General features: G+C 44.5%; 188 protein-coding genes, 16 tRNA genes, 2 rRNA genes, 1 pseudogene, 2 riboswitches and 1 other annotated feature (2 of these 210 cut by a window edge). Of the genes and pseudogenes, 41 read left to right on the forward strand and 166 right to left on the reverse strand.

Annotated features, from left to right (window positions below):
* Both MHI15_RS09565 and MHI15_RS09570 read right to left on the reverse strand, forming a co-directional pair.
* Positions 1-1,335: the 5' portion of an extracellular solute-binding protein gene (locus MHI15_RS09565; protein ID WP_076130457.1), read on the reverse strand. Its footprint begins 222 nt before the window's first position; the window shows 1,335 of its 1,557 coding nt (coding positions 1-1,335); it begins with the start codon at positions 1,333-1,335; the stop codon falls past the left edge of the window.
* Positions 1,336-1,423: 88 nt separating this feature from the next.
* Positions 1,424-2,281, reverse strand: a complete 858-nt coding sequence (locus MHI15_RS09570; RefSeq protein WP_370511181.1) for an ABC transporter permease — start codon at positions 2,279-2,281, stop codon at positions 1,424-1,426.
* Between the two features lie 383 nt (positions 2,282-2,664).
* Between MHI15_RS09570 and MHI15_RS09575 the strand changes: the two genes are divergently transcribed.
* Positions 2,665-3,549: a carbohydrate ABC transporter permease gene (locus MHI15_RS09575; RefSeq protein WP_076130456.1), complete on the forward strand. Its 885-nt coding sequence runs from the start codon at positions 2,665-2,667 to the stop codon at positions 3,547-3,549.
* A 64-nt stretch (positions 3,550-3,613) separates the two neighbouring features.
* Here MHI15_RS09575 and MHI15_RS09580 read toward each other — a convergent pair whose 3' ends face one another.
* The 8 genes from MHI15_RS09580 to MHI15_RS09615 all read right to left on the reverse strand — a co-directional run bounded on the left by MHI15_RS09580 (position 3,614) and on the right by MHI15_RS09615 (position 19,271).
* Positions 3,614-5,860 (reverse strand): AraC family transcriptional regulator, encoded by a 2,247-nt coding sequence (locus MHI15_RS09580; RefSeq protein WP_076130455.1) that lies wholly within the window; start codon positions 5,858-5,860, stop codon positions 3,614-3,616.
* A gap of 198 nt (positions 5,861-6,058) precedes the next feature.
* Positions 6,059-8,728 carry a copper amine oxidase N-terminal domain-containing protein gene (locus tag MHI15_RS09585; protein WP_076310238.1) on the reverse strand — a complete coding sequence of 890 codons (2,670 nt, stop codon included), beginning with the start codon at positions 8,726-8,728 and terminating at the stop codon, positions 6,059-6,061.
* Positions 8,729-8,907: 179 nt separating this feature from the next.
* A complete protein-coding gene (locus tag MHI15_RS09590) occupies positions 8,908-10,980 on the reverse strand; it encodes a peptidoglycan D,D-transpeptidase FtsI family protein (protein ID WP_340976970.1) in 2,073 nt (690 codons plus the stop codon).
* 545 nt (positions 10,981-11,525) lie between these two features.
* Complete coding sequence (locus MHI15_RS09595) at positions 11,526-13,583, reverse strand: iron ABC transporter permease (RefSeq protein ID WP_340976972.1); 2,058 nt, start codon at positions 13,581-13,583, stop codon at positions 11,526-11,528.
* 8 nt (positions 13,584-13,591) lie between these two features.
* A complete protein-coding gene (locus MHI15_RS09600; RefSeq protein ID WP_076277177.1) occupies positions 13,592-14,614 on the reverse strand; it encodes an ABC transporter substrate-binding protein in 1,023 nt (340 codons plus the stop codon).
* A gap of 149 nt (positions 14,615-14,763) precedes the next feature.
* The gene (gene licT, locus MHI15_RS09605; protein WP_341164371.1) at positions 14,764-15,603 is read right to left on the reverse strand and encodes a BglG family transcription antiterminator LicT; all 840 of its coding nucleotides are present in this window, start codon (positions 15,601-15,603) and stop codon (positions 14,764-14,766) included.
* A 129-nt stretch (positions 15,604-15,732) separates the two neighbouring features.
* On the reverse strand, positions 15,733-17,577 hold the full coding sequence (locus MHI15_RS09610) for a beta-glucoside-specific PTS transporter subunit IIABC (protein WP_341164372.1): 1,845 nt from the start codon (positions 17,575-17,577) through the stop codon (positions 15,733-15,735).
* A 281-nt stretch (positions 17,578-17,858) separates the two neighbouring features.
* Complete coding sequence (locus MHI15_RS09615; protein ID WP_076308860.1) at positions 17,859-19,271, reverse strand: glycoside hydrolase family 1 protein; 1,413 nt, start codon at positions 19,269-19,271, stop codon at positions 17,859-17,861.
* A gap of 112 nt (positions 19,272-19,383) precedes the next feature.
* Here MHI15_RS09615 and MHI15_RS09620 point away from each other — a divergent pair, with 112 nt between their 5' ends.
* Both MHI15_RS09620 and MHI15_RS09625 read left to right on the forward strand, forming a co-directional pair.
* Positions 19,384-20,352 carry a LacI family DNA-binding transcriptional regulator gene (locus MHI15_RS09620; protein ID WP_076098815.1) on the forward strand — a complete coding sequence of 323 codons (969 nt, stop codon included), beginning with the start codon at positions 19,384-19,386 and terminating at the stop codon, positions 20,350-20,352.
* Between the two features lie 89 nt (positions 20,353-20,441).
* Positions 20,442-21,035 carry a YdeI/OmpD-associated family protein gene (locus tag MHI15_RS09625; protein ID WP_076098816.1) on the forward strand — a complete coding sequence of 198 codons (594 nt, stop codon included), beginning with the start codon at positions 20,442-20,444 and terminating at the stop codon, positions 21,033-21,035.
* Between the two features lie 20 nt (positions 21,036-21,055).
* On the opposite strand, the gene MHI15_RS09630 is transcribed toward MHI15_RS09625, so the two are convergent.
* Positions 21,056-21,967 (reverse strand): LysR family transcriptional regulator, encoded by a 912-nt coding sequence (locus tag MHI15_RS09630; RefSeq protein WP_076184813.1) that lies wholly within the window; start codon positions 21,965-21,967, stop codon positions 21,056-21,058.
* A gap of 134 nt (positions 21,968-22,101) precedes the next feature.
* Here MHI15_RS09630 and MHI15_RS09635 point away from each other — a divergent pair, with 134 nt between their 5' ends.
* The 7 genes from MHI15_RS09635 to MHI15_RS09665 all read left to right on the forward strand — a co-directional run bounded on the left by MHI15_RS09635 (position 22,102) and on the right by MHI15_RS09665 (position 28,291).
* The gene (locus MHI15_RS09635) at positions 22,102-23,715 is read left to right on the forward strand and encodes a carboxylesterase family protein (RefSeq protein WP_341087758.1); all 1,614 of its coding nucleotides are present in this window, start codon (positions 22,102-22,104) and stop codon (positions 23,713-23,715) included.
* Positions 23,716-23,759: 44 nt separating this feature from the next.
* Positions 23,760-24,557: a sulfite exporter TauE/SafE family protein gene (locus MHI15_RS09640; RefSeq protein ID WP_076098819.1), complete on the forward strand. Its 798-nt coding sequence runs from the start codon at positions 23,760-23,762 to the stop codon at positions 24,555-24,557.
* 279 nt (positions 24,558-24,836) lie between these two features.
* The gene (locus MHI15_RS09645) at positions 24,837-25,334 is read left to right on the forward strand and encodes a DedA family protein (RefSeq protein ID WP_076281974.1); all 498 of its coding nucleotides are present in this window, start codon (positions 24,837-24,839) and stop codon (positions 25,332-25,334) included.
* 30 nt (positions 25,335-25,364) lie between these two features.
* Positions 25,365-25,928, forward strand: coding sequence for a class I SAM-dependent methyltransferase (locus MHI15_RS09650; RefSeq protein WP_076144587.1), 564 nt, complete (start codon positions 25,365-25,367; stop codon positions 25,926-25,928).
* A 31-nt stretch (positions 25,929-25,959) separates the two neighbouring features.
* Entirely contained in the window at positions 25,960-26,640 is a 681-nt protein-coding gene (locus MHI15_RS09655; protein WP_076304971.1) for a response regulator transcription factor, read from the forward strand.
* 55 nt (positions 26,641-26,695) lie between these two features.
* A complete protein-coding gene (locus MHI15_RS09660) occupies positions 26,696-27,730 on the forward strand; it encodes a sensor histidine kinase (RefSeq protein ID WP_341164373.1) in 1,035 nt (344 codons plus the stop codon).
* A 6-nt stretch (positions 27,731-27,736) separates the two neighbouring features.
* Positions 27,737-28,291, forward strand: a complete 555-nt coding sequence (locus tag MHI15_RS09665; protein ID WP_081383349.1) for a class I SAM-dependent methyltransferase — start codon at positions 27,737-27,739, stop codon at positions 28,289-28,291.
* 181 nt (positions 28,292-28,472) lie between these two features.
* Here MHI15_RS09665 and MHI15_RS09670 read toward each other — a convergent pair whose 3' ends face one another.
* Both MHI15_RS09670 and MHI15_RS09675 read right to left on the reverse strand, forming a co-directional pair.
* Complete coding sequence (locus tag MHI15_RS09670; protein ID WP_076280285.1) at positions 28,473-29,258, reverse strand: TrmH family RNA methyltransferase; 786 nt, start codon at positions 29,256-29,258, stop codon at positions 28,473-28,475.
* 41 nt (positions 29,259-29,299) lie between these two features.
* The gene (locus MHI15_RS09675; protein ID WP_036685517.1) at positions 29,300-29,959 is read right to left on the reverse strand and encodes a potassium channel family protein; all 660 of its coding nucleotides are present in this window, start codon (positions 29,957-29,959) and stop codon (positions 29,300-29,302) included.
* Positions 29,960-30,193: 234 nt separating this feature from the next.
* Between MHI15_RS09675 and MHI15_RS09680 the strand changes: the two genes are divergently transcribed.
* Complete coding sequence (locus MHI15_RS09680; protein ID WP_341164374.1) at positions 30,194-30,430, forward strand: small acid-soluble spore protein SspI; 237 nt, start codon at positions 30,194-30,196, stop codon at positions 30,428-30,430.
* Positions 30,431-30,530: 100 nt separating this feature from the next.
* On the opposite strand, the gene MHI15_RS09685 is transcribed toward MHI15_RS09680, so the two are convergent.
* The 13 genes from MHI15_RS09685 to MHI15_RS09745 form a co-directional block, all read right to left on the reverse strand.
* Entirely contained in the window at positions 30,531-32,129 is a 1,599-nt protein-coding gene (locus tag MHI15_RS09685) for a peptide chain release factor 3 (protein ID WP_076130309.1), read from the reverse strand.
* A gap of 556 nt (positions 32,130-32,685) precedes the next feature.
* Positions 32,686-34,236 (reverse strand): glucose-6-phosphate dehydrogenase, encoded by a 1,551-nt coding sequence (gene zwf, locus MHI15_RS09690; protein ID WP_036685526.1) that lies wholly within the window; start codon positions 34,234-34,236, stop codon positions 32,686-32,688.
* A gap of 205 nt (positions 34,237-34,441) precedes the next feature.
* A complete protein-coding gene (locus tag MHI15_RS09695) occupies positions 34,442-35,206 on the reverse strand; it encodes a YwmB family TATA-box binding protein (RefSeq protein WP_341164375.1) in 765 nt (254 codons plus the stop codon).
* Between the two features lie 244 nt (positions 35,207-35,450).
* Positions 35,451-36,104 carry a response regulator gene (locus MHI15_RS09700; protein WP_036685532.1) on the reverse strand — a complete coding sequence of 218 codons (654 nt, stop codon included), beginning with the start codon at positions 36,102-36,104 and terminating at the stop codon, positions 35,451-35,453.
* Between the two features lie 18 nt (positions 36,105-36,122).
* Positions 36,123-37,157, reverse strand: coding sequence for a sensor histidine kinase (locus MHI15_RS09705; protein ID WP_076130326.1), 1,035 nt, complete (start codon positions 37,155-37,157; stop codon positions 36,123-36,125).
* A 31-nt stretch (positions 37,158-37,188) separates the two neighbouring features.
* Positions 37,189-37,836: a cell wall-active antibiotics response protein LiaF gene (gene liaF / locus MHI15_RS09710; protein ID WP_036685537.1), complete on the reverse strand. Its 648-nt coding sequence runs from the start codon at positions 37,834-37,836 to the stop codon at positions 37,189-37,191.
* A 197-nt stretch (positions 37,837-38,033) separates the two neighbouring features.
* Positions 38,034-38,738: a PspA/IM30 family protein gene (locus tag MHI15_RS09715; protein ID WP_036685540.1), complete on the reverse strand. Its 705-nt coding sequence runs from the start codon at positions 38,736-38,738 to the stop codon at positions 38,034-38,036.
* Positions 38,739-38,741: 3 nt separating this feature from the next.
* Positions 38,742-39,209, reverse strand: coding sequence for a PspC domain-containing protein (locus MHI15_RS09720; RefSeq protein ID WP_076184838.1), 468 nt, complete (start codon positions 39,207-39,209; stop codon positions 38,742-38,744).
* Positions 39,210-39,213: 4 nt separating this feature from the next.
* The gene (locus tag MHI15_RS09725; RefSeq protein ID WP_036685541.1) at positions 39,214-39,891 is read right to left on the reverse strand and encodes a PspA/IM30 family protein; all 678 of its coding nucleotides are present in this window, start codon (positions 39,889-39,891) and stop codon (positions 39,214-39,216) included.
* Positions 39,892-39,935: 44 nt separating this feature from the next.
* Entirely contained in the window at positions 39,936-40,241 is a 306-nt protein-coding gene (locus MHI15_RS09730) for a LiaF transmembrane domain-containing protein (RefSeq protein WP_076130307.1), read from the reverse strand.
* A 270-nt stretch (positions 40,242-40,511) separates the two neighbouring features.
* Entirely contained in the window at positions 40,512-43,025 is a 2,514-nt protein-coding gene (locus tag MHI15_RS09735) for an ABC transporter permease (protein ID WP_218641650.1), read from the reverse strand.
* 22 nt (positions 43,026-43,047) lie between these two features.
* Positions 43,048-45,402 (reverse strand): ABC transporter permease, encoded by a 2,355-nt coding sequence (locus MHI15_RS09740; RefSeq protein WP_179088336.1) that lies wholly within the window; start codon positions 45,400-45,402, stop codon positions 43,048-43,050.
* A 158-nt stretch (positions 45,403-45,560) separates the two neighbouring features.
* The gene (locus tag MHI15_RS09745) at positions 45,561-46,226 is read right to left on the reverse strand and encodes an ABC transporter ATP-binding protein (RefSeq protein ID WP_076130305.1); all 666 of its coding nucleotides are present in this window, start codon (positions 46,224-46,226) and stop codon (positions 45,561-45,563) included.
* A gap of 348 nt (positions 46,227-46,574) precedes the next feature.
* On the opposite strand from MHI15_RS09745, the gene MHI15_RS09750 reads away from it, so the two are divergent.
* From MHI15_RS09750 to MHI15_RS09765, 4 genes are all read left to right on the forward strand, one after another.
* The gene (locus MHI15_RS09750) at positions 46,575-47,258 is read left to right on the forward strand and encodes a response regulator transcription factor (protein ID WP_076130304.1); all 684 of its coding nucleotides are present in this window, start codon (positions 46,575-46,577) and stop codon (positions 47,256-47,258) included.
* Complete coding sequence (locus tag MHI15_RS09755) at positions 47,255-48,292, forward strand: sensor histidine kinase (RefSeq protein ID WP_341164376.1); 1,038 nt, start codon at positions 47,255-47,257, stop codon at positions 48,290-48,292. Before MHI15_RS09750 ends, MHI15_RS09755 begins: the two co-directional genes overlap by 4 nt.
* A gap of 102 nt (positions 48,293-48,394) precedes the next feature.
* On the forward strand, positions 48,395-49,093 hold the full coding sequence (locus tag MHI15_RS09760; RefSeq protein ID WP_341164377.1) for an ABC transporter ATP-binding protein: 699 nt from the start codon (positions 48,395-48,397) through the stop codon (positions 49,091-49,093).
* Positions 49,090-51,624: an ABC transporter permease gene (locus MHI15_RS09765; protein WP_341164378.1), complete on the forward strand. Its 2,535-nt coding sequence runs from the start codon at positions 49,090-49,092 to the stop codon at positions 51,622-51,624. The genes MHI15_RS09760 and MHI15_RS09765 overlap by 4 nt, the downstream gene beginning before the upstream one ends.
* 88 nt (positions 51,625-51,712) lie before the next feature.
* On the opposite strand, the gene MHI15_RS09770 is transcribed toward MHI15_RS09765, so the two are convergent.
* The 9 genes from MHI15_RS09770 to MHI15_RS09810 form a co-directional block, all read right to left on the reverse strand.
* Positions 51,713-52,543, reverse strand: a complete 831-nt coding sequence (locus MHI15_RS09770) for a MetQ/NlpA family ABC transporter substrate-binding protein (protein WP_036685556.1) — start codon at positions 52,541-52,543, stop codon at positions 51,713-51,715.
* Positions 52,544-52,585: 42 nt separating this feature from the next.
* Positions 52,586-53,248 carry a methionine ABC transporter permease gene (locus MHI15_RS09775; protein ID WP_036685560.1) on the reverse strand — a complete coding sequence of 221 codons (663 nt, stop codon included), beginning with the start codon at positions 53,246-53,248 and terminating at the stop codon, positions 52,586-52,588.
* Positions 53,241-54,002, reverse strand: coding sequence for a methionine ABC transporter ATP-binding protein (locus MHI15_RS09780; RefSeq protein ID WP_081386423.1), 762 nt, complete (start codon positions 54,000-54,002; stop codon positions 53,241-53,243). The genes MHI15_RS09775 and MHI15_RS09780 overlap by 8 nt, the downstream gene beginning before the upstream one ends.
* Before the next feature lie 485 nt (positions 54,003-54,487).
* On the reverse strand, positions 54,488-55,885 hold the full coding sequence (locus MHI15_RS09785; protein WP_341164379.1) for an ADP-ribosylglycohydrolase family protein: 1,398 nt from the start codon (positions 55,883-55,885) through the stop codon (positions 54,488-54,490).
* A gap of 3 nt (positions 55,886-55,888) precedes the next feature.
* A complete protein-coding gene (locus MHI15_RS09790) occupies positions 55,889-56,845 on the reverse strand; it encodes a nucleoside hydrolase (protein WP_076184827.1) in 957 nt (318 codons plus the stop codon).
* 40 nt (positions 56,846-56,885) lie between these two features.
* A complete protein-coding gene (locus MHI15_RS09795; protein ID WP_036685567.1) occupies positions 56,886-57,824 on the reverse strand; it encodes an ABC transporter permease in 939 nt (312 codons plus the stop codon).
* Positions 57,821-58,867: an ABC transporter permease gene (locus tag MHI15_RS09800; RefSeq protein WP_036685569.1), complete on the reverse strand. Its 1,047-nt coding sequence runs from the start codon at positions 58,865-58,867 to the stop codon at positions 57,821-57,823. Before MHI15_RS09800 ends, MHI15_RS09795 begins: the two co-directional genes overlap by 4 nt.
* Positions 58,860-60,422, reverse strand: a complete 1,563-nt coding sequence (locus MHI15_RS09805; protein ID WP_341164380.1) for an ABC transporter ATP-binding protein — start codon at positions 60,420-60,422, stop codon at positions 58,860-58,862. The genes MHI15_RS09800 and MHI15_RS09805 overlap by 8 nt, the downstream gene beginning before the upstream one ends.
* 131 nt (positions 60,423-60,553) lie before the next feature.
* Positions 60,554-61,693: a BMP family ABC transporter substrate-binding protein gene (locus MHI15_RS09810; protein WP_248549728.1), complete on the reverse strand. Its 1,140-nt coding sequence runs from the start codon at positions 61,691-61,693 to the stop codon at positions 60,554-60,556.
* 327 nt (positions 61,694-62,020) lie between these two features.
* Between MHI15_RS09810 and MHI15_RS09815 the strand changes: the two genes are divergently transcribed.
* Positions 62,021-62,776 carry an AraC family transcriptional regulator gene (locus MHI15_RS09815; protein WP_076130295.1) on the forward strand — a complete coding sequence of 252 codons (756 nt, stop codon included), beginning with the start codon at positions 62,021-62,023 and terminating at the stop codon, positions 62,774-62,776.
* 136 nt (positions 62,777-62,912) lie between these two features.
* Here the strand turns inward: MHI15_RS09815 and MHI15_RS09820 are convergent.
* From MHI15_RS09820 to MHI15_RS09910, 19 genes are all read right to left on the reverse strand, one after another.
* Positions 62,913-62,991, reverse strand: a tRNA-Leu gene (locus tag MHI15_RS09820).
* A 14-nt stretch (positions 62,992-63,005) separates the two neighbouring features.
* Positions 63,006-63,079 (reverse strand) — tRNA-Cys (locus MHI15_RS09825).
* Between the two features lie 9 nt (positions 63,080-63,088).
* A tRNA-Gly gene (locus MHI15_RS09830) sits at positions 63,089-63,163 on the reverse strand.
* Positions 63,164-63,169: 6 nt separating this feature from the next.
* Positions 63,170-63,244: transfer RNA gene (locus MHI15_RS09835), tRNA-Gln, on the reverse strand.
* 19 nt (positions 63,245-63,263) lie between these two features.
* Positions 63,264-63,339: transfer RNA gene (locus tag MHI15_RS09840), tRNA-His, on the reverse strand.
* Between the two features lie 43 nt (positions 63,340-63,382).
* Positions 63,383-63,458: transfer RNA gene (locus MHI15_RS09845), tRNA-His, on the reverse strand.
* Between the two features lie 23 nt (positions 63,459-63,481).
* A tRNA-Trp gene (locus tag MHI15_RS09850) sits at positions 63,482-63,555 on the reverse strand.
* 6 nt (positions 63,556-63,561) lie between these two features.
* Positions 63,562-63,647: transfer RNA gene (locus MHI15_RS09855), tRNA-Tyr, on the reverse strand.
* Positions 63,648-63,652: 5 nt separating this feature from the next.
* Positions 63,653-63,728 (reverse strand) — tRNA-Thr (locus tag MHI15_RS09860).
* A 28-nt stretch (positions 63,729-63,756) separates the two neighbouring features.
* Positions 63,757-63,832, reverse strand: a tRNA-Phe gene (locus tag MHI15_RS09865).
* A 10-nt stretch (positions 63,833-63,842) separates the two neighbouring features.
* Positions 63,843-63,920 (reverse strand) — tRNA-Asp (locus tag MHI15_RS09870).
* 25 nt (positions 63,921-63,945) lie between these two features.
* Positions 63,946-64,022: transfer RNA gene (locus MHI15_RS09875), tRNA-Met, on the reverse strand.
* 17 nt (positions 64,023-64,039) lie between these two features.
* Positions 64,040-64,115: transfer RNA gene (locus MHI15_RS09880), tRNA-Val, on the reverse strand.
* A 55-nt stretch (positions 64,116-64,170) separates the two neighbouring features.
* Positions 64,171-64,245, reverse strand: a tRNA-Glu gene (locus MHI15_RS09885).
* An 18-nt stretch (positions 64,246-64,263) separates the two neighbouring features.
* A tRNA-Ser gene (locus tag MHI15_RS09890) sits at positions 64,264-64,356 on the reverse strand.
* A gap of 3 nt (positions 64,357-64,359) precedes the next feature.
* Positions 64,360-64,435, reverse strand: a tRNA-Asn gene (locus tag MHI15_RS09895).
* A gap of 60 nt (positions 64,436-64,495) precedes the next feature.
* Positions 64,496-67,421 (reverse strand): 23S ribosomal RNA (locus tag MHI15_RS09900).
* 232 nt (positions 67,422-67,653) lie between these two features.
* A 16S ribosomal RNA gene (locus tag MHI15_RS09905) occupies positions 67,654-69,211 on the reverse strand.
* The 16S and 23S rRNA genes sit together here with 16 tRNA genes alongside, the layout of an rRNA operon.
* A 425-nt stretch (positions 69,212-69,636) precedes the next feature.
* Positions 69,637-70,515 carry a nucleotidyltransferase-like protein gene (locus tag MHI15_RS09910; RefSeq protein WP_076128632.1) on the reverse strand — a complete coding sequence of 293 codons (879 nt, stop codon included), beginning with the start codon at positions 70,513-70,515 and terminating at the stop codon, positions 69,637-69,639.
* A gap of 127 nt (positions 70,516-70,642) precedes the next feature.
* Here MHI15_RS09910 and MHI15_RS09915 point away from each other — a divergent pair, with 127 nt between their 5' ends.
* Positions 70,643-71,008: a DUF2614 family zinc ribbon-containing protein gene (locus MHI15_RS09915; RefSeq protein WP_036680151.1), complete on the forward strand. Its 366-nt coding sequence runs from the start codon at positions 70,643-70,645 to the stop codon at positions 71,006-71,008.
* Between the two features lie 117 nt (positions 71,009-71,125).
* Here the strand turns inward: MHI15_RS09915 and MHI15_RS09920 are convergent, their stop codons facing one another.
* From MHI15_RS09920 to MHI15_RS10015, 20 genes are all read right to left on the reverse strand, one after another.
* A complete protein-coding gene (locus MHI15_RS09920) occupies positions 71,126-72,847 on the reverse strand; it encodes a glycosyl hydrolase family 18 protein (protein ID WP_076304770.1) in 1,722 nt (573 codons plus the stop codon).
* 210 nt (positions 72,848-73,057) lie between these two features.
* Positions 73,058-73,489 carry a peroxide-responsive transcriptional repressor PerR gene (gene perR / locus MHI15_RS09925; protein ID WP_036680160.1) on the reverse strand — a complete coding sequence of 144 codons (432 nt, stop codon included), beginning with the start codon at positions 73,487-73,489 and terminating at the stop codon, positions 73,058-73,060.
* 126 nt (positions 73,490-73,615) lie between these two features.
* On the reverse strand, positions 73,616-75,517 hold the full coding sequence (locus MHI15_RS09930; protein ID WP_256721880.1) for a DUF4097 family beta strand repeat-containing protein: 1,902 nt from the start codon (positions 75,515-75,517) through the stop codon (positions 73,616-73,618).
* Between the two features lie 45 nt (positions 75,518-75,562).
* Positions 75,563-76,033, reverse strand: a complete 471-nt coding sequence (locus MHI15_RS09935) for a GNAT family N-acetyltransferase (RefSeq protein ID WP_076146333.1) — start codon at positions 76,031-76,033, stop codon at positions 75,563-75,565.
* 122 nt (positions 76,034-76,155) lie between these two features.
* On the reverse strand, positions 76,156-77,601 hold the full coding sequence (gene gatB, locus MHI15_RS09940) for an Asp-tRNA(Asn)/Glu-tRNA(Gln) amidotransferase subunit GatB (RefSeq protein WP_076310346.1): 1,446 nt from the start codon (positions 77,599-77,601) through the stop codon (positions 76,156-76,158).
* 11 nt (positions 77,602-77,612) lie between these two features.
* Complete coding sequence (gene gatA / locus MHI15_RS09945) at positions 77,613-79,070, reverse strand: Asp-tRNA(Asn)/Glu-tRNA(Gln) amidotransferase subunit GatA (protein ID WP_076128638.1); 1,458 nt, start codon at positions 79,068-79,070, stop codon at positions 77,613-77,615.
* Between the two features lie 27 nt (positions 79,071-79,097).
* Positions 79,098-79,385: an Asp-tRNA(Asn)/Glu-tRNA(Gln) amidotransferase subunit GatC gene (gene gatC / locus MHI15_RS09950; RefSeq protein WP_076219280.1), complete on the reverse strand. Its 288-nt coding sequence runs from the start codon at positions 79,383-79,385 to the stop codon at positions 79,098-79,100.
* A gap of 156 nt (positions 79,386-79,541) precedes the next feature.
* Positions 79,542-80,714 carry a DUF4179 domain-containing protein gene (locus tag MHI15_RS09955; RefSeq protein WP_076307149.1) on the reverse strand — a complete coding sequence of 391 codons (1,173 nt, stop codon included), beginning with the start codon at positions 80,712-80,714 and terminating at the stop codon, positions 79,542-79,544.
* Between the two features lie 24 nt (positions 80,715-80,738).
* Positions 80,739-81,236 carry a sigma-70 family RNA polymerase sigma factor gene (locus tag MHI15_RS09960; RefSeq protein ID WP_036680329.1) on the reverse strand — a complete coding sequence of 166 codons (498 nt, stop codon included), beginning with the start codon at positions 81,234-81,236 and terminating at the stop codon, positions 80,739-80,741.
* Positions 81,237-81,490: 254 nt separating this feature from the next.
* Entirely contained in the window at positions 81,491-81,874 is a 384-nt protein-coding gene (locus MHI15_RS09965; protein ID WP_036680170.1) for a hypothetical protein, read from the reverse strand.
* 147 nt (positions 81,875-82,021) lie between these two features.
* The gene (locus MHI15_RS09970) at positions 82,022-82,792 is read right to left on the reverse strand and encodes an ABC transporter permease subunit (RefSeq protein WP_341164381.1); all 771 of its coding nucleotides are present in this window, start codon (positions 82,790-82,792) and stop codon (positions 82,022-82,024) included.
* Complete coding sequence (locus MHI15_RS09975) at positions 82,789-83,703, reverse strand: ABC transporter ATP-binding protein (protein ID WP_076128642.1); 915 nt, start codon at positions 83,701-83,703, stop codon at positions 82,789-82,791. The genes MHI15_RS09970 and MHI15_RS09975 overlap by 4 nt, the downstream gene beginning before the upstream one ends.
* Positions 83,703-83,894 (reverse strand): PLDc N-terminal domain-containing protein, encoded by a 192-nt coding sequence (locus tag MHI15_RS09980; protein ID WP_036680175.1) that lies wholly within the window; start codon positions 83,892-83,894, stop codon positions 83,703-83,705. The genes MHI15_RS09975 and MHI15_RS09980 overlap by 1 nt, the downstream gene beginning before the upstream one ends.
* Positions 83,895-83,946: 52 nt before the next feature.
* Positions 83,947-84,162 (reverse strand): hypothetical protein, encoded by a 216-nt coding sequence (locus MHI15_RS09985; RefSeq protein WP_076128644.1) that lies wholly within the window; start codon positions 84,160-84,162, stop codon positions 83,947-83,949.
* Entirely contained in the window at positions 84,159-84,488 is a 330-nt protein-coding gene (locus tag MHI15_RS09990; protein ID WP_076128645.1) for a YxlC family protein, read from the reverse strand. The genes MHI15_RS09985 and MHI15_RS09990 overlap by 4 nt, the downstream gene beginning before the upstream one ends.
* The gene (sigY, locus tag MHI15_RS09995; protein ID WP_076179762.1) at positions 84,475-85,020 is read right to left on the reverse strand and encodes an RNA polymerase sigma factor SigY; all 546 of its coding nucleotides are present in this window, start codon (positions 85,018-85,020) and stop codon (positions 84,475-84,477) included. The genes MHI15_RS09990 and sigY overlap by 14 nt, the downstream gene beginning before the upstream one ends.
* Positions 85,021-85,565: 545 nt before the next feature.
* Positions 85,566-86,195: an MBL fold metallo-hydrolase gene (locus MHI15_RS10000; RefSeq protein ID WP_076128651.1), complete on the reverse strand. Its 630-nt coding sequence runs from the start codon at positions 86,193-86,195 to the stop codon at positions 85,566-85,568.
* A 4-nt stretch (positions 86,196-86,199) separates the two neighbouring features.
* Positions 86,200-86,766 carry a thioredoxin family protein gene (locus MHI15_RS10005; protein ID WP_076310343.1) on the reverse strand — a complete coding sequence of 189 codons (567 nt, stop codon included), beginning with the start codon at positions 86,764-86,766 and terminating at the stop codon, positions 86,200-86,202.
* Positions 86,763-87,377, reverse strand: coding sequence for a DedA family protein (locus tag MHI15_RS10010; protein ID WP_036680184.1), 615 nt, complete (start codon positions 87,375-87,377; stop codon positions 86,763-86,765). The genes MHI15_RS10005 and MHI15_RS10010 overlap by 4 nt, the downstream gene beginning before the upstream one ends.
* 349 nt (positions 87,378-87,726) lie before the next feature.
* Positions 87,727-88,485: a glucose 1-dehydrogenase gene (locus MHI15_RS10015; RefSeq protein WP_076128654.1), complete on the reverse strand. Its 759-nt coding sequence runs from the start codon at positions 88,483-88,485 to the stop codon at positions 87,727-87,729.
* Positions 88,486-88,701: 216 nt separating this feature from the next.
* On the opposite strand from MHI15_RS10015, the gene MHI15_RS10020 reads away from it, so the two are divergent.
* The gene (locus MHI15_RS10020; protein WP_076179758.1) at positions 88,702-89,040 is read left to right on the forward strand and encodes an autorepressor SdpR family transcription factor; all 339 of its coding nucleotides are present in this window, start codon (positions 88,702-88,704) and stop codon (positions 89,038-89,040) included.
* Positions 89,040-89,696, forward strand: a complete 657-nt coding sequence (locus MHI15_RS10025; protein ID WP_052097330.1) for an SdpI family protein — start codon at positions 89,040-89,042, stop codon at positions 89,694-89,696. Before MHI15_RS10020 ends, MHI15_RS10025 begins: the two co-directional genes overlap by 1 nt.
* On the opposite strand, the gene MHI15_RS10030 is transcribed toward MHI15_RS10025, so the two are convergent.
* The 6 genes from MHI15_RS10030 to yyaC form a co-directional block, all read right to left on the reverse strand.
* Positions 89,685-92,273: an O-antigen ligase family protein gene (locus tag MHI15_RS10030; protein WP_341164382.1), complete on the reverse strand. Its 2,589-nt coding sequence runs from the start codon at positions 92,271-92,273 to the stop codon at positions 89,685-89,687. The genes MHI15_RS10025 and MHI15_RS10030 overlap by 12 nt on opposite strands.
* A 1,206-nt stretch (positions 92,274-93,479) precedes the next feature.
* Complete coding sequence (locus tag MHI15_RS10035) at positions 93,480-94,670, reverse strand: class I SAM-dependent methyltransferase (protein WP_341164520.1); 1,191 nt, start codon at positions 94,668-94,670, stop codon at positions 93,480-93,482.
* 88 nt (positions 94,671-94,758) lie between these two features.
* On the reverse strand, positions 94,759-95,577 hold the full coding sequence (locus tag MHI15_RS10040) for a PhzF family phenazine biosynthesis protein (RefSeq protein WP_340033681.1): 819 nt from the start codon (positions 95,575-95,577) through the stop codon (positions 94,759-94,761).
* Positions 95,577-96,248: a DUF6483 family protein gene (locus MHI15_RS10045; protein ID WP_076128661.1), complete on the reverse strand. Its 672-nt coding sequence runs from the start codon at positions 96,246-96,248 to the stop codon at positions 95,577-95,579. The genes MHI15_RS10040 and MHI15_RS10045 overlap by 1 nt, the downstream gene beginning before the upstream one ends.
* Before the next feature lie 194 nt (positions 96,249-96,442).
* Positions 96,443-97,249 (reverse strand): alpha/beta fold hydrolase, encoded by an 807-nt coding sequence (locus MHI15_RS10050; protein WP_076128663.1) that lies wholly within the window; start codon positions 97,247-97,249, stop codon positions 96,443-96,445.
* Between the two features lie 108 nt (positions 97,250-97,357).
* Positions 97,358-97,882: a spore protease YyaC gene (gene yyaC, locus MHI15_RS10055; protein ID WP_248549634.1), complete on the reverse strand. Its 525-nt coding sequence runs from the start codon at positions 97,880-97,882 to the stop codon at positions 97,358-97,360.
* 143 nt (positions 97,883-98,025) lie between these two features.
* On the opposite strand from yyaC, the gene MHI15_RS10060 reads away from it, so the two are divergent.
* Positions 98,026-98,250: a DUF1128 domain-containing protein gene (locus tag MHI15_RS10060; RefSeq protein WP_036680203.1), complete on the forward strand. Its 225-nt coding sequence runs from the start codon at positions 98,026-98,028 to the stop codon at positions 98,248-98,250.
* A gap of 131 nt (positions 98,251-98,381) precedes the next feature.
* Here MHI15_RS10060 and MHI15_RS10065 read toward each other — a convergent pair whose 3' ends face one another.
* The 4 genes from MHI15_RS10065 to MHI15_RS10080 form a co-directional block, all read right to left on the reverse strand.
* Positions 98,382-99,386: an asparaginase gene (locus MHI15_RS10065; protein ID WP_076128665.1), complete on the reverse strand. Its 1,005-nt coding sequence runs from the start codon at positions 99,384-99,386 to the stop codon at positions 98,382-98,384.
* Positions 99,387-99,692: 306 nt separating this feature from the next.
* A complete protein-coding gene (locus MHI15_RS10070; protein ID WP_340952378.1) occupies positions 99,693-100,529 on the reverse strand; it encodes a sugar ABC transporter permease in 837 nt (278 codons plus the stop codon).
* On the reverse strand, positions 100,526-101,833 hold the full coding sequence (locus MHI15_RS10075) for a carbohydrate ABC transporter permease (RefSeq protein ID WP_341164383.1): 1,308 nt from the start codon (positions 101,831-101,833) through the stop codon (positions 100,526-100,528). Before MHI15_RS10075 ends, MHI15_RS10070 begins: the two co-directional genes overlap by 4 nt.
* 18 nt (positions 101,834-101,851) lie before the next feature.
* Positions 101,852-103,201 (reverse strand): sugar ABC transporter substrate-binding protein, encoded by a 1,350-nt coding sequence (locus tag MHI15_RS10080; protein ID WP_341164384.1) that lies wholly within the window; start codon positions 103,199-103,201, stop codon positions 101,852-101,854.
* Between the two features lie 452 nt (positions 103,202-103,653).
* Between MHI15_RS10080 and MHI15_RS10085 the strand changes: the two genes are divergently transcribed.
* From MHI15_RS10085 to MHI15_RS10095, 3 genes are all read left to right on the forward strand, one after another.
* On the forward strand, positions 103,654-105,414 hold the full coding sequence (locus tag MHI15_RS10085) for a glycoside hydrolase family 13 protein (protein WP_076128807.1): 1,761 nt from the start codon (positions 103,654-103,656) through the stop codon (positions 105,412-105,414).
* A 252-nt stretch (positions 105,415-105,666) separates the two neighbouring features.
* Positions 105,667-106,164: a YtxH domain-containing protein gene (locus tag MHI15_RS10090; RefSeq protein WP_076128671.1), complete on the forward strand. Its 498-nt coding sequence runs from the start codon at positions 105,667-105,669 to the stop codon at positions 106,162-106,164.
* A 148-nt stretch (positions 106,165-106,312) separates the two neighbouring features.
* Positions 106,313-106,645, forward strand: a complete 333-nt coding sequence (locus MHI15_RS10095) for a DUF5665 domain-containing protein (protein WP_036680215.1) — start codon at positions 106,313-106,315, stop codon at positions 106,643-106,645.
* A 189-nt stretch (positions 106,646-106,834) separates the two neighbouring features.
* On the opposite strand, the gene MHI15_RS10100 is transcribed toward MHI15_RS10095, so the two are convergent.
* The 9 genes from MHI15_RS10100 to MHI15_RS10140 all read right to left on the reverse strand — a co-directional run bounded on the left by MHI15_RS10100 (position 106,835) and on the right by MHI15_RS10140 (position 117,314).
* Positions 106,835-107,605, reverse strand: coding sequence for a sigma-70 family RNA polymerase sigma factor (locus MHI15_RS10100; protein ID WP_076128673.1), 771 nt, complete (start codon positions 107,603-107,605; stop codon positions 106,835-106,837).
* Positions 107,602-108,057 carry an anti-sigma B factor RsbW gene (rsbW, locus tag MHI15_RS10105; protein ID WP_036680217.1) on the reverse strand — a complete coding sequence of 152 codons (456 nt, stop codon included), beginning with the start codon at positions 108,055-108,057 and terminating at the stop codon, positions 107,602-107,604. The genes MHI15_RS10100 and rsbW overlap by 4 nt, the downstream gene beginning before the upstream one ends.
* Before the next feature lie 18 nt (positions 108,058-108,075).
* Positions 108,076-108,414 carry an STAS domain-containing protein gene (locus tag MHI15_RS10110; RefSeq protein WP_076128675.1) on the reverse strand — a complete coding sequence of 113 codons (339 nt, stop codon included), beginning with the start codon at positions 108,412-108,414 and terminating at the stop codon, positions 108,076-108,078.
* A gap of 96 nt (positions 108,415-108,510) precedes the next feature.
* The gene (locus MHI15_RS10115; RefSeq protein WP_076128677.1) at positions 108,511-110,181 is read right to left on the reverse strand and encodes a response regulator; all 1,671 of its coding nucleotides are present in this window, start codon (positions 110,179-110,181) and stop codon (positions 108,511-108,513) included.
* A gap of 21 nt (positions 110,182-110,202) precedes the next feature.
* Positions 110,203-111,069 carry a CheR family methyltransferase gene (locus MHI15_RS10120; protein WP_051491113.1) on the reverse strand — a complete coding sequence of 289 codons (867 nt, stop codon included), beginning with the start codon at positions 111,067-111,069 and terminating at the stop codon, positions 110,203-110,205.
* A 79-nt stretch (positions 111,070-111,148) separates the two neighbouring features.
* Positions 111,149-114,817 (reverse strand): response regulator, encoded by a 3,669-nt coding sequence (locus MHI15_RS10125; protein ID WP_076128810.1) that lies wholly within the window; start codon positions 114,815-114,817, stop codon positions 111,149-111,151.
* Between the two features lie 2 nt (positions 114,818-114,819).
* On the reverse strand, positions 114,820-115,986 hold the full coding sequence (locus MHI15_RS10130) for a SpoIIE family protein phosphatase (protein ID WP_076128679.1): 1,167 nt from the start codon (positions 115,984-115,986) through the stop codon (positions 114,820-114,822).
* 237 nt (positions 115,987-116,223) lie between these two features.
* On the reverse strand, positions 116,224-116,748 hold the full coding sequence (locus MHI15_RS10135) for a hypothetical protein (RefSeq protein ID WP_076128682.1): 525 nt from the start codon (positions 116,746-116,748) through the stop codon (positions 116,224-116,226).
* 59 nt (positions 116,749-116,807) lie between these two features.
* Positions 116,808-117,314, reverse strand: a complete 507-nt coding sequence (locus tag MHI15_RS10140) for a DUF948 domain-containing protein (protein WP_036680224.1) — start codon at positions 117,312-117,314, stop codon at positions 116,808-116,810.
* A gap of 189 nt (positions 117,315-117,503) precedes the next feature.
* Between MHI15_RS10140 and MHI15_RS10145 the strand changes: the two genes are divergently transcribed.
* Positions 117,504-117,671, forward strand: coding sequence for a DUF1328 domain-containing protein (locus tag MHI15_RS10145; protein WP_036680225.1), 168 nt, complete (start codon positions 117,504-117,506; stop codon positions 117,669-117,671).
* Between the two features lie 219 nt (positions 117,672-117,890).
* Positions 117,891-118,268: a hypothetical protein gene (locus tag MHI15_RS10150; protein WP_076128684.1), complete on the forward strand. Its 378-nt coding sequence runs from the start codon at positions 117,891-117,893 to the stop codon at positions 118,266-118,268.
* Positions 118,269-118,488: 220 nt separating this feature from the next.
* On the opposite strand, the gene MHI15_RS10155 is transcribed toward MHI15_RS10150, so the two are convergent.
* Complete coding sequence (locus MHI15_RS10155) at positions 118,489-119,562, reverse strand: C40 family peptidase (protein WP_076128686.1); 1,074 nt, start codon at positions 119,560-119,562, stop codon at positions 118,489-118,491.
* Positions 119,563-119,766: 204 nt separating this feature from the next.
* Positions 119,767-120,636, reverse strand: a complete 870-nt coding sequence (locus MHI15_RS10160) for a cation diffusion facilitator family transporter (RefSeq protein ID WP_076128688.1) — start codon at positions 120,634-120,636, stop codon at positions 119,767-119,769.
* A gap of 133 nt (positions 120,637-120,769) precedes the next feature.
* Here MHI15_RS10160 and MHI15_RS10165 point away from each other — a divergent pair, with 133 nt between their 5' ends.
* Entirely contained in the window at positions 120,770-120,955 is a 186-nt protein-coding gene (locus MHI15_RS10165; RefSeq protein WP_036680230.1) for a hypothetical protein, read from the forward strand.
* Between the two features lie 324 nt (positions 120,956-121,279).
* On the opposite strand, the gene MHI15_RS10170 is transcribed toward MHI15_RS10165, so the two are convergent.
* The gene (locus tag MHI15_RS10170) at positions 121,280-122,905 is read right to left on the reverse strand and encodes an ABC-F family ATP-binding cassette domain-containing protein (protein ID WP_036680232.1); all 1,626 of its coding nucleotides are present in this window, start codon (positions 122,903-122,905) and stop codon (positions 121,280-121,282) included.
* A 155-nt stretch (positions 122,906-123,060) separates the two neighbouring features.
* Positions 123,061-124,026, reverse strand: a complete 966-nt coding sequence (locus MHI15_RS10175; RefSeq protein ID WP_076128690.1) for an MBL fold metallo-hydrolase — start codon at positions 124,024-124,026, stop codon at positions 123,061-123,063.
* Between the two features lie 223 nt (positions 124,027-124,249).
* Between MHI15_RS10175 and MHI15_RS10180 the strand changes: the two genes are divergently transcribed.
* Together MHI15_RS10180 and MHI15_RS10185 are read left to right on the forward strand one after the other, a co-directional pair.
* A complete protein-coding gene (locus tag MHI15_RS10180; RefSeq protein WP_076128692.1) occupies positions 124,250-125,386 on the forward strand; it encodes a virulence factor in 1,137 nt (378 codons plus the stop codon).
* Between the two features lie 101 nt (positions 125,387-125,487).
* A riboswitch (Lysine riboswitch) is annotated at positions 125,488-125,692 on the forward strand.
* Between the two features lie 199 nt (positions 125,693-125,891).
* Positions 125,892-127,373: an amino acid permease gene (locus MHI15_RS10185; protein ID WP_076179353.1), complete on the forward strand. Its 1,482-nt coding sequence runs from the start codon at positions 125,892-125,894 to the stop codon at positions 127,371-127,373.
* A gap of 108 nt (positions 127,374-127,481) precedes the next feature.
* On the opposite strand, the gene MHI15_RS10190 is transcribed toward MHI15_RS10185, so the two are convergent.
* The 5 genes from MHI15_RS10190 to MHI15_RS10210 form a co-directional block, all read right to left on the reverse strand.
* Entirely contained in the window at positions 127,482-128,621 is a 1,140-nt protein-coding gene (locus MHI15_RS10190) for a transglutaminase domain-containing protein (RefSeq protein WP_076185435.1), read from the reverse strand.
* 139 nt (positions 128,622-128,760) lie between these two features.
* Positions 128,761-131,133: a glycoside hydrolase family 95 protein gene (locus MHI15_RS10195; RefSeq protein WP_076185436.1), complete on the reverse strand. Its 2,373-nt coding sequence runs from the start codon at positions 131,131-131,133 to the stop codon at positions 128,761-128,763.
* Positions 131,134-131,248: 115 nt separating this feature from the next.
* Positions 131,249-133,006: an ABC transporter substrate-binding protein gene (locus MHI15_RS10200; RefSeq protein ID WP_080742630.1), complete on the reverse strand. Its 1,758-nt coding sequence runs from the start codon at positions 133,004-133,006 to the stop codon at positions 131,249-131,251.
* A 141-nt stretch (positions 133,007-133,147) separates the two neighbouring features.
* Positions 133,148-134,053, reverse strand: a complete 906-nt coding sequence (locus MHI15_RS10205; RefSeq protein WP_076128700.1) for a carbohydrate ABC transporter permease — start codon at positions 134,051-134,053, stop codon at positions 133,148-133,150.
* Positions 134,054-134,118: 65 nt separating this feature from the next.
* On the reverse strand, positions 134,119-135,099 hold the full coding sequence (locus MHI15_RS10210; protein ID WP_076100584.1) for an ABC transporter permease: 981 nt from the start codon (positions 135,097-135,099) through the stop codon (positions 134,119-134,121).
* Between the two features lie 741 nt (positions 135,100-135,840).
* Between MHI15_RS10210 and MHI15_RS10215 the strand changes: the two genes are divergently transcribed.
* Positions 135,841-136,242 carry a hypothetical protein gene (locus MHI15_RS10215; RefSeq protein ID WP_341164385.1) on the forward strand — a complete coding sequence of 134 codons (402 nt, stop codon included), beginning with the start codon at positions 135,841-135,843 and terminating at the stop codon, positions 136,240-136,242.
* Between the two features lie 78 nt (positions 136,243-136,320).
* Here MHI15_RS10215 and MHI15_RS10220 read toward each other — a convergent pair whose 3' ends face one another.
* From MHI15_RS10220 to xylA, 4 genes are all read right to left on the reverse strand, one after another.
* Positions 136,321-137,871, reverse strand: coding sequence for a response regulator transcription factor (locus tag MHI15_RS10220; RefSeq protein WP_076185438.1), 1,551 nt, complete (start codon positions 137,869-137,871; stop codon positions 136,321-136,323).
* Positions 137,868-139,655, reverse strand: a complete 1,788-nt coding sequence (locus MHI15_RS10225) for a sensor histidine kinase (protein ID WP_076128708.1) — start codon at positions 139,653-139,655, stop codon at positions 137,868-137,870. Before MHI15_RS10225 ends, MHI15_RS10220 begins: the two co-directional genes overlap by 4 nt.
* Before the next feature lie 207 nt (positions 139,656-139,862).
* Positions 139,863-141,359: a xylulokinase gene (gene xylB, locus MHI15_RS10230; protein ID WP_341164386.1), complete on the reverse strand. Its 1,497-nt coding sequence runs from the start codon at positions 141,357-141,359 to the stop codon at positions 139,863-139,865.
* A 187-nt stretch (positions 141,360-141,546) separates the two neighbouring features.
* On the reverse strand, positions 141,547-142,863 hold the full coding sequence (gene xylA, locus MHI15_RS10235) for a xylose isomerase (protein ID WP_076128712.1): 1,317 nt from the start codon (positions 142,861-142,863) through the stop codon (positions 141,547-141,549).
* A 268-nt stretch (positions 142,864-143,131) separates the two neighbouring features.
* On the opposite strand from xylA, the gene MHI15_RS10240 reads away from it, so the two are divergent.
* Together MHI15_RS10240 and MHI15_RS10245 are read left to right on the forward strand one after the other, a co-directional pair.
* On the forward strand, positions 143,132-144,292 hold the full coding sequence (locus MHI15_RS10240) for an ROK family transcriptional regulator (protein ID WP_076128714.1): 1,161 nt from the start codon (positions 143,132-143,134) through the stop codon (positions 144,290-144,292).
* 192 nt (positions 144,293-144,484) lie between these two features.
* A complete protein-coding gene (locus MHI15_RS10245; RefSeq protein ID WP_036680251.1) occupies positions 144,485-144,685 on the forward strand; it encodes a hypothetical protein in 201 nt (66 codons plus the stop codon).
* A 138-nt stretch (positions 144,686-144,823) separates the two neighbouring features.
* Here the strand turns inward: MHI15_RS10245 and MHI15_RS10250 are convergent, their stop codons facing one another.
* The 7 genes from MHI15_RS10250 to deoC form a co-directional block, all read right to left on the reverse strand.
* Entirely contained in the window at positions 144,824-145,057 is a 234-nt protein-coding gene (locus MHI15_RS10250; RefSeq protein ID WP_076128716.1) for a glutaredoxin family protein, read from the reverse strand.
* A 32-nt stretch (positions 145,058-145,089) separates the two neighbouring features.
* Positions 145,090-146,031: a thioredoxin-disulfide reductase gene (gene trxB, locus MHI15_RS10255; RefSeq protein WP_076128718.1), complete on the reverse strand. Its 942-nt coding sequence runs from the start codon at positions 146,029-146,031 to the stop codon at positions 145,090-145,092.
* Between the two features lie 183 nt (positions 146,032-146,214).
* Entirely contained in the window at positions 146,215-148,179 is a 1,965-nt protein-coding gene (locus tag MHI15_RS10260) for a heavy metal translocating P-type ATPase (protein ID WP_076310336.1), read from the reverse strand.
* 324 nt (positions 148,180-148,503) lie between these two features.
* The gene (gene aroB, locus MHI15_RS10265; protein ID WP_076308757.1) at positions 148,504-149,643 is read right to left on the reverse strand and encodes a 3-dehydroquinate synthase; all 1,140 of its coding nucleotides are present in this window, start codon (positions 149,641-149,643) and stop codon (positions 148,504-148,506) included.
* An 802-nt stretch (positions 149,644-150,445) separates the two neighbouring features.
* Entirely contained in the window at positions 150,446-151,516 is a 1,071-nt protein-coding gene (locus tag MHI15_RS10270; RefSeq protein ID WP_341164387.1) for a hypothetical protein, read from the reverse strand.
* Between the two features lie 211 nt (positions 151,517-151,727).
* The gene (locus MHI15_RS10275) at positions 151,728-153,020 is read right to left on the reverse strand and encodes a homocysteine synthase (protein WP_036680260.1); all 1,293 of its coding nucleotides are present in this window, start codon (positions 153,018-153,020) and stop codon (positions 151,728-151,730) included.
* 311 nt (positions 153,021-153,331) lie between these two features.
* Complete coding sequence (deoC, locus tag MHI15_RS10280; protein ID WP_036680262.1) at positions 153,332-154,009, reverse strand: deoxyribose-phosphate aldolase; 678 nt, start codon at positions 154,007-154,009, stop codon at positions 153,332-153,334.
* Between the two features lie 297 nt (positions 154,010-154,306).
* On the opposite strand from deoC, the gene MHI15_RS10285 reads away from it, so the two are divergent.
* Together MHI15_RS10285 and MHI15_RS10290 are read left to right on the forward strand one after the other, a co-directional pair.
* Entirely contained in the window at positions 154,307-154,648 is a 342-nt protein-coding gene (locus tag MHI15_RS10285; protein ID WP_076099934.1) for a hypothetical protein, read from the forward strand.
* Positions 154,649-154,658: 10 nt separating this feature from the next.
* Positions 154,659-155,651: a ketoacyl-ACP synthase III gene (locus MHI15_RS10290; protein ID WP_076219606.1), complete on the forward strand. Its 993-nt coding sequence runs from the start codon at positions 154,659-154,661 to the stop codon at positions 155,649-155,651.
* A gap of 73 nt (positions 155,652-155,724) precedes the next feature.
* Here the strand turns inward: MHI15_RS10290 and MHI15_RS10295 are convergent, their stop codons facing one another.
* The 6 genes from MHI15_RS10295 to MHI15_RS10320 all read right to left on the reverse strand — a co-directional run bounded on the left by MHI15_RS10295 (position 155,725) and on the right by MHI15_RS10320 (position 162,035).
* Positions 155,725-156,558 (reverse strand): prohibitin family protein, encoded by an 834-nt coding sequence (locus tag MHI15_RS10295; protein WP_076128733.1) that lies wholly within the window; start codon positions 156,556-156,558, stop codon positions 155,725-155,727.
* A 105-nt stretch (positions 156,559-156,663) separates the two neighbouring features.
* Complete coding sequence (locus MHI15_RS10300; protein ID WP_076219605.1) at positions 156,664-157,437, reverse strand: hypothetical protein; 774 nt, start codon at positions 157,435-157,437, stop codon at positions 156,664-156,666.
* A 192-nt stretch (positions 157,438-157,629) separates the two neighbouring features.
* Positions 157,630-158,628: an LLM class flavin-dependent oxidoreductase gene (locus MHI15_RS10305; RefSeq protein WP_076128737.1), complete on the reverse strand. Its 999-nt coding sequence runs from the start codon at positions 158,626-158,628 to the stop codon at positions 157,630-157,632.
* A gap of 21 nt (positions 158,629-158,649) precedes the next feature.
* Positions 158,650-159,132 (reverse strand): RrF2 family transcriptional regulator, encoded by a 483-nt coding sequence (locus MHI15_RS10310; protein ID WP_076137019.1) that lies wholly within the window; start codon positions 159,130-159,132, stop codon positions 158,650-158,652.
* Positions 159,133-159,320: 188 nt separating this feature from the next.
* A complete protein-coding gene (locus MHI15_RS10315) occupies positions 159,321-160,763 on the reverse strand; it encodes a SulP family inorganic anion transporter (protein WP_076219604.1) in 1,443 nt (480 codons plus the stop codon).
* 195 nt (positions 160,764-160,958) lie between these two features.
* Entirely contained in the window at positions 160,959-162,035 is a 1,077-nt protein-coding gene (locus tag MHI15_RS10320) for a bifunctional 3-deoxy-7-phosphoheptulonate synthase/chorismate mutase (protein ID WP_076193656.1), read from the reverse strand.
* Positions 162,036-162,658: 623 nt separating this feature from the next.
* Here MHI15_RS10320 and MHI15_RS10325 point away from each other — a divergent pair.
* Entirely contained in the window at positions 162,659-163,204 is a 546-nt protein-coding gene (locus MHI15_RS10325; protein WP_038573366.1) for a glutathione peroxidase, read from the forward strand.
* A 66-nt stretch (positions 163,205-163,270) separates the two neighbouring features.
* Here MHI15_RS10325 and MHI15_RS10330 read toward each other — a convergent pair whose 3' ends face one another.
* The 8 genes from MHI15_RS10330 to MHI15_RS10365 form a co-directional block, all read right to left on the reverse strand.
* Positions 163,271-163,612 (reverse strand): 4Fe-4S binding protein, encoded by a 342-nt coding sequence (locus MHI15_RS10330; protein WP_076099941.1) that lies wholly within the window; start codon positions 163,610-163,612, stop codon positions 163,271-163,273.
* Positions 163,609-165,219, reverse strand: coding sequence for an FAD-binding protein (locus MHI15_RS10335; RefSeq protein WP_076099943.1), 1,611 nt, complete (start codon positions 165,217-165,219; stop codon positions 163,609-163,611). The genes MHI15_RS10330 and MHI15_RS10335 overlap by 4 nt, the downstream gene beginning before the upstream one ends.
* Before the next feature lie 158 nt (positions 165,220-165,377).
* Positions 165,378-166,442, reverse strand: coding sequence for an ABC transporter substrate-binding protein (locus MHI15_RS10340; RefSeq protein WP_076282670.1), 1,065 nt, complete (start codon positions 166,440-166,442; stop codon positions 165,378-165,380).
* A gap of 47 nt (positions 166,443-166,489) precedes the next feature.
* Positions 166,490-166,822: a 4Fe-4S dicluster domain-containing protein gene (locus tag MHI15_RS10345; protein ID WP_076307272.1), complete on the reverse strand. Its 333-nt coding sequence runs from the start codon at positions 166,820-166,822 to the stop codon at positions 166,490-166,492.
* Positions 166,819-168,426 (reverse strand): FAD-binding protein, encoded by a 1,608-nt coding sequence (locus MHI15_RS10350; protein ID WP_341164388.1) that lies wholly within the window; start codon positions 168,424-168,426, stop codon positions 166,819-166,821. Before MHI15_RS10350 ends, MHI15_RS10345 begins: the two co-directional genes overlap by 4 nt.
* Positions 168,427-168,450: 24 nt before the next feature.
* Positions 168,451-169,338 (reverse strand): ABC transporter permease, encoded by an 888-nt coding sequence (locus tag MHI15_RS10355; RefSeq protein WP_339188546.1) that lies wholly within the window; start codon positions 169,336-169,338, stop codon positions 168,451-168,453.
* A gap of 35 nt (positions 169,339-169,373) precedes the next feature.
* The gene (locus MHI15_RS10360; protein ID WP_076128755.1) at positions 169,374-170,177 is read right to left on the reverse strand and encodes an ABC transporter permease; all 804 of its coding nucleotides are present in this window, start codon (positions 170,175-170,177) and stop codon (positions 169,374-169,376) included.
* Positions 170,178-170,282: 105 nt separating this feature from the next.
* The gene (locus MHI15_RS10365; protein WP_036680296.1) at positions 170,283-171,059 is read right to left on the reverse strand and encodes an ABC transporter ATP-binding protein; all 777 of its coding nucleotides are present in this window, start codon (positions 171,057-171,059) and stop codon (positions 170,283-170,285) included.
* 327 nt (positions 171,060-171,386) lie between these two features.
* Between MHI15_RS10365 and MHI15_RS10370 the strand changes: the two genes are divergently transcribed.
* Positions 171,387-174,488, forward strand: coding sequence for an S-layer homology domain-containing protein (locus MHI15_RS10370; protein ID WP_341164389.1), 3,102 nt, complete (start codon positions 171,387-171,389; stop codon positions 174,486-174,488).
* 432 nt (positions 174,489-174,920) lie between these two features.
* On the opposite strand, the gene MHI15_RS10375 is transcribed toward MHI15_RS10370, so the two are convergent.
* From MHI15_RS10375 to MHI15_RS10385, 3 genes are all read right to left on the reverse strand, one after another.
* Positions 174,921-175,046 carry a hypothetical protein gene (locus tag MHI15_RS10375; RefSeq protein ID WP_341164390.1) on the reverse strand — a complete coding sequence of 42 codons (126 nt, stop codon included), beginning with the start codon at positions 175,044-175,046 and terminating at the stop codon, positions 174,921-174,923.
* Positions 175,047-175,109: 63 nt separating this feature from the next.
* A complete protein-coding gene (locus MHI15_RS10380; protein WP_076128758.1) occupies positions 175,110-176,393 on the reverse strand; it encodes an ArsB/NhaD family transporter in 1,284 nt (427 codons plus the stop codon).
* Between the two features lie 164 nt (positions 176,394-176,557).
* Positions 176,558-177,907 (reverse strand): outer membrane protein assembly factor BamB family protein, encoded by a 1,350-nt coding sequence (locus MHI15_RS10385; RefSeq protein WP_341164391.1) that lies wholly within the window; start codon positions 177,905-177,907, stop codon positions 176,558-176,560.
* 246 nt (positions 177,908-178,153) lie between these two features.
* Here MHI15_RS10385 and MHI15_RS10390 point away from each other — a divergent pair, with 246 nt between their 5' ends.
* Entirely contained in the window at positions 178,154-179,239 is a 1,086-nt protein-coding gene (locus MHI15_RS10390) for an LLM class flavin-dependent oxidoreductase (protein ID WP_076128762.1), read from the forward strand.
* Between the two features lie 61 nt (positions 179,240-179,300).
* Here MHI15_RS10390 and MHI15_RS10395 read toward each other — a convergent pair whose 3' ends face one another.
* Together MHI15_RS10395 and MHI15_RS10400 are read right to left on the reverse strand one after the other, a co-directional pair.
* A complete protein-coding gene (locus MHI15_RS10395; protein ID WP_036680302.1) occupies positions 179,301-179,540 on the reverse strand; it encodes a hypothetical protein in 240 nt (79 codons plus the stop codon).
* The gene (locus tag MHI15_RS10400; protein WP_175617364.1) at positions 179,537-180,544 is read right to left on the reverse strand and encodes a TIR domain-containing protein; all 1,008 of its coding nucleotides are present in this window, start codon (positions 180,542-180,544) and stop codon (positions 179,537-179,539) included. Before MHI15_RS10400 ends, MHI15_RS10395 begins: the two co-directional genes overlap by 4 nt.
* A gap of 149 nt (positions 180,545-180,693) precedes the next feature.
* On the opposite strand from MHI15_RS10400, the gene MHI15_RS10405 reads away from it, so the two are divergent.
* The gene (locus tag MHI15_RS10405) at positions 180,694-181,860 is read left to right on the forward strand and encodes an N-acetylmuramoyl-L-alanine amidase (protein ID WP_341164392.1); all 1,167 of its coding nucleotides are present in this window, start codon (positions 180,694-180,696) and stop codon (positions 181,858-181,860) included.
* 94 nt (positions 181,861-181,954) lie between these two features.
* On the opposite strand, the gene MHI15_RS10410 is transcribed toward MHI15_RS10405, so the two are convergent.
* From MHI15_RS10410 to MHI15_RS10425, 4 genes are all read right to left on the reverse strand, one after another.
* Positions 181,955-183,247 (reverse strand): Nramp family divalent metal transporter, encoded by a 1,293-nt coding sequence (locus tag MHI15_RS10410; protein WP_076219332.1) that lies wholly within the window; start codon positions 183,245-183,247, stop codon positions 181,955-181,957.
* A 205-nt stretch (positions 183,248-183,452) separates the two neighbouring features.
* Entirely contained in the window at positions 183,453-185,132 is a 1,680-nt protein-coding gene (locus tag MHI15_RS10415; RefSeq protein ID WP_341164393.1) for a glutamine--tRNA ligase/YqeY domain fusion protein, read from the reverse strand.
* 81 nt (positions 185,133-185,213) lie between these two features.
* Positions 185,214-185,474 (reverse strand) — a binding site (T-box leader).
* A gap of 45 nt (positions 185,475-185,519) precedes the next feature.
* On the reverse strand, positions 185,520-187,076 hold the full coding sequence (locus MHI15_RS10420; RefSeq protein ID WP_340011397.1) for an SAM-dependent methyltransferase: 1,557 nt from the start codon (positions 187,074-187,076) through the stop codon (positions 185,520-185,522).
* A gap of 55 nt (positions 187,077-187,131) precedes the next feature.
* Positions 187,132-187,986 (reverse strand): copper amine oxidase N-terminal domain-containing protein, encoded by an 855-nt coding sequence (locus MHI15_RS10425; RefSeq protein WP_076193634.1) that lies wholly within the window; start codon positions 187,984-187,986, stop codon positions 187,132-187,134.
* A 164-nt stretch (positions 187,987-188,150) separates the two neighbouring features.
* Between MHI15_RS10425 and MHI15_RS10430 the strand changes: the two genes are divergently transcribed.
* Entirely contained in the window at positions 188,151-189,335 is a 1,185-nt protein-coding gene (locus MHI15_RS10430) for an oxalate decarboxylase family bicupin (protein WP_076128773.1), read from the forward strand.
* Positions 189,336-189,353: 18 nt separating this feature from the next.
* Here the strand turns inward: MHI15_RS10430 and arsC are convergent, their stop codons facing one another.
* The 15 genes from arsC to MHI15_RS10505 all read right to left on the reverse strand — a co-directional run bounded on the left by arsC (position 189,354) and on the right by MHI15_RS10505 (position 204,355).
* The gene (arsC, locus tag MHI15_RS10435; RefSeq protein WP_076280270.1) at positions 189,354-189,773 is read right to left on the reverse strand and encodes an arsenate reductase (thioredoxin); all 420 of its coding nucleotides are present in this window, start codon (positions 189,771-189,773) and stop codon (positions 189,354-189,356) included.
* 21 nt (positions 189,774-189,794) lie between these two features.
* Complete coding sequence (locus MHI15_RS10440) at positions 189,795-191,084, reverse strand: arsenic transporter (RefSeq protein WP_312151011.1); 1,290 nt, start codon at positions 191,082-191,084, stop codon at positions 189,795-189,797.
* Positions 191,085-191,212: 128 nt separating this feature from the next.
* Positions 191,213-191,539 carry an ArsR/SmtB family transcription factor gene (locus tag MHI15_RS10445; RefSeq protein ID WP_036680319.1) on the reverse strand — a complete coding sequence of 109 codons (327 nt, stop codon included), beginning with the start codon at positions 191,537-191,539 and terminating at the stop codon, positions 191,213-191,215.
* Between the two features lie 81 nt (positions 191,540-191,620).
* Complete coding sequence (locus MHI15_RS10450; RefSeq protein WP_341164394.1) at positions 191,621-192,163, reverse strand: GNAT family N-acetyltransferase; 543 nt, start codon at positions 192,161-192,163, stop codon at positions 191,621-191,623.
* A 42-nt stretch (positions 192,164-192,205) separates the two neighbouring features.
* Complete coding sequence (locus MHI15_RS10455; RefSeq protein WP_312151013.1) at positions 192,206-193,549, reverse strand: sensor histidine kinase; 1,344 nt, start codon at positions 193,547-193,549, stop codon at positions 192,206-192,208.
* Positions 193,550-194,218 carry a response regulator transcription factor gene (locus MHI15_RS10460; protein WP_076128780.1) on the reverse strand — a complete coding sequence of 223 codons (669 nt, stop codon included), beginning with the start codon at positions 194,216-194,218 and terminating at the stop codon, positions 193,550-193,552. It abuts the gene before it with no gap.
* 28 nt (positions 194,219-194,246) lie between these two features.
* Positions 194,247-196,208: an ABC transporter ATP-binding protein/permease gene (locus MHI15_RS10465; RefSeq protein WP_312151014.1), complete on the reverse strand. Its 1,962-nt coding sequence runs from the start codon at positions 196,206-196,208 to the stop codon at positions 194,247-194,249.
* 207 nt (positions 196,209-196,415) lie between these two features.
* Entirely contained in the window at positions 196,416-196,559 is a 144-nt protein-coding gene (locus MHI15_RS10470; RefSeq protein ID WP_162636847.1) for a hypothetical protein, read from the reverse strand.
* A 16-nt stretch (positions 196,560-196,575) separates the two neighbouring features.
* Positions 196,576-197,094, reverse strand: a complete 519-nt coding sequence (locus MHI15_RS10475; protein ID WP_312151020.1) for a DinB family protein — start codon at positions 197,092-197,094, stop codon at positions 196,576-196,578.
* 168 nt (positions 197,095-197,262) lie between these two features.
* Entirely contained in the window at positions 197,263-197,919 is a 657-nt protein-coding gene (locus tag MHI15_RS10480; RefSeq protein ID WP_038573390.1) for a response regulator transcription factor, read from the reverse strand.
* Entirely contained in the window at positions 197,897-200,278 is a 2,382-nt protein-coding gene (locus MHI15_RS10485; RefSeq protein ID WP_312151016.1) for an ATP-binding protein, read from the reverse strand. Before MHI15_RS10485 ends, MHI15_RS10480 begins: the two co-directional genes overlap by 23 nt.
* 137 nt (positions 200,279-200,415) lie before the next feature.
* Positions 200,416-201,225: a CPBP family intramembrane glutamic endopeptidase gene (locus MHI15_RS10490; RefSeq protein ID WP_341164395.1), complete on the reverse strand. Its 810-nt coding sequence runs from the start codon at positions 201,223-201,225 to the stop codon at positions 200,416-200,418.
* 784 nt (positions 201,226-202,009) lie between these two features.
* Positions 202,010-203,143: a glycosyl hydrolase family 8 gene (locus MHI15_RS10495; RefSeq protein WP_341164396.1), complete on the reverse strand. Its 1,134-nt coding sequence runs from the start codon at positions 203,141-203,143 to the stop codon at positions 202,010-202,012.
* 335 nt (positions 203,144-203,478) lie between these two features.
* On the reverse strand, positions 203,479-204,015 hold the full coding sequence (locus MHI15_RS10500; RefSeq protein WP_076137069.1) for a DUF2812 domain-containing protein: 537 nt from the start codon (positions 204,013-204,015) through the stop codon (positions 203,479-203,481).
* A 16-nt stretch (positions 204,016-204,031) separates the two neighbouring features.
* Positions 204,032-204,355, reverse strand: a complete 324-nt coding sequence (locus MHI15_RS10505; protein WP_076137071.1) for a PadR family transcriptional regulator — start codon at positions 204,353-204,355, stop codon at positions 204,032-204,034.
* A 137-nt stretch (positions 204,356-204,492) separates the two neighbouring features.
* Between MHI15_RS10505 and MHI15_RS10510 the strand changes: the two genes are divergently transcribed.
* Complete coding sequence (locus tag MHI15_RS10510) at positions 204,493-204,663, forward strand: hypothetical protein (RefSeq protein ID WP_162636851.1); 171 nt, start codon at positions 204,493-204,495, stop codon at positions 204,661-204,663.
* A 119-nt stretch (positions 204,664-204,782) separates the two neighbouring features.
* Here the strand turns inward: MHI15_RS10510 and MHI15_RS10515 are convergent, their stop codons facing one another.
* The 11 genes and pseudogenes from MHI15_RS10515 to MHI15_RS10565 form a co-directional block, all read right to left on the reverse strand.
* Positions 204,783-205,748, reverse strand: coding sequence for a globin-coupled sensor protein (locus tag MHI15_RS10515; protein WP_341164397.1), 966 nt, complete (start codon positions 205,746-205,748; stop codon positions 204,783-204,785).
* 221 nt (positions 205,749-205,969) lie between these two features.
* A complete protein-coding gene (locus tag MHI15_RS10520; RefSeq protein ID WP_076137074.1) occupies positions 205,970-206,299 on the reverse strand; it encodes a four-helix bundle copper-binding protein in 330 nt (109 codons plus the stop codon).
* A gap of 105 nt (positions 206,300-206,404) precedes the next feature.
* On the reverse strand, positions 206,405-206,725 hold the full coding sequence (locus MHI15_RS10525; protein ID WP_076128794.1) for a metal-sensitive transcriptional regulator: 321 nt from the start codon (positions 206,723-206,725) through the stop codon (positions 206,405-206,407).
* Between the two features lie 74 nt (positions 206,726-206,799).
* Positions 206,800-207,830: pseudogene (locus MHI15_RS10530) on the reverse strand (cation diffusion facilitator family transporter).
* A gap of 230 nt (positions 207,831-208,060) precedes the next feature.
* Positions 208,061-208,726 (reverse strand): S-layer homology domain-containing protein, encoded by a 666-nt coding sequence (locus tag MHI15_RS10535; RefSeq protein WP_341164521.1) that lies wholly within the window; start codon positions 208,724-208,726, stop codon positions 208,061-208,063.
* Entirely contained in the window at positions 208,660-214,872 is a 6,213-nt protein-coding gene (locus MHI15_RS10540) for a beta strand repeat-containing protein (RefSeq protein WP_341164398.1), read from the reverse strand. The genes MHI15_RS10535 and MHI15_RS10540 overlap by 67 nt, the downstream gene beginning before the upstream one ends.
* 301 nt (positions 214,873-215,173) lie before the next feature.
* Positions 215,174-215,890 carry a purine-nucleoside phosphorylase gene (gene deoD / locus MHI15_RS10545; RefSeq protein ID WP_036681380.1) on the reverse strand — a complete coding sequence of 239 codons (717 nt, stop codon included), beginning with the start codon at positions 215,888-215,890 and terminating at the stop codon, positions 215,174-215,176.
* 116 nt (positions 215,891-216,006) lie between these two features.
* Complete coding sequence (locus MHI15_RS10550) at positions 216,007-216,828, reverse strand: methyl-accepting chemotaxis protein (RefSeq protein ID WP_076129804.1); 822 nt, start codon at positions 216,826-216,828, stop codon at positions 216,007-216,009.
* 256 nt (positions 216,829-217,084) lie between these two features.
* Positions 217,085-218,614 (reverse strand): alkyl hydroperoxide reductase subunit F, encoded by a 1,530-nt coding sequence (gene ahpF, locus MHI15_RS10555; RefSeq protein ID WP_341164399.1) that lies wholly within the window; start codon positions 218,612-218,614, stop codon positions 217,085-217,087.
* A 14-nt stretch (positions 218,615-218,628) separates the two neighbouring features.
* The gene (ahpC, locus tag MHI15_RS10560) at positions 218,629-219,192 is read right to left on the reverse strand and encodes an alkyl hydroperoxide reductase subunit C (RefSeq protein WP_036681373.1); all 564 of its coding nucleotides are present in this window, start codon (positions 219,190-219,192) and stop codon (positions 218,629-218,631) included.
* A 249-nt stretch (positions 219,193-219,441) separates the two neighbouring features.
* A complete protein-coding gene (locus MHI15_RS10565) occupies positions 219,442-220,320 on the reverse strand; it encodes an aminoglycoside phosphotransferase family protein (RefSeq protein WP_341164400.1) in 879 nt (292 codons plus the stop codon).
* Between the two features lie 154 nt (positions 220,321-220,474).
* Here MHI15_RS10565 and MHI15_RS10570 point away from each other — a divergent pair, with 154 nt between their 5' ends.
* A complete protein-coding gene (locus tag MHI15_RS10570) occupies positions 220,475-221,398 on the forward strand; it encodes a phosphotransferase (RefSeq protein ID WP_341164401.1) in 924 nt (307 codons plus the stop codon).
* A gap of 91 nt (positions 221,399-221,489) precedes the next feature.
* On the opposite strand, the gene MHI15_RS10575 is transcribed toward MHI15_RS10570, so the two are convergent.
* The 4 genes from MHI15_RS10575 to MHI15_RS10590 all read right to left on the reverse strand — a co-directional run bounded on the left by MHI15_RS10575 (position 221,490) and on the right by MHI15_RS10590 (position 230,420).
* Complete coding sequence (locus tag MHI15_RS10575) at positions 221,490-225,017, reverse strand: alpha-amylase family glycosyl hydrolase (RefSeq protein WP_341164402.1); 3,528 nt, start codon at positions 225,015-225,017, stop codon at positions 221,490-221,492.
* A gap of 253 nt (positions 225,018-225,270) precedes the next feature.
* Positions 225,271-226,257, reverse strand: a complete 987-nt coding sequence (locus MHI15_RS10580) for a phosphotransferase (RefSeq protein WP_076308995.1) — start codon at positions 226,255-226,257, stop codon at positions 225,271-225,273.
* 85 nt (positions 226,258-226,342) lie between these two features.
* The gene (gene thiC / locus MHI15_RS10585) at positions 226,343-228,085 is read right to left on the reverse strand and encodes a phosphomethylpyrimidine synthase ThiC (protein ID WP_076282691.1); all 1,743 of its coding nucleotides are present in this window, start codon (positions 228,083-228,085) and stop codon (positions 226,343-226,345) included.
* Positions 228,086-228,187: 102 nt separating this feature from the next.
* Positions 228,188-228,297: riboswitch (TPP riboswitch) on the reverse strand.
* 71 nt (positions 228,298-228,368) lie between these two features.
* Positions 228,369-230,420 (reverse strand): beta-galactosidase, encoded by a 2,052-nt coding sequence (locus MHI15_RS10590; protein WP_076280173.1) that lies wholly within the window; start codon positions 230,418-230,420, stop codon positions 228,369-228,371.
* Between the two features lie 170 nt (positions 230,421-230,590).
* Here MHI15_RS10590 and MHI15_RS10595 point away from each other — a divergent pair, with 170 nt between their 5' ends.
* On the forward strand, positions 230,591-230,686 hold the beginning of the coding sequence (locus MHI15_RS10595; protein WP_111505655.1) for a helix-turn-helix transcriptional regulator. The gene runs 738 nt beyond the window's last position; 96 of the gene's 834 nt are visible here — the first part of the coding sequence; the start codon lies at positions 230,591-230,593; its stop codon lies off the right edge, out of view.

Genomic DNA, 230,686 nt, shown 5'->3' on the forward strand with positions numbered 1-230,686 from the left:
ATTCTCAACGATCAGCTTATCAGCTTCAACTTTGAGTGGATCAGCATCATGGATAATGAATCCATTCTCTAATGGACGAGATGCCGAAAATGGCTGAACTTCTTGCTTCCAGAGATCTGTATCCTTAATCGTAACCGCTTGTTCTCCATCGATTGTATAGTGGACATCCTTAATACCATAAGTCATCAAACCATAGACATCTTCATTCATAAGATCATTAACAAATTTCAAGATCCGTCTTAATTCATTTTCATCCTTGACTTCGGATTTCGGGAAAGACAACAGTCCCCCAATTCCGTTATTACCAGCCCAGATGGCGCGATCCGCTTCATTACCGGTGGAAGTGATATCGTTAACCATAACCAAATCCATACCATCCTGTATGCCTTTAGACAGATTCAGCAGGTTCTTGCTGTCAAACAAGGCACCCACATAAATTCCAGCCTTTCCTTGCGCAAAATTCTGCTGCTGATCTGTTTTAGCCGTCACAGCGAAATCCTGATTGATATAACCACCATCATAAAGAGTCTTCATATAATCCATGGTCTTGACATAAGCCTCTGTATCGAACTCCGGTGTCATTTTACCCGCATCATCTACACTCCAATAGTTCGGTGTTCCAAAGTATGAGCCCAATGTCTTAAATGCTCCATATACAAGATCGCTGCGGTCCATGAAGCCTGTGGTATCCTTTTTGCCATTACCATCAGGGTCTTTTTCGGTAAACGCTTTCGCAACTTCCATCAACTCATCTGTTGTTTTTGGAACCTGCAGTCCAAGCTTATCCAGCCAATCTTTACGGAGAACAACGCCGTTTCTAGCCAAGGACTTCTGGAAAGGAACCCCGTACAGCTTACCTGCAATCGATGCCGATGTACGTGTATCCTGTGAAATTTTAGCCAAATTCGGGAACTCATCAAGATAAGGACTTACTTCCCAGAACATACCGGCCTTCAGTGCATTACGTACAGAAGAGTTATCAAGAATAGTCAGGGTAACGATGTCTGCTAGGGAATTCGATGCTAATGAAGTATTAATACGTTCTTCTTTGGAAGGATCCGGAATCCATGAGAATTCAATCTCTGTATTCGTCAATTCTTCAATTTTGTCCAGAATAGGACCCGTTGGTGTTGTAGACGTTTGTAAAATGTTCAGCCAGCTAATCTTTGCTTTAGCATCTAGCACATCTGCAGGTGCAGCAGTTGTTTTAGCCGTTGAATTCGTTCCCTCATTTGAAGAATTTGACTCCTTCGCGTTATTGCCTCCTCCGCATGCAGTGAGTACTAACCCGCTACACAACATTAAGGCTGCAATTTTTTTGTAATTGCGATTCATCAACATTACCCCTTTTACTAATGTATTTGTGTTGTATCTTCCACCTCTGCCCTTAAGGCAGAGGTAAGAATTCAGCATACTGTGAAGCCTAGTAAACACCATCTTCGCCGATTTTTTTGGCTAACTTGTTCGACAGCATAACGAGAATCAAGCCAACCACACCCTTGAACAGACCTACTGTGGTACTGAAACTCAATTGTCCGTTCTTTAAACCAGCTGTATAGATATAGGTATCGAAAATTTCTCCAACTTCGCGGTTCAAGGAATTGATCAGCAAGTACATATGCTCAAAGCCCAGATCCAGCGTGTGGCCAATCTTCAGAATAAGCAAGGTAATAATGATTGGGCGAATTGCCGGCAGGGTGATATGCCATGTTTTGCGCAATCTTGCCGCTCCATCCATCTCAGCTGCTTCATATAACTGCGTATCCACTACGGTAATGGCTGCCAAATAAATAATGGTTGACCAACCAATTTCTTTCCAAATGATCTGTCCGATATACACGGTACGCAACCACTCAGGAGAAGTCAAAAAGCTGATCTTCTGCATCCCAAGGGCCGCCAACATCTCATTCAGCACCCCTCCATCCACATTCATAAATACATAGGAAATGGAGACGATGATAACCCATGACATGAAATGGGGGATATAAATAATCGTTTGAATGGTGCTCTTAAATAACTTGTGCTGAACTTCGTTAAGCATCAGCGCCACTATAATAGGTAGTGGGAAGAAAATAACAATGTTTAATGCAAACAGGATAAGTGTATTACTCAATAGCATAAAGAAGGTAGGTTCTGTAAACAATCGGACGAAATGCTTAAACCCTACCCACGGGCTATCCGCTATACCCAGAAACGGCTGATAGTCCTGAAATGCAATGATAAGACCGCCCATAGGCAGGTACTTAAAAATAACAAAATACAAAAATCCCGGGAGTATCATCAGATACAATAACTTGTTTCTTTTTAAACTCAGCCAGCTAGGCCCCGTTCGCTTTTTTCTTACTGGATTAACTTTCGTGTTCAGCATGGTGACGTTTGCCTCTTTCACCTGATCGGCCTCCTTGATCGCGTTTCTTTACGATTCCCAGATTACGATCATTCGTCCATTACGTATATAATCATCAGATACTGATACTCCAAGAACCCTACAGCTATAAGGTTTTCCAGGCCCGTGCATCTTATAGTGATTACTACAATACATAAAGATCATCTATGCCTTATCACGCTTTTTCCTCCCAAAACAAAGCCCAAGCTAATGATTATATACGGAATAACAGACCCCTGTTAAAGTTTCAATGAAACGATTACAAGGAGGATATCTGCATGTCGCAATCATCTTTTAAAAAAGAAAATATGGGTAGCCGGCTGTTTACTATTGTAAATACCACACTGCTTACACTCATTGCCCTAGCCTGTCTTTTACCCTTTGTCAATGTGTTTGCCAGTTCCTTTGCTTCAACACAGGAGGTAGTAGAAAAAAGCTTCATCCTGTTCCCGACGACATTCTCTTTGGATGCTTACCGTTATATACTGTCAACGCCTACTATTTTTAAAGGGCTTGGCGTATCCATCGGTGTAACCTTAGTGGGTACAGTTGTCAGTATGGTTCTTACCTCTTTAATGGCTTATGGATTATCTAGAAAATATCTATACGGAAGAGATTTCATCAATTTCGTAATCGTGTTCTCCATGCTCTTCAGCGGGGGAATGATCCCTACTTTCCTGGTAGTTAAATATTTCGGATTAATCGATTCCTACTGGTCCATGATCATGCCTGTTGCGATCAATGCTTTTAACCTGATCATTATGCGTAACTTCTTCCAGGCGCTGCCGGAAGGGCTAGAGGAATCAGCCAAGATTGACGGCTCTAATGATTTTGGTGTATTTTTCAAAATCATGCTTCCGCTGGCGATGCCATCTATCGCGACCCTCTCCTTGTTCTACGGGGTAGCTTACTGGAACACTTATATGAGTGCAATTTTATATATGACAGACTCCACTAAGTGGCCTATTCAAGTCCTGCTGCGCCAAATTGTTATCGTCGCCAGCGGGATGCAGGGAGATAATGCTTCTGTTGATATTATCCCACCTGCTCAAACCATCAAAATGGCGGTTATCGTAGTCGCAACCGTTCCAATGCTGCTCGCCTATCCTTTCGTACAAAAACACTTCACCAAAGGAGCCCTGCTGGGTTCTGTAAAAGGCTAAAACATTGCAGCTGCACAAACAGCCAGCCCCGGTCTCCCGGGGCTGGCTGTTTGTGTTCAGCGCCTTACTTCTCCTGTTTCTGGGTTCGGTATGCACCTGGTGTTACATGTTCTTTTTTACGGAAGGATCGAATAAAGTTCTGCGGATTATGGTACTGCAGCCTTTCAGCAATCTCTTTAATGGTCATATCCGTTTCCACCAGCCACTTCTTAGCCATTTCCAGACGATAGTTCATTAGATACTCGCTAAACGTCATCCCGTACTCTTTTTTGAAAATACTGCTTAAATAGTTCGGACTGTAATGGAGGCGATCACCAATTAATTCTAGCGTTAAGTCCTGATCAAATTCCGAGCGGACAATCACCGCAATTTTATCGGATAAGAGGCGGAACTGACGGTCTGTCTTCTCCTTAACGCTGGTCACCATCGGATGGATAACTTCTTTGACCAAAATGCGTTCGATCTCTTCCGGATTACGGATGTCTAACAATCGGTGATACAACGTAGAATTGTCCTCTGTCAGCAGAACCTCTACACCCAGCAGCTGCTCCAGCTGAATCAGATTGTTGACGAAACGTATTAATGTGACTTCGAAATTCAAAGGGTTCTTACTGTGCTTCATCATTTCCCCGAGTAATGGATACAGAGAACAGGAGACTTGTTCTTCATCTCCAATCCGAATCGCGTCAAATAACTGGGACTCAAACTCAGACGGATAATGCAGTAGAACTGGACCCGAGATCACCTTCGATATATCCTCATAGAAGATGATAGACTCTTTGCCCAGATTTAAACGATGATGCAGCGCCTGCTTACTCATCTCGCAAGCTTCCCTACTAAACAATAAATTATCATAAAAATTGCTGATTCCAACGCTAATGGATAGTTTCAGGATTTCTCTAGCTGTTCGAATAATTGTCTTGGCATAGTCCAGTGCTATTCTCCGGTTCTCCTGTTCATTCGCTCCCTCAAAGATCAGGATAGTCGCTTGTGTACGGTCATTTAATAAGATAGGAATCATCCGCCTCTCCTGCGGAATCAGCTCTTCCACCAGTTTGTTAACCGCTACAAGCAGAAGATCCTTATCACTAGCCTGCCGTTCCCCATAGTTATCCAGCTGTATTAGCAGCGTTGCGTACACCGAATTCTGTGACAGCTCATAACCGAAACGAGGCAAACCCAGATTAAGCTCTTCTTGGGATATCCGGCTACGAAACAGATTTAGAATAAACTGAGTTTCCAACTTAGGCATCTCAGACTCAATCAGACCCTCTAGGCTTTCTTTCTCCGATAAGATGGTATCAATCGAATTAATAATCCAGTCTACCTCATTCTTAGGCTCTAGCTCCGCATTGGCAGGCAATAATCGGCGCTGAATCTGCCGGAATGGCTTGGTGAAATACAAAGAGATCACATAAGCGACTACCGCAATCAACAACGTAATAAGCAGTACCATCATCACAATCCCGAATCGGGTTGTCTTTAGTGCATCAGAAATTTCTGATTTATCCAAAATAGTTACGTAAATCCAATTATTATAAGAAGATTTAGCATAAATAGCTTTTATCGATTGGTGATCAGCCCGCTCCATGGCAATCGTCCCCAATTGCCCCCCGCCTCCGGCAACATTAGTGATATGGCTAAGTTGATTATTAGTCAGCAGGGACTTTCCAGTTTCCGACTCATATAAAAGCTCACCCTCCCGGTTAAGAATAAACACCGGTGTGTTTCCTTCGGTCTGAAGGGTGCTCTGCAAGGTCTGAAGGGATATATCAGATAAGGCAATCGCCTGTTTGGTCTGTGAGAATACCGGCAGGGTATTTACAAAGCGGATACCCTTATCCGTCTTAACCCAAAACAACCCCCGGCTACGGTTATTAATATAGCTCTCATAAAGTGTCCTGCTCTCTTCTTCCGTTAAATGTGAAAGCTTACCATTGGAAATCTGCCATTTCTGCTCCAAACTGATTAGAGAATAATTAACAAAATCCATCCCCATGCTGGCAATGTAGTTAAGCTGGGAATTAATCTCGCGATACTTTTCAAAATCCTGCTCGGTGATCGGATTTTGCACGACCTCCCTGAAGGAACTGGTGGTACTGTAAGTATTAAAAGCGTATTCAATGGTCTGAATTTTCTGTTCCAGGGTGTTTTTAATTTGAGTAATTAAACTCTGTTTATCATCCGCTACTCTTTCATTTACCGAATTAATCGTCGTCAGATAAATATAGCCACCGAAGCTAATAACCAGGCCAATTCCCAGCACCAGAATAGGAACAAAAATCTTGTAGAATATCCTGCCTCTTTTCATGATAGACTCCTTAAGCATGTAATTATTTTCAATTATAGCGCTTCCAATAGGTTAAACCAAATGTTTTAAATGTGTATAATCGCAACCCTATTTTTATAAAAAATAGAAAACAAAAAAACAAGGCAAAAAGCGCTTCATCAAGCCCAGTGCTCAATGAAGGTTTTTTGCCTTATATTATAATGCCTTTATTCACTATCCTTATATTTCAATCTCTTCCGTTGAATCCGAAAGACCGCCACTCTGCACGCCATTATTATTGGCTACCGCAAGAACATATACTTTATATTTAACACCTTTAACAATTAATGCACCATTAACATCTCTTCTCGAGGCTACAATTGTAGGATTCGTTCCGTTAGGCGTTATCGACGTATAATACGAGGATTTCACCTCAATTGCTTCCGCTGAACCAAAACCTTGTTTAGACGGAACCACCAGAATTCGATATTCCGAAATGTTAGACTCGTTAGAGGAACGGTTGAAACTTACTAGTATTTTACCCTCATCCACACTGTACGTTACATTGGTGACAGAGGTTACCGGCAGCTTAGTGGATAAAGTTATGGCATTCGACTCTGAGGACAACACATTAGTGCCTGAGTACTTGCCGCTGCCAATCGTTAACACATACACTCTGTAACTGATTCCACTCTTTATTAAATTTCCGTTTACGTCTCTGGCTGAAGAATCCAAGACTTGACTGGTGTTATTTCCTGAAGTGCCTACCGCTGTGTAATTGGAGCTAGAAACCGCATTTGCCTGGGTTAAACTAAAGCTGCTGTAATAGGAAGTAGGTACAATCAGGATTCGATACTGGCTAATGTACGTTTCATCTGTGGCATGGTTAAAGGATACTTTTAAATCCCGGCCGTCTTCGTAATCATTAACGTCCCTTACATCCAAGCTCGAAATAGGAGCCAATTTGTAATCTACATTCAACGTAATTAAAGGTGAACCAGAAGAAAGAACATTGCTGCCCGAGTAATTCCCGCTTCCGACGGTTAAAACATATACTCTGTAATTGATTCCACTCTTTATCAGGTTACCGCGCACGTCCCTTGATGACGAGGTTAACACTTGATTGGTGCTGGATCCTGTTGTGCTCACTGCTGTGTAGTTGGAACTGTACACATTATTGGCGTCAGATAAACTGAAGCTGCTGTAATAGGAAGTAGGTACAACCAGGATGCGATACTGGCTAATATACGTTTCATTCGTAGCGTGGTCAAAGGATACTCTTAAATCCCGGCCATCATCATAGTCATTTACGTCGCTCACATCCAAATTGTAGACAGCACTCACATTGTAGTCGACAGCCAACGTAATTAATGTTGAATCCGTTGAGAGAATGTTGGTGCCCAAATTCTTCCCGCTTCCAATCGTTAACACATACACTCTGTAAGGTGTTCCATTCTTAATCAAATTACCACGCACGTCTCTTGCTGACGAGGCTAACACTTGACTGGTGCTAGATCCTGTTGTGCTCACTGTTGTGTAGTAAGAGCTGGAGACATTATTCGCCTCAGATAAACTAAAGTTGTTGGAATAAGCTGTAGGCACAACTAGAATTCGGTACTGGCTAATATACGTTTCATCTGTAGCGTGGTTAAAGGATACTTTTAAATCCCGGCCATCTCCAAAGTCACTAACGTCGCTTACACTTAAATTAGAGACATTGACCGAGGACAGCGTAATCGCAGATGAAGCAGCAGACAATAAATTATTGGCTGTATTACTGCCACTATCTACACCCATAACAAACACACGGTAACCAACTCCCGTCTTAATGAGGGCTCCATCCACATCCCTCGCTCCTGACGATAGGATCTGAGTGATATTGGAGCCTGTTTTGTTGACCTGTGTGTAATTTGAACTGCTAACAGCATTTGCTGCCGCCAAATTAAAAGAAGAATAATTAGTAGCTTTGACTACAAATATCCGGTAAGAACTCACCTTGGATTCATCCGATACCTTATTAAAACTTACGGCTAAATCGCGGCCATCACTATAATCGCTCACATCACTTACTTGTACATTACTTGGAGCAACGACTACAGTATTAGTATTAAGCGATATAGTCGAAGAACTATACGAGAGAGCGCTGGTATTATTGCCTTTGCCCACTGCGAAAACATAAGCTACATAGGTTTGATTACCTTTAATGAGGTCACCATCCACATCCCTTGAATTTGCGGTCATTCTAATCGTAGGATTAGTGCCTGTAGCTAAAACAGTAGAATAATTGGCGGATGTAACCTTTTGTGCAGATGAGATATTAAAAGTGCTCCAAGCCTTTACAATCATTACCCGGTAATGATCCACAAGAGCTTCATTAGAAGATTGGGTGAAGCTGACCTGGAGATCACGGCCGTCACCGTTATCACTTACATCCTTTAACTGCACATTCGATGCCGGATTTACAGTTCCAGTTTTACCGCCGGAAGTCGTTATGGTCACTACTTTGGTGCTCGGATTCCAACCCACATCATGACCCAATGACTCACTTACAAACCGTGTAGGAACCATCGTTCTTCCTTTCAAATTCTGTCCCGGCACATCTAGAGTTACAGCTTTATTGTTAATCGTGGCTGTCTTTGAGCCAATCTTTAACATAATCGTTGTATCATCTTTAGTTGCAGTTACAGTTTGTGTTTTCTGATTCCACTTGATGGTGGCATTAAAGGCTTCAAAGATTGCCCGTAGGGGTACCATCGTCCGTCCATTTACCATCACCGGTGCTTGATCTGTGGACAATCGAACCCCGTCAATAAAAATACTGATGGGCGCAGTAGCAGCTTTCACTGAAGATTGAAACATCATCGGCAAAACTAATAAGCCCACTAAAATAGAAATCCATAACTTCTTCACAGATTCACCCTCCTGGAATGACGAATACATTTTTTTCCTAACCTTTTGACGCTCACACTAGGATAAAAGTTTCACGCTTTATGGTTACAATATTTTAATCTGGAACCCGTTCCTTCGATCCGCCACAAACCACTCTGTAAAAAGAAAAAGAAAGCGCAGTGTGCGCTCTCTCCTTTGTGTTATTCGCTGATACTTTTATCCACATTTTTCTTCGGAATTCCATCCAATCCGTACTCCCAATCATAAGCATCAAAAATCTTTCTCGCTACAGGTGCTGCACTGCTAGATCCAAATCCGCCTTCAGGAATAACTACAGCTACAGCAAGCTTTGGATTTTCACGTGGTGCAAAAGCTATAAATACTCCGTTATCACGGTTTATGTTTTTACTATCCGTCTGTTGTGAAGTCCCTGTTTTACGTGCAAAATCATAGGGGAAATCACCGAAGGCACCTTTAACGTCACTGTTCATCCCTTTCTTTATTTCCCGCCAATAGGATTTATCGAAAGTAGTCACTTCATCAAGCACTTCCCGTTTGAATTCTTTGATAACTTTACCTTTGGAGTCCGTGATCTTGCTTACTAGCTGTGGTTTGATTCGTTGCCCTTCATTGGCTAGTGTAGCCGCATATTGCGCCAACTGAAGAACGGTATAACGTCCCTGCTGCCCAAAAGAAGCATAAACAAGTGCCGACTGAACTGAACCCGCTTTAGCTTCAGCTTTATAATTCAGATCACCCAAGTATTCCCTTGGTAAACCTATCCCTGTTGGCACACCTAGACCGAATTCTTTCATATATGTGTCCCATACCCCAATGCCCTTAGACTTGTATTTGTCATACAATTTTTTCCCGATCATATCAACCATATATACGTTTGAAGATTTTTCAATGGCTGTATAAGGATACAAAGAGCCGTATACATGATTGGATGAGTTCCTTACATTAGTCTCATGTCCTTCTCTACCAAATGAGGTGATCCCTTTATCTTGATAAGTAGAAGAAGTACTTATAAAGCCCTCTTTTAAGCCAATTAACACACTCAATGGTTTTATGGTCGAACCGAGCAGCACGGTGGATTCAAAATTATGCCCTGATCTTCCTGATGAGTATGGAGTTATCGTTCCATTTTGGTAATGCTTTTCAATTTTTTTATACACCTCTGGAGAGATCGAACCCGTAGCCCAGCTGTTGGTATCATAGTCAGGCATACTTGCCATAGCAATAACATTACCTGTATCCACTTCCATGGCTACAGCGTAACCTGTTAAAGCATCAGGATGTGTTTCTCCCTGAACGGTGTGTGAATGCAACCACTGAATCTGATCTTTAATGGCTTCTTCGGTCTTCAGCTGAATTTTTTTATTAAGGGTAGTCCAGATAGTGCTTCCTTTGACCGGGGGTTCAATACTGACAATTTTTTCCGCCATATTCTGCGGATCTACGGAAACTTCCTTATAACCATTCTGTCCCCGAAGCTCCTTCTGGTATTGCAGCTCCAAGCCATCAAAGCCTACTAGCTCATCCTCTTTATAGTTAAGTCCAGGGTTCTGATTATTTTTCATCGCCTGAAGTACATCCTTATAAAGATCTAAACTAGTAGAGGATTTAAAAAATTTCACGTAGCCAACAGCTTGTACAGCCACCGTATCGGTATCATAATGCCTGCTGCTTTCCTCTATCACTTCAAGGTTTGGATATTCGTTTTTGTGTTCTAAAAAATAAGCGATTTCTTTCTTAGTTAAACCTGATTTAATTCTTCGCGCTACATAACCAGAGAGTTTTTTTGAATATAAATCCATAGACTCAAGGATCTCTTCTGTGGTTAGTTTTTTCTCATTAGGATCACCATAAGTTTCGAAGGCTTCTGCTAACTTGCTGGCGAGCGCCTTTGATTTATTATTTGCCTCAGCAGTTAAGGTAACTTTTTTCGTAGTTTTATCTGTTTTTGTTGCGGTATATTCCTTATCCAAAGTAAGGTACAAAGATTGAACGGGCGTTGAGTATGCCAATTTCTCACCATCAGCAGCGAGGATATTCCCTCTCAATGCCGATAATGCCACTATTTTCGTATCCCGATTAGCCTCAGCTTCAGATAACGTAGGTCCTTCGACAAATTGCAAGACCGCAAGGCGTAGGATAATCACACAAAAAATAATAAAAGTGCTAAAGAAAAAAATGTTGATTCTTAATTCGCCAGAGTTGTTAATAGTTTTGCTGTCGTCTTGTACACCTTTTCTGTCGAAGAGCCTCACATAATCCCACTCCTTATTTCCAAAATTCTACAGCATAAGATTAAAGTATAAACTAGCAAATGGAAATATACAAAATTAAGAATAATAGTTAAATAATTGTTCACAAATCGATAATATCCAATTAAAAAAGCAGCTTTCCCCGGTATGGGAGAATCGCTGCTTTTTGTTTATGGGCGTTGGTGGCCTGCACCAATAAATTGTCATCATTCGTTGAGGCCTACGGACTCAGATGACGTTATATGCGCATTTTTAGCCTTTGGAGCTTGGTTTCGGACTCCAATGACGTTATTTCATAGGAAGAAGGGCAAATCGGGTGCTTTTCATGCCAATAGCGACTATGCGGTCCGTTGTCACTTCAAATGCGAAATAAAGCTGCGTTTAAGGTCATCTGTGTCCGATAGCTGTAGCGTAAGGAAGGGGAATTTTAAACAGATGAAACGATGTTTGAGGCGTTCTTGATGGAGCAAGCTCTAATTAATCAGGGGGTGCCCAGCAGCCATTTTACGGCTGATGGGGCACCCCCTGATTTTTTCTTATAACAAAATCTACACTTTTCTAACCTGTGACCGGTACATTAAAAACAAGAAATACGGAGCCCCAATCAGCATAATAATAAGGCCTGAAGGGATTTCTTTCGGCGCCATTATGGTTCTTCCGAGCGTATCGGCAATAACGAGCATCAAGCCGCCAAGTAATCCTGACAAAACAATCGAGCGTCTCGTATGATGACCAATCATCATACGCACCGCATGCGGCGCCATGAGTCCGAGAAAGCCAATTGTTCCCACACTTGCAACGGCTCCCGCTGCAAGCAAAACGCCGATAATCATAGCCCAAAGCCGCGTTCCTCGAACCGGCAAGCCCAATCCTGTTGAACTCTCGTCACCAAATGCCAACAAATCGCATTTTCGGCCCAAATAGTATGCAATCGGAACAAGTACAAGCAGGAATACAAATAGGATGTAAAATTGATTCCAGCTTCGTCCATAAGTCGAACCCGTTAACCAAATTAAGGAGCTACTGCTCCATAAACTTCCTTTGACGATCATGACCTGGATTCCCGCAGAGGCAATAGCAGAGACTGCGATTCCAAGCAAGATCAGAACCGATGGATTCAAGGACCTGCGCCAGGCCATAAAAAAGACAAAAGCTGCAGCCAGTGCCCCACCCACGATTGCGGCAAGCGGAACTGCAAATACCGTCAATGCTGGCCAAACGGTCATTACGGCCAAAGCACCAAAGCCAGCCCCTGAGGTCACACCAATAATAGAGGCATCTGCCAGTGGATTTCGAACAGCACTCTGAATCAATACACCACTGATTGCAAGTGCGATCCCTCCTGCAGCCGCTACGAGTGTACGGGGAAGCCGTAAATTCAGCAGGACGGAATAGGATTGATCCCCCCTATGGAACAGACTGCTTAGCAATTCGCTGATCGGTATTTTTGTTCCCCCAAATGATAAGCTTACCAGGATAATAGCAATCAGCAGCACAGTCATAACTATAGCCGTCGGCACAAAGCGCAGACGCAGTCCCGCCCCACCGATACTCATCGATGATTGGCCAGCGCCTGAGCCCGATATATTTTTCATCTTGGTGAGTACCAGCCAAATGAGCCACGGGGCTCCAATAATCGCCATAACTGCACCAACAGGCATTTCTCCCACACTGCTTCGCACTACACGCGCTAGCGTATCCGCTGCCGTGATGAGCAAGGCTCCCCACAACGCGCTTGCAGGAATGAGCAGGCGATGCTTGCGAATTCCACTAAGCCGGACAAGATGGGGAGCCACTAAGCCGACGAAGCCAATCGGGCCGACCACGCTGACTACAACCGCAGCCATTAATACCGATAGGCCAAGCCCCGTCGCCCGAATTAACCCTACTCGCTGTCCAAGTGAACGGGCCGTTGACTCATCGAGCTCCAGCGCATCAAATTGTCTGCCGGCAAATATCGCTGCCAATAGCAGCACTACGACAAAAGGCCAGGCATATATAACACCGTCCCAATCCAACTGGATTAGGGAACCTGAACCCCATAAAAACAGATTTTGTGTTTCTGTTCTTTTAAAAATATGTATGGCCGATGTAAACGCTCCGAGCACCATGGAGACGATCATACCTGACAAAGCCAGCCGAACAGGTGTGGCCGCCTTGCCTCCACTCAATAAATAAGCGGCTAAAGCAGCAAGCAGTCCCCCTGCAACTGCCAACAAAAATGGAAACTCATGCTGCAAAGCAGGAAAAGCTACCATACCAAGCACGACCATAAAGTATGCCCCGGCATTAATCCCAAGTGTATCTGAGGAAGCAAGCGGGTTCTTCGTTATAGTTTGCAATAATGCCCCAGCCACAGCCAGAGCAGCCCCGGCCAGCAGACCAATAACTGTACGTGGCATGCGGATATCCCAGAGCAGATTATGTTCAATTATATCTTGGCGATTCAGCAAGCCATCTATTACAGTAGCTGCAGGGATCTTGGCTTCCCCAAAGCCCAAACTTAAAACGAACAGAATGAAGAGGACGGCAAAGCCGCCCCCAAATATTCCAATGATCCGCCAGTTCATGCCGATAGAGGCTTCTTTGCTACTCTTTTCGTTCATAACCGCACTCATTTCGTTAATGTATTTACAACTTCATCCACGATAACTTTGGAGGAGATCGGACCGCCGAACACCCAAGTAGTACTGCTCAATCCGAAGGTGCGATTCTCTTTCACAAAGTTAAGGCCATTCCAAACGGAATTATCCTTCAGTTCTTTCGTGAAAATATTATCATCCTCTTGGACGATATAGATCAGATTTGTATCCTGAACCGCAGGCAATGCTTCAACTGTAGAGGTGCTGAATCCGTAAACTTCGAAATTTTCAGGTTTCCAGTCGTTTTTCAGACCGATCCGATCCAAAGTTTGTACCGCAAGTGAATTATCTGTAAAAAGACGCATCGTTGCTGCATTCTGGTAGCTGTATGCTTGTGTCAGTACATAGTTCAAGCCTTCTTTGCCTGCATCAGCCAGCTTTGCCTTTGCATCTGCATAATGTGCATCCAAATCAGCAAGAACCTTATCGGCTTCTGCTGTTTTACCTACTGCCGCTGCAATCGTTTTGAAAGTATCTTCCATCAGCGTGTACTGATTACCTTCTCCTTCATTCGGATACAAGCCGAAAATCAGTGTTGGAGCGATACTTTTAAGTTGATCATAAATTCCTTCATGCCCACCCGTATTGGCAATAATCAGATCAGGCTTTAATGAAGCAATTGTCTCCAGATCTGGCTCGTCACGGGAACCAACATCAGTCACGTTTGCATCAAGTGGTGCTTCAGAAGTCACATACAGCTTATAGTTTTCGTTATCTGCGTTACCTACTGGCTGCACTCCCAGTGCAATAACATCCTCCGTAAAGGTCCATTCCAATACCACAACTCTTTGCGCAGGTTTGTCCAGCGTAATCTCACCTTTAGAATCCTTTAAAACAATAGGACCGCTTGTAGATTCACTGCCCGCGTTTTCAGCAGCTGGTTTATCAGTTGCTCCCGCGTTCGATGTTGAATTGTTCTTTTGGTTAGTACCACAGCCTGATACGACCAATATGATAGCAACAACCATAAATAAACTAATTAACTTTTTGTGCATTTACTTTATCCCCCTGGATTCAACGTTCGAAGTTTATTCTATGATAACAGTTATCAATCTATTGATAATGATTATCACAGAAAACATATTAGTAATCTTATACGCGATTCTCCCGAAAGTCAAAGTTAAAATTTAAGGCTTAACCGTCCCTACTCCATGATCTGGTTTGTAATTCTTTCAATGTGTATGGTCAGATACAGCATTTCATCATTTGTTAACTCCCGATTATATGTTTTATCAATATAGATTTTAATTTTCTCAACGCTTGCGAAAGCTTCCTTATACTGCTGCTTTACCAAAATAAATAAGCCATTCTCATTATCAGGAGGTGGAGTACCGTTGATGAGACGTTGTGCAAAAAATTTCAAATGAGTGATAAAACGGTAATAAGCAAGGGACTCCTCTTCGTACTCTAGCCTGAAATGGCGCTTCACGATATTTAGGATGTCGTTCATGATCTTGGTGATATTCACCATGTTAGGCATCTCTTCATTTAGTTCTGCATTCACCAGATGGAGCGCAATATGTCCGGCCTCATCTTCGGGAAGTCTGACTCCGAGCTTGGAATGTATAATTTGAAGCGCAGCTTTCCCAACTTCATATTCTTCTTTATAGAATTTTTTGATTTCCCAAAGCATGGCGTTTTTAATCTTCATCCCTTTTGAGAATCTCTCCAGCGCAAAACTGATATGATCTGTCAGACTAACATAAATACTGTCATCCAGCATTTTACCGAGCTGCAGTTTGGCGAAGTTAATAATCTCTTCTGAGAGCTCCATGTGCTCGATTGGAATCTCGGAAAGCAGCGTTTTTAGCTTATCTGAAAGTTTTTGATTACTTAAAGTGAATATCTTTTCAATTTTATCTTCTTCTAAAAAGTCTCCACGTTTTTTCTTAAAGGCCAGTCCTCTTCCCATAACTACTAGTTCAAAATTTTGGTCATCTATGACAGTAACAACATTGTTGTTTAACACTTTTTCGATCCGCATATTACAGCTCCTTACCTTTTCATCTTACGAAGCTAGCACTTTTTTATAGTATTCTATAATAAAAAATCGATCTCTAAGTAGCAGTACTAAGAGATCGATTCCATTCATACCTTATGACTCTTCAATAGATCACACTACAACAGTCAGCAAATCTTCACCCGGTGTAATAACTGTTTTATTGGTACCAATCACATCACTATAATTAGCCGTATTGGTAATAATTATCGGTGTTGTGCATTGATAACCTTCATTTTTTATTTGTTCAAAATCAAACTCAATCAATAGATCACCCTGTTTAACGGTTGCTCCTTCTTGCACCTTCACATCAAAGTATTTACCTTTTAGCTTCACGGTTTCTATACCGATATGAATCAAGACCTCAACACCCTCATCCGATACTACCGCAATACAATGACCTGTTCTGAAAATAGTGGATACAACTCCACTTACCGGAGAATAAAGCTTACCTTCTGTGGGTTCAATTGCAATCCCCTTGCCCATTGCTTCAGAAGCAAAGGCAGCATCATTTACTGAGGTTAACGGGATTACGTTACCAGCCAGAGGGCTTACAACGGTTGAACTTTTAACGGCGTGAGGGAGGATAACCTCGCTTTTTTCAGTATTCGTTTTTTCTTCTACAATATTCACTTTCTTTTTATCTTCATAACCAAATACCATGGTAATTACCATAGCCAATACAATGGTCACACCTGCTATAATCGCTTGAACGACCAGCGGAGAGAATGCGGGAAGACTTAATACGCTCACAAATGCGAAGACTTCCATCTTCACTTTGAAAAGACCACTAAGTGCTCCACCTACACCGCCGGCAATGGTTACATAAATGAAAGTCCGTTTGTAACGAGTCAGCAAACCGTAAATAATAGGTTCTGTTACACCGGAAAGCGCGCCTGGTATAAATGTACTGCCGGCCAATGTTTTCAACTGTTTGTCCTTTGTTTTCAGGAAGATACCCAACGCTACACCCAGCTGCGCGAAGATGGCCATGCCGGCCATTGCATATATTGGATCTCCACCCTTAGCAATGTTCTCAAGAATAATTGGCACAAGTCCCCAGTGCAATCCGAGTACAGTCAAATACGTCCAAGCTATTCCCACAATTGCCCCTGTAACAATACCGCTTTTCGTACTGAGGAACAAAATAGCGTCTCCAATTAAATTCCCTACATTCACGCCAAACGGTCCGAAAGCCAAAATAGTTAACGGAACAATCACAATCAAACATAGCATAGGGACCAAGAACATCTGCAAATCCTTGTGTATAAACTTTCTTAGCTGCTTATCCAATAAAGCGTATATACAGATGGCGATAAAAATCGGAAACACGCTTGATGAATAGTCCGAAATTACTAAAGGAATACCTAAAAAATGTGGAGATTCAACACTTGCTAATCCCGTAATATTAGGTTCAAGTAAAGCCGCACCGATACTACCACCCACATAAGCATTAACACCCAGCCTAATCGATAACGTAATTCCTAAGAAAATAGGTAGAAAATAAAACACAGCATTACTAGCGCCGGCTAATACTTTGTAAGTTTCACTATCCGCACTTAGAACATGTAACGATGCAAGTACGGTTAATAGCGCTTTCAACATACCCGCACCTGCTAAAGCACCAATCAGTGGCGAAAAGCTTCTAGAAATAACATCAAAAATCAGAGTCCCTATAGGTTTCTTTACCTTGTTCTCGCCAGAGTCACTGTTAGGGGATATGGATTTGGCAATTTCTTTATACACATCAGCAACATGGGTACCCACTATAACTTGAAACTGTCCCCCTTTGCTAACTACCCCAATAATCCCTTTCATTTTTTCCAAATTTTCTTTATCAGCTTTTTGCTCATCGTTAAGTGTGAATCTTAGTCGCGTGGCACAATGAATCACATTGTTAATATTTTTCTCCCCACCGACAGATTGAATAATGTCTTTACTTAGCTGTTCATAACTCATTTTTATACACCCCTTTGTAACAGATCAATTAATCACGGTTATCAGGGAACACAAAAAAACCTAAATCACATCTATGTACGAGAGAGATTATCCCCGTAATCATAAATGAAACTTAGGTTTTGCCTGCTATGCAGTAGCAATCCTGATATCCGATTAATTTATTATTTACAAATTAACATGTTCAATTAATGATGTCAACAATAAACCAGAGCCTGTATAATATTGGATAACAAAAAAGACCCTGATAAATCAAGAATAACTTGATTATCAGGACTTTTTTTTTAGAACAGGCTTTGTCCGTTGGATTCAATTACTTCTTTGTACCAGTGGAAGGACTTCTTACGGTATCTCTCCAGTGTACCTGAACCATCATCATGACGATCTACATAAATGAAACCATAACGTTTCTTCAGCTCGGCGCTTGTTGCGCTAACCAAGTCAATGCAGCCCCAGCTTGTGTATCCCATAACTTCTACGCCATCAGCAATAGCTTCCGCTACTTGAACCAAATGATCTTGCAAATAATTGATCCGGTAATCATCGTTTACGATCTTCTCACCGTTCCCGTCTACAACCAGCTGATCGACGGCGCCAAGGCCATTTTCCACGATAAACAGCGGTTTTTGGTATCGGTCATAGAACATATTCATCACATAACGCAAGCCCTGCGGATCGATCTGCCAACCCCATTCGCTCGCTTCCAGATACGGATTCGGTACCCCGCCCAGCAGGTTTCCTTCTCCTCTGATCTGTTTCTCCGGATCGGCTGTTTCACATGTGCTCATATAGTAACTGAACGATATGAAATCCACGGTATGCTTCAGAATTTCTTCGTCCCCTGACTCGAAATGAATGTGAATTCCATTTTCCTTAAAGAACCGTTTCATATAGCCTGGATAATAACCTCTGCTATGAACATCCGCAAAAAACATATTTTTGTGATCACTTTGCATCGCCTTGATCAAGTCGTCCGGATGCGGAGTGAGCGGATAAATTGGCATGCTCAGCACCATGCAGCCTATTTTGAAATCAGGATTGATCTCATGACCGATTTTTACCGCCAAAGCACTTGCAATGAACTCATGGTGAATGGCCTGATACAGATCCTGCTTACTCAATTTTTCCAATGGAGTATTGATTCCGCCACTCATAAATGGGAACTCTAGGATAGAATTGATCTCATTAAAGGTCAGCCAGTATTTGACCTTGTTCTTGTAACGATTAAAGATCGTTCTCACATAACGCTCGTAAAATTCCACCATCTTACGGTTAACCCATCCATCATACTCTCGTGCCAAATGCAGCGGGGTCTCATAATGGGAGATCGTAACTAGCGGTTCGATGCCGTATTTATGACACTCGTCGAACAGGTCGTCGTAGAACTGCAAGCCCTGTTCATTCGGCTCCAGCTCGTCCCCTTTCGGGAAAATCCGGGACCAGGCAATAGACGTCCGGAATACTTTAAAGCCCATTTCCGCAAACAGCTTAATATCTTCTTTATATCGGTGATAGAAATCGATACCAATCAACTTCATGTTATCGTCGGTAGGAACTTCTGTAGGCGCAGACTTAATGCCATGCGGCATGACATCTTGGGTAGACCAGCCTTTGCCATCATCCTGATATGCCCCTTCAAGCTGGTTAGCGGCTACAGCCCCACCCCATAGGAATCCTTCTGGAAATTGTAAGTTCATATTTCTTCCCGCCTTTGCTATTGTGATAGTATAGGTTTACTGCTCTAATCCGAATCCTAACCCTTGGAACGCGTTACATGTCAAGGATTAATCTTGCAAAGGAGATAAGCCGATGTCCACACTTGACGAAATTGCTAAGCTGTCGGGCTTTTCCAAAGCTACGGTATCCCGAGTCCTGAACGATTCTCCCCATGTCAGCAAGGAAACTAGGGAGAAAATTCTGGCCATTATGAAAGAGACGGACTATGTTCCCAATCGGAATGCCATATCTTTATCCAAAGGCCAAACCCAGCAAATCGGCATGATTACCTTAGACCTCAACGAGCTTATTTTGTGCTTCATGAACAGCTTCGTCGAAATTTCCGGCCGTTACGGGTATCAGACGATTATTTATACCACCGGCGGTGATAAACAAAAGGAACTTCAGGCCTTCGAGGATCTCAAACAAAAAAGAGTCGACGCTCTGCTTATTCTGACCGCTGTTAACGATAAAAATGTCATAACTTCCTACTGCAAATACGGCCCGATTGTGTCTTGGCAACGCATGGACCATCCTGAAATACCGTCAGTTGCCATGAACCAATATGATGGATATGCACTCGCTCTAGAGCATTTGATAGAGCGGGGTTATACGCGTATCGCTAATGCTTTTGGCCGCCCAAGCAGCATAAATACCCAGAGTAGACGACTAGCTTATGAGCAAATCATGACCAAATATAATCTTCCCATCGTTGAGAAATGGTATTACTCCACGATTTATGGAATCCGTGACGGAGAGCAATTGGTGCGAACCCTAATTGGACAACCCGATCAGCCGGATGCTATTCTGTGCTCCAATGATTTGGTGGCGGTGGGCGTTCTGAGCGAAGCACGTAGACAGCAGCTGGATGTGCCCCGTGATCTAGCCATCGTTGGTTTTGATAATTCGGAGCTGTCGCAGACGCTCGGAATTACCACTGTTCGGAATCCGATTGCGGGACAGGCGGAGAACGCCTTTCTTCTGCTGGCTCCAACCCTGCTTGGACTGGATATGGAGCTGCAGCCCCTATCGTTCCAACTGATCGAACGGGAGACAACATAGGTTGCCCATTCTCAGAAGATTCCGACTGTACATTCCATAAAAAAACAGTAAAATTGTATTGAAAATTTTGATGAAGATAGGTGTTTTTTATGACAAATAATGTATTGAATCCTAGGGTTGATAAATTCTTAAGTAAAGCGAAACAATGGCGGGAAGAATATGAGCAGTTGAGAACGATCGTGCTTGATTGCGGGCTGACCGAAGATTATAAGTGGATGCATCCATGTTACACATTTGATGATAAAAACATAGTATTAATTCATGGATTTAAAGAATATTGTGCGCTTCTCTTTCACAAAGGTGCCTTGTTACAGGATCCCAATGGGATTCTAATTCAACAAACAGAAAATGTGCAGGCAGCGCGCCAAATTCGGTTTACGAATGTGCAACAAATCGTTGAAATGGAAGCTGTTCTGAAAGCCTACATTCAAAATGCCATAGAAGTTGAAAAAGCGGGTTTGGAAGTCGAATTAAAAAAGAAAGAGGATTACCTCATTCCTGAAGAGCTTCAGACCAAATTCGCTGAACTTCCTGGCTTGAAAACTGCTTTTGAAGCCTTAACGCCTGGACGGCAAAACGCATATATTTATCATTTTTCTCAAGCGAAACAATCCAAAACCCGCGTATCCCGAATTGAAAAATTCATCCCGCAAATCCTTGAGGGTAAGGGATTAAATGATTAGCGTTGCTGACAATGAGTCAATTAAGCCTTAGGGTTTATTGGCTCTTTTTTTAAATTGTCTTCTTTTAACTGCTTGTAATAATCCTCAACAAAGGCCTTGAACTTTTTAGCGACATTAGTCATGTACCGGTTGGTATACCATGAGATTTCAATGGTGCGGGTACTTATGGGTTCTTCAATGGGAAGAAGCACAACAGAGGATCCTTGAGAACCCCCCCAAGTTACAGCGGGGATAAAAGAAACCCCTAGTCCCGAACGGACTAGACTGCGTACCATCGAAGGCTCATCGCATTCATAAATGATACGCGGAGCAAATCCGGCGGCGTGACAGAGAGAATCCGTCGTTTCGCGCAGCTGCTTGCCTATTTTCAAACTGATAAAACCGTCTTCCGCGAGTTCATTCAGACGTACACTTTTACGGGTTGCGAGCCTGTGCTCATTAGGAACCGCCAGCAGGATTTCTTCCGTTAATACCGGTGTGGACACTGTTCCTGGAATCTTGAGCGGAGTAGAAGAAATACACAAATCAAAAGCCGGATAACGTGAGATCTCCTGATCCTGCTGCAATAGCTTGAATTGAGCTTCCGGGTACTTCTGACGAAATAATGTGATCATATCCGGAAGCAAATAGGAACCCGCTTGGATAAAAATCACTACAGTTCCTGTCGGTCGCTCAGACAAGTCCAATAGCTCTGTTTTCCCCTCCTCTAACGTTTGTAGGGCTAAATCAACTTTCACAAGAAACCGCTTTCCATATTCATTTAATCGAATGTATTTTCCTGTGCGATCAAACAATTTGACGTTTAATTCGCCCTCAAGATTTTTGATCATTTTACTAATAGCAGGCTGTGAGATTTGGAGTATTTCGGCTGCCAGGGTCATATTCTCAAGCTTTGCAACCGTTTGAAAGTACCGAAGCGAAAGTAAATCCAACGAAACCACCTCTTCTATAACCTTAGAGTTATGTATTTTATATATAATAATATATTTTTCATCATCATAGCAGAACACTATAATAAAGAGAATTAAAAATACATAAGAATCTGCAGGAGAAAGGGGAACTATAAATGAGCACACGAGAACCCATGGAAGAAATTATTACAGTCTCTAGTGGTCAGCTTAAGGGCATACGTCTGCCAGCACTTGGGGCGATCGCATGGTTAGGGATTCCTTATGCGGAACCTCCCATAGATAAGCTCAGATGGAAAGCACCGCGTGAGATAGAACCTTGGACAGGTGTATTGCCTGCATGCCATTTTAATAATAGCAGTGTCCAATTCATTCAAGGGGAACCTGGCGGCAGTGAAGATTGCCTCTTTTTGAATATTTGGCGACCGGATCATGCCGAGGCAAGCTTACCCGTATTCGTCTTCCTCCACGGCGGCGGAAATATTGGGGGTTCGGGACGGGATTTTCAAGGTGGAGAATTGGCGTGTAAGACAAATAGTATAGTGGTTACAGTGAACTACCGTTTAGGAGCAATGGGATTTTTCCGGCATCCCTCACTCCGAACCGGGGACCCCTTGGATGACTCAGGAAATTACGGTCTCCTCGATGTTCTTCATGCGCTAAAGTGGCTGCACAATAACATTATTTGCTTTGGGGGAAATCCAGGGAACATAACATTAGGGGGCCAGTCTGCAGGTGCAAGAAATGCATTAGCTGCTTACCTTTCACCGCTGGGCAGAGGGCTCTTTCATAAGCTTTTTATTATGAGCGGAGGTTTAACAACGGCTGTTACGGAGCAAAGCGAAGAAAAAGCAGATGACATTTTAACAGAGTTATTAATAAAAACAGGAATGGTCAGCACTCAAGATGAGGCAAGAGTATGGATTTCCACACAATCTGCGGATAAGATTTCCGCCTTCCTATATCGTCAGAATGCCTTTCACTTTGTCGAAATCATTCGTGAGACGGGGCTTCAGATGGCTGCTTTTCCCCATTTGATCGAAGATGGCACGGTCATTCCTATTGGTGGCTTCGACAATCTAAATAACCGCGATCACCCTTCCCTGCCGATCATCCTTGGCAGCACTGCCAGCGAATTCTCCGAGTTCACTTTATGGGATACTCATTTCTTCTCCCTAGTGCAAAAGGAAGAGTTAGCCGGAAATCTGGAAGAAAAGAAGCTCTATGAAGCTGCAGTCCAATATGGGAGCGATCTGTATGCAGAATTTAATGTAGAGCAGACTACAGAGATATTATTAAGTGCAATTCCGGAGATGCCCATCTATGCTTACCGCTTCGCCTGGGGGTTAAGAGACGGAGTGATCGATCCTTATATCCGTTTTCTTATGGGTGCCCCGCATGGTGCAGACATCCCCTTCTATACAGGTGACTTTTCCGGTGTCCAGGAAAGATTTCCTGCGGATGTAATTTCCGAGCATAACGAGCCTGGGCGTAACATGCTCTCTTCCCTAATGAGGGACTATTTACGGCATTTCCTATATACCGGTAATCCTAATGCTGAGGGACAACCTGCTTGGCAACGATACACCCCTAATCCCCGGTCTGCGGAAATTCTCTGGTTAGATGCTAGCCAGGATCAAACTATTGTTCAATCCGTCTGCAAACTTGTAAAAAAAGATATCCTGTCCCAAATGGACAATGATCCCCGTTTAGCAGCAGAACAGCGCAATTGGCTAAAAAACAATTTATTTGCGGGACGTTTTTTCTGGTAAGATAAATGATTGTAGAATTCACGTAAAGGAAGGAACATGCTGTTGTGCTAACTTACTTACTGCTCTTAGTCATCGGGCTAGCAGCTGGCATTTCCGGTTCATTGGTCGGACTTGGCGGCGGGTTCATCGTTGTGCCTGCGTTGGCTTTCCTTTTTCCTGATATGGAGCCTTCACATCTGGCTGGAACATCAATGGCGATGCTGCTTTTCAACTCCATCTCAAGTACGTATGTGTACGCAAAGCAGAAGAGAATCGATTATCAAGCAGCGCTCACCTTTGCCGCCGTTTCGATTCCGGGTTCAGTAATAGGTGCACTCTTTACCAAGCAAATGGGCGGGAGAATGTTTTTCGTAAGCTTCGGTATTTTCTTAATCCTTGTCGCTTTATTGCTCTTGTTCAAGCCGAATAAACCCATCCATTGGCCTTTCAAACCAACCGTGAAGCGAAGCTTTTCCGATAATAGCGGTGCTCATTTCGAATATGCTTATCATATGCCTACCGGCATAATCATCAGTTTTCTTGTTGGCTTTGTAGCAAGCCTATTTGGGATTGGCGGCGGGAGTCTTATGGTTCCGACAATGACCTTACTTCTCGGCTTTGCCCCCCATATCGCTGTTGCAACTTCTATGCTTCAAATTTTCCTGTCAGCTATCGTAAGCACCACAACACATGCCTTTTTATTGAATGTTGAATGGTTTATGGTGTTAGCCCTAGCACCTGGCGCAATTATCGGCGGTCAAATTGGCGCACGCCTGGCAAAACGCCTTCCTGCCAAGCTGCTTTTAAAGCTATTAGCCGTTTTTCTCATCATCGTTTCGCTTCGTTTGATGATGAAAGGGTAGGTCATTATGTAAAAAGTCCTGATGGATCAAGAGTTTCTTGATCCTCAGGACTTTTTTATTGTGACTGTGGGACTGATTCCTTGATATCAACGACATTTCAAATTGCAAGGCAGAAACGGATCCCTTCTTCTATCATAATTTAGCCCCCTATAAATAAGCGACTTGGCCAATCCTATCGAATTTTAAGTCTCTTCAGGATTTCTTTAGAATTCCCCCACCTAATTCCTCAGTTTTTTTAGTTAAGATTTCTGTATTGAAGTAAGCGAAGGAGGTGGCATATTGGCCAGTAATACCGTCTTAGAGCTAATCAATCAGTATGGATATCTGATTTTTTATCTTGCTTTCACGTTAGGCCCTTTTGGAATTCCAATCCCTAATGAAATTACAATCCTCACTGGAGCTACCCTAAGCCACATGGGGATTATCAATTCCTGGATGACTTATTTCTGCATTTTATCAGGGCTATTAACGGCCTTTACGGTTGCCTACTTTGCAGGTAAATTCTTTGGGCAAAAGCTGAAGTGCAAATTTGAAGCTAACAGACATTTTAAAAAAGCAGAGCAGATTCTAAAAAAACGTGGGTGTACAGCTATGTATATCGGCATGTTTATTCCAGTTGTACGTTACATCATTCCCATGTTGATCGGGCTCAGCGGTACAAGCTATAAACGATTTGCCCTTATTTCATATCCCAGTGCTTTAAGTTGGACCTTACTGTTCTTTTTTGTAGGAACGTACTTTGGAGATCACATCCTATCAAAATTAATAAACATCTAAATCAATTCTAAAATTATGGAGGAATTCCGAATGAGCTTCAATGAAAAACTCTTATTTTTAAGAAGTTTTATTCATGATCCAAAACAGGTAGGCAGTGTTACCCCGAGTTCCCGGTTTCTGGCACACAGCATGGTTAACCAAGCCCCTTGGCATGAAGTTAAAGCAGTCGCTGAACTTGGATCAGGTACAGGTGCAATCACCCGTGTAATCAATACTAAGGTAACTAGTACAACGAAAGTGTTACTATTTGAGATGGATAAAACCATGAGGCATAACCTGAAGACAAGCTATCCGGACTTTTCCTGTTATCATAATGCTGCTAGTTTAGTAGAAACAATTAAAAGTTCACATATTCATCAGTTGGATTGTATTTTTAGTGGGCTGCCCTTTTTCAATTTTGAGCCCGAATTAAGAAATACATTGGTTGAACAGATCTACCAATCCCTTAAACCTGAGGGATTATTTATTGCCTTTCAGTATTCACTTCAAATGAAGAAGCAACTCTCCGAATATTTTAATATTGATACAATAAAATATGTGCCATTTAATTTCCCTCCCGCTTTCGTCTACGTCTGTCGTAAAAGGGAAACATAATAAAATAACTATAGAAGAGGGGCAGCTTCCATTGAATACAATTCTTGTTGCAGATGATGATTCTGAAATTCGAGATGTGATTCATGTTTACTTAAGAAATGAAGGTTACCAAGTGCTTGAAGCTGCAGATGGTCAAGAGGCGTTGAGTACAATACAAACAACATCCATTCAACTGGTTATCCTGGATGTCATGATGCCTCAAATGGACGGTATCACAGCCTGTCTCAAAATTAGGGAAATATCAAATATCCCAATTATTATGCTCTCAGCCAAGCAAGAGGACATTGATAAAATCACGGGTCTAACTACCGGGGCAGACGATTACATGATCAAACCGTTTAATCCACTGGAACTACTGGCCCGTGTAAAAGCTCAGTTACGGCGTCAGTCCTTAATTGGAAAGGAAGAATTCAACTCTCTGCTTATAATTAAAAACCTGATCATAGATAAAAATAAACATTCCGTAAAGTTAAATGGAATGGAAGTTTCATTAACTCCACTAGAGTTTGCGATTTTAACCCTGCTTGCAAGCCGGCCTGGGCAAGTTTATAGTTCGGAGCAAATTTACGAGAGTGTATGGAAAGAGCCTTACGGATATTCTGACAATACCGTAATGGTTCATATTCGTAACTTAAGAGAAAAATTAGAGGAAAATCCAAGAGAACCTCTGTATATTAAGACAGTCTGGGGAGTTGGTTACAAAGTTGATTAAAATCATACGAAATCTACAAATAAATAAACGCATTCAATCCAATATCTTAATCAGGATGGTGTTGAGTTTCATAATTACCATTGCGATAAATACCTCACTTAGCATCTTGTTCTTTCATTTTGGAAATGCAACAAAATTGGATTGGGTGTTCAATTTTCTTGCCTACCTTCTTACTCCGATGTTTTTCATTATATTCGTGATTACATTTTTTACATTGACCCGGCGAATCGTCAAAGATTTAATTGTGCTGGAACAAGGACTTCAGATTATATCCGAAGGTAATTTGAGTTATCGGGTAAATGTTGTGCGCCAAGATGAACTAGGACTGGTGGCTTTGAACATCAACCGGATGGCAGAGCGCTTAGAGCAACAGATCATCAAGGAACGCGAAATAGAAAAATCCAAGATGGAGATGATCACGGGGATTTCACACGACTTACGTACCCCTCTTACAAGTATTATCGGGTATATTGAGCTTTTACGTACAGAATCGTACCAAGATAAAAAAGAATACACACGTTTTATTCAAAACACCTATAACAAGGCGCTTCATTTGAAGAAACTCCTCGATGATTTGTTTGAATATACCCGACTTAATTCGGTGGATTCCCGTTTAAATCTGGAGAGAATCGATTTGTCGCAGCTTTTGAATCAATTGTTATTCGAATTCGAACCGATCGCTCAAGAAAACAATGTCCACCTTATAAAAGATATAGATAAGAGTCCAATCATCACCTTAATCGACAGTGAGAAAATAGCCAGAGCCATAGATAATCTACTTATGAACGCCTTAAAATATTCCATCAGCCCGGGAAGCATTAGCATACGAATTACAACCGATTCTGAACACTGTACCATTGCGATTGAAAATAAAGGAACTCCCCTCTCACAGGATCAAGAAAACCGTCTATTTGACCGATTTTATAAGGTTGACCACTCAAGAAAAAGCCAGGGAATTCAAACCGGAGCAGGACTTGGTCTTTCGATAGCTAGGAATATTGCTGAGTTGCACAAGGGTACTTTAACGCTTAAACACACTCATGACGTCTTCACATTCCAACTGAGATTGCCTTTCGGAGAGGATTGCTAATTGATTATGTCTGAATACTTACTTTTCTTACAAGGCTTCCTCAAAGATCCAAAGCGGGTAGGAAATATTCTACCCAGTTCGCAATTATTAGCCAATAAAATAGTCCAGTCTGTACAATGGCATAATGTAAATGCCGTTGCAGAACTTGGAGCTGGTACAGGTGCTATTACACATCTCATGACATCACAATTAACGAATTCTACAAAAGTGCTTTTGTTTGAGCGGAATAAAAAAATGAGAGAACACTTAAAAGCAATTTATCCGGAATGCATTTTCCATTCCAACGCCAGCTACTTACTCAAGAAATTGAACCAGGAAGGCATCCGTGAGTTAGATTGCATAATTTGCGGATTACCATTTTTTAATTTTTCAATTGAAATGCGTGACAAAATCCTACATCAGATTGTTAAGTCACTTAAACCAGGCGGAATTTTAGTTGCATATCAGCACTCGCTGCACATGAAAAAAAGATGGGCTAAACAACTACTTATTGAGAAAATTGAATTTGTGCCTTACACTTTCCCTCCAACATTCGTATATATTTGTCGTAAAAAAGAATGACAGATGAATATTCGGAAAACAGTAATTTCTAAAGAATGTATAAGTATTGAGAATGGAAATGACCAGGCCAATATGCAGCCAATACTGTTGCAGGATTATAAAAAAGTCCTGATGATCAAGATTATCTTGATCATCAGGACTGGATTTAGTGTGAGAAAACTACGTTACAAACGGTGATAATTTATCCCCGCTGTCTCATTCCCTCAAACAGCAAAATCGTCGCCGCCATTGCGGCGTTCAGCGATTCCGCGCGGCCTGCCATCGGGATGATGATACTCTTGTCCACGAGTCGCGCCGTTTCCGGCGAGATGCCTTTGCCTTCGCTGCCGATCAGCAGCCACTGGCTGCCGTGGAAATTGTGCTCATAGCACGATTCTTCGCCCTGCAGCGAAGTGCTCACCAGCAGCGCCCCATTTTCCCGGGCCTGTGGCAAAATCTCACTTAACTCTCCCTCCACCACCGGAAGATGGAACATCGAGCCCATCGTGGACCGGATGGTCTTCGGATTATAGAGGTCGGCACAGCCTTGTCCGAGGATCACTCCGTCTGCTCCCGCTGCATCCGCACTGCGGATGATGGTGCCGACATTGCCGGGATCCTGCACGCCGTCCAGCACAACCACAAGGCTATCCTTCTTCGCTAGGATAGCTTCTACAGCCTGCTGTTCCTTCCGCACGATGGCGAACACCGGCTGCGGCGTATTGGTGCTGCTGCATTTTGAGATGATCGCCGCCGAAACGCCAATCACTTCCATTCCCTGAACGGCCTGAAGCAGCCCCTTAAGTTCAGCAGGCATTCCTTTGTCGAGGTCATAAGCTAGGCATTCCACATCTGCTTCAGCCAGCAGTGCTTCTTGAACCAGATGAACGCCCTCTACGATATATTTACGAGCCTTGTCACGATGCTTTTTCTCCTGTAACCCGGCCCACTCTTTAACCCGCGTATTTTGCGGAGACATGATTTCCATAAAGTCTTCCTTTCTTCTGCCTTGCCATTTATTCTTTGTTCCTACTGATACGCCATCTCCAGCTTCGTCAAATTATCCTTATGCCCAACAATAACAAGGATATCGCCATCGATCAGGCGATCCTCTGCACGGGGAGAGATGTTCATTTCTTCACCTTGGCGAATGGCCATTACGTTGCAGCCAAATCTTGCGCGGATGTCGAGCTCCTGTAGATTTTTTCCGAGCATCGGTCCGGATACCTTCATATCCAGAATACTGTAGTCCGGCGACAGCTCAATATAATCCAATATATTAGGCGAAGCAAGATGATGCGCAACCCGCATTCCCATATCCCGTTCAGGATAAATCACCTTGTCCGCACCAATTTTGCTTAATACTTTGCCGTGCAGTTCACCTTTGGCTTTTGCCAGAATTGCAGGCACACCCAGGTCTTTTAGGATAAGTGTTGTCAGGATGCTAGCTTGTATGTCCTCGCCAATGGCTACAACCACCACATCAAAATTGCGAATACCAAGGGCACGCAGCGCCTCCTCATCCGTGGAATCTGCAGATACGGCATGAGTTACTATACTTGAAATTTCCTGTGTTCGCTGCTCGTCAGCATCAATCGCAAGTACATCAAACCCCATGCCGCTGAGCGCCTTAGCAACACTAGATCCGAAACGCCCCATACCGATGACGGCATATTGTTTTTTGGCCATGTCTATGTACCTCCCGTAGCATTCTATATCTCAAACAGTATAGCATAAGCCAAGAAGAAACGTCATTGCCGTCCTTATGGATGACAACCGTTTCTCGTAGGAATATAAGGATGATATATATGTGTCAAACTTATACTATCTTATATTTGGACAAAAACTTGAATTTCCAGCACCTTTGCAGGGCACATTATAACGAGGTCAATATCACTATATTTTCAAAAAAGGAGGTACATTATGCCCGTTACCATTGACTTGCGCCAGGCGATTATTCATAAAGTGCACGGTCAATCTGAAGAGGATTTACGTCATATGATTGAAGGCTCTGTGGATGGTCCGGAGGCAGCACTCCCGGGACTTGGCGCCGTGTTCGAAATGATCTGGAAGGATTTAGATCCCGCTAAGCAAGATAGGTTGGTTGCCATGCTACATGATCACCTGGAGACTATTACCCCTGGGGATATCACATCGTAAACTGACCGCAACTAGTCAAAAACCTCCGCTCACCATGGTGTAACTTCACCTATGGAGGCGGAGGTTTTATTATTACATTCAGAAAGTTATAGCGTCCTAATTATAGTAATGCTTTTGGAGCCATTTCCAGGAATTTAGCTGTCGGGTTCTTATCCATCGCTGTCCGCATAGCATATTCGTTCTCGAACAACACGACAAAATTGCCCTTCTTATCCGTCACCAACGTTGAGTTGATTCTGAATTTGCTCGCATCCGGCTTAGTATCATCTACGATCCAACGTGCAAACTGGTACGGCATTCTCTGCAACTGAACATCCACACCATATTCACCCTTCATGCGGTACTCAAACACTTCAAACTGCAGTTGTCCAACTACACCAAGCAAAATATCGTCAAAGTTGACCGTGCGGAACACCTGAATCATGCCCTCTTCAGTCAGCTGATCGACACCCTTCTGGAACTGCTTTGATTTCAATGCATTTTTTATACTCACTTTAGCAAAAATCTCTGGTGAGAACGTTGGCAGCTCATCGAATTCCATATCTCCTGCTTGGCTCAAGGTATCACCAATTCTAAAAATACCTGGATCAAACAGACCGATGATATCTCCCGGATAAGCTTCCTCTACGATATCGCGGTCCTGCGCCAAAAATTGCTGTGGTTGCGCCAGCTTGATATCTTTACCGGCACGTACATGCTTCACGCTCATACCCCGTTCGAATTTCCCGGACACAATACGCAGGAAAGCAATCCGGTCACGGTGAGCCGGGTTCATGTTCGCTTGAATTTTGAACACATAACCAGTGAATTTCTCATTCGTTGGTTCTACTACCCCTATAGTACTGCGGCGTGGTTCAGGCTTCGGTGCCAGATCCAAGAAATTATCGAGGAAAGTCTGTACGCCAAAATTGTTGATCGCACTGCCAAAGAACACAGGTGTGAGTTCACCACTTAATACTTTTTCATAGTCAAAAGCATCGCCTGCTACATCCAGCAGCTCCAGATCCTGACACAGTTGATCATGCAGATACTCTCCAGCCATTTCACGAATGATTGGATCACGGTATCCGTCAACCTTTTGAACCTTGATTACGGAGTGATCATCACCTTGGAACAGCTCTACCTGATTTTTCATCCGGTCATATACCCCGCATAGCTCACGTCCGCTACCGATCGGCCAGTTCATTGGCACAGAACGAATACCAAGAACCTGCTCCAGCTCTTCCATCAGATCAAACGGGCTACGTCCTTCACGGTCCAGCTTGTTAATAAAGGTAAAGATCGGAATACCCCGTTTAGCACATACCTGAAACAGTTTGGTGGTTTGGGCTTCCACACCTTTTGCCACGTCAATAAGCATGACCGCACTATCCGCTGCAGTTAGGGTACGGTAGGTGTCCTCACTGAAGTCTTGGTGACCCGGTGTATCCAAAATGTTCACGCGATGATTCAAATAATCAAACTGCATCACGGAAGACGTTACAGAAATCCCCCGCTGCTTCTCAATTTCCATCCAGTCACTCGTCGCATGTTTATTCGCTTTACGGGCCTTAACCGTTCCCGCCAGACGGATCGCGCCACCGAATAACAGCAGTTTCTCCGTTAAAGTTGTTTTACCCGCATCCGGGTGGGAAATGATCGCAAAGGTTCTGCGTCTATCCACTTCCTTTTGCAGCTTCTGATCTATTGCTTTGTTCATTACACATATCCCTTCATATATAAAATTCCTGCTTCTGCTTCAATTACACTGGGGTTCATCAAATCGGTGCTCTGCTCATTGTTCATACCCCTTCATTTCTGAATGAATAGCTCTTAGGTCTAGCTCCAGTCCGCTTCAAGTGAAAGCATCCTCTAAAGTATATCAAAATCCGGCAGACATTATCTACTAAAAAGCGCGTGCCGCAAAATATCTCCCAAATGGTCTGGATTATGATCCCCACATATCATCGCTCAAGAAAATAGATGTATTTCCTACACTTACTTGAAGTATTAGCATTTTCATTAGCCTTTAGTTGCATTTGATGCAATTAAAAATAAGTTGTGCACGCTTTTCCGCCTTATCCGGTGATTATAGTTGCAGAAAATACATCTAAAAGACTAATCACAACGAGATAAGCGATTTTAATTGTACAAAGTGCAGTTATTAGAACAATGCCCAGATCCCCCAAACACCGTCTGAAGTCCGATCTTTTAGATCTTAGCATTACAAAAAATCTCCCTGCATCCTCTGCAGGGAGATAGCATTAACTCAAGGTTTAGTTATTCTTCAGCCAAACCACATTATCTTCATCTTGGCCGTTTACAGGCCACCAATGGAAACCTTCTTTAGCAAGCAGTTCATCTGCTTCCACTGGACCCCAAGAGCCAGCAGGATAAGAAGATAAGTCGCTAGACTCTTCGCTCCATGCTTTCGCAATACGATCCACGAATGACCATGCCGAGGATACCTCATCCCAACGAGTGAAATAAGTGGAATCGCCGCGTGCGGCATCATGTAGCAAGCGCTCATATGCTTCAGGAGAATTGATTCCAACCAGGCAGCTCTGACAGAAGTCCATTGCCAGCGGTTGAATCTCAGACTCTGAACCCGGTTTCTTGGCATTAATCTTTACATAAATGCCTTCCATTGGGTTCACACGGATTACAAGGAGGTTAGGCTCAAGTTTATGCTTTTGTCCCAAATAAACGTTGGTTGGCATACCTTTGAACTCAACTACCACTTCCGTCGTCTTCACTGGGAGACGTTTACCTGTACGGATGTAGAAAGGAACTCCAGCCCAGCGGAAGTTATCTACAAATACACGGGCAGCAAAATACGTCTCTGTATTCGACTCAGGGTCAACCTTATCTTCCTGACGGTAAGCAGGAAGGGTTTTGCCTTGGTGTAAGCCTTGAATATATTGTGCTCTTACGACATTCTCACGCACCTCATCAGATGTCGCATAAGGACGAAGGGAACGAAGTACCTTCACTTTCTCATCACGAATATCTTCTGCGAGCAGACGGCTTGGTGGTTCCATAGCAATCATAGTCAGCAGTTGCAGTATATGATTCTGGCCCATGTCCCGTAAGGCTCCCGCATGGTCATAGTAACCACCGCGTTCTTCTACACCTACGGTTTCGCCAAGTGTAATTTGAATATTGGCAATATGTTTATTATTCCAGAGCGGTTCGAAAAAAGCATTAGCAAAACGAATCACTTCGATATTCTGTACCATTTCTTTACCAAGATAGTGGTCAATCCGGTAAATTTCCTCTTCTTTGAAGACCTGACGAATCTGTTCGTTCAGCTGTTCAGCCGACTCTAGATTATAACCAAAAGGCTTCTCAATTACGAGGCGATTCCAACCCGTACTATCCAGCATCCCGCCAGCTTTAAGATTGAAGGAGACACTGCCGAACAATTCAGGCGCCAGCGCAAGATAGAACATCCGATTGCCCGGAATACTGAATTTCTCTTCAAGAACTTCAGTTTGTGCTCTTAACTCGCGGAAACCATCAATATTGTTAATGTCCAGAGATTTGTATTCGAAATGCTGAACAAACTCATTCCATTCGCTTTCTTCTCCCGCTTTGTAACGGCAGAATTCAAGGATGGATTCCTTCACATCACTTCTAAATTCTTCCTGAGTACGCGGGCGCCGCGCCACGCCAATTACCGCAAAATCTTGTGCCAGCTTACCTTCACGGTACAAGCTGTAAATCGCCGGGAAAAGCTTACGCCGGGCTAAGTCTCCGGTTGCCCCAAAGATAAAAAAGACAGCACCGGGTGTGTGCAGTGCATCAAGGGTTTGATTTTCAGCCATGGCTCCTCATCTTTCTGTATGTAATATAGTTTATTGACATGCTCAGCGTCGGTACTAACATAAGGTGAATAACGACGTTATGTCATTTTAGCATATTCCTAAAAAGGATGCTATCACATTCCTGACAAATACTCTCGGGATTTCGCAAATTTCAATTAATATTTCTTATTATTAACTATATCTGCGCTTATATAAGAGAAAAATGTCAATATTCGATGGTTATTAAAGGAAAGCCTATAGTTACGCGGTTTGTCCCCTTCTGATCTTCATGATGCACTGCGATTTGGGCAGAAACTGACTGATTTCCACTCATCACAGAACGATTCAAATTAGGAATCGAATACGTACGGCTAACCGTTGAGATATCCTTGTAGCTTTCTCCTCCGGTCACAGCTTCAAACCGGTCATGCATCAATGACTCCGTCTGTGTTAGAACTTTTTCAGGTGCTCCCTGTTCTTGCGCGCTTCCTTGAAGGGATACATTCCATTCCACCTTAATTTTATTCTGTTCAAGAATCATACTTACTTCACGAGCAGCCGCTTGAAAGCTGGCTTCATTTTGCAGATCAGCCGCTTCTAACGTTACAATCACATAACTGTTGCCTTCGCTAAGCTCACTCCAAAATAAGGAGAGCCGCGATTCATATGGTTTTACAGCTACTGTATGATACGTCATATGTCCATCTTCCTCAGTACCTGACGGTACATTCAATCCGAGACTTGTGCTTAGCTTAGCAACTTCGGCAGACAGATCCGCGTAATTGCTGCTTTCTCCCTGCCACTTTAACACTAAACGCAGCGGTGATTCAGAAACGGTTGTTTCTTTTCCGAGATCAATTAAACTCACAAGAGCATGATTCAGTTCGGCTCCTGTTGAAGCTTGGTTAACGCCCTCATCAAGAACGGTTGAATTCGCTTTAACACTTTGCAGATTAACTAGCAGAGCCGCAGCGCAGCACACGATTATCATTATAAAAAAAGTCCTTTTTTTTGTTCCGTTGTTCAGCTTCATCTTCCGCATATGTCATTCTCCCTTCGAACCTCTCTAGCAATCTACTAGACAGTATGTTCGAATTAGGAGATTCTATACCTGAAATATCCCCACCAAGTGAGGGTTTATACTTCGATGCGTACTCAAGTACTTTGCGGGAGCCCCAAAACACACTTTCTTGTACAATAAAAAGGACTGAAGCAGAGGCTTCAGTCCTTTATTGTTATTCAGCTAGTCCATTTTTATATGCATAAATTGCTGCTTGGGTCCGGTCTTCCACGCCCAGCTTCGCGAGAATATTCGTCACATGAAATTTCACAGTTTTGATTCCAATAATTAGTTGATCGGCAATATCCTGATTGGATTTACCTTGCGCCAACAGACGTAATACTTCCATCTCGCGCTCCGTAAGCTCTTTATAAGCAGGTGATTCTCCTTTTGCATTGTTTCTAAAACGGTTCATCATTTTAGAGGCCACCTGTGACTCAAGCACGGACTGTCCTCTTGCCGCAGCGCGGATCGCATCCGCCACTTCACTAGCCCGCGAAGTCTTCAGCAGGTAACTAAAAGCGCCCGCTTCAATAACAGGATACATCTTTTCATCGTCCAAATAGCTTGTAAGAACAATAACTTTGATCTCTGGGTACTGCTTCATCAGCTGTTTAGTCGTTTCTATGCCATCCATACCATCCATTACGAGATCCATTAAGACCACATCGGGATTGTACTCCTGAGCCAGCCGAATGCCTTCTTCTCCACTTCCAGCTTCACCTACGACCTCAATTCCATCCTCGGTACCTAAAACAGCTGCTAGTCCGATCCGTACCATTTCATGATCATCTACGAGTAGTACTTTAATTGCTTCCTCCATCTCCATGGTTACTCTTTCCTCCTATTATTCATTGACTAACGGAACGGTAATCTCAATACGCATCCCTTTACCCGGAGCGGTAATGAACTGAATGGAGCCTCCGATTTCATTAATCCGCTCCTGCATGTTCGACAAACCATAGGAAGCTTGTTTGGTGTCGTCCATCTCAAAGCCGATCCCATCATCACGCAACGTCAAGCGAACTGTATCTCCCCGTCTATGCAGCCGGATTTCCATTTTTTCTGCCTTCGCATGACGAAGTGTATTAGAAATCGCCTCTTGGACGATACGGAACAAGTGATTCTCTACCCCTTTTAACAGCTGCACATCAGGGTCCATTTCAAATACAATTTCGATTGGAACCTTGATCTTAAGCTCCTTGATCAATTCCTGCAGACCTTGTTCGAGGCCCTTTCCTTCCAAATAAACAGGTCTTAAATGCAGCAGCAATGCCCTCATCTCCGATTGGGCAACGGCAGACATTTCTTCTATAAGCGCAATTTGCCGCTGGGCTTTATCGAAATCTTTCTCCAAGGTCCGGCCCACCGCCGTGGCAGTCATGGAGATTGCAAATAGCTGCTGGGAAACAGCGTCGTGCAGTTCACGCGCAAGCCGCTGCCGTTCCTCCATAATAGCAGATACCCGCGCCTGCTCCGCAAGCTTCGCGTTATTCGTGGACAACCGCTGCAGCGTCGTCACTTGATTCTCCCATTTGCCGCTAATCCGGCCAAGCTGTTCTCCGAGCCTTCCCAGCTCATCATCACCTAGATCCGGCATGGACAGCGTCAAATTCCCCTTTTCCCATAATACGAGGGTCTGCCTAAGACGTTCCAACTGCCGCTTCACACGAAAGCTCTGATAAAAGCCATAACCAATCCCAAAGCCCATAGGCAGAAGAATTAGAGTGACGGCTGTCCGCACGCCAAATTTCCAGCTTTCAAAAGGCTTCAAATAGCCATATGTATACATGACATACATTATCACAAGCAGCATGACCAAAGAGAACAGAGCCCCCTCACCCATGCTGCGTGATATCATGTTTTTGTTCTTTTTTTCCATGCGGGGGACTCTCCCTTCTCTATCAAGCTTTTCAGGATAATCGTACATCTAGATCTCCCATTAAATAAGAAACACTAAATTTCACTTTGTATTCACTGCTGTCATAATTAGCTGATTTCCAATTCAGACGGTTCAACATCCCTGTATCTCGCTGGTTGCCGAATTCAATGGACCCAAAGAGCACAAAAGCTTCAATTTCCACGCCGTAATCATCGGACAGGTTAATGTCCATATCGCCAAAAATCCCTTGAAACAGCATGACCGTTTCCTTATGATCCGCCATAGCTAATGAAAGATCCACATCGGCCTCACCCAGTACATGCCAAGAGCTAAGGCTGTGCATCACCCAAGGTGAGCGGTCCCAGTCAAATCTGGATGAAAAGTTCTGCTTCTGCATAAACCCTTCCTTACGCTGTACTCTTTTGGATTTGGTAAAAAACATCCCAAGTGAGATTAAACAAATCCCCAGCACGAGCACCAAATGGTCCAGCAAAAGCAATACAGCACCTATCCCGAGCAGTTTATAGCCCTGCTTTACTTTGCCTGATGTCGTACGGTAGACTCCCAGCAGCAGGAACAGAAGCGCGACAATGGAGAAAAAGCCGAGCCATCTACCAAAAATCATCATGCAGCCAACAGCAATCAGTCCGATGGCAATCAAACGGTTTCGTTTATCCATTTCGCACCTCCTAAAAGTTTTGCGAAGCAAAACTCATTTTATACTATCGGTTAGATATCCGTCACTATGATGAGGAATATTATCACCGTTAAATATTATAGCTAGCCGCTATAAAAGCCATATCGGTATGGAGATCCATACCGTATGGCTTCTTCTTGTCCAGCATATCATATCCGTCCAAGTTTTAGGAACAGGATTTATTGTTCTTTTTTGTTTAGAGAAGGAGCCGCGGGTGTATCATTCAGCTTGTTTTTCAGTAGCGCCAATTGCTCATCCACTTTCAGTTGCTTCTCAACATCAACGGGTTTGCTATAAGCAGCGGATGGGCTGTAAGGTGCACGCATTACATCTGCTTCAGCCTCAAGCTGCATAATTTTCTCTTCCATCCGGTGGAATCCGAGTGATGCACTGCCACTTTCAATGGAATGTACGCTGCTGATTTGCGACATTTGTTTTTTAGCTTTAGCCATTTGAGCACGGGATACAAGCTCGTTACGTTTGTTGCGCAGCTTGTAGAACTCATCCTTCATGTCATGCAGTTGTTGCACTAATTCCTTAGCGTGTACTTCAGCTTGTGCGTGAAGATCACTGTACTCCACTTGCTTTTGGTCAAAGTAGATTTTTTCTTCCAACAGCTTGCGAGTTACTTCTTCTTGGCCATTTTTCAGTGCCAGTTCAGCTTGTGATCCACGTTGTGCAGACATTTTCGCTGCTTCTTCCACACGTTGCTTCATACGGCGTTCGTTAGCCATTTGTTTAGCAACTGTTACTTCTGCTTCGTGAATTTCAGCCTCCATATCGCGCAGATATTGGTTAAGCATTACGATTGGGTCCTCTACCTTATCCAACAAGTCATTTACCGACGCTTTTGTCATATCTTTAATTCTTTGAAATACTCCCATGATTTACAATTCCCCTTTCTCATATTTAGACAGTTTTTGTTTGAGTTCTTCTACTTCTTTTTGCAAAGCCTTCTTCTCAATATCCTTCATCATCGCATCCAAACCGGAGTCCGGTGCGGAATAAGCGTTGTTCTTCTCAAAATTAGGATTGTAATTTGGCTGGCGTCCATAAGGTCCATATCCGCCAGTAGCTTGTGGTCCGTGTCCATGTTCCGGTCTGCCTGAGTAGGGTCCGCCGAATGGGCCACCCGGTGCCCCAGGCCCTGGTCCAAATGGATTATAATGCGTCGGTTCCTTAGGAATGACCATTGCTGCAATGAAGTATACCGGAATCACCGCACCACCTGTAAACGGAATGCTGACCAGTAATAGAATCCGGAATAACGTGGAATCAATACCGAGTGTCTCAGATAATCCACCTGCAAGACCCGTCATCACTTTATCTCTTGTTGAACGATACAATCGACTCATAGCGCTACTCCTTTCCACCATTGTTCAGTTTCTCCTTTAGGCGAGCCATTTCTCTTTCGAGTACGGTCGCTACGGTCTCACCCGCTTGCACCGCATATTCCTGTCCCATGCGCCGCAAATCACGCAAGCTCTTTGCTTCTAATTCCCAATCCGACATCTGATCTTCCAGACGTCCGAACATTTTGGGAACATCACCACCATTGCCATAAGCACTGGCTCTTTGATTCATCCGTTGCTGCAATCGCAGCGACTCCATTCGTGCCGAATAATACTGACGTTTGCTGTACACCGTTTGATACTCTATTTTCAGCTCATTCAGCTGTGCTTCAAGTTCAAACAAGGATTGCTTGCTCTGTTCTAGCAGCCCGCTATATTGCTCCAGTTTTTCCTCGTGGATGATCTTTTCTTGTAAAGCCAGCTTCGCGAGATGATCCTCGCCTGCTTTCAGTGCCAACAACGCCTGCTCTTCACGTTTGTTTCTCATGGCAGTTGCTTGGTTCACTTGCTGCTGCAATTGCTTCGTGTGGGAAGCATATTGCTGGTACAGCCTTTCAGCTTCACTGATTTCCTCACGGGTTGAATGTAGAAATTGATCAATTAGTTTCACGGGATCTTGGCTTTGCTCCAGACGTTCGTTTAGATTAGCTACAGTAATATCCCTCATGCGACGAAAAACACTCATGATCTCCTGCTCCCTCCCTGCTTCTTGTTTAAGTACATTGCTTCTTAATAAGTACCCTTGTTACTTCTGCCCTTTAATGCTGATACGCCCCAGACGATCAACGCCACTCCTAGAAGTGGTCCAATGATCCAGGAAAGCTTCGCGATCAGGGACATCACACCAATGAACATCAGTACCCAACCAATAATCTTGCGTCCGCTCTTAATCCCGTAGTACCCGAGAACAACCAGCAATACCGGGAAAAGTAATCTGAACATTCCGTGGATCAGAGGAAGCGCAATGCCGAGCAGCATAACCGCACCAATCACAATCAGTACAACCGCTAATCCGTTTCCTTGTCTTCTTTGCATTTTTTCTCACCGCCTTTCGTTGTCCTTAACCTTATAGCCTTATTCTAGGGTAAATCGCAGACTTTCAAAACAGACCAACGACGGTTTTTCGTACTGGACCTTAGTCGAGGTAGCTGTACGACTACAGACCACTGTTGGGCTAGTTGTAGGTCATAACCAACCTTTGCACATATAAATGGGAATGCTACCCATCAAAAATTAAAAGGACACCACCCTATATAGGTGATGCCCTTTTGAACTTTCCTTTAGGGTTAACTATGCGGCTCTTTATCAAAAAACCTCGCTCCGTAATCTTTCAATAATAGTCTTCTTAGATATGCTGTGGTAACACAAAACGGGTACTACAATAGAGATCAGCATAAAGGGGATTATACTAAGTAAAATAGGGGTTAATGTAAAAGTCCAAGTAAAATAATCAAGTTCTGCTCCCATTGCGGGTACTAGGGTAGTATTTGCCAAGCTTCCTAGCACAATCGAAAACATCAGCCCTAGGAAGGCATACCCGCCCCCCTCAAAGATAAGCATTTCTTTTACCTGCTTATCCGTCATGGCTATTGATTGCAGCATGGCAATTTCTCGTTTTCTGGTTAAAATAGAAGTTTGCATGGAATTTATGAAATTCAGAATCCCAATAACACCTAGCAGAATACAAAATGCACCTCCTACCACCTCATACATAAAGATTAAACTACGAAAGGTTTCTCTAGAAGTATTCTTCGAATAGAAATCCAATCCGGTATCCGTATGTAAGCAATAGTCCTCCAGCCATTTTTCTGTCTGAGTTAAATGTTCATCATCTACGTTAAAGATTGTATACATTGGCAGCATAGAATCTGCATGGGCAAGCAGTTCATCCGAAGGCAACAAATACTCTATTCCTATATCATAATATGCCACTGAGTGAATAGCTCCCGGAAAATCAACAATGGCAAGCACTTCATATTCCTTTTCCTTTCCGTTTCCAAAACTCACTTTAACTTTATCTCCCGGATGATAAATGCTGCTTGTACCATCTAGGAATTTCTTACAGTTAGTAACATAGATTCCCTCTCCGTTCTCCCAGCGTTTTTGATCCAAAGCTCCTTCCTTTACTTGAATCATCTGTGCCGGCCACTCACTGAAACCAAATGTATTCACTATTGATCTCCGTTTCACCATTTCCTGAGAACTCAGAAATTCCTCTTGGTCCTTTTCATTCATCAATCCGACTTCTCTTTTCAGCGCAGACATTGCCTGATCACTTAAATTTTGTGTTAAAGGGAGTACATAAACATTACCGCTATTTTCAAGCCCGTCCAATGACTCTACTTGTTTTATGAACTCATTGCTTACACCGGAAGTATCAAATGGAGGCGAATTATTTATGATAGAAGTATCAGCAACCGTAAAGTCCGAAACAGACTGAAACTCAATGAACTTATTAAAATCAAAAGAATGCACAAGACCATAAGTACTATTAAGAATAACCAAACTAAGTGTAAAAGAAAGCGTGACGATGATCACTTTTCGGGGGTTCCTCTTTAAATTAGCCATTGCTAGACGAACGGATGTTATTGGTTGAGCTTTTTTCTTTTTTCTTCTTAGTTCTCCCGCCTGTTTTCCTTCAGCATAACTTAGAGCTTCTATTGGAGAAACCCTTGATGCAACCTTTGCTGGCCCTAAGCAACTTAATAACACTGTGCAGAGGCTGAATATAGCGGCAATAGCAAAAATAAGCGGGTGTACACTTGTTACGACGCGCATATCTTCACCAAAAATATCGATAATAGCCGGAACAAGAAAACGACCGATCGTCCAACCTATCACTAGTCCAAAAGGAATACCGATACAAGCAAGATATATTGCCTTATAACGAACCATTCTTTTGATTTGTTTTGAGGTTGTCCCAATGACTTTTAATAAACCATAAGATTTAATTTCTTGTGCAATTGAAATATAGAATATATTGTAGATTAACAAATATCCAGCTAAGAAAATCACTGTGATTACAAGGAAACCTAGAAGTATATTTTGAGGTTCAGATCCTAGAATATCATAAGAAGCGTTAACAGTTATTTGACCATCAAAATCACTTCTGCTGGCAAGTTGTTCAGATTTCGTTTCAATATCCCACGTATTCGAAAACCAAAATTGACTGTTGATATAGCCTGAGTACACATTGGGACGGTTGTTCCATGGTTCAGTTGCCACAGGAGCTATTAAATCTGCATATTCACGAGAAAGCCAAATATTTTGACGCCAAGAGAGCGGATTTCCATCCCAAATTCCACAAACGGTAAAGGTATCTGTTATTGTTTTTTCATCTGTTTTGAAGGTTAACGAAATAGATTGACCTAATGTATGGGGAAGACCCAGCGCATCCAATACCAAGGTGCTTACACTTATGTCTTTCTTTTGCTGTGGCATGTTTCCAAGCTGTGGTAAGCTATACGCCCATTTTGCATACTTTTCCTCACCATACCTCACTTCTGTAGGTAACTTAGAAAAGGCAGCCCCCTGTGCATCACCGATAAGAACCGAATAGGAGATGTCCTTAATCATTAAATCTGAAGAGACTCTTTTATACTCAGGCATAGACATTTGATGAAATCCACCATGAGCATTGCTCCCCGCGATTCTCATCTTGTTGTCTTTCATTGACTCTAACAAACTCCCTGCAATAGTAAATACACTGGTGAACATAATCGCAGCCAAGGCTATTGCCAGAATAGCAAAATAATTTTTGCTAGATTTAAGAGAGCGCTTTGCCAATTTTTTCATAGTTTTTCCACTATTGTGTTTCAAAGTTCCCACCTCCCTTGCATTATTATTCCGCTTGTCTTAGCTGTTCAATAACACTTGAACGGGAAATAGATTTGTACAACAAACCAGGAATTATAGAACAGATCAACAAGACAACCCCCGAATATATGATTAAAGAGGTAACCGGATATCTAAACACTCCATAGCCTATATATTCATGCAATATATTAAAGACCAGATAACTAATGCCACTACCCACTATTAATGTAAGAACAAAAGCAATTAGAGCAAACCAGATTCCTTCAAAGGTGATCAGCCATTTAATCTGCTTCTTCGTCGCGCCAATAGATGCTAGAACAGCAAACTCCTGTTTTCTGGATACAATGCTTACTAATATAGTGTTAATAAAATTCAAAACACCGATGCTGCTTAAAATGATAATGATAACAATAGAAAGATTGGAAAAAGACTGCTTTAAGTCAGCAAACGCTTTTGCCTGTTCAATTTTTGAGGTGCGTGAAATGCTGCTGTCTCCGCTTGTAAGGAGTTTGACCTCATTCAACACATCCTGTTCTTTTCCTTTTTGCGCATTAATCTTAATAGAGTAAATCACAGCATCAGAATGATATTTGTTGATAACATTATTTGACACAATTAGCCATGGAGCAGCACCACTATTCATAGCATCACGTTCAAACGTCATTTGACCGCCAATTTTCACCTTATAGCTCTTGTTGTTGTCAATTACCGTAAAGGGTATCTGTACACCTATTGGAATGCCATTCCCATTAATATCAGTTACCAATGCTATCTTCCCTTTGGAAAAGTCGCTTAAATTAATCGGGTTCTTAGCAGTACGGTTATACTCCTCCAGTTTTTTATCATCAATGCCGATCAATAAACCCCAAAAGTTAGTTTTAGGATCTTCCTCATAATGTTTTTTATCTCTGAGTTCCTCATTCACACCTGCACGAAATTCATTGTAATTTCGCAGCCACTCACCATGAGTACTATCTGAATAATGCTGGAAAATAGATACTACCGTCGTTCGTTCGAGTTCACGGATCCCGTTTACTGCGGAAATTTGCGACAACAACTCAGGAGTAAAGTGCTGCTCCTCTGTTGGATTAAAACTGGCTCTGGTCATTTGGTTATACATAGCAATGTCGTATTTAACCTCTGCATTGATGTATTCCTCCGCACTGAAGGATTTTAGAAATGTGGAAAGCACCACAAGTGCAGTGCTGCCTAAGAAGAGCGTTAACACAACAAAAAGCAATCTTTTTTTACTACGGAGTATATTTTTTAACGACATATACGGTATTTTCGCGCCATGTCTACCTCTTGAATTTTGTTTTCCGGATTGTGTATCAGTATGTTTCGACGCTTCAATCGGAGAAATTCTCCCTGCCTTCTTTGCAGGTGCTCTATAGCTTAAAAATAGAGTTAACGCTGAGAAAAATAGGGCCAAGAGCAACACCCATAAGTTGACTTGCCTATCTATGGATGAGAAACCCTCATACGAAGATAAGGCAAGCGGCACTACGTAAAATGAAAGCCCCCATCCCAACAGCATCCCCACAGGCAGGGCAAAAAAGGCTACTTTAGCAACACTGTAATAGACAATTTGCTTGATTTGCGCACTAGTCATTCCCAGCATTTTCAGCAGCCCATAAAATCGTACGTCTCGAGTAATAGAGATATACGCAACGTTGAAAATAATAAGGTATCCATCAAACATAAAAAATAAAACCATTATTACTGCAACCAGTGAATCCTTGACATTCATATTCAATTTACCGTCATATGAAGGAATCAACTGCTGATTTCCATCCAAATCAATGGAGGCTCGAATCTGCTCGATTTTATCGTGATAATGTCTGGTATCTTTAAATAATAACCCTACAAGATTCGGCACTTCCTGCGGATGTTCTCTTAAAAATGTTTCTGAAAAAAAGACAATTCGATTGTTTTCAGAATTGATATTTGCCGTGTCCTCATAGAATCCAGACAGAGTAAAGGGAAGGCTCTGAACCTCTGCGTCGCCGTTTTTTGAAATATCACTGATAGCAACAGACAATGAAACCTCCATTCCAGTCTGCGGCTTTGAGTATCCCAACCTATTCAACAGCCATGTTGACATCATGATTTCATTGCCTTTAGCAGGATAGGTACCCTGCATATTATCTACAAGTGATCCGCTATATTCCTCCCAATTTGTAGAACTGATCATCTGTATATCAATCCCAGCCTGTCCCTTATTATTGACAAGTGATCCCATTTTGGTTTGAATATTCATTTCAGGCTTTAAAATATCAAATTTACTTAATAAATCTAATTGATTCTGTGTTGGACGACTCAAAATAACATTAGCACTTGTCCCGGTTTCTTTCATTTCTTGATGTTTAGATAATTTCAAGTAACTGTAAAATGTGCTGCAAGCTGCTGTAATCAGAATGGTCGTAAGAATGATGGCGCATGCCAATATAATATTTCTGGTTTTGTTTGCCTTATAGTATCTCCGAAATAATTTTCGGATGACGGATGAAGAATGATTTCTATACATTTTTTCCCTCTCTAATCCACGATTTTCCCATCCTCCATACGGAGAATCCGATCAGCACGCAAGGAAATTTCGTTGTTATGTGTAATCATAATGATTGTTTGATTTAGTTGGTGACTAGTCATTTCCAGCAGCTTGATTACCTCTTCACTTGTTTGACTATCCAAATTTCCAGTGGGCTCATCGGCAAGGATAATAGCGGGCTTCATCGCTAAAGCCCTTGCAATTGCTACACGCTGTTGTTGGCCCCCAGACAAATTGTTGGGTAAATTATTCAGCTTCTCCTTCAGTCCTAACATCCTTACAATGATGTTCACATACTCCTTATCCACCTTGTTTCCATCAAGTTCAATCGGCAGAACGATATTCTCGTAGACATTAAGTATCGGCATTAGATTATAATTTTGAAAAATGAACCCGATATTTTTACGTCTAAAAATCGTAAGCTGATCACTGTTCATCTTTGACAGTTCTTTCCCATTCACTTCTACGGTGCCAGAGGTAGGATTATCAAGGCCCCCGAGCATATGCAGTAGCGTAGACTTACCGCTGCCGGAAGTCCCAACGATAGCCACAAATTCACCTTGCTCCACACTCATTGTTATGCCATCCAACGCTTTGACAGGGTTTGGTTCACTACCGTAATACTTTCTCAAGTCGTTAGCTTTTAATATACTCATGCACAACCCCTCTATTTCTTTAGAATATCTGATTCTTCATGTGTCATACCGTCGTGAAATTTCTTGCAATACCAATAACTAGAATAAATAGTGTGTGCTTCGACATTTTTTCCAAGATCCACTTTATTCCATTAATTTACTATTTTATATAAAAAAATTCGTTTACAATGTTTTTTTTGAGGACTATACTAACTATTTGTTCTAGAAAATTACATTTAATATACAATAAAACATTTTTAAAGATTATAAAGAAAAGTCCACTTTCAACTGTCTACTAAATAAAAATCTCGCTTTCGAATAAATCCCGAGAATGTATAATGATCAAATAAGAAACAAAGGAGAATTACTATGAACATACTGATCGTTGAGGACGACCGTAGTTTAAATAAAGGGATCGCTCTCACTCTTTCTCAAAACAATGTCATGATCCATCAAGCCTACGATATTGCCGCGGCGGAGCATATTTTCGCAGTTAACCCTATTGATCTCATCATTCTGGACATCAATCTGCCAGACGGAAGTGGGCTGGACTATTGCGAGCAACTTCGCAAGACCTCACGCGTACCCATTATTTTCCTAACCGCCAATGATATGGAGTCCGACATTATCACCGGTTTTGCATTGGGGGGCGATGACTATATCACTAAACCATTCAGCCTAATGGTGCTTCGCGCCAGAGTAATGGCAGTGCTCAGAAGAACGGAATCACTAGGGACTGGAAAAATAACATTGGGTCCCTTAGAACTCGATTTTGAGAAACTGGAGTACAGCAAAAATAAACAATCGCTCCAGCTGAGCAAAACTGAGCAAAAACTGCTGCGGCTGCTGGTGACGAATACGGGCAATATTTTGACCCGAGAACAGCTGATAGACAAGATCTGGAGCAAGGATGCCGAATTTGTGGATGAAAACGCATTGACAGTAGCCATCAAACGGCTGCGTGCTAAACTTGAGGATGACCCGGCAGCACCCAAATATATCAAGACCATTTACGGACTTGGATACATGTGGACTGAAGGGCAAAAACCATGAAAACCAATAGCCCACCTGCTAATTTCAAGCAAATTCATAGGCTCTTTTTACTGATCATCCTTATACTAGTGGCCTGTTTTATCGGCAGTATAATGTTTCTGTACGGGTTCGACCCCACTCTGCTCCAACTGACTTCTCTATTTATCATCTGTATATTAGCTACAGGAGCCATATGGGTCTGGTTATGGAACCGCCAGATCGCAATCTATATACAGACCTTGGATACTGCGATTGAACGGGCTATACATGACCTGCCGCCACTCACTAACTATGAAGAAACCGCTCTGTCTTCGATGGAACATAAACTAAAGCGTTATATAGGGATGGCTAAGGCGAATGAACGAAATATCCAAACAGAGAAAAACAAAATAAAAGAGCTGATCTCGGATATCTCCCATCAAACCAAGACCCCCCTCTCTAATATCATGGTATTCAGTCAGTTGCTCGAAGAGATGCCCGGACTAAATGAGAATGTCCGGCACTACATACAGCATATTAAAGCGCAGTCAGATAAGTTGGATTGGCTGATTCAGTCTCTAATCAAATTATCACGTTTGGAAACAGGAATGATCTCCCTACAGCAGATTGAGGCGAAACCGCTCATACAAACTCTGACGCAGGCTTTATCCCAGATTTATGCACAAGCGGAAAACAAACAAATTACGATCAATATTGACTGCGGGACACACATCTTAGCCTGCCACGATGTCAAATGGACAAGTGAAGCACTATTCAACCTGCTCGAGAATGCTGTGAAGTACACACCGCATAACGGACAAATTTCCGTTCTTGCTGAAAGCAACGAGATGTTCACCTGTCTCCACCTTACCGATACTGGACTTGGAATCCCCAGCGAAGAAATCCCTCACATCTTTAAGCGGTTTTACCGAGGAAAGCAAGCGCGTGAATTCGAGGGGGTCGGCATCGGGTTGTTTTTGTCCAGAGAGATTATCACGGCGCAAGGCGGCCATATAAACGTCATTTCTGAAACTGGAAAAGGTACAACTTTCTCTGTTTACCTGCCCCAGCGCTGAAATAGAATGTGTCATTATGGTCAGAATTCAGACACTCTCCTGTCAGATTGATTTGCTACCCTTAAATTATGGACAAACAGATCTCATTGGAGGGGAAGAGTTATGCCGATTCTACAGACTGAAAATTTAAAAAAACACTATGGAAAGGTTGGCTCAAGCGTTAAGGCTTTGGACGGTATATCACTGTCAGTGGATAAAGGGGAGTTTGTCGCCATTGTCGGCACTAGCGGCAGCGGCAAAAGCACCCTTCTTCATATGCTTGGCGGATTAGATCGGGCAACAGAGGGCAAGGTTTACGTGGACGGGAATGATATTTTTGCGATGAGTGATGAGAAGCTGACCATTTTTCGGCGCAGATCGGTGGGGTTTGTTTTTCAGAACTACAATTTGGTACCCATACTAAATGTGCGGGAGAATATTGTGCTGCCCATTGAACTGGACGGTGGCAAAATTGACGAAACTTATCTTGATCTGATCATCCGCACTTTAGGCTTGCAGGAAAAGATGAATGCTCTACCTTCTAATCTGTCTGGCGGACAGCAGCAACGGGTGGCAATAGCCAGAGCATTGGCGACCAAACCTTCAATCATCTTAGCAGATGAACCTACAGGTAATCTGGACAGCAAAACAAGCCAAGAAGTGCTGATTTTACTTAAACAGATGAGCGAAAAATTCAACCAAACCATTGTGATGATCACACACAATGAACAAATTGCTCAAACTGCTGACCGCATTATCCGTATTGAAGATGGCGTCATTTTCACTGGACAACCCCGTAGCTCCGGAGTGAGCCAGCCATGATCAGCACGAATAACCATAAGACCATTGCTACTTTAGCCAAAAAAAGCCTCAAAGCCAACCGTGCTCGCAATTTCACTATCATCTGTGCCATCGTACTGACTACGCTTTTGATCACCAGCGTGTTTACCTTGGCGCTCAGTATTAACAAATCGATGCAACGCGCACAAATGCAGACTACCGGCAGCGATTATCATGGAAGCTTCAAATATCTGAATCCTGCCGAGTTGGAGAAGCTGAAGAATCAACCATCCATCAAAGAATATGGCGTCTTCCTTAAGGTTGGCGATATAAGCACCAGTCTGTTCAAGAATCACCGGGTAGAGGTCCTTCGAATTGACGAGAATTATGCCAAACACGGTTTTATCAACTTTATAGCCGGCGGACTGCCCTCCCAAGAGAATGAAATCGTCCTAAATACTTGGGCGCTTGACTTGCTAGGAGCAAAACATGAGTTAGGCCAGACTGTGAAGCTGGATATAGACATTGGTGAAAAAGTCATAAGCCAAGACTTTAAGCTCTCCGGATATTACGAAACCGATCAAAATTTGGCGATGTCAGGATTGGCTTTTGTATCCGAAGCATTTACACAGAAGAACATTTCCCATATTGACCCGGACATCTCTGAGGCAACGGGTTCTTATGTGAACACCGCAGGTCTAGGGGTGATGTTTAATAATTCTTATAATATTGAACAGAAGGTACAAAAGATTTTGACGGACACCGGCCTGGATGTACCTTATGGTGTCAATCCGGCTTATACGAGTGTTTCTCTCTCCGATAATCTACTGAATATCATTCCTTATGCAGTTGTCATTCTTATCACCATGCTGAGCGGCTATTTACTAATCTACAATATCTTTTTTATTTCCGTCGTGCGGGATGTCAAATTTTACGGGCTGCTAAAGACCATCGGTACCACACCCCGACAACTGAAAAAGATCATCTCCATTCAGGCCCGGTCACTTTATCTCGTCGCATTGCCTTTTGGATTGGGGTTCGGGTATCTGCTAGGTCTGCTGATTCTCCCGATGGCCTCCTCATTTTTAAACGGTTCTACTGATAATGTCTATTCTGCTAGCCCGTGGATATTTATTGGTGCAGCAGCATTCTCGTTTATGACAGTATGGATCGCCGCAAGCAAACCGGGCCGAATGGCTTCGCGAACCTCGCCGGTAGAGGCTGTAAAATTTGCCGGAGTCAGCAGCGGTGGAAAACGGAATGCCAAAAAATCAAAACATGGCGCAAAACTTCACAACATGGCGTTCTCCAACCTGTTCAGAAGCAAAAAGAAGCTGATCCTGATGCTCTCTTCACTCTCCTTGAGTATCATCTTGTTCAGTACCATTTTTACAGTAATTTCCTCACTGGATGTGAATAAATATCTGCGTGCCTTTATCTCCGGTGATTTTGTGGTTCAGAATGAAGTGCTAGTCAGTATTACAGGGCCTCGAGACGGTGATCCATATAAGCTTTCAGAGGAATTCGCCAACAATCTAAGTAAAATTGACGGTGTAGAAACTGTTGATAAGGTTTACCACAGATATGTTCCATCTCCTGTCGATGATGCTGTCCGGGCTATTTTGGAGCCAATGGCAGCTGCTGACCCACATCCTTATCTTCTCTCCACTTTAGAAAAGGTGGGGATGGTCTACAATCATTTATATGGATTAGATCCGGGCTGGTATGATCTTGTGGACAAGGATATTATTGAAGGGGAGTTTAACAGGCAGAAGTTTGCTTCAGGAAAATATGCGGTCATATCTGAGGCCATGTTTATAGAAGAAGATAGCTACCGCACCTATTATCATCCTGGAGATACAGTCACTTTCGAGAAGTCGGGTAAATCTTATGAAGTGATGGCAGTAGTAAAACATGATGCAGTATATGCTGCCACAACAAAATCTTACTCTATGTTAGGTTACAACATCTTCCTCCCTGCTTCGGAGCTGCAGAAGGAAATGCCGAAGGGTACAGATCCAGCCAATATCGTTTCAGCCACACTACATGTCGATCCGACTAAGCTGGACCAGGTAGAACAAGTGGTCAAAGCTTTAACAGATTCAACTGATGAATTAACTTTAAAATCAAGGGAGGATTACAAGGATGAGCTCGGTGGATTCATTCGCATTTTTCAAACCGTCGGGTATGGGCTTAGCCTGGTCATTGCTCTAATCGGGGTGCTGAATTATATCAACACTGTACTCACCGGGGTAGTCTCCCGCCGGAATGAACTTGCCATGCTGGAGAGTATTGGCATGACTAAAAAGCAGCTAAAACTTATGCTGATCCTTGAAGGATTCTACACCGTTTTGCTAACCGTCCTCATAACCTCAACATTAGGTGTATTGCTGACCTATAACCTTTCCAAAAGCATCACGGATAATATGGCCTTTATGGTATTTCAGATGAGTTGGCTGCCGTTTATCCTCACCGTTCCTATTTTGTTAATTCTCGCTTACACAGTGACACTGAGAGCCTATAAAACGTTATCCCAAGCATCCATTGTGGAACGGCTGAGAGAAGCCGAGTAATGTAAGACACACCTAAATACTCCTATTACAAAAAGGGCAGCCCGGTAAATATCGCCGGGCTGCCCTTTTTTATAGATCCATATTCAGCTTATTTAAACGCAGGCAACGCAATATCCGCGTAATTATCCTCAAGGAACTTCTTCACTTCAGGACCGCTGATCCGTTTAGCCAGCTTTTGAATGGCGTCAGAGTCCTTGTTATCTTCACGTGCCACCAAAGTAATTGTGAATTCGGAATCTTCGCCTTCCGTAATCAGTGCATCTTTCTTCGGTGTCAATCCTAGTGGGCTCGCATAAGCCGGAGTCATGGCTACCAGATCGCCATCATCAAGCATACGGGCCAGCATTAGGAGATCGACTTCTTCAAACTTGAATTTCTTTGGATTTTCAGTAATGTCTGCTTGTGTGGCTTGAATGCCTACGCCTTCTTTTAGCTTAATAAGATCAGCTGCAGCGAACATTTGCAATGAACGGCCGATGTTAGATGGATCATTAGCCATTACAAGCGTAGCCCCTTCAGGAAGATCAGCTATAGTCTTGTAACGTTTGGAGTATCCGCCATAAATAGCGTCATAAACAGGCTGTACCTCTACCAGATTAGAACCTTTGCTTTCATTATATTGCTTCATATAAGGAACGTGCTGGAAAAAGTTAGCGTCTACTTCTTTATTAGCCAACGCCTCATTAGGCTGCACATTATCAGAGAGAACAACGATCTCCAGATCAATGCCATCTTCCTTCAGGAGCGGCTTCACAATATCCAGAATTTCTGTCATAGGTGGGATCAGTGTAGCGATCTTTAATTTGGTTAACTCATCATTACTACCTTTTGCAGCATTGTTCTCGGCTGCTTTATTAGAGCCACAACCCGCTACGACCAATACCATTAATGTAAGCACAAGTATCATTGATTTTTTCATTAGTACTACTAACCCCCAGTTTATATATTGAACTATTTTGTATTACCGCTTATCCAACAGCCTTGCGATAGTCCCCCCGGTGAACTGAACCAATTGGACTAATACAATCATCACTAGAATGGCATAGATCATCACTTCCGTCTCAAAACGCTGATAACCATAACGGATAGCGAAATCACCAACCCCTCCCCCACCAACAACTCCCATCACGGTCGAGAAGGAGATAAAGCTAATTGTAGAAGTAGTAAGTCCAAGGACTAGACCCGAACGAGCTTCCACATACAGAAATTTAAAGATCAAGCCCAGCTTCGAGGCTCCCATCGATAATGCTGCTTCAATGACCCCTTTAGGAACCTCCAGCAACGACTGCTCCACTAACCGAGCATAATAGGCAATAGCGATTATAGATAATGGAACCGCTGCTGCAATCGTACCAATGGCGGTCCCGACCAGGAAACGAGTGACTGGAATTAGCGCAACGACCAGCAGCAGGAACGGAAAAGAGCGGATAATATTAACGATACTGTTGAGCACCAGAGACAACGTTGTATTCTCATAAAGCTGCCCTTTTCGGAAAAAAAACAACAAGGTACCCAGTGGAAGCCCCAGCAGCACGGCCGCTCCAACAGAAATACCAACCATCACAAAGGTTTCACCAATCGAATCCCACATCTGTGCCTGATATTGAAGTACACTATCAAACATGATCTTCCCCCGCTTTACCAAGAATCTGATCGCGGTATGTCCCGGTACTGGCTGCTGCTGGACGGAATTCACCGTCTTCACGAGAGAACGAATCTACAATGCGCCCTTTTTCCATCACCGATACATGAGTACATATGCTTTTGACAACATCCATCTCATGCGTAACAATGACAACCGTTACTCCAAGACTTGAATTCACATGCTTCAGCACGTTCAAGATATCTGTAGTGGTTCCTGGGTCCAGGGAGGACGTTGGCTCGTCACACAGTAATATTCCCGGACTGTTCGCTAGTGCGCGGGCAATCGCAACACGCTGACGTTGTCCTCCGCTGAGCTGTGCCGGATATTGTTTTGCCTTATCTGCCAGTCCAACAAAATCCAGACACTCCTTCACACGCTTCATTCGTTCATGCTTTGGGACATCTGCCAGCTCCAGCGGGATCGAAACATTCCGCTCTACAGTGACGTTATAAACAAGATTAAATTGTTGAAAGATCATTCCAATCTTTTGCCTTGCTTTACGCAGTGCTTTACTAGGCATTTCGGTCAGGTTGTGGCCATCTACGGTAACCGTTCCCTCATCCGGCTGTTCCAGAAGATTCATCAGTCGCAGCAGCGTAGATTTCCCCGCACCACTCTCACCAATGATCCCATGAATGGATCCCTGCTTTACCTCCAGCGATACCTCATCTACAGCCTGATAGATGCCTTCCTTCAGCTTGTACCCTTTACTTACCCGACTCAGCGACAGTATTAGAAGCTCCCCCTTCCTTTCCCTTATATAATGAACCTCCATCAAGTGAGACATTGTATTACAATTTTCTAAAATCTGTTTTATTAAAAATCTCCTTAAATAATAAGACATTTCTTCTGCTGTGTCATCATTTTTCTTTAAATGATATACCAGGAAGGTTGATGAAAACCTAAAAACCCTTTATACCGGGCTCTTTTTACACATTTATTAATAAAATAAAAAGGGTTAGCAAAGATAATCCTTCCCTCTTGAAATCATGATTCTCCTATTGCCCCACCACTAAACGCTTCACTGTTAATATAGCCATATTTGGTTTTTTTAAGTGTATGAAATGCAGTTAAAGCTACATTTGGTTCGTTGGAGTGTGATTAAAGACCTGCTGTTACGCAAAAAAAGATGTCTAAGCCAATAGCTTAAGACATCCCATAATTCATATAGTAATCCCTGAACCCCTGATCTATCGAGTCCCATACTCGCTAAATCTTTTATGCCTTTTCGCCAAGCTCTCTGCGAATCTTCAAGAACACTTGGTAGCTGCGTTCCGCACATTCCGAAATCGCTATCGGATGAAATCCGGGCAGATCGGCATATAACGTATCGTGAAGCGGTTCGATCCATGAAGCCGGCAACTTACTTGCTCCAAGCTTCGCTCCCATAATTGAGCCCACAGTAGCCCCGTTACAGTCTGTATCCATTCCACCATATACGGAAGTGACAACTGTTTTTTCAAAGTCATTCCCGCCATAAACAAGCGACGCAGCTACAAGAGCAGCATTATTATTTGTATGGACTGCATCATAGTGGCTAAAAGTATCCCAAATGTTACGAACCAACTCCCGCTCACTTTTGGCCTTCTGCGCAATATCTATCCCCCGCAAAACATCACTGGCCAAACGACTGGTACGCGGAATCTCACTAAGGCCTATCTCTAGGATCCGTTCATTATCCTTCTCTGCAAAAGCTGCCGATATCATCGCCGCATTCAACATCTCACCGTAGATACCATTTTTCACATGTGAAAATGAAGCGTCGCGCCAGCCTAGTTCTGCCGCAAGCTCAGGATAACCTGCTGCGCCATAAGCCAGTCCATCTGCGCGTATAGCGGCACCAATCCACTCGCGGTAAGGGTTTAGGTGCATCCGCACTCTTTCCTGCCGCACCAGCCAATCCGCAGGCTTCTCGCCATGCAGATGAGAGGTCTCCTGCGCAAAATTCATATATGACTGTGTCTCCGCCGTGCACACCTGACTATATGTTAAATGTGTATGCCACAGCTTTCCGATATCCCAAGAATCCCAGTTCAGACCCTTCTGCTCCAGCAGCATAAGACCCAGGACAGTGTAGCGAATATCGTCATCGCTTTCCATATACTTGATCGTCTCGCGGGTACTCGCATGTGTCCATTCACTTAAGCCAAGACCATATTCAGCCTCTGCCCGTGAATGCCCAGGCGTATAGCCAGTAATTGGCCAGGCGTCCGCACCCTGAAACCATAGCTCAATATTCTCCCAGCCCGGACGGCCATCTTTCCCATAGAGATAGTCCCAATACTCCAGCGGTTTCCCGAGTGCGCAGCCGACACTTCTACCGAGCCAGGCTCCATAGAACTTATCTCTCCATTCCGCCTCGCTCCAGTCCGCCTCAAGCTTACGTGGGCCTTCTGGACGTAGATGACGAATCTCCTCCAGAGAGGATGGCTCTTGATACGGAAAATCCTCACTGATCGTAAGCTCCATTAGCTCATTGTATACCTGCATCAGCTTGAGCTCATCGGCACCAGCAGCCGCTAGCTTATCCGCAAAACCCTCAATCAGGCAACCTTCTTCTCCACGCTGAGCAATTTCAAACTGCACGGTCTCTTGAAGTCTCTCCCATCCTGCCATAGGCTACTTCCCTTCAGCCGCTAGCAGCAGCTCTTGATCAAGCTTTTCCAGTGAATCAAAGATCAGCTTCATAAATGCTTCCCGGTCAACGCCCACCAATACTTGCACATTCGCTGGACGATCCGTCTTCTTCCGTCTGTCTGCAACTGTCATTCCCCGCGTCAGCTTGCCTTCTGTCTCCACCGTTACATATAGATGCTCAGATTCAAATAGTTCCGGATGCAGCAGCCAGGCAACAGCACATGGATCATGCAGCGCACTGCCGACATAGCCCATTTTTTTACCGTAAATCGAATAGAAATCCAGCAATTCTCCGACCATTGTAGACACTGGTCCCCGCTCTTTCAATGCTAGGATCTCATCTTCAAAAATAGCAGCCTTATCGGTCACATCCAGACCACTCATTGTGATCGGAATCCCCGACTCAAACACAATACGGGCTGCTTCAGGATCTACATAGATATTAAACTCCGCAGTAGAGGTGACATTCCCATAAGAGATACCTCCCCCCATCAGTGAGATTTTTTCAATTCTGTCTTTAATCTCTGGATAAGCCGTGATTAGCAGTGCGATATTTGTTAAAGGAGCCATCGGCACGAGCGTAATCTTCTCCTCTGAAGAACGGATGATATTCAGCATAAACTCCACAGCACCCTGCTCTACAGGGCGGAATTTACTTGGAGGCAAAAGCGGCCCATCCATGCCCGATTCACCATGCGCTTCCTCACCTGTAACAAGCTTGCCGAACAGTGGGCCAGCAGCCCCTTTAGCTACAGGAATGTCAGCATTCACGAAGCTGATCACCTTCAGGGCGTTTTCCGTGATTTTATCTAAAATTTGGTTTCCACCAACCGTTGTAATCCCGCGCAGATCTAACTTCTCCGAATTTGCTATGGCAAGCAGTATCGCTATTGCGTCATCATGCCCTGGATCGCAGTCAATAATAATAGGTGTTGGCATAGGTACTCACTCCTTGTCTGTGTATCAATCATTTCAATCGCTATTTAACTAGCGGGCTTTTAAGTTTTTTATTCTTTTTTCGTGTCTCAGATACTGCGTAGATCACAAGTCCAATTACTGTGGCTACATAAGGAAGAGTGGCGATTAGCTCCGCAGGAATCTTCAACACCTGTAGCGCATTCGACAATGCATCTGCAGTACCAAATAATAAAGAGGTCAGCGCCGTGCCTACGGTCGTACTTCTTCCCATCGACTCAGCGGCAATGGCAATCCAGCCCCGGCCAGCGATCATATCGCGGGTAAACAGTGACAAATACCCCATCGACATATAAGCACCGCCTAAACCGGCAAAAAATCCGCTAAGCAGCAAAGCCATATACTGTATTTTTACAACACTTACACCCACGGATTGAGCCGCATGTGGATTTTCACCCACTGAACGAATGCGCAGTCCAAGCGGTGTACGGTTTAATAGATAGTAGACAACAAACACAGCCAATATAGAAACATACGTCAGAATGTGATGCCCCGATAAAATAGGTCCAAGCACCGGGATATCCTTCAACAAAGGAATCTGGACACTAGGCAGAACTTTACTCGCCAGCGAAGTGGAAGAACCCTTGTCGCCACTAAGCAGATAGAGGATAAACACAGTGCCTCCCGAAGCGAACATATTAATGGCCACCCCCCCGAGAATGATATGTGTTTTGAATTTCAGGGTGAAAAAAGCTAATATTCCAGCGATCAATGTTCCAGACAGCACCGCCCCAAGCAGACCTACCCATGCGCTATGTGTATAGCTGCTTATGATGACACCCGCTAAAGCGGCAACAAGCATAATGCCCTCCATCCCAATGTTAATGATCCCTGCACGGTTGGAGATGAGTGCGCCGAGCGCGGCGAACAGAATCGGAGTCGTCACGCGAAGGACAGAGAACGCAAAGTCAGTTGTAAAAATCACATCAAACAAACTATTCACGCTTCCTTCGCCTCCTTCAAGAGCATCCGATTTTTCCAGAACTTCAGAAATTGCTCAGCCGAAATCAGAAGAATGATAATTGCCTGTATGATTGAGATCATCTCTGAAGGTACATCAGACAGACGCGCCATCATGTCAGCCCCAATTCGAATGTACGCTAGGAATAATGCAGAGCCGATTACGGACAGCGGATTATTTTTGGCTAACATCGCTACAAGGGCACCATCCAAACCATAACCAGGCAGTGACGTCCATTGGAAACGGTTATACATCCCCAGCACTTCTACGGAACCCCCCATACCTGCGATAAAACCTGCAATCAAGTGGACGAGAATAATAACCTTGGCTGTCTTCATACCGGAATAACGGGCAAAGTCCCGGTTGATGCCTGTCATGCGCAGCTCATATCCCCATTTCGTTTTGTATAGGAATAGATGAGCTGCAATAATAAGCACGATAACGATAATAAGACCGGTATGAATACGGGTGCCCGAGACCATTTTACTCAGCAGTGCCGTTTTCTCGAATTTGTAGGATACATTGGCAAAAGCTTTAGCATCACGCAGATGATAGTTCAGTAGGTATAGCCCTACTCCGAACAAAATATTATTGAACATTAAGGATGTAACCAACTCATTAGCATTCCATTTTGCCTTCAGAATACCAGGTATTGCCGAGAGCAACGCTCCTACAATTGAACCTGCAGCAATAGCTACCATCGGATGCAGCCAGCCGTCCAGCGTTAAATGAATAGCCAATACGGAAGTTACAACACCGGAGAAATAGAAAATCCCTTCAGCTCCCAGGTTGAACATATTGGCTCGAAACAACAAGGATACTGCCAACCCAGTGAACATGAGCGGAATCGCCATCTCAATCACATTACCAATATGACCTTTACTGGATAACGGCTCTAATAGGAATATACCAATCGTCTTCACAGGCTGATTACTGACCAAAGAGATGATCAGAAAGGCAATAGCGAGTGCAATAACGATTACCGCCGATGTCCGAATGTACTCAAAATATTTAACTTTAAACATGATTTACGGCCCTCCCGATGTGCTCCTCGTCCTGTCGATGAATCCCCAGCATATAAAGACCTAATTCTTCCTCACTAACCTTAGATGGCTCCTCAAAAAAGGCAACAATCTTACCCTCGTACATTACTAACAGACTATCGCTGATCTCCAAGATCTCATTCAAATCTGCCGACACTAGCAAAATCGCGCAATCGTCTGAACGTAATTCCAACAACTTTTGATGTATGAACTGGGCTGCGCCTATATCCACACCCCGTGTCGGCTGTTCTGCAATAAGCAGCTGCGGTTCAGTCGAACACTCTCTAGCTACGACTACCTTCTGCATGTTACCACCTGACAACATTCCTATGGGCTGAGAAGGTCCTGAACAGCGGACTTTAAATTCCTCTACAAGGGATACTGCTAGTTTGGCAATTCGTGAGCCATTCAAAAAAAGACCTTTATTCATTGCTTTTGTACGATACTGAGTAGATAGCAGATTATCAGCTATGCTTGCTTCACTAGCGATCCCTTGCCGCATCCGATCCTCCGGTATATAGGAAACGCCTAGCTTACGAATATCCAAAATATCCGATTCACGGATATCCTTTCCCTTCACTAGTACAGAACCCTGACTTGAGACACCTCTCAAGCTACCTGTAAGAGCTTCAATGAGCTGTGTCTGCCCGTTGCCTTCTACACCAGCAATCCCAACGATCTGCCCACCACGTACTTCAAAATTGATATCTGACAATAACGCTTTACCATCTGCATCATTCACACCGAGTCCCTGCACCGATAGTACTGGCTCACTAACAGCCAGAATCTCTTTGTCATATTTCAGCACGACATCTCTGCCGACCATTAACCGCGAGATTTCCTGTTCTGTCACATCCTGTGTTTGAAAAACACCTTCACTACGGCCGCTGCGCATAATCGTAATTCTGTCGCAAATCGCTTTGACTTCCTTTAATTTGTGCGAAATAAAAACTATCGTATGCCCCTGTTCCCTTAATTGCTTAAGCTCGCGGAACAATTCCTCTGTTTCCTGTGGAGTCAACACCGCAGTTGGCTCATCAAGCACCAGAATTTTCGCACCACGCAGCAGCGCCTTAAGAATCTCAACCTTTTGCTTCATCCCAACTGTAAGATCCTCTACTTTTGCCTTTGGATCCACGGCCAGATTGTATTTCCTTGCGGTCTCTTCCGTCATGCGCACAGCCTCGGCATAATTAATGCCAACTCCTCTGCGCGGCTCCATACCCAGCACCATATTCTCTGCCACCGTAAAAGAAGGTACCAACATGAAATGCTGGTGGACCATGCCGATACCTCTATCAATGGCGTCCTGAGCGGATTGCAGCTTTACTTTTTCACCCTTGATATAGATCTCGCCTTCACTTGGCTCTTCCATGCCGAACATAATCTTCATTAAAGTCGATTTACCAGCACCGTTCTCACCTGCAATCGCATGTATTTCTCCCTCACGTAAAGAAAAATGCACGTTTTTATTTGCAACGACGCCATTGGGATATACCTTGGTAATTCCCCGCATTTCCAGCAGAGCTGTGTACATAGGTCTCAACGCCTTTCAACTTGGAGGTCTGCAAAAATATACAGCTGGAATTCCCCTGACTAGAAGAATCTCCAACTGTAGGTTTATCTCTATAGAGCTGATCTTAAGGTTTAAAGCTTAAAGCTTAAGGCTTAAGGCTTAACTGCGTTACGAATAGCTTCTACCTCTGCGGTTTCCATCCCCATCGCATTATCCACTTTAACTTCTTTATTGATCAGCTTTTGCTTCACTTCTTCAACCTTGGCCTGAAGATCAGCCGGGAATACATTTTTATAAATATCATTCTCAGCAATACCTACACCATCATCTACAAAGCTCAATACATCACGTTTGCCCATTTCTAGCGTACCCTCTTGCAATCTCTTCACTGCACCTAGAATAGCCGTATCAATCTTTTTAATAGATGAAGTAACGATTAGATTTGCTTTTTCACTATCCGTATCGTTAATCAACATTGCCTGATCGGAGTCTACACCAATTGCATATTTTTTCTTCTCTTTAGCTGCGTCAAAGATCCCAAGACCTGTACCCCCAGCCACGTTAAAAATAACATCCACACCGGAGTTATATTGAATTAGAGACAGCTCCTTACCTTTTGCAGGGTTAACAAAATCACCAGCGTACGACACAGCCACTTTTACATCAGGATCAACGTACTGAGCACCTTGAATGTAACCGACCAAGAAAGCATTAATCCCCGGAATATCCATACCGCCGACAAACCCAATCACATTCTCAGGGGTAGCATTCGGCATATCCGATTGTGTAGCTAATGCTGCTACGGCACCTGCCAAGAAAGATACTTCATTTGTCGCATAAGACATGTTGTACATGTTATCTGGTGCTTCATCGATGTCGGTATCATAATTAATGAATTTTTTGTCTGGATACAATTCTGCCGTTGCATTAAACATCTCTGTAATTTCAGAACCGCCAGAAATAATTACATCCCAATCCTCGGAAGCGATATCGTTAAATGTAGGCTCCCATTTCGTTTTATCAACGCCCATTTCAACAACCTTTGTTACTGCACCAAGTTCATCCTTAACCTTTTGCAAGCCGTTATTAGCGGAATCAAAAAATGATTTATCCCCAAGTGTCCCCGGAATCAGCAATACAACCTTGAGTTTATCCCCTGCACCTGTTTCTCCACCCTCAGCAGCGTTTGATCCAGTATTCGCAGAAGAACCGTTATTGGACGTGTTATTCCCACATGCTGTGACCAGAACCATCACCATTAATAACAACAAAGAAAGAACTTTTTTATTCATTACTCTATTCCACCCCTAATTTTAGTTGGTTAGTAATCCGCAGAATCCTATCTTCACCCATTGTATAATTCACGGTTCAAATGGAAATTCTCTTTTTTCCAAATAAAGTATCATTAAAAGTAATAAATTTAACGTTTAGGCTCAAAAATAGCAATAAAAATACCATTATTATTAATAATCCGCTTTATTTCCGAACGAGATGGCCAGTCAGGTTGCGAACTTTCGGATTTATTGATACGATCATAACAAATATTATTAAAAATAATTATATGATTTCGGTCATTGTTTTGTACGATTCGGCTAAAACATAAGTATTGGAGGATCATCATGGATCGTGTTCTATATATTGTAAGTGCCACACATGAGCTAAATACTTATATCCCTCCACACCAGCATGAATGCTACGAACTAGTCTATTATTTACAGGGGGTAGGGACAACCAATGTTGGCCCACGAAGTTACCATTTTCGCTCCTCTTCTTTCGCGCTTGTGCCACCCAATCATAAACATGACGAGCACCACCGTGAGGATGCAAATGTATTATTTGTAGGCTTCCACTCAGAACACCCTAATATGAGTAATCTGCTCGGCGTATATGAAGATGATAAAGATCAGACCGTTCTTCAAATCCTGCTGCGAATGAAAGCAGAGTTTACACGCAAGCAAGACGGATTCTCTGAGCTTCTAAACCTACAAATGAGCGAGATTACCGTCCATCTTATGAGGCTTCTTAGTGCCTCTGGATATCAATCCCCAACAGAAGATCGAGTACAATATGTCCTTAATTATATGAATGAGCATTATCGCCATAAATTGTCCGTCGAAACACTATCAGAAATGTCCGGATATAGTTACGATCGTTTTCGCCATCTATTTAAAGAACGTTTCGGGTCTTCACCCCTGCGGTATTTGCTGTTAAAACGCCTGGATTATGCAAAGTCTCTATTACGTCATACTCAGATGCAAATCTCTGAAGTATCTGCTGCTGCAGGTTTTGTGAACGATGCCCAATTCTGCAATATGTTCAAACGAGAAATAGGTCTTACCCCGCGAGCATTCCGCATTAATAATCAATCAGGTTAATCACTAATCAGATTAAAAAAAGCCGTTGAAATAGAGAAACTCTCTATTCAACGGCTTACTGCTGTAAACCCAAGGACATAAAGAAAAAAGGTTTGTAAGATTGCTTATAAAAGCATTCTTACAAACCTTTTTAAGATACCGGCGAGAGGACTCGAACCTCCACGGTTTCCCACTCGATTTTGAGTCGAGCGCGTCTGCCATTCCGCCACGCCGGCACATATGAACTAAATGGAGGCGCCACCCAGATTTGAACTGGGGATAAAGCTTTTGCAGAGCTTTGCCTTACCACTTGGCTATGGCGCCATGAAAACTTGGAGCGGACGACGGGAATCGAACCCGCGACCCTCGCCTTGGCAAGGCGATGCTCTACCGCTGAGCCACGTCCGCATAAAATGGCTGGGGATATAGGATTCGAACCTATGAGTGACGGAGTCAAAGTCCGTTGCCTTACCGCTTGGCTAATCCCCAATAACATTTTAAAGTAAAATGGGGCGACTGATGGGTCTCGAACCCACGAATGCCGGAACCACAATCCGGTGCGTTAACCCCTTCGCCACAGTCGCCATATTAAGTTGATATTGTTGCCATTATTCATTTTAAAGTAAATGGGGCGGCCGATGGGTCTCGAACCCACGAATGCCGGAACCACAATCCGGTGCGTTAACCCCTTCGCCACGGCCGCCATATTAAACTTTAGAAAGAACTTGGCAGGGGCAGCAGGAATTGAACCCACACCAACGGTTTTGGAGACCGTTGTTCTACCTTTAAACTATGCCCCTAAAAACTGGTGGAGGATGATGGATTCGAACCACCGAACACTCACGTGAGCAGATTTACAGTCTGATGCGTTTGGCCACTTCGCTAATCCTCCAAGGATGGTGCCGGCGAGAGGACTTGAACCCCCAACCTACTGATTACAAGTCAGTTGCTCTACCAATTGAGCTACACCGGCATGGCACTCATTCTTTTGTGATGATAAATGGTGGCTCGGGACGGAATCGAACCGCCGACACGAGGATTTTCAGTCCTCTGCTCTACCGACTGAGCTACCGAGCCATGATGAAAATGGCGGAACCGACGGGATTCGAACCCGCGATCTCCTGCGTGACAGGCAGGCATGTTAGGCCAACTACACCACGGTTCCAAAAGATATAATTGCTTAAGTTAATTGGTTGCGGGGGCAGGATTTGAACCTGCGGCCTTCGGGTTATGAGCCCGACGAGCTACCGGGCTGCTCCACCCCGCGTCAGTAAGAAAGTGTTATGGTGGAGGCTGAGGGGATCGAACCCCCGACCCTCTGCTTGTAAGGCAGATGCTCTCCCAGCTGAGCTAAGCCTCCATAAACAACAATTGTTATTGTACCAAAGTCCACTAGGATAAATCAAGTGAAAATTTGGTGACCCGTATGGGATTCGAACCCATGTTACCTCCGTGAAAGGGAGGTGTCTTAACCCCTTGACCAACGGGCCATACTAATTAAAAATTTGTGGCGGAGAGAGAGGGATTCGAACCCTCGAGACGCTTGTGGCGCCTACACGATTTCCAATCGTGCTCCTTCGGCCAAACTCGGACACCTCTCCATATGGCTCCCCGAACAGGACTCGAACCTGTGACAACTCGATTAACAGTCGAGTGCTCTACCAACTGAGCTATCAGGGAATATTCATACCAGGCTTGATGCCTGAAAACTGAATCCGAAACGAATCTGCATTCTAACTATAGGATAAGCCCTCGACCGATTAGTATTGGTCAGCTCCATGCATTACTGCACTTCCACCTCCAACCTATCTACCTCGTCGTCTTCAAGGGGTCTTACTAATTGGGAAATCTCATCTTGAGGGGGGCTTCACGCTTAGATGCTTTCAGCGCTTATCCCGTCCGTACGTAGCTACCCAGCCATGCTCCTGGCGGAACAACTGGTGCACCAGCGGTACGTCCATCCCGGTCCTCTCGTACTAAGGACAGCTCCTCTCAAATTTCCTGCGCCCACGACAGATAGGGACCGAACTGTCTCACGACGTTCTGAACCCAGCTCGCGTACCGCTTTAATGGGCGAACAGCCCAACCCTTGGGACCTACTTCAGCCCCAGGATGCGATGAGCCGACATCGAGGTGCCAAACCTCCCCGTCGATGTGGACTCTTGGGGGAGATAAGCCTGTTATCCCCAGGGTAGCTTTTATCCGTTGAGCGATGGCCCTTCCATGCGGTACCACCGGATCACTAAGTCCGACTTTCGTCCCTGCTCGACTTGTAGGTCTCGCAGTCAAGCTCCCTTATGCCTTTGCACTCTGCGAATGATTTCCAACCATTCTGAGGGAACCTTGGAACGCCTCCGTTACTCTTTAGGAGGCGACCGCCCCAGTCAAACTGCCCGCCTGACACGGTCCCCGTACCCGGTAAGGGTACTAGGTTAGAACCTAGATACGATCAGGGTGGTATCCCAACGGCGCCTCCACCGAAGCTTGCGCTCCGATTTCTACGGCTCCCACCTATCCTGTACAGATCGTACCCAAATTCAATATCAAGCTGCAGTAAAGCTCCATGGGGTCTTTCCGTCTTGTCGCGGGTAACCTGCATCTTCACAGGTATTAAAATTTCACCGGATCTCTCGTTGAGACAGCGCCCAAGTCGTTACGCCATTCGTGCGGGTCAGAATTTACCTGACAAGGAATTTCGCTACCTTAGGACCGTTATAGTTACGGCCGCCGTTTACTGGGGCTTCGGTTCATAGCTTCGGGTTACCCCTAACCACTCCCCTTAACCTTCCAGCACCGGGCAGGCGTCAGCCCGTATACTTCGCCTTGCGGCTTCGCACAGACCTGTGTTTTTGCTAAACAGTCGCTTGGGCCTTTTCACTGCGGCCCCCTCGTGCTATTCACACTACCGGGGCACCCCTTCTCCCGAAGTTACGGGGTCATTTTGCCGAGTTCCTTAACGAGAGTTCTTCCGCGCGCCTTAGAATTCTCTTCTCGCCTACCTGTGTCGGTTTGCGGTACGGGCACCTTCTCCTGGCTAGAGGCTTTTCTTGGCAGTGTGAGATCATGACCTTCGCTACTACAATTTTCGCTCCCCATCACAGCCCAGCCTTAATGATGTGCGGATTTGCCTACACATCAGCCTCACTGCTTAGACGGACATCCATCAGTCCGCGTCACTACCCTCCTGCGTCACCCCATCGCTCATAGCGGATTACGGTGGTACAGTAATTTCAAACTGTTGTCCTTCGACTACGCCTTTCGGCCTCGCCTTAGGTCCCGACTTACCCTGAGCGGACGAGCCTTCCTCAGGAAACCTTGGGCTTTCGGCGGATCAGATTCTCACTGATCTTTTCGTTACTCATACCGGCATTCTCACTTGTGTAGTGTCCAGCGCTCTTTTCAGTACACCTTCAACCCCTACACAACGCTCCCCTACCCCAGATACATAGTATCTAGCCATAGCTTCGGTGGTGTGTTTAGCCCCGTTACATTTTCGGCGCAGAGTCACTCGACCAGTGAGCTATTACGCACTCTTTCAATGGTGGCTGCTTCTAAGCCAACATCCTGGTTGTCTGTGCAACTCCACATCCTTTCCCACTTAACACACACTTGGGGACCTTAGCTGATGGTCTGGGCTGTTTCCCTTTTGACAATGGATCTTAGCACTCACTGTCTGACTCCCGGCAATAAGTATATGGCATTCGGAGTTTGACTGAGCTTGGTAATCCTTGCGGACCCCGCACCCAATCAGTGCTCTACCTCCACTACTCTTATACCGAGGCTAGCCCTAAAGCTATTTCGGGGAGAACCAGCTATCTCCGAGTTCGATTGGAATTTCTCCGCTACCCCCACCTCATCCCCGCACTTTTCAACGTACGTGGGTTCGGGCCTCCAGTGCGTGTTACCGCACCTTCACCCTGGACAGGGGTAGATCACACGGTTTCGGGTCTACGTCCACATACTAATTCGCCCTATTCAGACTCGCTTTCGCTGCGGCTCCACCTTCTCGGCTTAACCTTGCATGTTAAACGTAACTCGCCGGTTCATTCTACAAAAGGCACGCCATCACCCATTAATAGGGCTCTGACTTTTTGTAAGCACACGGTTTCAGGTTCTATTTCACTCCCCTTCCGGGGTGCTTTTCACCTTTCCCTCACGGTACTGTTTCACTATCGGTCGCCAGGTAGTATTTAGCCTTAGCAGATGGTCCTGCTGGATTCATACGGGGTTTCACGTGCCCCGCACTACTCGGGATCCGTCTCGGAGAGAATACAGTTTAGGTTACAGGGCTTTTACCTCTATCGCGGGCCTTTCCAGACCTCTTCACCTACCATATTCCTTTGTAACTCCATGTGAGACGTCCCACAACCCCTAAGAGCAAGCTCTTAGGTTTAGGCTGTTCCGCGTTCGCTCGCCGCTACTGACGGAATCACTATTGTTTTCTCTTCCTCAGGGTACTTAGATGTTTCAGTTCCCCTGGTCTGCCTCTACATTTCCTATGTATTCAGAAATGAGTAACTGCGAATTACCACAGCTGGGTTTCCCCATTCGGACACCCCCGGATCAAAGCTTGCTTACAGCTCCCCGAGGCAGTTTCGTTGTTCGCCACGTCCTTCGTCGGCTCCTGGCGCCTAGGCATCCTCCGTGTGCTCTTATTAGCTTAACCTTGATTCTTCCGAAGAAAAATCTCACTAATAACATTTACTTGTTTGCACAAGTTGCTAAAAGATGTTCTAAAACGCAAATTCGTTTCGGTATCCAGTTTTCAAGGATCAAGTCTTACTTGAGAGCTTAAACTCTCAAAACTGAGCAACGAGTGAGTAACAGGCCTAAACCTGAGTTTTGGAAGCTTAGCTTCCGATTTGAATGTTCTCATTGCAGAGAACGATTCTCCATAGAAAGGAGGTGATCCAGCCGCACCTTCCGATACGGCTACCTTGTTACGACTTCACCCCAATCATCTACCCCACCTTCGGCGGCTGGCTCCCTTGCGGGTTACCCCACCGACTTCGGGTGTTGTAAACTCTCGTGGTGTGACGGGCGGTGTGTACAAGACCCGGGAACGTATTCACCGCGGCATGCTGATCCGCGATTACTAGCAATTCCGACTTCATGCAGGCGAGTTGCAGCCTGCAATCCGAACTGAGACCGGCTTTGATGGGATTGGCTCCACCTCGCGGCTTCGCTTCCCGTTGTACCGGCCATTGTAGTACGTGTGTAGCCCAGGTCATAAGGGGCATGATGATTTGACGTCATCCCCACCTTCCTCCGGTTTGTCACCGGCAGTCACTCTAGAGTGCCCAACATTACTTGCTGGCAACTAAAGTTAAGGGTTGCGCTCGTTGCGGGACTTAACCCAACATCTCACGACACGAGCTGACGACAACCATGCACCACCTGTCTCCTCTGTCCCGAAGGCCGCCGCTATCTCTAGCGGATTCAGAGGGATGTCAAGACCTGGTAAGGTTCTTCGCGTTGCTTCGAATTAAACCACATACTCCACTGCTTGTGCGGGTCCCCGTCAATTCCTTTGAGTTTCAGTCTTGCGACCGTACTCCCCAGGCGGAGTGCTTACTGTGTTAACTTCGGCACCAAGGGTATCGAAACCCCTAACACCTAGCACTCATCGTTTACGGCGTGGACTACCAGGGTATCTAATCCTGTTTGCTCCCCACGCTTTCGCGCCTCAGCGTCAGTTACAGCCCAGAAAGTCGCCTTCGCCACTGGTGTTCCTCCACATATCTACGCATTTCACCGCTACACGTGGAATTCCACTTTCCTCTTCTGTACTCAAGCCACCCAGTTTCCAGTGCGACCTCAGGTTGAGCCCAAGGTTTAAACACCAGACTTAAATAGCCGCCTGCGCGCGCTTTACGCCCAATAATTCCGGACAACGCTTGCCCCCTACGTATTACCGCGGCTGCTGGCACGTAGTTAGCCGGGGCTTTCTTCTCAGGTACCGTCACTCCGGTAGCAGTTACTCTACCGGACGTTCTTCCCTGGCAACAGAGCTTTACGATCCGAAAACCTTCATCACTCACGCGGCGTTGCTCCGTCAGGCTTTCGCCCATTGCGGAAGATTCCCTACTGCTGCCTCCCGTAGGAGTCTGGGCCGTGTCTCAGTCCCAGTGTGGCCGTTCACCCTCTCAGGTCGGCTACGCATCGTCGCCTTGGTGGGCCGTTACCCCACCAACTAGCTAATGCGCCGCAGGCCCATCCCTCAGTGACAGATTGCTCCGTCTTTCATTCTTCTCTCAGGAGAAAAAAGAAATTATCCGGTATTAGCTACCGTTTCCGGTAGTTATCCCAGTCTGAAGGGCAGGTTGCCTACGTGTTACTCACCCGTCCGCCGCTAAGTTATTTTGAAAGCAAGCTTTCAAAATAACTCCGCTCGACTTGCATGTATTAGGCACGCCGCCAGCGTTCGTCCTGAGCCAGGATCAAACTCTCCAATTAGTATTGAAAAGAGCGATATGCTCATTTTGAAACATCTGACGAGAAAATTAATTCTCTAATTTTGGATTTCACTTGCGTGATTTCCTACTCACTCGTTGTTCAGTTTTCAAAGATCAAGCTGTTTATTTCGTCGATGTGTTGTTCAGCAGCGACCTTTATAATATATCACAGCGTCCTCGTTTTAGTCAACCTTTTTTTTAATTTCTTTTTTCGGTTGTCTTTCGAATGTTTTCGAAAGCACATCTCTGTGTCAGAGGGACGAGTTATAATTTAACACATGAACAAGGAAAGAGTCAACCATTAATTTTTCTGAATAAATATGAGCGTTTCATATTAGTAAACAAACAAAAAGAGAGTGCTCAGCCTCTCCCTATCCCTGCTCATCTCTCTATAATTAAACATCTTCTGCTGTATCTAATTCATCTCTATAATGTATAGCGGATCGCATGCCCTTCTCCCTCGTGAACATCAGCCCAAGATGTAATCTCTCGGATTAGCGAACGAGAAACCAGCTTTCGTAAAACAAGGGGTAGTTCAGACTCTAATTGACTCAGACCTGAATGCTGCAGTAATTCTTTAATGCTCCATGCTTCCTTACGGCTATTCAAAATATTAAAGAGCAATAGACAACAGTCCGTCATTTTGGACATAATCCCAAATTCACATGCAAGAAGCACAAGCTCCACACGTTGCTCTAAGGTCTCAGTACTGACCGTTAACTCCTCATAAAGTTTATGAACGGAGGTATTCATGCTTTTAACCTGCTCCCAAATAGCTGGCTCGGGGAAAGCACCCACTTCACTCACTTCTATTCTTGCCCAATGATATAAGGCTATCAATACACAGTTGTAAGCATCCATAATAAAGCCAGCCTCTATATAGCGCTTGGATTTCACATACATATGCAAAAAGCGAGCAAACTCCATAAATGCGACCCGTTCCTTAATCGGTCCTTCAAATTGTAATATCTCGCGGCGCATTTCCTCGAGTATTCCCTTGGGGTCCCAGATCACTTCCCCCCTCATCAAACTGATAAGAAGTTCGTTATTATCCCCTGCCATAACAGCCTGCTCCAAAGCAAAAAGGCCGATATGGACTGACTGGGTCCGTTGGTCACCGGCAATGGTATGGCGAACAATATGCTCTCTATCCTGTTCTTCATGCAATACTAACACTACCATATCAAAATCTTGAAGAAGTGCGCTTTGAAACGGAATATCCCCATTCTGCCGCAAAACGACCGCTCCTAAAACATTCTCATCAAACGTTTCTCCACTCAACAAAGTTACATTGGACAATTCCATGCTTCCCTCCATTAAATTTGGCGATTTTGCGTCCAGTCAGTTATAATTCAGTTATAATTATTATTCTACATATGAAAGACAGTTCCTTCTGGACAACCCAACTATATTTAGTTAGGAGCAAACACTCATGAAGTTTAAAACGGCTAAGATCAACGCTTTTCGCACATGGGGATTACTGCTCACAATGCTCGGAATGGGACTTATGGTTTTGGGTACAGCGGGCATCGTGTTTTGGGGCTCAACTGGAAAAGTATTCGCTGGAATCGGTCTTGTAATCGGTTTAATCTCAATGATGGCAAGTCTTGCAATCTATTTCTGGGCTGGGATGCTGTCAACTAGCGCAGTCCAACTGGAATGCCCTGAATGTCACAAGCTGACCAAAATGCTGGGCAAAACAGACCGCTGTATGTTCTGCCATACCATCCTTACTATGGATCCAGCTGAGGCCAATATTACTGCGGAACAACTTAAGAGTCAGCAGCTTAATCAATAAAACACATCTTACAGAAGCTTATTACTAGCGATTTATAATGCAATCAAACATTTGCTTAATACAACAAAAGGGCCCCTATATTGGGAGCCCCTTTGTTTATTATGAATGAAATAATAATTACTTATGAATCCCTTGTAATGCCTCCCACGCAGACGGATTACTAAAGCTGCGATTCCATGAACCGATGCCACCAAGCCCTAAAGACTTAGCAAGCTCAACTCTAGCTTTTAAAGAAACTTTGTCTTCGATCCATATTTTTTTAAGAGCGCCATCCTCCTTATACTCAACGTAATTCTGCCCTGCTGCCTTATCAAAGGTTGGGGTCAGCTTCTTCTCTTTAATAATTTTTTCAACGGCATTCATACTAACCGATTTAGAGCTTACTTTGGTCTTGCCATCCACCTGGGCCTCAGTCCAGATTCTAGTATACAGTGGAATCCCTAGAATCAGCTTCTCAGGCGGCACATCGTCTTCCTCTATGATCCGGCTTAACGAGCTTTCTACCCACGGCAGAGACGCAACAGAGCCCGCTACAGGACTAGCAGCCCAATGCTCGTCATAAGCCATAACAATAAGATAATCAACTACTGAATTAAGAGCCCTACGATCAAGGAATGCTGACCACATCTCACTGTTGGATTTAGGGGTTACGTCTATGGAGACGATTAAGTTTTTGGCTTGAGCCATAGGTTTTAGCTCTCGCATAAATTGTGTAACATTCTCCCCGTCTTTCGTATATACATTCTCAAAATCAATATTAATTCCATCCAGCTTGTATAAATCTGAATACTCGAGGATCTGTACGATCGCGTTCATCCGCTTCTCATAGCTCGACAATGCCTCAGTGGTTATGTCTGGTTCAAAGCTATTGCTGAGCAGCCCCCATACTTCCAAACCGCGCTCATGGGCCCACTGCACATACGCACTATCAGCCTGACTGCGCACATTCCCGTCACCATCTATGATACTGAACCAAGTCGGGCTAGCCACGTTAACGCCCGGAAGCTCACCGAATGTACTTGGGTCAGGTTTGCGTTGATAAACAGCTTCCCAATACAAATTCACTGACTTCCCTTTCCAGCTTCGTTCTGCCCGTGAGGGAGTGGTGCTTTTGGGTTCCACTGTCTTTTGACCGTCTGAGATAATATCACTGGCCTTGGCATAACCCTCATAACCGCTGCTTAACTGCACATACAGCCAGTCCTCATTTTCCTTATTCCAAATACTCACGATGGCGCCTGGGGACATATCGGCCACGATGGGTGCGTGAATCGACGCTTCGCTGCGAAGAGCGACTGTCTTATCACCTGCTTCACCTTTCACTTTCCCCAGCGGTACAGTCTCCCCTGCTGTCATTAACAGCACAGCCCCGGTAGTCGTATCCTCTTGAATCTCAAACCCATACAGGTCTTCTAAAACATCCGCAGGAAGATAAGTTATCTTTTCCTTAACTTCAGGTGCCAGCCGCAGCTGCAGCGGACGATTGTTCAGACTAGCATCGGTTTTATCCTCTTGCATATATAGAAGTTCACTTTCCGTTGATAGGATGACCGATTTAGTCTTTTCTTCATAACGAATAGATGAGTCCACATGTTCCTGCAGTAATGGTAGAGGTAAAAGCATGCTATCACCGGTCCCTGAGGCGGAATATCCTGTTAGCTCTCCTTTTACGAAGATAGGATGTTCTAGGCCTTTCCAGTCTGGATCGATGTGCTGGCGATTTGGCAATACAAAAAACACAACCCAATAAGCTGCTGCCGCAATGAGCAAAAGTCCAAAAAAGCGTCGGAAAAGACCTCCGCGCTTTTTGACGCGTTTCTGTCTATATCTTCTGTCCAAAATATATCCTCCAAATATTAGATGATTTTAAGTTAAGTCTAACAATACGATTATAACATCCACTTGGTTCCGGATAACCAGTATAAGTTAGTCATTTTCACTATATTTTGTTATTTTGAAAAAAATAAAAACGTGAGTCCTCCGCTTTCGGATTTCACACGTTTATTGTGTAGCTTGGCTATACGCCCTTAAGTACAGTAGTATTCTGTCTTATTGTTGCTTCTCTCTGCAACATTTGCAAACTCCATGCAATTCCATACGCAAACCCGTAATTTTGAAGCCCGTTTCCTGCTCTGCATGTATCTCTACATCATGAAGCGAAGGATAACTAAAATCTTCAATCTTACCGCATAGCTGACAGATGACATGATAATGATCAGATACATTGGCATCAAAACGACTGGAACTATCCCCGTAGGTCAACTCGCGAACCATGCCGGCTTCCATAAACATCTTGAGATTATTATATACAGTTGCTACGCTCATGCTCGGAAATTTCGGCTCTAGCGCCCGGTATATATCGTCAGCTGTAGGATGATTCATTGCTTCCATCAAATACGTAAGAATCGCATGACGCTGGGGCGTTATACGGACACCTGTTGTCTTTAATTGTTCCAGTGCATGTTGTACTCCACTCCCCATTACTGTCACCGCCTTTTGAATTTAAAAATAAAAGAAATACTTCTTAAGATTGTAAGACCGATTTTTCAATATTGTCAACGAAGTCTATACATTATATTTATTATTATATAAGAAAAATTACTTTTTTCAATATTTCCTAACATTTAGATTGCTATTTCCTTCAACATGAAGCTTGAACTCGCCGGTTCCCACTTCACCTGATACTTTTTTCTTATCAATTGTAAGTTCAGGCAAATCTGAAGTAATATCACCATATCCACTGGAACCATTCACTGTATAGTTGCTTAACATCGGTAAATACAATTGAATGTCACCAACTGCGCTATAAATGTCCCAATCTCCAGCGACATCAGAAGAGCGAACATCAATGGTACCATTTAGAGATTCGGCATGTAGCTTGGATTTGGCTCCATCCACCTCTAAATTACCGTTTTTGGTAGTAATATCGATATCATTGCTATTTCCGATCGCACTAATATTGCCGACAGCCGTCGATAATTTCAAAGCACCGGTAACATCCCAAGCATTCATATTGCCTCCGCTCGTTGTTAAATCAACGCTGCCTTGAACAGATCTGGCACGGACAGCTCCATTCAGTGTTTTTCCCTTAACATTACCAAAGATACGATGAAGGATCAGCTCTCCATTCCCCGTTTCCAGAGAAATGTCTTCAATGGCTTCTACATTCTGCAACGTGATCCCGCCATTCATAGTGCGAACATCGAGGTTAAAGCGGCGATCCTCCGGCAAGTAAATGTCTAAATCCATGCGTGGCTGGCGTTTACCGGATTCTCCATAGGCCTTGCTATTCGAGGTGATTTTTATGTTGGGCCCTTCAACAACGTCCACAAAGGACTGTTCTGATATAGCTTCAGCCATCGGCCCATCCAACTGATCTACCCAAACTGTCGTTGTAATTTGAATATCATCCACTGGAGCACGGTGTAATAAAATATCACCATTAATACTATCAATAGATATTTTTGCTGTATTTAATTCCACCGGAACAATTAGCGGGGCTTTCTGATATTTGCTGCCTTTAGCCTCACCATAGTCCACTGCTGCTGCCGTCAGGTTTAGACTGACATTTTTCCATAGATATAAATAATGTTCTTGCTCTGCAACAATAAATACACTCGCAGCTAGCAATATAGCAGATAAAAGCCCACGTAAATCCAATCTGATTCTGGTTCCCTTGGCTGAACGGTTAGAGAAGATAAACATCAGCAGGAACTCAATCCCCCATAACACCGGGATGACTGGCCACCACTTCAAGAGCAGAAGCATATAGTCAGTTCCCTCTCTCCAATCCAAAAACAAAGGAACAGAAATAGCTATCAGTAATACAGAAGCCGTATATCTTCCCACGCGCCGCTTGCGAGGTTCATTGTCTTTACGCTGCACAACTGCTCTGGCAATTTCTCTAGCTCCTATAAATAAGCCACCGCATACTAAAATGACAGACACGGCCATTTCGGCATAATGTTCAATAAAGAACTGGAGCCATGTTGGTTTCTGCCGGAACAGAATAAGCAGGGCGCCCCCTAAGAGCAATAAGAGTCCAAAGGATATCCCAGGCTCGCTGACGATACTACGACGTTTAGGAGCCTCGTTTGCTTTGGTCACAGAAATAGCAAGATCATGATCCTCTGGGAAGCGAAGAAGCCTGTCCGCTGATTGCAATACGTCATACACGTTATAAAAATAGATCACTGGAATAATGAGCGCAAGTAAAATAAGCAGTGGAACATTGATCTGCATCCCGATGGATGAGAAATACAATAAAGCTGAGATATCCAAAAGAATTAGAAAGATGAAGGTGATCCCTTTTCGGAGAAGCCCAAAATACAAATGCCCCGTCCCAGGGATGAGTGCTGCCAGCAGTCCAGCAATAAATTTACGTTTGCGGTGGCGCCGCTTCGGACGCGGAGGAATAATCCTCTTCTGTATCTCATTTTCCTTAGTCTCTATATCAACAGAACCTTGCAGTTCTTCCTGCTCTGGGAGCATTGCAGAGTCATGTTTCATTTTGGACTCCTCCTTTCGTAAATAGTTGTCTATGAATATCTTTTTTCAAAGAGAACCACTCCGATGAAATTCAATCAATTCAACTCCTGGAGCGACTTCCTCCACACCGGTAGGCAGAAAACCATGTTTACTGTACAACGAAACGGCAGGTGTATTCTTTTTGCCTGTCGACACAATGAATTGCTCCATCCCTGCAAAATGCTCAAATACATATTCCAAAAGATGGCTAGCGATACCTCTACGAAAAAAGTCCGGCCCCACCATCATTCGTGTAATCGTCAATTTTCCAGGAGATTCTTCCTCTACAGCAACAGCACCCATTAGTTCCTCATCTTTATCGAAGCAGCCATAAAAACCTTCTTTAGAGCTGCTGAGCATTTCTCTCGTCTCCATCAGAGGTGGTATTTCACGAAAGCCTATAAGTTCAGCTTCCAGTCTATAGGCCTTATGCTGAAGACTCCATAATTCATTAACGGTGCTTTCATCCTGCAGATTTAGCTTGTTAATTGTATTCATCCTAACCAGTCCCCTTATATGCCGCTAAGGGCCTGCCGTTGCCGACAAGCCCTTAGCTTATTACATAAGTATATTACCCCAATTATAAACGCCGCTGGCGTCCTTTTACAGACGACAAGCGTTTAGTTGCTCAATACCTCGATGAGAAGTTTATTAGCAAGACCCGGATTCGCCTTACCTTTACTTTCTTTCATGACTTGTCCGACCAGGAAGCCGATTGCTTTCTGTTTACCCGCTTTATAATCTTCCACTGATTGCGGATTGGCGGCTACGACTGCTTCCACTATCCCTTTAATGGCACCTTCATCGCTGATCTGCACTAGACCTTTTTCCTCAACGATAACAGCTGGCAGTTTACCGCTCTCTAGCATTTCTTTAAATACTGTTTTAGCGATTTTGCTGCTGATGGTTCCGGCTGCAATCAGCCCGATCATCTCGCCTAGCCCTTGTGGTGTAATTTGTACCTGCGACAACTCCAGATTATTACCATTCAAATAGGCAAGCAAGTCACCCATAATCCAGTTAGCTACAGCCTTGGCATCCTGCGTATAGGCAAGACACCCTTCGAAAAAGTCCGCTAACAATTTAGAGGATGTAATGACGCCTGCATCATAAGCTGTCAGGCCCAGTTCCTCGCTATAACGTGCTTTCCGAGCATCCGGAAGTTCTGGAATCGTTGAACGAATGGATTCTTTCCAAGCATCATCAATATGCAGAACGATCAAGTCCGGGTCCGGGAAGTAACGATAATCATGCGCTTCTTCTTTCCCGCGCATCGATAATGTTTTCCCTTGTGCTTCATCCCAGCGGCGAGTCTCCTGCACAACAACTCCACCATCATCCAGGATCTCAGCCTGACGATATTGTTCATACTCCAGTCCACGCAATACACCGCGGAAGGAGTTCATGTTCTTAAGCTCTGCTCTAATGCCGAATTCCTCTTGTCCTTCTGGGCGTAGACTGATGTTCGCGTCACAGCGCATCGATCCTTCTTCCATCTTGACATCGGATACGTCACAATACTGCATAATCGCACGGATTTTCTCCAGATAAGCACGAGCTTCCTCAGGGGAGCGCAGATCAGGTTCGGATACGATTTCGATAAGCGGTGTTCCCACCCGGTTAAAATCGACTAGCGAGGCAAAACCGCCATCTACGTGCGTAAGCTTACCTGCATCCTCTTCCAAATGAAGACGAGTAATGCCGATCCGTTTGGTCTCTCCGTTAACTTCAATGTCGATCCAACCGTTCAGGCCGATAGGCTGATCAAATTGTGAAATCTGATAAGCTTTTGGTGAATCCGGGTAAAAATAGTTCTTGCGGTCGAATTTGCTAACATCACCAATGGTGCAATTCAGCGCCATCGCTGCTTTCATAGCGTATTCTACCGCTTGTTTGTTGAGCACTGGCAATACGCCGGGGTGACCCAAGCAGACAGGACAGGTATGAGTGTTAGGTGGGGCTCCAAATTCAGTGGAGCATCCGCAAAAGATTTTGGAGTTGGTATGAAGCTCTACGTGAACTTCCAAGCCGATGACCGTTTCGTATTTAGACATAAGTAATCCCATTCCCTCCTTTACTACAGCTGTGGACGCTGCTTGTGATGATCTGTATTTTGTTCAAAAGCATGAGCGACACGCAAAATCGTGCTCTCGTCAAATTCCTTACCGATAATTTGCAGACCTACAGGCATGCCTTCCGCAAAACCACAAGGAACACTCACGGCCGGAATACCCGCCAAGCTTACAGGAATCGTGAGAATATCGTTCAGATACATGGTCAGCGGATCTTCAGTCTGTGAACCCAATTTGAATGCTGTCGTTGGTGCTGTTGGGCCGATGACCACATCATATTTTTTAAAGATGTCATCAAAGTCCTGTTTAATCAAAGTACGCACCTTTTGTGCTTTTAAATAGTAAGCATCGTAATACCCGGAGCTGAGTGCATAAGTACCCAACATAATACGACGTTTAACCTCAGGGCCAAAGCCGCGGCTGCGGGAATTAAGATATAGATCAAGCAATCCTCCGCCTTCATCTACACGTGCGCCATAACGCACACCGTCAAAACGCGCGAGGTTAGATGAAGCTTCCGAAGAGGACAGCAAATAATAAGCTGCTACTGCGTATTCCGTATGTGGTAATGAAACTTCCTCCCAGACAGCACCCATTCCTTCCAGCACTTTAAGTGCAGACAAAACTGTCTCACGCACAGAAGCATCGACACCTGCTCCCAGGTATTCCTTAGGAACAGCAATGCGAAGTCCGGAAACATCACCAGTAAGTGAACTCAAATAATCAGGAATTTCTACTTTAGCCGAAGTAGAGTCTTGGGCATCATAACCAGCAATTGCTTGAAGCACATAGGCAGAATCCTCTACATTACGTGTTAATGGTCCAATCTGATCTAGTGAGGAGGCAAAGGCTACCAGCCCGTAACGTGATACAAGACCATAAGTAGGTTTGAGACCTACAACACCACAATAGGAAGCGGGCTGGCGGATGGAACCCCCAGTATCCGAACCTAGTGAGAAGAACACTTCGCCCGCAGCTACTGCTGCTGCAGATCCGCCACTGGAACCGCCGGGCACACGCTCTAAATCCCAAGGATTGCGTACAGGACCAAAGCTTGAGTTCTCATTAGATCCGCCCATTGCGAATTCATCCATATTTAATTTACCGATCGTTACGGCATCTGCTTGCTGCAGTTTAGAAGCTACAGTAGCGTTATAAATCGGCTGGAAGTCACTCAAAAATTGGCTGGCACAAGTTGTGCGCAGGCCTTTAGTTACAATATTATCCTTGATTCCAGCAGGAAGACCAAACAGCAACCCACGTGCTGCTCCGGATGCCAGTTTGTCGTCCAAAGCGCGTGCAGTGCTACGAGCGCCCTCCTCATTCAAGGTCAAAAATGCATTTACGTTCTTATCCCGCTCAGCGATAATCGCCAGCGATTCTTCAGTCAGTTCACTGACCGATACCTCTTTAGCAGTTAACATGCGGTGTACTTCAGGCAATCGATTTTGAAACAGGCTCAAGATTCTTCCCCCTTTCTAATTATGTAGTTATTCCAAAACAGCTGGAACCTTGAAATGTCCGTCTTCATCATCTGGAGCGTTAAGAAGTGCTTCCACTTGCGTAAGGCTATCCTTCACAACATCCTCCCGCATTACATTGCTGACTTGCAGCACATGCGTGGTCGGCTTTACATTCTCCGTATCTAGCTCATTTAATTTCTCGGCATATTGTAAAATAGCATTCATTTGTTCTGTAAAGGTTGCCTCTTCTTCCGGGCTCAGCTGCAGACGAGCCAGCTTGGCCACATGCTGCACATCTTTAACGGTAATGCTCATAAGAAAAATCCCTCCTGTTTAAAGGGCTAAAGCGCCCGGATAACGTTTTTAATTATATTGTAGAAGCTTGGACAATTCAATGATGGGCTGTAAAACAAACGCTCCTTTATCAAAGTGAAGGGGATTCCTACACATTTTAAAGGAGCGTATCGTTCATCAATATATAGGTATTGTCATTTCCAACTGCGGAATATATTCGACTGCCGGGTATCCATTATTGTCTAGCAAATTTCGTTTTCCACTACCCTCTCCAGTATATTTGTAGAGAAAGGTTTTGATTGTCAGTGCTTTTACATCCTTGGGCAGCGGTACAATATTAACATCCTCTTTAAGACTATAATGGATTGTGTCATCTATCTTTTTCGAATCCGACCAACCATTGCTGCCGTTTACATATTGCAACAAGTTACCTTTATCATCATAGACTTCATAATTTAATGCCAGGTTGTTGGTATCTGTCAGATAAGTATAAGGAATACCCTCGAGGGCTACCGCACTCATCCGTATTTGTGTAGTTGCCGGAGTCTGTGTAATCTTCTCCACTGTGGTCGTTACATCATTGTAAGTTAGACTGATTCCGGGTTGCTGAACAATATTATGACTCATATCCTTTTTCACAGGAATTTCAATTTGAAAATCATCATCAATTCCGGACAGACGACCTTTTACTGTCATTTGGAACTGCTCTGGTAAAGTAATGCCTCCCTCATCATAGGATTTCTCTGAAAATTGCAAAATCAACGATTGTTCATCTACTCCCGGAGAAAGGATAAGGCCAATATTGTGTTTAAAAGAATCCTCTTCTTCCTCCCCAGCAGCGTTTAAAGGCTGTCCATCAATAAATACCTGCAAATCCTGAATGTCTCCACTGAATACTCCCTCTTCATCTTCACCTTCAAGTTTCAACGCTACAGAAAGCCGTGTGCCGTCATATATAACTTCATTAGCACGGATAATAACATCTTGAACCTGGCCACTGGTATCAACTGCAGTCGTTAAGCCTTGGCGACTCGCCGCTTGAAGTCCCATATCACCTGCGAGCTCAAAAATACTATTGACTAACGGAATACGTTCCAGCGACCTAGCCAATGCGGGAGAAGTAAAGCCGCTTCCAAGCACGATAACCCCCAAAACAAGAGCTGCCCCGAAGCCAAGCGCTGTCCTCTTAACATTACGAAATTTGTGCGTGGATCTCTTTATCTTCACATGATCCAGCATTGTATACGTATCCTCTTGACGTTGGCGAATCATAGAGGGAAGCTCATTTGCCGGGAGGATGTCCATATCTTTCAAAAGCAATTCAAGCTCTTGCGCTGTTCTCTTCTTCATCTGTTCCATCCTTTCTAAATATCATTAGAATCCATTCAATAAGTTTTTTCTTGCTCTGTAGAGGCGCGATTTGACTGCCGTTTCGGAAATATTCAGAAGATCGGCAATTTGCTTAACGGGCATGTCCTGAAAATAATGCAGCGATATCACAGTCTGGAGCGAAGTATCCAATCGTTCCACTGCTTCCCGCAGCTCAATTTTCTCATATTCTGCACCGGAAGAATGGCATTCCAAAGCAGTAAGGGGATCTCCAAACTCCACAATATTTGTCCGCTTGCGTTGGAGCTTATGACATTCATTTATAAGGATGCGAAGCATCCATGTCTTGAAAAATTCTGGTTGCCGCAATCCATGGATAGACCGGTAAGCCTTTAGGGTGGCTTCCTGCATGGCATCTGCACATTCCTCGTCCCTGCCCAAAATAGATCGGGCCATGCCGTACATTTCAGGTTCAATCTGCCGGCATAGCTGGATAAACGCTTCTTTATCGCCATTTCTCGCTTTTTGAACAGCGGTGATCATCTTCACTTGAGGTTCTCCTTTATTTAAGTTAAAACGCCTATACCGCAGATCTGCATTCTCGTATTCGGCTCTCAATAATTTAGATACATAAAACAGGAGATTGGTTGTATACCAAAAAAATAAAAACAAACTTTCGAAACTATAAAGAAGGAATAAAAGAAAAGATTTTGTAAATGATGTGTAAATTCAGAGGATTAATGTGGGGGAAATACTTTTTATGACAAAACAAAAAAGCCGGCTTGCGCCGGCCTTCCTTAAATCCAAGCTCGAAGATTCACTTGTTTGATGAAATCCGCTTGGGACATGCTTTCGCTTGACGTTGATTCCGTCTCTTCTATATCCATATCTTCACCGTTCATCAAATGATGGAACAGCTTCTCATTGTACGTGGACAAAGCATAATCAATCAACGCTTCATGCGTTGCTCTCTCAGCCTCAGCTACTAATAAATGTTCTTCCGCCTCAATGTCCTCAGCCGGAACATAAAAGTTCCTATTAGCCTCTGGTACACGAATAACATAGTCAAACGCATTATCGGGATTGCGGTCGTAAGCAATTAGGTAGCCGTATTCCCCGATAGGAAGACTCTGCTCGAAAGCGTCCGCAACAATGACAATCTTCTCTCCTAAACGCAGCATCGCCCTACCTCCTAACCCCAAAATCTTTCAAGATTTTGCTTGTTTCAACAGTCTACTAAAAAAAGATAGAACTGTCTAGTTGAAGGCTGGCCGATCCTACAAATTCTATGAAAATATACTATATTTAATAAAAATATAACTTATGGTTCAAGCGGGTAAGTTATTCTTCCTTGTCAAAAGTGCAGCACCCACTAAACAAATCAAGATCAAAATAGCTGCTGAAAGATAGGGTCCAACCCTGAAGCCTTCTCCAGTCATAAGAATTCCAGCCGATAACCCGGAAAGACCCGCAGGTGCCCATTCAAACCATGAAGGCAATAAGCTTTGGCCTAATGATAATCCTGCCATTAGCGCCAATGCTAAAAAGGCGGCAACTGGAGATTTTAAAAATCCACTAAACAACAACGTAGCTGAGACAGCACATAACAGCCACAATCCATATACTCCAGAAGCTGCGATGACATCTCCCCAAGATAGTGAACCAATCAACTGCTCCGTGTAGTAAGCCGCCCCCGCTGCACCTAATCCTAGAGCAACGATCAACAGGGTCAGCTGCGCTGCCCATTTAGCGAACACTATTGCGGCTGGAGAAACCGGCCTTACCAGAATTAATTCCATAGTTCCGCTATAGCGCTCACCGGCTAAAACATTCATCGCGCCAAGCGCCAATACTAACATTCCGATCGTTCCGTACTGTCCCAGAGATTGCGCCATCACAGCTGCGGCACTCGGTATTTCATACCCCTCTAGCAGACCTGGGGGAACATCACCTGAAGCTTTTAATATTTCCGGCAAATAATAAGTAGTTAACGGCTGCATAATACCTAATAGGATAAAAACGACAGGTATCCAGATTAACTTATAACTGCGAGCCATTTCGAGCATTTCTTTGCGATAAAGGACCCAGGCGCTTCTCATACTCCCACCACCTTCATAAATAAATCCTCTAACGTGGAAGAACCCGCTTCAAATTGCAGTAATGGAATTTCGAGCTGCGCCGCTTCTTGCAGAATCGTCCATCGGGCCATGTCTACATCGTTCACATTAAAAATTGCCTGATCTCCGAACAACTGAGTCTCTAGTACAAACGGTTTGGCAGCAAGAGACTCCAGCCACTGAATAGCTTTTTCTTGCTTCTCTGTACGTAAACGAATAACAGGAAGGCTGTATTGTGTACGCAGCTGTGATAAAGACCCCTTCTCAGCAATCAAGCCCTGATTCATTAAAATAATATCATCGCAAATTTCTTCTGCATCATGCAGCACATGTGTAGAAAAAACTACAGTTGTCTCTTCACGTATCTCCCGCAGCAGTCCCATTACTTCTCTGCGGCCAATCGGATCAAGTGCAGATACAGGCTCATCAAGCAACAGCAGACGAGGCCGGTGCACAAGCGCCTGAGCCAGACCCAGCCGCTGCTTCATCCCACCGGAGTATCCACCAATCCGGCGACGAGCATCACCTTTAAGCCCTACACGCTCAAGCGATTCCAATGCCCTGCTGGTTGCGTCTTTAGTTCCCATTCCACTAAGCTTTGCAGCGAAAACAACATATTCATGTCCAGTCATCCACCCATAAAAAGCTGGGGACTGTGGCACATATCCTAATCCTCTGCGATATTCGGCTCCAGGACGGCTCCCCTCAAATGAAATCATTCCAGAGGTGGGTTCTAGCAGCCCTGCCAGCATACGAAGTGTGGTCGTTTTCCCAGCACCGTTAGGCCCCAGTAAAGCGACGCACCGTTCTTTCTCAATTTCAAAGCTTATATCATTTACGGAAATATGCGCCCCATAGCTTTTGCGCAAATTCTTAACTTGAAGGAGTGACATCAGACATCTTTCCTTCCTATTGTGAAATAAGCTACGCTGCCTAATATATTTCCGCAAATAATGATAATAATCCACATCCATTTTGGACCACGAACGTTATCCGCTTTGGCCAGAGATATCAGACCAATAATAGCAAGCAAAGCCTGCAGAATAATTAACGGCATGATTAAACCCCATTTTACCTCTTCCATGAAGTACCACTCCTTGTAATAGGATGAAAGGAACGAGCTTCTTACTAAAGCTTCACAACTGCTTATTCCGTCTACGTCGCTCAGGAAGAATAACAACAAGTAAGTAGACTAATGCGGGTGACGGAACTGTAGTAATCGCCCACAATCCCCAGAACCAAGCTTTTTTCCCGCGCCGTCTTGCATCCCGGAACAGTAAGGTCCCCTGCAGCATTAACGCTACTGCTATGCCAAACCACAACCAAAGAGGCACATCCTGCAGCTCATTCATTCTTGTACACCTTCTCTATTTCTTCTGATCCTGGCGATCCCTAAGCCACCCAGTCCTACAATAGGAATGATCGCCTGAATAATCCAATAGATCATGGGTGCAGAAGTGAGAATGGATAAAAATGCGCAGATCAGGATCAATGAGACCCCCCAGAATAACAGTAGTTCTTTGCGTTCCCTTCTCTTTCTCTGCACAGCTGCATCAGCCATTAACCACTCCAGTTCCTGTAACGAAGGTGGGGTGAGGTCATCATATTGCGCATCCAAACGTTCAAGCTCTTCAGTAAGCTTGTGCAAATACAGTTCTGGCTCCTTATCCTTCTCCATCCTCATTCAGCTCCTTTCGCAATTGGTTAAGACCAAGGGACACACGCGATTTGACCGTGCCAGAAGGAATTTGCATGATCACACCGATTTCTTCATAGCTATAGCCATAATAATGCTTCAGCAGCACAGCTACCCTCTGAGCAGAGGGTAGCTTGGAAATGGAATCAAGTACTTCACTCCATTCTTCCCCCCTGCTCTCAAACCGCCAACGAATCGAACGGGTGCCCTGCGCCTGCTGTTCCCGTTTCTTCCATTCTGCCTCACGTTTCCAGCGCCGCTTTCGATCGATAAATATTCTGGTGGCTATCGTAATTAACCAAGAGGAGAACGAAGAAGAACCGTTATAGGTATTGATTTTTTCCATACATCTGACCATCGTGTCCTGTACAAGATCCTCTGCCAGCAACGGATCCATAGTCACTTTGAGTAGATATTTGAACAGAAAAGTATAATGTTCTCGCAGCAGTGAAGACAGTGCTGAAGTATCTCCCTGCTGTGCCCGTCTGATTTTCTCCAGCGCCTGATCGCTCATCTGCCCCTCCATTCAGGATTTCGTTCTTATTTGTAATACGATTATGTATAGTGATTCGTTCAATGCGCTTTAATTTTATTTTTTGAGCTCCCAGAGCTTACACCGCCATGGCTGAAGCAATCCTGCTTCAGCAGGGAAATGCCAAAAAAGAGGCGTTCTTCTAGGCTCGCCTCCTGAATTCACTGGTATTCTCCCATCCTTATTCTCAGATTGTATGTCCCTGCGTTCGATGGAAGTACAAAAACCGCCCTTTCCAGAACATTCTGAAAAACATCGGCATTTACTGCTGCAAAAACTAGTCCATTTCTCCTTGGAGTCATACCATCCGTAATCCAACGGGTAATATATATTCTTCTCCAATCTATTTCCCCCCATGCTTTTAAACCTATATGTAGACAAAAAAAGAACGCAAACCGGGATTAATTCCGCAGTCTGCGTGCTTCGCGAGGTTAATGTTACATTTAATTAACAATATTGTAGTCCTTTTGTATCCCTTTGTCTATCAAAAATTCCTCGATTCTTGTCAGTTCTACTAGAATGATTGTTTATTGAGGGATATAAGGGTTACGAACTTTTTCAAAACCGATGGTTGTTCGGGAGCCATGACCTGGATAAACCTTCACTTCATCATCCATTTTGTACAGCTTGCCACGAATAGAATCGAACAAATCACGTTCCCTGCCACCAGGCAAATCGGTGCGCCCAACTCCCATCTTAAACAGCACATCTCCAGAGAATAAATCATTCCCGCATAGGAAGCTGACACTGCCCGGAGAGTGCCCAGGTGTATGGTACACGCGGAAGGTATGTCCGATGAATTGCAGAACTTGTCCTTCTGCCAGATCATATTCTGCAGGATCTGTAGTTAAAGGAGATGAAACATCAGGCCACATCAATGAACCATTTAGCTTAGGGCTGCTGAGCCATTCACTCTCTAGTGGATGTAAATAAACAGGGCATTTCTTAGCTTTACGAATTTCGTCTACGCCGCCCATATGGTCAAAGTGCGCATGCGTCAGCAAAATAGCCTCGATCTCCATCCCTTCAATACTCCGCACTAATGCCGCAGGATTCATACCGGGATCAATAATGATACCCTTCGTTGGATCTGCACCTGTCAGCAAGTAGGCATTGGTCTGAAGAGGACCTAAATTAAACGAACGTATATTTAGCATTGGTCTAGAATCCGGAAATCAGACTACGCAGCTCTTTTGCGATAACTGCCTGTGATTCCGTTCCTTCCCCATAAGCTTGCCCCATAGCCTTACGTACTTCTGCGATTTTGCTGTCGTAATCAGCGGCCTCGCGATCAGGATTCCCACGTTTGAACTCTCTCATTAGGCTCTGCACATGCTCTGGACGAGGACCCCAATGTCCAAGCACATATCCGCCGGTATCTGCAAAGATCACAATCGGAACAGATCTTCCGCCCATGGTCAAGAATTCATCCATAAGCTCCTGGTTCTCCTCCAAAATGAATACCTCTGTCTTCATTCCGGCAGTCTCCAAAATACGGAATACCGCAGGGACATTACGAACTACATCTCCACACCAATCAGCGGCAAGGATAAGTACCCGCAAATCATCACGATGGTTCAGGCTTTCAAAAAATTCCTTGTCACTCTCATCTTCCCAAGAAAACTTCTCATACCAGGATTCAAAAGCCTGCTGGTTCTTCGTCATGCTTTCTACAAATTGGCGCGGTGTAAGACCTTTTCCAAATTTATGAGCTACATTCGGTTTCATTTTGCAGTCCCCCTCTTCTTGGATTTAAACCACTTATACACAAAATAAATGATGATTAGTGCTAACGCTACGAGAATAATTTCGTTGGTATACTTAGCTGCTACCTCGTCAATATCTTCCCACTTATTCCCCAATGTCATACCGAGATATACGAACAAAGCACTCCATGGAATAACAGCAAGTGTAGTCAATAAAGTGAACTTACCTAAAGGCATACGAGAAATCCCCGCTGGAACCGAAATGGCATGGCGAACAACGGGAATAAAGCGTGCCGTAAAGATTACGCCTGTCCCATATTTATTGAACCACTCTTCCGAATGATCAATATGCTTTTTTTGGATAAGAATATATTTCCCGTATTTCTCCAGTACAGGCCTGCCCCCATAACGGCCAATCCAATATACAAAGATCTGGGCAATCACTCCGCCTATCGTACCAAACAATACTGCGCCGAAAAAATTAATATCTCCACTCCATACCAAGAAACCACCGAAAGCCAATACAATTTCACTAGGAATAACTTCAATCATCAGTCCGATCATAATCCCAAAATAACCAAGACTCTGAATCCATTCAAATAATGTCGAGATCAGATCAGAAATAAAATGCAAACGTGCTCCTCCTCCCTTTTCCGCAGAATATGGCTACATGTATCAAGCTAATCGCCTTTGGCATCTTTATAAGACACTAAGCGTTTAAGCGAGTGAAATATAAGAACATAAAAGCATAGATACTAATCTTATACTTTCTTATATTTTTAAAAGCTTTGCCGCTCTGCTATATTTTCCAGTTTCTCTTAGCCTATTCTAGCACAAGCAACCTTATCACTTCTACTTACGCGGCAAGCAGCTTCCATCTTCCAACCATACTTAAAAAGAGTTTGAGTAATAGGCATAAACAAAAAAGGTGAACAAATTCCACCAATAAAGGGAAAATGAACACCTTTTTATCTGCGCTCAATCAATAAGCCATCCAGCCGGCATCCGCCGTTATCACCGATCCATTCAAAAAGCTTGCAGCATCTGAAGCTAAAAATAAAGCTACTGAAGCAATCTCACTGCTCTCCCCTGTCCGTGGCATCGACGCCATACCTTCGCCCGCTTTTTGACTCCCAAAAGGACTTGGATCAGACAGATCAATATTTGTCTTTACCCCGCCCGGCGCTATGGCATTACAGCGAATTCCAAGCTTAGCGTATTGAAATCCTATATTTTTGGTCATCCCGATTACAGCATGCTTAGAGGAAGTATAAGCCACTCCCGCCCGCGAGCCCGCTAAGCCGCCAATAGAGGCTACATTGATGATACATCCGCTTTCCTGCGCCATAAAAATCGGCAAAACCTTACGAATGGCTCTCATCGGACCGGTTACGTTGACCGCAAGCACCTGTTCCCACAAGTCATCAGTGATCTCGTGCGCTGGCGTCATTTTATCCATAATTCCGGCATTATTAACAAGGATATGAAGGCCTCCGAACTGTGTGGTTGCGGCATCAATCATTCGCTGTGTGTCCTCTTCCTTCGAGACATCAGCCTTTACGGGGTAGACGACTCCGTGTCCCTCACCCTTTTCCGCCTTTTTGGCTACCGCTTCTACATTCGCCAGATGGATGTCCGCAGCAATCACTTTAGCACCCTGTCGGGCAAAAAGCAGAGCAATCGCTTCTCCAATCCCCGATCCTGCACCCGTAACAACTGCGACTTTATTGGTTAGTATCATATATCCGCTCCTCTGCGTCGTATGTTCGGTGCATCAAAGAATGCATGCCCATCGTTAGTATTAACACGAGTAGGCTTTGGACGGTCCTTAATTTTAAAGATTCGGTGACACTTTTACACACGCTATTGCTGAGTGAATACTGCATTGACAGCTATCAAAGCAAAGAGCTATTATATATTTAGATAATTATTTAAATATCGAAAGGCAGGGTGGAATATGAATGAATCCTTTAAAGCACTAGCTGACCCTACCCGTCGCCAAATCATTCGGTTACTAAGGGAGAAAGATCGAACCGCAGGTGAAATCGCAGATTTTTTCAACATGTCTAAGCCAAGCATTTCTCACCATCTGAATGCGCTGAAGCATGCCGATCTTGTACAGGATGAGCGAAAAGGACAATTTATTATGTACTCGCTAAACACAACAGTCCTCGAAGAGGTTCTCGGTTGGTTATTGGAGCTCACTGGGACAGGTAAGCAAACGGAGACGGAGAGTAAATCACTGGACGGAAAGCAGCAACATCAGGATATCGATTCCAAAAAGGAGGCGGATTAATGATGAAAGATTTCAAATGGAGATGGCAGGATACCCTCATCGTAATATTAGGTTTAGCTACATTAGCCTACGCTCTGATCAATTACAGCAAGCTTCCGCAGGAGTTACCGGCACAATTTGGAATTACGGGTAAGGTCAACAGATACTGGGACAAAAATATAGCTATTTTTGTGTTCGGAATCTTAGGCATTGTGCTCCCGCTGATCATGCAGTTCACACGCAGCATCGACCCTAAGCGGGACAATTACAAAAAATTCGAAAATGCCTATGCCATGAGCAGACTTGCTATTGGGATGCTTTTTAATCTAATGCTGGTGCTGTCGATTGCTTACGGTCTAGGTAAAGATATAAATGTTGGGAAGATCGCCATAGGCGCTGTTGGAATAATGTTTATTGCTCTTGGCAACTACATGCCACAGGTAAAAGATAATTACTTGTTTGGGGTTCGTACAGCCTGGACGCTCGCCAACCCCGAGGTATGGCGAAAAACACATCGTCTATCCGGGATAATGTGGATGATCGGTGGCCTACTTATTTTTGCAGGAGCCTTTTTGAGCGGAGCCTTGTCTCAGCTTCTTATTATTACGGCACTCGTACTTGCAATTATCGTGCCCATTCTCTACTCCTGGATGATTTCACGTCCGCTAAAATCGTAAAGCCAACATACTAAGCCGTCGACTCAAGTCGTCGGCTTGTTCTGTCATTTGGAACTCACGGTCATTATGTTGCCCTCCTTTATTAGCCTCCTCTTCTGCCAACCTTCTATATTCCAGAAGAAGTTCATTCCCAGAGGCGACGCAGACTAGGCCTTCCTTTCGATTTCCTTCTGCAAGCTTTTTTTGCCCCATAAGAAGCATCCCTTCAATCGCCTTCACCCACTTGGCATTGTTGTACTTATCCAGCCTAAGGCTCTGGCGCATCCAATATAACGACGCCCCCGGACGGCCACTGCTTATCCATCGTTCAGCCAGCTCCCAGCTTAAGCTGGCATTCTCGGGAGAATACAACAAACTCTGCCGAAGCAGACTCACGCTCTGTTCACCCGAGAGCAGCCTAGATAATGCTATAGCCGTTCGAGGTGACCGGGGATTCCACCCCAGCGATTGCTGTAGCAACTCTACCTTCACCGAAGGATCCACCGACATAATCGCTTGTCGATAGAACTTCTCTCCTTGAGCGGCGTGAAAAGATAGCACCCCCAGCAGAAGCAAAAAACAACATGCCGCAGTTCCGATTAGTTGGCGAAGGCGGATTTGGGGCGATTTCTTGGGTGTGGGGTAAGCGATTAGCGGATTCGTAGGTGTAGTGACATTGGTGAGCGGGTTCGTAGATGAAGATTGAGCAATTAGTGGATTCGCTGGTGTAGTGACATTGGTGAGCGGGTTCGTAGATGAAGATTGAACAATTAGCGGATTCGCTGGTGCAGAGACATTGGTGAGCGGATTCGTAGATGAAGATTGAGCAATTAGCGGATTCGCTAGTGTAGAAACATTGGTGAGCGGGTTCGTAGATGAAGATTGAGCAATTAGCGGATTCGCTGGTGTAGAGACATTGGTGAGCGGATTCGTAGATGTGGATTGAATTGGCAGCTTGGTCTCAGACTGAGGGTGGGTTGGCGCAGATTGATGTTTCTGCTTATCCTCAGCCAGAGCAAGCGCTGGCAGCCAGAATAGCAGCAGCCAAAATAATCCGTAGCTCCAGTCAAAATCGACGACGCTGTGTAAGACGATGACCAGAAACGGCGGCAGCAACCGCGGCGATTTAGTAGCCAGCAGCCAGCCTGTTGCCAACAGCATAAGGAGTATGGCTGCAAGACCAACGAATCCTAAGTTCAACAGGATGTCAAGGTATCCATTATGCACCTGGCTGCCTACATAAGGGCGAGATTGGGCGGCAAGGTAGGCATGCCGCCAAGTCTCACCCCCACGTCCCTGCCAAGGTGCCTCTGCCGCTAGCCGCCAGGCGTCGCGGTAGAACAGCCCGCGCGCGGATACCGTCGATGACGGTCCGGTAATCCGCTCGCGCACGTGCAGGAGGACGGCGATCCCCGCCGCCGTCCAACCTGCCACCGCCAATGCCAGCATGGCGGCTCGGGCAGTGCCCGCCGCGCTGCGCTGGCGGCGGCACAGCCATAGGCCGGCTAGCAGCGCGCCGACCCAAAGCCCGGCCAGCAACAGCAGGCCGGGTACAGGCTCTACCGCCAACCCGGCACGGGCCAGTTGGCGGTAGAGTAGCGCCGCGGCGGCCACGGGCGCGGCGCCAGCAGCAAGAAGCGGCGCGATTAGCTGCCGCTTCCAGAGCAAGACGGCGGTGCAGGCGCAAGCCGCCGTCAGCCATGCGCCGCGCGACTCGCTGAGGAGCAGCGCGGCGGTGTACGGGAACAGCGGCAGCAAGCGCAGCAGCGCGGCGGTCGTGCTTCCCGCTTTTCCCTGCTCCGCTTCCACGCCTCCTGCCCCTTTGCTCCTCCGTTCTGCTTCTGCGCACTCCATCCCCAGCCCAACACTTCTTGCTCCCAACATATTCACGCTCTTTTTTGGCTCCCCGTAATAAACAGCAACAGCAAATAGCCGTTCCAGCAGAAAAACAGCCATAACAGCACCAAAAGCATTCGGATATTCCATCAATCCTGCTAACCTAACCCCTGTGGCACTCACTTCCGATGAATTGCTGTAGGCCACAGCGAAAGGCAACTTTACCACTCCACAAACAGCCAACAAAGCGCTCATGCTCAAAAACATACCCGCCATAGACCAAGTTACATTTACAATCCGCCGCCCCACCCGGTTCACCGCACAAAAACAAACCAATAATGCAAAGCTAGCATACAAGCCCCACCGCAGCGTTTCATTCATAGTTCCCTGGGAGGAAAGCGGCCCGCGCAACCAATGAATCACATAAAGTGATAGAATAATTAAAGGGACGCTTAATAATATTCTTAACGCTTTATTTTCTCCGCTAACTTCACTACCTTCACTACCTTCACTAACTCCATTGACTCCCGTAATACCACTTACTGCACCTCCCCCACTTTTTCTCCATGCGCCAACCCCAATAAGATAATAAAGCGAGCACGTACAACACAACACAAACCATAAAGTTAGAAAGGGATACATCTCCTCAGTAAAAAACAATCCCCGCAACAAACAAGCACCCACCCCAGCCGTTATCACTAAGGCTCCACACATATATGCGATTGATGATTCCAGACTCCGGTCTTTTTTAAAACGCCACATTTAGATACCCCTGTATTCGTTAATTTATCTCTATCCTTTCCACATTTCCCTTATACAAGACTAGAACGCAAAAAGACGATACCTCTCCACAAAGGAGCCGTACCGCCCTAATTCCCATAAAAAGCTATATAATTGTAAAAAGTGCAGCTATTCCCGTGCTCTCGCTGCTTACTTTCACTTTAATTGTACTTTGTGCAACTGTTTTTCAAGAATCCCGCCATATGCGGAGTATTGTTCGTTTTTAAGTGTACAAAGTGCAACTAAATTACTAAAACGCAGCTTCTGAGCATATTTAGTTGCACAAAGTACAACTAAACCAACTCGCCATTAGATCACACTAGCCGTACCGTCCTCACCATTGGATCGCACTCACTGCAACATCCTAACCATTAGGTCACACTAGCTGCACTATCCGAATTCTCATCAAAAAAGCTATATAGTTGTAAAAAGTGCAGCTATTCCCGTGCTCTCGCTGCTTACTTCCTCTTTAATTGTACTTTCTGCAACTGTTTTTGAAGAATCCCGCCATATGCGGAGCATTGTTCGTTTTTAAGTGTACAAAGTACAACTAAATTACTAAAACGCAGCTTCAGAGCATATTTAGTTGCACAAAGTACAACTAAACCAACTCGCCATTAGATCACACTAGCTGCACTATCCGAATTCTCATCAAAAAAGCTATATAATTGTAAAAAGTGCAGCTATTCCCGTGCTCTCGCTGCTTACTTCCACTTTAATTGTACTTTGTGCAACTGTTTTTCGAGAATCCCGCCATATGCGGGGTATTGTTCGTTTTTAAGTGTACAAAGTGCAACTAAATCACTAAAACGCAGCTTCAGAGCATATCCAGTTGCACAAAGTACAACTAAACCAACTCGTCATTAGATCGCACTCACTGCAACATCCTAACCATTAGATCACACTAGCTGCACTATCCGAATTCTCATCAAAAAAACTATATAGTTGTAAAAAGTGCAGCTATTCCCGTGCTCTCGCCGCTTACTTCCACTTTAATTGTACTTTGTGCAACTGTTTTTCGAGAATCCCGCCATATGCGGAGTATTGTTCGTTTTTAAGTGTACAAAGTGCAACTAAATCACTAAAACGCAGCTTCAGAGCATATTTAATTGCACAAAGTACAACTAAACCAACTCGCCATTAGATCGCACTCACTGCAACATCCTACGCTTTCTACCTTAATATCCTCTACCCTTCTACCGAACTCTCAGTAGGAAGCAGATCCGCGCATACGCGTTCGAGGTAGGGTTTTGCTCCCAGAAAATCGCGGAATGCGGTGTATTCGCGCCATTTGACGGAGTTGTCCCCGGCTGAGCTCTTAACGGCACGAATCATAATGTTCTTCGGTGTATTCTCCAGATCGATGAATTCCAGCAGCTGGCTGCTATAGCCCATCATGTCGAGCAATTTGGCGCGAATGGCGTCTGTAGCCAAGGCGGAAAAACGCTCTTTCAATATGCCATGCGAAAGCATAGGGCTCATTACTTCATTTTCGATTTGTGCGAATAATTCATGCTGGCAGCAAGGCACGGACAAAATAACAGACGCTCCCCAACGTACTGCTTTTTCAAGGGCAGCATCGGTAGCTGTGTCGCAAGCATGAAGTGTGATCACCATGTCCACTTGCTCCAGCTCATTATACTCGGCAATGTCACCCACGAAGAACTTCAAGTGATCATAACCGATTTTGGCAGCAAGTTCGTTACAATGCTCAATCACATCTGCTTTTAAATCTAACCCAATGATATTAAGCTCCCGCTTCTTACGAACGGTCAGATAGTGATACAGCGCAAAGGTCAAATATGATTTTCCACAGCCAAAATCCACAATCGTCAACGGTCGGCCTGTTGGCAGATCGGCAAGCACGTCCTCTACCATCTCCAGAAAACGATTGATCTGCCGAAACTTATCATATCTTTTGGCCAGCACTTTACCTTCTTTATTCATGATTCCAAGCTCCACCAGAAATGGCACAGGCTCTCCATCCTCCAGCACATAACGTTTGCGACGGTTGTGAGCTAGATCCGGCTCTTCCTTTTTACTTGGAGACTTGGTTAGGATGGATACTTTGAATTTCTTACTAATAAGCACCTGATAATCGGCTTCTACTGTACACAACAAACCTTGCCGATACGTTTCTCTAAATAAAAGAGATATTTCTTCCGCCGCTAACTCAGCGGGTACGTTGCGATGTTCTACCTTTGTACCAATATAGGACGCAAACTGATAATGCAGCTTCCCCTTTAGTTCAACAGGTTTAACCTGCACTTTGGTACAATTTTCGCCTTTATAACGTACTTGACTTAGGGTAGCCGTAATCAAAGTACGGTCATTAATTAGTTGTTCAATTAGAGCTGTTAAAGATTCCACAACGCACATCTCACTTTCGGGATTAAAAATGGAGAATCTATGTCTCCTAACCATCATCGTTCATTATATCACGTGTTAACAAGGGGCGTTCCTTGTTCTAGCAGGGCTTAACATGCAGTTCACCACTAACTATAGTTAATGCTCGCCCAGACAACTTAATCTCGTCTTTACTTACCTCTAACTGAAGCAAACCTCCACGTTTCGAAGCTTGATAAGCGGTCAACTGCGTACGATTGAGTCTATCCGCCCAAAAAGGTGCCAATGCAGTATGCGCTGAGCCTGTTACCGGATCCTCATTCACTCCTACCTTCGGCGCAAAAAAACGTGATATACAATCTATACCTTCGATAGAGCTTTCTGCGGTAACCGCGAAACCTCTCCCTTCAAGTCCGGATAAAGCTCCGAAGTCAGGGCTGAGTTCGCGAACCCGGGCTTCCTGATCCAGTCGTACAAGTATATTATCAACATATCGCATAGTTTCCACCACATTGGCTTCTGCAATACCAAGCGCTGCTGCGAGACCTGAAATTACAGGAGAGGGTTGAAGCTGATAAGGCGGGAAGTACAGTGAGATCAAATCTCCTGAACGAGAAGCTCTGAGCAACCCACTGCGTGTATAGAACCTTGCTTCCATGTCAGGCGCTAGCAATCCGCTCTCCCATAGTACATGCGCACTTGCTAGAGTCCCATGCCCACACAGCTTGACCTCAACTTTAGGTGTAAACCATCGCAAGCGATATCCATCTTCCTCTGGCCAGAGAAAAGCTGTCTCTGACAAGTTCATTTCCGCTGCTGTCTTCTGCATATAACCTTCATCGACGGGATGCTCCAGTAAACATACCGCCGCAGGATTGCCTGAATAAGCCTGTTCTGCAAAAGCATCGATAATATATAAAGGGATATTCATCGTATTCATCAGGTTCCTGCTTCCTTTCGTATCGCTGTTACCCTGCCCCACTCTTTTAACCCCTGCTCTACTTCCTCCAGAGGAAGGGCACCTTGTTCCAATTCTGCAGATGATTTGAGCAGCAGCCGATTGTACAGCTTATCCCCTTCTATTACAACATCTTCTCCTTGCTCCCACAGCCGGTAGAGGCTGTCCTCCGCTTTACTATATCGTCCTACCGACTCCATATACTCCAACAGTAGCCGCTCCGTTTTAGACGGGAGACGATAGGCCTGCACATCCTGCAAGAGTTCATCAATTTCCTGAGTCATATGCAGCAGCTCCCTGTCTGCTCCATGAAGATCCGCGTACAAATATAAGTGTAAAGCTCTCATACTTCTAAATAATGCTGCATCCTTATCGCCATTTGCCGCATAAATGCTGCCTTCTTCCTTCAGCAGTTTGGCCAGACCTTGAAGCTTATCGGACTCAACCACACCGCCAAAACGAAACATATCTATGATATCTTCTACAGATAGTGAATTTAAAAGACGTGAATTCAGCGGAAAATGCCGGTTCAACAGCTCATCAATTTCCCATAAAGCTTCTGTCGTCTTCCGTTCCTGCTTTAGAGAAAATACCTTGGCAACCATCGCCGTCATATCTTCGATCATCCGGACAATATAGTCTCTTCGAAACATGCAATTCCTCCTTTTCCGTACTGTGGTAGCAAAAAATTCAGGACTCAGACCACTTAAGTTATTCTATTGATTTATCTTAAACCATTGCCGAATTCTATGCCAGTTAAGGAAAATACCAGATCATTAGATAGCCCTTAAAAAAAGAGGCAGCACACGCCATAATGGCGCCGTGCTGCCTCTTTGTAGATGATTTTTTATACGCGGCTATTGTCTAAAACGGAAGCCTGAACAAAATCCTTTATGATCTCGGCTAATCGTTCAGGAGCTTCAAAAAGACTCATGTGGCCTGCACCCGATATCGTTGCTTGCGTTATATTCGGTTTATCCGCAGTAAAGGTTCGTTCAGCAGGAATCAATCCATCCTGCTCGCCAGCAACAAGCAATACCGGCAACGTAGTGGCCGTAATTACATCCCGTCGATCTGGACGCTCACGCATCGCCAGTGCAGCTCCTGCCGCTCCTTGTGGAGGCGTTTTGTAGCCGATTTCTTTAGCACGCTCCAGCAGCTGTGGAGATGCAGAAGCGGTTGCTTCAGCAAACAATCCTGGTACGAAGCTGTCTACGAAAGGAGTAATCCCTTCATTTTGAATCGCGCTGACACTCTTCAGTCGTTTTTCCTTAGCTTCTTCACTATCTGGATAAGCAGTAGAATGAATTAATCCAAAGCCTTTCAATCGAGAAGCATAACGCTGAGCAAACGATAGCGTAATATATCCGCCAAGCGAATGACCAAGCATGATGCATTCAGCAATCTCCAGCGAATCTAACAGACCCAGAACATCATCTGCCATTTGTTCAATACTATAAGGTCCTAATGGAGCTTCCGAAGCTCCGTGACCACGTAAATCGGGAGCAATCACTCTGTAGCCGCTGCTTAAGACAGGAATGACTTGTTCCCAATATTCAGCGCTTCCACAAAAGCCATGCAGCAATACAATAACTTCGCCTTTCCCCTGATCACTGTAGCATATATTGCTTCCGTCACAACGAACTCTTTCCATGGCTGCTTCCCTCTTTCTAGAATACTAAGATAATGTGTCTAATATCTATTATTAAGCAAAACAGCCCGCCTTGAAACGGACAACTTATTTTTAAGTGCCCAATGGGTACTACTGGAGTCCGAATCCTTTTGCTGCCGCTATAGCGATATGTTCTGCCATAACCATCACTCTATGCAGTGGAGTGGTCTGCAACGTTCTATAGGGTTTCGGGCCATTCATATCTACAACGGCCGCCAAACTATAGTGACCTACGGCTGGAAGATTTGCCCCCACCGATTGTGCAGGCTGTAGTGGCTCACTCGAAACGAAGTAATATCCAAGCGCGATCGGAGGACCCAGACAAGCATCTACCGCAACTACAATATGCCCGGAGGGAATCTCAGCCACTCTGGCCACCAAGTTATCTGCATCGCAAGGAGACGGCAACGTACCGATTACATGTCGGAAGCCATGTTCCACAAGTTTGCTGCCCGTCAGCGGACCGAGTGCATCTCCTGTAGACCGATCTGTTCCAATGCACAGGAACGTGACTTCCTCGGCGGAATGCAGAGCAGCTATTTCCATGAAAAAGGACACTAATCCAGCATCGTCCATTTTAATGCGTTTTCCGCTTCCCTGTTCTCTGATTGCCAATACATTTCCTCCCTTCGATGATATTTTTGATCTCATGCCTTTAATTTAACATGATTTCAGGGAACCCGACAAAAAAATGGTGGTCAAGCTGCCAAACATGGTAAAATACATGAATCAGTATACAGAGAGGATGTTTTAACCTAATGGATTTAACAAAGCCTAGTCAGGAAAATGTTGAGTATATGATCGAGGCTATCAAAAACAAATTAAAAATGGCCAGTGCCGCGGCGATGCAAGCCTCCGCTTTTTCAGTAGATCATTATGAAGATATCTATGATGTTTATGAGGTAGCCATGGGCAGCGACAGACTAAGTATTTCTCAGGTGGAAGCACTCGTCTCCGAACTCGGCCGTCTACGTCATAAATAATAGGTCTCCCTATTACAAGAAGAACCGATGTTGCCGTCCTTTAAAGATGACTACCGCTTCTCGTAGAAAAAAGCCCTTTGCTGCGTATCCAGAAGATGGATTCGTAGTCGAAGGGCTCTTTTTATATGATCCTACTTTATGAAATTAAGCTTGAACTCGGTATCCGCATGGCCTACTCGTGTACCCCCGTCATTGTAAATCACGCCTGAAAATGCATTGCGCAGCTTTTCCAAGGTATTTTTCTGACTATAACCAATTTGATTTAAAATTCCCTGTACAATAAGTCCCCACTCTTCTTCCGATCCGTCCAGAATCTTGAAGGCAATCCCCAGTCGCTCACGGCGTAAGCCGAAGCAATAGACACCCTTAAATCCACCCTTAGCAATAATATTATCATCTTCCAAAAGAATAGAATCAAGGCGACCAGATCCAGAAACCATCTCCGGATAAGCATTCATTGCCGTTGTAATAGTAGTCACCGCTTTGCGAGTAGCTTCATCTGCAATCAAATCCGGATTGGCTAATTTCAAATAGGCCGTCGCCAAGGCGGTCAGAGGCAGAGCAAATACCGGCAGCCCGCATCCGTCCGTACCTAAACCGATACTGTCTGGGGCCACACCGGCCATATAAGCAATGGTGTCGATAATCTCACGCTGCACCGTTTGCTCCGGCTGTGAGTATTCTTCAAGCGGCAAACCTTTGAGCTTACTGTAAGATAAGATACCCATGTGCTTGCCCGCACAGTTATGATAGAACTTTCTTTTGCCCGCACCACGAATGGCGTTCTCCCTACTGGAATAATCCAGCGGGTAACTCGTTGCACAGATCATTTGTTGCTCATCGATGCCAATCTTGGAGGATATGCTCTCTAGCGCAGCTACATGGTAGCTCTCTCCCCGATGAGAGGCGGTCATCAGGGCAACCTCTGCGGGTGTAAAGCCGTAATGCTCCACAATCCCCCCACGTACGCCTGGAATAGCCTGAAGGGGTTTAGCAGCTGAACGGGTGAACGATACAAATTCCGGATCACCTGCATACCCCTTTAAATTTCCGTTCTCTCCTACGATGGCAATATGCCCACTATGGACACATTCCAGCAAATCCGCCCGATACTCTCGTACTAATACGGTTTCCATGATTTCTCTCCTCTTTAACTAGATGCTCTATAACTCACAAGGACTTATTAGTATTCACATTTAATAAATGCTAGAAAATAACCCCGTGCTCCGGGATTTTTGAGTACTCTACAAACTCCCTTAAGTGTTGGTTCCATGAGGAATTCTACTCCTATTTTCATTATTCTTCAATCCTGTCCCCACCAAGAAGATTTTAGAAACCGGATAAAATATAAAAAACCGCTTCCTTCTCAGAACCTTGATCTCTGAGTAGAAAGCGGTTTTTATGGAATTCAGCGTAGCCTCACAAGGGTAGCGCAGTTCGTCTTATCCTTTGCTTGCACCTGCGGTCAGGCCATCCACCAAGAAACGCTGTAGGAAAATGAACAGCAGCGTGACTGGGAGAGCGACCAATACCGCTCCGGCAGCGAACAACGTAAACTCGGTTGAGTTACTTTGGTTCACCATCCGGTAAAGCCCAACGGCGAGCGTTCTTGTATCCTCCGTACGCAATACAAGGTCGGCGAATATAAAATCCACAAAGCAGCCGTTGAAAATCATAAGGCTGGCATAGGTGAGCATCGGCTTAGATAACGGGATCATGATAGAAAGAAATACTTTCATATGACTCGCCCCATCCATTCGCGCAGCATCTTCCAAGCTTTTAGGAATCGTATCAAAAAAACCTTTAGCCACAAAAACATTCGTGATAATAGCACCGCTGCTGTACACGAGCACAAGTGCCCAATGAGAATTCAGTAGCCCAAGTGTGTTCAGCAGCACGTAAACTGCAATCATAGCCATAAATCCCGGAAACATCTGCAGAACTAGGAGCGTGGTTAGTGTAGTTTTTCTGCCCGTAAATCGATAACGAGAAATGGCGTACGAAGTCAGCAGCAGCAAAAAGGTGCCGAGCAGCGTAGACAACGCCGCAATCTTTAGCGTATTCATGAACCATAGCAAATATTTAGTTTGCTCAAACAGTTCCTTGTAATGAACAAAGGTGAAATTCTTAGGAATCAATGAGTCACTGAACAAACTGTTTCCTGTTTTGAACGAAGACATAATAATCCAGAAAGCTGGGAAAAGACTAATAAAACTGAGCACAATCAGCAATAAATGGCATCCAAACGTTTTTAACGCTTCCGTCAGTCTTAGCTTCATGCAATCATATCCTCCTCTTTAAAGGATCGCGTCCGCCGGTAGCTCCAGATGGAGAATGTCGCGACCATCAGGAAGATGACAATCCCGATGACAGAAGCAAAGCTGTACTGTGACTGGTTCAGCGCCAGTTTATAAAGCCAAGTCACCAGCAGGTCAGTGTGGCCCGCGTACTGGTAGTTAGGATTAACCGGTTCTCCATTAGTCATTAGATAAATGACATTAAAGCTGTTAATGTTGCCGGCAAACTGCATAATCAGGATAGGTGCGGTTGCGAACAATACCATGGGCAGCGTAATCATGCGGAATTTATAAAATGACCCAGCACCGTCTACTTCTGCCGCTTCATACATATCCTTCGGAATTGTTGTCAGCACTCCAAAGGCCAGAATCATGGTCACCGGAATGCCGATCCACATATTAGCCAGAATTACAGTGACCTTAGCCCAGAAAGGATTGGTTAGCCAGGCCACACCCTCCAGTCCCAAGGCTCTTAAATAACTATTGATCGGTCCGAATTGATTATTGAACATATTGCGCATGACGAGCAGAGAAATCATATTGGGAATAGCGAAAGGAACGATCAGAAGTGTGCGCCAAAGCTTTTTGCAGCGGACACGGGGCTGGTGAATAAGTACTGCAATAAGCACACCTCCAATGTAAGTCGTCGCAGTAGCAATAACCGCCCAGATCAAGGTCCAAGTCAGCACTCCACCAAAGGTGGAACTCCAGACATCCAGACTAAGCATTTTATTAAAATTACCGAAGCCCACCCAGTCTACTAGATGTGCTGGCGGTAAAATCGGGTCGGCATAGTTCGTAAACGCCAGTAGCACCGAAAAAACAAGTGGTAATATCGTCAGAAAAACCACGGCCACAAAGGGAATCGCGAGGACAAGATAGGCAAAATTCCTCCGCCCCATAGCTCTGAGCGATTCAGCGAATGAATGAATGGGCTCTTTCCGGTCCCGTGCAGCTCCAACTAGGAATGCATCTCTGATGTTCAGTAAATGAAAAGCTGTATAAAAGAGCAGCGCCAGCAATGCCATTAGACCATTGATCATCATAAAAATGGAGTGGTCGCCTTCCACCATCCGGGTTAATTTGCCTACCTTGACCATACGGCTTGGAAATTCACCAAGCGTAATTAAGCCATGCAAATGTCCCATCAGATCATGAGCAATATAGTAGATTCCAGCAGACCCCACCAGCAGGAATACCAATCCTTTCAGCCACTGCCGGTTGTAGAACTGGCCCAGTCCCGGAATAATAGTCGAGAGTAGCGCTGCGCCTGTTTTCTTCCTCATGGTTAAATCACCTGCCCTTTACTTCGACTCCAGATCGGCCTGAATCGTGGTTACAGTCTGATCCAGCGTCTGTTTAACATCAAGATTTGAGTCGTTCCACAGGGACACAAACGCTGCTTTTAGGGGTTCCCAGACCGATTTAATTTCTGAAACGGAAGGCATTGGAACGGAATTTTGGAATTGCTCGAAGAATCCGCCAATAATAGGGTCATCTTTGATTTCCGGCGCTTCTCCAGCCTCTATACTCGCAGGAATCGCTCCCGTCATCTCAAAATTCTTAAGCTGATTCTCCTTGTTGCTTGCAAAATGTGCGAACAAACGGCCTGCGACTGGATATTCCGTATATGAGTTGACATAATACGATTTGACCCCGGAGAAAGAAAGACTGTCTTGACCGTCAGGTCCCTTTGGAAGAGGAGCCACACCCAGGTTAACATTTTCCTTAAACGCCGCTATGGACCACGGCCCGTCGATATTCATCGCCAGCTTACCTTCTTGGAACAACTGTGTTTTCACGTCATAAGTGATATCTCCTGCATTCAAAGGCAGAATTTTTTTGAGGCTCTGCAGAAACGTAAACCCTTTGATAGTGCCTTCATTGTTCAATCCAATATCCTTGAAATTCGTATTGTTGTCTCCGTAAATATATCCGCCGAAGCTGCCAATAAACGGATAGCTGTAATATCCGACGAATTCCCACATGATTGCAAATTTGTTTTCCTTCGGATTGTTATACGTATCTGCAAAAGCAATCACATCATCCCACGTTTTAGGAGCGTCAGGAATCAGGTCCTTGTTGTAGAACAGCGCATAGGTTTCTACCGATTTAGGATAACCGTAAAGAATGCCATCATAAGACGATGCCTGAACGGCTGTTGCCACCATCGTTGATTTGGTTTCTTCCTCAAAAACATCATTTGGCAAAAGCAGCCCTGCTTTTACGGCTTGCCCGATCTGGTCATGGGGCAGAGTCAACACATCTGCAGCAAGTTTAGACGGACCATCCGTCGCCAGTCTTGCGCCTTGATCACCACCTGCCATTTCCTCAACTGTGACGGGAACACCATATTCTTTTTCGAAATCAGCAGCAACCTGCTTCATGTACTCAAGCTGCTCCTTGGCTTCCCAGACCATCAGTTTGGCCCCTGCTTCTGGTTTCATTTCCTCATCGGTGGTATTCTCTCCGGAAGTATTTGTCTCATTTGCGGTTCCCCCCGGCTCGTTCACTGCGGAATTCGGACTCGAATTCGGCTTTGATGCGGAGTTCCCATTGCCTGAACCGCATGCGGTGACCGTCAAAGTTAACAGCAGGCATAGGACTAAACTAAATGTTACCGCTTGCATTTTGGAACGTTTACTCTTCTTCATTTGCTCATCTCCCCTTCGTTCATGAGTGATTAAACCTAACCCGCATTGAAAAAAAGCATATAAAAAAGGTACAACCTCATTTGCACAAAGTGCCGAGGTTGTACCTTTCCAGGTAACAGTGCCTTTAATTTGAATGCGTGTTATGAAAAATCAAGTTCGTTCGCCCTCATTCTATAATATCCATAATTTTGATTGCAATCAGAGTATAAGTCCAAAAAAGACGGTTTAACAACGTTTATCTTTTCTTTTCTTTTATTTTCTCTTTATCCCTACCACATACTAAATATTCCATATTGTAATTTCTTGTGAAATAACCTCTTGCTTTGCTCTTGAGGGTTATGGTAAGATGCAGACAAATTTAAAGGCAATGAAACCGCCAAGGGTTCAACCTCTGAAAATCATGAGGTTGGCCCTTTTTTGCGTTTACATGCCTGAAGGGATGGAAAGTGAGTATGATTCAACCGGAAGCCGTTTATCACCGTATGGGACAAAATTGGTCATATGCCTACGATGAGTCTACACTTCATATTCGCATAAGAACTAAGCGGGACAACGTATCACAGATCGATCTTTTCTGTGGAGATAAATTTGGCTGGGACAAAACGCATGAGGTCATTCCAATGCAGCGCCTCGCTTCTGACGGCTTGTTCGATTACTGGCAAGCCTCCGTCCGTCCCGTTTACCGCAGACTCGCGTATTACTTTGCGCTTTATGACAAAGACGAAGTTCTTTATTTTTTGGAAAAAGGTTTTTATCCAGAGCCACCTGCTGTGGTATATGAGGGCTTGTTCGACTTTCCATTTTTGAATCGTGAAGATGTGCACTCCCCTCCATCGTGGGTGAAAGATGCAGTATTTTATCAAATATTCCCGGAGCGTTTCGCGAATGGGGATCCCACCAACGATCCGACAGATGTATTGGAATGGGGCGGCACGCCGAGTCCTCGGAATTTCTTCGGAGGGGACTTACAGGGTGTACTAGATCATTTGGATTATCTCTGTGAATTGGGCATCAATGCTATATATTTTAATCCTTTATTTGCGGCAACCACCAATCATAAATACGATACAAAAGATTATTATTTGGTCGATCCTCATTTTGGCACCAATACATTGCTGAAAGAGCTTGTGGACTCCTGTCACTCCAAAGGCATCCGTGTCATCCTGGACGGTGTCTTTAATCATTGCGGTCATACCTTCCCGCCATTTGTTGATCTGCTCGCGAACGGGCAATCTTCACGTTATGCGGATTGGTTCCATGTACGCGAGTGGCCGCCACAGGTCATCGACGGAATTCCCACCTATGACACCTTTGCATTTGAGCCTATCATGCCTAAGTTCAACACTGAGAATCCTGAAGTCATAGAATATCTACTGAATGCAGGCCGCTATTGGATCGAGGAAATCGGTATAGACGGCTGGCGGCTTGATGTCGCAAATGAAGTCTCCCATTCGTTCTGGCGGCAATTCTGCAGTGCGATCAAAAGCATTAATCCAGAAGCCTATCTCGTAGGAGAAATCATGCATGATTCCTTGCCGTGGCTGCTTGGCGATCAATTTGACGCCGTTATGAATTACCCGCTAACGAATATTCAAATTAATTTTTTCGCTCACGGACAGATCAATGCTGCACAATTCTCTCAGTCGGTTGCTACTATGCTAGCGAATTATCCGCAGCAAATTACGGAAGCCGCCTTTAATCTGCTAGACAGCCATGATACAGTTCGTTTCCTGACACTTTGTGGCGGTGACATCAGGAAGTTAAAGCTGGCCGTTTTGTTCCAGATGACCTTTCAAGGAGCACCCTGTGTTTATTATGGCGATGAAATCGGCATGGATGGCGGATACGATCCGGACAACCGAAAATGTATGGAGTGGGACTCACAGAAACAGAATCAAGAATTGTTCGAATACTATCGCTGGACGATCAGCCTTCGTAAATCTCATCCCGCATTCCGGAGCAGTGGATTTAAAGCGCTGGAGATTCCGGGTTATCCAAAGCTGCTTGTATATGAGCGGTGGGACAAACAAAGCCGGTTCATAATCGTATTGAACAATGAAGATGTTATGGCCGAAGTCATCATTCCTGTAACCGGAGCAGACACGATATGGGTAAATCTAAAGACGCAGAAGCGGACTGAAACCTCCACATCCCAGCTGCATCTGAATCTGCCTGAATTCGGCTATGCGGTACTCCAAGCCGTTAATGATTAATCCGTAACATTATAAATTCAATCGTGGAAGGATGGAGACATATGCTGCATATCACAGCCTGTCTTCGCCTTCTTTTTGCGCATAAACAAATGTTGATAAAGCCTTAAAAACGCGGTTTATATGACCTAAAGCCCTCTAGGTTACCGTATCCTCCCTTAAACTCCCGTAATCTCTCCCTTGCTCTTCAACTGTTTCAGCCCATACGCCAAAGTTTATATACGAAGTAAGATAAATTATAAGGAGTGATTGGTGATGAGTAACGTAGAACATGAAGTAGAGAACGGAAGCAGCTTATTAAAAGGTATCTTTATTGGTAGCTTAATTGGTGCCGCAGCAGCCCTGCTATTTGCACCAAAGCCTGGTCGTGAAATGCGCAGTGATCTGTCAGATAAACTTTCTCAAGCTACAGACAAGACCAAAGAAGTTGCTGGTGCCGTAACTGACAAAACCAAAGCTATTGCGACAACCGTTGGCGAAAAAGCAACCGATTTGGCTAGTACGGTGTCAGATAAAGCTTCTGATATCTATACCACTGTCAGTGACAGCAAACAACAAATTGCCGCCACTCTTCAAGAGGCTGGAAGTAAAATTGGTGACACTGTAAGTGAAGCCTCAAGCAATGTAAGCTCGGATGTTAAAGACGCCTCTAAAGACGTAGCTGATGAAGCTAAAGCATCCTCTAAAGAGGTTGCCAATCAGGCTAAGGATGCGAAAGAGGATGTAAAATCCTCCTATAAATCCAATTACTAATCTGCGGCATCATACAGCTATCACTTTAACAAACAACAGCCAGCTGACCGCAGCTGGCTGTTGTTTAGTTACACCTTTATTCACATCAGCAGATACAACTAGACATTTAATTAATGCCCGTTCGGGCTATAGAAAGCAGGGATGGCGCATGGCAGATTCAAATAACCAAACAAAACCTTATGAAATTGATGAACATCCTTTCGAGTTGCGACATGAAGTGAAACGCTTAAACAGTCGTCTTGATAAGATCGCTCACTCACTGGAAAAATCAGAATTCAAAGACATTCTCGACAACTATTCAGATCCGAAAAAAAGAATCATCACAAACCTGATGGCCGGTATATCTCGGGGACTTGGACTATCTCTCGGAACATTTGTAGTCCTTGGTTTATTAGGCTACATTCTTAGTCTTTTTCTTAATGTTCCAGTAATCGGAGAGTATCTTGGCGAAATTAAAAAATACATTGATGCTAATAGCTAACCGCAAGACTATCAATCTATTCCCCAACTATCGACCGCTTCCCCCGCTTGTCCGTCTAATCCTCTAGGTTGGACGGACAAGCGGGGGAATAAGTCTACAACAGTATACAAATAAAGGACATGCGGGTCTCCAGTCAGCGGAGAGAGGCATGTCCTTATCGTCGAAAATGTATATTACCCATACAGGAACTCAATAGGAAGAGTTGGCCATAATCTGCTTTAACTTCTCAGTGGCCCGCTTCTGTATGCGTGAAACGCTCATCTGTGATACCCCCAGCTTCTGGGCGATCGCCCGCTGGGATTGTCCATCTTGGAACGCTAACAGCAGCACCTGCTGCTCCTGTTCCTTCAATTGACCTAGTGCTTGCTGCAAATCCATACGTTTCTCTACGGTCTCGTAATCATTTGCGTCAGAGCTGATCAGCTCGCCTAGTGTGGCTCCTGTCTCCTCTTGAGAAAGGGGCGAGTCTAGGGAGACGTAATGATAACATTCTCTGCCCGCCAGTACTTCTACAGTTTCTTCAACAGACAAATCAAGATAATGAGCAATCTCATCCACCGCAGGCGAACGTTCCAGCTTTACTGTTAGTTCGTCAATCGCGTGTTGAACAAGTGCTCCCTTTTCTTTTATCCGTCTAGGTACCTGTATGTACCAAGATTTATCACGTAGGAAATTCTTCATATGTCCAATCATGCTTTTCATCGCATAGGGCTCAAAAGGGATTCCAAGGCTAATATCATATTGCTGTAATAACCGGATGAGCGCCATTTGCCCGACCTGATATAAATCCTCATACAAGTCGGGGCGGTTGCGAGAAATTTTTCCAGCAGCCATTTTTACCATAGGCTCATATTTCTTAATCAGCACTGTTGCGCGTTCATTATCCTTAGTCTGCTGATATTCCCAAATTTGGGTGACTGCTTCATTCATGGACTCGGGGGGAGTCACCTTATCACTCATACCTTTTCCTCGCTAAAGTTAAGGTGCTTCTTCAAAGTTACTACCGTCCCTCTTCCGGCCTCACTTACGACGCTCACGTCATCCATCAACGCTTGCATTAAGTAGAACCCTAAACCGCCGACCTGAACGTCACTTAACTCTTTATCATGCAGTGTCATACGCTCACTGGACGAGTCTTCCAAACCGTCAAAGCTCTCCCCCTCGTCTTTGACTGTAATGGATAGGGCACTTTCACCCACCTCAAAGATTACATCAACCATTCCGTCTTGTTGTCCATAGGCGTACAATACTGAGTTGTTACACGCCTCTGATACAGCTACCTTCATATCTTCAATATCTTCGTAGGTGAAGCCCATTTTTGAAGCAATACCATATAAATTCAACCTAACAATATCCACATACTCTGCGCTAGCCGGCAGCTGAAGAATTACTTTTTGCACATCATCACTCATTCTTTGTTCTATCCTTTCCTAGTGGGAATTCTCTTGGGAGGCAAAAAACTTGGTAATACCAGTCATGTCAAACAGCTTCTGAATTTGGGGAGGAACATCCTCAACCATAAACTTAACGTCCATACCTTGTCTTGATTTCAGGATCGAAAGTAGAATACCAATACCCGTGCTATCGATGTATTTTAATTCTTTAAGATTTATTACTAAATCATGCTTCGTATCACCTACAAGCGGCTCCATTACCAAACGGAAATCGGAAGCCACGGATAGATCAAGTTCACCATTCAGGAAAACCGTACATACACTTTCTTTTGTCTCTGTCTTAGCGTGAAACTTATTACTTTTATGCGTGTTCATAGACGATCTCTCCTGATAAATATTTTCTATATTAATAACCTCATAGTCCTACCTTTGAAACAAATAACATTAAAATATAAACTAGTAAATCTTGGGTTACGCCTGAAAAATAGATGTATCTGTTTCAACCATCCGATTATCGCTGCTAGAATACCGAGAGATAATCTGCTTAATACTACTCATCTTAAGTGGCTTGCTGATATAGTCATCCATTCCTGAGGCTTTACAGCGATTCTGGATGCCATCCATGACATTCGCAGTCATTGCAATAATAATAGTCTTCTCAGCCGCCGGACCGCCTTCTCGACGGATTTGAGCGGTTGCCTCCAGGCCATCCATTACTGGCATTTGGAGATCCATAAAGATAAAATCATAGGGCTGCTTAAGCGCCATTTGCACAGCCTGTTTCCCGTCCTCAGCCATATCAGCTTCATAGCCGAGCTTATCTAGCATGCTAACCATCAGACGCTGATTGATAGGATGGTCATCTACAACAAGGATTCGGCTTCTGCTCTCCTGATTAAGAAGAAGATGAGGCGATTCCTCTTCTTGATAACCTCCTGTCAAATCTTCTCCAGGTACGGATGCTTGTATCGTAAAAATAAAGGTAGCTCCTTTTTGCTCCATGGATTCTACCCGTATTTCTCCGCCCATCATGCCTACAAGGGATTTACATATGGCTAAACCAAGCCCTGTTCCCCCGTATTTCCGTGTCATTGAAGAATCCAGCTGTGAGAACGGTTGGAACAATCGGTCGCATTTCTCTGGAGAAATACCAATCCCTGTATCCATGATCGTGAACTCGACTTCTACCTTGTTCCCAGATGTTTCTTTGATGGAAGCGACTAAATAGACACCGCCTTGATTCGTAAATTTAACTGCGTTAGCAATCAGATTAATTAATACTTGGCGTAAACGGGCCATATCTCCATATAAAAGTCTAGGCAACTTCTGATCGATAAAATAAGCAAGCTCCAGGTTCTTTTTTCCCGCTTCCACCGAAAAGAGGCTGAACACCTCTTGAATACATGTGCGAAGTTCGAACAGCTGCTCTTCGATTTCCATTTTACCGGATTCCATTTTGGTGAAATCAAGAATATCGTTTATCACCGTAATCAACGTGTCTGCACTTTTCCGAATGATCTCGGAATACTCCTTCTGCTCAGGAGCAAGGTCAGTCTCCATTAATAAATCAATCATACCCACTACGCCATTCATTGGTGTACGAATCTCATGACTCATCATAGCCAGAAATTCCGACTTCGCTTTGGAGGCGATCTCCGCCTCTTCCTTAGCCTTTACGAGCTCACTATTTATGATTTCCAGTTCTTTCGTCTTTTGCTGCAGCAGCATGGTCTGAGTCTGATGCTTCTTGCTCGTAATATACATCTCGACAAAACCTTGTATCTTAGACTTCAGAATTTGTGGAATGAAGGGCTTGACCATATAATCAATAGCCCCTGCAGAATAGCCCGCGAATAAATGCTCCGCTTCCTTACTATTCGCAGAGATAAAGATAATCGGAATTTCCTTTGTTTTTTCTCTGGCTTTAATCAACTTTGCGGTCTCGATCCCATCCATACCTGGCATCTGCACGTCCAGTACGATGACAGCAAAATCATACCTTAACAAACACCGCAGCGCTTCTTCGCCGGAGGTGGCTTTGACTAGCTCATAATGCTGGCTTTCAAGTACCGCCTCCAGCGCCAGCAGATTTTCAGGACGGTCATCTACTAGTAGTATATGAATTGGTTCTTGAAACCCCATAGGACCACCCTCCTTCATGCGTTATTTTATGTTACGGTATATTTTTTCTACTCTGTCCAAAGACTCATAACAATCGCTGTACTTCGTAAAGTGAATGGATTCTTTAGAGCCTAGAACAAGTATTCCAAAACGACTTAAACTTTCATGAAACAAGCCGTGAACATGATCCCGCAGCTCATCATTGAAATAGATCATCACATTGCGGCAGAAAATAACATTAAACTCATTAAAAGAAGTATCTGTAGCCAAGTTATGCTCAGCGAATATAATGTTTTTGCGTAAATATGGCTGTAAAATAACCGAGTTATACTTCGCTGTATAGTATTCAGAGAATGCCCGGGTACCTCCCGCCTCCAAATAATTCTTAGTGTATTGCTTCATTCTGCTAATATCATAGACGCCTTCCTTAGCCTGCTGTAAAGAACGCTCATTCATATCTGTGGCATAAATCCGAGCCTTATCGTAAAGCCCTTCTTCATGAAGCAGGATGGCCATAGAGTATACTTCTTCACCAGTGGAGCATCCAGCATGCCAGATACGAATATAGGGATAAGTCCTCAACAACGGAACTACCTTCTGGCGAAACGTTAAAAATAACCCCGGGTCCCTAAACATTTCGGTAACCGGAATGGAGAGACTATAGACAAATCGTTCAAAACAGGCACGATCATGCAGCACCTTTTCTTGCAGCGCGGATATGCTGTGTACATTCTCCGCATGCACATGATGCCAGATACGTCGCTTCAAAGAAGGCAACGCATAATTCCGGAAATCATATCCATATAAACGGTGTACTCCATCAAGGAGCAGCTCGATCTCAATTTGCTCCAACTCGTCACTTCCTACCATAACGGGCTGCTCCTCATATCCGTGTTCTATCGCTTTCATTGTTATCCCGACTCCCTTATTAACACACCGTAATTCTAGTCATGTTAGTTCTTAAAAAGGTATTACCCCAAATTTGAGTTTACGAATACAACCAGACACGCATTAACGAAAGAAGTTGACCTGTTGCGATCGGTTTCTTCATATAATCAGAAGCTCCCGCTTCAATACATTTGGCGCGATCCTCTTTCATTGCTTTGGCGGTAAGCGCAATAATAGGCAGTTTCTGATATTGCGGCATTTCACGGATTCGGCGCATAGCTTCATATCCGTCCATTTCCGGCATCATCATATCCATAAGCACGAGATCAAAATCTTCTTGCTCTACCAGCATTTCCAGCGCTTCACGTCCATTCTCCGCAAACTTCACTTCCATGTGGTATTCTTCCAGTACACTAGAGAGTGCAAAAACATTACGAATATCATCATCGACGAGCAGTATTTTCTTCCCTTCGAATAACTCTTCTTTGTTATGCAGCTTCTGCAAAATTTTACGTTTATCTTCCGGAAGATTGGCTTCTACCCGGTGCAAGAACAACGTTGTCTCATCCAGTAGTCGTTCCGGAGAACGAACATCCTTAATAATTATGGATTCAGCATACTTGCGGAGCTGTGTCTCTTCTTTGCTATCTAAATCCTTACCTGTATAAATAATAATAGGAAGATCATTTAATTCTTCATCATCACGAATCTGATCCAGCAATTCAAAGCCGTTCATATCCCCAAGCATAAGATCCAGAACCATACAATCATATCTCTGCTTGCGCAGCTCCATCAGTGCCTCATTGCCGGTTGATACCGCGGTGATAGCTACATCATCGTGACCAATCAATTCCATAATGGAACGACGTTGAATCTCATCATCTTCAACAATCAGAAGGTACTTCACTGTGCTGGACGTATAGTTCTCAATTTGTGAGAAAGCCCGCTCCAATGCTTCTCTTGAAGATGGTTTTCTAAGATACGCCATAGCTCCCATCATTAATCCTTGCTTCACTTCATCGTTCACTGAGATAACATGAACAGGAATGTGACGGGTCTGAGATGCACTTTTCAGCTCTCTAAGAATGGTCCAGCCGTCCATTACAGGCAGCTGTATATCGAGAATGATCGCATCTGGCAAATAAGTTTTTGCCATCTGCAGTCCTATATCGCCTTGAAGCGCTACTAAACCTTTAAATCTGCGCCCACGAGCCATGTCTAACAAGATTTTCGCAAAGCTTTCATCATCTTCAATAATAAGCAGGACTTTGTCATTCGCCGTCAAATTGTCACGGTCATCCTCAATTGTCAGTTGTGGAAGGGGTACGTTAACGGCTGCTGGCACTAAGGTTGGAAGCATGTCTCCAATATATTCATCATATGTGGAATCCTCTTTGGACACCGCAGCTTCTATTTCTGCACGTTGTTTACTGTAATTTGCCTTCACCGGCAAATATAAAGTGAAGGTACTGCCTTGTCCCTCACGGGATTCGAGCACGATAGCGCCACCCATTATACGAACCAATTCACGGCTGATCGACAATCCCAACCCCGTGCCTCCATATTTACGGCTGGTTGTTCCGTCTACCTGCTGGAAGGCTTCGAATACAATATCTGTTTTGTCAGCCGGAATACCAATGCCACTGTCCTTCACAGCAATAGCAATATATTCATTATCACTCGGCAGATTTAGTGGCAAGAGATTATTATCTGCCGGGCTAACTGAAAACTCGATAAAACCTTCGGTTGTAAATTTAAAGGCATTGGAAAGCAGGTTTCTTAAAACCTGCTTCAACCGGTGACTATCGGCAATTACGCTATCTGGCAGCGGCTCGTTAAAGGCTATCCGTAAGGAGAGTCCTTTTTTGATCGCCTGCGGAGCAAAATTCTGCTTCACAAAGCTTTTCAGCTCAGTCAGTTTAATTTCTTCATGATTCAGTTCCATTTTTCCTGCATCAACCTTGGATAGATCGAGAATTTCATCAATCATTTTAAGCAGATCAGCACCTGACATGTAAATCGTATGGGCAAATTCAACCTGTTTCTCCGTTAGATTACCATCCTTGTTCTCAGTAAGCAGCTGAGACAAGATCAGCAGACTGTTGAGCGGCGTCCGCAATTCATGGGACATGTTCGCCATAAATTCCGATTTATATTTACTAGTCACGGATAATTGCATAGCCTGTTTCTCTAGCTGAACCTTAGCATGCTCAATTTCATCTTTTTTCTCCTCAACCTCCTGCACTTGCTCCTCTAGTGCACGAGTCTTGGCGACGAGTTCCGTATTGTAATGCTCCAGTTCCTCCTGCTGACGTTGCAGCAGTTCTTCTGAACGCTTAAGCGCATCTGTCTGCTCTTCCAAGTTCTCATTAGAACGGCGCAGTTCTTCTTGCTGAGTCTGCAGCTCCTCTGACTGACATTGCAGTTCTTCCGTAAGTGCTTGTGACTCACGCAGTAATTTCTCTACAATCAGACGACGACTAATATTATTGAAAATAATGCTTAAATTATTCGCAAGTTGTTGCAGCAAATCATTTTTCAGACTGCTAAATGGCTGGAATGAAGCGAATTCTACTACACCGAGCAGCTCGTCTTCAAAAATAAGCGGATGAATGGAAATATATCCTGGCTGTGAATCCACAAAGCCGGATTTCACGGAGATATAATCTTCAGGAGCCCGCTCCAATCTGATTGGGTGCATATCAAGCGCACTTTGTCCTACAAGCCCTTCTCCAATCAAAAAACCTTCCTTTGGTTTCTTATCGTTATCTACTGCATAATAACCACTGCTTCGTAAAAAATCGGGACGATTAGCATCCTTCAAATACACAGCTCCAAACTGGGCTCCGAGCACAGGGGTGAACTCGTTGATAAAGGTCTGTGAGACCTGATCCAATGAGCTAACCCCCCGGAGAAGTTCTGTCACCTGAGCAACATTTGCATTCAGCCAGGATTGATCATTCTGTGCCTGTGCATAAGCCTGTTCCATTTGCTGTTTCTCTTCAAGATCTAACGCCATTTTCTTAAAGACAAGGGCAACCTCACCAATCTCATCTTTCGAAGTAACCTTTATGCGCCTTATGGCCCGAATTCTGCCGTTGCCAAAGCTGGTAATCATCATCGAAACGACATTAAGCCCCCGCGTAATGCTTGGAATGATCCATAAAACAACTCCAAGTCCAAGTAGCAGGCCCACAATCATCATCAAGATGACCATCTGAGTAGAGCTTTGATAGGCATCTTTAGCTTTTGCGCTCTCTTCATTCATAATAAAGGCATTATAATCAGAGAGACTGTTCAGAGCATTTAACACGGCATTCTGAATCGCTTGTCCCTCTGTGTTAGAATACGTGCTGGCATTCTGGAAATAACCAGCTGATAGCAGCTTCAATATTTTTTCCTGATAATTTAGATAGATCGTATAAGAATCATCAATTTGATTAACGATCTGCATCTCTTCAGCGCTAGTCATTGATTCTTTTATTTTGTCGTAGTGCTCATTCGCCTTAGCTATTTTTTTATCAATCTCTTTTTTTTGTGATTCTACCGTTGATGTATCCGCGCTTAACATGGTCGTCGTTAATATGCGCGCCATATCATTCACTTCTCCACGCATACCTGAAGAAGAGCGCCCCTTCATATATCTATCCTGGTAACCCTCAAGCTGACCATTCATATAATCCAAACGATCGTATCCAATCATAGTAAGTGCCAGCATAATCGCCAGCATCGCACTAAAACCAATTAAGAGTTTAGCCTTTATTTTCATCCTCATTCTGTTCCCTTCTTCAGTGAGATCCACACTATACATTTGTCATCGTCACGCTCTTTAGGAACATCAGCATTGAAAAAAGCAGCCCGTATAGTTTCTTCCTTCCATTCATGCTCAACATTTAAATGCTTAATCATAAACTTCAGCTGCTCTTCCTGTTCACCCTCAACCAGCTCCAGCAGACCATCTGTATAGAGAACCAAATGCCCTTCATCTTCGTAGGTCAAGCTCTGAGGCTGAATATCAATCCGTTCAAACAGGCCTACAGGGTGACAATTACTTTCCAGCAAGACCGGAGTCTTAGCTGCGCCTTCAAAAAATAGCGCAGGTGGATGCCCGGCGTTAACGTAGTCAATACGCTTTATACGAGTGTCGATCACAAGATAAATCGTCGTAAAATAATATTGAATCAGCTTTTTCTCAATATAAAGTTGGTTAAACCTTCGATTGAGTTCCTGAATTACCTTTTCCGGCTCTACATAGGTAGTTACCGTATCCTTTAATACTGACGCAAGGAACATGCAAAAAAGAGAGGACGATATACCGTGTCCCATAATGTCCAGGAGGATTACGCCATATCGGCCATCTCCAAGGGGATACCAGGCATATAAATCACCCGCCAATTCAGAGGAAGGCTGATAGATAGCATGCACCTCGAAATTCTCTTCCTGCAGGGGTAGGCTGAGTACAGCATTCTGCACGAGTGCAGCCAGTCTCAATTCCTCCTGAATCCGCTGATCCCGTTCCTTATGCCAATCTTTCTCACGTTTTAACCGCAGAGCAAGCCGAATCCGGGCCATTAGCTCCACTTTATTAATAGGTTTCGTAACATAATCTACTGCACCTGCATCCAGCGCTTCGGCCAATTTCTTAGAATCGCCTACAGCTGTAACCATTATTATTGGAATATCCTTAAGATGTTCGTATTGCTGCACAACACGACATGCTTCGATCCCATCCATTTCTGGCATCATCATATCCAGTAAAATCAGATCAATATCTGACATCCGGGGACGTCCATCTTCACTCCCCGAACCGATTCCAAGCCGTTCCAGCATCTCTTTGGCAGAGGATGCGGTTACGAAATTTCGGTAATCTTCTTTTTTCAGGATTTCACGGATAATGATAACATTAGTCGGATTGTCATCCACGATTAAGATTCTCATCATCTTCACCTCACACGATTAGTATTACGACCGTAAAATTCTGCAAACCTACTAACTATATCATACGCTATTTCACAGTGTTATTTCTATTTTCATAATATGTAAATATAGTCATAGGATCAATTTACGTATTCAGCAAAGTAACCTCCAGCCCCACTATACCTAGTGGGGCTGGAGGTTACTCTATTCTAAAGACAGCCTATGTTTATTAACCAATTTGCTCAAATATGAAACAGATTAGGAAGAAATACTATCAAATAAATCAATTCCTTCAAATTCACCCGCCAAATTTCGATATATTTTGAGTGCGTTATTCCCTCTCAGGTATACATCCCCATCTTCGGCTATAAAATACGGTTTGCCCAGAGTATCTTGCAGATTATCTGTTAAAGGATCGATTTCTACGCCATCTACATGTAAACCGAACTGCTGTGCTTGCGGAGGTGCAACATGTACATAAAGTACAACACCCTCGCCCACACCCACTGTCACATCTGCGTAATGGTACTCCACTGTCTCTAGCAATGGATCATTTGTCACCGCAAGCGGATTGCCTTTGGTCAGAAGCAGTTCTTCCTTTGTGGTGTATAAAGCGACACCTTGCAGAGAATCAAAGCGATTTATATATGGGCTGGATTCTGAAGCATGTTCAAATGCGAGAACCGACTTAGGTTGTTCAATAAAAGTAGAGATAGGCACCAACTGTGGAGACGCATCAAAGTATGGGAAAAGAAGACCAAATAAAAGGATCATCATGTTCATGTTGTGTCCCACCTTTCTTATCTGCAGCCACCGATTACAGAAGCCTTACTATCTTATGCTTAATGACGAAATTTCTTCCAAAGAGTTGCAGCTACGTCTACACCTTTTAGCACTGTAGCTATTTTTCCCGGTGACTTCTCAGCATAAATGGCATCATAGGAGTTAACAGTACGTTCTTCAGCAGGAGTTAGCGGAGCTTCTTTTATAGAGACTTCCTTACTTTTCTCCTTCAGCTCACGCGATTTACGATATTTCTCGATCACTGTGACTGACACTTGTTTGACTGTTAAGGTTAGCTCATTCATAACATCACCCAGATTCTTGACAGAATCGATGACTGGGTCAATCTTCTGAATCTTATGCTGTACATCGGCAGTGATTTCATTTGCGTGTCTGACCGTCGTTTTCACTTCATAAGTAAGCTCATCCATCGTCTTCTGTACTTCCACCAAGGTTTGGCTGACTTTGTCGAGTGAATCCTTTGCCGACTTTAAAGTTTTAATTAAAAAGAAAACAAGTACTGCGAATGCAATTGCGACGAGTGCTACACTAAGTTCAATGATCATATTCATAACCCCTTCCATATCTCATAAATATCGGCTAATCAGCCTTGTATACTGCATAGTTACCCCTGGTCCCATAAGCCGAAACATCTTGTCGAGCGTTGTCAAGAGTCCCTCTTCCCTTTTGTTTCAAAATCAAAGTCCCCGTTTATACAATGACTACATTAATCAAAAAAGGATAGGTGATATGTAATGTTAAAATGGTCCGCAATACTACTTGTAGTCGCAGTAATCGCCGGTATCTTTGGTTTCTTCAACCTAGTAGCTGCCGCTGCTGGTCTTGCTAAGATCCTGTTCTTCGTCTTCCTGGTTCTGTTTGTAATTTCTCTCTTCACGGGACGCAGAGGCAGATCTATGTAGCCCCTCTTATTAATGGTGTGACTGTTGTATCCCTCCCATATCTATCCATATATCTTATTCATCATGCAGAAAGTATAGGTCATTCCTGCACAGATGTCACTTGAGAAAATAAGAAATGTTGAATGGGTGGTTCATCACGCATCAATTACGTTTACTAGCTTATTAACAAACAGCGCTTTTGGAAAAAAATACATCCAACCCCCACAGGAGGAACCAAACATGAAAAAAATCGCCAGCCTTACAGTAGCCTTAGGACTTATGGCTTCCATTGCAGCTACAGCTTCAGCAGCTGAAGTAACAGGAACTACTACGGCTCCTGCAACCGTAACTGGAAGCACTTACAGCAATTCTTTTGAAACCATTATTACTCCAGCGGATATGAGTCCAGCTACACCGCAAATAGTGCTGACTGAGAAAACACCTTTCTACTTTTCAGTCGGAGGTATAATTCCAGCAGGCTGGCTTGGCGTTCAGACTCTTGATACAACAGGTGAAGTCATTTCGGATACTTGGGGTAATGAATGGAGAGAAATTTACACTTGGCTAGGAAAAGCATGGGTTAAGGTTCCTGTATCAGCCAATGTGATTTTGCCATAATTAATCAATAAGCGAAGAAGGGGTGTCCCAAGAGCCAAGAAAATGGCCGATGGTACTGCCCTTTTTTTATGTGGAGAGTACATATTCTGAACAGATAAACAGGAAGAGCTACCCCTTCAGTAGAGAATTCTACTAAAAGGATAGCCCTCTTGCGCGTACGCCCGCCATCGTTCACCCGTCACAAACATGCGATGCTGTCGCTTCCTGCATTTTCATATATTTAGCGAATGACCGAACCTCCGTAGAGAAAACGATTCATCCAAGAAGCGCTTAGTTTATCTACTCTTACCCCGCCTGAAGCTACGGAATAAGTTTGTAGAACTTGTCCATCTCCTAGATACATTGCAACATGCGATATTCTAGCTGTAGATTTGTCGATTCCCTCATAAGCAGAAGCAGAATTCCCCTTATAATCCATAAAGAACATTAAGTCGCCGCGCTTCAAATTGGAAATAGACGTAACCACCGTACTATTCGACTTCACCCAATCTCCCTGTTGACGGGAATCCGCCGGCAGTTTGAGATTGGCTGCATCCATAAAAATTTGCCGGATGAAGTCCGAGCAATCAAAGGTGCTTGTATCATTTCTGCTGGAGCCATACTCATAAGGCGTTCCTAGATATCCCATACCTGCAGCAATCACCCGTTCGATTTGGGCTGAAGCCCCCGGTGTGGTTACAGGTGGATTGGGTGTAGGCGTTGGTGTTGGTGTTGGTGTTACCGTTCCAGATCCCCCACCGTTTCCTGAAAGTGTACTATATTGTTCACTTGAACTTATATATCCGATGCTACCATCCGCCGCTTTAACTTGATACCAGTAACTGTTAGGCTGCGCCAGAACTTCTACTTTTTCTCCCTTATTCAAAAGCTTCATTATTTTCCCGCTTGTTGAAGGTGAAACTCGAAGATTCACACCATACTTAATGGTGCCAGTTTGTGCCGATGGTGTCGTTACTGAAGCAGAGGATACACTGATATATTTATCTCCTGCACTTGTATAACCCACTGAACCATCAGCCGTTTTTACTTGATACCAATAGCTGTTAGGCTGCGAAAGGATCTGCACTTGATCTCCCTTTTGCAAGTACTTCACTATTTCTCCGTCAGTAGAAGGGGTGCTGCGAAGGCGAACACTAGCCTCGATCACACCTGTTTGAACGGCTGAAGCTGCTGTAACTGAATTAGATGAACTTGAGGCTGCCGCTGCTTGTCCAGGAGCAGATACTCCTAAACCTGCAACAATTGCAGCAGATACTAACAAAGATGCTGTAATTTGCTTATGTGATTTGATCATACGTTCCCCCAAATTCCATGATGAGATTTCAATAAAGGATTGTACTACATTATTCCTTTATGCCCTCATTATAGGCTTGCCCGGGATTTGGAACATGCTCCAAATTTCACATATAATCATGCCACTTTATGGTAACACACAGGTCTAAAGTCTCGATTTCTCCTTGAATATGTGTTATTTTTCCTTAATATAGCATTTCGCGATTTATTTTTTAGGTTCCACGTGCACCTGCACATTCATAATATTATGCATTTTGCTCATTCTTTCTTCGATGGAATCACTTATTTCATGACCTTCCGTCACAGAAATATTCGCATCCACTTCCACTACAACATCCACATGCACATGATTACCATGAACCCGTGCCTTCACATCTTTAATCTCTTCTACTCCCGGCGTTCGAGCAATCGTACTGCGTAGATCCATCAATTTATCTTGATCAAAGCCATCGGTAAGCCGATAGGTCGAATCACGAAAAATATCCCAAGCGGTCTTGGAGATAATGAGTCCGACAAGAACAGCTGCTGCGGAATCAATCCATGGCAAACCAAACTGTGCACCCACAATCCCAACTGCGGCTCCAACACTGACCATTGCATCAGAAAAATTATCCTTAGCCGCTGCCATAAGTGCCCCACTGTTAATTTGTTTGGCCAGTCTTTTGTTATATATGTATACCCCCATCATAGCTACTGCACATACAATAGCCACCCCTGCCGACCAGAGCTGCGGCGTTTCTTTTGTACGATCGAAAAAGGAACGCACCGCCTCCACAATCACTTGAAGGCCCACTACCGCCATGATAAAAGAAGCCAACAACGCCGCTACGGTCTCTGCCCGGAAGTGCCCATAAGCGTGGTCAGAGTCAGGTGGCTTCCGCGAAATCCGTAACCCCACCAGTACAGCTATGGATGCTACGATATCTGTTAAATTGTTGACCCCGTCCGCAACGAGTGCGCTAGATGCAAATAAATAACCACAAACCAGCTTGAATGATGATAGGATGAGGTAAGCCGCTATGCTCACCCAAGCTCCTCGTTCACCTTTACGTATATCTTCGTAAATATCAGTCATTCTTGGCTCCCCCTCTTTTCCCCGATTATTTAAAATACGGAAAAGAATTCTTTCAATTATTCTTGCCCTTGTGGCAGCATTTAAAAACAATTAGAATAAAGTGTAAGGACTTGCTTCGAAGGAGGTTATCATAATGAGCGAAAGCAACGATAAAGGAAAAATCAACTTAGCGGAAGCTATCCGTAAAAAACTGGAACAGAAGAAGCAACAATCTTCCTCCAAGCCTGGATCCACATTTCAGGCCGGTTCCGCCAAACCGCTAAAAAGCCAAAATAACAAAAAGCCTAACAACCAACGCCGTCGTACTGGCGGATCTTAGTATTTACTTATACTTAAACATAAACGGCTGCGAATCCCTCGGGGAAACGCAGCCGTTTATACGTTCGTCCTGCCTGATAGGATGGATTAGAACTCTTCAAATTCATAACTGCTTTTCTTTAATGTACGATTAGCCAGCTGAAAACATGCGCTTTGGGAAACCTCAAGGGCTAAAGACTCCTGTCTTGGAAACCCCGCATACACCCCGTAGCATTCTACTTGTTAATAACTTTTCAAAATTGAAATTATAAAGACAGCTACCCTGATCCTAAAAGGATTAGTGTAGCTGCTTCATGGATTCCTTCCGCATAGCGGAAATTAAATATTATACTTCTACAGGATACATGCGCTGGCGCATTTCCTTAATTTCTGGATTCTCCAAATATTCATCGTAGCTCATGGAGCGATCAATTACACCTGTAGGTGTAATCTCGATGATGCGGTTAGCAATGGTTTGGATGAACTGATGGTCATGGGAAGTGAATAGAATCGTGCCATCGAAATCGATCAGCCCGTTATTCAGTGCCGTGATGGATTCCAGATCCAAGTGATTGGTTGGTTCATCGAACACAAGCACGTTCGCGCCGTTGAGCATCATTTTGGCCAGCATACAGCGAACCTTCTCGCCCCCGGACAGCACACTTGCTTTCTTCAGTGCTTCTTCTCCGGCGAACAACATACGGCCCAAGAATCCACGCAGGAAAGTTTCGTCCTGATCTTTAGAATACTGGCGTAGCCATTCTACAAGATTCATTTCCACACCATCGAAATAGCTGGAGTTGTCTTTCGGGAAATACGCTTGAGTTGTAGTTACTCCCCATGTATATTCGCCCGCATCCGCTTCTTGCTCACCCATGATCACATCAAACAGCAGTGATTTAGGCTGGGAGTAAGGGCCTACAAACGCAATCTTATCCCCTTTATTTACTACAAAGCTAATTTCATCAAGAAGCTTTTCACCTTCAACCGCTTTGGACAATCCGCTGACTGTCAGCAATTGTTTACCCGCTTCACGTTCTGGTTTGAAGTTAAGGAACGGATATTTACGGTTGGACGGACGAATGTCGTCCAGTGTAATTTTCTCAAGTTGCTTCTTACGTGATGTCGCTTGTTTAGACTTGGAAGCATTGGCCGAGAAACGCTGGATAAATGCCTGCAATTCCTTGATTTTATCTTCCTTCTTCTTGTTCGAATCACGCTGCAAAGCTTGCGCAAGCTGACTGGACTCATACCAGAAGTCGTAGTTGCCGACGTACATCTGGATTTTGCCAAAATCAATATCCGCAATATGCGTACATACTTTATTCAGGAAGTGACGGTCATGGGATACGACGATAACAGTACCTTCATAGTCCATGAGGAAGTTCTCTAACCAGCCAATAGATTCGAGATCCAAGTGGTTGGTAGGCTCATCTAGCAGCAGGTTATTTGGACGGCCAAACAAGGCTTGCGCCAAGAGTACCCGTACCTTTTCATTGCCGCTCAGTTCGGCCATTTTTTTGTCATGCAGTTCACGCATAATTCCGAGACCAATCAGCATGGCAGCTGCATCTGGCTCAGCATCCCAGCCGTTAAGCTCAGCGAACTCACCTTCAAGCTCCCCTGCACGCAGGCCATCCGCTTCTGTGAAATCGGACTTCGCATAAAGCGCATCCTTTTCTTTCATAATTTCATAAAGACGTGTATGACCCATAATTACGGTCTCAAGTACTGGGAATTCATCATACTCAAAATGGTTCTGTTTGAGTACTGCGAGACGTTCGCCCGGTGTAACATGTACCTCACCGGTATTTGCTTCGATCTCACCAGACAGAATTTTCAGAAAGGTTGATTTACCGGCACCATTGGCACCAATCAAACCGTAGCAGTTACCAGGGGTGAATTTTATGTTTACATCTTCAAAGAGAGCGCGTTTTCCGTAGCGGAGTGTTACGCCGCTTGTGCTAATCATTACGCATTACCATCCTTTTCACTTAGGGTTTCGGCTCATTATAGCATAAATAGAGAGCAAAAAGCCCGTAAAATAGCCTTTTCAGCTGTTCTCTCCAATACTAAAGTTATTCCAGCTGCTGTACAGAGGTCGCCAGTTAGGAGGAATTTTTTCAATTATTGTCCAGTTATGCGATTCTTGGGTTGTATAATAAGCGTTTCGCCATAGCTGAGCGTACGGATTCGTTCTTCAGAAATACCCTGTTTAAGCCGGGCACTTTCCATCCGATCCAGCGCTTCCCGGGCCGTATCATCAGCAAGTCTATAGGTGCCGTAATGCATCGGAATCATGGTCTCCGCTCCAACATCTACAAATGCTTGTATAGCCTCTTCAGGGGTTACATGCTGCGAGGTCATGAACCACTCCGGTTCATAAGCTCCAATCGGCATGAGTGCAACATGAAGCTTATAGCGGCTCCCAATCTCCTTAAAACCCGGAAAATAACCGCTATCTCCTGCGAAATACAGGTTAGGAGGCAGCTTGTCGCTATCCGATTCGATCGGCTGCAGAATGTATCCTCCCCAATGAGAAGTATTCGTGTCCCAAGGCGTTCTCCGCGTCCAGTGCTGAGTCGGCACGAAGGTAAGCTTAATTTTACCGAGCGTATTTTCCTGCCACCATTCCATTTCTATGCAGTTATGAAATCCTTTGCGGAGCATCTTTCGTTTCAAGCCTATAGGAACAACAAGGGTTGTCCCTGCTCTATATAATTTACGGATAGAAGCCATATGCAAGTGGTCATAATGAGAGTGCGAGATCAGAATCAGGTCAATGGGAGGCACTTCGCTGAGCGGAATCCCGGGTTGCCCTAATCTTTTCTCAAAGCCTAGTCTTCTCGCCCAAATTGGATCAGTAATGATATTCATCCCTTCATATTGAAGGAAAAACGTTGAATGCCCAATCCACGTAATGGTGGTCTCCAGGCGATTCTCCGCCAGATAAGCTAACCTCGGCGGCGTACTTGGCACTACATATGAATAATCTTTTTTCTTCCGTCGACGTTCCTCCCGCCACTTACGAAACTCTTTAAGTGTTTTATCGGTACTCACATTGTCGAGGTTATTGTAGCGAAATTTAGCCATAGAGCACCTCATCTTTAGAAGTTTGCCGAGCATGCTTTACTTTAGCGAATATAATACAACTATATTGAACGGCAGAGTATTTTGCAAAATATACAAGTTACTTGGTAATGGTGCGCCCTTTTTCCGCAAAATATCTAAGTACCCTTTTGTGTTTCACGCCAGAAATGAGATAATATGTGTATAAAGTATGGCGGTGCATATACCGTTCAAGGGGGAGCTACGTATGAAGATTACTTTTATTGAACCGACTCCAAGTCCAAATACGATGAAGCTTCATTTGGACGAAAGTCTGGAACCTGGAATTCGCAGAACCTACACACCAGAAAGTGAACGTTCCGCACCGGCCTGGGCACGCGAAATGTTAACGATACCGGGCGTTATTAGCATCTATCACGCTGCTGACTTTGCAGCGCTCGAACGCAAGGGCAATGCGGATTGGGCAGCGATTCTAAGAGAAGTCCAGAACCGCTTCGGCAACAGCGAAGGCTTAAATGACGATTGGAATCTTGCCGATGAGAACGCTGGCGCTCATTTCGGCGAAGCTCAAGTCTTCGTCCAGATGTTCCGCGGAATTCCGCTGCAAATCCGCGTTAAGACCGGCGCGAATGAAGAGCGCATCTCCTTAGCAAACCGCTTCACGAAGGCGGTTATGGATGTGGCTAGCGCCGTGATGATTAAAGAGCGTAAGCTCACTGATTACGGCGTGCGTTATGGCGAGCCCGCGGAGATTGCACGCGAGGTGGAGCAAGAGGTCGAAGCGGCGTATCCGCAGGAACGCCTCGACTCTCTCGTGCAGCAAGCCATTGCGCACGGCGCCGAAGGCGAGTTCGTCGAGCAGAGACGAACCCGCAGTCAGGATGAGCTGCTGCGAGACCTGAAGCATGAGGATTGGCGCGTGCGCTACGCCGCGCTGGAGGATCTTACGCCGACGGCGGAGCTCCTGCCGGAGCTTAAGGCGGCGCTGCACGATCCCAAGCTGCATATTCGCAGGCTTGCGGTCGTGTATCTAGGCGACCTTCGCACGCCTGAAGCGATGGAGCTGCTCTATGAGGCGATGGCAGACAGCGCGCCAGCCGTGAGACGTACGGCAGGCGATACGCTGTCCGACATCGGCGATCCTGCCGCCACGCCAGTGATGACGGCAGCACTGACAGATAAGAGCAAGCTTGTCCGCTGGCGCGCAGCTCGTTTCCTCTATGAGGTGGGCACATCCGATGCCCAAGAAGCGCTGTCAGTTGCGGCGGAAGATCCGGAATTCGAGGTTGGACTTCAGGCCAAAATGGCTTTGGAACGTATCGCTTCCGGTGAAGCAGCGGCGGGTACCGTTTGGCAGCAAATGTCAGAGCGTCGTCGCAGCTAACATTCCCTACCGGATTTTGTCATTGCTTGACTTGCGAACTTGCTTTATACTAATTCCTGTTGTTTATAAATGAATGAAGTAAAGATAGCCTCGTCATACTAAGATGAGGTAGAGGTCGCGGATATAAAGAGTACGCGCGTGGAGACGTTAGAGCCGTCTATGAATCGCGTCGAAAGGAATATCTGCCGAAGTCTGCACTGTCGCTCTTACAGCGGTGCAGGCTGGGGCCGTTGCCGAAAGGCACGGAACTGTCACATTGTATAACCTGCATAGCAGCAGGTCATAATGTGTTGCGCTATCTTCACAGGGAGTATGATGCGGAGCTGTATAGATGGAAACCGCAGATATAGTCTGCGGTTTCTTTGCGTTTACAGAATTTGTATATTTAGTGTTTGTCCATAACCTTATGGAGACCACCAAATACACTCTCCCGCTCTGCGGGAGGAAGCAGCTCAGCACTCCCCGTTCATGAATTGAAAGATTAGATCATAAGGAGTGTCAAATCATGCAGGGCAAGCAGCAAAATCTAGCACAAGGCAACGTAAGTAACCCGCCTGAGCTAAAAAAATCATTTAAAGCAAGGCATTTGACCATGATTGCGCTTGGAGGATCTATTGGTACTGGACTCTTCCTGGCCAGTGGTGGCGCTATCGCTTCAGCCGGACCCGGTGGAGCACTTCTAGCCTATACGGCTGTTGGTGTTATGGTTTATTTCCTCATGACCAGTCTGGGAGAGCTCGCTACCTATTTGCCGGATTCGGGCTCATTCAGCACTTACGGCACGCGTTTCGTCAGCCCCGCTTTTGGGTTCGCCATCGGCTGGAACTTCTGGTATAACTGGGCGGTTACGATTGCAGCAGAATTGTCTGCCGCCACCGTCATTATTAAATATTGGTTCCCGGACAGTCCCTCCTTTCTCTGGAGTCTCGTGTTCCTGCTGCTGATGTTCGGTCTTAATTTCCTATCTGCTCGTGGATACGGAGAATCAGAATATTGGTTTGCCATTATCAAAATTATTACTGTTATCGCCTTCCTTATTGTCGGAGTTTTGATGATTTTCGGAATCATGGGCGGAAAAGCCGTAGGCTTCAGCAATTTCCAGATCGGGGGCAGCTCGTTCCACGGTGGCTTCTTCGCTTTCGTCGGTGTCTTTATGGCTGCGGGATTCTCCTTCCAAGGCACCGAGCTAATCGGTGTTGCAGCAGGTGAGAGTGAGAACCCTCGCCGTAACGTACCTATTGCTATTCGCCAAGTCTTCTGGCGTATATTAATCTTTTATATCCTCGCTATACTAGTAATCGGAATGCTGATTCCTTACACGAATCCAGATCTGCTGCGCGGTGGTATTGATGATATCGGAGTCAGTCCGTTTACGATCGTATTTAATAAAGCAGGACTTGCTATTGCCGCATCCGTCATGAATGCTGTCATTCTCAGCTCCGTATTGTCAGCCGGGAACTCGGGAATGTACGCCTCCACCCGCGTCCTGTACGCTATGGCTAAGGATGGAATGGCTCCACGTGCTCTAGGCAAGCTTAATCGCCGCGGTGTTCCTGTTGGCGCTTTGCTCGTGACCACAGCCGTTGGTATGTTAGCCTTTTTAGCATCATTCTTTGGTGATGGTGCTGTATACAACTGGTTGCTTAATGCTTCCGGTATGTGTGGATTTATTAACTGGCTCGGCATCGCTGTCTGCCATTATCGTTTCAGACGCGCCTTTATAGCTCAAGGTCATTCCCTTGATGAGCTGCCTTACCGGGCTAGATGGTTCCCGTTTGGGCCTATATTTGCCTTAGTACTTTGTACGGTAGCCATCCTTGGCCAGAATATGGGTGCCTTCTCAGGTGGAAACATCGACTGGTACGGTATTGCCGTTTCCTATATCAGCCTGCCATTATTCGTCTTGATTTGGGCCGGCTATCGCTTCTTCCGCAAGAGTAATATTATTCCTTTGGATAAATGCGATCTTAGTACTCACCCAGAATAAATAGACTCCTCAAAAAGGGATATCCAGAAGCCTGAAAGGCTGCGGGATATCCCTTTTTATATAAATCAATCTAGTATATTCAACTCCTGATTTTACTTAGCCCTTTGCCTATTCCCAAGTCACATACACTTTTAGATCACCCGTATTATCAAAAGAAGTGCTAGAATAAGACACTTCCTCTAGTCCAAGTTTATATAACTCCTGTAGATCATTCTTCAGCTGGGTTCCACTACCGTCATAACGGAATAATAAAGATCCCTCTCCTGAAGCGACAGCCTTATTCGCCAGCTGAATTAAATCTGCTGCTGAACGTACAATCCGTTCCTCGGCATACAGCTCATAATTAAGGTCCTTCTGAAGCTGCTTATACACCCCGGCGCTCTGTCCTCCACGCTCTACAAGTGCTGACAAGGTCTTATAATAGGCAACCGAGGCTGCCGGATAAGACTTCGTCCAGCTATGGTCCTGACGCATTTGGGCATCAGTCTTCAAGTAATACGCGGTGCTTACTACGCCGGCTTTATCAGGTGTCGGGTCATCCCAAGTTGTGTCGAGATGATACCATCTCCCTTCGAGCAGCACTAGATTCCAAGCATGAGACTGGCTGCGTCCTCCCGGCTGTTTTGCAGTGCCCTCAACGATTTTATTACTGAATCCCGCTTCCTTGAGCAGCTTATAGGTCAACAGCGAATACCCTTGGCAAACGGCACTGCCACTCTTCAGGCCTTCATAAGCCGTATATTTACGATAAGAGGTATCATACTTCAGACGCAGCACCACCCAGTCGTGGATAGCCTTAACCTTCTGATGATTATTCATGCCCGGTGTAATGATCTTCTTGAGCGTTGCCTTTACTTCTTTGTTCACAAAAGCGGTCTGCTCCAGCGTTTCCAAGTATTTCACTTCTACCGTAACCTTTACAGAGCTTTTGCTCCCTCGATAAGTGTATCCGTAGCTGTCTATGATGTAATACAAATAGGGATCGCTATTCATCGCTTGATCTAGACCCGTTTGTATCTGTGTTTTTAAATTCGAGGTTTTCCCCTCATAAGTAAAAGTGATAGTCTCTCTACGATTATTCATCGCACCGGTTAGCTTCTGGGCAATCTCACTCACAGAACGAACGGTCGGTGAAGTCGTGGCCGCATAAGCATGCCCCCAGGTCCAATACAATGTCGGGGGAATGGCTGCGCAAATAATCACTCCTCCAAGAATGACTTTTGCCAACGTGAAGCGTTTTTTCCACATAATTATTCTGATCCTCCGGCTCCTACAGACTTATTCAAAACCCTCCATTTAATAGATAATGAAGACTTGGGCAAAAAAAGACTGTTCTCTGTAGAATAATTCTACTCTGAGAACAGCCTCTAAGCCAGATCAATATGAATTATTTCTTTAGGGGTGTAATGAGATAGGTCTCTCCTATTACTGTTTCAAATTCCAGCCCCGCTCCTTCAATCTGTGTACCATCAGGTTTTTGAATGAGCAAAGGCTGGTGTTGAACAATTCTGCAGGATCGGCCATGAGTCGAGGTAACCTCTGCCCTTGTTAAACAGCCCCCGCTCCATTCTATAGTCATGACAAAGCCACCACGTGCCACCAACCCTTTCACGCTGCCTTCAGACCATTCCTCTGGAAGAGCAGGTAATAGTTCCAGACCCTCCTGATGACTCTGCAAAAGCATTTCTGCTATTCCGGCTGTAGTTCCGAAGTTTCCATCAATCTGAAACGGAGGATGATTACCGAACAGGTTCGGCAAACTGGAATCTTGCAAAATGCGACGTAGACAGCTAACCGCACTCTCGCCATCCTTCAGACGCGCATAAAGATTAAGCAACCAAGCTGCGCTCCAGCCTGTATGGCCACCTCCATGTTCTATACGTTTCTTCAGTGTTAAGGCTGCCGCCTCCGCTAGCTCTGGTGTGGAGGAAGGGCTAATTACGTTCCCAGGATACAGGTCATACAAATGAGAAACATGACGATGCCCAGGCTCTTGTTCAGCAAAATCCTCATTCCATTCGCGGACAGTTCCGTCCGGTGCGATCCCTTGGTGGGCAAGCTGTTTCTGTTTCTGCATAAGCTCCTGACGCAGCTCTACATCGGTATTTAAAATATCAGCAGCCTGAATGCAGTGCTTGAACAACTCAGCGATAAGCGATAAATCCATAGCTGAGCCAGCCGAGACACTGCATGGTGTGCCGTCAGCAGTCAGAAATACATTCTCTGGCGAGGTAGACAGACCTGTGGTCCATCTTCCATCAGGCAGCTCTACTAGCCAATCCAGACAAAACAATGCGGCTCCCTTTAATATGGGATAAGCTGTGCGCAAATAGTCCTCATCTGGACGAAAAGCGTAACGCTCCCATAGATGGCGAGAGAGCCATACCCCGCCCATTGGCCAAAAAGCCCACATCGCCTTACCGTCTGATGGAGAAGTCATCCGCCACAAATCGGTATTATGGTGTACTGTCCAGCCACGTGCGGCATAATGAATACTCGCTGTACGGCTGCCAGCCACGCTAAGCTCCGTGATAAAATCTATTAAAGGTTCATGGCATTCGCCCAATCCGCATAACTCGGCTGGCCAATAATTCATTTCGGTGTTTATATTTGTCGTATAATTGCTGTTCCATGGTGGCTGAATATAGGGATTCCAAATGCCCTGCAGATTCAGAGCTTGCGTCCCCGGCCGTGAGCCAGCAATCATCAGGTAGCGGCCATACTGGAACAGCAACGCTTCCAGTTCAGGATCTGCCTGTCCTTCGCGGTATTGTACCAGGCGCTCATCAGTCGGAAGCTCTCCTCGGGAAGCAGCAGATGCAAGCGTCAACTCCACACGGTGGAACAAGGATTGATGATCCTCTAAGTGGCGCTGCTTAAGCTCTGCGTATCCTTTAGAGGCTGAAGCTAACTGCACTAGGCACAACTCCGCTGGCAGCTTGCCACCGCTTCCCGGCATCCGGTCATACCCGGCATAATCGGTTGCCGCAGCCAGACGAAGGGTAATGGAGTGCGCGCCAGAAATCAACAGCGAGCCGTTCTCCGCTACACAAGTCCCACCTTCCGTCTGGATCTCCATAACCGCAGCAAAACTTATGCCAAGCCCCTCTTCATATAATACGGCACGCGGGTGATCCCCTACGTAGTTATCAGCCACATGCGACGGGGCACGGCCAGTCATAATCAGCATGCCATCCGGAGTAATCTCCGAGTTGAAAGGATGTGGTGATGCCAGATCCGCCCAGAAATCTGGCAGAGTAGCTTGGCCCTCCCCCCCCTCAGCACGGATATGAAGAGCTATAATGTCATCCGGTCTGCTGGCCAATACTTCACGTACGATCCTTACACCACCGGCAGTATAGGATACCGTAGCCAACGCCTGATCCAGATCAAGCTCTCTCCGGTAATCCTCTACAGGACCTGCAAAATTAAACTTCAATCGCAAATCTCCAAGCGGTTGATAGGATTCCGTCCGGCTGCCTAACATTTTGGCGTCCACCAGTGCTTCTGCTTCCTTGTATTTCCCCTCTGCAACTAGCTGTTTAGCTGGAGCCAAATGCCGCAGTGCCTCATAGTTGGCTTTATCCCGCGGGAAACCTGACCATAGAGTGTCTTCATTTAATTGAATCCGTTCTTCTTCGATTCCACCAAAGACCATGCCGCCCAGCCTCCCGTTACCTACGGGCAGCGCCTCTTCCCATACAGCCGCCGGCTGCTTGTACCATAACTCATGCCGTCCGGAGTTCTTGCTCTCTCCCATGTATATTCCTCCTGTCCTGTTATTACCGGTGAAAAGCAATCAGCGGGAGGCCCGGACTTTCGTTCGGACTTCCCGCCATCTTCATGCTTTTATTGGATTAGACGAAATTTAATAATTAATCATTCCAAAGTTTCACGCGTTGTTTAACCAGCTCTTCACGCAAATCTTCAGCTTTCGTTACACCAGCTTTATCAAGCTCAGCCATGTAAGCATCCCAAACTTTATCGAAATCAGCTGGTTTAGACAAGATTGCTTCTGGGATCCGTTTCCAACTGATATCCTTCAGCTTGTTGTCAAGAACGACAATTTCGCTATCCCCAGGAATCGTGATGTTCCATGCTGCGCCCCAAGGTTTAACTTTGAACTCATCTTCACTTGGGAAGAGGTCTTTCCAAGTTGTTGCTTTGTAAGCAGCAAGTGTTTCTTTTTCAACCGCATTGTAACCTACAGTTACTTGCTCAGGGAAACGAGTTGTGTAGTAGTTACCAGATGGATCCAATACACCGTCGCCATAGTGAGCGCTCAGCAATGCATAGTTTGATCCGACATTACCCAAACCAGTTTCTTTTTGGAAGTTGGTAGTGTCATTATATTTACGGTCGTTCACATCTTCAGGAATGACACGTTTGCCATCAACAACATTGTAGTGTTTGCCTTCAATACCCCAGTTAACCAATACTTGACCTTCGTCGGAAGCTAGGTAGTCCAGGAATTTAATCGCACGAACTGGATCTTTAGCATCTACGCTGATCCCAATTCCGTTACCACCCATGAAGCCTGTAGGCCAGAAGGAGGTTTCTTTGTACTCCTCAGACAAGGTTACAGGATAGTGTCCATAGCCTTGATCCAGCTTGCCTTCAGCTTTCAATGCTCTTTCTCCATCGCCATAACCCCAGTCTTGGTCAATCAAACCAATAACGCGGCCGGTAGCAATTTTAGCTTTGTACTGATCATACTTTTGAACGAAACTTTCTGGATCAAGCAATCCGATATCGTTCATGTGGTTGAGCCAGCGGAAATATTCTTTTTCAGCCGGACGACGGAAGTGATAAGTTACTTCTTGGGTGTCGATATCAATCGCATATTCACCATCGTCAGGAGAACCAGTAGTAATAAATGCTGGGTTAGTTACTGTAATGTACATGTACCAATCATCTGCATTCAGAGTCAGGCCGATGTTTTTGTTACCATTTTCATCCGTAGGATGTTTTTCCAGGTAAGCCTTGATTACGTTCTCATAATCTTGAACAGTTTTGATTGCAGGATATCCAGCTTCTTTAACAGCACGGTGCTGTAGTTCAAATCCGCCACCAGCATCAAAATATTTGTTGTCCACACCTGCATAGGTAGGGATGGCATAAATCGCGTGATCATCGTCACTGTAACGTGAACGTTTCATGCCTTCTTCGCCCAATACTTTTTTGATATTCGGAGCATATTTTTCAATCAGGTCTGTTAGATCAAGCATTGCGCCTGCATCCACCAGCTTACTGACATCAGTCTTAGCACTGATCAAATCCGGATATTCGCCGCTCGCTGCGATCAAGGCTACTTTTTGTTGAGGATCACCAACTGCATATTCAGCATTTAGGGTTACTCCCGTTTTTTCCGTAATCACTTTACCAACTTCATCTTGCATACCTGTCCAGTTCGGGTTAGGGTCTGCACTGAAGAAGGTCATCGTGAGCGGGGAAATATCCTCAGCCGCATTGGTCGCATTTCCAGCATTAGTTGCATTGCCGCCTGTATTTCCAGCTGCAGCATTACCATTGTTGCCATTGTTACCGCCGCAGCCTGCAAGCACACCGAGCAGCATAATAGAAGTGAGCGTTAATGCCGTAGCTTTGGCTTTTATCTTTCTATTACTTCCCATTAAATAAACCCTCCTTAAAATTGTTTATCTATCGTATCACAGGTGAAGACCTGTTAATACTTTACCCAGCTTGCCAAAAGAAAACGGATACACAATAGGTTTTAAGCATAGGGGAGACTAAGCTCCCCCGTTAAACTGTGATTAACTCTTCACAGCACCAAGTGTCATACCTTTAACAAAATACTTCTGAATGAACGGATAAACCAACAGGATCGGTACGGTTACGACAATCGTAATCGCCATTTTGAGCGACTCCGGCGAGACCTGATTGGAAGCCAGCGAAGCAATGTTGGAGCGGTAGTCGCCTCCGTTACCACTTGTTGTGGTTTGTAGAACCTTCATCAATTCATATTGCAATGTGGTCAAGTTAGGGCTTGAACCATTGTACAGATAAGTATCAAACCAAGCATTCCATTGACCTACTGCTAGGAACAGCGCGATCGTTGCTAGCGCTGGCTTCATCAATGGCAGAATAACGCGGAAGTAGATAGTAAAGTCATTGGCTCCATCCAGCTTCGCCGATTCCTGCAGCGCATACGGCAGGCCGTCGATGAAGGAGCGGATAACGAAGACGTTAAAGGCACTAACCAGTCCAGGCAATACATAGACTGCAAAGCTGTTCATCATATGCAGATCCTTGATCAGCATATAGATTGGAATCATTCCTCCTGAGATATACATGGTCATTGCCAAGAATGTGGAGACAAACTTGCGACCTGCAAAGTCAGGGCGGCTGATCGTAAACGCCAGCATCGAGGCACTGATCAGTCCGAACAAAGTACCGATAATTGTCCGCAAAGCGGATATTTTAAACCCGGTGATTAATCCGGAGAAAGTGAAGATCTTTAGGTAATTGTCCCAGGTAAAATCCCGGGGATAGATGGTCACTCCACCGCGCACACTGTCCACTGAATCATTCAGTGAGATGGCAAGCACGTTCAAAAACGGATAAATCGTGATTACAACCACGAACAGTACTACAAAATATACAAAGAAATCAAAGATCCGGTCTGACCATGACTTTCCGGTGATAGCTGAATTTCCCACTGTAACGCTCTCCTTTCATGAAAAGGGCAATTTACTGCCACGATTGGGTAGAAGGGCCTTCTGTGCTACAGAAGGCTCTCTTTTGTTGTACGTTTGAAGATTCCATTAATCGTAAACAGTAGAATTACACTGATCACTGAGTTGAATATATTGATCGCAGTACCGTAGGAATATCTCGCCATGCCCAGTCCGTATTTCAGTGAATACAAGTCTAGCACTTGAGAATAGTCGGTAACGAGGTTGTTTCCGAGCAAGAATTGCTTCTCAAAGCCGATATTGAGCAAATTACCCACCGACATAATGAGTAGTACAGTAATTGTTGGGCGAATACCCGGAAGTGTAATATGCCATACCTGACGAAGCCTGCTGGCACCGTCTACCCGGGCCGCTTCGTACAATTCAGGCCCAATACCTGCGATAGCTGCAAGGTAGATGATGGCGTTCCATCCGGTCTCTTTCCAGACATCCGATAAGGTAACGATTCCCCAGAAGAGATGGCCCTGGGCCATAAACTGGATAGGTGCGTCTATGAATCCTATTCCTAACAAGATATCGTTTACAAGACCATTTTCACCAGATAACATTTTAGTTACAATCCCCGCTGCAACCACCCATGATACAAAGTGGGGCAAATACGAGACTGTTTGAGCAAATCTTTTAAAGAAGCCAAGACGCACTTCATTGAGCAATATTGCAAACGTTATTGGAAAGATAAATCCTGCGACTAAGCCCATTCCACTCATCGCCAGCGTATTACGCAGCGCCAGAAGGAATTGCGAGTCACTGAACAGTGTCTTAAAGTGTTCAAAACCTACCCATTCTTGTTCAAAAAAGCCACGTGCAGGCTTGTACTTTTGAAAAGCCATCGTCCAGCCCCATAACGGGAGATAACTGAAGACGAATGCCCAGATCACAAAAGGTATCGACATCATCCATAAGTACTTTTGATTCTTAAAGCTTCTCCAAAACCGTCCTCCTGAAGCAGGCTTTTTGTTGCGTGTTCGGGTATCCGGCGGGATTTGAGAAGTTACTGTGTCCGCTTTCATAAAGCCCCTCCTCTCTATGTCTATATTCTAAATCTCTGTAAGCGATTGCAGTACCCTATAAATTCGACCTAAAATCAGGTGAAAATTAGAGATTTAGAGCCCAAATAAAGCGGATACATCGTTGAAAACACTGAAAACAAACATGAATTTACTGAAAATATAATCAAGTGAAATTATTTGATTTCATAAATCGATACGATACTTAATCCCCTGTCTATTTCACACAATTAATACTTCATCCCATAATTAAAAAACGCCCCGAGCTAACGTTCTATAAGTGAACGTGGCCGGAAGCGAAGGCGCGGACTGAAATGACTTATTTAAGCAAATTGCACATCTTATTGGGTTAGGCGGATTATAAAGACCTTATTCACTTAAAAAACCACCTTTTGGAGAACATTTGCAGCTAATAACGTACATGGAGTCCGATAAATCGAATTTGGACTCGAAATAGCCCAAATAACGACTCTGGAGTCCGTCAAACCCGCGAATGAAGACTATAATGTGCTCTCAGATGAGGCGTAACAAGTATACCCGTAACCCCTGCCCTGCTCCTCAACGAAAACCTCCGTATGGTTCAATTAAAATTAATTACTTTAATATCATCTTTTCTAGAAAATATTACCTGATACGTCAGTAGTTTAACTATTTCAGATACATATTCCTTATACGCACATGCCGAGTCGACATTATCTGTTGTACCTGCAATTTCTTTTCCTAAAGGAGGGTAATAGGAGAGCAATGAAAAACAAAAACATCAAGATATTATTATTGATTATTGCCGCAGTATTATTGACACTAAATTTATTTCAATTCAATAACAACGTAAGCCATAACAGATTAATGAATAGGCTGGACCTGAATCTGACATCAGAACTCGACGGTCTAAGAGTGGAATTAGAACGGTCCTCAACACCAAGCATTCTTGCTGTAGAGCAAGCGAGTAAAATTGCTGCCCTTTCGACGTATTCAACATTAGGGTTCGATTATGGATATACCTTGGAAACCAGAATACATGACAAATATGTACAAAATGAACCTTTTAAAGAGATGGATCAAATTCAAGAGTTACTTCTGGCCCTTCTAAAGGACCCTGCAAATCAAGAATTGCAACAAAGATTAGATTTATTATTAGTGAAGTAGCTTTAATGTAAGAAAAAAAGCCACAGCTAAAGCTCAGGTTATACCTGAACTGCACCTGTGGCTTTTTGGGCTTCTATTTTAGATGTTTTTGCGAAAAGAACTTGGGGAGAGTCCTACATATTTACGGAACTTGGCGTTGAAGTAATCGGGGTTCATGTACCCAACTTTCTCGGCCACCTCATATACTTTCATGCCTTGCGCTAGGAATTGCTTCGCCTTCTCAATCCGCACTTTGTCCACATACGTATTGAAGTATTCCCCGGTAGTGTTCTTGAACATTTTACCTAGATATGCGCTGTTGTAATTAAATAACTCAGATAAGGTCTCAAGCTTAAGGTTCTCATTGTAACGGCGGTTGATTAGCTCCGTAATTTTTTTGATCTCATTCCCTTTGCTGCCACTGGACATTTGATCGGCGATCTCCGCCATGAAATTAACGGCCTGCTCTTGCAGGTCTGCCAGATAATGACTATGGTAGAGCTCACCGATCGGCGGGGAATGCTTAGCGGCATTGCTGCGAATCTCTGGATAGACCGGTTCGAGACGGGCCAACACCGTACTGAGAATCCGCACAAATGTATCTTTGATCTGCTGCTCCTCACTGCCCGCAGCCAGTAGCTCCGCACAGATCGTATCCACCAGCGGTTCAATGGCCGCGCGGCTTCCGGTTTCAACAGCAAGCATTAGGCGGCTCTCCGCATCCTGCCCTTCTTCGGTGTACGCCTCCGCCACTCCAGGAAACAACATACCGGAGAGATCGGCGCTGATCAGAATCCCTTTGCGGTAAAAGAATGCCCGGCGCAGCAGTTCACGCGCCACTTGAAAAGACTGTGCCGCCTCTTCTGGTCCAGCTACAGGGCCTCCCGTTGCTGCGCTGAAGTTGTATCCCTCGCGGCAAATTAAGGAAGCAAGCTCTTCCATCAGCCGCTCCTGTTCCTGCTTTCCTGGCAGCGGCTCTTGCAGCAGGAATCCAATATATGGCGGCATCGTGAAAAACATCCGCTCTTCACTGCTGCCAAAATACTGTTCTACCGCGGCCTTAACGGCCCGCTCCCCTTCCTCACTGCCGCCCGCAGGCGCGAGTAATTCGAGTAGGATCACTTCGACACGGTCTGATTTAAGACCCAGTGCTGCCGCCTGCTTAGCAGGATCATTCTCCCCCTCCTCCGCAGTTGAAGGCTGCAGCAATGTACGCAGCAGGCTTTCGCGATTACGGGCAGGCTCCTCTTCATTCCAGCGGCTAAAGCGATCTTCCTGAGCGATCGTGACTCTGAGTTCCTCCAAATAGTTGATTAGCTCTTCCTCATCCACCGGCTTCAGTAAATAGCCGTCAATGCGGTAAGAAATGGCTCGTTTGGCATACTCAAAATCCGCATGACCACTTAAAATTAGCACATGGCTGGTCGAGCCTTCCTCGCGCAGCTCACCGATTAACTCCAGCCCGTCCATACCAGGCATGCGGATATCCACCACAATCAGTTCCGGATAAAAAATATGATATTTCTCCTGAGCTTGCAAGCCGTTGGCGGCCGTAGCCACCACCGTATACCCTAGCTCTTCCCAAGGGATTAGAGCCCGAAGGCCTTCCCGCAGCTTTGGCTCATCATCAACAATCAATACTTTGATCATAGATTTATGTCCTCCATTGGAATACGAAACGTAATAGATGTTCCTTCATTCATCCGGCTTTCGATATTCAGTCCATATTCAACACCGTAGGATAACTTCAAACGGTCGTGTACATTGCGCAGCCCGATCCGTGCCTCTTCCTGCTCATCACGAACCTCAAGGGTATAACGGATCTGCTCCAGCTTGTCCGGAGTGATCCCGGCTCCATTATCGGTAATGGTAAAGACCGCATGATTCTGCTCACGCTTGATATTCACCGTAACCATTGCTCCATCCATCGTGTTGTCTAACCCATGAATCACCGCATTTTCCACAAGCGGCTGCACAATCAGCGGCGGGATGTAGAGTGATTCGACGGCAGGGTCTACAATAAATTGATATTTCAAACGATCCTCATAACGGAATTGCTGAATATCCAAATAACAACGAACCACTTCAAGCTCCTGGCTAAGCAAAATTTTACTTCGGCCTACCTCCAGATTACTGCGCATCATTTTGCCAAGAAGACGCACTACCCGTGCAATCTCCACTTGCCCTTTCATATGGGCCTCCATACGAATAGATTCCAGCGCATTGAACAAGAAATGAGGATTGATCTGGCTTGCCAGCATTTTAAAACGGATATCATTCTGTTTCTGTTCCAGCAGACTGTTCTGGTCATTAGATTCCTGTACCTCGTACATCAAATCGTTAATACTCCGTACCATAGAATTGAACTGACGAGCTAACAGGGCAATTTCATCTTTGCCATCAATTTTTAATGAAGTGTCAAAATCACCCGTACTAACGCGGTTAATATGTCTGCTTAACTGCAATAATCGACGTGAAAATAATGAAGAGAAACTATATATGATTAAAAAGGCCAATAAAACGCTTACGGCAATCACGGTAATCGAAAGCTTAATCACCCGATTAGGTTCTTTGACTATACTATCAATAGAAAAAACAGAAATAATTCGCAGGGCGTTACGGCTGGCTTGTGGTTTAAGTTCTTCTATCACTATTTTGGAGGCTTCACCATCTACTTCTGCCTCATAGCTCCCGCTTCCTTGCCCCAAAAGCTTTGTATCAAAAGAAACATCTGCCAGTTTCTTTCCTGTCCGATCGCTCCGGTTCGCAGCAATGATATTATCCTGATCATCCACGATCATGGTATCAAATGATTCCTGGCTCAGAATCGAGGTTAGCTGGTGACTGTTTACATTAATAACGAGCACGCCAATTTTACTGGAGCCCTCCAGCTCGATTTTGCGGACAAGACTTAAATAATTCCGCTGATCACGCTCATCCTCTATATATTCCCAACCGACGAGGCTATCGTACCGCTGTGCTCTCTGATACCACTGGCTCTCCTTAATGGCAGACGAAGGATTGATCAGCTCCCAGTTGTTAAGCAGCGTAGCATTATCAGTGTATAAACGTATGTTGGATATGTCTTTATATAATCTTAGGTATTCACGCATATCAGTGTAATCCCGATAAGCCTCAACCACATCATAAGTGCTTACATACTGGCGTATGGCGAGTTTTTTCAGCCGGGCATCATTGGACAATCGATACGCTATATCTTGCGATACACCGATGACTTCTTCTGTTCTTTTTTTTACCCGATCTACGTTAATTGAAGCTTGCTCCAGTGCATTCTCAAACGCCATGGTCCTCATCTCAATCGTAAGATAACCACCTACCAGTAATACCGGTAAAAGTGTAGTCAGTAAAAAAGCAAGCAGCAGCTTATTGCGGATTTTGATGTCATTCAGCACCTTAACAAACCATTGAAACATGGCCTTTCGCCCCCCGAAACCTTCACTATCTCATGTACAGGCTGCCACTACCTTGGAGATATTCCATACTTTACAGAAGAAAAATGAAAACGGCAACATTTTTGAATATTGCCGTTCATCACCTCTATAAAGAAGATGGTCTTTAAAAAGGCCTTCCGCCAGATGCGAAAGACCTTTTTTATATCAGACAGATTGATAAATGGCGTTTTATTGGCGATATGCAGCCAGCTTGTTATTCAATTCGCGGGTCTGGCCGTAAACTTCCTGATAGAGGTTGAATAGACCATCATAGATTGCCGTTTGTTTCGGATCTGGTTTATAAACATCAGCAGGACGGATAAACGCTTCTGCACATTCCGCAAGGGATGTGAACCATCCGCTTCCATAAGCCGCCAGCATAGCTGCTCCCATTGCCGGACCCTGTTCACTTTCCAGCTTCACGATGGATGCATTGAAAATATCAGCCTGCATTTGCAGCCAAGCCTCATTTTTAGCTCCACCACCAATTGCAATGATCTCTGTAATCTCTTTGCCTGACTCACGTACAATCTCAATGGATTCACGCAGTGAGAAGGTAATGCCTTCTAATACTGCACGTGTAAAATGCGTCAACGTATGCCCTGAATCCATACCAATAAAGCTTCCGCGAATATTCGCATCTGGATGTGGTGTACGTTCTCCTACAATATAAGGTGTGAATAACAGGCCGCCGCTGCCAGCTGGAATAGAGGAAACTCCGCTTAACAGCTCATCAAAGCTTTTGTCCACCGCAAAGGTTTCTTTGAACCACGTAAGGCTATGACCAGCAGCTAGTGTAACCCCCATAATATAGTAGGCATCTTTTTCACCATGGTTAAAGAAATGGACTTTGCCTTCGAGATTCAAATCTTTATTGCTTTCATAAGAAAGAACTACACCAGATGTACCAATACTGCACATGGTCCGGCCTTCTCCCAATACACCCGCTCCGAGCGCGCCACAAGCATTATCTGCACCACCAGCAAATACCTTTGTTGAAGATAAAAGACCTGACGCTTCAGCAATGTCCGGCAATAAAGTTCCAGTCTGTTCAAAGGATTCTACCAATCTAGGACAAAGAGAAAGCGGAAGTTCAAAAGCCTCTGCGATTTCTGCACTCCATTCTTTAGAACCTACATCCAATAACAACGTTCCGGCAGCATCGGAGTAATCCATTGCATAATCACCCGTCAACCGATAACGAACATAATCTTTTGGCAGCAGGAACTGATGCGCCTGTGATAATACTTCTGGTTCATTCTCTTGAACCCACAGAATCTTAGGCAGTGTAAAACCTTCCAATGCTTTGTTTCTGGCGATATCGATCAACTTCGTTCCAAGCGTCTTCTCAATCTTACGGCATTGTGCAGTAGTACGGGTATCATTCCAAAGAATAGCTGGACGCAGCACTTGCCCTTCTTTATCTACTAGTACCAATCCGTGCATTTGTCCGGAGAAACTTAGACCGTCTACTTGAGACGGGTCTATGCCTGATACTTCAATCAGACGGCGCAGGCTGACCAGCGTGCCTTTTACCCAATCCTCAGGATTTTGCTCACTCCAGTTCGGTTGGGGTCTGCTTAGCGGGTAGGACTCAGAATGCTCAAAAGCCACCTTCCCCTGCGGGTCCACTAGAACAGTCTTCACTGCACTAGTCCCCAAATCAACACCTATAACGTATTTCATTTTTGACCTCCTAAAAGTTTTGTTAGCATAGACTTCATTGAATTACTTCGAGCAAAACTTACTTCGTAAGCATCTTGCTTAGTTTTTACTACAAAAAGGGGGCTGCCGAAGAATGCTCTCTTCAGCAACCCCCGTTGCATTTGTTCAAACTCGACTCAAAGCCTAAGCTTCAAGCTCCCTATAAGGACTACTCAGCCAAGATGTATTGGTTAAGGGTAGCTCTCAGGTATTCTTGACGTCCGGATTGGTTAGGACGTGGGTTCTCATTGTTCAAAGCATATTCAGCCAAAGAAGCCAATGTTGCTTTACCGGAAACGATGTCTGCACCAACGCCTTCTGTGAAGCTGCTGTAGCGTTTGTCAATGAAATCTTCGAATACGCGATCTTCGATCAATTTAGCAGCAACTTTCAAGCCTTTTGCGTAAGTATCCATACCAGCGATGTGTGCCAAGAACAGATCTTGTGGCTCGAAGGAAGGACGACGTACTTTAGCGTCGAAGTTAATTCCGCCTTTGCCAAGACCGTCATTCTTCAATACTTCATAAAGAGTAAGTGTTGCATCGTAGATGTTTACTGGGAATTCATCAGTATCCCAACCAAGCAGTGTATCCCCTTGGTTAGCGTCAAGTGATCCAAGCATGCCATTAATACGAGCTACACGAAGTTCATGTTCAAAAGTATGACCTGCAAGCGTAGCGTGGTTAGCTTCAAGGTTCAGCTTGAAGTGCTTGTCGAGGTTGTATTTTTGCAAGAACGAAATTGTTGTTGCTGCATCGAAATCATATTGATGTTTAGTAGGCTCTTTTGGTTTAGGTTCGATCAGGAATTGACCATCAAAACCAATTTCCTTAGCGTAATCTACAGCCATGCTGAACAGACGTGCAATGTTATCTTGTTCAAGACCCATATCTGTATTCAGCAATTCTTCGTAACCTTCACGGCCGCCCCAGAATACATAGTTGCTTGCGCCCAGACGTTTACCAACTTCCAGACCTTTCTTCACTTGTGCTGCTGCATGTGCGAAAACATCAGCGTTAGGTGTAGAACCTGCACCGTGCATATAACGCGGGTTAGTGAACATATTAGCTGTATTCCACAGCAATTTCTTGCCGGAAGTCTTCATGCCTTGTTCAAGGATATCAACAATAGTGTCGATGTTGCTGTAGAACTCACGCAAAGATGCGCCTTCTGGTGCGATATCTACATCATGGAAGCAGAAGTAAGGCAGATCCATCTTGTCCATAAATTCGAATGCTGCTTCAGCGCGAGCTTTAGCTTTATCAAGACCACTCAATTTGTCCCAGCTGCGAATTGCAGTTTCAGCGCCAAACGGATCAGAACCGCCAGCAGTTAATGTATGCCAATAAGCCATTGCAAATTTCAGATGTTCCTCCATAGTTTTGCCGGCTACGACTTCTTTAGGATTGTAGAATTTAAATGCATAAGGGTTGGTGGAACGGCTTCCCTCGTAAGAGATTTTGTTCACTGTCTCAAAATAAGCCATTGTGTAATCCTCCTCATATTGTGCTACGCTAGCAAGCGTTTACAGCATCATCTTAACACATCTTTTTGACTTTGTATATTGGTTAAACAAAGTTTTTTTATAAAATTTCCGCCTCTTTAAGTCTCCCTTGCCTATCCGTTTAATATTCAAAAAATCCAACAAACATAGATTTCCTCTTTTCTGCCGATGTATTGCAATTTCCAGCACATCACTCTAGACTAAGTGGCATACAACAAAAGGGAACTATGCTAAAAAGGATGTGTGATTCGTGAAGGTTACCGGAGATCAGGCGCTGGTCAAAAAAATCAATAAATCGATCGTACTACATACTATTCGAAGGAACTCTCCGCTCTCGCGCGCCAAGGTTTCAGAGATGACCGGACTGAATAAAGCTACCGTATCCAATCTGGTGGCTGAGCTATGCGCTCAAGAATTAGTGACTGAAGTTGGACCAGGTCAATCCAGTGGCGGACGAAAGCCGCTAATGCTGCATTTTAACAGCATGGCCGGCAGTGTAATCGGTATAGAGCTACGGGTGAAGCAACTGACAGCCGTCTTATGTGATTTAAGTGGTGGCATTCTTTTCGAAAGCGATTTCTCCCTGGACAATCATGCTCTGCCTTATGTACTGGAACGGATGAAAAAAACAATTTCAGACTTGATTGATAAAGCACCTGAATCCCCATACGGTATCGTCGGCATCGGAGTAGGTGTCCCCGGGATGGTGGATGAGAACGGGGTTGTTCTTTTTGCTCCCAACCTTGGCTGGGAAATGGTCGACCTGCGGGGTATTTTGGAGGCGGAATTCGCGGTTCCAGTCACTATTGATAACGAAGCTAACGCAGGTGCACAAGGTGAACTGAACTTTGGGGCGGCAAAAGATGTTAGACATCTGCTCTATATCAGTGCGGGTTCAGGGATCGGATCCGGTATTATTATTGGCGGAGAGCTGTACAAAGGTGCAAGAGGATATGCCGGCGAGACCGGACATATGACGATTGAAGCACAAGGCAAGCCGTGCAGTTGTGGGAGCCGTGGCTGTTGGGAGCTATATGCCTCGGAGAAAACCTATGACCATTCCGAGTTCTCCCTCCCTGCTCATACCACACAAGAACTGGTCCGTTATGCAGCCGCTGGACAAGAAGACGCCTTGCACCACTTCTCATCTATAGGTGAATATCTCGGCATCGGAGTAACGAATCTAATCAATAGCTTTAATCCAGAGCTGATTGTCATCGGTGGAGCCTTATCCGAAGCAGAAGCCTGGTTAGGGGAGCCCCTTCGCCGGGTTGTAGCCGAGCGTACACTTCCTTATCATAAGCAGCAGCTCGAGATTACCTTCTCCAAGCTGGGCAGCCGAGGCACGATGATAGGCGCGGGGTTCTCTGCAGTTATGCATTTTCTAGGCGATATTCGGGTGACCGTTTAATGTAGTCTAATGGACAACGTTTTGCGGGACAGTTTCACGGGTGAAATTCAAGAGCGGATAGAATTGACGTAAAATTGCCGCATTTAGGTGGATCAAAAGTGCAGTAAAAGCAACTTAAATCCTATATAATAAAGGATAAGTTAGTGTGACATTTATCACTACAACCCCTTTTTTGAAATGGAGAGCGAGTCCATGACCTATGTTGATACGTCTGATATCTCGGCACAGATGTTCATCACTGTGTTGCTTTTTCTGCTCATTATTGCCCCTTTGATCAGTCTCGGTGTGCTCCGTTTTTTTCAAGCCAAAAAGAAATCAGGGTTCATTCTGATCGGCAGCGGTGTTGCTGTATACGTCCTATTTCAGATCATTACCTCTTTCACTCAAGCTTAAATTGAACTTTGCGATTTACATCATAAAAAATAGCCTCCGCATATTAGCGTCAGGCTATTTTTGTATACTTAGACCACAAAAAGATCACCTCCAAAATGGAAGCGACCTTTTGCAATTTCCTCACAGAAATATATTTAATTAAACAGTCGCCAATGCTTTGTCGAACTGAGTTTTATTCATCCCCACGATTTTGTGCTCACCAATTACAGTTACAGGAACAGCTCTCATTCCCATATCCCAAACCTGCTGCGCGTAATCATCATTCTGCTCAATATTACGCTCTTCATAGGCTACGCCTTTTTCACTCAAAAAGCTCTTCACCTGACGGCAATGTGGACAATTTGTTGATGTATATACAATTACATTTTCCATCATTAGACCTCCTATGGAAGATTACAGTTATGTTACAGAATAACCGCGCTATGTTCCAGACTTTCAATGTATTTCTCAGCATCCATAGCTGCCATACATCCACTGCCTGCTGCTGTAATTGCTTGTCTATAACGGGTATCCTGCACATCACCACAAGCGAATACGCCTGGGATATTAGTTTCAGAAGTACCTGGGTTAGTCATGATATAACCTTCAGTATTAGTTGTGATTTGTCCACCCAAAAATGCAGTGTTAGGATGGTGGCCAATCGCCACAAACACTCCGCTTGCTTCAATGATTTCTTCTTGTCCGGTCTCATTGTTCAGCACTTTTAGTCCACTCACGCCTTTGTCTCCAGAAGTTACTTCCAGAGGAGTACGATTCAGGCTCCAAGCTACTTTAACATTATCGCGAACGCGATCCTGCATGATCTTGGAAGCACGTAGCTCTTCACGACGGTGTACCAGCGTTACTTTGGAGGCAAAACGAGTCAAGAAACCCGCTTCCTCAAGCGCAGAATCTCCACCGCCAACAACCACGATCTCTTTATTACGGAAGAAGAATCCATCACAGGTAGCACAGGTGCTTACACCGCGTCCCACATTATCCTGCTCGCCTGGGATACCGAGGTATTTTGCCGTAGCGCCAGTCGAAATGATCAGGGTATCCGTCGTAAGAACACCCAATCCTTCAACATTAAGCTTAAAAGGACGCTCTCCAAGTTCTACACTGTTCACCCAACCCGTACGGAATTCCGCACCAAAACGTTCAGCTTGTTTACGCATATTATCCATTAAGTCTGGACCCATAATTCCATCAGGAAATCCCGGGAAATTCTCCACTTCTGTAGTGGTGGTCAATTGTCCGCCAGGTTGAGGTCCTTCGATTACTAGTGGGTTCAAATTGGCACGAGCCAAGTAGATAGCAGCAGTCAACCCCGCCGGTCCGGTTCCAACAATTATTGATTTATACATATCTATATCCTCCTTGAGTTAGACGGCAGTGACGTCGCTTCTTATTTAAAATAATTATAATGTAGTCTTAATTATGCTAACTGAAAGCAAAAATGTCAATAAGCCAGACTCCCTCAGGGAAAAATCATTTGTGAACAATTTAATTTTTGGCAATAAATAATACACAGTAACATCACTGACCTCTTACCGCAACAATCGCAGCCCATTAAGAATAACCAATATCGTACTGCCTTCATGACCGATCACGCCAAAAGGAAGGGCGATGCCCTGCACAAAGTTACTGATCATCAGAACCGCGATTACTGTTACAGCAAAAATCATATTTTGCTTCACAATACGCTGTGAGCGCCGTGCCAATGAAATGGTCGAGGCGATCTCTTCAATATTATCATTCATAAGCACTACATCGGCGATCTCAAGCGCTGCACCACTGCCTTTCATGCCCATACCCATGCCAACAGTCGCTGTAGCCAGAGCAGGCGCATCATTCACACCGTCACCCACCATCACAACATTACCGTGCTTTTCACGAAGCGCCTTAATATGCTTTACTTTATCCTCTGGTAAAAGGTCGGCAAATACTAAATCTACTCCGGTTGAAGCCGCAATAACTTTTGCTGTAGCTTCCCGGTCACCCGTAAGCATAGCCACTTTAATCCCCAGCTCCTGCAGCTTCCGCACTGCGGCTTCTGCTTGTGGGCGAACTGTATCCTGCAATGCAATCATACCTGCAATATGCTCACCGTCCAAAATAATGGAGACAGTCTTCCCCTCTTCCGCCAACTGCTGCCGTTTAGTTCTCCAGAATGCAAGCTCAGAGTTCATCGCAGATGAAGTCAGCTCATCCAGTAAATTGGACTTTCCAATTTTCCAGAGATGCCCGTCAACTTGACCTTCAATTCCCCAGCCAGTGATGGTTTTACTTTCCTGCACTCCCCGCAGCTCCAGATATTCTTCCTCAGCTTTACGCACAATGGCTTCCGCCAATGGATGGCGTGACATATGCTCAATGGATGCGCTAATCGCCAGTAATTCTTCCCGGTTGTAGCCTTCAGCTGCAATAAAGTCTGTCACCTGCGGAGTTCCCTCTGTAAGGGTCCCTGTCTTATCAAAAGCTACAACAGAGGTCCGAGCCATATTTTCGAGGTGGACCCCACCTTTAAATAAAATCCCTTTTCGCGCACTTTTGGAAATGGCCGACAGCATCGCAGGCATAATCGATGAGACCAACGCACAAGGCGAGGCTACTACAAGAAAAACCATCGCTTTATAAAAGGTTGCGCTCCAGCTCCAGTCCAGCAAAAAGGGTGGAAGGAAAATAAGAGCCACAGTCGAGGCGACAACTACCCGTGCATAGATGGCTTCCAGTCTTTTAATGAAACGCTGTGAATTTGGAACATCCGTCTCTGCTTCTTCTACCATCTTAATGATCTTGGAAAAAAGTGTGTTCTCTGCTGATTTCGTTACTTCAATATAAAGTGGACCTTCTCCATTGACCGTACCTGCGAATACTTCGCTGCCGGCACATTTTTCAACAGGCACTGACTCTCCTGTAATGGAAGCCTGATCTACTGCCGATTCTCCTCTGTACACCTTGCCATCTGCAGGAATAAGATCCCCTGGACGTACAAGCAACAGATCTCCAATTACTAACTGATCGATAGCTACCTCGTTCATGCTTCCTTTCTCAATCCGCATGGCTGTGGCAGGTTTCAAGGCCATAAGTGAGGAAATATCTTTCTTACTCCGTTCCATCGTATAGCTCTCTAAAGCTCCACTAAGCGCAAAAATAAAGATGAGCATAGCACCTTCATTCCAGTACCCAATGGTAGCTGCGCCTAGTGCGGCCGCAATCATCAGCAGGTTCACATCGAGATCACGTTCTTTGACGAGCGTCTCAACGCCTTCTTTGGCTTTGTTCCAGCCACCAATGGTATACGAAATAACATAAAGTACTATAGAGAAAACTTCTGACCAGCTGCCCATAGCCCAAGCAAAAAGCATAAGTACTCCGCTGCCAAGCGCAGCCTGCATCTCGGAGTTGCTGAGCATGGCTCTCAGATCGAACCGGCGTTTTGGAGCGCCTGGTTTCTTCATGCTGCCGGAGATTGAGGTTTGCTGGGGTAAATGTTTTGATGTTGCTTGCATAATAATCACCATCCTGAAAGTTTTGTGTAGGATTACTTCATTGACTTCTCTTTGCAACAAAACTTGCTTCGGGAGCATACGTTTTGTTTTGTCTAAATGATAATGAGAGCCATTCTTAAGACCCCTAAAATGACACATGCTGCCCCGGCTTAGCCGGGACAGCATGAATGATAACTATGAGTAGTGAGAATGATAATCATTGTTGCAACAGTACAACTATATTTCCTTAGTGCAACTTATATTTTAATAATACCACCTTGAACGAAAAAGTAAACCCTACCTTCTAGGCTATTTGTCATAAATTTAAACTAACGTTTTCCTCTCTTAGCTGCGTATTTTATTTAAAAGCTCGGATAGGACTTGCTCTTCGACTGGCGTCGAATAAGCTCCACCTTCAAAAGACTTCATCGCTCCAATTCCAGCTTGGAACACAAACCGTATACGCCCTTTGCGAACCTTTTTATCCGTATACATCTTATCAATCAGCATTCTATTTGTAATGGTTGCTGGTATTTCAGTCGGAAGTCCCGCCTTCTTCAACAAAGCAATCACACGCTGAGTTTGGTCAGCCGTTACATACCCCAACTGCTCTGCCAGCTGCACCTGAACCGCGAGTCCAATCGCAATAGCCTCACCATGTAATAATTCATAACCACTTAATGCCTCTAACGCCCGGCCAGCAGTATGCCCCAGATTTAGAATTTGGCGCAGGTTGCTCTCCAGTTCATCCTTTTCCACCACGCTATACTTGATCTCACAATTATGAAAAGCAATCCGTTCGCAAACCTCTCGATCTAATACAAGATCGCCTTCTGAGGAAACCACTCGCTCCATATTCTGTTCAAGAAACTCAAAAAAATCAGCATCCGCGATGCAGGCATGTTTGATTGTTTCAGCCAACCCACTACGAAGCTCACGTACCGGAAGCGTTCTCCAAGTGGCTAGGTCAATGTAGACCTTTTTAGGCTGATGAAAAACACCAATTAGATTGGTTGCAACCGGTGTATTCACGCCCGTTTTACCACCAATAGAAGCATCCGCTGCTGCTAAAAGGGTAGTTGCATAGTTCAAACTTGGCACTCCCCGACCAAATGTTCCAGCCAAAAAACCTGCCAAATCCGTTACCGCTCCACCTCCGATGGCAAGGATACAGCAATCTCGTCCGTAAGAACGGCTTAATAGCCGGTCCTCCAGCTGTGCCTTCGTTTCTCGGGTTTTAGACTTCTCTCCAGCAGGGAAAGAAAATAACTCCGCTTGAAAATCATTCTGATGCAGTTGTTCCAGCAAGGCTTGTCCATACAGGGCTTCAACTTTTGAATCTGTAACAATCGCGAATTTGCTTACATTCTCGACAATTCCATGTTTCAAATCCTCGATCAGAGCGCCAAAAAGACCTTCCCCAATCTCAATATCGTAAGAATGATCTACGACCTTTTGCAGGCCAACTCTAAAATTTGTAGACATCTACAGCACCCCTATTCAGCAAGATGCTAATAAAATTCGAGCCTTCACTGTCATTATCCTGTTTATGTAAAATGTAAGGAGAAGCTGGAAACAAATGCGGAGGTTCCAAAACTAATGTTGTCTGTAGCTATTGGTGATATGCAGATTAGTTTGAGTGCGGGGTTGAGTACGGAGATTGAGCGCAAAGTATGAATACGACACGAGTGATGAACGTATGATGCAAGTTGCTCGCGTATGTTGCTACTATCGGACTCAGCTGACCCTAATCGCTGATTTTAAACACATTTGGTATTCTAACGGACTCCATTGCAGCTATTGACCTGAAAAGAACCAAATATGTACCTCTTCCTAACGAATAGCGTCTCTCGTGTCCGAAACCATGCTTAATAAGCTAAAATCAGGCAAATAGCGTCATCTGGGTCCTTAAGCATCAGGAGGGTGAGGAGTGCGGAGGTTAGTGCCTAGTTTGAGTGTTGATTAGTTTAAGTGCAGAGGTGCACGATTAGTTTAAGTGCGGAGGTTGAGTGCGGTGTTTGGGCACATGGTGGGAGTACCCGGTATGAGTACGGCGTTTAAATGCAAAGCATGAGTGCAGATTAGTTTAAGTACGGAGGTTGAGTACAGTATTGAGCACGGAGGTTGAGTATAGTGATTGAGTAAAGGGATATATGTACGCTGTTGAAGCAGGCAGCTAACGACCAAAAAAACAAAGCAACGATTCTCCGATAACCGGATAATCGCTGCTCTGAAGTCTTTTTTCGATTCTTATATGAACTGCACCGTATCATTCATCAGAAAAAGCTTACTGCCTTCCCCCGGCGGCAGTATCCAGCGTTTCTCGCTGCCTGGCGATCCAGATCAGGCAGGCCGCTCTCAGCAGCGCTTCGGTCCGCTGACTGGCGCTGCAAAAGATCCCGCTGAGCCCGATCTGATACAGATCGGCCAAAGCCGACGCCGCCGGTGTCCCCGCGGCGAGCACCACCGCCGCCGGCTTCACGCTCGTCACGGCGGCAAAGATCTTCCCCGCCGCCAGGGCGAATTCCTCCGCGGCGGTCTCTTCCGGCGCGTGTTCGCCCGCCGCGCCGTCCAGCACTAGGAAATCGGCGATACGCGCGATTTCCGCAGCGGCGGCAGGCTCCACATCGGGCGCGATCAGCGCCCCGATGCGGCATGCCGCCGCATAAGCGTGGCCGAGTGTCTGATCGGCCACGTCTTCGATGAATTCGCGCTTTGCAGCGAATTCGGCTGCGCTTGCGGTGTAGGCGACCAGCAGGTCAAGGCGGCAATCGCCGCCTTGCCGCTGGCTCTCCGCCACCGCAGCGAACAGCGCTTCGAGCTGCGCGTCCTGAAGCGCGGCAAGCTTGGCGGGCTGCGCCACCGCAAGCGACTCTGGATGCAGCAGGGTGACCGCTGCCCATTCGCCATCCGGCGATTCGAGCAGCTCGGCAACAGCTGCACGCAGACGATAAGAGATTCGCTGCAGAATACGCGCTGTTTGGAGTTCATCTTCGCTAGATAACCAGTTCTCATAAAGACAGAACAGCTCTGGTTCCAGCAGCCATTCCTCACTCCGTATCAAACACGGGCCCGCTTGAACAGTCCTTGTTCCTTCCCGTCCAGCAAGACGTTCTTCTCTTCCTTCACGCAGCACTAGGAATGTCGATGGTTCCCCCGGCCGCTTAAAATAAGATCGCTTCAAAGGCTCAATGACATCCCTCTGCTCTACTCCAGCGATAAATTCTGCGGCAGCGGAGGCTACGGATCCAGCTTGGCTCATTTCCATTCCCACAGTCCGATCACCAGCCTTATACATGAACTTGAACGGGCGCTCTTCACTACTCCGCAAACCATCCTGCTGACGTTCACCCTTCATCCTCGCACCCACCCTTTATCTTTGGATTGCTGCCGGTATGCCAAGCTATATAACATAAGCGACCGACATTTCATTTACCTACCTCACTTATAAATACGGGAGCCACACCTGAAATATGCAAGCGTTGCCAAATCCGATGAATATTCCAACTTTTTTAGGCAACAAAAAAAGCATTACCGCAGAGCAGTAATGCTTTTCGAAATATAAACTTCTATTGTTGACTGGCAGCAATTGCTTGCTCCAGATCATAGATAATATCATCAATGGACTCCGTCCCGATCGACAAACGCAGCAATTCCGGCGTTACTCCGGCTGTGATTTGCTCTTCATCCGACAGCTGTGCATGAGTTGTGCTCGCTGGGTGGATGATCAATGACTTGGAATCCCCAACATTCGCTAAATGAGAGAACAGCTTCACATTCTCAATCAGCTTACGTCCCGCAGCACTTCCACCTTTAATACCAAAAGTAAGGATCGCACCTTGGCCTTTAGGCAAATACTTTTGCGCTAATTCATGAGATGGATGCGTAGGAAGTCCCGAATAACTTACCCATTCCACATCTGAATGTGCCTCCAAATATTGCGCTACCTTCAGCGCATTCTGGCTATGACGTTCCATCCGCAAATGAAGAGTCTCCAGACCTTGCAGCAGCATCCAAGAATTGAACGGTGAAATCGCCGCCCCTAAATCGCGAAGCAATTGAACGCGGGCTTTAATAATATAAGCAATCGGGCCCACCGCTTCCGTATAAACCACTCCATGATAGCTTGGATCTGGCTCCGTAAGACCTGGGAATTTACCGCTTGCCTTCCAATCAAATTTACCGCCGTCAACAATAATCCCGCCAATGGATGTACCATGTCCACCGATGAATTTGGTTGCCGAATGGACAACAATGTCCGCGCCATGCTCAATCGGACGCAATAAATATGGACTTGGGAACGTATTGTCTACGATGAGAGGAATCCCATGTTCATGGGCGATCGCTGCAACTGCCGCAATATCCAGAACATTCCCCTGTGGGTTGCCGATTGTTTCTGCATACAAGGCTTTGGTCTTATCTGTAATCGCAGCACGGAAGTTCTCAGGATTATCCGAATCTACGAAATGTACCTTAATACCAAGCTTAGGCAGTGTTGTCGAAAATAGATTATAAGTCCCGCCATATAGGCTTGCTGCAGATACAATTTCATCCCCAGCGCCCGCAATATTTAGAATGGAAAAGGAAATAGCCGCTGCCCCGGAAGCTGTAGCAAGCGCACCTGCCCCGCCCTCAAGTGCTGCCACACGCTGTTCAAATACATCCGTAGTTGGGTTCATCAGCCGAGTATAAATATTACCGAATTCTTTAAGCGCGAACAGATCCGCTGCATGATCAGCATCACGGAACCCGTAAGAAGTGGTCTGATAAAGCGGTACAGCACGTGAGAAAGTAGTTGGATCAATTTCCTGGCCTGCATGGACAGCCAAAGTTTCAAACGACAGCTTGCGATCTTCTGACATAGGTATTTCCTCCCCTATAATTAAGTATAGAAATGATTAACAATTTTGAATTGTACCCATTCTCTCACAAACCACGTCATTTGAAAAGAAAAAAATCTCATTATTCCGGTGTGAATTATTGTACTTTGGTCAAATGCTTCTGCTAGTGTCCTCTACCTACTGGATAACGCTTTCAATATAAATTAATAAAAACCTCAACCTTATGTATAAAACACAATCGCTAATCAAGCTGATCGGTTAATAGTTTGAATCAGGACAGCGGCGAATGAGCTTGTCCTCCTCACTCGCCGCTTCCGATTCAGCCCTTCGGCTTAGTAATTGCTTTGGCTTGTTTCGCCTTTAGCAATCGCTACACCACCACTAGTTCCAATACGGCTTGCACCTGCTTGTACCATTACATGTGCATCTTCTGCACTACGTACACCACCGGAAGCTTTTACACCGATATTAGGTCCAACTGTAGCACGCATAAGCGCGATATCTTCTTTCGTTGCCCCGCCTGTAGAGAATCCAGTGGATGTTTTTACGTAATCTGCTCCGGCCTCAACAGATAGCTTGCAGGCACGAACTTTTTCTTCTTCCGTTAACAGACAAGCCTCAATGATGACTTTTGTCAGGGCTTTGCCGCGCGCTGCATCTACAACAGCTGCAATATCACGTTTAACCAGCTCATCGTTGCCATCTTTTAATGCTCCGATATTGATGACCATATCCACCTCGCCTGCACCTTTAGCGATAGCATCGGTAGTCTCGAATGCTTTGCTCTCTGTTGTCGATGACCCCAGCGGAAAGCCGATTACTGTACATACTTTAACCTCAGGCGTATCTTTCAGCACTTCATGGGCAGTAGCTACCCAAGCAGGGTTTACGCAAACAGAAGCAAACTTATAAGTTTTAGCTTCCTCCGCCAATTTAATAATGTCTTCTTTCCGTGCATCTGCTTTAAGCAGTGTATGATCAATGATCCCCGATAGTGTAATTTCGCTCATTTTTATTATTCCTCCATGATTTGGATAGTAGTTTTTTTCATCTCTGTAATCATACCAATAGAACTGTGCTTTGCAAAGCAAACAGGATGGGCATGCCTACCTCAAACCTTAATTTGTGCAGATTTTATGGATTTTAAGTAGTTTCTCATTCCCTAAATTATCTTTTAAAAAAAATAAAGGTTTAATCCCCTAAACTTTCCCAATTAAAAATACGATAATAGTCTTAGATAAATAGGTTTTTTTATCCTATTCATCAAAATTTTTCTTAGATAAAACTTAGGAGGAGATTAATCAAAAATGGGAAACTTCAATTTCGCCACAAATGCTGCCGATCAAAAACTGAATGTACAAGTGGAAGGAACTATGTCGCCAGAAGATGCAGGACGTTTCATTAATGAGTACAACCAAATCATAAGTGCATTCGACCCGAAACAATATGAGATCATCCTAGATTGCAAGACATTGAATGTATCCTCAAAGGACACACTTCCCATGCTTGAGCAATGCTACATACTGTACAAACAATCCGGATTTAAAAAAGTAACCTTTATTATTGCCAAAAGCCCTGTCCTAAAAATGCAGTTAAGCCGAGTGGCACGGGCAACGAAATTAGAAAATTACGAAATTATTGAAGCATAGGAGGCGCCACTTGGGACATATAGCGATTCGCCAAGCTGCTTATTACCACCCAGAGCATATCGTAGATAACGAATATTATCTGAAGCATTTTCAGAGTATGGGCAAGGACATCAAACGATTCCTAGAAGTCATGGGTCGCGACCGGAGATACATCGTAAAAGAACAGGGTGAAAATGCTCTGACGATGGGATTAAAGGCTGCCCAAAAAGTGCTTAGCGAAGCGAATTTGCAAGGTGAGGATATGGACATGATCATGTTCGCTTCACAGACGCCAGAGTACACCTATCCTACCAATGCACTTCTCCTACACCGTATGCTTCAAGGTAAACACCGGACCATTACGCAGGATTCCAATGCTAACTGCGCAGGAATGGTCTCCGCCGTGGAGCAGACAAGTCGTTATATGCAAGCCAATCCCAGCATCAGGTACGCACTCGTTGTAGGAAGCGACTACAGCTCAGTAAACTGCAATACAGATGATGAAATTACTTACCCTAACTTTGGGGACGCCGCAGCAGCAGTGATTCTAGAGCGCAGCAGTGAGTATGCAGGCTTCATAGATTCTCTTTATTACACCGATTCTGAAGGCTCCGAAAATATTATGTTCCCGGCCTGCGGCCTGTCGAATATTTATCAAGAGGGTATGACCCCAGAGCAGATTCGGATACGGTGGACCCCTTTTGACGGTACAGTGTGTGTGGATGCGGCTATAGCGGATATGAAGGAGCTTCTCTCACGCAACGGTCTGACTACGGATGATATCTCTGCATTCTGCCTTTCACAATTCTCACTGAAAAATATCGAGCTCATCCAAATCGGACTTGGGCTAACCGCAGAAAAGTTCATTTATGTAGGCGACGAGTTCGGCTACACAGCCACAAGCAGTCCTTTTATCGCCTTTCAACGCGGAGTCGAGGACGGACGAATTAAACGTGGCGATTATGTCTTCTTTTGGTCAGTTGGCGCTGGCTGGCAAATTCCTACGATGCTTTATCAATATTAATAGCATAAAAAGCCCTACTTCTATAGAAGTAGGGCTTTCATCAGAGGAAATAAATCAGAAACCCAATAATGAATTATTTAGTCAGGGATTGAACATCCACAAAAGGTGTGGCTCCCCCTGTTACAGATGGCAACACGCCGTTCCATTTTTCCAGCGCTTTCTCCTGAACCTCAATTTGCTTCAGCTGCACCAGCTCAGGTGTAACCTCTTGCTTCTTAAGTCTTAAAGATTCAGCCTCTGCTTGCGCCTGGGCGATTTTTTGCTTCGCTTCAATTTCAATCCGCCGGAGATCATTTTCGGCCTTCAATGCCTGCTGCTGGGCGACCTGCTTTGCTTCAATCGACTGGTTAAATGCCTCCGAGAATTTAAAGTTAACGATGTTAATATCGTTGACGATCAGGTCATATTTTGCCAGCCTAGCGGTTAAGTGCTCACTAATCTCACTCGACACTACATCACGACGCGTAATCAAATCCTCTGCTGGATATTTGGCTGTCACTTCTTTAACGATTTCTTGAATGGCCGGATTGATAATTACACTATCAAAATTACCTCCGATATTGTTCATCAGATTAAAGGCGGAAGCCTTATTTACGGAATAGTTCACCGCCACATGTGTGGACACGGGCTGAAGATCTTTTGAAGAGGCTGAAGTATCGGTCTCCGCCTTCGTTACCTGTGTATTGACCTGAATCACCGTCTGAATAAATGGAATTTTAAAATGAATGCCGGGTGACAATGTATTGTCATTTAATTTACCAAAGGTTTTGTATAAACCTACATGCCCATATTCCACAGATACAAAAGAGTTCGCGCCGATCAACAATACAATAAGCACCGCTGCAATACCGGTGACTATTTTTCCCGGACGCAGCTGTTTCAATTTCGGATTCATTTGCATATTCATCCAATACCCCTCCTAGATTATGGATAATCATTCAAGCTTAACCGTCTATACGGAGGTTTAGGGTAAATGGTCGCAGGAAATATTTCAACAGCAGTGGTCATGGCGTTACCGCTCTGGAATCAGTCCTTCTACGGTCAACCGGAATTTCTTGCTCTGCTTGTCCCCGATATTAGAAGCTTCATATATTCCTTCATCCGTTAGCACCACTGAGTCCGCCTTTAAAGCATCATTAACAAAAGTTATCTCAGCGTGATCAACATTCCAGCGGTAAATATAGGCACTCATCGGATTTCCATGTGCGGCTACACCCTCAAAAGATCCATCCTGATCAACATCCAGCTCTTTGGAATGTCCGGTATCAATTTGCAGCAAACCCGAGGGGTTACCGCTCTCGTCGATTAAATAATAGTTACTGAGCGAGTTATTTGCTCCTAATCCTCCGGTGATTTTCAACACCTTTTCGCTAAATAGCCGCACTACTTCTACCTTGATATCCTCCGGTTGACGATAATTATAAGTTCCTATCGCCCCTAGACTGTATTGTCCTTTGGAAGTAGAAGTTCTGGCATACACATAGTCTTCGTCACTAGCCATCGTATACACACTCACTTTGAGTCCTCCAAAATCCTCCAGCTTCTTCTCTGTAATCAAAGTAGCGCCTGTGGGTGGAGCACTTAGTTGAGAGACTATGGGCATTGTATCCACCAGGTTCCACTCCAGCTTAATGAGGTTAGCAGCGGTGTTTGTTGGCTTCGGTCTTGAGGTGTGGTAGTCGTTAGCCGATTGAGCGGGGGATGGGTCCACCTGATGTTGGCAACCTGCCAGTAGATTCATTAGAAGCAAGGCTGTCAGCGTAACGGATTTATGTAAAGGAAACATCCTTGATCACTTCCTAACCTCTTTTTAAAAATAAATCTTTCACTAATCATAGATGAAGTTAGGCATTCAAATGTTACTTTTAGGAGGCGGGAGGGTTAATTTATTGTCTTTTGAGGGTATGCGCCGATCAAACAGCTAAATTGGCATACAAAAAACCCGCATGAAATGCGGGTTAAGGTTAGCTATCCAGAATCAAGAGCCTAGCAGTTCACGCGCCAGTAGCCGGTAAACCTCTAGCCGTTTCTCCTGCGAATGTGGGATGCTGCATATCATTGCTTCTTGGAATCCATATTGTGCTTGTTCTTCTTGCAAACGTACGGCGATGTCTTTAACCGCACCAACTAAATGAATCTTGCGCCCTTCCTTGATTGACATCCGGTCAATTTCCGATAGCGAAATGTTCTGAGCTTCTTCTGGTGTCAGCACCTGAGTAATCCGGCCCTTACTCATCATCAACCGAAAAATATCCTGCGGCAATGCTTCATACTCAGCCTCTTCCTTCGTTTCTGCTGTGGTCACCATATAGGATACACTGATCTCTGGTTTGTCCATAAAGATAGAAGGCTGGTAGTTATTCCGGTAATGGTCCAAGATCTCATTACTCATCGCACCATTAAAAAATTGTGCGAAGGAGTATCCGACTCCCATTTGTGCAGCTTTTCGCGCACTATTGCCGCTCGAGCCTAACAACCATACTTCAGGGAGCGCCACCTTCGTTGGAGCAGCGAGATTTTTGGCATATAGCTCATCTTCCGGAATCTGATCACTAAGCAGCTGCATGGTAATGCCAAGCTTGTCATACATATTATGCAGCATTAACTCACGGCCTTCAGATAAAGCGTACATGGCGCTTGTATCGCCACCAGGAGCTCGTCCCACACCAAAATCAATTCTCCCCGGGGAAAAAGCACTTAACGTTTTAAATACTTCAGCCAGCTTAAGCGGAGAATAATGCATCATCATTACACCGCCGGTGCCGATTCGAATACGGTTGGTCTTGGCGGCTAAACGGGCAGCCGTTACTTCCGGAGCTGAGCTAGCAAATGTATTTCCGCCATGGTGCTCTGCCATCCACATTCTGCTATATCCCAGCTCATCTGCTAAAATAGCGAGTTCTTCTGCTTTATTCAGGGCACCTTCCGCAGTGTTGCCGCTTGTCACGGGTGCCTGATCCAATATGCTTAATCTCATGCGAATACATCCCTTCTTTGGTTAGATGACCATTTTATTACTGACCCATTCCTCTAGGGCTGCAATCTTATCTTTGAAGCGTTCACCACGCATTTCCTCCGACAACGAAGCAATAGTCTCCCGCTTTAATACGGCTTTCCAAGAGGATTCAGCTTCTTCCATCAGATTCGATAATAGGCAGCAGCTGTCTTCTTTTTCTAAATCCAACATATCTACCAGAATACCATTCGATGAATACAGCGACTGCTGGCCTTCCACCGCGAGGTAAACGTCATATACACGAATATCTTCAGGGCTTTTCTTTAATTTAAAACCGCCTTTAATGCCGGGAACAGACGTGATGATGTCTGCGGTTACCAGCTTTCTTAACAGTTTCTGAAAATAGGTCGCCGATGCTCCGAGCTGCTGGCTAATCGCTTCCCCAGACAACACCGCCTTATCCGGCAGCATGTTGAGTAGAACCAGTGCATATACCGACTGCTCTACCCCTGTTTTCATATGCATGTACAGCACCTCGATTTACGTAAATAGCTTGATTCAAACTGTAGATAATACCATCCGCGTATAAAGCGGATAAACATTATCCACTTTATACTTTATATCAGTTTGCACCAAAAGTAAAACCTTGCTGGCCTTTCTTTCAGTTAATATCTGCTATAAAAAAAAGATCGCGCATATAGCGCAATCTTTTTTCATATGGATAATCCCACCCGCTGAACCAGCTGTGAGCTCTGGTCATTAAGTCCGGTAATGGTGACTTTTTTACCATGCTCGGCGTATTTGCTCATCGTCTTCGCTATGGCATGGACAGCGGATTGGTCCCACACATGGGAGTGTGAAAAATCGATAATAATATGATCCGGATCGCTATCGTAGGCGAATTCATGAATGAAGTGGCTTGTCGTGCCGAAGAACAACTGGCCGGATACCACATATGTTTTGGAAGAGGTTGCTTCCTGAACAGTTAGGCGGATCGAAGCTATTTTCCAAGCAAACGTTAAAGCACTTAGCAGAACTCCAAACAAAACCCCAATAGAAAGGTTGTCCGTAACCACCACAGTGACCACCGTCACAATCATAACCAGCGCATCGCTTAGCGGAACACGGGTTAAAGTTTTGAGTGAGCCCCATTCAAAGGTGCTGATACAGACCATTATCATTACGCCGACGAGCGCCCCCATCGGGATCTGCTTCACCACATCGCCAAGTACGATAATTAAGAATAATAAAAAGATCCCTGATACAAACGTGGACAGACGCGTGCGTCCTCCTGACTTCATGTTAACCATCGATTGGCCAATCATCGCACAGCCTGCCATCCCTCCGAAAAAACCAGTGACTACATTCGCAAGCCCCTGTCCCTTCGCCTCTCTGTTCTTATCACTACCTGTGCCCGTAATATCATCTATTAAGGTGGCAGTCATCAGGGATTCCAATAGCCCAACTACGGCCAGCGAAAGTGAATATGGCAAAATAATAAGCAGCGTATCCAGCGTGAACGGGATTTGCGGGAGATGGAATAGTGGCAAAGTTGCTGTAATATTCCCCATATCGCCTACGGTTCTTACGTCCAGATGAAGAGCGATACTAAGAACAGAAACAATAACAATCGCTACAAGTGCTGAAGGTACGGCTTTGGTAAACCGAGGAACCGTGTAGATAATAAGCAAGGTCAGAGCTACCAGTCCGTACATCACCCAGCCTTGTCCTTTAAAATGGGTAAGCTGTGCCATAAAAATCAGTATCGCCAGCGCGTTGACAAAACCCGTCATGACCGGCTGTGGCAAAAACGTGATAAACCGCCCCAGCTTTAGCATCCCCATCAATATCTGAAACACACCAGCCAGTACAGTTGCCGCGAACAGATACTCTATTCCATGTTCTAGTACGAGACTTCCGACTAACAGAGCCATAGCTCCCGTAGCCGCCGAGATCATTCCGGGTCTGCCTCCGGCAAGTGCCGTTACAATCGCAATGCAAAAAGAGGCATATAAACCAACCATCGGACTTACTCCCGCCAGGATCGAAAAAGCGATCGCTTCAGGAATCAGCGCAACGGCTACGGTCATCCCCGATAAAATATCGGTTCGAGTGTTAGAAAACCACCCATTATTTAAGGTAAGCTGCTTCAAAATCTATTTTCCTCCTGTGACTATTAAAATGTGTGGATCTTTTGTCAGAAAAGACCCGGGGCCGGTGCAACGCTAATGTTGCTTATTGTACTCGACCCACCTTCACCTTCACAAAAAGATTAGTTAGACTTGTAAGCGCTTATACACCTCATTTTCTAGCGAATCCTTAAAATATCATGCAAATTCTATATTTCTAGATTACCGGTACAATCCGGAAGCTTTCACTTCATTAAAGAAGGTGTTGAATTCATCAATGTTCAGCTGCTGAGCGGCATCAGACAATGCGGTTGCAGGATCAGGATGCACTTCCACCATAATGCCGTCAGCTCCAGCTGCGAGTGCGGCTTTCGCACATGGAATAAGGATGTCTTTGCGGCCTGTCGAGTGAGTTACATCAACCAATACTGGCAAATGACATTCCTGTTTGAGAATTGGCACTGCTGAGATATCAAGCGTGTTGCGGGTCGCTTTTTCATAGGTACGAATTCCACGTTCAATCAGCATGATCTGTGTGTTTCCACGAGACATGATGTATTCCGCTGCATGGATGAATTCATCGAGTGTGGCAGCCAATCCACGTTTCAGCAGTACCGGCTTGTCGACTTCTCCGACCGCTTTTAGCAGCTCGAAATTATGCATATTACGTGCACCGATCTGGATGATATCCACATAATCAAGTGACTCTTCAATATGTCTTGGATCTACAATTTCGCTGATGGTCAGCAGTCCATATTCATTTGCTGCTTCTCGTAATATTCTCAAACCGTCCATTCCCAGTCCTTGGAAATCATAAGGTGAAGTCCGAGGCTTGAAGGCACCGCCACGCATTACACGTACTCCGGCTTTTTGCAGGGCGGCAGCTACGGTACGAGTCTGCAGTTCACTTTCCACGGAGCAAGGACCGGCTACCATCAGTGAAGAAGGACCGCCAACCGTTACATCTCCCGGCAGAACAATCACTGTATCCTCTTTGTGGCTCTTGCGGGCTACCAGTAAAGTTTTTTTATGATCATCTGTTTGTAAGTCCAGAGAAGCTGAGAAAATTTGTTTGAAGAGGCTACGGATCGTCCCGTTAGTGAAAGGGCCTTTGTTGCTCGCTACGAGCTTATCCAGCATCTGTTTTTCCCGTTCTGGATCAAATTTAGGGACACCTTGTTTTTCTTTTACTCCTCCAATCTCCTGAACAATCTTAGCCCGCTCGGAGATCAGCTCCAGCAATTGCCCATTAATTTCATCCAGACGACCTCTAAGAACATCCAATTCCACGTTACTCATTACCCTTCCACTCCCTCTTTTTGTTATAATTTGGAACACAAAAAGGCCCCCCGTCGCAAGGGACGAGGAGCCGTGGTACCACCCTTATTTAGAATTAACCCGAATACTAGCACAAAGGAATAGAATCTCATGTTCCCCTGACTAAGAATTAATTCTGTCTTTCACCCGGTAACGCGGGGCGCGGGCCTCCCTACTCATACCTGCCACAACCTGTGACAAACTACTTCAGGGGCCGACTCGGAAGTGAACTTCGGCATTAATCGTCTCATGAGGGTGCTCTCAGTCTCCGGCACGCCTTCCCTGTTAAGATCCGCTATAATGCTTACTCTCTTCGTCATAGTCCTTATCTATGTCAGCGCGGCTTTTGCGCTGGTTTCTGCTATCTTAATCAAAAAACGTCCCCGATGCAAGATAATAATGGAACGCAGAGTAGCTTTAACGCAATAAATTTTTTTGACTGATCCATACCCATTATCTATCCTATTCCAACCTGGCAATTACGGTTCCAATTCCTTCAAGCTGTATTGTTTGACAGCGATAATTGAATTGTTTACAATTTAATTATTATAAATATTTCCTGTTCTTTTTCAAAAAGCATAGATAACTGAAGGGATGTAGCAGCCATGAGCATTTATCAATATTCAGCACGCAGTATTCGGGGAAAAGATATCGAGCTAGAGCAATACAAAGGTAAAGTGCTACTGATAGTGAATACAGCAAGTAAGTGCGGATTTACCCACCAATATTCAGATCTGCAAAAGCTTTATGAGCGGTACGAGGAACGCGGCCTCCAAATTCTCGGCTTTCCTTCCAATCAATTTGGAGAGCAAGAACCCGGCAGCAATGAAGAGGTTAATGTATTTTGCCAAATCAATTACGGGGTAACCTTCCCACTCTTTGAAAAGGTTGACGTAAAAGGCGAAGCTAAACACCCTCTTTTCACCTACCTAACAGAACAGGCTGGATTTGAAGGGTTCGATATCAACCATTCTTCAGGAAAGCTGCTGCAAAGCATGCTTGAAGACAAAGATCCAGAGGCTCTGAACAATGACGAAATCAAGTGGAACTTCACTAAATTCCTGATTGATCGCGAAGGCAATGTGGTCACTAGATTCGAATCTACGGTGGACCCGCTGGATATTGAACCAGCTATCGAAGCCCTGCTATAAGTTTCTAATATATGAAATATCCGCCCAGCTTTCGGGCGGATTTTTTGGGTTTAAGCATCTGCTTAATCATGTTCGGTACTGCTCGGTAAACACTTCAAAATAAGGAGTCGTGTCCCTCTCCGCCATCGAACCATTCGCACCAGGTCCCCAGCCGATTTCAGCACGCCAGCTTCCCAACACACCTGACTGAATCAGCGCCTCCTCATTTACACCGATCAGCTGATCCGCCTGTGGTGCCACGTATAAAGCATCTACAGGACAATAAGCTTCACACATGAAACAGGTCTGGCAATCTTCCTGACGGGCAATGACCGGAATCTTCCCCTGCATTTCGAATACGTTCGTCGGACATACTTTCGTACACAGCTTACAACCAACACAACGCTCCAAGCTGATTAATTCGATCATATCGCTTGCCCCTCCTTCAGCGCATTCAGTTCATGAGCATGGGGCACAGCCTCTGTACTGACGCTTATATGTTGAATACCGGATAAGATCAGCCGGTGAGTCTGGCGCGGATCAAGCTCCGGATATTCCGCTAGCTTTTGCAGTCCGCGGGTCTCTTTCCGGGCGAGTGCCGCGGTGTACATCCACCTGCCGACCGCGAGCATAGCCGCGGCTTCACGTGATTGCACGATGCCCTGAACGCTGGCAGGAGCCTGCCCGTTCAAATAGGGCATCAAGGCATTCAGCCGCTTCAAGGCTGAAGAAATGCCCGGCTCGCTGCGGAAATAATTGATCTGCAGCGGCAAGATTTCACGCTGGATTGCCGCGATTAGCGGCTTCACCTCCAGCGTTTCCGAGGCATCGGCGCCAGCCGCCAGCCCGTAGCGTCCCGCTGCGGTCAGCTTGCGGCTGTTCGCCTGTCCTCGGCAGGACAGCGCATGCTGCGCGGCTCCCTGTCCAGCCCAGCTTCCGCTGCACATGGCCCAGGAAGCGTTATAAGCCCCGCCGCCGGAGATGGCGCCGGTCACTTTCTCGCGAGATGCGGCATCACCGGCCGCATAGAGTCCGGGCACGGTCGTCTGGCAATCCGTGCCGCTCAAGCGCAGACCCCCAGTGCCGCGCATCGTGCCCTCATAGCGCAGGGTGAGCGGGAATTTCTGCTTAAACGCATCAATTCCCGCCCGCTCCAGCGGCATAAAGAAAATCGGATGCGCTTTGCGCAGGAAATCCTGTTTCTCCGCGGTGTCTGCCAGATCCAGCGAAGCGTAAACCGGACCCTTCAGCATCAGCTCAGGAATGCTGCCAAAGGTCCGATCCCCTCTATGCAACGGATGACCGTCCGCGTCATAGAGAGTGGCCCAAGCCAGCATGCGTCCACGTGTTACGGTTCCGTCCGCAAAGCTTGGCGCATATTGGCGGCTGAATTCCATGCCCGAGAGATCAGCTCCCACCTCTGCGGACATCAACAATCCCTCCCCTGTCAGCACGTTGCAACCAAGACCTTTGCTGAGAAAAGCACAGCCGCCGGTAGCCATCACAACGGCATTTGCCTTCACTTCCCAAGACTCTCCTGTCAGGCGGTTGATCCCACGCGCTCCACCAACACCGTGTTCATCGTGAAGAAGTTCCAGCGCTGGTGACTGATCAAGAATTGTGACCCCTGCTTTGCGCACAACTTTTCGCATAATCCGCATATATTCTGGTCCATGGAGATGGGTACGCAGTGAGTTTCCTTCTTCATCCTTCGGAAACGGATACCCCCACTGCTCCACTTGAGCCAAGTTCTGCTCTACCTGATCCAGCACCCGGTGAATCCAAGCATTCTCCGATAAATATCCGCCGGCCTTAAGTCTGGCCTGCACTGCCTGCTCCCGCAGCTCGGCAATGGGAGGAATAACTAGCAACGTTGTTCCTCCCGGTGCAGTTGCGCCACTAGTGCCCAAGTAGCCCTTATCCGCCAGGACTACCTTTGCACCTTGCGAGGCTGCACTCCATGCCGACCACGCCCCAGCAGGACCTCCGCCAAGCACGAGGACATCCACTGTCATTTCCTTCTTAAGCTGCGACATATTTTTTCCTCCTACACCATTAGCTGAGTTAGTTGAACTTAAAAATCACTAAAGGGAGGAGTGGCGGAGAGGCGGCCGAAAGTCCAAACATTCACCGCAGTCACTCAATTACCTTTACAGAAGAATCTTAAGTTCAATTAAAGCAACCTTTAAGCAACTTATTTCAGCTGCCAATCGCTAATATTGAAGTCTTTTTTCGCTAACTTCTCTTCGACGAGGAAGTTTTTGGTACCGTCCAGCAGCTTTGTTCCTTCATCAGTGAACGCAGTATCCTTGATATCACTAATCGGATTCACTTGCTTCGCCAGCTCAGGCGTTGTATCTCCGATTTCAGCCAGAAATTGATAATACTCATCTTCATGCTGCTTCAAGTCTGCCAAGGCTTTCTCTCTAGCTTCGTTCCATACCTTCGGAAAATCAGGGAATTTCGCCAGATAATCCTCAGACACAACTGTTGCGCTAGAACCAAGCAGGTTCGGGTGCTTCGAGGCATCATCCAAGTGAGTGTAACCTTGGTCAATCAGCTTCAGCGCAGGAACACCTAGATTTGTTGTAGCATCTACATCTCCACGGGCTAAAGCTGCAGTAGCATCAGGAATGAGCATATGCACGAGTTTGTAGTCGGTCACGCCTTCTTCCTGTAGTAATCCAACTACATAACGGTGCATGAAGGAGCCTTTTTGAATCGCGATAGTTTTACCTTGCAGATCTTTCACCGTCTTGGGCCCATCCTTCTTGCCGATCAAATAACCAATCGTGTTCGCGGAAGATTGTGAAATCAGACGGGTCTTGGCTCCAGAAGCGTAGGCAATAATAGCAGGTGTATCTCCAAGGCTGCCGATATCCAGCCGACCACTAATCAAGGATTCTGTCTGATCCGGACCGTTTGGAAAGCCAGTAAGCTTCACTTCAGTAATGCCGTATTTCTTCAACTCTTCTTGAATAATCCCTTTATAAAAGCCCCAACCCTCTGCACCGCCGGGCACATTCAATTTGTTGGAACCGATAAACCCAAAGTTCAATACCGCTGGAACATTGCTCGTGCTCGTGGCCCCTTCTCCCGCCTTCTCCGTATTTGATCCCCCGGAGGCAGATGCTCCATTGCCGCCCGTATTATTTCCGCAAGCCTGAAGCACCAGCATGGCCATCATAATTGTAGTTAAAAGTGCAAACCGAATCTTCCTAGAACGTTTCCCTTGAATCTCTCTGTACGCTTGTTTCATTGTTTCTCCCCCTAGGTTTATGCTATTTATTTAAATCTTGATCCAGCTCAGAACCCTGCCCTCGACGCCAATTTATACATAAAGTCATGGCTTGCCACCGGCTGCCTGCCCTTACCCCAGCCTACTTTTTCACGATAACCGCCAAGTAGTTTCTGCTCCTGAAGTTCCGCTTCTGTCACACCAATAATATTCTCAGAGTCTGGTGCAACGTAGAGAGCATCGACAGGACAATACAGCTCACACATAAAGCAAGTCTGGCAATCACTCTGCCGGGCAATAACAGGAATGCCATCCTCTACCCGTTCGAAAACATTAGTCGGGCAGACAGATACACATTGGTTGCACTCTACACATCTGGCAGCACTGATCACCTCAATCACGATAGAACACCCTCCTTAGCCACGGCTTCCGTCTTCACCCATACCTGATCTAATCCGCCACTGATCAAGCGGTGATGCTGGCCATGATCTGTAGCCTTGAAATCCTCACGCTTATGCATGCCTCTCGTCTCTGTACGAGCAAGTGCAGAATTGTACATCCAGCGGGCTGTTGCGGTCATGGCTTCGGCTTCCCGTGCCTTGACCCCTTCTGGCGTACGCTGAATTTCGCAGCTTCGTTGCTCTTTCCACAATCCATCCAGACGATCTAGTGCAGACGTCAGCCCTTGTTCTGTCCGGAACAAATTGATATCATACGGCTTCACCTCAGCCTGTACAGCAGACACATACTCTGCTGTTTGGGCTGCCACTCCCGGCTTCACTTCCTGATGCACCAGTGGTGATGATGATAAGCCGACTGGACTACGCTGCGCAGCGTGCGACCCCAGACTCTGTGCATAGACAGCAGCTCCTTCACCAGCAAAAGAACCTGAAGACATCGCCCACGCCGCATTATGGCTGCCACCGCCAGTAAAACCTCCGCAAATCAGCTCGCGGGTAGCAGCATCTCCTGCCGCGTAAAGTCCGGGAACACCTGTGCCGCAGCTTTCATCTGTAATATGGATGCCACCCGTCCCCCGAACCGTGCCTTCGAGCCGCAAAGTAACCGGAAACGCATCCTTGAACGGATCAATTCCCTGGCGGTCAAAAGGAAGGAAAAAGTTCGTCTGCGCCACCCGCAGCAGCGGTCTTAAATCCTCTGGTGCCCCATCCAGCTTGGCGTACACCTGATTACCTGCCAACAGATTCCGGGCAATTACAGAACGGCCTTTCTTGGAACCGGCTCCCTCCACAATGCTTCCATCCTCATAATAAAAGCTGGCATAGCTGTAATACGCCGTCTTGGTCACCGAAGAGAACGTAGGGCAGATCGCATAGGCATTGGAGAATTCCATGCCGGACAGATTCGCCCCAGCCTCAGCAGCGAAGAGATAACCATCTCCGGTCAACACGTTGCAGCCAAGTGCCTTGCTTAGGAAGGCGCAGCCTCCGGTAGCAATAACGACTGCTCCTGCCTGAACAGTCCAGGTTTCTCCACTCTGGGTATGAACTCCAGCCGCTCCAGCTACGCCATGCTCATCTGCCAGGAGTTCCAAGGCTGGGCTGTGATCTAGAATTTTAACGCCTGCCTTTTTCACCAGCCTACGCATTAATTTCATATATTCCGGTCCTTGCAGACTTCTTCGGAATTGATTGCCCTGCTCATCTACAGGGAATGGATAACCGGAAACACCCAGCTTGTTCATATTGGCATAGGTTTGATCCAGCACCCGGTCCATCCAGCGAGATTCAGCCAGCTGCCCGCCAAGCGCATAACGACTTGCTTTTGCCTCTTTCCGGAGCTTCTCATCCGGCTTCACATACCAGACTCCCGTTCCCGACGGTGCCGTTGCCCCACTTGAACCGCAGTACCCTTTATCTGCAAGGATTACTTTGGCCCCCTTCGCTGATGCAGTAAGGGCTGCCCACGTTCCTGCCGGACCTCCTCCGATAACGAGCACGTCTGCCACCAAATTCACCGATCCTTTTTTCACCGATCCACTCATATGTTCAAGACCTCCTCAGTTTGTTTAGCCTTCGTAACTATCGCGCCAGAACAGGAACTTTCGTTCAATAATCCGGAACAAGGAATCGATCAGCTTACCGACAATTGCGAAAATAATAATGCCTACGAATACAACCTCCGTATTAGAGTTCTGCTTCGCCTCATTGATAAGAAAACCAATACCTGACTGTGATCCAATAAGCTCTGCTACAACCAAACCAATCCAAGCTACAGCCAGCGACAATCTTAGCCCTAACAAAATTCCGGGCAGCGCCGCCGGGAGTATAAGCCTGCGCAGCTTCTGATATGGACTGAATCCCAATACACGAGCTACTTCGAACAATTTATTGTCCACATTGCGGATGCCCATAAACGTATTAATATAGAGCGGAAAAAATGAGCCTGTCATAATGATCACAACTTTTGACATCTCTCCAAACCCGAACCAGAGAATAATGAGCGGCGCTATAGCTAAATGGGGAACAAGCCTAAGCACTTGTACGCTAGGATCGAGCACATATTCTACACTGCGAAACAAGCCAGTCAGTACGCCGAATAGAAGACCCAACACACCTCCAATAAGAAATCCGATGCCCGCCCTACCCATGCTGACACCCAGATGATGAGTTAACTCTCCAGTAACCAACAAGTCGGTAAAAGCTCTTGCAATCGAAAGCGGAGTCGGCAAAAAGGTTGCGGAGACCAGCCCCGTACTCCCTGCCAGCTGCCAAAGGACTAACGTCACCACCGGGATAATTGCACCCATTCCCCAATCAGAGAGCAGGGTTTTCCATGCAACTTGTATTGCAGGTTTCTTCGGTGTCTTCTTGGATAAAGGAGCTGTGCCGCTGCTATCCAGCGTTTCTCTGGCTCTTTTAGTATTTTTGATAATAGCTTCTACTCCATCGCTCATGGTGCATCCCCCTTTTGTTTAATGAGCGTTCAAGGTTATCCGCGATAACTGTCTTGCCATCTCAACAACCGTCGTTCAATGTAACGAACAATGGAATCACTCAACAATCCAGCTACGGCAAAAATAATAATTCCCACGAACACCACTGGTGTGTCCGCGAATTGACGCGCGTCGGACATCATGTATCCAATGCCTGAGGTAGATGCAATAAGCTCTGCCACTACTAACCCCAGCCAAGAAAGCCCTAGAGAGAGACGCACTCCAAGAATAATGTTCGGCAGCGCTGCTGGAAGTACTAACCTGCCAATCTGCTTCAATCGGCTGAAGCCAAGTACCCGGGAAACTTCGAACAGCTTGTTATCCACGCCGCGAATTCCCATGAACGTATTGATATAAAGTGGGAAAAAAGCTCCCTTAGCAATCAATAGCACCTTCGACTCCTCACCGATCCCGAACCATAAAATGAACAGCGGTACTACCGCCAGACTGGGAATCATGCGGATCATTTGCAGGGAAGGATCTAACAGCTTCTCCGATCTGCGGAACAGGCCTACGAGAAGTCCTAACAGCAGACCCAGTCCACCACCTAGCAGGAATCCAGAAAAGGCTCTGACCAAGCTGATTCTAAAGTTCGGCCACAGATCGCCTGAAGCCGCTAAAGTTACAAAAGATTCCGCAATCGTATACGGCGTAGGGAACAGCATCTCCGAGATCATTCCATAATGCCCGAGCGTCTGCCACAGAATTAGCACACTGCCCGGCAGCAAAAGACCAAGTCCTAGTGTTGCCACCTTTCCGGGTCTTCCGGAAGTTCTTATGACTACAGCCCGATTTGTCATACTTTGAACCCACCTTTTTTCAGCTTTACAATCACTTTAAATAAACGGAAAGAGACCCTCGAATGTAATGCCTTCGAAAGTCTCCATGGGTATGGTCGACCTATTTTATATTCCGGCTCCGTCTGTAAGCTCTAGCTCATCTACCTTTTCAAAATAATTCAACACCTTCAAACGCAGCTCTTGAAAGGAGGTCGTTGTTTTTTTCCGTGGATACGGTAAATCTATCGGTACAATTTTACGTATTTTCCCGGGACGCGGCTCTAGAATCACTACCCGATTCCCCAAGAACACAGCCTCATCAATATCATGTGTCACAAAAATCATGGTTGTTTGGTTAGCCCGCCAAATGTCCAGCAATACCGTCTGCATATGAGCCCGAGTGAATGCATCCAGTGCACCAAACGGTTCGTCCAGCAGCAGTATTTTCGGATTGCGCAGAAGTGCACGAGCTATTGCCACCCGCTGGGCCATCCCTCCCGACAACTCGCGGGGATAAGATTTCTCAAATCCATTTAACTTCACCAGATCAATCAATTCATCGACCTTCCGCCTAACCTCCTTGTTCCCTAGCGGTAAATCAGAGGCAATATTCTTCTCAACGGTAAGCCAGGGAAAGAGGCGATGCTCCTGAAAAATAAAACCCTTATCGATCCCAGGACCCCCAATCTCCGCCCCTTCCAGGGTGACACTGCCAGTGTACCCGCTATCCAGACCGGCTACGATGCGTAATAGTGTACTTTTTCCACAGCCGCTGGGGCCGATGACTGTAATAAATTCGCCCTCCTGTACATGGAGATCTACATTATGGAGTGCTTGAACATGACCACCGGCAGACTCAAAACGTTTATTTAGGTTCGAAATAGACAGCAACGCTTCTCCCACCTTGACCCCTCCTTTAATCTGTATGGACAAAAAAACAGAGGCATTGCGTTTTTAACATTCGCAATACCTCTGTAGGAACAGTCGGCAATCATTATTCAAAGTAAATCAATTGGAATTATAATATTTAAAATATCATCGATTTTATAAGCTGTCAACAAAAAACAAGCCCTTTTATGGAATAGAAGTGGAGTTATTTCTAGTTCATAAGTTAGAAAAGCAATGAATTTAATCACTTTCAGTAGGATGAAAGTATTAAAAAACTTTGCTTTTGCGTCGATATAATGAAGTAAGCTTATGACAAATTGGTTCTAAGGAAGGGGCTTTTGCTTGAAAAGCATATCATTAAAATGGGGAGCAACACTTGTTGCCCTTAACACCTTGTTCGGTGGTACTCTCTATGCATCTGCAGCTGAAATCACTCCACCGTTCTCCGATTTAACCGAAATACAACAGACGAAAAGTGCCGCAATCCTCGAGGCTGCTCGTCTAGGATTGCTTAAAGGCGATCCCAATGGACAATTCAGACCCACTGCGACTATGACTCGCCAAGAGCTGGCAGCCATTTTAGCGAAGACCTTAAAGCTAGATTCCTCAGTGAATTCCGCTTCTTCCTTTAGAGACGTATCTGATTCCAGTTGGAGTGTCTCCGCTATTGAGGCTGTTAAAAAGGCAGGATTTATGGAGGGTGATCTTACAGGTAATTTTAATCCATCCAGACCTGTAACTAGAGAAGAGCTTGCAGTTATATTTGTACGTGCCATCCGCGGAACTGGAGCACAAGGCGGACAAGCCAACAAGGTTAATGACGAATCCACAATCAGCAATTGGGCAAAAGAGTATACTGATGTCGCACTACGTCTTAAACTTATAGACTCTCCCGAAGATATGTTCAGCCCCAAAGGTACTGTTCAGCGGCAGGATATGGCTTCTTTTCTGCTGAATATTTTTAAAGAAGAACAACAAACTGCAACGATCGACAATATAGATGGAGATTTCATAACGATCAATGGCACGCCTTACCTCATTGAAGGTACACTCAAAGAATTAATGGGTGATAGCAACCATGATGCTTTAAGAGGAGCTGTCCTTAAGTTCAATTCCTTGAATCGTCATGTAGATGGTTTGCAAGAGCTTGAAATTGTACAAAAAGGGGTTCAACTAAATACCTCCGGCTTTCCCTCCGGTTCTTTGCTCAATATTTCTGGAAATGATGTTGTTATTAAAGGTAATGTTACCGGTGATCTAAAGATTAAAAATGGCGTTTCGAGTATAACTTTTCAGGGCCAAATTGGGCAGATCATTGTGGACTCTATAACTCCAGTTACTATTCATGGCAGCGGTCCCCTGCAAACCTTAAAAATAGTCGAAGGCGGCGCTAGGATCACCATCGATCCCTCCTTGTCTATTCAAAATCTGCAGTTGCCTGGCAACAGTCTGCCTTCACATTTCATAACAAATTACACAGCCATTCAAGATAATATCCAAAAGGTTCAAAATGCATCTGGAGCCGTTGCTCCTGTGTATACTTCGTCCACGTCTGCTAACGCCGTGAGCGATCCGACTCCTGAGCCTACTCCAGTCGCGACTCCTAGTCCTACTCCGGCGCCGACTCCGAGCCCTACTCCCGTAGCGACTCCTAGTCCTACTCCCGTAGCGACTCCTAGCCCTACTCCGGTGACGACTCCGAGCCCTACTCCCGTAGCGACTCCTAGTCCTACTCCGGTGGCGACTCCTAGCCCTACTCCGGTGGCGACTCCTAGTCCTACTCCAGTGGCGACTCCTAGTCCTACTCCGGTCGCGACTCCTAGTCCTACTCCGGTGACGACTCCTGAGCCTACTCCAGTCGCGACTCCTAGTCCTACTCCGGCGCCGACTCCTAGTCCTACTCCGGTGACGACTCCTGAGCCTACTCCCGTAGCGACTCCTAGTCCTACTCCGGTGACGACTCCTAGTCCTAGCCCTACTCCGGTGACGACTCCTAGCCCTACTCCGGTGACGACTCCTGAGCCTACTCCAGTCGCGACTCCTAGTCCTACTCCGGTGGCGACTCCTGAGCCTACTCCGGCGCCTACTCCTGAACCTACTCCCGTAGCGACTCCTAGCCCTACTCCGGTGAACCATGCACCAGTCGTGCAAAATAATATTGATCCAATATCTGCTCTGATCACAAGTGGTGTCCAAAACGTCGACATCAGTAATGTGTTCATTGATCCGGACGGCGACCCGCTTACATTCGCAGCTGCATCCTCTGACGCTAGCGTTGCCACTGTATCTGTAAATGGGAATCATCTCAACCTTGTGCCGGTCGATTCAGGCACAGCCATGATTACAATAACAGCAATGGACGGCCAAGGTGGCGTTAACACTGCTACTTTTGCATTCACTGTAACGTCTAATCAGCCACCAATTGCGATATCTGGAATCACTACTCAACTCTTAACACCAGGTATCACTGCACCACGTACATTTGATCTGGCCCAGCTTTTTCAAGATCCCGACAATGACATGCTTACTTATTCAGCTTCTATAGATAACGTAAATGCTGGTACACTTAGCCTTAATGGCAACACTCTGACGATAACTCCGGCAGCTAATAGTTCAGCTAGTGGTTTAGTGACCCTCACAGCAACGGATGATAAAGGAGGTTCAGCTACCTCAACTTTCACCTTGATTACAGCCCAGCTTGTAAACAACGGCTTTGTGCCAATAACCACCAAGCAAGGTGTATCCAATATTTCCTTCGATATTTCCAAGCTGATTCCTAATCAGAGTCAATTTAAAGTGTATACAGAAAGAAGCACAGGTTCATTGAGCGGACCTGCAACTCTGAATGGAGCTATATGGAATGGTCCTACAAGTCCAGGAACGGTATGGATAGTAGGTTTTGATGGCAAAGCGGTTGTATTATCTATAAGCGTGGCTTCACAGGGTACCTCCGAGCTATTCTTCTCAGAGTATCTGGACGGCGGTGACGGCAGAATCGCAGTTGAGCTGTACTATATAGGAAATGGTAATCCCGCAGGAAAAGCAGAAGGTTACACCCTTGAAGTCCACCAATTTATGAAAGCCACCCAAACCAAACAGGTTTATTCCCGGCCATTATTCCCTGTACCTGTAGCAATGCCGTATATGTTTATAGATTCTACTTTTGGGGACGCATTTGATTTAATGAATATCTCCTATTACAATGATGAACTGAGTCTATATAATCCAAAAACATATAATATTACAGCATTAGTACTGAAGAAAAACGGCCAAATCGTGGATGTTCTCGGTGACCCTACCTCTACTCAGCAATTCCTCTCCACAGGTGGAACTATTGTCCGTAAATCTGGTATATACACTGGATCACAGCAGTATTCACTTGAGGGCGAGTGGAATCAATATCCCAAAGGAACTTACCAGTATTTTGGAAGCCATACTCCTTAAACAGCCCTTTCTAATGTAAAAAACAAGCAGGCAGTGAGCCTCCAGATATTGGAGAAACACTGCCTGCTTGTTTATCTGCATTGCGTAGGGTTAAGTCGACTTTGGGTAAACCTCGGAATAACTCCTCCGCATCCCCTCCCGTATATTTTAATTACCGAATCTAAACCCAATCTTTGATTTAGTTGCATTCTGTACACTTATTTCGTATAAAAAAGGGATTGTCCTGAATATAACTGTATTCTATACAATTAAAATCCAGAAAAATCACCTTTAGCTGAGGAAATCATGAAAATAAGTGTACTGAATACAGCTATTTTTTGGGGACAATTTATTCGATGAGTTATAACTGTACAAAATACACTTATATGCTCCCACCGTTACTCCAACCTATGTCTACCACTTCAAAATCTGCATTTTGCCTCCACTTGTTACTTATACTTCTGCATCTACTTCCACTACTTCCTCAACTTCCGCTACTTCCACTACTTCCACTACTTCCACTACTTCCTCTACTTCCTCTACTTCCACTACTTCCACTACTCCTTCTACTTCCTCCACAACTTCTACCGTTTCAAAATATCACTTCAAGCATATCGCTCCCCCGGCTCTTAGCAACGCTGCTTACATCAGATATCTTAAATATAAATACACGCTGGAGATCACAATGGACAACAGCATTAAAGGAAATCCGACCTTCAAATACTTCATGAATGTAATCGGGTACCCCTCTTTTCCTGCCAAACCTGCTACGATCAAATTAGCACTCGCACCAATCAATGTGCCATTGCCACCCAGACAAGCGCCTAAGGCCAAACTCCACCATAACGGCTCCAAATTGCTGATCCCCATATTGCCCATCTCCTGAATCAGCGGGATCATAGTTGCTACAAAAGGGATATTATCCAGAAATGCCGAGGTAATGGCGCTGACCCATAAAATCATCATTGAGCTCATCAGCACATCACCATTCGTTATTTCAATCGCTTTTGCTGCCAGCTCTGCAATCACACCTGTCTCTACAAGCCCTGACACCAACACGAACAGTCCGATAAAAAAGAAGATCGTAATCCATTCTACGCTGTGAAAAGCTTTTTCCAGCATATGTTCCCCTCCGGTCAGCAGCAGCAGTAAAAATGCACCAGCCAGTGCAACCGTAGCGGACTCCAAATGTAACGCCTGATGTAAAAAGAACCCGGCAATCGTAATTGCCAGTACGATCAAACATTTTCGCAGCAGCTTATGATCCGTAATCATAACCTTCTCATCCATGTCCATGATGCTCTGCTGCAGTTCAGGTGTAGTTTTAATTTGTTTACCGAACATCAATAACAGCAGCGGGATATACGCCAAAACAATGATGATAATCACGGGTGTCAGATTGCTAATAAAAGCCATGAAGGTCAGCTCCTTAACCGCACTGCCAATCATGATATTAGGCGGGTCTCCGATCAAGGTTGCCGTTCCGCCTACATTAGATGCGATAATTTGTGACATCAAAAAAGGCAGCGGATGTATGCGCAGTTGTCTTGTAATACTGAAGGTGACTGGCACCATAAGCAGCACTGTCGTCACATTATCCAAAAAGGCTGAAGCCACTGCGGTAATCACAAACAAAGCAATCAGTATTCTCTTCGGCTTCCCCTTCGCCAACTTAGCTGATTTCACAGCTGCGTATTTAAAGAGCCCCGTGTCAGCGGTAATCCCTACAATCATCATCATTCCTACAAGCAATCCTATAGTATTAAAATCGATGTGCTGCAGTGCCGTCTCCTGATCCACAATGCCCATCGCTATCATGACGATAGCTCCTAACATCGCCAGAATGGTACGGTGAATCTTTTCGGAAATAATAAGTCCATAAATCAGCAGAAAAATGCCTATCGCCCAAACCGCTTGCTGTTCCATAATATCCCTCGGTCCTTCTATGTAATTTCGTTAACTTACAGTCTACTCATACTATAACCTTATTATCATAAAATAGATTTGTATTTTTCGCACTGGGATTGTGGAATCATTCCACTAAAAAACGACTCTGCCGGATGTTTATCGGAGAGCCGTTGTAGATTCGGTTATTTCATTTTCAGAGCCTGAGGCTCCTTGAAAGCAGTTAACTTCCCTTTACTCTGCACAATAATCATCCCATCCTCCAGCAAGGTTGGGCCGAATACTCTACCTGATGTTTTGAGCTGCACGATAGGTTTGGCGGTAATTAGATCAATAGCAACCAATTTCCCATCGGTCTGGGCAACATACATGCCATGTCCGAGCAGATCGAAGCGGGCAATCGGATTGCTGATTCCTCCGTACTGGAACACAGATTTATTAGACATTTTAACACCATAGATGCTCTGTTCGTTACTAAAAAGAATTCTTCCATCATAAGGACCCGCCGCGTAGGATAACTTAGCTCCGATGGATTCATACGAATAATTATCTCGTGTTACGGCAGCTGGATCAACATTTACTGGGTAGCCATAGACTCCTTTTTGTCCCCCAATATATATCCTGTCCCCAATGATCCAGGCTCTGCCTCCGCTAGTCATATATTCTTCTTCTGGTTTCGGATGATTAGGATCTATATGAGCGGGGTTATACTCTACAGCCTTTACAAGCTTACCTGTCTTCACATCCAAATGATCGAGTGTCGTCAAAGGAAGAGGGTCTACCAATGTAGCTTCCCGTTGTGAGATAAGCGTAGTCCCCTCTGCTGCAATCGGAAGACTATGATTACCACTATTCCAAAGCTCTTTACCTGTTGTTCGATCAAACGCATGTAAAATGTCATACGTATACGCTCCGGACTCTGAGTTTTGAGCTAGCACCAGATTCCCCTCAACCATAAATGGTTCAAACAGCATTTCGCTGAAATTATCGCGCCACTGCAACTTGCCATCTTTCAGATTGTAGGCTTGAATATCGCCATTAGCAGCGAATAGCTGCTCTTTATCAATTAACAATTTACTGACACCTTTACTGGTTGCCGATGAGCTCCATTTATTTTTGCCCGTAGCCGCGTTAACTGCATAGATCGTACCTGCCTCCGAAGTGACGTAAGCCACGCCATCCTGATAGAGCAGCGGCGTTGTTAATTTGGAGCCGTATTTCCACATTACTTTTCCAGTCTGGACGTTAATTGCTAAAAGCTGACCCTTTTGAAGGATAAAAGCTTTGCCCGCTCCGACTGCAACAACACCCTTACCCATGATATAATCCGACGGCACATCTTTCAAAGCTGGCAAATCCATTGTTGTTGACCATTCAACCTTCGCAGCAGGCAGGTTTGCATAGTAATCATCACCATTCGAGCCTATAAAAGAGGTGTGTGGATCAACCGCAGCTGCTTGTACCGGTACCATAAGCAATACCCCTAAACCAATAACCGCAGTACGAAGATAAGATTTCAATATTGTTCCTCTCACCACCAAACTCCTCCTCATATAAGTAACTGCCTCATTTGGATAGCTTCTTAAAATCAAATATAATAATATTGGACGAGCAGGAAATAATCCTTATGGATTATTATTCCATTTTGTCAAAAATAACAGAAGAAATCAAAACATTTACTCACAAACTTACATTTTGTAAGTCATTGTGTTATAATAATCACATTCCTCCATACACGGACAGGCTTTAGCAAATATATGAATAACAAGGGGTTTGTGAGCATGAGTAACGAAGCAACCGCAGCACCAGCATCCGATTTTGAATTTGGTATCTATACCTTAGGAGACATCGTAGCGGATTGTCATACAGGGAAGAAGATCAGTCCAAAACAACGTCTCGACGAAGTTGTAGCTGCAGCTAAGCTGGCAGATGAGGCGGGACTTGATGTATTTGGTGTAGGTGAGCATCATCGTCTTGATTTTGTAATTTCTTCGGTGCCAGTGGTGCTGGCTGCCATTTCTCAGGTTACTAACAGAATTAAACTAACGAGCGCAACAACCGTATTAAGCACCATTGATCCTGTACGGGTGTTCGAGGATTTCGCCACACTTGATTTGCTGTCGAATGGACGTGCAGAGATTATTGCGGGGCGTGGTGCTTTTGTGGAGTCTTTTCCGCTCTTCGGGTATGAGCTTGAAGATTATCACCGTCTATTCTCCGAGAACATCAATTTACTCTTGGAGCTTAACAAACATGAAGTTATGAACTGGGAGGGCGCCTTCCGTTCATCGCTGAAGAATTCGGAGATTGCTCCACGTCCATTACAGGAGAATCTTCCGCTCTGGATTGGTGTAGGCGGTTCTCCAGAAAGCGCGGAGAAGGCCGGGATGCTCGGGACCGGAATGGCTATCGCCATCCTAAGCGGCAGTCCAGAGCCTTTTCAAGAGCTTGCCGCAACCTATCGGCGTGCCGGAATTCAAGCAGGACATCCACCTGAGGATCTAAAGATTGCGATCACTAGCCACGGTTACATTGCTGAAACCTCACAGCAGGCTTTGGATGAATATTACCCTTACTACTATAGTTACCGTAACTCTATCAGTCCAAAACCGGGTCAAGAGTACAAGGTGTCTCGTGATGACTTTGGGCGATATGTATCTGCTGATAACACGATGGCTGTGGGCAGCCCGCAGCAAATTATCGAAAAAATTCTCTATCAGCATGAGCTGTTCGGTCATAGCCGCTTTATGACTCAGCTCGATATCGGCGGCCTTCCTTACGCTCAGGTAGCCAAAGCCATTGAACTTTTGGCAACAGAGGTTGCACCTGTAGTACGGCGTGAGATCGCCAAGAAGAACAGCCGTTAGAATGGAATACCAAAAAGGGGCCCTCAAGCCAACGGCTGAGGCCCCCTTTTTATAAAAAAAATCACGCAAAGGATGGTTTATTATTATCTACTTTTCCGCTGATAAGCTTCTTATATTCGTCGTCTCCGCCGTCCAAAGAAGGTGCAGTATAAATCTGAGCTGAAGCTGGCTGCTGAGCAGAATGACTCGAGCCCGCTTTTCTTTTGGTGCTTTTGTCATCGCCGCCTGCACTCCTGCTCCCACCACTCGCAGATCGGAGAACAGCATCGGATAAGCTGTTAATACCTTTTATTCTCTTCATGCTGAATCCTCTCCTACTAAATGATTGATGGTACGGAATAAATCCTGATTATTCCCAACTACCGCCTTAAGATCATCTGCAGATAATCCATCACTTCCTGAGAAATGAACGGAAAGAACATACTTCTTACCTAGAGGATAGCATAGGATATATACCTCTGCAACTTCCGTGCGTTGAAAAAAAGTCCATTTACTCGATAAAAATGCATCTACCACACTAGGCTGCTTCTCATTCCCTTTCGTTACAGACAAGGGATAGGAGTGACCGCGTCCGACATTCCCCCCCACCTGAACAAGTTGTTCCTTCTCTTGTGCCTGCCAGATGGCTGCACCGATTACACGACAATGCTTCGGAGGTAAAAAGGAATTGCGTATCGCCTCACTAAGTGCGTGATATTTATCTCCATTCTCGGAGATGGTCACATTACTATTATATTGCCAAAAAAAATGAAGGATACTTTCCTTGCGCCTTAAATCCATCTTTAGCTGCTCTAAATCTTTAAGCGGGTCACGGAATCTTCCACGCTCTTGAATACTATCAATAATCTTACCACAGCTCACATCCACAGCAGCCGTAGGATTATCGTGATGCACTTCATACTCTAAAGATGTAATTCCCGCTAAATCAGATAGCAGATGATATTCTTCTACATTTTCTCCAGGGATGAGATCATCACGCGCAGTTACCTGATCAGGCACTAGACAAAAAACACGGCTGCGCCGTAATCTAGCCCAAAACAAACCCATTTCAAACCCCGTATTATCGCGGGTCACATAATAATATTTACCACGGATTTTGGCAACATCATCTGGCGAGAACACAAATACGGCAAAATCGCTCTCATCCAAATTTCGCTCCAACGCCTCCATAGTGTATTCATTCGCCCGAAAAGCGTTGGCATACCAAGGATGCACTTCAGCATCCCTCTTCAGCTGCTCATGAATCGCTCTTGCATAACGTATAGACTCCCTGGAAGATCCAATGAATAGCTTTGGTTTAGTCACGGCAATGCTCCTTCATCCTCTTTCCCGATATGTAATAATTATACAAGTCTTTAGACCACCAGAAAAGAGGCCATATTCTCAAAAAATATTATTCTAAACCTCGTAAATTGGGTAAGGAATTACGACTACTCTCAAAAAGCGAGGATACTATGAACAAAATGATAGGTGTCACCCTGCTCACAGCTTGCCTTTTGGGTATAGCAGCGCCACAGTCTGCTGAAGCAAAGACAGCAGCGGGAAGTTATACCGCACAGGTATATGCGAGTTCTTTAAATGTACGCGATGAACCGGCTAAGAATGCAACTGTTGTAGGATCAATTAAGAATGGGGCTCGGGTTACTGTGACTGATGAGCAGCACGGATGGTTAATGGTTAAGGCGGGGAGCACCTCTGGCTGGGTAGCGGGTTATTACCTAAAAAAGGTGAACAGCAACTCCCTGCAATCCAGCGCTTCTGGAACGTCTATTGCTACTAAAACCAATACTGCCTCGTCAACATCAGCCAATACTTCTAGTAGAACTTCAAAGGCTACAGTCACGGCTGATTCTCTGCGCATCCGAAGTGGCCCAGGAACTCACTATAAGGTGCTCGGTTCTTTAAAAGCCAAGGATACAGTCACTCTCCTTCTTCATCAGAACGGCTGGGCTCGAATTCGCACAGTCAGCGGTGAAACTGGTTGGGTGGCAGAGCAGTATATCCGAAGTGGAAGCACATCAAGCAGTACAAGCAGTACAAGCAGCATAAGCAGCATAAGCACCGTCCAGCATAAAGGCGGACTACGAGGAAAGCTGATCGTCATCGATCCTGGTCATGGCGGCAGTGATCCGGGCATGCTTGGCACTACATATAACACCATGGAAAAAGATTTGAATCTGCATACTGCACTTTATGTCCGCGATGCTCTTGTTGCTAAAGGAGCACGGGTAGAGATGACGCGCACCCGAGACGATCAGAAGCCGACGTTAACTCGTCGTGTTCAGATGAGCCAAGCCCTGCGTGCTGATGCTTTTGTAAGCGTTCATTATAATTCTTCACCTAAAAATGTGTCCGGAACGTTGACCTTCTTTTATTCAGAAGCGGATGATTTGAAGCTGGCGCGGGCGATTGAAACCCGGCTGGGGCAAGGCATCGGTCTGAAAAGCAACGGGTTGTCCTTTGGCGATTATCACATCCTAAGGGAGAATCGGATTCCAGCTACCTTGGTTGAGCTTGGATTCCTTACCAATCCTACAGACGAGTCCATTGTCCGCAAGGCCTCCTATCAGAAAAAAGCGGCTAAAGCCATCGCTGAAGGCGTTGCGGATTATTTTAAATAACTGGCTGGAACAACACTCCAAAAAAAGCCCGACCCATGTATCTCTCAGGTATGATCTGAGGAGATCTGTGGGTCGGGCTCTTTTGACTGCTTCCTTATACGAGCATTTGATAGACCAAGAACAAGTTCAACGATACAACCAGACCGGAGATAATCCAGCCCAGAGTGGCTGTCATTTTGCGATTCACTAACCCGCCCATAATCTGGCGATTGCTTGTAAACACAACCAGCGGAATCAACGCGAACGCAATCCCAAAGGACAGGATCACCTGACTGATCACGAGTGCTTTGGTTGGATTCACACCAAAACCAATGATCGCTAGTGGCGGAATGATGGTAATCGCACGGCGCAAGTACAGGTTAATTCTTTTGTTGATGAAGCCTTGCATAACCACATCGCCAGCCATAGTCCCTACGGAGGAACTCGACAGTCCCGCAATGAGTAGTCCCAACCCAAACGAGATCGCCGTTACTGGCCCAGCTAAGTGACCAAATTGTTGAAACGCGACATCCAGATCCTCAACCACGAGACCATTTTTGAAAAACAATGCCGCGGAGACAATAACCATAGCCAGATTTACTGCACCTGCGATAATCATCGCAATAATAATATCTATAAATTCCAATTTGAAAATCTGTTTTTTCTCCGATTCATTCACCCCGACGATACGGTTCTGTGTAAGTGATGAATGCAGGTAAATCGCATGTGGCATCACGGTTGCACCTAGAATTCCTGCGGCCAATAGGATGCTGTCCACCCCTTCAAACTTAGGTGTAAACATGCCTACGGCAACTGCTCCCATATCCGGTTTAGCTACAATAACTTGAAAAGCGAAGGCTAATACGACTATAAGGATCATCGCGGCAATCCCTGCCTCTAAGGAGCGATATCCCCGGCGTTGCAGCTCTAAGATAGCAAATGAGCCCACCGCAGTAATCAGTGCTGCTGGCAGCATCGGAATATCAAATAAGAGATATAGTCCTAATGCCGCCCCGATAAACTCTGCCAGATCCGTAGCTATAATCACTAGCTCACTTTGAATCCATAAGAAGATCGATACACTCTTCGGAAAACGATCATGGGCGATCTCAGGCAAGTTCTTGCCTGTCGCAATCCCCAGCTTGGCGGATAACGCTTGGATTAGCACAGCCATTAGATTAGAGGCCACGATCACCCACAATAAGAGATATCCATATTTGGAGCCCGCCGTAATATTGGTGGCAAAATTACCTGGATCCAGATAAGCAACAGCAGCGATAAAAGCTGGGCCTAGAAAAGGAAGTAATCGTTTAATCCCTTTGATCTCCCCGTTAAGTACGGCTTGTGCTGAAATCGAGTTCTTATGTTGCTTTATATGTGGTTGTTCTACTAAAGTTTGTTCGAGCATTTCAATTCCTCCTCTTGCCCTGAAAAAGTTGTCTATATACACGAAAGTTTCCCCTGTGCAACTTATATTTAAAGTATATGCTTATTTCTGAAAAATGTAAACATGTTTCATATGGAATTTTCATTTGCTTGTTCACCAACGACTAGGCACAAAAAAAGCTGGACGATGATCAGGAATTACCCGATCTTCGCCCAGCTTAAGCTGCTTATGAATTTTTCTTCCATGTGTCCTTCAGCGGTACTATCCGGTTCAGCACCAGCTTATCTGCCGTGGTATACTTCTTATCCACGCAGAAAAATCCATGCCGGATCAATTGAAACTTATCCTCTGGTCTTGCGTTGCCCATCGATGGCTCCAGCAAACAATCCTTCAGGACCGTTAAGGAATCTGGATTAAGATACGCGTCCCAGCGCTCACCGTCTTCTTTAGGACCGTCGTTATCTTTCAGCAGACGCTCATATAGATGAACATCAGCCTTGATAGCCTGGTCTGCCGATACCCAGTGAATGGTTGCCTTAACCTTCCGTTCATTAAACCCGCTTCCGCTCTTCGTTCTCGGATCATAGGTGCAGCGAAGCTCTAGGATTTCTCCGGTAACTTCATCCTTGATTACTTCATTGCACTTTATGAAATAAGCACCCTTCAGCCTTACTTCGTTCCCCATAGTCAGCCTGTGATACCCTTTTGGCGGCTCCTCCATGAAATCTTCTTGTTCAATATAAAGGGTTCGTGAAAAAGGAACCTCTCTTTCTCCAAGTGACTTATCTTCACTGTTATTCTCAATCGTCAGCCCTTCGTTATGATCTTCAGGATAATTAGTAATGACCACTTTTAAAGGCTTAAGAACAGCCATCACACTTGGAACCTTTGCCTTCAAATCTTGTCTAAGCGCATGCTCTAACATGGCAATATCCACAATGGTGCTATTTCTGACAAAGCCAATTTCCTTCACAAAATTCCGGATACTCTCCGGCGTAAAACCTCTTCTGCGTAAACCGCGAAGCGTAGGAAGTCTCGGGTCATCCCAGCCATCCACATAATGGCCTGTAACCAGCTGTCTGATATACCGTTTACTCGTCACAACTCCGGTGATGTTCACCCGTCCAAACTCTCTTTGCTTAGGAGCCTCAGGGATATCCAGCTCCTTCAATACCCACTCATAGAGCGGCCGATGATCCTTAAATTCAATCGAGCATAAGGAATACGTAATCCCTTCGATAACATCTTGTATAGGATGGGCAAAATCATACATCGGATAGATACACCATTCGTTACCCGTTCTATAATGCTCCGCATGAATGATTCTGTAAATCACCGGATCACGTAAGTTGATATTAGGTGAGCTCATATCTATTTTAGCCCGCAACACTCTGGCTCCCGTTGGATAATCTCCAGCTTTCATCTCCGTAAATAACCGCAAATTCTCTTCCACAGAACGCTCCCGGAACGGGCTGTTTTTTCCCGGCTCCGTAAGCGTCCCTCTATAGGCTGTCACCTCTTCAGGTGATAAATCACAGACATACGCCTTTCCTTTTCGGATTAACGTAACTGCGCTATTGTATATTTTCTCAGAATAGTCTGATCCATAAAAAATATAGTCCGGTGGATAGCCCATCCATTGAATATCTTCGATGATGGCATTTACATACTCCAGATCCTCTTTTAAAGGATTGGTGTCATCAAAGCGCAAATGGAACTTCCCGCCATACTTTTTCGCAGTCGTATAGTTCGTATGAATAGCATACGCACTGCCAATGTGCAGATACCCGTTAGGCTCCGGTGGAAATCTCGTGCAAATATCTCTACTGTAAGTCCCTGCTTCCAGCTCTTCTTGAATCAATCTGTCGATGTAACTCTCTGCTAATACTTCCGGTTCCTCGTTCATTGGTGTTACCTCCTGTTTATAAGTGATATCCGCCTGCTTAATCTGCAAAATAAAAAGAACCTCACCTCCAAGACTTATGGTCTTGGGGACGAAATTCTCGCGGTACCACCCCAGGTTCATTAATATGTCGCCATATTAATCTCATCAAGTACGGCAAAACATCTTGCGCAGTGCTTATACTCTAGCTCTATAACAGGAGCTCCCGTCATACCATCCCCTTAGTCCGGTTCCGATATGCCGCTCAGAGGCTTGTTTCGATAAAATCTCCCTTACCCTGTTCTCATCATCCAGGGCTCTCTGTGAAGGAATGATTTCATGTACTCTTCTCGTCATCGCGTTTGATTATTTTGTATAGGATACCAAAAAGATAACCCTATGTAAATGTGCTTATTCCCCGCTAAGCGCCGTTAGGAGCTCCAATACTACTTCATTGTCAGGCTCTGCAGCCAAAGCTCTACGCGCGTATTCCAATGCAGCAGCTTCAGCTCCTAGCTCATAGTTACAGATTGCCATGCTATACAGCACTGATGCCAATGGTTCTTCCGTACTCGCATGCATGGAGCGTTCTAAGTAACCCAATGCTTCCGCGAATTTATCCATTTCATACAGCAGCAACCCCGCATCTAGCGACAGATCATAACTCTGTTCCATCGGATAATAGCCCGTCCACATCAACTGTATACCTCGCTGTAGATCCAGCATTTCTTCATCACTGGCACCCGGCAGCAGCTCCGAAATCTGTTCAGCGCTATGGATAAACCATTCAGCATCATACCCACCCAAACGCCAAAAGGCCAAAATTTGCTGCAGCCCCATCGTATCTAATTGCTGATCCATCCATTCCTTCATACTAAAGAAATCATCCGGGCCAAAACGTTCTATAAACCGCTTGTAACCCAGCCGAGTGTTTGTATAGCTCAGCGGTGTTGGTAGCATAAGAATACAGCCGATGTTCAGGTTTTTATAGTGATGACTGGTGAATATTGAATGCGCCCCTTTTTGTTTCAGCACATGCTCTATCGCATGATAATTCGCGGTCAAAGAGAAGCTTCCGTGATGAATCAGCAATGGAGGTTCTGCAAATTCCCAGTTCTCTAAGCGATGGTCTCCCTTATCCGCTGTAAGCAGCACGAATCCCTCTGTAGAGAGCCGCGCAAGCCGCTCCAGACAAGTAAGCCCCACCACCGGAAAGAGTATATGTGAATCCTCCAGCTTCTGCTGATAAAGCGCTATAACGTCATGATAGGGATAAGTCTCCTCTTCATAACTAGCCGCACGCCTATAATGGTACTGCGGGATGATTTTGCCGAGCGCATCGGAGGGGTTATCCGGATCAACTTCCGCCGAATACTGGATCGAAACCTCACATTCATATATTTTTCCTTCATCCACATAAATTAATTCTTGCGGAATGCTGTCAAAAAAATAATTTGCCACAATCACCAATGGCTGCTGTAAATCACCCGGCCGAATGCTGAGCTTAGCGTGTACTAAATGTAGTTCTACATCCTGCACAGCATCAAAACGAGCGAAGTCCAAAATACCCTGCTCTACGTAAGGAAGTAGGCTCGGGTGCTGCTGCCAGCTGGATATGTTTTTGGAAGGCAAATCACTCATCACATAACGAAAAGGAGGAAGAGGAATATCTGCGTAGTCTACGATTTCACATAACTTTTTAAGCACATGGAAGGCTAACCGGCCTGCTCCCGCTCCAAGTTCTAGAATCGTAACGGTCTCTGAGAGATGCCCTTGTCCAGCCCGGTCTTGCAGAAATCCAAAGATCATCTCTGCGTATGCTGTCGCAATCATAGGGTTACTCGTGATGTACTGCGGGACCTGATCATTATTCCAAGCCTTTAATCCCTGCTCTTCATAATATGTTCGTTGCAATTCCCAAATCGGTGCTTCGCTGAAGCGATATTGCTGCTCTTTGTTCCCTGTCATCTGTTTCTTTACCCGCTCTCTGTCTAGCTTGTTTGAATAATCTATAGCAATTGCCTTATTGCGCTCTCAAGGTGCGTGACCTGAAAATGACGTATTCAGCCTCTGTTGGTATGTTAACGGAAAATGATAATAATGCCGTCTTGGAGGTTGAGGAATCAGGTCCTTTCAACGTTTGATAAAAAGAATTCCCTTTACTGTCCACACTCACCAGCTCTAATTCCGCATTTCCTTTAGGGATGATGAATCCGGAGGTATTTTGCACGCCTAAGGTCAATCTATATTCTTTCCCGGATTGAGCCTGCGTTAGCATAGTAGGATATAACGGATACGGATGTGCTGTCGTTTCGAGTGGATAAGGAGCAAGCGCACGATCTGCCTCAGGCTTCACCCATTCCTCCCCTTTTCTGGCTCCAATACCAAGGGTTAATTTATTCACATTATTAAATTGCACTTCCCAGCGAAAAGACTTAAGCCCTTCTAAAATGGGGGACGCCGGAACAAACAGAGTGCCATCCTTTATCTCTGGAGCAACGCCTAATGAATCTACGGTCTCCCCATTAAAATCTGCCTCTAGCTGCCCTGCTTTAATATTTCCTACCGATCGGTCCAGCAGTGAAACAGTAATACTCTTGCTCAGAGCGTCATAGAGCAAATCTGCGCCAATCGCATTGGAGAAGGCTCGAATCGGCACCATTAATTTACCTGCTTTGAAATAAGGGGCGAGTTTACCTGGAAAAAGCACGTAATATCCCCCGTATGACAGTGGCATTACCTGTGTCCCTAACTGGACAGCTGCCGACACCGATGTAGGTGTAACCGCAGATCCCGCGGCGAACATAATCACTAATAGACCTATTACGTAAGCTTTTATTTTCCCTAATCGTTGTAAGGACTCCTTGATGTGAATCATCACAAACCCCTCTCCAGTTCATCTAGAACCTTAGCCTCTATTAGTAATAATCAATGATGACCCTACACATGTCAACTTGTACCACTTCTGCTATCCATCATAAAAGACAGCATTCCGCATATATTTTCATTGAACTCTTAAGGAACAAGAAAGGAGAACCTCTTATGACTTCTGCTGGACAGGATTCGGCAAACAAAACAAACATCCCCCAGCCCATCCGAAGCGATGGCACAGGGGGATTAGATAAAGGACCCCGCGATGTTATGCGGGATCTTGAGAATCCGGATATGTTCGTTCCTCCGGTGACTGATGCGGGCCTGGTTCCCAATTTGAAATTTTCTTTCTCTGATGCGCATATGCAGCTTAATCATGGTGGCTGGTCCAGAGAAGTAACCGTCAGAGAACTCCCTATCGCAACTACACTGGCAGGTGTGAATATGAGCCTGACCCCCGGTGGAGTACGAGAGCTTCACTGGCATCAGCAAGCGGAATGGTCTTATATGCTGTTAGGCCGCGCTCGGATTACTGCTGTGGATCAGAATGGACGGAACTTTATAGCAGATGTAGGACCTGGTGATCTATGGTATTTTCCGCCGGGTATTCCTCACTCTATACAAGGTCTTGAAGAAGGCTGTGAATTTCTCCTTGTCTTCGACGACGGAAGCTTCTCTGATCTGAATACCTTGTCTATTTCCGATTGGTTCGCCCATACGCCTAAAGAGGTACTTTCAGCTAACTTTGGAATACCTGCCGAGGCCTTTGACTCCATCCCCACTGAACAAGTCTATATTTATCAGGATCAAGTTCCCGGCTCATTACAAAGCCAAAAGGTGCAATCGCCGTATGGAGAAATTCCACAGAGCTTCAAACATTCGCTGTTGGCACAGCCTCCATTGAAGACTCCTGGCGGGAGCGTCAGAATCGTTGACTCCAGCAACTTTCCGGTCTCCAAGACCGTGGCTGCTGCACTGGTAGAGATTGAACCTGGAGGAATGAGAGAGCTCCACTGGCACCCCAACAACGATGAGTGGCAATATTATCTTACCGGAAAAGGACGGATGACTGTGTTTGCCGGAAACGGTGCAGCACGTACCTTTAATTACAGGGCTGGCGATGTTGGGTATGTTCCTTTTGCATTTGGACATTATATTCAGAATACAGGAGAAGAATCGTTGTGGTTCCTCGAAATGTTCAAAAGTGACCGTTTTGCCGACGTCTCTCTGAACCAATGGATGGCTCTCACTCCCCATGAATTGGTTCAAAGTAATTTGAACGTTGGGCCCGAAGTGATCAATGCCTTACGGAAAGTGAAATGGCCAGTGGTGAAATACCCTAAGTTAAAAGAATAGGTTACTTTCTCCCTTTGCTTATTCACCCGTCTCCGCAAATTGTTTGATTCTTTCACCAATCTGGTCACGCACATGCTGGAACACTGCCCACTTCTCTTCATCACTCCCTTGCGCTTTTGCCGGATCATCGAAGCCCCAGTGTTCCCGTTTGACCTGCGGAGGGGTCATTGGACATTTATCCGCAGCATCTCCGCATAAGGTAATGACCAGATCGGCATTGTTCAGCAGATTAGCATCAATAATATCCGAAGTCTGGCCGGAAATATCTATGCCTACTTCGCTCATCGCTTGTACAGCTTTTGGATTTAGACCGTGAGCTTCAATACCTGCACTGTACACACTCCATTCTTCTCCTAGATATTGCTTAGCCCAGCCTTCAGCCATCTGACTTCTGCAGGAATTCCCTGTACATAAAAAATAAATCGTTCTCTTGTTCATCTTGATCTTCCCCTGTCCAAATTAGTTAATCAACAACCACATATAAAGACCTAAAAGCGTAATAAATAACGTTGGAATGGTTAAAATAATACCTGTCTTAAAATACGTTCCCCAAGAAATCTTCACGCCTTTAGCCGAAAGTACATGTAGCCACAGCAGTGTGGCGAGTGAGCCAATCGGAGTGATCTTCGGTCCTAAGTCCGAGCCTATAACATTCGCATATATTAAAGCCTCTCTAATGATTCCAGTGGTATGCGTCGCATCAATGGCAAGCGCGTCAATCAGAACGGTAGGCAGATTATTCATCAGCGATGAGATCAATGCAGCTATGAAGCCCATACCCATCGTTGCGGCAAATAAGCCCTGATCAGCAATAGACCCAATCATCTTAGCAAGTAAATCCGTCAGCCCAACATTTCGAAGTCCATATACTACGACATACATTCCGATAGAAAAGAACACAATCGCCCAAGGCGCTCCGGTAATCACTTCTTTCACCTTGACGTAAGGGCTTCTTCTCGCGAGAAGCAGGAACAAAATAGCTATGATCCCCGCAACCACAGATACCGGAATACCCAAAAATTCGCTGACAAAATACCCTACCAAAAGAACAGCCAATACAATCCATGACAGCTGGAACATTTTTTTGTCTTTAATCGCCTCATGCGGATCTTTTAGCTGTGAATCGTTAAAGTGCTTGGGAATACTTTTTCGAAAAAAGAAATAGAGCACTACGATGCTCGCCACAAGTGAGAACAGCGTAGGTATAATCATCTTGCCTGCATACTCCATAAACGTAATCCCGAAAAAATCCGCTGATACGATATTGACCAGATTGCTGACCACGAGCGGCAATGAGGTGGTATCGGCAATAAAACCGCTGGCGATAATAAACGGAAATACTTTTTTCTCATCAAAATGCAACGCCCTTACCATCGCAAGCACAATAGGCGTAAGAATCAGAGCCGCTCCATCATTCGCAAAAAATGCAGACACTAACGCACCAAGAACGATAACATACACAAACATTCGTCTGCCATTCCCGCGGGCAGCCCGCGCCATATGTAAAGCAGCCCATTCAAAAAATCCGATTCGATCCAGAATTAAAGAAATCAGAATAATAGCCACAAACGCTAAAGTAGCATTCCACACGATCTGCGTTACATCCAGAACATCATTAAAGCTGACTACCCCAGCTAGCAAAGCTATGCTCGCGCCACCGCAGGCTGACCATCCAATTGATAAATTACGGGGCTGCCAGATTACAAGGATTAAAGTTACTAAAAATATAAGGATAGCTACAATAGCCAAAGTGCCATCCCCCTTTTACTGCAAATCCACATCTTTTTCAACACTCCTATATAAGCATGTGACTTCAATCCAACATCATTATATAACTATATGATTATATATAAATCAAAAAAATCCTTACCTGAAATTTAGTCGCAGCATGGCTCTTTAGCCTCTTTATTCAGTTCAGCCAATATCGATTTGGTACTAGGCATCTGTTGAAGAACAGCCTTAAGATGTGGTTTATCCTCGACATTTAACGAATAATGTACCCACTGTCCCCGCTTGCTTTCCCTAACGATTCCTCTACTTTTCAATTTCCGTAAATGCTGGCTAATCGCCGGCTGGGAAATGTCAAAGATATCAACGAATTCACACACGCACCATTCCCGCTCTTTCAGAAGAGAAAGCATTGCCAATCGGGTCTTATCTCCGAACAGCTTCAAGTCTTCAGCAATTTCCGTTAGTGTCTGCATTCCTTCTCTCCTCCTCTTGAAAGTATATAAGCTAATACTTATATTCTAGTAAACTTACCATTGGGAAGCAAGAGTTAATTTTTAGCGGGCTACCGTCCACTCATGCTCCAACATACTGAACATCAAAGAATCCCGCCATCCATCTTTAATAAGCAAAGCATCTCTTAATCTTCCCTCATAAGTCATACCTATCTTGGTGAGTACCTTGGATGATCCGCTATTTCTAGGGTCACAGGTCGCATATATTCGATGTAGTTGCAGTTCTTCAAAGCCAAATTTCAACATTCGTCTGGCCGCTGCTGTAGCGACTCCCTGTCCCCAGGCATCAGGATGGACAATATAGCCGATTTCGCCGCTTCTGTCCGTATGGCTTCTAATATTTAATTCAATCATGCCGATCAAATGTTCAGTTCCTACTGCAACTATGGCTTGCGCGAACCGAGTTCTGGGAACTTTTTGAGAGTCTTCTATTGCTTGGTTCACAAATGAAAGGGTCTGATCAGCAGTATTTGGACCCCAAGCTTGAAAACGGCATACACGTTCTTGTGAACAATAGGCATGTACATCTTGCCAGTCCGTAAACTTCAGTTCGCGTAGATAGATAGATTTTCGCTCTAGCATCATCATCTTCCCCCTCAGCGTTTGCCTTAAGCTTCAGCCCGTTAACTATTCATAGGGTTGAGAGACAGGGATCCAGACGATAAACTGGGTTCCTTCCCCAACCTTGCTCTCCACTTCTATTTTACAATCATGCATTTTTAGAATTTTTAAAACAATGGATAATCCAAGTCCATTCCCTTTATGAACGCTGCTCCGCGCTTTATCCACCATATAAAAACGATCAAAAATGCGGGGCAATGCTGCCTCTGGTATGCCTTGACCAGAATCTTTAATAGAAACCTTCACAAACGCTATAGAACGCTCGATTTCGACATGAATGATACCCTCTTGGCTTGTATATTTTATAGCATTATTAATTAGGTTTTGCCAGACTTGATCAAACAAATCTTTATCCACCGTAATTTGGCAGGGTAATAAATCCAATTCTATCTGAATGTTTTTCTGTACCCATTGTGGCTCCGCCAGAACGATCGCTCTTCTTAACTGTTCATCCAGCTGAAAAGTGGTGAGATTAACCGGATGATGTTCTGAATCAAGCGAGGCTAATCTAAGCAGATTGTCACTTAGGCGGGATAAGCGCAGCGTTTCCTGATAAATAATATCCAGATGTTCTTTTTGCTCTTCTACTGGAACGACACCATCTTGCAGCGCTCTAGTAAACCCTCTAATGGACGTAAGTGGAGACTGCATTTCATGGGAGACATTGCTGACAAAATCATCACGAACTGAATCTATCTTTTGCAGCTCACTAGCCATATGATTAAAGCTTTCCATCAGTTCCCCGAACTCATCTTGATTTTTATGCGTCAAGCGCACAGATAAATCGCCTGATGCCATTTTTTTAGCTGCTTCCGTCAGACGTTTGATAGGCTTAACAATGAATCCGGACATCAAGAGAATCAGTAAACTTCCAATGACTAAAACCGTTAGAAGTGTAAAAAACACGTTGCGTCTGAATGTGATCAAGCTCGACGAAAAATCAATTTTAATGATGAGCGCAGCTTTCTCCTTATCTACGATGGGAATGCCAACAATAGCAACACCAGACTTATCATTAAGCATCACTGCGTCTGTGGAATCTGGCTTAAATAGAGCGGCAACCTTCTCCTTATCCACTGAAAAAACAGCATCACTCCACTCATTCACTCTCACTTTCGCAATATCGACCCCATATTTATTGAGCAGTTTAGTAAATGCCTGTGCTTTTTCCGGATCATCGATTAGGGTAAGCACTTTGGCTACGTCCCCAGCTACTCTAATGAAGATATGGTTTGGGGTCACATTATTTTCGGAAAACCGTACATTTAGCAAAAAAGAGATCATTAAGCTGACGATCACAATCCCAATGAACGTAATGACAATACGCAGACGCAGGCTTTTTTTTAACATTTAGGCCAACTCCAGACGGTATCCAAGTCCTCTTACCGTAGAAATAATTAGCTCGGGAATCGATTCAAGTCTTTCTCTCAGACGTTTGATATGCACATCTACCGTACGCTCGTCGCCTTCATAATCGACACCCCAAATATTTTCTATGAGCTGAGAACGCGTGAATATTTGCCCTGGCGAACCCGCCAGAGCAAATAACAACTCACATTCCTTTTTCTTCAACTCCACCGTTCTCTGAGCCGTAACAACGTTCAAATTCCCCAGATCAATCATCACTGCGCCTAGTTGAATCACACTCGAGGAGGTTAAATGATATCTTTTTAATAGTGATTTTACCCTCAGGACCAATTCAATGGGATCAAACGGTTTGACTAAATAATCATCTGATCCGGCATTAAATCCTCTGACTTTGTCCTTAGATTCTCCTCTAGCTGTAACCATCAGAATTGGAATATCGATATAAGATCGGATATCTTCGGTCAATTCAATACCATCTACATTTGGCATCATCACATCTACAATCACCAAATCGATCTTTGTATGCGCTAGAATGTCTAATGCCTCTTGACCGTCTGCTGCTTCCACTACGGAAAATTGGTTTTTTTCAAGATATAATCGTATTAATCTACGGATATGAGAATCATCATCCGCCACTAGAATCGTGTTCATCTCTCAATTTTCCTCTCCGCTAACCTATTTATTCATATCGTAGAGATTCCATTGGATCCAGTTTGGCAGCCTTAGAGGATGGCATCAAACCGGCGATAATACTAATCAGGGTACTCACAACGATCCCAAATAACACATAATAACCGGATAGATTAATAAGTTTCACTCCAAAAGCATTGTCCAAGAGAATATTTAACACATAACTAATGACAATGGCAAAGAGTACCGCAAAGATACCGCTGAATACACCTAATAAAGCTGATTCAGAAAAGAATATACGTTTGATATCTTTTTTCCTTGCGCCAATTGCCCGAAGAATCCCAATTTCCTTAGTCCGTTCCACTACACTGATATATAGCACAACCAATATCATGATCCCTGATACGAGAAGTGAAATCCCGGCAATACCAGAGAGAACTATAGTAGCCATATTCACATAAGTTGTGATTCGCTCCATGATTTTTGCCGATTGAGAACCTGAGAATCCAGCATCAACAGCGGCTGCATTAATATCATTCACATATTTCATATCGGTTGCAAAAGCATTAACTTGAATTGGACCTATTGTAATCCCCTTGTCAGCATACATTTGCTCCAGAGTCTGCGCTGGAAGATAACCCGTGGGTTGCATTTGCGCTCTTGGATCAGTGCTTTCATAAATACCAGAGATAGTGACTTCTTGTTCCAATGTGATCGGTTTATGCTTAGCATCCATTTCATTAATATATAGATAAATCGATTTCCCTACTAAAGACTCTGGACTGTCATTTCCGCTTAATTTACTTGCCGTTTTCACGGGTAATAATATCTCTTTGCCCTCTGGAAAAGCTCCTGCGGTAATCGTCTCTTTAGCAAAAGCATCCGTTAAGGTTGTTAATTGTGTAAGACTAACCGTCTGATCTGCATAAACCATAGTAGATTTGCCCGAAATGGAAGTGATGGTTTCTACATAATCAACATTTGGAATATTTCGGATGGTTTCAATATCGGCAGCCGTAAACGTTTCGCCGGGCAACATCATTGCCTCTGGACCTTGCATGCCTTTAGCTTCTTCACTGGGTTTAGTTATATCCACGAGTAAAGGATCCATACTTGAATTAATTTCGTCATTCATATAGTTCGTAATTCCATTCCCTAAGGAAAGCATCAACAGTACGCTTAAAATACCAATAGACCCACCCAAAGCTACCAATACATTACGTTTGGCGTTGAGTTTCATGTTCTGCAGAGCCATTTTAAAAGATGCAAATAAACTGAGATTCCGGGATGACCCCTCTCCTCCATCGTAACTAATCAAAGAGCGGTCCTTTAACTGAATATCATCTTTAATCCGTCCTTCTTCCACCTTTACGATACGGGTACCAGAGTCGGCTACTTTCTGTGAGTGGGTCACGGTAATGACCAATATCCCTCTTTTGGCTATGCTGTCCAATAAGGCTAAAATTTGATCGCCGGTATCCTTGTCCAAGGCCCCTGTAGGTTCATCTGCCAAAATAATATCAGGATTATTCGCTAGCGCGCGGGCGATGGACACTCTTTGCTTCTGTCCACCGGACAGCTGATTGGGACGTTTTTTCAGGTGCTCTTTCAAGCCTACCTCAGTCAAAATATCTATAGCACGTTTATTACGGTCCTTCTCACTGGTATCCGTCATCTGCATCGCCACTGTAACATTCTCCAAAACTGACAGATGTGGGATCAGATTGAAATTTTGAAAAACGAAGCCAATATTGTTCTTGCGATAATCATCCATTTCCTTTTCGGTCATCGTGCTTAAATTCTTTCCGCGGACAAGGACCTCGCCCTCATAATCGGAGTCCATTCCCCCAATGATGTTCATCAGTGTGGACTTTCCGCAGCCAGACTCACCTAGAATAGAGACGAATTCACCTGTCTCAAAGCTTAGATTCACATCATGGAGTACTGGCACCTTTTCTTTACCGTACAAAGTATATGATTTCTTTACATGTTTAACTTCTAATATTTTCATTTGTTTCTCTTCCTCTCCTGGTCATGCTCTATATCTCTTTTGATGTTTCATATCCTAACAAATTTGTGTGAACTGATAATGAACTGGATAGCCACATGGAAGAGTCAGAGCTACAGCAGATATTTAGGTTAAGCAATATAAAAAGGCGAATTCACACTCAAAATGAGTGGAACTCGCCTTTTCTATTCGGCTTATTTTCAAAAGAAATTAGTGCATGAGGTAATAAGCTAATCCTCCAACTTGTTTTCCGGCGTAATAAACGATGTCTATAATCACCACTGTTAATACAAATTTCGAGAGCAGCGGATATTTCTTAAATAAAGGCTTTATATTTTTCTCTATGTACTCCATTCGCGCGCCTCCTTTCTTAAGCTAGTGCTCTTTTTCGGATCAGCCTAATCTGGCCTCTATGATTGATTTCATCCTCAAAAACGTGAAACCACATAAAATAGTAGTTCGCAGGTTTGTTATGCCAGAATTCCTCTTCAGTATATAACCAATTATCATCGACGGTTGCGAATAATTCATAAGTCTTTTGTCTAACTTCATTTAGGCGATCTAAATAATAGCTCAGGTCATTCCCCTTAATATTGGCTCGTCCTTCGTCTCCTAAATTTAATGCTAGCCCCCATCTCGTTAGCTCTTCTTCAGACAAATCTCTTTGCTCAAACGTTGCTACTTGATATGCATATTCTACAGCAGCGTAGTGCAATAATAACGCTCCAATAGAGTTACTCTGAGCATCCAATAAATAATCCAGTTGTTCCACAGTTAGACCCTTAACGGCTTCTAATGTTGTATATCTTGCATAGTTCATCATGGATAAAAGTCGGCTGATTTGCGGGGAGTAACCTGGGATATCTGTAATCAAAAATATTTGGTTCATGTCAATCATATGGATGTTCCTCCTTGATTTCTTCAGAATAATACTCTAAATACCTGAATGGTTCAGAATTATGAATTACAGGTAATGACGATCAAGATGCAAAAGTGAGGTGCTTAACACCATGAATAAAACTAACAAAACTATGTATTGGGTTGTATGGGCTTCAACTTAGAAAGTCTCCATCCTAACAAGACCTAGTCGCTTCCCTTCCACTATAGCTTCGGATCTGGAATGTACACTAAGCTTCTCAAAGATTCTCGTCAGGTTATACTCTACAGTCCTTTGTGACATTAAAAGCTTGCTGGCTATGTCTTTATTGCTTTTTCCACTAGCTACTTCTTGGAGTATTTCCTGTTCTCTTTGATTAATGGACACTTCTTCAAGCAGCCGATTATCCCGGTGATTAGAAATCTTGATATCATTTCTTCGTAGCTGTTTAAGTAAAGACACCGGAATGACCGCCTCATTCCTTAGTGCACAACGAATGGTATTTAACAACTGTTCTCGGGAAGCTGTTTTAGAGATAAATCCTGTGACCCCTGACTCCATCAAAAGATTATAATGAGCACTGATCTCATATCCGGTATAAATCACCACTTTAGATTCAGGATCACGTTGAACGGCTCTTTTGGCGAATTCAAGTCCGCTGATCGTAGGCATGTTGAGGTCGCATAAGATCACATCAAATTCTTGTTGCTCCAGCCTATCCAAAGCTTCCATCGCTGACAAAACAAAAGTAACCTCCATATCCGCGTCCTGCTCAATCATAGTTTTGGTGCCTTCTCCGACTGAAGGATGATCATCAACCAACAAGATACGTATCATCGTCATCGCCTCCTCTGTGCTTTTCTTCTACAAAAGCCATTGTCGGTAAATAAATAATAACCTCCAGTCCCTTCCCTTTCTCCGAGGTAAAAGTGCACTCCCCCTCTAAGCTAGCAACACGTTCTTTGATTCCAGACAGGCCCATATGCTGAAAAGATTCCCTGATATCAACTATATTCATGCCAATCCCATCATCCTTATATCGAAAATAGAGGTGCTCTTGCTGGTCCAGCTCAATTTCAATCTGATTCGCCTTGGCATGTTTCCCGGCATTCCGCAGGAGCTCCTGTACTATTCGATACAACGCAATCACCAGGTCTTCACTTAGCTCACCAATCGGACTGGATGTAAAGGTGATAATGTAGTTGGACTGCAGCTGGGCATACTCAAACAATAGTTCCAGTGCCTTCACAATTCCGGTCTCTCTTAGCAGCGGTGGACGCAGTTCATTGCAGGTCTCCCTAATCTGATATATCACATCCAGAAGTCCCTCTTTAATCTGAAGCAGCTCTGGCAAAATATCCGCCTCAATATCATGATCGGAGATCAGTGTTTCCAGCCTGCGAAGCCAAATGAGCTGATCCTGAAGAGCAGAATCATGTAAATCCGCCGCCAGCTTTCTGCGTTCTTTCTCTGATAAGTTAAAGATCAGGCGTAGAACCCATGGTGCTGCATGTAGCTCTTTTTTCATCTCTGCTTCAAGGTCTTCAATCAAGCCTTCAATAAGATATAAATTCTCATAGACAATACTCGCATAATTTGCGAGGGTATTTAACCAGTTAAGCTCATCCGAATTAAGCTTTGTATGGTTCTTCTTATGATCAATCCAGAGGAGATGAAATTTTTTTTGGTGACGTCCGATTACGAGTAAGATCCCCTGTTTGAGTTGAACTACTTCTCCTACCTTAAAAACTGGAGATTTCGATACAAATTCTATGTTGATCTCTTGGCCCGAATTGTCGACTATTTGTTCGAGGTTACTCATATCCTCATCTCTCTCAAAAAAAGCAGACCGATTAACCGGTAAAATCTCATTGATTTCCTTGTGAATTGCAGCCTCCAAATCAGACCGCATCATAACCTTGGAGATTTGCTTCGAGAATCGCTCCAGACTACCTTGATAATGATAAAGCTCACGGAACAGTTTAGGCCGGAAATAATAATCTATTTTCTCCTTAAAGAATAAAAAGATTGTAATAGATAAATATACAACCAAAAACATCTGAATCCATTTGATCCAATCATACTCTTGCCTGCTCTGAATGATCGCAAGTACGGCTACAATCATTAGCGCCGGAAAAAAAGCAATTAATAAATAATATTTAAACCGATTAAAAGCGAAATCAATATCAAATAGTTGCCTAGCCGTCAGCAGATAAAAATAAGTAACTGGCATCAAAAACAAAAAGATCGTAGTAATTTCGTAAGGAATCAGGTTGACCCCAACAGCAATGGGTGCAGCTGAGAAGAGAACAAACGGTGTAAACGCAAGGATTTGTCCGGTAAGCATAATTTTAAACATCGATTTAAGCGCTGTGCTTCGATAAGTAATGTATAAATATAGCAGCTTAAATATGCTGTAAAAAATCCCAAAAACAAAGAACCCAATAATAATTAACCTTACAAAGGAATACAAGGATCTATCCCAGGAGTAAACCATTAGACTGGAGGTGGAAAATAGGCTTAGTAAAATGACCAGGCCATAGTATATTTTGATTACAGTAGTAGATAGAACTAATACATCAAATCGTTTCAGATATACTTGGAGAAAGTGAATAAAAACCAGTGGAATTAAAGGCAACACGCTACCCATCGCGATTCTACCTATAAGATCAGATCTACTTGAGGCATATCCCGCAAAGTAAGTTATTCCGACTAATAAAAAGAATAAAATCAGCAGCTCTGCTGAGCGATCCCCGCTTTTCCTGCGGTATAATAGAAGGCTTAACACTGCCAAAAAAACAAATGTCGCTCCAGGGACTACAAGCTGGGTAAACGTATGATAGATGGAGGACTTATTCTCAATATCGTAATGCAAAGCAAGTGGAGCCCCCCCTTTGGAGTTACGAAGAAGGTCAACGGATTGAACCTGAGTTAAGCTTCCATATCTCACAGCTTCATCCACTTTATCAATCGGTTTCCCATTAACCCGTAATAAGATATCCCCTTCCCTTAGATTCTGTTTATACCCTTCGCTTGAAACGTCTGCCTCAGCAATATAATATTGCCCTTCTTCATTCTGCTCCAGACCAACGCCAAGCAAGATGTTAGAGTGAATGACCCACACAAAATGAATAATAAGAAAAACAAAAAGGCAAAGTAACCCTGATATGAATAACTGGCGGAGTTTTACTGTCATTTCAAATCCCCCGAACGAACAAAATTATACATATCTCTATTCTTATTTGGTATTCCCCTACCATTTTATATGAATCACAAAGGAAATTATATACTTTTATGCATGATATTCCTTCTCCTCTAAATATCCGCATTGAATTATAGCTCTATCCTGGCTTTTTGCTGCTTCACTCTGTGGTTTCGATCCAGAATCCATATCGCTGCGCAGCCATATAAAATCACTGGAACCCAACCACTCTCCCCGGCTACATACTCCAACATAGGTGAAGAACTGACAGTAATATTGTGCAAAACACTATCTACAGCATTATTAGTTCCGTGTAAAAGCACTGCCGGCCAAATACTACCGGAGGTCAGACGCAGTTCATTTATAATGATGCCCGCAAACATAACAGATAAGGTAAAGAGCACCACCACGAGCCAGCGGCTTCCAGAGGAATGATAAGCACGCGGCCCAAGAATCGCCGGATAATGCCATATAGCCCAGATTAAGCCCATTGTTACACTAGAACTTACTCTTCCCATCCATTGAAAACGCGGGAGCAGCCAACCCCTCCAACCGATCTCTTCCCCCAAAGCAGATAATGAACCAAGAACAATGTAAACGAGCAAATATATAGCAGTCTTGATCCATGAATCTGGAGGAATTAAGCTTGAGTTCCATCCCATCCAATAGACAGCATATCCCGCTCCCAGTGAACCTAAGGGAATAACTAAAGCCAATATGTATTCTTTGCCTCCCCTAAATTTGAAGCCCAACCTTCTCCATCCCTCAGCACTGTATCCATCTCTCACAATCAGAAACATCATGATACATACTGTGAAAAAAGGAGTAAATCCATACAGACCTTGCGCCGATTCCGGAAGCAGCAACATCCCTAACGCCATTGCCCATACGATAATAATAAATAGAAGAGATTGTTTCTTGTCTGAGAGCAATATTATCACCTACCCTTTTTAGATATAAGGAACTATATCTTCCTATTTAATCCAATTGTATATAACCAGGCAGGACGTTTCACCGAAAACAACGTTCGTTAAAACCACAATTCTTTTGCGGTACTACTTATCTGTATGCCGCAAAGTCTTCAGTAAGGTTGTCCTAAAAATAGTGAAATGGTATGCGATGTGCGATGTGCGATGGGCAGCGTAAGTGTAAACTAATTAGGGAAATACTCCCTGAAAATAGCCGATATTCGCTCTAAAAGGACAAAATCAGGGAATTCCTCCCTAATAATCAGGGGATTTCTTTATTAGTTACTGAATCGGCCAAAATTTAGGGAAGTTTTCCCTAATTATATGTCTGATGAACAGAAATCTCTGAATTTCAGGGAGAAATTCCCTAATTGCTGTATCAGTGCTTCACTTATTGCATCATTTGGAGCATCATTTGGAGCATCATTAGGTACGCCCCTTGATTCAATTGGTTTTCAATAAAGGATGCTCCGCCGTACGCCGAGTGACGGAACCGGAAAGTGTATTTGGATAACCGAAGAACAAACGAGGATTTCGGGGATTTCGGGGATTCCAGTGATTTCTGCTTTGCGGCACAAAAAAGTGACGATAGAGATCAGGTGGCTTTCACTTGCCCATAATCTACTGAAGCAAACAGTAGTTGACCAAAAATGCAGAACAGCGATTGCCCAATATTAGGGAAATCGCTGTTCTGTTTGACTTTATGGTTTTGGGCATGAACGTTTTGGGGACAGCCTTTTTCTAACTATACGTTCTCTTAATAGGTCCACCAGTTACCAGACATAACGATCATCGAAAACAGCTTGATGCTGTCTTCATAGTAATCTTCTGCAGCACTGCTTGCTGTGTGGCTCCAGAGAGAATTCAACCAGCTTTGGTAAGTTGATGAGGTCATCGCACTGACTCCAAATGGAGCATAGAAAGCACCGCTATTGTAACTTCCAAATACGGTTCCGTTTAGCTTGTACCCATCTTTTATACTACCGGGTGTACTGCTTACTTTAGTCTTAATCCAGCTATTCATCTTATTGAGCTGAGTAAGTGCCCTGCTGTCTCCAGTAATCAAATAATCTGTTGCGATCCGCCATGGGGTACGACAAGAATTGTAATTGTAATTCCCGTCATTGGCATCCTCAAGGAAATTCGCCGCAGCAGGTTTATACACACCACCAGAGTAAACAACGAAATCAGGCAAGAGTCCAGTGCTAGAGCTATAACCCGTATAAAGGCTATTTATAATCGTGTACGTTTTATCGATAACATTCGTCCAGCGGGTATCTCCTGTAGCCTGTTGGAATGCTTTTAGATGATTTAGCATGAAATCCGAAGGTCTAGTTGCCGTATTATACGAGCCGCTATTCGCCCAGTCACCTAGACGGATCGTCCACTGTGTCTGGTTAATCTCATTGTCCATAATCGCATTAATGATATCTTTTGCAGCTTGTAAATAATTGATCGTACCACTACTTCCCCACTGCTTGTCCGCAAGCAGCAATGAGAAAGCTATATCCATATCTCCATCTGTAGCAGAATCCTCGCCTTCAATGTTTTGAAAGCTGCTGTTTTGCTTCCAGGACATCAAATAAGGATTAATTGCACTTGGATGAGCCTTGTAATAATTATATAAGCCGTCAAAATAAGTCTGAGCATTGCTGTCATAACCAGCCATCAAAACTGTGAACAACATCCCGTAACCATGTGCTTCAGATACCGTTTCTCCATCTGAATTATACTTAACGTAATATTTGCCAGTGCCAGCTGGTTTGAGATAGGCCGTTTTCCACGCATCCCATTTGGTCTTCACTGAATTATCCATACTGGTCTGGGTTACATTGTTCGGCTTGATAGATCCACTCGTATAGGTGGTGTGTTGCGGAAAAGGTTTGTTCACTGCTGCAAACGCGGAACCGCAGGAAGAATACTAATTATCAAACATACGACAATAAGGCTTCTCCAACTCAACCTAAGCTTTGCATTCTTCTTCATCATTCATTGCCTCCTCTTCAATTGTGGTAATAAATTTGAAAGAAAACAGCAAGCTAATTCGTATTCGTCATCATTGTAATACAGAATATGGAATTAATATATAATGAATCCCATTAATAGATCATTAGTACTATATATCTGAGACTTAGATTTGTTCTCACTCCTCAACTAAAAAAGGAGGATCCCACAACCAACTTCATTCATGGCTGTGCAAACATCCTTTAGATAAAAATTCATTCGCTATTCTCGTAATTTATTTAATTTAAGTCGATACGCAATGTATGGAAGACCCGGAAAGACCAACATACAAAGTGTGACCACTACTAACACTAGGCTGATATTCCTCACCATCTCAGGTAACCATCCATTAACGCCCAAGATCGCTAGGAAGATAAAAACAATCAAAGCTATAAGCAATGGCAAGGCTGCTTTGCTCATCGTTTTCTTTTCACGTTCATATTTGTCAATGAGGGTCCCAGTGTCTGAGTAGATAGGCGCCGTACCTGCAGCTGCCCGAAAGATATGAAACCCATTTCCGGCAGAACAGACATAGGTCCATCCGGCATCTTCAAAAATCAAATAATACTCCTCATCAACATTCGTGTGATAATCTACACTGTACTCAAAAGTCTGGGGATCTCCCTTTCTTAACTTATAACCAAATGGTGCAAAGCTTTCCAGGAGCCAGCCCTTTTTGGCATACTTACTCAATTTCTGCATATCTCCTTTTTCAGTAAAAGCTAAGCCCCCGCTGGTCACATATTTTGTATTCTTCATGCCTATTCCCCACCTTTTATTTGAGAATTTGTTCTGCATGTTTAATCATTTCTTTTCGGCGCTCTACTTCTTTTCTTAGCAATCCAATCCCTTTTTCTGTTGCAATATACGTTTTTCGTTTGTCATCCTCTTCTTCTTTATACAGCTCAATAAATTCAGCCGCTACCAGCTTCTTAATGGTTGTATACATGGAAGCAGGCCCAATTGAAAATTGATTGTTCGTCATCGTTTCGATCGATTTCATAATCAAATATCCATGTTTGGCTTCGACTAAAGACAAGAGAATATAAAAAGCAGTGTCTGTGAGCTCTCCCATTTCCAATGAGTCTGTTCTTGACACTTAATCACCTCCCCATATATATCATTAAAAGATATATCATTAAATGAACTATATCTTTTAATGATACACTTGTCAACTGCTGGCATAAAATTCAAACTACCTTCTCATACTAGGTGAAGAATATGGAGGTGAATGTCATGCCCAAAAATAACGCCAATCCCAAAGAAGCTCCAGGTAAACATCAACCAAGTAAGAAAAACAATGCGGAGAATAACAACAATTTCAATGAAGCCGCTCAGATGGTGAACATCGATAAGGCTGCTGATTATGTGCCCAGCTTAAACGGTGTCTCCAAAACTGATGTCTAAGCTATACCGCTAATTACTTTTTATATTTCAAACAAAAAAACACTCCTCAGAATTTTCTGAAGGAGTGTTTCAATCCGTGGCAGTTTCATTTCAAGCTCTCTAACTCAGCGGTCACTTTTTCAATTAAGTTCACGAATGAAGCCAAGCTCTTGAGAGCTTTTGACCTGATCCTTGGAATACATCGAGTTATGTTCCGATTCTTTTTTCACCTTGGAGAGTGTGGCATTGATATTGTCTAGCTTCTGGTCAATGGTTACCAATGAATCCTTTGAGCGGCGGGCTAGCTTACGAACTTCATTAGCCACAACTTCAAAACCTCTTCCAAACTCCCCAGCTCTGGCGGCTTCGATAGCCGCATTTAAGCCTAAAAGATGCGTATGATCTGCCACTTCTCTAATCATCGTACCCACTTGATGAATAGACTCCACCTCTTTGTCCAAATATAATACCGTTTGATGCGTTTTTTCTTGATAATCAGCATTTTTACTAGCTAAACTTTCTATCGATTCACTGCTATCCTTTAATTGAACCATCAAAGATACCAGCTCCTGAACGGCTGAACTCACTCCTGTAAGCAGGTGATTTTGCTTCTCCAGCAAGTTTTCTATTTTTGCTTTTTCATCCACTTCATAGGCTTCAAGAACGAGCTGTGAATCGAGATTAAACATCTTGGTTAAGGCATGAATAACAGGCTTCCACTCGTTTGGTAATATCCGTTCAAAATAAGCAGTAGCCAAATCCAGATATAATATGTACGTCCCCAAATACCAATTTGTTGTTAATCCAATACGAGAATGGATTTTCCCGATAAGCAAACGTCTTTCAATAAATGCTTCATCGATCACACCAGCGGCCATAGATAAAAAATACCACTGCTGTGTTTCTTTCAATCGATCCAGTGTACTGTGCTGCTCAATGATGTGGAGCAGTTCTGGCTCCATCGTCATCTGTTTATACAGCTCCTCAACCAATGAGCTAACGATTAAGTTGAATTCTTTCTCCTTGCTTTTTAATAATTCTAAATCAGCCTCAGTAATCCCTATGTAGCTAACTTGCTGGAGTCGTTCTGGACTAAGATTGATCATACCGTCGTTAACATCCCTCTCATAACTGTTTATTTTTCTCAGCCATCCCCTATGGCATCTATATCTCTTGATTATAAAGGTATTATTTCAATAAATTTTAACACTATATTTACCTATATTGCTTAATAATTTTACAAAACCTCACTAGTTGCCCTTAGATTTGGCTTCCTATTCATGAATAAAGGGCTGCCGCAGCAGCCCTTTCAGTTTCAAGCTTAAATTTACGCCGCCATTTCACGGCAAACTTTTGCACAAGCAAAACAAGCTTCTGCACATTGCTGGCAATGTTCATGATCATGCTTTTGGCATTCGTTGCCGCAGGCTTCACAAGCTTCTGCACAAGCTAAACAAATCTCTGTTGCATATTTACTATTCATCGACATGGCATGAGCTGCAAACTCGCATATATCTGCACATTCACGATCCAGGCGAATGCACTCCTTCATCATCCCCACATGATCCTCATCCAAACAAGCTGAGTAACAGTGATTACAAGCTATCATACATTTTAAACACTCTTCGATACACTCTTTGTAGTTTTGATGTGCCATAACACATTCTCCTCTCAATTCATTAATTAGGATAGTCCCCTACTCTATATATACCCAATTTGAGCAAATAAAAAAGGATTCCGGGGAATCCTTCCGATTGATCAATTATCTAATTAATTTATTGATGGTAACTAATAGTTCATCCAGTACCTCGTTCTCACCTTCCTGGATACGTTCCACCACACAACTTTTCATATGATGCTCCAGCAAAAGCTTGCCCACGCCGTTCAATGCAGATTGGACCGAGGAGATTTGATGCAGCACATCATCACAATAGGTGTCTTTTTCAATTAACCCTTTTAGCCCTCTAACTTGACCTTCAATTCTATTGAGCCGGCTAATCAAATTCTTTTTAGTTTTATCTGAGTGATGACTTTTCCGCTCATCCGTACTGCATGATTCATGCTCGTGAGTCAGATTATCCATGCACCGATCACTCCTTTCCTCGTATTTTTATTATACTATAGCCCCCCTATTCTATTCAAAAAATAAATCATTGATCAGATTTTCAATTCTTCATGAACTATAGCGGAAGTTTCAACCTGAATGGTTGTATGTTGAATTTTGAAATGATCGGCAATTAACCGAATCGCTTGCTGCAAAATGCGTTGGTCATCTGCTTCCTCTTCAATTAAGATATGACAGCTGAGTGAATCTAATCCCGAAGTTATGGTCCAGATATGCAGGTCATGAACATTTTTAACCCCTTCAATGCTTTCGAGGATTTCCTTTACTTGAGCTGGATTGATTGTAATCGGTGTGCCTTCCATAAGGACGTGAACGGTATGTTTGATAATTCCCCACGCCCCTCTAAGAATCAATAGAGCAACCAATACGCTTATGATAGGATCTGCAACATACCAGCCAAAAATCATCATAATTAAACCGCAATAATCGCCCCTACTGAACCTAAAGCATCACCAAGCACATGGAGATAAGCACTACGGAGATTAATGTTATTTTTCACATCCCCTTTTCTCATAAGCGACCATGCACTAGCCACATTGGCTAAAAGACCAATACTTGCGATCAGCATCATAGAACCACTGGCAACCGCCGGCGGCTCAAAAAATCGCCCATAAGCTTCTACAATGATAAATCCAGCAACTACAAATAGAGTAACTCCGTTTAAGAGTGCTGCCAAAATTTCAAATCGATGAAATCCGTACGTTTTGTTCGGGGAAGCAGGTTTAGTTGCGAACCAGACCGCTACTAGGCTTAATGCTAGAGAGCTTGCATCGTTTAGCATATGCCCACTGTCCGATAACAGGGCTAAGCTGTTAGTAATCAACCCACCAAAAAACTCCAAAAACATAATTCCAACCGTAATGATCAACGCAATCAAAAGCCCTTTTTTATTTCCACTAGGATCAAAATGTTGATGCCCGTGAGAGCCATGGGAGTGACTGTGTCCTTCATGAGCGTGACTGTGTCCTTCATGAGCGTGGTCGTGGTTAGTGTGATCGTGATTGGCCTGTTGCCCGTGTACATTCTCGACCTGATGATTGCGTTTGTTCTTCTTGTTCATCATGCTTAACCTCCTATTACCTTCAGCTAGATAGTATTCGTAGCCCTGCGCAGTTACATTCAAAAAATCCAGTTAATAATAACATATGAGCATGTGTTCATATGTTATTATTAACTGGATTTTTCTTCTTGTCAATAAAAAAGCAACAAATGATTGTCTCTGACCTAATAAAATAAAGAGGACCCTCCGCAGCTCTTCCTGCATGAAGGATCCTCTCAAACCAGAACCGTGTATTAAATCAAATCTGATTGTTGCAGCAATCTTTGGATGATAGCCGCAACTTCTGCTCTCGTAATGAAGGCTTGTGGGGCAAGTACATTTCCACTTCTGCCCGTGATGATTCCTGCTTGCAGGCTGTCTGCGATGCCACTCTTCGCCCAGCCCGATGCTTCAATCGCATCCGTGTAAATACTCAGCAGCTCGCTTGCTTCTTTGGAAGAAAGTTTAGTCTTCAAATCGGTAATCACCATAGCTTTAGCAATAATACTCATCGCCTGTTCCCTAGTAATCTTGTCTGTTGGATGGAACGCTCCATCTTCAAAACCGTTGATTAGCTTATAGGAGTAAGCTGTCTGCACCGCATCATTATACCAATCTGAGACCTTTACATCCGTAAAGGATGTTGTCCCGCTTTCCAACTTCAATCCCAATCCACGTACGATAATCGCCGCAAATTCTGCACGTGTAATCTCCTGATTAGGGTTAAACAAATCGTCGCCGACTCCATTAATAACCTTACGGGAAGCCATCTCATTGACAATGTCCTTAGCCCAGTGGTTGACGACATCCTTGAAGTTCTGTGAGTCTTGAACTACAAAATACGTACTGTTCGTTAAACTGTGTATTTTCGCAAAGTGTTTGCCATCAATGGCAACAATCTGTGTGGGTACATGACGGATCGTCCCCCCGTTTCAAGCACTAGCCCAGTTGTGATCTTCTTAAGGTCTACACCATCTACAAGAGGAATAGTTCTTTCCACATAAGTCTTAAACTTACTCAGCTCAACAGTATTTCCAGCGTAAGTAACTTTCACCGTGAAATCTAATGGCTGAGCTACCAGCGTTAGCTTTTCATTGGCTGCCAACATTTCTATTCTTTTCAGTACATCCGCAGTCGGAACAGAAATTGAAATCTGCACCTTCACATCTTGTAGAGCAATGTCTGTGCCAAACTGTTTTGAAATTGCACTGATATCAATCTGTGCTGCTGATATTGTATAAGTACCTTTTGGAGTACGAATAATTAGCAGCGCCTGCTTCTGCTCCATATCTTTTATGATTTGGCCATTAAGCTCACCAATAATCACATCTGAAGTCGCAGTCACAGGAATAGTTATAATTGCATTCTGGTCTTCCTTTTCGATACGTTGCTCTATTTTTGCCTGATCTACAACAATCGTGGTAACCGTCTGCCCGTTTTGCTCAGATATCGTTGCTGTTCCGGCATTTTCAACCTTACCGTTCACCAATACCTCAACCATGCTGCTAGATGGTGTAGCTGTAGCTGTAGCAGTGGATCCTGCTGTTGCAGTTGGTGCAGTTGTTGAAGGTGGTGCAGTCGGTGTTGATGTCGGTGATTCTGTTGGCGTTGGTGTTGGCGGTGTAGGTGTAACCTCAACCTCCGTTGATGACTTCGGTGTCACGGAGTTCGAAACTTCAGAAACTACACTACTACCAGCGCTATTAATCGCTTTAACTGTAAACGAATAAGTGGTTCCATTCGCTAGACCTGTTACCTTTATTGGACTTGTTGCCCCAACTGTTACGATATTACCCGGAGAAGCAGTAACCTCATAATTCGTAATTGGAGTTCCCCCGTTCGAATCAGGAACTGCAAATGTCACAGTCGCCTCGCCATCTCCCGCTACTGCTATTAAGTCCGTAGGTGCAGATGGTGATGTTCTTGGTTTCGTGCTGACTTCGTTAGAAGCTGCACTCTCCCCGCCCGGATTAGATGCCTTAACTACGAAATAATAAGATTGGCCATTAGTTAACCCTGTCACATCATAGTTGTAGACGGATTCGCTTACTGTAGCCACTTGGGTCTCATAGATTCCGGAAGTAATACCTTGATATATAGTGTATCCAATCGCACCCTTCACCGGATCCCATGTTAAGCCGATGAGGCCATTACTTGCCACAGGTGAATGAAGTATTGGCGCACCCGGTGCTGGAACTTGAGGCGTTCTGGTTACTTCATTGGAAGCCGCACTGATACCATCAGGATTAACAGCCTTAACAATAAAATAATAAGCAGTTCCATTAATTAATCCTACAGCATCATAACTGTTCTCAGAGCCACTTATAGTAGCTATCTCAGCTCCATAAACACCTGAAGCTGTAGACTGATATACAGCGTAACTATCGGTACCATATACGGGACTCCAAGTAATTCGAATATGTCCGTTCCCTGCTGTTACAGACTCAATGCTTGGCGCAGCAAGTTCAGGCCAGGTAAGGTCAATAACTGCACTAGTGATCTCTGTAAGACCTGTCGCATCAAATGCCAGTTGGGCTCCGGTGATTCCAGCTGCATTCGTAGCTCCCAGATCCGTAAAGGAAATGAGGCCCGCTACTGCTGTCAACGTCGTATTCCCCGTCAACGTCCAGCTTCCAGTGTCCTTCTTCGACACAGTAACAACCGTACTGTTGTCGCCAATGTTTACATTCCCAAACTGATCCAACAGCGTTATCACTGGTTGCTGCGCGAAGCTGCCGCCGTTGGCCTGCGGCGCACTTACGCCTGTAGTCAACTTCATTGTCGCTGTGCTACCTGCGACAGGTGCAATGTTCAGCGCTGTTGTCGCTGGCGAGGTTACGCCTGCTTGGCTGAACACAACAGCTTGTGCTCCCGCTTTGTTCAGCTTCAGGTTCACCTGTGCTACACCCGCAACGAAATCAACGTTGATCTTGCTCGGTGAAGCTGCCAAAGCAATGCCGTCCACGCTTCCGTACGTTCCGTCCGGCGCAACGCCATAACCTGATACCGTCACTTCTTTTGTTCCGGTGAACGTTGTATCTGTATTGCCCAGTGAGTTCTTCACGGTCAACGTAATCCCATCATCCACACCTACAACAGGTGTCAACGTCGCCGCTGAAGCGGTGATGCTTTGTGCTCCCTGTGGCTGTGGAAGATTCACGGTAGCGCTAGTGATCTCTGCAAGACCTGTCGCATCAAATGCCAGTTGGGCTCCGGTGATTCCAGCTGCATTCGTGGCTCCCAGATCCGTAAAGGAAATGACGCCCGCTACTGCCGTCAATGTCGTATTTCCCGTCAATGTCCAGCTCCCTGCGTCCTTCTTCGAAACAGTAACAATCGTACTGTTGTCGCCAATGTTTACATTTCCAAACTGATCCAGCAGCGTTATCACTGGCTGCTGCGCGAAGCTGCCGCCATTGGCCTGCGGGGCACTTACGCCCGTGGTCAGCTTCATTGTCGCTGTGCTACCTGCGACGGGTGCAATATTCAGCGCTGTTGCCGCTGGCGTGGCTACGCCTGCTTGGCTAAACACAACCGCTTGCGCGCCAGCTTTGTTCAGCTTCAGATCCACCTGCGCTACACCCGCAACGAAATCAACGTTGATCTTGCTCGGTGAAGCGGCCAAAGCGGTACTTCCTAAGCTTCCGTACGTTCCGTCCGGCGCAACATCATAACCCGCTACCGTCACTTCTTTTGTTCCGGTGAACGTTGTATCTGTATTGCCCAGTGAGTTCTTCACGGTCAACGTAATCCCATCATCCACACCTACAACAGGTGTCAACGTCGCCGCTGAAGCGGTGATGCTTTGTGCTCCCTGTGGCTGTGGAAGATTCACGGTAGCGCTAGTGATCTCTGCAAGACCTGTCGCATCAAATGCCAGTTGGGCTCCGGTGATTCCAGCTGCATTCGTGGCTCCCAGATCCGTAAAGGAAATGACGCCCGCTACTGCCGTCAATGTCGTATTTCCCGTCAATGTCCAGCTCCCTGCGTCCTTCTTCGAAACAGTAACAATCGTACTGTTGTCGCCAATGTTTACATTTCCAAACTGATCCAGCAGCGTTATCACTGGCTGCTGCGCGAAGCTGCCGCCATTGGCCTGCGGGGCACTTACGCCCGTGGTCAGCTTCATTGTCGCTGTGCTACCTGCGACGGGTGCAATATTCAGCGCTGTTGCCGCTGGCGTGGCTACGCCTGCTTGGCTAAACACAACCGCTTGCGCGCCAGCTTTGTTCAGCTTCAGATCCACCTGCGCTACACCCTCAACGAAATCAACGTTGATCTTGCTCGGTGAAGCGGCCAAAGCGGTACTTCCTAAGCTTCCGTGCGTTCCGTCCGGCGCAACATCATAACCCGCTACCGTCACTTCTTTTGTTCCGGTAAACAGAGTGTCCGTGTCGCCCAGCGAATTCTTCACGGTCAGCGTAATGCCATTATCTACACCTACAACTGGTGTCAACGTCGCCGCTGAGGCGGTAATGCTTTGCGCTCCCTGTGGCTGTGGAAGATTCACGGTAGCGCTAGTGATCTCTGCAAGACCTGTCGCATCAAATGCCAGTTGGGCTCCTGTGATTCCAGCTGCATTCGTAGCTCCCAGATCCGTAAAGGAAATGACGCCCGCTACTGCCGTCAACGTCGTATTTCCCGTTAACGTCCAGCTTCCTGCATCCTTCTTCGACACAGTAACAACCGTACTGTTGTCGCCAATATTCACATTCCCAAACTGGTCCAGCAGCGTTATCACTGGCTGCTGCGCGAAGCTGCCGCCGTTAGCCTGCGGAGCACTTACGCCCGTAGTCAGCTTCATTGTCGCTGTGCTACCTGCGACAGGTGCAATGTTCAGCGCTGTTGCCGCTGGCGAGGTTACGCCTGCTTGGCTGAACACAACAGCCTGTGCTCCCGCTTTATTCAGCTTCAGGTTCACCTGAGCTACACCATCAACGAAATTAACGTTGATCTTGCTCGGTGAAGCCGCTAAAGCGGTGCTTCCTAAGCTTCCGTACGTTCCGTCCGGCGCAACACCATAACCCGTTACCGTCACTTCTTTTGATCCGGTGAACGTTGTATCCGTATCGCCCAGCGAATTTTTCACGGTCAGCGTAATCCCATTATCCACACCTACGACAGGTGTCAACGTCGCCGCTGAGGCGGTGATGCTATATGCAAGAGTAGGTCCTAGGTTCAGGGTCATTTTAGTGAAATAATCCCCCACGACCTTAAAATTAGTACCATCGTAAATAATGCCATTAAGATTAGAGGTAAGATCAGATGTTTCCTGAGTCCACGTGGATCCGTCTGCCGAAGAGAATAACTCCCCCTTCAATCCAACAGCCAGAAAACTCCCATTACCAAAGCTGATATTATTTAGTGCGCTAGCTGACATTGTAACCTTCGTAAAAGTTACCAAATCTTCTGTGGTTAGAATTACTGCCTGCTGGCTAAGTGTATCTTCTCCAACCAGAATATAAGCTCTACCATCATAGGCAATTCCCTTTAAAGAAGTATTGGGGAACCCAATCTCTAAGGGCACATTCCACTGTATTCCATCTGATGATTTTGCGATAACAACGCTCTCTTGCTCATAAGTAGTACTATTGTATTTCATCCCAAGAGCTACAAATTGATTATTCAAGTAAGCTACTGTATTAAATGCAAAATCCCCATTTTTAAATCTCTCTGTCCATGAGGTTCCGTTAACTGAAGAATAAATTCCGCCATAATCGGAAACAGCAACGTACTGATTTGTGCCAAAAGCAACGCCAGTCAGATTGTCCTGCACTCCGGTATCTGTCATAGTCCAAGTATCACCGTTGGTCGAGGTCACCACTTTGGCGTTAAGATTGTAGTTTTCTTTATCTGTAACCGCAATAAACTTCCCTGCTCCATAAGTGACCGCATTCATTCCCGGCAGCTTGGAGGGTGTGACATCGTTCCATACTGCGGAGCTATTAGATTTGTAAATAGAGCCATATTCCCCGGATGAGACGGCAACATAATTGCCATTACCATCCTTAGCAATACTTTTCAGATTACCGCTGACATTACTCCACGCCGATAGGTCAGAAGAAACCAGTAAGCCGTTGCCCCCTGAAGCAACATATTTTCCATTTCCGTAAACCATATTGTTCATCATCATTGTTGTATGGGTATCCGAAGATGTCCACTGGGTGCTGTCCAGCGGAGCCGCAGAAGATTTATAAATTACACCCTGCCCAAACAACAAATAGCTCCCATTTAAAGAACCTCCCCCATAAAATTGCTTGTTATCCCATGAGGCATCAACGGTCCAATTAGCACCGTCTGTAGAGGTGAATACTTTTTTAGCATACGGAGTCACGATATAACTAAAGAAACGATTATTTAAATAGATTACATTCGTAACATAAGGCCAACTAGAGTTATAGTGGTTGATCACAAGATCGGTTAAGGTGACCGTTGTCCAATTGATCAGATTCGTTGAGGTATAATAGACAGCATTGTTAGCAGAGACCACATATTTGTTGTTGCCATAAGCAATATCCGTTAAGCTTTGCATTCCGAATATTGCATTGGTAGAAGTGATTCCTGTGTCTGTCCAGTTAATGCCATCCGAGGATTGTAGTAGAGTTACATCATAAGAAGGTGGATTGGTGCCAGGTTTATATACTGACTGCCATACAAAGAACTTTTCATTGACCGCTTTCAACCTTTCCGGTGTGATAGCTAACGTTTTTTTTGTCCAATTTTCACCATCGAGTGAATTGTAAACTGCCTTTTCGCTACCATCAATAGCTAAGAACAGCCCATTAGCGAACACAATAGAAGTTAGTTTGGGGTTCCCCGCCTTTTTTGAGATAGACCAATCTACGCCATTTGATGATGTAGATATCCCTCCTTGGCCCACCGCTACAAAAACATTGTTACCAAAAGCAACACTGCTCAAATTTCCAGCTGATGTGGAGCTTTGATCTATGATATTGCTATTGCTATTGCTGGGTGCTGCATAAATTACTGCAGGCATAAACAGAGAACTGACGATAGAGAATACTAAACTTATTGCTAATAAAAGATTGCCACTCCGCTTAATCACAATTTTCCCCCTTTGGCATTACACCAAAATATAAATACTTCCACCATATGGAGATTAGATGTCTTTTCTAAGATTTGTAGCCATTTGGTTTGATTTTTATATCGGTATAATCCGAGAGAATTATTACGAATTTAACATTAAATTTTGATTAAAAACAACAATAATTTACACGCTTCACCTATCCATTTCCACAACCTTACAAATGAGAAAAAAACCTATTAAATATCAGGACTTAATCCTGAATTTAATAGGCTTTCAAGCTTTTTCTCGTAGAACTTTTTAAGCTGCTTAATCTTTTTTATTAAATAGAAATCGCTGCTTCTAAAGCTACTTCCATCATGCCGTTGAAAGAATTTTGTCTTTCTTCTGCCGTGGTTACAGCATGAGTAACTAACGAATCGGAAATGGTAAGAATACATGCAGCTTGTTTACCTAACACTTTCGCATTATGGAACAACGCATAACTCTCCATTTCTACACAAACACAGCCATGTTCATTGTAAAATTCATTAACTCCAGGCACATTGTCTTCATGATAGAATACATCGCTGGAATGAATTCTCGCCGTCAGAACTGGCTTGTTAATACGTGTAGCCGCTGCTTCAATGACTTCGTTCAATTCTTTACTTGGCAGCTGGATATCTCCTTCTACACCGCTTTGCACATAGGCATATGTAGATTCACTCCACGCGCTATCCGCCAACACCACGTCAAATAAATTCAATTTATCAGTATATGCTCCAGCACTACCGATACGAATGATGTTTTCCACACCATAGTTTTTGTATAGTTCATAAGAATAAATACCGATACTTGGCATTCCCATTCCCGAACCCATTACCGAAACCTCTTTGCCTTTATAAGTTCCTGTATATCCAAACATATTACGTACCGTATTAAATTGGGTTGGGTTCTCCAAATAGGTTTCTGCAATATACTTCGCTCTCAAAGGATCTCCTGGCATTAATACTGTTTTGGCGATTTCACCATTTTGTGCTGCATTGTGCGGCGTTGACATAATTTATTCCTCCTATGTTGATTACTCATTACTATCTTACTATACCATTCATGATTTTAAATATACGTTTAAAATTTTCTTTTATTGCGACAAAAATACTGCTACTGAATCTCTTTTTATAATTTATTAGCAAACTCGTTAAGTTTTTGGGACATTATCTTTATTTCCTCAATAAATGTAGAAGTATGCTGAACAGATGCCGCCTGTTCTTGGCCGATAGCTGCTATCTTCTCTATCGAATTAGCCATTTGATTCGTAATTCCCTTAATCTGTAACATGGTTTTATTTATGTTTTGCGTCGAGGCGACGGTTTCCCTTGAAAATTTCCGGATTTCCTTGGCTACGACTTCAAAACTTCTACCTTTCTCACCTGCATGCGCTGCTTCTATTGCAGCATTCAGCCCAAGTAAATTCGTTTGATCAGCAACCCTGTTTATAATGGATAGGACTTCTGTTGTATTCTCCACATCTTTTCCAGCCTGCTGAGATTGAATGAGTAGTTCCTGAGAGTGATCCGAAAGTGAACTTACGCCATAGGAAATATTATTAATTTGCTCATTGGCTTGGGATAATGATTCCGAGATTTGTTCTACAATGGCTTTTAATTCACTTTGTCTTCGAATCTGAACTGCAATCCCGCCAATGACTTGTCCCGTTTGATCGTGAAGAGGTGTTGCTGTACCTGTAAACTCAAATCCATAAAAGTGGGCTGGAACATCGGACTTCAAGGTACGATTCTCTTGTATCGCTAAGTAAAGCGGTTCTTCTTTGTGTAAAGGTTGTCCTTCGTTAATGTTTAAATTTATGGTGTCGCCAGGAAAATAAGCAACGAACCGTTCCAAATCACATATCGCTATTGATAAATCAGCTGGGATAGATAATTTTATAATTGGTATAAGTGAGATAAATTTGTCTAAAGATTCAATGTTGTTAATCACAGAAATATAGTCTCCATTCCAGCAAAACGTTATTTATAGCGCACCAAGTCTAACCAGATTATGCCTTGCAGACATGCATTTAATCTAAATCCTTAATTTTGCTTAATTCATATTTTAGATATGTATTCGCGAAAATCTTCATAAAATCCTCCAAAAAGTTTACAAACACCCATTTCTCTCTCACAAAAGATAAAAAAAGCCCCCACTTTGTGAAAAGTGAGGGCTTTCGTTCTCTTGCTGTTACTAATAATATCGATTAGTTACGGATCAGATAATCAAATGCTCCTAGCGCTGCAGTTGCACCGGATCCCATCGAGATAATGATTTGTTTATAAGCACTATTAGTGCAGTCACCAGCAGCAAATACTCCTGGTAAGCTAGTAGCACCATGGCTATCTACAACAATCTCACCTACGCGAGTACGTTCAACTGTGTCACCTAGCCATTCTGTATTTGGAACCAGACCGATCTGGACAAATACACCCTGCAATTCAACATGGTGAGTCTCTTCTGTCGCACGATCAACATAAGAAATACCATTTACCTTATCAGTTCCGGTAATCTCTTTAGTTTGCACGTTTTTAAGAACAGTAACGTTAGGAAGGCTATAGAGACGATCTTGCAGTACAGCATCAGCTTTGAGCTCTGGAGCAAATTCCAGAACCGTTACATGCTTCACTATACCTGCAAGGTCAATAGCTGCCTCAATACCTGAGTTACCGCCGCCAACAACTGCAACATCTTTGCCTGCAAACAAAGGACCATCACAGTGTGGGCAGTAGGCTACACCTTTGTTCTTGAATTCAGCTTCACCAGGCACGCCCATATTCCGCCAACGAGCACCTGTAGACAGAATGACCGTCTTACTCTTTAGAACAGCACCGTTCTCGAGTTCAACTTCAATTAAGTCATTTTTGTCTAGACGTCTGACACGCTGCAATTTCATCACATCAATGCCATACTCTTTTACTTGCTCTTCAAGTTTAGCTACGAGTTGAGGACCTTCAGTGTACTTCACACTAATAAAGTTCTCGATACCAAGCGTGTCGTTAACCTGTCCGCCAAAGCGTTCAGCAACAATACCTGTACGAATACCTTTACGTGCCGCATAAATGGCTGCACTTGCACCAGCTGGGCCGCTGCCGACAACAAGCACATCATATGGAGCTTTATTGTCAAACTCAGATGCGTCCACACTGCTGCCCATTTTAGCTAAAATTTCTTCAACCGTCATACGACCACTTTCGAAAAATTCACCATTAAGGTAGACGCTTGGAACAGACATAATTTCTTTGCTTTCTACCTCTTCTTTGAATACTCCACCGTCAATCATCGTATGGGTAATGCCCGGATTAAAGATACTCATAAGATTCAGTGCTTGTACAACATCAGGGCAATTATGACAGCTCAGGCTAACATAAGTTTCAAACTTATATTCACCACTAATGCCTTTGATCTGATCAATTACACTTTGCTCAACCTTAGGAGCTCTTCCGCTAACCTGCAACAGAGCCAATACTAATGAAGTAAATTCGTGTCCAAGCGGAGTTCCAGCAAAGGTTACGCCCGTATCTTCACCCACACGATTTACACTAAAGCTTGGGGTTCTAGACAGTTCGGTTCTTTCCACCGTAATCCTAGGTGACATTTTGGCAATTTCATCAACTAGTTCGGTCATCTCTTGTGATGCCTCGTCAGCGCCTGCACTGAGTTTCAGTACTACATCGCCTTCCAAGAGTTCAAGGTATTGCACTAGTTGAGCTTTTATTTCTTGATCTAGTTTCATTTAGCTTTCGCTCCTTAAATCTTACCTACAAGATCGAGACTTGGTTTAAGAGTTTCTGCACCTTCCGACCATTTCGCTGGGCAAACTTCACCTGGATGATTGCGTACATATTGCGCTGCTTTAATTTTGTTAACAAGAGCGCTAGCATCACGGCCGATACCACCAGCATTAATCTCAACAGTTTGAATAACACCGTCTGGATCAATGATGAATGTACCACGATCAGCAAGACCGTCAGCTTCGATCAATACATCAAAGTTGCGGGAAACCACATGGGAAGGATCGCCGATCATAATGTATTTCACCTTGCCAATTGCTGCGGAGCTTTCATGCCATGCTTTATGTGTAAAGTGTGTGTCAGTAGAAACGGAATATACTTCAACACCTAGTTGTTTGAGGGTTTCATATTGGTTCTGCAAATCTTCTAGTTCAGTTGGGCATACGAATGTGAAGTCAGCTGGGTAAAAGCAAACTACACTCCATTTACCTTTGAAGTTTTCTTCTGTAACATCGATAAATTTCCCATCTTGAAATGCGCTTGCTTTGAATGGTAGTACTTCTGTTCCGATTAATGACATATTGTTTAATCTCCTTTGGGTTTAATTTATGAATAGAGTGGATACTATTTATAATTATTATAATTAACCAAATTAAGGCCTGTCAAGTTATTTATAATAATTCTAATATGATAATCGTTGTCAGTCGCTAAATGTTCATACAAATTCCTTTCTTTCGGATTTAAGTACAACACTTTATCATCTGACTGATGCTCATTCGTGCTTATTGACTATTATGGTTTAGTTTACATGTTTTATGTAGTTCAATTTCTACAATTCGATGTCTTCTACTATTAGATTGATAATATTCAAGGATTCTTCCGCTACTGTTGGATTAGAATATCGATTTCCATTATAGGTGATCAGTGCTTTCCATAAAGCCCACCCTCTTGCTCTATTCCACGTTTGTGCATCCATGTTTAATACCTTTTTAAAGATTCTTCTACTAGCCTCATCAAAAAAAGTCCACGCCATTGCAGCATCACAAGCAGGATCACCCACCCCTAATATGCCAAAATCAATGACTGCACAAAGCTGTCCGTCTTTGACTAATATATTTCCAGGTGCGACATCACCATGAACCCAAACTGGTTCTGACTCCCATTCAGAGTCTAATGCCAGTTCCCAGATCTTTTTCAATAGACCTTCATTAAAAATATCTTTATTATGCTCAATCGCATTTCTAGATTCCTCATCATATACAGTTAAGGACCCACCTCTATAAAAATTATGCTCTCCGGCTAAAGGTCCCCCACTAGCATCAATAGACTGTAATTCAATTAAAAAGCTTCCCAAGTCTCTCGCAAATTGATTGAGATCATTAATGTTCTCATGGGATAAAGTCTCTCCCTCTAGCCAATTATTAATAGACCAAGGCCAAGGATATTCTTTGGTAGGTGTCCCTTTCGCTAATGGTGTTGAAATAGGTAACGTCAGTCCTTTCTTTAAAAAAGGTAACCATTGTTGTTCTTTCTCCACTTGAGGAACATAAGCGGCTGCACTTGGTAATCGCACACTCATCTGTTCACCTAAGTGAAAAGTCCGATTATCATGCCCATTGAATTTCACAGGTCTGATCTCTAAATCGGACCATTCAGGAAATTGTTCATTTATTAATCTTGCTACTAAATCGACGTCTATAGTATTCATAAATATCTCCAATCATGATTTACAAGCATTATTTGGTTGTCTTAAATATTTTCTAGTGACATATGGTATGTGTAAGCTTTATATATTAGTTATAAAGTACAAAGAGAATATACTTTTTTATAGCTCGATATATATCAGAAGGAGATCTTTGTATATGGAATATGATAGCCTTATCAATGAAATTAAACACTCCTATCAAATAAATATAGAGAATATCAGCCTTCATCGTGAGATGATCGGTAGGGTGTATTTTTTGCAGAACCAAGAGAAAAAGTATATGTTCAAAATATTTCGTAGCTTTAAAACGGATGATGCTCTGCAGACGGTTCGCATCCTCGATTATTTAAAAGCTAACTCATATCCAGCAGTTTCTGTGATTAGAACTGTACAGAATGATAGCCACATTATACTCAGTAGTCAGGCTGGCAGCTGCGTTGGAATACTATACGATTATGTCGAGGGAGCAACACCCGATGGTAAAATCGAGGCGAAGAGCATCGGGACACAGATCGGGAAACTCCATAACTTAATGGAGCGATACCCCGAGAAGCTTATCCGTAGAACAAAATTCGATTACATCGATGGTTATATCTCCAATATGCAAGATCTCCAATTTGACCCAGGAAAAATCCTTGAACTAAATCATTACGGCAATGAATTATGGGAACATATCACAAGGCTTCCCAAAAGCTTTTGTCACGGTGACCTTCACACAGGAAATATGCTCAGAAATGAGTGCGGTGAATATATTCTTTTGGACTTCGATGATGCTTCGGGTGATTATCCGAGTATGGATGTTGCATACATGTGTGATGCTACCGATTTTAATCACTCAAATGAATCGATGTATGATCAAACCATGCGTTTGTACGAACGTTTCTATTCGGGTTATAGTACAACACGTACAATAAGTAGTAATGAGTTTAAGGCTCTTTTCGATTTTATTGCGATCAGACATTTTCAAATCATCTCAAGAATAGTGCAGTGTCAAGGATTGCAAAGTATATCCAAAGAATTCTGCGATGAACAATATAGTTGGCTTATGAAATGGCAAGAACTTTGCATTAAACACGGGTAAAAATACTGACGTTTCAATCTGTACTATATAAAAACAACCTCAGTACGGGTTCATCCCGAACTGAGGCTATTTCTGTTAACTTATATAGGTTCTACTTCAAATAGGTTCCTGACTCTCCGATTCCACCACTACCGTTCAATACATACACTCGCGCATTTCCTTTACCGGAGCAGTTGATTGTGATCACACCGTTGGTAACGGTTTTGGTATCACCAGTCACTGCATCCACATAAGTTCCGTTAGGAATTCCAGTGAATGTTGCATTTCCTGAGATTGTAACCAAAGCAAAGCTATCGATTCCTTTGCTACTATCAGTGTATCTTCTTTTAAATGCCAAATCACCTGATACATTTTCTGTAGAATATTGGCCTTTTTGCAAAGCAGGAACAGCTCTTCTAATTAAATTAAGTTGTCTGATATGTTTCGCCAGAGGATAATTTAACGAGTCTGCAAGTGTGCCAGTAGCATTGGTATATTTACCGTAATCTTGAACAGTAACACTACCCTCAATATGATCGCCAAAGTAAGCACGGCCTGTTGTACTTAACGGCGCATTTGGACCTACATCGATGACTGATCCTTTTTTGAACTCAATTTCAGAACCATAATAGATCGCAGGTATTCCTCGGAAGGTGAACATCAGCGCGAGATTCTCAGCCCAAGTGTCCTGTGTGCCGGCAAATCTTTGATTTTCTGGTGCTTGGTCAGGTGCATAGTCATGAGAGTCAATATAAGTTACATTCCAGGTAGCATCATTATAGAATTGATCACCGCTTCTCATACTAAATGCTTCCTGAGCAGTCTTGAAGGCCCAGTGCATTGGAAAATCAATAACATCCATACCCGATTTCTTCGAATAATCAGGCGTATGATAAGTATTTCCTGTTAAAAAAGCATTGTTCGAGGTAGGTTGTCCTGCTGTAGTAGAGTTATCTGCCCACTCTTGTTCCACCGATAGCTTATTGGAAGCGTAGTCATTTTGACCGTCACCTGGATAGGGTTTTGAGCTTTTCCAAGTATAAAATGGTGTTGATATCGCCGGAATTCCACTGTTCCACACATCTCTGTACCGAGTAGCCACTTCCCCAAAGACAAAGAAGTCTGAGCCCCCTCTTGTTTTCCATGCCGGCACAAAATATTTGTTAAAAATATACCGGCTTACATGCTTTACAGTATCGACCCGGAAAGCATCCACACCCATATCAATATATTGATTATAGCTGTCGATTAGATACTGATTCACTAGAGGATTCTCTGTGTTTAAGTCCACACAGTCTCCCGCAATCTGTCCTGTCTGGACGGTGTAAGACTCCCAAGAAAGACTTTTTTCCGTATGGTAAATATTATTGTTAGTCTCCGCAGTCTTCATTAAGGCAAGTCTTGCCTGATATTGCTGATCCGGGGTCATGGAATCATAGTTAGCTGGCAGCTTATCCGTAATTTTGAGCATGTTACTCACGGTGTCCGCCGCCGTTGGATCTTTTTTGAACATCGGGAACAGATTTTCTTCTCCAAAATTACCGGTATGATTGACGACAATATCTTGAATAACCTTTATCCCTCTAGCGTGTGCTGCATTGATCAAATCCTGATAAGATGCCCCTGCGGATTCATATCTTGGATCTACTTTTGCAAAATTTATTGCATGGTACCCATGATAATCATAACCGCTGGCATTCTGCACCACAGGTGTAATCCAGATGGCACTGAATCCTAAGGCTTTAATGTAATCGAGCTTTTGAATCAGTCCTTTGAAATCCCCTCGCCAAGCTGGATCAGAGTCCGGATTTCCTGCCTTGGCATCCTCCCATGCATGCTCATTGTTACTCGAATCACCATCATAAAACCGGGAAGTGATTACAAAATAAATCGTATCTTCACGAAAATCGCCCTTATTACCAATGTTATAAACAAAACTCTGTTTGGTTTCATTTCCGGCACCATCGATCACAAGGAATTTTAAGGTTGTCGTCTTGTTAATCAAGATAGACGGTCCCGCAAGAGATGTTAGTGCATTGCCTGAAATATAGACTTTTGAACTCGTTGTTGGTTCCGTACCATTATCTGTGTAATATGCTGTGGTTGTTGCCGCCTTGTTGTCTTTTATATTAAAAGATACGGAAACCGCTGAGCTCGAATTCCCAACAGGCAGATTCGCAGTGATAATCGGAGCTTGCAAATCGGCATTCAGATCAATCACATAAGCAAAAGAGCCTACATTACCCGCTTGCCCTATAGAGTTAACGCCGAATGCTTTGATAGTCAAAGAAGAAGGTACTTGGATTGGAGTCGTATACAACGTTGAGGTTGTCGTAGGTGTTGATCCGTCGGTCGTATAATAAATTTTATCGCCGCTATTTGTAGTGGATAGGGTCACCGTTTGGGCAGAATCATAGGTTTTGGGCACAGGAGAGACGGATATCACCGGAACCTTAGGAACGTCTGGATTGGCGTCATACCATACGTTATCTGAGTTATACCAGCCCTCTTTTACGCTGCGAGATAAGTCAGCCGTCTGTTTGCCATTGCCGTCATTAAAGATCAGGCTTGCCCCTGTAGCATTTGGAACAGTATAGCTATACCAATCGTTCCCGTCCGATTTCATCAGTATTCCCGGCCATGCTCCACTAGTCGGAACGGTTGCCGGATTCAGATTCCAGTAATGGATGCGGATCGCTGCATTCCAGCTTGCTGGTTTCTTAAAGTGAACGGTTAGCCCCGCTGAAGTAGGTGTAGGTGTTGGCGTCACTGTTGGCGTTCGTGTGGGTGTTATGGTAGGTGTTGGCGTCACTGTTGGTGTAGGAGTTACCGTAGGTGTTGGCGTCACTGTTGGGGTAGGAGTTACCGTAGGTGTGGGTGTCACTGTTGGGGTAGGAGTTATCGTTGGTGTTGGTGTAGCTCCGGCCGAAAGGGTCACATAGTCGATATTAATATTCCCGCTATCATCCGAGTCATATTTATAAGCAAGCGTGTTATTTCCTGCCTGTAAAGAGAGTGTTTCTGTTTGGTCTGCCCATGTATCCCAGTTGGTCAGGTTGGCTAATGTTGTCTGTGTAACCTTTATTCCATTGACATAAATGGACGCTTTTTTAGCACTGCCGGATGCATTAGCATAGTGAAGCGTGGCATTATAGGACCCTGCTGCGGAAGCCTGGACGTTAAAAGTGGTGGCTGCTCCTGTAGTTGTATATCCATCAACAAAACCAGTGCCCGAATATCCAGTGTGATTCGTATTTACTTTTGCACCACCAGATAGGGATGCACTCTCTGCTTCGTATTTTCCGGCGACCGGAATAACAACCGTCCAGTTCTTCCCGCCGTTATTGTCCCAACTATCCGTTGGAGCCGTGATGTGATAACAATAAATTAGGGTGGCACCTTCCTGAACGTTGAGGTTGGCGATGAACGTGGTTCCATTTTTGGTCATCACCGTGTCCGTAGTATTAGCCCAGTTATTCGTAGTCCAATGTAAGGTCACAGCTGCCGCTGTAGGATTGGTATAGGTGACTGTATGATCCGTATTGCTGGCCGATGCTCCACCCGATAAACCAAATAAACTAAAAATGAGTGAAAAAATAATTAACCACGAAATATAACGCCTGGATTGTTTGGATACCAAGTAAATAACCTCCTCATAATTTTAAGTGCAGCTTACGATTTTAAGCCCATCGTGATGTGCAAACGTTTGCAAAAATGAGAAAAAAAGAAATACTTAATAGTTTTAATCTCCTCCTTCAATGAATAATAAGGAAAAAACTCATTGTATGCGTTTACAAACGGTTCAATATCTGATGAATTTTCCTTGTTAAGATTATAGGCGCCAAACTTTTGCTGGTCAATGCATCTTTTAGGCTATAATTCAATCGTTTTCACTATAAGTTCCCTAAGATAGCAGGTAAATTGTTCAGGTTCTTAGCCAGCCAATTCATTTCTTTTGCAAAACGTTTTGGAGGTACACTATGTTTGTCCATCGCGGCATTAATCCACCACGGGCTTTCCATATACCACAACAACTGCAATGATTTTGTTAAATATCCCTGCTCCACCGTTCGTTCCTCACGATATCCGTCAATAAATGCTGAAGCTAGTGCTCCATCTAAATCTTCATCTAAAGCACATGACATCACTGCACGTGCAACATCAAGCTGCGGATAATCATATTTGAACCGATCAAAATCTAGAATTGCAGACAATTGGCTATCTTGAAATAAAAGATTATCAACCCATAAATCACGATGTGCCCATCCAGCTACAAGTCCTTCGAATATTTCCGGATCTATTTCTTCAGTCGCTCTCAGTTGTATCTCTAGGTCAGTGATGAGTGAAGTTTTGCCCATTTCCTTTGATTGTTGTAGGAGTACATTCCAATGTTCTAAACGTTCCTCAGGGCTTTGGGGAATAAATTGTGGGGTTCTTTTCAAACTAAGGGTCCCATCATTTAATAAACGATGCATTTTACCTGTGGCACGACCCAAATCAAACATTTGAAGGATGTTAATTTTGCCCGGCTCTATGACACGCCCTTCACAATATTCCATAACCATAAACGTCTCTCCCATATCTGATTCCAGTAAAACTTTATGGTTATAAGCCAACAATTCGGGACATGGGAGTCCCTGTAGATACAATCTTTTCTGTTGAGAAAAGGCGAAGCTCAGCTCTTCTGGGTTATACAATTTATATCTTTTTTTGTTGTATTGTTTAAGTAGAAATGGTCCTGAATCCGTTATGATTTTCCATTTAAGATTTAACCAGCCACGTTTTATTGGGGTAGCATGAAGGACTTTCAATCCAAAAAAATGATAGAAACTATTACTTAAATCCTCTAAAATGGCTTCCTCTGAACGAATCGCTTCCAATTCATCAACTCCTATCTATTCAAAGTATAAAAGAAGAAGCCGCCAATGACGACTTCTTTTAGATATTTCTTTTTAGCAGAAAAAGTTATCTATAAATGAGGCTCCCGCCTTGGAGAAACTCTTGCGCCTTCTCTTGCATTCCTGATTCAATTCTCGTCGTATTCCGGATATTATGAGAGATCTTCATACTGCAAAATTTCGGCCCGCACATGGAACAGAAATGAGCTGTTTTAGCGCCTTCCGCAGGCAATGTCTCATCATGATATTCGAGCGCTCGCTCAGGATCTAACGATAAATGAAATTGATCACGCCAACGAAATTCAAAACGGGCTTTCGAAAGAGCATTATCCCGGTCTTGTGCTCCTTTATGCCCTTTCGCCAAATCTGCGGCATGAGCCGCTATTTTATAAGTAATGACCCCTATACGTACATCTTCCTTATTAGGCAGGCCAAGATGTTCCTTCGGAGTTACGTAACATAACATAGCTGTACCGAACCAACCAATCATCGCTGCACCTATAGCAGAGGTAATATGATCATAACCAGGCGCAATATCTGTAGTCAGTGGACCTAATGTATAAAAAGGGGCTTCGTTACAAGTTTCAAGTTGCTTATCCATATTCTCTTTAATCAAGTGCATCGGCACATGTCCTGGACCCTCTACCATCACCTGTACATCATGACTCCAAGCTATAGCTGTTAATTCACCTAACGTCTCTAACTCGGCAAATTGTGCTTCATCATTCGCATCAGCAATCGAACCCGGACGTAATCCATCGCCTAGGGAAAAAGAAACATCGTACAGCTTCATGATTTCACATATCTCTTCAAAATGTGTATATAAAAAGTTCTCTTGATGATGCGCAAGACACCATGCCGCCATGATGGAGCCACCTCTTGAAACAATGCCTGTCATACGTTGTGCAGTCAACGGGATATAACGAAGCAGAACCCCCGCATGAATGGTAAAATAATCAACCCCTTGCTCCGCTTGCTCAATGAGCGTATCACGGTATACTTCCCACGTTAAATCTTCCGCTTTCCCATTCACTTTTTCCAACGCTTGATAGATAGGCACCGTTCCAATAGGAACAGGAGAATTACGGATGATCCACTCGCGTGTCGTATGAATGTTTTTACCTGTGGAGAGATCCATTATATTATCTGCACCCCAGCGGGTGGCCCATCTCATCTTCTCTACCTCTTCCTCTATGGATGAGGATACTGCGGAATTTCCTATATTGGCATTGATCTTCACTAAAAAATTGCGTCCAATAATCATTGGTTCACTCTCTGGATGATTGATATTCGCTGGAATGATGGCGCGGCCGCGGGCTACTTCATCTCTTACAAATTCCGGTGCCACATTCTCACGAATCGCAACGTATTCCATTTCCGAAGTAATAATCCCTTTGCGTGCATAATGCATTTGAGAGACATTACGCCCCTTTTTCGCTCGCAAAGGTTTTCTATGGAGCGCTGGAAACACTTCCGCCACAGCTTTTCCCGTTGCATTTCCGTTATCTTCAGGCTTTACGGTTCTTCCTTCGTACGCTTCTGCATCCCCTCGTTCCTCAATCCAGCTTAGACGATTGGGCTCTAACCCCTGACGAATATCAGTATGAATATTAGCATCCGTGTAAGCCCCGCTTGTGTCATAAACATGAATTGGGGCATTCTCCTCTTCGCCGTCTATGCCCGCAGTTGGACTAAGTGAGATCTCCCGCATAGGCACCTGAATATCAGACCGTGAACCCTTTACATACACTTTTTGACTTGCTGGAAAAGCTGATAGATTGATTGGATCGTTGTTCAATTCGCTTGTCATCTCAATTCCTCCTATAAGGTGATTTGATCAAGCGGAGACGGTCTACTCCCCACACATAGAAAAGGCCACATCTGTATAAGATGCGGCCTTAGAGTAGACAAATAGAAATAGAGCTCCATTTCCTCCGCTGGCATTATCCAGATCAGGTTTGACGGTCGATAGTTATAACTATCCTCTCAGCCTGGTCCCACCAAGCTCCCGTGACTATATAATTGCTACTTCAAAGTATAACCGAAAAGAGAGATTTATCCAAATCTACTCAAATGTGAAATCAATGTATACGTTAGTTTAACACCAATACCCCAAATCCTTCCAGAAGCACCTCGCCCGACAATGTTGTGCCGCTCAGTAAATCTGTTTTGGTCTCATGAAGATGGATCGTGACAGGAGTCTCACTATAATTAAGCAAAAAAGCATAACTGGAAGAAGCTCCGGTACGGACTTGCAGTTCTACCTCTTCTGGGAGCTCCAGCCAATCTACTGGCGATTGTAGATCAATTAAATTTATGATCTCAGCCGCTGCCTGTTCATTAAATACGGCTCCGTAATACCAAACCTCACCCTTGCCGCGACGATTTCTAGTTACCGCCGGTTTTCCCGCATAATAATCAGAGGCGTAAACCGCCATCACTTCAACCGAAGCTTCCTCTATTTTGAGAATATCATTAAAGTCATCTGCTCCTGTAACGACTTCGGTCACGCCCGACCAGCTAATTGTTGTTGGCTGACGACTGCCCTTAACCATTGTGAATTCTTCAACTGTGATCCCGCATAGATCCTTAGCAGCACCTGGGAAAGGACGCATATAACATTGACCGCGCTCATCCTTATAGCCGGTTCTACAGCCGAAGATCAGTTTGCCGCCTTGCTGAACATATTCATCCAGCAGTGCTGCTGTCTCATCTGTCATAATCGCTGGGTGAGGATAGATAAGCACGTCGTACCTTGCAAGCTCCTCCAGCGTTGTTTTTTTGCGTAAATAGAGTACGTCATTCGGGATATGCTTCCGCTGAAGCGCCTTGTACCACTCCTTATTGCTCTTCCACATAAACGGGCCATGCCAAACATCGTATTCTCCATCCCACTCATTGTCATAATCACGAACAATAGCAATGTTAGCCTGATTACGAGTACCGACAAACGCATGACCTGCTGCTGCCAGCTCCTGACCGATCTGCCCCGCTTCCCGTACTCTCCGGTTAGGCTGATTATGATAGTCATTGATTCCATGCCAATAAATTTCATTGCCCATCGTAGCTGTCCGCCAGCGGAAATATAACACCATATCTGCTCCATGAGCGATCGACTGATAAGTCCATAACCGCATCTGCCCGGGCTTTGGAGAAGGCATATCCATCCGGTTCACCCAGCCACCCGGGCCCGACTGCTGCTCCATAATGCAGAAATTCGGGGATATCGAACGAACAACAGATAACGACAGTCCCCAGCCTCTATCATTCAGCGGATTCCTCTCATTCGGGTCATAAAAAATAGTAGAGAACTGAGGATAGGAATCATAGCTGAAGAAATCCAACAGTTCATCCGTCATTTCATGGCTATCGAGATGCCCGAACAGACCGTTCGTGGTTACCCACTGCTTAGGGGCAAGTTTACGGATGATATCCGCTTGGTTTTTGGCAAAAGAAATTGTATTGTCCGAAATAAACCGTTTTTCATCCAATGCCTGATGAGGATTGGGTTGCTTCGGTACTGGAGTCGGACGTGGAAGATAGACCTGAGACCAGTCACTATAGCTTTGATTCCAAAAAACAGCTCCCCAAGCCTCGTTCAAATGCTCAAGTGTAACATATTTCTGCTGTAGCCATTCCCGGAAAGCCTTATGGTCACTCTCCGAATAAAATTCACTGATCTCACAGTTGAGTTCATTATCAATTTGCCAGCCAACTACACCCGGATGATTGCCGTAATGTTCAGCCATTTGTTCTGCAATACGTGCACACAGTTCCCGGTATTTAGGACTGCTGTAATTATAATGACGGCGCATGCCATGCTGAAGTGTAACACCTTCGTAGGTTACATTTAAAACTTCGGGATACTTATCAGTCAACCAAGCTGGAGGCGTCGCCGTCGGAGTACCAAGTACAACCTGAAGACCATATTTATGTGCTAGATCAATCGCCCGATCAAAGAGCCCGAACTGAAACTGCCCTTCTGCCGGTTCAAAAATAGACCAAGCAAACTCCCCCATCCGAATGATCGTAAAGCCGAGTTCACGCATCCGGCGATAATCGTCCTCCCACATGTTTTCTGGCCAGTGCTCCGGATAATAACAAACGCCAAGCTCGAATTTTTCAGTTGCGACAGGTTTCTTCATCATTACCTCCAAAGTATTAAAAATATGCTTTCAATATTTTATAATTCTATTGTAGTATCAATAATAAGAGGTCTTATATAACAAAATATTGCTATCATATAATAATCTTGCGTTCATTGCCTTAATCCAACTTGCGCTCTGTTGCGCTACAGAAATGGGTGCTGCCAAACATGAAGAAACAATGGTATTTGCCGACACCGGCTTTTTCGAAATATGTCTGTTATCCTGAATTTTTGGGACATTACACTCACTTTCCACAACATACA

The sequence above is a fragment of the Paenibacillus sp. FSL H7-0918 genome (assembly GCF_038007025.1).
Taxonomy (GTDB): Bacteria; Bacillota; Bacilli; order Paenibacillales; family Paenibacillaceae; genus Paenibacillus_AQ; species Paenibacillus_AQ odorifer.

Coding starts and splice junctions, on each gene's coding strand:
- MHI15_RS10475 (WP_312151020.1), bottom strand. CDS start 197,094: ATGAACCAAATATTTTTGATTACAGATATCCCAGGTTACTCCCCGCAA.
- MHI15_RS10485 (WP_312151016.1), bottom strand. CDS start 200,278: ATGACAGTAAAACTCCGCCAGTTATTCATATCAGGGTTACTTTGCCTT.
- MHI15_RS09775 (WP_036685560.1), bottom strand. CDS start 53,248: ATGTTTGATAGTGTACTTCAATATCAGGCACAGATGTGGGATTCGATT.
- MHI15_RS09625 (WP_076098816.1), top strand. CDS start 20,442: ATGACAAATAATGTATTGAATCCTAGGGTTGATAAATTCTTAAGTAAA.
- ahpF (WP_341164399.1), bottom strand. CDS start 218,614: ATGAAACTAGATCAAGAAATAAAAGCTCAACTAGTGCAATACCTTGAA.
- MHI15_RS10460 (WP_076128780.1), bottom strand. CDS start 194,218: ATGAACACGATTCTAGTGGCGGATGATGATTCTCATATCCGTAGATTA.
- MHI15_RS09595 (WP_340976972.1), bottom strand. CDS start 13,583: ATGAACGAAAAGAGTAGCAAAGAAGCCTCTATCGGCATGAACTGGCGG.
- rsbW (WP_036680217.1), bottom strand. CDS start 108,057: ATGAGTGATGATGTGCAAAAAGTAATTCTTCAGCTGCCGGCTAGCGCA.
- deoD (WP_036681380.1), bottom strand. CDS start 215,890: ATGTCAACGCCGCACAATGCAGCACAAAATGGTGAAATCGCCAAAACA.
- MHI15_RS10060 (WP_036680203.1), top strand. CDS start 98,026: ATGGATTTAACAAAGCCTAGTCAGGAAAATGTTGAGTATATGATCGAG.
- MHI15_RS09680 (WP_341164374.1), top strand. CDS start 30,194: ATGCCCGTTACCATTGACTTGCGCCAGGCGATTATTCATAAAGTGCAC.
- MHI15_RS10065 (WP_076128665.1), bottom strand. CDS start 99,386: ATGGAAACCGTATTAGTACGAGAGTATCGGGCGGATTTGCTGGAATGT.
- MHI15_RS10455 (WP_312151013.1), bottom strand. CDS start 193,549: ATGTTAAAAAAAAGCCTGCGTCTGCGTATTGTCATTACGTTCATTGGG.
- MHI15_RS09600 (WP_076277177.1), bottom strand. CDS start 14,614: ATGCACAAAAAGTTAATTAGTTTATTTATGGTTGTTGCTATCATATTG.
- MHI15_RS10465 (WP_312151014.1), bottom strand. CDS start 196,208: ATGAAAATATTAGAAGTTAAACATGTAAAGAAATCATATACTTTGTAC.
- MHI15_RS10380 (WP_076128758.1), bottom strand. CDS start 176,393: ATGGAACAGCAAGCGGTTTGGGCGATAGGCATTTTTCTGCTGATTTAT.
- MHI15_RS10130 (WP_076128679.1), bottom strand. CDS start 115,986: ATGAGAATCTTAATCGTGGATGACAATCCGACTAATGTTATCATTATC.
- MHI15_RS10325 (WP_038573366.1), top strand. CDS start 162,659: ATGAGCATTTATCAATATTCAGCACGCAGTATTCGGGGAAAAGATATC.
- MHI15_RS10175 (WP_076128690.1), bottom strand. CDS start 124,026: ATGGCTAAATTTCGCTACAATAACCTCGACAATGTGAGTACCGATAAA.
- MHI15_RS10115 (WP_076128677.1), bottom strand. CDS start 110,181: ATGGGGTTTCAAGAACCAATTCATATACTACTAGTAGATGACCGTCCT.
- MHI15_RS09760 (WP_341164377.1), top strand. CDS start 48,395: ATGCCGATTCTACAGACTGAAAATTTAAAAAAACACTATGGAAAGGTT.
- MHI15_RS10390 (WP_076128762.1), top strand. CDS start 178,154: ATGAGTAACGAAGCAACCGCAGCACCAGCATCCGATTTTGAATTTGGT.
- MHI15_RS10000 (WP_076128651.1), bottom strand. CDS start 86,195: ATGCTAAATATACGTTCGTTTAATTTAGGTCCTCTTCAGACCAATGCC.
- MHI15_RS09915 (WP_036680151.1), top strand. CDS start 70,643: ATGAAGTTTAAAACGGCTAAGATCAACGCTTTTCGCACATGGGGATTA.
- MHI15_RS10170 (WP_036680232.1), bottom strand. CDS start 122,905: ATGATTAGCACAAGCGGCGTAACACTCCGCTACGGAAAACGCGCTCTC.
- MHI15_RS09695 (WP_341164375.1), bottom strand. CDS start 35,206: ATGATAATCGTGTGCTGCGCTGCGGCTCTGCTAGTTAATCTGCAAAGT.
- MHI15_RS10335 (WP_076099943.1), bottom strand. CDS start 165,219: ATGTCGCAGCTTAAGAAGGAAATGACAGTGGATGTCCTCGTGCTTGGC.
- MHI15_RS09570 (WP_370511181.1), bottom strand. CDS start 2,281: ATGATACTCCCGGGATTTTTGTATTTTGTTATTTTTAAGTACCTGCCT.
- MHI15_RS09765 (WP_341164378.1), top strand. CDS start 49,090: ATGATCAGCACGAATAACCATAAGACCATTGCTACTTTAGCCAAAAAA.
- MHI15_RS10320 (WP_076193656.1), bottom strand. CDS start 162,035: ATGAGTAACGTGGAATTGGATGTTCTTAGAGGTCGTCTGGATGAAATT.
- MHI15_RS10410 (WP_076219332.1), bottom strand. CDS start 183,247: ATGCTCGAACAAACTTTAGTAGAACAACCACATATAAAGCAACATAAG.
- MHI15_RS09910 (WP_076128632.1), bottom strand. CDS start 70,515: ATGGAATTGTCCAATGTAACTTTGTTGAGTGGAGAAACGTTTGATGAG.
- MHI15_RS10020 (WP_076179758.1), top strand. CDS start 88,702: ATGAATGAATCCTTTAAAGCACTAGCTGACCCTACCCGTCGCCAAATC.
- MHI15_RS10525 (WP_076128794.1), bottom strand. CDS start 206,725: ATGGATAATCTGACTCACGAGCATGAATCATGCAGTACGGATGAGCGG.
- MHI15_RS10395 (WP_036680302.1), bottom strand. CDS start 179,540: ATGAAGAGAATAAAAGGTATTAACAGCTTATCCGATGCTGTTCTCCGA.
- MHI15_RS10470 (WP_162636847.1), bottom strand. CDS start 196,559: ATGGAGTACATAGAGAAAAATATAAAGCCTTTATTTAAGAAATATCCG.
- MHI15_RS10160 (WP_076128688.1), bottom strand. CDS start 120,636: ATGACTGATATTTACGAAGATATACGTAAAGGTGAACGAGGAGCTTGG.
- MHI15_RS09955 (WP_076307149.1), bottom strand. CDS start 80,714: ATGAAGAAGAGAACAGCGCAAGAGCTTGAATTGCTTTTGAAAGATATG.
- MHI15_RS09575 (WP_076130456.1), top strand. CDS start 2,665: ATGTCGCAATCATCTTTTAAAAAAGAAAATATGGGTAGCCGGCTGTTT.
- xylA (WP_076128712.1), bottom strand. CDS start 142,863: ATGGCTTATTTTGAGACAGTGAACAAAATCTCTTACGAGGGAAGCCGT.
- MHI15_RS10120 (WP_051491113.1), bottom strand. CDS start 111,069: ATGAAAGCGATAGAACACGGATATGAGGAGCAGCCCGTTATGGTAGGA.
- MHI15_RS10085 (WP_076128807.1), top strand. CDS start 103,654: ATGATTCAACCGGAAGCCGTTTATCACCGTATGGGACAAAATTGGTCA.
- MHI15_RS10565 (WP_341164400.1), bottom strand. CDS start 220,320: ATGAATACTATAGACGTCGATTTAGTAGCAAGATTAATAAATGAACAA.
- MHI15_RS09805 (WP_341164380.1), bottom strand. CDS start 60,422: ATGTACACAGCTCTGCTGGAAATGCGGGGAATTACCAAGGTATATCCC.
- MHI15_RS09615 (WP_076308860.1), bottom strand. CDS start 19,271: ATGAACTTACAATTTCCAGAAGGATTCCTATGGGGTGGGGCTGTAGCC.
- MHI15_RS10295 (WP_076128733.1), bottom strand. CDS start 156,558: ATGAATATGCAAATGAATCCGAAATTGAAACAGCTGCGTCCGGGAAAA.
- MHI15_RS09815 (WP_076130295.1), top strand. CDS start 62,021: ATGGATCGTGTTCTATATATTGTAAGTGCCACACATGAGCTAAATACT.
- MHI15_RS09810 (WP_248549728.1), bottom strand. CDS start 61,693: ATGAATAAAAAAGTTCTTTCTTTGTTGTTATTAATGGTGATGGTTCTG.
- MHI15_RS09670 (WP_076280285.1), bottom strand. CDS start 29,258: ATGGAAATCATGTCTCCGCAAAATACGCGGGTTAAAGAGTGGGCCGGG.
- MHI15_RS10480 (WP_038573390.1), bottom strand. CDS start 197,919: ATGATACGTATCTTGTTGGTTGATGATCATCCTTCAGTCGGAGAAGGC.
- MHI15_RS10270 (WP_341164387.1), bottom strand. CDS start 151,516: ATGAAGGGTGAACGTCAGCAGGATGGTTTGCGGAGTAGTGAAGAGCGC.
- MHI15_RS10090 (WP_076128671.1), top strand. CDS start 105,667: ATGAGTAACGTAGAACATGAAGTAGAGAACGGAAGCAGCTTATTAAAA.
- deoC (WP_036680262.1), bottom strand. CDS start 154,009: ATGAGCGAAATTACACTATCGGGGATCATTGATCATACACTGCTTAAA.
- MHI15_RS10425 (WP_076193634.1), bottom strand. CDS start 187,986: ATGATTCACATCAAGGAGTCCTTACAACGATTAGGGAAAATAAAAGCT.
- MHI15_RS10030 (WP_341164382.1), bottom strand. CDS start 92,273: ATGTGGCGTTTTAAAAAAGACCGGAGTCTGGAATCATCAATCGCATAT.
- MHI15_RS10405 (WP_341164392.1), top strand. CDS start 180,694: ATGAACAAAATGATAGGTGTCACCCTGCTCACAGCTTGCCTTTTGGGT.
- MHI15_RS09635 (WP_341087758.1), top strand. CDS start 22,102: ATGAGCACACGAGAACCCATGGAAGAAATTATTACAGTCTCTAGTGGT.
- MHI15_RS09700 (WP_036685532.1), bottom strand. CDS start 36,104: ATGGAGATGGAGGAAGCAATTAAAGTACTACTCGTAGATGATCATGAA.
- MHI15_RS10100 (WP_076128673.1), bottom strand. CDS start 107,605: ATGAGTGATAAGGTGACTCCCCCCGAGTCCATGAATGAAGCAGTCACC.
- MHI15_RS10135 (WP_076128682.1), bottom strand. CDS start 116,748: ATGAACATGATGATCCTTTTATTTGGTCTTCTTTTCCCATACTTTGAT.
- xylB (WP_341164386.1), bottom strand. CDS start 141,359: ATGAAATACGTTATAGGTGTTGATTTGGGGACTAGTGCAGTGAAGACT.
- MHI15_RS10050 (WP_076128663.1), bottom strand. CDS start 97,249: ATGGAAAGAGTTCGTTGTGACGGAAGCAATATATGCTACAGTGATCAG.
- MHI15_RS10215 (WP_341164385.1), top strand. CDS start 135,841: ATGAAAAACAAAAACATCAAGATATTATTATTGATTATTGCCGCAGTA.
- MHI15_RS10185 (WP_076179353.1), top strand. CDS start 125,892: ATGCAGGGCAAGCAGCAAAATCTAGCACAAGGCAACGTAAGTAACCCG.
- MHI15_RS10415 (WP_341164393.1), bottom strand. CDS start 185,132: ATGAACGAGGAACCGGAAGTATTAGCAGAGAGTTACATCGACAGATTG.
- MHI15_RS10110 (WP_076128675.1), bottom strand. CDS start 108,414: ATGAACACGCATAAAAGTAATAAGTTTCACGCTAAGACAGAGACAAAA.
- MHI15_RS09985 (WP_076128644.1), bottom strand. CDS start 84,162: ATGAATGAGCTGCAGGATGTGCCTCTTTGGTTGTGGTTTGGCATAGCA.
- MHI15_RS10190 (WP_076185435.1), bottom strand. CDS start 128,621: ATGTGGAAAAAACGCTTCACGTTGGCAAAAGTCATTCTTGGAGGAGTG.
- MHI15_RS10220 (WP_076185438.1), bottom strand. CDS start 137,871: ATGATCAAAGTATTGATTGTTGATGATGAGCCAAAGCTGCGGGAAGGC.
- ahpC (WP_036681373.1), bottom strand. CDS start 219,192: ATGTCATTAATCGGAACAGAAGTACTACCATTCAAAGCAAGCGCATTT.
- MHI15_RS10200 (WP_080742630.1), bottom strand. CDS start 133,006: ATGGGAAGTAATAGAAAGATAAAAGCCAAAGCTACGGCATTAACGCTC.
- MHI15_RS09685 (WP_076130309.1), bottom strand. CDS start 32,129: ATGAACAAAGCAATAGATCAGAAGCTGCAAAAGGAAGTGGATAGACGC.
- MHI15_RS10025 (WP_052097330.1), top strand. CDS start 89,040: ATGATGAAAGATTTCAAATGGAGATGGCAGGATACCCTCATCGTAATA.
- aroB (WP_076308757.1), bottom strand. CDS start 149,643: ATGTCTACAAATTTTAGAGTTGGCCTGCAAAAGGTCGTAGATCATTCT.
- MHI15_RS09725 (WP_036685541.1), bottom strand. CDS start 39,891: ATGAGTGTTTTTCGTCGCATGAGGGATATTACTGTAGCTAATCTAAAC.
- MHI15_RS10570 (WP_341164401.1), top strand. CDS start 220,475: ATGGAATATGATAGCCTTATCAATGAAATTAAACACTCCTATCAAATA.
- MHI15_RS10005 (WP_076310343.1), bottom strand. CDS start 86,766: ATGAAACCGAATGTAGCTCATAAATTTGGAAAAGGTCTTACACCGCGC.
- MHI15_RS09720 (WP_076184838.1), bottom strand. CDS start 39,209: ATGAGTCGATTGTATCGTTCAACAAGAGATAAAGTGATGACGGGTCTT.
- sigY (WP_076179762.1), bottom strand. CDS start 85,020: ATGAGCGATCAGGCGCTGGAGAAAATCAGACGGGCACAGCAGGGAGAT.
- perR (WP_036680160.1), bottom strand. CDS start 73,489: ATGGGGAGTGGAGTACAACATGCACTGGAACAATTAAAGACAACAGGT.
- MHI15_RS09980 (WP_036680175.1), bottom strand. CDS start 83,894: ATGGAAGAGGTAAAATGGGGTTTAATCATGCCGTTAATTATTCTGCAG.
- MHI15_RS09675 (WP_036685517.1), bottom strand. CDS start 29,959: ATGGCCAAAAAACAATATGCCGTCATCGGTATGGGGCGTTTCGGATCT.
- MHI15_RS10245 (WP_036680251.1), top strand. CDS start 144,485: ATGACCTATGTTGATACGTCTGATATCTCGGCACAGATGTTCATCACT.
- MHI15_RS10350 (WP_341164388.1), bottom strand. CDS start 168,426: ATGAGTGGATCGGTGAAAAAAGGATCGGTGAATTTGGTGGCAGACGTG.
- MHI15_RS10310 (WP_076137019.1), bottom strand. CDS start 159,132: ATGCATATGAAAACAGGGGTAGAGCAGTCGGTATATGCACTGGTTCTA.
- MHI15_RS10520 (WP_076137074.1), bottom strand. CDS start 206,299: ATGGCACATCAAAACTACAAAGAGTGTATCGAAGAGTGTTTAAAATGT.
- MHI15_RS10140 (WP_036680224.1), bottom strand. CDS start 117,314: ATGATCATTGAACTTAGTGTAGCACTCGTCGCAATTGCATTCGCAGTA.
- MHI15_RS10250 (WP_076128716.1), bottom strand. CDS start 145,057: ATGGAAAATGTAATTGTATATACATCAACAAATTGTCCACATTGCCGT.
- MHI15_RS09730 (WP_076130307.1), bottom strand. CDS start 40,241: ATGCAAAGAAGACAAGGAAACGGATTAGCGGTTGTACTGATTGTGATT.
- MHI15_RS10180 (WP_076128692.1), top strand. CDS start 124,250: ATGAAGATTACTTTTATTGAACCGACTCCAAGTCCAAATACGATGAAG.
- MHI15_RS10210 (WP_076100584.1), bottom strand. CDS start 135,099: ATGAAAGCGGACACAGTAACTTCTCAAATCCCGCCGGATACCCGAACA.
- MHI15_RS09650 (WP_076144587.1), top strand. CDS start 25,365: ATGAGCTTCAATGAAAAACTCTTATTTTTAAGAAGTTTTATTCATGAT.
- MHI15_RS09665 (WP_081383349.1), top strand. CDS start 27,737: ATGTCTGAATACTTACTTTTCTTACAAGGCTTCCTCAAAGATCCAAAG.
- MHI15_RS09960 (WP_036680329.1), bottom strand. CDS start 81,236: ATGATCACCGCTGTTCAAAAAGCGAGAAATGGCGATAAAGAAGCGTTT.
- MHI15_RS10225 (WP_076128708.1), bottom strand. CDS start 139,655: ATGTTTCAATGGTTTGTTAAGGTGCTGAATGACATCAAAATCCGCAAT.
- liaF (WP_036685537.1), bottom strand. CDS start 37,836: ATGGATAAACGAAACCGTTTGATTGCCATCGGACTGATTGCTGTTGGC.
- MHI15_RS10430 (WP_076128773.1), top strand. CDS start 188,151: ATGACTTCTGCTGGACAGGATTCGGCAAACAAAACAAACATCCCCCAG.
- gatB (WP_076310346.1), bottom strand. CDS start 77,601: ATGGGATTACTTATGTCTAAATACGAAACGGTCATCGGCTTGGAAGTT.
- MHI15_RS10355 (WP_339188546.1), bottom strand. CDS start 169,338: ATGAGCGATGGAGTAGAAGCTATTATCAAAAATACTAAAAGAGCCAGA.
- MHI15_RS10150 (WP_076128684.1), top strand. CDS start 117,891: ATGAAAAAAATCGCCAGCCTTACAGTAGCCTTAGGACTTATGGCTTCC.
- MHI15_RS10340 (WP_076282670.1), bottom strand. CDS start 166,442: ATGAAACAAGCGTACAGAGAGATTCAAGGGAAACGTTCTAGGAAGATT.
- MHI15_RS10145 (WP_036680225.1), top strand. CDS start 117,504: ATGTTAAAATGGTCCGCAATACTACTTGTAGTCGCAGTAATCGCCGGT.
- zwf (WP_036685526.1), bottom strand. CDS start 34,236: ATGGCTGAAAATCAAACCCTTGATGCACTGCACACACCCGGTGCTGTC.
- MHI15_RS10305 (WP_076128737.1), bottom strand. CDS start 158,628: ATGAGATTAAGCATATTGGATCAGGCACCCGTGACAAGCGGCAACACT.
- MHI15_RS09970 (WP_341164381.1), bottom strand. CDS start 82,792: ATGAGAAGCGCCTGGGTCCTTTATCGCAAAGAAATGCTCGAAATGGCT.
- MHI15_RS10015 (WP_076128654.1), bottom strand. CDS start 88,485: ATGATACTAACCAATAAAGTCGCAGTTGTTACGGGTGCAGGATCGGGG.
- MHI15_RS09770 (WP_036685556.1), bottom strand. CDS start 52,543: ATGAAAAAATCAATGATACTTGTGCTTACATTAATGGTATTGGTCGTA.
- MHI15_RS10300 (WP_076219605.1), bottom strand. CDS start 157,437: ATGTTTCCTTTACATAAATCCGTTACGCTGACAGCCTTGCTTCTAATG.
- MHI15_RS09975 (WP_076128642.1), bottom strand. CDS start 83,703: ATGTCACTCCTTCAAGTTAAGAATTTGCGCAAAAGCTATGGGGCGCAT.
- MHI15_RS09785 (WP_341164379.1), bottom strand. CDS start 55,885: ATGGCAGGATGGGAGAGACTTCAAGAGACCGTGCAGTTTGAAATTGCT.
- MHI15_RS10275 (WP_036680260.1), bottom strand. CDS start 153,020: ATGTCAGAAGATCGCAAGCTGTCGTTTGAAACTTTGGCTGTCCATGCA.
- trxB (WP_076128718.1), bottom strand. CDS start 146,031: ATGTATAAATCAATAATTGTTGGAACCGGACCGGCGGGGTTGACTGCT.
- MHI15_RS10095 (WP_036680215.1), top strand. CDS start 106,313: ATGGCAGATTCAAATAACCAAACAAAACCTTATGAAATTGATGAACAT.
- MHI15_RS09750 (WP_076130304.1), top strand. CDS start 46,575: ATGAACATACTGATCGTTGAGGACGACCGTAGTTTAAATAAAGGGATC.
- MHI15_RS10330 (WP_076099941.1), bottom strand. CDS start 163,612: ATGATCGAATTAATCAGCTTGGAGCGTTGTGTTGGTTGTAAGCTGTGT.
- MHI15_RS10165 (WP_036680230.1), top strand. CDS start 120,770: ATGAGCGAAAGCAACGATAAAGGAAAAATCAACTTAGCGGAAGCTATC.
- MHI15_RS09965 (WP_036680170.1), bottom strand. CDS start 81,874: ATGCTGCGTTTAGGAGAGAAGATTGTCATTGTTGCGGACGCTTTCGAG.
- MHI15_RS09610 (WP_341164372.1), bottom strand. CDS start 17,577: ATGAGTTATGAACAGCTAAGTAAAGACATTATTCAATCTGTCGGTGGG.
- MHI15_RS10155 (WP_076128686.1), bottom strand. CDS start 119,562: ATGATCAAATCACATAAGCAAATTACAGCATCTTTGTTAGTATCTGCT.
- MHI15_RS10195 (WP_076185436.1), bottom strand. CDS start 131,133: ATGGGAGAGAGCAAGAACTCCGGACGGCATGAGTTATGGTACAAGCAG.
- MHI15_RS09745 (WP_076130305.1), bottom strand. CDS start 46,226: ATGAGTATATTAAAAGCTAACGACTTGAGAAAGTATTACGGTAGTGAA.
- MHI15_RS10075 (WP_341164383.1), bottom strand. CDS start 101,833: ATGAGGAAGAAAACAGGCGCAGCGCTACTCTCGACTATTATTCCGGGA.
- MHI15_RS09990 (WP_076128645.1), bottom strand. CDS start 84,488: ATGGAGAAGGATAAGGAGCCAGAACTGTATTTGCACAAGCTTACTGAA.
- MHI15_RS09620 (WP_076098815.1), top strand. CDS start 19,384: ATGTCCACACTTGACGAAATTGCTAAGCTGTCGGGCTTTTCCAAAGCT.
- MHI15_RS10450 (WP_341164394.1), bottom strand. CDS start 192,163: ATGATGCTAGAGCGAAAATCTATCTATCTACGCGAACTGAAGTTTACG.
- MHI15_RS09705 (WP_076130326.1), bottom strand. CDS start 37,157: ATGGAAAAAAAGAACAAAAACATGATATCACGCAGCATGGGTGAGGGG.
- thiC (WP_076282691.1), bottom strand. CDS start 228,085: ATGACAAGCGAATTGAACAACGATCCAATCAATCTATCAGCTTTTCCA.
- gatC (WP_076219280.1), bottom strand. CDS start 79,385: ATGAGCATTACCGTTAAAGATGTGCAGCATGTGGCCAAGCTGGCTCGT.
- MHI15_RS10125 (WP_076128810.1), bottom strand. CDS start 114,817: ATGAAAATAAAGGCTAAACTCTTAATTGGTTTTAGTGCGATGCTGGCG.
- MHI15_RS09715 (WP_036685540.1), bottom strand. CDS start 38,738: ATGGGAGTATTTCAAAGAATTAAAGATATGACAAAAGCGTCGGTAAAT.
- MHI15_RS10420 (WP_340011397.1), bottom strand. CDS start 187,076: ATGACAGGGAACAAAGAGCAGCAATATCGCTTCAGCGAAGCACCGATT.
- MHI15_RS09935 (WP_076146333.1), bottom strand. CDS start 76,033: ATGAATACAATTAACAAGCTAAATCTGCAGGATGAAAGCACCGTTAAT.
- MHI15_RS10035 (WP_341164520.1), bottom strand. CDS start 94,670: ATGTGCGTTGTGGAATCTTTAACAGCTCTAATTGAACAACTAATTAAT.
- arsC (WP_076280270.1), bottom strand. CDS start 189,773: ATGAACAAGAGAACGATTTATTTTTTATGTACAGGGAATTCCTGCAGA.
- MHI15_RS09755 (WP_341164376.1), top strand. CDS start 47,255: ATGAAAACCAATAGCCCACCTGCTAATTTCAAGCAAATTCATAGGCTC.
- MHI15_RS09930 (WP_256721880.1), bottom strand. CDS start 75,517: ATGAAACATGACTCTGCAATGCTCCCAGAGCAGGAAGAACTGCAAGGT.
- MHI15_RS10285 (WP_076099934.1), top strand. CDS start 154,307: ATGGGAAACTTCAATTTCGCCACAAATGCTGCCGATCAAAAACTGAAT.
- MHI15_RS10045 (WP_076128661.1), bottom strand. CDS start 96,248: ATGTTTCGAAGAGACTATATTGTCCGGATGATCGAAGATATGACGGCG.
- MHI15_RS10360 (WP_076128755.1), bottom strand. CDS start 170,177: ATGACAAATCGGGCTGTAGTCATAAGAACTTCCGGAAGACCCGGAAAG.
- MHI15_RS10590 (WP_076280173.1), bottom strand. CDS start 230,420: ATGAAGAAACCTGTCGCAACTGAAAAATTCGAGCTTGGCGTTTGTTAT.
- MHI15_RS10040 (WP_340033681.1), bottom strand. CDS start 95,577: ATGAATACGATGAATATCCCTTTATATATTATCGATGCTTTTGCAGAA.
- MHI15_RS10080 (WP_341164384.1), bottom strand. CDS start 103,201: ATGAAGAAGAGTAAACGTTCCAAAATGCAAGCGGTAACATTTAGTTTA.
- MHI15_RS10500 (WP_076137069.1), bottom strand. CDS start 204,015: ATGAAGAATACAAAATATGTGACCAGCGGGGGCTTAGCTTTTACTGAA.
- MHI15_RS09580 (WP_076130455.1), bottom strand. CDS start 5,860: ATGAAAAGAGGCAGGATATTCTACAAGATTTTTGTTCCTATTCTGGTG.
- MHI15_RS10445 (WP_036680319.1), bottom strand. CDS start 191,539: ATGCAGACACTAACGGAAATTGCTGAAGACTTGAAGCTGTTCGGAGAT.
- MHI15_RS10510 (WP_162636851.1), top strand. CDS start 204,493: ATGCCCAAAAATAACGCCAATCCCAAAGAAGCTCCAGGTAAACATCAA.
- MHI15_RS09800 (WP_036685569.1), bottom strand. CDS start 58,867: ATGTTTAAAGTTAAATATTTTGAGTACATTCGGACATCGGCGGTAATC.
- MHI15_RS10070 (WP_340952378.1), bottom strand. CDS start 100,529: ATGAAGCTAAGACTGACGGAAGCGTTAAAAACGTTTGGATGCCATTTA.
- MHI15_RS09790 (WP_076184827.1), bottom strand. CDS start 56,845: ATGCCAACACCTATTATTATTGACTGCGATCCAGGGCATGATGACGCA.
- MHI15_RS10515 (WP_341164397.1), bottom strand. CDS start 205,748: ATGATCAATCTTAGTCCAGAACGACTCCAGCAAGTTAGCTACATAGGG.
- licT (WP_341164371.1), bottom strand. CDS start 15,603: ATGCGGATCGAAAAAGTGTTAAACAACAATGTTGTTACTGTCATAGAT.
- MHI15_RS10260 (WP_076310336.1), bottom strand. CDS start 148,179: ATGCAAGCAACATCAAAACATTTACCCCAGCAAACCTCAATCTCCGGC.
- MHI15_RS09660 (WP_341164373.1), top strand. CDS start 26,696: ATGGTGTTGAGTTTCATAATTACCATTGCGATAAATACCTCACTTAGC.